Source organism: Nocardiopsis sp. iso_25 (assembly GCF_056173305.1).
In genome coordinates, this window is record NZ_CM149667.1 from 6,581,739 (window position 1) to 6,751,733 (window position 169,995).

Here is a 169,995-nt window from a genome sequence, read left to right on the forward strand (position 1 = left end):
CGAGCCGCCTGGCCCGGTCGTCCAGCTCGCGGTAGGTGAGGGAATCGCCGCCGAACACGAGGGCGGTCGCCTCCGGGACCCGCGCGGCCTGCTCGGAGACCAGTTCGTGCACATGGAGCGAGGGGTGGGACGCGGCGGTGTCGTTCCACTCCACCGTCAGGGTCCGCCGCTCCTCGTCGGAGATCAGCGGGGCCTCACCGACGGCGAGGCGAGGCCGCGCCAGGACCTCCTCCAGGAGGCGGAGGTACTGGCGCCCCAGGTTCCTGACCGTCTCCTCGTCGAACAGGTCCGGCCGGTACTTCCACCTGACCGAATACGTGCTGAGGTCGTCGGCGGGCTCGACGACCTCCAACACGAGTTCGTACTCGCCCTCCTGGTGGATGCCCTCGACGTACTCGAACGCCCCGGTTCCCCCGGTCACGTCCTCGTACCAGTCCTGGTACATGAAGGCGTTGCCGAACACCGGCGATCCGCCGTCGGTCGTGGAGAGCCCCAGTTCACGCACCAGCGCCGTGAACGGGTAGGCGCGGGCCACGCCGCTGGTCAGGTTCGCCTGCACCTCCCGGCACAGTTCGAGGAAGGGAGCCTCCCGCCGCACACGGCTGCGGACCGGAACCATGTCGACGAAGTGGCCGACCGTCCCGTCGAACCGCCGGTCGGGCCGTGTGTTCACGGCCGTTCCGACGATGACGTCGTCCTGCCGCGTGTGCCGGTGGAGCAGAGCCTTGAACGCCGCGAGGAACACCGCCGAGGCGTAAACGCCGTGGTCGTGGGTGAACCGGTCGATCCGCCCGCCCAGTTCCTCCGTGAGCCGCCACGTCTCGGTGGCGCCGCGCGCGTCGTGGTCGGCGAGGGACCGGGGCCGGTCCGTGGGAAGGGCCAGGGCCGGGAGCGGGGAGGACAGCCGGTTCCGCCAGTACTCCAGCCTGGCGGCTCCCTCCTCCCCCCGCATACCGGACTCCTCGGCGGTGACGAACTCCGCGTACGTCGCCTCGGGAGCGGCCGCGTCGGGGGCCCCGCCTCCGGTGAAGGCGCGGTAGTGCGCCAGGAGGTCCTTGAGGAGCACCATCGCGGACACGCCGTCGAGGACGAGGTGGTGTGCGTTCACCAGCACCCAGGCCGTGCAGTCCGACAGGTGGAACACGCTGATCCGGCACAACGGCCCGTGTTCCAGGTCGAAGGGCTCCTTGGCGTGCTCGCGGACGAGCCCGAACACCTCGTCGCGCGTCATCGGGGGCAGGTGCCGCTCCTCCAGCACCGGTTCCGACCCCGGCGAGTGCCGGAGCACGAGCGCGCCCCGCTTCACGCGGACGACTCCGGCGAGGACGCCGTGCCTGGCCCGCACCGCCGTGAACGCCTTGGACAGCGCGCGGACGTCCAGGTCGGTCACCCGGAAGCACAGGGGCACGTTGTAGGCGCTACTGCCCGGGGCCTCGCGTTGCAGTGCCCACAACCCCTGCTGTGCCGAGGACAGGGGATGGGAGGTCGGTTCCACGCCTCGGCGTTCCCCAGCGGCGTCCGCCCGCTCCCCGCGGTCGGCGACCACGGCACCGCGTCCCGCCAGGTGGCCCGTGAGGCGGTCGACGGTGTCGTACTCGAACAGCGACGCGGCGTCGAAGTCGGGGTCGAGACCGCTCTGGATCTCTCTGGCCACCCGGACCAGGGACCGGGAGGACAGCCCCAGCACGGGAAGGCTCTCGGTGGTGTCCAGGTCCCGCGGGTCGGCGGTCAACTCGGCGGCGAGAACGTCCCGGAGCCAGTCCCGCAGACGCGTCTCCGGGCCCAGCTCCCCACGGTGGGAGGAAGCCTGGACCCCGCGCGTGCGCGGCTCGGGGGCCGGGGCGACGGCGGAGGCCTCCCCCGAGCGGTACCAGTACTCCGTCCGCGCGAAGGGGTAGGTCGGAAGACTGGTCCGCCGGGGCCGCGAGGTGCGCCAGAGCTCTTGCCAGTCGGCGTTGCCCCCGTCCAGCCACCGCAGGGCGGACTCACGCATCTCCCCGGCGGGCTCCGTCCGCGCGTCGACCTCGCCCGAGGCGGCGAACCTCCGCAGTGCCGAGGCGAGCTGACCCGTGGAGGACACGGTGAGGAGGACCCGGTGCGGCAGGGCGTCCCGCCCCACCTGCAGGGTGTAGGCCACGTCCCGGAGCGGAGCCTCGTGCGGCGTGCCCGCGACGCGGTCGAGGTGGTCCGCCAAGAGCAGCGCCGACTCCCTCAGTTGTTCCGGCGTCCTCGCCGACAGCGGTACCAGGTGCTGAACCCCGTGCCGCTCTTCCTCGGGGTCCGGCGTCCCCGGGTACTCCTCGACGACCAGGTGCGCGTTCGAGCCTCCCGCTCCGAAGCAGGAGACCCCGGCACGCCTGGGAACCGGTCGGCCCCGGTCGTCCGTCGGCTCCCACGGCACGAGCTCCCGCCGCACCGAGAACGGCGTTCTCCGGAACACGATGCCGCTGTTGAGCTCCTCGGCGTTGATGGACGGGGCGATCAGGCCGTGGCGGAACTGCATGAGGACCTTCGTGAGCCCCACGACGCCAGAGGCGCTCTCGCAGTGGCCCAGGTTGGACTTGACCGAGCCGACGTCGCAGTTGCCTCCGGTGCGCGGTCCCTCCTCCCCGAAGGCCTGGGCGAGCGCCGAGATCTCGATCGAGTCGCCGAGCTGGGTCGCCGTGCCGTGCGTCTCCACGTAGCTGATCGTGCCGACCGGAGTACCGGCCTTCTCCAGCGCGCGTGCGACGACGTCCCGCTGCGCCCGCAGACTGGGCGTGCCGTACCTGCCGCTCCTGCCGCCGGCGTTGATCGCGCTCCCCTTGATCACGCCGTAGACGTGGTCGCCGGAGGCCAGCGCGTCCTCCAGGGGGCGCAGGACGACGACGCCGACGGCCTCCGCCGCGAGGAAACCGTCCGCGTGTTCGGAGAAGGGACGGCACCTCCCGCTCCGCGACAGGAGTCCGTGCTCCTCCAGGACGCTGAAGTGGTCCTGGTCGAGCAGCAGGTTGACGCCGCCCGCGACCGCGCAGTCGTTGTCGCCGCTGTAGAGGCTCTCCAGGGCCATGTGCACGGCGGTCAGGGAGGACGAGCACGCGGTGTCGACCGCGACGCTGCTCCCCTGGAAGTCGAAGAGGTGGGAGGTGCGGTTGGCGATCGAGGAGTGGGCGGTGCGCCCGTTGTACGTCGCGTTCATGACGCCGACGAACACCCCGACGCGCCCCCGCTCGTTGAGGCCGGAGGTCGTGTGGCCGCTGTCCTGGACGGCGCTGTGCACCGTTTCGACGAACAGGCGCTCCTGCGGGTCCATGGCCGCCGCCTCGCCCTCCGTGAGGCCGAAGTACTCGGCGTCAAAGCACGCGGCGCCACGGACGAACCCTCCCGTCGGGCGCGCGTCCGCGTCCCACGGACACCACCAGCGGTCCTCCGGGTAGGGCGCGGTGGAGTCCGTGCCCTGGCGGAGGTTGTCCCACAGCTCCCGGGGGTTCTCCGCACCCGGGTAGCGCCCGGCCACGCCCACGATGGCGATGTCACGGACACGCTCCCCCCGGGGGGCCGCCGTGACCGGCCCGCCGGAGGGGGCGGCCTCCGGTTCCGGCCGGGGCCGTACCTCCAGCCTCCGTTCCGGGTCGGGTGACGGCGTCCGCTCCGCGACGGAGCGGTCCTGGGCCAGTCCCCCGCCGAGGACCTCCGCGAGCCGCTCCCGGCGCGTCGCCACGAAGTGGTCGACGATCTCCCCCACCGTCGGGTGGTCGAAGAACAGGGAGTTGTCGAGGTCGTCGAAGTCCCGGCCCAGCTCGTTGTTCATCTGGACGACGAGGATCGAGTCCAGGCCCTGGTCGAACAGGTTGGTGTCCGGCGCGAGCCCCTCGGGAGCCAGCCGCAGCGTGGCGGCGGCCAGATCCGTGAAATAGGCGGTGGCGCGGGCGTGGAGGGAGGGCCGGTCCGCCCGGGGCCCGCCGAGCCCGAACAGGCGCTCCAGTTCGGGGCGCCGCGTCCGCACGAAGTGGTCGACGAGCTCCCCGATGGAGCGGAGCTCGAAGAAGAGCGTGCTGCCGACCTCGTCGAAGTCGGCGGCGAGGGCGCTGTTCATCCCGGAGACCAGGATGGAGTCGAGTCCGCGGTCGTGCAGATCCTCGTCCAGGGCGATCAGGTCCGCGTCCAGCCGCAGGGTGCGGCCCACGAGGTCCCTGAAGTACGCCTCGATCCGTTCCCTCAGCTCCGTGTCGGTCCCCGTTCCACGGTCCCGCTCTCCTTCCGGCGCGGTTCCGTGTCCTCCTCGTCCTACGGGAGCCCCGGAGCGCTCGTTCCGGACGCGTTCCCCGATCGGGGCAACGGTGTCCAGCGGGGTGCGGACGGCACCGTCGCTCTCGGCGATGACGAGCTGCTGGCCCAGGTCGAGCGTCTCGGCGCCGGGCCGGCGGACACGGCCGAAGCCCTCGTCGGACAGGACCTCCATCCATCCGTCCGACCCGAGGACGGGGCTGCCCTCGACCCGCAGGGCGTCGTCCTCGTGGGCCCACCAGCCGTCGAGGAGTCCGACCGTCAGGTGGGCCAGGACCGTGTTCCCGCTCATCTCGTTCACGAACAGCAGGCCGTTGGCGCGCATCGCCGCCTTGACGTTGCGCAGGGTCCGGGACACGTCGCTGGTGGCGTGGAGCACGTTGGTGGCCACGACGACGTCGAAGGAGCCGGGTGCCACCCCCTGCGGACCGGGCGGGCGCTCGACGTCGAACAGGCGTGTGGTCAGGTACGGGTACCGCCCGCCCAGCCGCTCCTCGGCCTGGAACAGAAACGCCTTGGACACGTCGGTGTAGCAGTACTCCTCGACGGAGGACCCCAGGGCGTCGAGCGCCGCCAGGACCTTGGTGGTGGTCGCCCCGGTCCCGGCCCCGACCTCGAGGACGCGGACGCGTCTCGTCGGATCGTCCCGCAGCCACGCGCGGACGGCGGAACCCACCAGGGCGGCCATCTGGTCGTTGAAGTGCTCCGCGATGGGGTCGTCCCGGTAGACCCCCTCGACCAGGGACGTCGAGGAGTCCGGGAACAGGACCTCAGTCGCCTGCCGGCCCCCGGTCAGGATGTCGGGCAGGGCGAGCAGGCACGACTCGACCAGGTCGACCCGCGCCGCCTGGCTCGTGCTCGTCCTCCACCGCTCGCGTTCGGCGTGCCACCGCCGCCACAGTTCCTCGTGCGGGGCGCCCCGTTCCAGGAGCACCCGTCGGCCGTCGACCACCTCGACGAGCCCGGACCGGGCGAGCAGGCGGTCGCTCTCCTCCAGCCACCGGTGGAGTCGGGCGGGCACACGCCGCTCCAGGTCGTCCGGGCCGAGGTCACGCAACGTCGCGAACAGGATCTGGACGGCCAGGTCGCACATGCGCTCGTCCGGAAGGTGCCGTCGGAGGCGCTCCAGGTCGCCGGGGGAGGCACCGTACCCGCGCTCGGCCTCCTCGATGACGGAGGGAAGGCGTACCGGTTCCCGGTGGAGCCGCTCGCCCAGGGTGAGGCCGAGCAGCGCCCGGTCGCCGAAGGTCCGCATGAGCACGGCCTGATCGTGGTCGTCGGAGAGGAAGGCGGCCAGGTGGCGGAACGCCTCCTCGGGATCGAGGGAGTCGACACCGGCCTCGGCCAGACGCTCCCGGTAGAACTCGTCGCTGACCACACCGGCCGCACCCCAGTAGCCCCAGTTGATCGTCTTGACCACGGGCGGGGTCCGCTCCGGACCGGCGGACGCGTCCCGCCACCGCTGACGCAGCTCCCTCGCCAGGGCGTCCTTGAAAGTGCAGCCCGCCGCGTAGTTGGCCTGTCCCGCCTCCCTGGCGAAGCTCTCCACCGACGAGAAGAACAGGACCAGGTCCAGGTCGTCGCCGCCGAACACCTCGGCGAGATTGACGCCGACGTCGGTCTTGGAGGTGAGCGCCGCGCGGAACTCGTCCTCCTCCATGTTCCCCAGGACGCGGTCGGCGAGGACGATGGCGGAGTGCACCACACCGTGGATCCGGGGGTGGTGTTCCCTGATCCGCCGGTGGGCGGCGCGCAGGCTCCCGAGGTCGCTCGCGTCCGCGGAGAGGTAGAGCGGCGGTCGTGCGCCGCGGCTCTCGGCCAGCTCGTTGAGCCCGGCCAGTCTCCGCTCGACCTCTCCCGCGAGGGGGCGACGGCCGATCCACACGATCGACGCCTGGTACCGCTCGACCATGTACCGGCTCCACAGCTCCCCGATACCGCCGGCGCCGCCGACGACCACGTAGACGCCGCGGTGGCGGTAGGGGGCGGTGCCCGGACGCGCGTGCGGCACGCGCAGGAGTTCCTGGGAGAACCACCGACCGTTCCGCAGGGCCAGCGTGGCGCCCGGCCTCGGGGGCGTGGGCGGCGCCCCCGTGCCGAACGACCCGGGCTCCGCGTCACGGGGCAGGTCGACGGCGCGTACCGTCCACCGGGTGTGCTCCTTGGCCAGGCTGCCCATCAGCCCGTGCACACTCGCGTGGGTGGCCGCCACGCGCTCCCCCTCGCGCACCCGTTGGGTACCGAAGGTCACGGCCGTCCACTCCAGAGCCCTGGTCCCGTACCCGAGGCCGAGCAGCGCCTTGACGATCCGGAAGACCTCGATGACGCCCCGTTCCTGACCGGACGACGCGCCCGTGAGCCCCTCGGACGGTGGAGCCTCCTCCGGGGCCGCCCAGACCACGTGTGCGAGCGGGTCGGTGTTCGAGGGCGCGCCGATCAGCTCGGCGATCTCCTCCACCGTGGCCCCCGGCCGCAGCCGGACCTCGCGGTACCCGGGGCCTGGTTCCCCAATCCCGCCGCGCAGGCGTTCGGCGGCGCCGAAGACGAGGACCCGGCCCCCGGCCGCGCGCGCGTCGGCGTCCAAGGCGAGCACCCCCGCGTCCCGCCGGTCGGTGCTCCTCGGCTCCCACACCGGTACCAGCGTGTGCAGTCGGGAGTCGCGGTCGGCCCCCTCGTCCGTCGGTCGCGTCCCGGCCTTCCGGTAGGCGAGTCCGCGCATCGCGACACGGACCCGTCCCCGACCGTCGACGAGGTCGACGTCCAGCACCGTGCGGTCTCCCCCTCGTCCGGCCGCCGGACGCACCCAGGAGTACATGACCTCCTCAAGGGGCCCGTACGCCGTGAGCTCGTCCAGGGCGAACGGCACCGCCGTGGCGGCCTCCCCGTCGGCGGACGCGATGGAGGAGTCCAGCGACGGGTCCAGGCCGAGTGACGCGTGGATCGCGGCGTCTAGGACGCTCGGGTGCAGCGTGTGCTCCTCCAAGGAGCCGCGGAGGTCCTCGGGCAGCCGCAACTCGGCGAGCACCTCCCGACGCCCCTCGGCCACCCCGCGAAGGAGCGTGTGGACCAGGCGGAAGCCCGGACCGTAGCGCACCCCCATGCGGGTGATGCGTCCATAGCACTCCTCGCCGGTCAACGGACGTGCCCCGAGTACCGAGCGCAACCGCTCCAGGTCGACGTCCGGTGCGGCGGAGACGGGCCCGGTCTCGACCCGCCCCTGGGCGTGGACCCGGTCGCCCTCCTCCTCCCGGGAGGCCAGTGTGAAGGTGAGGGGGCCCGACGGGGCGTCCGTGTCCGCCCCGGCCACCGGGGACAGGGTCAGCTCCACCTCCCGGCCGCCGGGACCGACCTCCAGCGGACGCAGCCAGGTGACGTTCCTCAGTGTCACGCGCCCGTCCGCCCCGGAAACGGTCCGGCTGACACGGGTGTGGACCATGTCCAGACAGGCCGTGGCGGGGAGGATCGCGCGACCGTCGACGACGTGATCGCGCAGCAGGTACTCGTCGCCCGTGAAACGCGTGCGGTGTCTCCGGTCCCCGCTCCCCGCCACGTGCGCCCGAACCGGTGGGCGAGCGTCGGCGCCCGCCGCGGGCTCCCCCGGAAGACCGGGCTCGGGCCAGGAATGGCGTACGTCGCTGAAGGGGTAGGACGGCAGGCTGATCCGGCGGCACTCCTGGGTCCTCGGAAGCGTGCGCCAAGCGACCCCGCCACCCCGGACCCAGGCCCGTGCGAGCTCCTCGGATCCGTCGGCCTCCGCCGGACGGGCGAACGGCGCGTCCCCCTCGTCCCGGTCGGTCGCGGGTACCCGTCCGGTGTGCCGCCGCGCGGACGCGTCCCCCCGGACGAACAGCGCGAGTTCGGCCTCCAGTTCGTCGAGGTCGCGCACGACGAACGCCACCCGGTGCTCCCTCGGCACCCTCCCCACCTGGAGCGTGTACGCCAGGTCACGGAGCCGGAGGGGTGTGGGCCCGCTCCGGGCGTCCCGGTCGCCCAGGTGGTCGAGCAGATCACACGCATAACGTGTGAGGTTGTCCCGTCCCCGTGCCGACAGCGGCACCACGTGTTCGCAGCCGTCGTCCTCGACGTCCCGCACCGCGTCCCCCTCGTACTCCTCGAAGACGACATGGGCGTTGCTCCCGCCCAGACCGATGGAGCTCTGTGCCGCCCGTCTCGGTGTCCGCCCCGCGGACCAGTCGGTCAGGCGGTCGACCACGTGGAAGGGCGACCCGTCCAGACGCAGATGGGGGTTGGGGGCGGTGTGGTTGATGGTCGGAGGCAGTTGACGGTGGTGGAGGCTGAGCACCACCTTGAGGCCGCCCGCCAGGCCCGCGGCCGTGTCGAGGTGCCCCAGGTTCGACTTGACCGATCCGATCCCGCAGTAGCCGACCTCCTTCGTGAAGGTCCGGTAGGCGTCGGTCAGGGCCGCCAGTTCGACGGGGTCCCCCAGCTTCGTACCGGTGCCGTGCGCCTCCACGTAGCCGATGGAGGCGGGGTCGACGCCCGTCCGTTCCAGGGCCTCGCGAATCACCCGGCTCTGCCCCTCGACGCTCGGGGTGTAGAACCCGGTGGCCTGACCGCCGTCGTTGTTCGTGGCCGCGCCACGCACCAGCGCGTAGACGTGGTCCCCGTCGGCCACGGCGTCGCGCGCGCGGCGGAGCAGGAACGCGACCACGCCCTCTCCGGCCACCATCCCGTCGGCGTCGGCGTCGAACGCCTTGAGGCGGCCGTCACCAGAGAAGTTGAGCCCCGGCTGGTACACGTACCCGAGGCCGTCGTGCCGCGACACCGAGGCGGCGGCGACCAGCGCCTGGTCGGTCTCGCCGGACTGGATCGCCCGAACCGCCAGGGACAGCGCGCTCAGCGACGACGAGCAGTTGGAGTGCACGGACATGCTCGGTCCGCCGAACCCGAGCTGGTGGGAGATCATCGAGGCGATCGTGCCGCCCTGGCACATCACCCACGACAGGTACTGCTCCGGGTTTTCGATCACACCGCGGGACGGCCCGCCGTCGTCCGAGGGCGCCCCGTAGAAGTGGTTCCCGCTGCTGACGTAGACGCCGGTGCCGGGCAGGTCGCGGTGGTCGTACCCGGCGTCCTCCACCGCCTTCCAGGCGTGCACGAGCAACTGTCGGAACTGCGGGTCCATCAGGGCCACGTGCCGGGGCGACAGGCGGAAGAACTCACCGTCGAAGGAGTCCTTGCGGTCCAGACAGGACCGGAGCGGGACGAAGGACGGGTTCTCCAGCAACCGCTCGGGAACCCCGGCGCCGCGCAGCTCATCCTCCGTCCACAGCCCCGTGGCCCGCTTGCCCCGGGTGAGGTTCCGCCAGAACTCCCGGTGGTCCTCGGCGTCCGGGAACCGGCAGGAGACACCCACGACCGCGATCGCGTCCTCGGGCACGGTCGGCCGCCGCGGCTCCCGCGGCGCCGCGGCCCCGCCCCCCGTGGCGGGCCCGGTACCGCCGGAGGGAGCGGCCCCCTCCGCCGCCGCACGCGAACGAGCGTCGTGTGCGTACCGGGCGACGGCGCGGGCGGTGGTGTACCTGAACAGGTCGGGAGCCGCGAACGGCACGTCCAGACGCTGGCTGATCCGCTCGGCGAGCATGACCGCGGACAGCGAACTCCCCCCGAGGTCGAAGAACGACGCGGTGGGGCCGGCACCGCTGACACCCAGCACGTCACGCCAGCACCCGAGGACCTCCGCCTCCACGTCCGCGAGGGACCCGGCCCCGGTCACCACAGCGGTGTCCGCCACGACGATCTCCCGCCGTGTCAGCGCGCCGCGGTCCACCTTGCCGCTCCCGGTCAGCGGGATCGTGTCGATCGGAACGAAGTGGGCCGGAACCATGTACTCGGGCAGCTTGTCCCGCAGGAAGTCCCGGAACCCGCGCGTCCCCTTCCCGGCCCCTCCCGGGCGCTCCGGCGTGTAGTAGGCGACGAGCTGCCTGGCGGTGTCCTCCCCCCGGGCGACGACGACGCACGCGGCGACGTCCTCGTGCCGCCCCAGGTGGTACTCGATGTCGCCCAGTTCGACGCGGTGGCCCCGGATCTTCACCTGGAAGTCCATCCGGCCCAGGTAGTCGATCTCCCCGTCCTCGTTCCAGCGGGCCAGGTCCCCGGTCCGGTACATCCTCCCCTCCGGCGCGAAGGGGTCCCGCACGAATCGCTCGGCCGTCAGTTCGGGCCGGTTCAGGTAGCCCGCCGCGACCCCGGGGCCGGCGATGCAGAGTTCGCCCGTCTCGCCCGGGGGCACGGGACGCAGCCGCTCGTCGAGGATGTGGACGAGGGCGCCGGCGACCGGGGTGCCGATCGTGATCGGCGCGTCCCTCCGGACCAGCGTGCCGGTGGCGTAGACGGTCGCCTCGGTCGGCCCGTACAGGTTCCACACCTCGGTGCCGGAGTCGAGGAAGTGCTCCTTGAGCGTCCTGGAGAGCGCCTCCCCTCCGGTGAAGGCGCGCAGGCCCTCGGCGTTGCGCCAGCCCGAGTGGAACAGCATGCTCCACAGTGCCGGAGTGGCCTGCATGACGGTCGGGCGAACGGCGGCGATCCGGTCCTTGAGCAGCTCGACGTCCCTGATCGTGGCGCTGTCGCACACATGGCAGTGCGCCCCCGTGACCAGGGGGAGGAACAGCTCGACCTGCGCCATGTCGAAACTGGTGGTGGTGACGGCGAAGAGGGTGTCGTCCGCGCTCATCCCCGGGCGTTCGGCCATCGAGCGGAGCAGGTTGCCCAGCCCCCGGTGAGGGACCATCACGCCCTTGGGACGGCCGGTGCTCCCCGAGGTGTAGATGACGTAGGCGAGGTCGTCGCCGGTCACCCCCACCTCCGGCGCCCCGCCCCCGACCGGATCCGTCCATCCTGCGTCGAGTACCACGACCTCGGCTCGGGGCGCATCGGACGCGTCGTCGGGAAGGCGGTCGAGCAACTCCCGGGCGGACGCCTCCGACGACCGCTGGGTGAGGACCAGGCGCGCACAGCTGTCCTCCAGGATGTCGGCCAGGCGCTCGGCGGGCAGTTCGGGGTCGAGCGGCAGGAAGGCCGCGCCCGCCCTGAGCACGCCCAGGAAGGTGACGACCACGTCGGAGGAACGCTCCATGAGGACGGCGACGAGGTCGCCCGGACCGACGCCCCTCCCGCTCAGGCGGGCCGCGAGCCCCCGGCTCCGCAGGTCGAGTTCGCGGTAGGTCAGGGATCCGCGCGCGTCGGACACGGCTACCGCATCGGAACGGCGCCGGGCCGTCTCCCGGATCATCTCGTGGACGCGGGGAGCCTCCCCACCACCGCCGAAGCGCTGGCGCAGCTCGCCGACGGTGGTCTCCGGCCTGGTGGTCACATGGTCGAGGAGTCGCAGGAACCGCTCGCCCAGCCGGGCGACGAAGTCCCGGGAGAAGAGTTCCGGGTGGTACTTCCAGTGCAGTCGAAAGCCCGCCCCCCGCCTCCACACCTCTAGGGAGAGTTCGTACTCCCCCTCCTGGTGGGGTTCGTCGAGGTACTGGTACGGGCGGTCGGGGTCGTCGATCCCGTCGAGCACGTCCTGGTAGGCGAACGCCGTCTGGAAGAGGGGGGAACGGTGTTCCCGTCGCTCGGTCCCCAGCTCCCGGACCAGCGCCGGGAGCGGGTAGCCGTGGAGCATTCCGTCGAGGACCTCGCGCTGGGTACGGTCCGCGAGGACCTGGAACGGCGCGTCCTCGGCGAGGTCGATCAGGACCGGCATCATGGTGATCATGAGCCCCACTGCCCGGTGGGACTCCGCGCCGTCCCGCTCGTCCACCGGCATGCCCACGACGATCCCCGGCTCCCGGGAATAGGTCGCCAGCGTCGCGGCGAAGGCGCCCAGCAACGTCGCCGAGACGTAGCCGTGGCGGGCATCCGCGAGACCGGCGACCCTCGCGGCCAGTTCCTCGGGCAGATCGCTGGAGTGGGTCGCTCCGGCGAACGGGTTCCGGACCCGTGAGTGCGGCCGCTCCGTGGGAAGGGCCAGGAGCGGCAGCGGCCCGTCGAGCCTGTCGCGCCAGTGGGCGAGAGCGGAGGAGCGCGTCTCCGCGAGCCTGCGCCGTTCCCGCAGCACGAAGTCGTGGAACGCCACCTCCGCGTGGTCCGGTCCGGGGACGTCCCTTCCCTCCAGCAGGGCCTGGTAGGCACCGAACAGCGAGTCCGCCAGGATCCGGGCCGAGCTGCCGTCGAAGACGATGTGGTGGACGACCACCAGGACGACGGCCTCATCCCCCGGACGTTCGAGGACCCGCACCCGGAGCAGGGGACCTCCCTCGATCTCGAAGGGCCGCTCCTTCTCCCGTCGGAGCGCGTCCGGCATCTCCTCGTCCTCGGCCAGGTACCGGTGGGAGAAGTCGAGCGGGCGCTCCGGGTCGACGGACTGGTACGGAACGCCCTCGGCGCTGTGGATCACGGTACTGAGCACCGGATGCTCCCGCACCACCGCCCGGCAGGCCTCGCGCAGGACGGCCGTGTCCAGGTCGCCGACACGGAAGCACATCGGAACGTTGTAGGCGGAGGTCCCCGGGTAGGACCTCTGGAGCGCCCAGAGGCCACGCTGCCCCTCCGAGAGCTCCCGGGGCCGTTCCCCCCGCCTCGTCCGTTCCAGCAGGTCCCTGACCGTGTCGCCGCTGATCCTGCCGGCCTTGTAGTCGGCGATGAGGGCGCTGAACTCGTCCTGCAACTTCCTACCCTCTCTCAGCCAGAAGAGCGATGACCTCGTCCAGGTCTGTGCCGTCGTCGCGCAGCCGTTCCAGCGCGTCCAGCACCGGGTCGTCGGGGGCGCTCCCCCCGCCGTCCGGCGGCGGTTCCGGGTCGCCGTCGCGCCGTTCCCCCCTCCGCCGGGCGACCAGGCGGGCCAGCGCCCCCGGGCACCGGGCCACGAGGTGGGCCGCCAGGCCGGAGACGGTGTCGTGTTCGAAGAGCACGCTGGGCAGGAAACCCGGATCGACCGTCCGCATGAGTTCCCGGGCCAGGCCGACGGCCGCGACCGACGTCATGCCCAGGTCGAGCAGGGGCGTGTGAGGGGCTATCTCGGCGACGGGCCGTCCCAGCCGCGCGGCCACGAGGTCGCGTAGGAACTCCGTGGCCCGTTCGTCGAGGTCGTCGCTGAGCGGAACGGCGTCGGACGGTGCGGGTTCCCCCTCGGGCAGGACGTCCCACACGAGCCCGGCAGGGGGCGCGGTGGTCTGCCCGGACGGGTGCGGTACCGGCCGCTCAGTCCGCGCCTCCGCGGTGTCGGGCGCGCCGGCTCCGGTGTCCGAACGGATCCAGTGCCGGTCTCCGGCGAAGGGGTAGGTCGGCAGATGGAGGCGGCGCGGAGGGGAGTCGTGGAGCACGGCCCAGTCGAGCTCATATCCCTGGAGCCAGAGTTCGGCCACCTTGCTCCACGTGCCCTGGCCCGACCATCGCCGCACCAGGTCCCGCCGGAGGTCGTCCTCATCCAACAGGGCGGGGCGTGTGCGCGGGTCCCCGACCCGGCCCCTCCAGAGGTTCGAGCCCCCTTGCCCCTCGGCCAGCGCGCCGAGGGCCTCGCGCACGTCCCCGACGCTGTGGGCCAGGAGGACGGCCCGCTCCTCCAGGGCGACACGGCCCGTCTGGAGGGTGAAGGCCAACGAACGCAGGTCCACGTGCTCGTGTGACTCCAGGAAGCGCAGGAGCCGGCGGGCGTAGGCGCGCAGCCGGCCCTCGTCCTTGGCCGAGAGCGGGACCAGGACCCCGCGGGGAACCGTGTCGCTGACCGGCCCCTCCTCCCCGGCGGCCTCCTCCAGGATGACGTGTGCGTTGGCCCCGGTGGCGCCGAAAGCGCTCACTCCGGCGCGGCGGGGGCCGTCCGCGGTCCACTCCTGGAGCCGTGTCTGGAGGCGGAACGGCGAGTCCTCGAAGTCGACGTACGGGTTGGGGCGGCCCGTCTCGGGCTGCGGGGTCAGCGTGGCGTGGTGCAGTTGGAGGACGGTCTTGGTCAGGGCGCTGATCCCAGCCGCCGACTCGGCGTGCCCGATCGCGGCCTTGACCGAGCCCAGCGCGCAGAACCGCCGCGCCTCGGTCCGTCCGCCGAACGCCCTGCTCAGTGCCTGGAACTCGATCAGGTCGCCCAGTTCCGTCCCGGTCGCGTGCGTCTCGACGTAGGAGATGGTCTCGGGATCGACACCCGCCCTGTCCAGGCACTCGGTGACGAGCGCCTCCTGGGCGGCCACCGACGGGGCCCGGAACCCGGAGGTCCGCCCGGAGTGGCTGACCGCGCTGCCCCTGATGACGGCGTAGACGCCGTCCCCGTCCGCGAGTGCCCTGTCCAGAGGCTTCAGCAGCACCGCGCCCACGCCCTCCGCGGAGACGAACCCGTCCCCGCCCGCTCCGAACGGTCGCCCTGGTTCCCCGCTGGCGTGAAGGTCCTGCAGTCCGTAGGTCTGGTACTTGCTGGGGTGCAGGGAGAGGTTGACCCCGCCGACGATGGCCACTCGGCACTCTCCGCGCCGGATGTCCTCCGCCGCCAGGTGCACCACGCTCAGCGACGACGCGCACACCGTGTCGATCACCATGGACGGACCGTGGAAGTCGCAGAGGTACGACACGCGGTGGGCGATCGGTGCGTGGTTGAGGGCGAGGGGGATCGTGTGCCCCGCGGCCTCCTGCTGCACCAGGGCGTAGTCCTTGTGCATGACCCCGGCGTAGACGCCGACCAGGCGGCGACGGCTCACGCCCTCCGCCTCGACGAGGTTGTCCGGGGTGTACCCCGCGTCCTCCATCGTCTCCCAGCACGTCTCCAGGAACAAGCGCTCCTGCGGATCGAGGAGGGCCGCCTCCTCGTCCGATATCCCGAAGAAGCCGGCGTCGAAGCGGGCGACGTCGTCCAGGAAGCCGCCCCAGCGGGACATCTCCCGGCCGGAGGGCGAGCGCACACCGGCGAGGCGGTCGCGCGACCACCGCTCCTCGGGAACCTCGGTGACGCAATCCCGGCCCGCCTTCAGGTTCTCCCAGAACTCGGCGACGTCGGCGGCCTTCGGGTACCTGCCCGCGATCCCGATGATCGCGATGTCCCGCCGTTCCGGTTCGACCGCGGCCGCGTGGGGCACCGGGCGGCTCCGGGCGGCGGTGGTCGCCGTGACGGGACGGGGGCTGGACGGGGCCGGGGCGTCGGGGGCGAGGTCGCGCAGGTGTTCCGCGAGGGAGGCGACCGTCGGGTACTCGAAGAGCAGGGTCGGGGCGAGCCTGGCCCCGAGGGCGCTCTCCAGTTCCCTCGTCAGACGCAGAAGCTGGACCGAGGCCAGTCCCAGCTCGTAGTAACCGGCGGTCGTGCTGATCGAACTCTCCGGCTCCCCCAGGTGAGAGGCGATGAGCGAGACCAGGAGCGTCTCGATCGCCCCCGGCGCCGCGCCGCCGTCCGGTCCCAGTGGTTCGCGGACGACCGCCCGGTCCCGCGCCCCGGTGCACGGATCGAGGAGTTCGGGATCCCGCACGGCCTTACACGTGAAGTCGGTCAGCTCGCCGACCTTACGTCCGCCGGCGTCGAAGAACTCCATCGTGAAGCTGAGCAGGTCCTCGCCCAGGGAGACGGTGTCCCGCCGGACGCGCGTGTAGCACGTGGTCCGCAGGGGCGCGCTCGCGTGGAACGACCCGTGGAACAGGGGGAGGAAGAGGCGGTCGGCGCCACCCGCGGCACTCTCCACAGCCTCGATGACCGCAACGGCGCTGGCGTCGATCAACGTCGGGTGGAACAGGTGGCCCGCGTCGCCGGCCGGCGCCCGGTCGTCCACCGCGGCGTGGACCCAGATGTCACGCGCACCCGTGTAGGAGGCGCCGAGGGCGCGCATCGGCCCGTCGTGCACCAGCTCCCTGTCCCGGAACCCGCCGTAGACGTCTTGGAGGTCCATCACCCTGCCCCCCTCCGCGCGGATCGCGTCCGGGCGCACACGCTCGTCGTCGGCCTCGGCTGAGCGCTCGCGCATCTCCGCCGTGACGTACGGCGGTGCCGCGTCCCCGTCTCCGTCCCCGTCCCCGGAACCGGCCTCCCGTACCTCGACGCGCCAGCCGCCGGCACCGTCGGAGTGCGCGGTGATCCCCAGTCCCGCGTCGGCTCCCTCGGCCACGACCAGCGGACGGTGGATCATGAGGTTCTGGAGGGCGAGCCCGGTGAAGTCCGCCCCGGCCTCGGCGAACCACTGGTACAGCAGGTCGATCCAGGCGACGCCGGGCATGAGCAGTCGGCCGTGGACCCGGTGGTTGGCCAGGACGGGGTGGGTCGCGTCCAGCCTCGCGGTCCAGGTTCCGGACGGGTCGTGCGCGAGGCCCCCGGCCGCCGCGTCGGGGACCGACCGGGACGCGCGCGCCGCCGGCGCGTCCCCGTCTCGCACGTCGGACCGTTCGAGGACCGGTGGCTCCAGTGGTCGGCGCAGCACGTGGGCGGGTTTCTGTTCGTGGTACCGGAGGACGACGTGGCCGTTGGTGCCGCCGTCGGCGAAGCTGCTGACCGCCGCGTGGGAGATCGGCGTGCTCACCAGTTCACGGGGGAGGGCCAACCCGGCCGTGTCCATGTCGAAGTGCGCGGAGGGCTCCTGTCCGGACAGGAACGGCACCAGGCTCTGGTTGCGCAGCGTGAGCACGGCACTGATGAACCCCGCGATGCCCTCGGCGCACAGCGGGTGGCCGATGTTGGGTTTGACCGATCCCAGGTGGAGCGGGACCGAGCGGGACCCCGCGTAGACGGCCTTGACGGCCTTGAGTTCGAGCAGGTCCGTCATCTCGGATCCGGAACCGTTGACGTGGAGGTAACCGACCTGGTCCGGTGCGCAGCCCGCCTGTTCCAGGGCCTGACGCATGACCCTTTCCTGGGCCCGCGGGCTGGGCGTGGCCGGTCCGGCGGTTCGCCCGTCGTTGTTGATGGCGATTCCCTCCACGACCGCGTGGATCGTGTCCCCGTCGGCCTCCGCGCGCGCGAGCGGTTTGAGCAGGACCGTGCCGACGCCCTCGCCCAGCACGACGCCGGAGGCGCGCCGGTCGAAGACGTGGAACACCCCGTCCTCTTGGAGCAGTCCGCGCCGGCGGAACAGTTCGTGGGACGAGGGGTCGGCAAGCAGGCTGACGCCCGCCACCAGCGCCTGGTCGACCGATCCGCTGGACAGCGCGTCCGCGGCGACCCTCATCGCCGTCAGCGCGGAGGAGCAGGCGGTGTCCACGACCATGGACGGGCCCTCCCAGTTGAACGCCTGGGAGACGTTGGCCGCCAGGTAGTTCTGCCCGACGGCCATGATGGGGTTGCGCGCCCGGTCCACCATGCCGAGGTCCGTGTTCGACCGGCTCCTGGCGCCGACGTACACACCCGTCCTGGAGCCGTCGAGCTCGTCCGGACGGTACCCGGCGTGGTGGATCGCCTTGAGGCTCTCCTCCAGCAGGACCAGGGCCTGAGGGTCCATCGCCCGCACGTCCTCCGGTGGCAGCGCGAAGCGGGCGGCGTCGAACAGATGGGCGTCGTCGATGAGCCCGGCGTGGAGCCCGGCCGGTTCCGCCCAACGGCTCTCCGGGACCCGGCGGATACCGGAGCGCCCCTGAGACAGCAGGTCCCAGTACGCGTCGAGGTCGGGGGCGCCCGGCATACGGCACGCCAGACCGATCACCGCGAGGGACGCGCCCCGCCCGGACGGCGCGGCGGTACCGGGCTGGACGGCGGCGGTACCCGGTTGGACGCCCGCGGTTGGACGGACGTCTTCGGCCAGCGACGGGCCGGGGGGCCGGCCGCCCTCCCCCTGCGGCTCCGACGAAGCACTCCGGCCGCCGAAGGCCACGGCCACCTCCGCTCCGTGGGTGTCGAGCAGCCACGCCGACAGTTCCCGCACGCTCGAGTACTCGAGCAGGGCCGAGGGTTCCAGCTCGGCCCCCAGACGTTTGCGGAGCTTCTGGAGGACCTGGGCGAGCAGGATGGAGTCCGCGCCGTACTCGGCGTAGGACGTCTCCTCGTCGAGGTGTCCCGGCCGAAGCCGCAGTTCCTCCTCGAACACCTCGGTCAGGTAGGCGGCCAGCGCCCGGGCGGTGTCCGCCGGTCCTTCGCCGCTCCCGTCCTGACCGCTCCCCCGGTGCTCCGTGGCCGCCTGGCTCCGCGGTCCGGCCTCGGGGGCGCCCGCCCGGGGGGAGGTGAGGGCCTGCGCGTCGAAGCGGTCGGGATCCACCACCACGGGCATGACCACGGGCCCGCGGTCCGTTCCGAGGATCTCGTCGAGCAGGGCGAGCCCTTCCTCGTCGGTGATACTCAACAGCCCCGTGTCCGTGTACGCCTGGGCCGTCACCTCCCCGAACCCGGTCTCGCGCCAGCTCGGCCACTGAATGCTCGTGACGGGTGGGGATCCCGCGTTCGCCCGGGCGAGGTGGTCCATGAAGGCGTTGCCCATCGCGTAGTCGCTCTGCCCCGCGCCCAATGAGGGAACCGCCGAGGAGACCGACGAGAAGAGGAGGACGAAACGGAGAGCACGGTGGTCGAGGCTCCGCAGGAGGTTGCGGGTCCCCTCCACCTTCGGCGACACGACCCTGGCGATGTCCTCGGGTGCCTTGCGGACGAACGCCGGGTTCTCGGTGTCCACGAGCCCCGCCGCGTGGACGACGCCGGCGATCGTGCCCATCTCCTCCCGGACCGACCGGACCATGGCGTCGACCTCGTCGGCCCGGTCCAGGGCCGTCGCCAGAACGCGGACCTCCACACCCGCCGCCTCCAGGTCGAGGACGGCCCGGATCTTGTCGCGGACCGATGACGGGTACCGGTCGGCCGTGTCCCACAGACGGCGCGGCGGCAACGCCTCCCGGCCGGTCAGGACCAGCCGCCTGACCCCGTACCGTTCGACGAGGTGCCGGGCGCACAGCAGGCCCAGGCCCCGGGTGCCACCGGTGACCAGCAGCACGTCGTCCTCGGCGAAGGCCTGGGCACCGACGGGGGTCCCCGGGGCGAGGTCCTCCAACACGGGGACGTACCGGCGGCCTCCCCGGAGGCACACCGCGCTCTCGGCGCCGGTGTCGGCGATTTCCTCCAGGACGGCGGCCGCGACCTCGTCGGACCGGCTCGCTCCGGGATCCAGGTCGAGGTGGCGCGAGGTCAGGGCGGCGTACTCGCTGCCCAGGGTCCGGTAGAGCCCGGCCCGAGCCGCCCCGGCCAGGTCGACACGGGTGTTCTCCAGGTCCTCGAGTCCGCGGGTCACGAAGAGCAGGCGGCGTTCCCGCGTGGGCCGGGACGCCAGCGCCCGTTGCAGGAGAAGCACCGGTTCCGAGGCCGACCCGTGTTCGCTCAGGCCGGTGAGGTCGATCCAGGTCGAGCAGTCCTCGATCCGTGATCCGAACCGCTCCCAGGCGCCCGGGGAGACCTCGAGCGCCGCCGCCCCGCCGAGGAGCGCGACGACCGCGTCCGCCAGCGGCCCGGTCGCGGGATCGTGGAGGACGACGGCGTCCGCGGGTACCGCCGACCTTCCCTTGACCGGGGTCTCACGCCACGACCTGTCCAGGAACCGTGTCGCACGACGCGCGGTCCCGGTCCGCGCGGTCTCCTCCGAGGTCGCCGCGGCCGCGTCCCGGGGGACCCAGTGCCGCTCGCGGGCGAAGGGGTAGGTCGGCGCGCTGGTCCTCCTGGGTGTGCGGTCACCGTGGAGCCGGTACCAGTCGGGCACCGCGCCCTTCACCCAGAACTCCAGGACGTCGGCCAGCTCGCCCCGCTCCAGCAGACCGCCGACGATCCGGTCGAGGTCCTCGTCGGGGATGAGCGCCAGGGCCTCCCTGCCGTCCCGGACGTCTCCGCTGAGCACCCCTTCGGCGGAGGTGCCCCCCGCCAGGTACCGCTCCAACCCGCGCGCCAGGGAGTCCAGCGAGTCGGCGAGGACCCCGAGCCGTACGTCCATGGCCTCGCGTCCGACCTGGAGTGTGAACGCCAGGTCCTCCAGAGACGTGCCGTCCGCACGGCCCCGCTCTTCCCGCACGAACCGCAGCAGGTCGTCGGCGTAGGCACGCAGGCGCTCACCGTCCTTGGCGGACAGGGGGACGAGGGCCGGCCGTCCCGGTTCCGCCTTCGGCCGCCTGTCGACGTGTTCCTCGACCACCAGGTGCGCGTTGGAACCGCCGGCCCCGAAGGAGGAGACCCCGGCGACGCGCGGCCAGGACCGTCCCTCGAAGAAGGGACGCTCCCACTCGCACAACTCCTGGTTGACCTCGAACGGCGTGTTCGCGAAGTCGATGTCGGGGTTCAGGGTGCGGGAGTGGAGTGAGGGAGCGATCTGGCCATGTTTCAACTGCAGGAGCACCTTGCTCAGGCCCGCGATGCCCGCGGCGCTCTCACAGTGGCCGATGTTGGACTTGGCCGAGCCGATCCGGCAGTACCCCGTGGCCTCGTGGTCGCCGAACGCCTGGCTCAGGCCGCCGATCTCGATGGGGTCGCCCAGCTTGGTTCCCGTGCCGTGCGCCTCCACGTAGCTGACCGCCCTGGGGGACACCCCCGCCTCGTCCAGCGCGGCGCGGACGGCCGCGCCCTGCGCCCTCGGGTTGGGCACCGTGTAGCCGTTGGTCCTCCCTCCGTGCGTGACCGCGCTGCCCTTGATGACCCCATAGACGTGGTCGCCGTCGCGCTCGGCGTCGGCGAGCGGCTTCAGAAGCACGACACCGACCCCCTCGCCCGGGACGTAGCCGTCCCCGCCCTCGCCGAAGCTCTCGCAGTGGCCCTGGCTCGAGATGAACTGACTGTTGCTCAGGCTCAGGTACTTGTTCGGGTGAACGGTCACGTTCACCCCTCCCGCGAAGGCCATCCCCGCCCGGCCCTGGCTGAGGTCCCGGCAGGCCAGCTCCACCGCCGTCAGGGAACTGGAGCACATGGTGTCCACGGTCATGCTGGGGCCGTGGAGGTTCATGACGAACGAAACGCGGTTGGCGACACTGGCGTAACTGGCGCCGATCGCGTTCGGGTTGCCCTGGACGCCGCTCCCGTTCCGGAACAGCAACTGGTACTGCCCCCACATCACACCCGCGTACACGCCGACCCGGCCTCCGAGGGGTCCTCCACCGGCGCGCCCGAGGGCCTCCCTCGTGTACCCCGCGTCCTCCATCGCCGCCCAGGCGTGTTCCAGGAACAGGCGCTCCTGGGGGTCCAGGTAGTCGGCCTCGCGGGGGGAGATGTTGAAGAACAGGGGATCGAAGCGGTCCACCTCCGGGATGAAACCGCCCCACCTGCTGTAGTGGCGGTCCGGCATCGCGCGGTCCTCGGTGTAGTGGTCGCGCCAGTCCCAGCGCTCGGCCGGGACCTCGACCACACAGTCGCGCCCGTCCCTCAGGTTGCGCCAGTACTCTCCGAGGTCCCGGGCCTGCGGATAGCGTCCGGAGAGCCCGATCACCGCGATGTCCAGCGCCGACGTCCCGCGGTGTGCGGGGACGGACGGCCGGGCGCCGTCCCCGGCCGGCTCCGCCGCGGCCTGTCCCGCCTTGGTCGGGGCATCGAGCGCCCGCCGGATGTCCTCGCTCCGCGATTCCTCCCGGGGGAGGAGCGCGGCCAGCCTCGACCGGTGCCTGTCCACGAGGTACCCGCCGAGTCCGGTCAGGGTGTGGTATTCGAAGAGGAGCGTCTTGGGCAGGGGACCGAACGTGGCCTCCAGCCCCGAGGTCACCTCGGTGGCCAGGATCGAGTCCATGCCGTAGGTGCCGAGGGGCTCGTCGGCGTCGATCCCCGCGGCCCGTTGCCCCGTCCGCGCGGCGATCTCCTCCCTAAGGAGCCGCACCGCCTCCCTGAGCAGGGCCCGGTCGTCACCAGCGGCCGGGGCCGTCCGGACCGGTGCGCCCCCGGCCTCGTCGGCCCCGGAGAGGAACGGCACCATCCGGTCCCCCTCTCCCGCCATGACCAGTACGTGTACCTCGTCGCTCCCCATGGCGCGGTAGAACGCCCGGATTCCGTCCGGTGTCTCCAGCGGAACCAGCCCGGCACGGGAGCGCAGTGCGTCACGCGTGGCGTCGTCGGCCCCCATTCCGCCGTCCCGCCACAGGGGCCAGCCGACGGAGAGGGTGCGGCCCGTACGCCGCCCCACGCGCACCAGGGCGTCGCGTTCGCGCGCGAACCCGTCCATGAACGCGTTGGCCACGGCGTAGTCCGCCTGTCCCACGTTTCCGGTCACACCCATGACCGAGGAGAACAGGACGAAGAAGTCCAGTTCCTCGTCCCTGGTCGCCCGGTCGAGGCTGAGACAGCCGTCGACCTTCGGGCTGAGCACGCTCTCGAACTCCGCCACGGACTTCCTCGCGACGAAGTCGTCGTGGATCACCCCCGCCGCGTGGACGACGCCGTGGAGCGCGCCGAAACGCCGTTTGACGTCCGCGACGAGCGCCTCGGTACCGCCCGCGTCGGAGATGTCGAGCCTGTGGTACTCGACGCGCGCCCCCCGGGCCTCCAACGCGTCCAGCCGTTCCCGCCTCACCGCGTCCAACGGGGAGCGGCCGGTCAGGACGAGCACGGCCTCCGGTGCGTACCGCGCGATCTCCTCGGCGAAGAGGGTCCCCAGGCCGCCGGCGCCCCCGGTGATCAGGTAGACGCCCTTCGACCGCCAGGGGACCTCCGCCGCCTCCTGGGAGGCGGGCAGCGGCCGCCAGTCGAGGACGCACCGCTCACCGCCCTCATGGCTGATCTGGTGGTCCTCCGGGGCGCGCGCGTCCTCCTCCAGCCGCTCGACGAGGTACGACGCCGTCGCGTCCCCGGGAACGGTGATGACCTGCCCGACGACGTCGGGGTTCTCCTGGTGGGCGGACCTCGTGAGCCCGGCGAGGGCCCGAAGCGCCCAGGCGTCCTCACCGGAGACGATCAGGACTTGGACCAGCGCGGGGGCTGAGGGCTTGGCGAGGAGGGTCTCCCTGACCGTTCCGAGCAGGTTGAGCGCGTGGTTTTTGAGGGTGTCCGCCACGGACGCACCGGACTCGGTCACCTCCGTGAACTCGATGTGCGGTGCCAGTGCGCGCAGCTCGGCCAGACACCCGCCGAAGCCGCATACGAGAACCGACCGGGCCGGGTACGCCGGATCCGCCGACCGCTCCGGCACGGGGCGGGGGGCCCATACCGGCCGGAGGAGGGAGACCTGGGCATCGGTCCCCCGCCCGGTGGCCCCTCCGGACTCGCCGCCCCTCATCGTGTAGCCGCGCAGGCTCACGAACACCTCACCATGTTCGTCGCAGAGGTCGACGTCCCAGCGTTCCGCCGTGTACGACTCGTCCCGCGGCGCCTCACGGATCCACGCGTAGGCGTGCGACGGGGAGCTCCCGTACACCTCGACGCCCTCGGTGGCGAACGGAAGCGCGGCGGCCCTTCCGGACCGGCCGTGCCGTGCCTCGTGGGCGCGCGGAGCGATCACCGCCTGGAGGGCCCCGTCGACGATGCTCGGGTGGAGGACGCCCCCTTCCGGACCGGTGTCCGCGCCGTCCGGCAGGGCGATGGCGGCCAGGAGCTCCCCGTCACCCAGCCAGACCGTTCGCAGTGAGCGGTGCGAATCGCCGTAGTCGAACCCGGCGTCCCCCAACGCCGCGTAACACTCCTCGTGACTGAGCGTCCCAGCGCTCATCCTCGACCTCAGGGAGTCGACGTCGAGGGCCGGAGGCGGGAGCGCGGGGCCGGGGGCGCCCACCCCGCGGGAGTGGACGACGTCCCGACCGTTCCCGTCGTCCGCGCGGAACTCGTAGGAGACCGTGCCGTCCGCTCCGCCGACCACGGACACGTGCACCTCGCGCGGGCCGCCGTCGACGACGAGGGGGCGTGTCCACACCACACCGTCGAGGCGCACCGGGGCGTCGTCACCGTGGTGCAGTGTCCGGGCGACCGCCGCTCTGGCCATCTCCAAGTGCACGGCCGCCGGGAGGACCGGCGCGTTCCGGACCCGGTGGTCCGCGAGGAAGGGTTCGGCCCCGGTCAGGACGGCGCGGTACCCCGCGACGTCCGACTCCGGCGCGCGCTCGCCGAGCGGCGAGCGCGAAGACGTGGGCCGCGGACGCGGTTCCGTTACGGGATCCTCGATCCAGTAGTGCGTCTCCGCGAACGCGTGGGTGGGCAGGGGTACGCGCCTCGGCGGGGTGCCGTCCGCGTACAGCAGCTCCCAGTCGACCTCGGCCCCTCGGGTCCACGCCTCCAGCAGTCCCGCGTGGTCCCGGCTCGCCAGCCGCGCCCCGGTCATCTCGGTGGCGGAGGCCGTGCCGCCGGCGGTCCTTCCCCGTCTCGGCACGGCGGTTCCCCGGAAGACCCCGGGTGTGCCTTCCTCCCCTCGGACGAAGGCCGCGAGGAGATCCTCCAGCGAGCTCCCGTCCACGGGCAGGAAGGCGACCCTCTCGCGCATCTCCTCGCGTCCGACCTGCAGTGTGTAGGCCAGGTCGAGCAGGTCGGCGCCGTCCGGTTCCGCGCGCCGCAGATATGCCAGCAGGCGTTCGGCCTGGCGGACGAGCTGCGCCCCGGTCCCGGCCGAGAGCACCGGCAGCACCGCTTGGCCGTCTCCGCTCGCGGCCTCCCGGGTGTCCGCGTGCTCCTCGACGATCACGTGGGCGTTGCTGCCTCCGGAGCCGAAACTACTCACTCCGGCCAGGAGGGTGGAACGCCGTCCGCGTTCCCATCGGCTCCAACCGTCGACGACGTACAGCGGGGAGTCGTCGAGGGCGATCCTGGGGTTGGGCCTCGTGTAGTGGACGTTGGCGGGCAGCACCCCGTGCCGGGTGCACAGGACGGCCTTGAGCAGCCCCGTGGCGCCCGCGGCCGCCTCCAGGTGGCCGAGATTGGTCTTGACCGACCCGAGTGCGCACGGCGACCGGGACCCGGCGAACACCCGGGCGAGTCCCTGGACCTCGATCGGGTCGCCCAGAGCGGTGCCCGTGCCGTGTGCCTCCACGTAGCCGACGTCGGAGGGCTCGGCCCGGGCGTCGGCTAGGGCGGAGGCGACCAGTTCCGCCTGCATGTCCGCGTTGGGCACGGTGAGACCGCCCGACTGGCCCCCGTGGTTGGTCGCGCTCCCCCGGATGACCGCGTGCACGTGGTCGCGATCCTCAAGCGCCTTGGCCAGGGGTTTCAACAGGAGGACGACGCCGCCCTCCGACCGCACGTAGCCGTCGGCCGCTGCGTCGAAGGTCTTACAGAGCCCGTCCGGGGAGAGCATCCCCGCCTGGTGGTAGGCGAGGGTGTTGGCCGGGTGGCACAGGGCGTTCACGCCCCCGACGACCGCGGCCTCGCACTCGCCCTCCCGCAGGGCCCGCACCGCCGCGTGCACAGCCACCAGGGAACTCGAACACGCCGTGTCCGTCTGGACGCTGGGGCCGCGCAGGTCGTAGAAGTACGACACCCGGTTGGCGATGATGGCCATGGAGGTCGCCAGTCCGCTGTGTGCGCGTACCGGTATCCCCGCCGAGTCCATGAACCTCTGGTAGTCGGACCCGCTGGCACCGATGTACACGCCGGTCGAGGTGCCCCGGAGCGAGCTCGCCCGGTATCCCGCGTCCTCCAGGCAGGCCCAGGTGAGCTCCAGCATCCATCGCTGCTGCGGGTCCATGAGCCGCGCCTCGTTGGGCGTGATCCGGAAGAGCTCGGCCTCGAATCGGCCCGCGTCCGTGACGAAGCCGCCGCGGTCGATCCCCGGGTACTGGGCCGGGTCGACTCCCTCAGGCCAGCGCCAACGAGACTCTGGCAGGTTGCCAACGGCTGACCCGCCTGCCTCCAGCAGTCGCCAGAGGTCCGTGTAGTGCTCGATGCCGTCGGGTAGGCGACAGGCCATACCGACGATCGCGATGTCGCGGGGCCCGTCTCCCCCGTGCTCCGCGGCCGGTGACCGTCCTGCCGCGTCGTCCGGGTCCTGGTCTTCGTCACGGTCCAGCGCGGAGATGATCCGGGCCGGGGTGTCGTGGTCGAAGAGGAAGAGCGGATCGAGGCTCAACCCGTAGCGCTCCTCGATGGCGACCTGGAGTTCCAGGAGATCGGCGGAGTCGAGCCCGAGCTCGAACAGCGGGGTGTCGAGGAACCCCTCTCCCGCCTCCTCGGTGTCCGACAACTCCGCGACGGCCTCCATCACCTCGGCCGTCAGTCGTTCTGTGCCGGGGATCTCCGATGCTCCGTCGGCGCCACCGCGTGCGTACTCTCGGACGCGCTCCTCCCTGTGCTCCAGGTCGTACTCGACCAGGACGCCGTTCCCGCCGTTGGTCCGGTCACCGGGCCGGTAGCCGGACACCAGTCCCCGTACCTCGGCGCCGTGCGACTGGTGCATCCGCAGCACCGTGTCGAGGAGGCGCCCCTGCGGGGTGCGCTCCCGGATGTAGTCCTCCAGGTCGATACCGGGGTGACGTTCGATGTCCTTGCACCGGGTCACGCCCACGACCGACCGGACGGCGCCCTGTTCCCGACACAGGGTCAGCAGGTGTTCCAGCAACGTGTCGCCGTATCCCCTGCCCTGTCTTTCCGGGTCGATGTTGAGGGAGAGGACGTGGGCGACCTCCGCGTCGGGGCGGTGAAGGGAGTCCGCGGTGGCGAAATCGACGGTGAAGAGTTCCTCCGCCGCGACGATGCGCTGGGAGTAGATGACCCCCCAGACACGCCCCTCCTCCTCGATGACGAAGTGGGAATCGGGGTTTTCGGACAACCGTCGGCGCAGGATTTCCTCTGAGAGGCGCAACTGTTCGGGCCAGCAGAGCCGTTCCAACTCCGTCAACCTGACGATATCGCCCTGTGCGGCCTGACGAACAAAGCCAAATCGAGCACCAAGCACACCAGATTTACCCATATTCCAGGATTTGCCAATCCACATCGCCACAGGACTCCCCAGCAGCCGGAGGGACCATGGCAGCAAAGAACGTAGAAGTTGAACTTTCTACATAATCTGGACCACCCCGACAGGGATAGAAGTAACATATAGGACATGCCCCCCACCTGCCAAGGGAACGCTCCCGGCCCGCCACCCCAACCCAGCACCCACACCGGATCCCACAACCCCCGCCGACACGACGAGGACGACAAAACTCCTGCACAAGGCACTCACGCGAGGATCGGGGCCCGTCTTTTCACGTGCGCCCGGCGCCACCAGAAACCCCGTGGCCAAATCTGGCCACATCTTCCCAACAAGAAAAATGATGCGATATGAATTCGCCAAGTCACCCTCCGTAAGAAAAGACAGATGGAGCTCTCCGCCCGCACCTATCGGCACCTCCACGCGCATGGACGCCCCCCACAGGACCTCGCCATGACACGGGAGCGCGCCTGGTGACCTGCTCCTGAGCACTGTCGAAGCAAGCCCACCGCCCGCACCGAGAGCCAGAAGCAGGCAGATCCGAACGCGCCCGGAGGACACGGAAACATTTCATATGACATGCATCACCAATAATATCGAGCGGGGGCGCCAAGCCAGAACCAAAGGTGATCACCACACGAATCCGCCCCAGGGGAAGAGAAACTCGACATATTCCGGAAGTGGCCGAACTCGGCCGCCATCCTGGCGAAGTCCAGAGAAAATATTCCATGCCATCCGGAAACCGAACAATCTCCGGACACGCCGGACGGAACCATCCTGGAGTCATTTCAAACGACAAGGGGGGAGACGAACACCATGCCGCATGCAAGCACGAACTCAGGGGCGCGGGTCAACACGTTCTCCGTCGTGACCAGCCATTCGGACAACGGATCCTGGGGAACCTTCTCCCCTCTTTCGGAGCGGAGGAGCCCGCGTTCGGGGAGCAGCGCCGGTTCATCTGGCATCCGGCCAACGGAGAAGGACGGAGAAACACCCCGGGAGAACGTGGGGAATCCTCCGCAAGGCGGTCGTGTGCGTTCACTGCGGGGCAGGGACGAAACCCTGGAACGCATCGAATCCTTCCTGTGCGGACTGCGGCGTTCCGAAGGAGGGACCCTCACGTTGGAGGGACCAGAGGGCGTCGGGCGGACGTCCCTGATCGACTGGACCTGCCGGACGGCCGAGACGATGGGGATCGGGGTCGCCCGCGCCTCGGCCGACGAGTTGCTCCGGCTCGTCCCCCTCATGCCGTTGTACGCGGCCCTGGGAGAGTCCCCGCCTCCCATGGAGGCCGTCACCGACGGTTCCCAGCGGCTCATGTCCTCGATCGGACACTTCCGTTCCAGGGTGGAGCAGCGGCTCCTGGAACGCCCCCTGGTCATCGCGGTCGACGACGTTCACTGTTCCGATCCCGGCTCGCTCCTCGCGCTGCGCACGCTGCCGGTCCAGCTCAGGCACCGACCCGTCGCCTGGGTCCTCGGCCGGCGCGGCGGCCGAGGAGGAGGTGCCGTGGACAGGTTGTTCGACAGCCTGCACGAGAACACGGCGACGACCGCGATCACGCTGTCCCCCCTGGACTACGGAGCGCTCCTGGAGCTTCTGAGTGACGTCCTGGAAGCATCCCCGAGCCCGGAGGTGTCCTCCCTCGTGGGTTTCACGATGGGCAGTCCCCGCCTCTTGGTGGAACTCGTACGGGGCCTTCTGGAGGAGGGGCGGATCAGGGTGCGCGGTGGCCGGGCCGAACTGGACACCACCCCCGCCGCGAGCGTTCCGTTCCATGATCCGCGGGCCACCGTCCCGTCCTTCCCCCTTCCCCGGCGGTTCCGATCGGAGCTGGAACGGCACCTGTCGTCCCTGTCCCCCGGAGCCCACCAACTACTACAGGTGGGAGCCGTCCTCGGGAGCTCGTTCAGCCCCCAGGTATGCGCCGAGATGATCGGCGAGTCCGTCGCTGGGATCCTGCCGTACCTCCGCGAGGCCGTGGACGCCCGTGTCATCGTCTGCGGCGACGACGAGGCACTCGAATTCCGACACGAGCTCCACCGTCGGGCCGTACTCGACGCGATTCCCATGGCGGTACGCGGGGCACTCCACAGAGAGGCCGCCGAGATCATGCTCCGGCATCCGTACAGCGCTTTCCGCGGGGTCCAACACATGGCCCTGGGCGCTCGCCCCGGCGACGGTGACGCCGTCACCGTCCTCGGACAGGCCGCCCGGGACCACGTCCGGAGCGCCCCCGAGACCTCGGCCGAACTCGCCCTGCGTGCTCTGGAGCTGGTCGATCCCGGTTCCGAGCAGGCGGTCGACCTCACCGACACCGCACTCCAGGCCCTCCTCCGGCACGGCCCACTGGACAGGGCCATCGACATCGGAAACCGGGCCTTGGAGAGAACCGCCAGTGGTCCACGACGGTCGCGCATCCGGTACGCACTCGCCCAGGCGATGCTGCTCGCCGAGCGTTGCGAGGAGGCACGCGACCACGTGGACTCACTGCTGACCGACCCCGCGCCACCCGAGGACGTCCGGCTGGACGCCCGCCTCCTCCGTGTGCAGTTCTCCCTCGCCGCGACGGGAGCGGACCGCCTCGCACCCGCCGAAGCTCTGCGCGAGGCCGAGCACGCGCGTACGGGCTCGGCCGCGTGGTCGACCGCCATGTCAATGGCCAGATGGAATGTCGGGGACGTCGAAGAGGCGCTCACCGTCCTCTCCGAGACGGCAGAGGACGGTGAGGAACTCCTCCCCGACAGCACTCCCCTCCGACCGTTGCTCCACGCCGAACTCCTTCTCGCGGCACGGCAGACGGACCGGGCCGTCGACCTGCTGCGCTCCGTCGCGGAGGCGACGGACTCACACGGATGGCGTGTGCCGCTGACGTGTGCCCAGGCCCTGTGGGCCGAGGCCGATCTCGTCGCCGGTCGGCTCGACCTCGCCGCCGAACGAGCCGCTGAGGTCGTCGGAGCGGCACGGGAGATCGGTCTGCCCGCGTGCGCACGCCGGGGCCACGGTGTGCTCGCGGCGGTGGCCACGCACCGCGGCGACGTCGGGGAGTCCCTCGCCCATGTGACCCGTCTACGGCCTGGGAACACGGGGGAGCGATTCCGGGGATTGATGGGTCGGCGCGGCGGGCCCGAGTTCCTGTGGCGCTCCATACGGGCCCTCGACGCCGACGGCGAACCGGAACGCGCCCGTGAGCTGGTACGGACCGTGGTGGAGGAGGACGGCGCCCAGCGCCTCATGCTGCTCGGAGGCCCCACTGTCGGACCGTGGAGCGTCCGTCTGGCTCTGCACGGTGGCGACAGGACGACCGCACGGGAGATCACGACGGAGGCCGGGAAACTGGCGGACCGCAACCCGAACGTCCGGATTCTCCGCGTCGCCCATGACCACACACGTGGCGTGCTCGAACAGGACGTCGGCCTCATCCTCCGCGCGACCGAAGCCGACGACCGCTGGAGTGCCGCCTTGGCCCAGGAGGACTTGGCCGAGGTGGTGGGGGATCGGTCGGCCGCGGTCACGTGTCTGGAGACGGCCATGACGGCCTACACCTCGTTCGGAGCCGGGCAGGACGCGGCCCGCGTACGCCGGCGCCTGCGCGAACTCGGCGTACGGCGTCGGCACTGGTCGAGCTCGGTCCGGCCGAGCCATGGATGGGAGAGCCTCACGGACACCGAGCGGGCCGTGGCCCGGCAGGTCGCGGAAGGGCTGACCAACCGCCAGGTGGCCGGACGGATGTTCCTCTCCCCGCACACGATCGGATTCCATCTCAGACGGATCTACCGCAAGCTCAACATCCACTCACGTGTCGATCTGGCACGCCATGTCCACGTCAACAGCACCGCGCACGAAGACTCAGTCCGGTGAGCAAGGAGACCCGCATGTCCGTTCCCCGCCCCTCAAACCTCGCCGTCCGCGGCACGATGGACGCGTCCGACGTCAAGGACGGTCAGCGCGTCATGATGAGCCACTTTCCCACGGGGGTCTCCGTCGTCACCTCCCTCGACGCCGCGGGCCATCCGCATGGGATGACGTGCACCTCGCTGACCAGCGTCTCCCTGGCTCCGCCCACACTGCTGGTCTGCCTGAACACGGACAGCGGGACCATGCGGGCCGTGCTTGAGCACGGCCACTTCGGCGTGAACCTGCTGCACCACCGCGCCAAGGAGACCGCCCTCCTGTTCTCCGGATCCGTCCACGACCGCTTCTCGCGGGTCAGGTGGGAGGACTCCCCGGGAGCGCACGTCCCCTGGCTGGTCGATGACGCGTTCTCCACGGCCGAGTGCGCGGTACGGAACGTCTGGACCACCGGTGACCACGGGATCGTCGTGGGGGAGGTGGGGGATATCCGCTTCACCGAGGACACCCCCCTCATGTACGGGATGAGGCGGTTCCTCGCGTTGCCGTCCCCGTCCACCGACGCGGGGCCGTCCGGGGACGGACCGGTCAGCGCCCGTGCTGGTGCTTGAGGAACTCGTGGCAGCTAGGCAGCTCGTCCAGCAGTCGACGTCGCTCCTCCGCGATCTTCTCGTAGACCGCGCCGACACTCTCCACTGCCTGGGGGAGGTGGCTGAGCCGGGGCAGGGGAGAGTCGGGAACCTTGTCGAGACCGGCGAGCACACAGTAGTAGTTGCTGTTGTTCCAGAAGTTCCGGAACTCCTCCTCGAAGTCCCCGTAGTAAACGCCCGCGTCATCACTGGACGGCTGGTTGATCGCGAGCCCCGCCGAGTACATCTCCACCTTACGCCGGATGTCCTCGCTGAGGTTGAGCTCCTTGTTGGCCCGCCAGAAGGGGGTGTCCTCGCGCGGTGAGTAGTAGTAGTGCGCCTGGATGAAGTCCCTTGTGTCGTCGAACATGGTCGCGATCTCCCGGTTGAAGGAGTCGAGAAGGGCGCCGTCGAACCGCTTGTCCGGGAAATGCTTCACCAGTTGGTAGAGGGCCGCGTAGGCGAAGTAGATGCCCGTTGACTCCAGGGGCTCGACGAAACACGACGCGGCGCCGATGCTGACGCAGTTCTTCACCCAGGCACGGCGGTTCCTGCCAACGCGGAACCGGATCTTGTTCAGCTTCGTTTCCTGAGGGTCCAGCCCCCACAGGGAGCAGAACTCATCCACCGCCTCGTCCTCCGAACAGAAGCGGCTGGAGTAGACGTATCCGGTGCCGAACCGTCCCGGCATGGGAATCTTCCACGTCCACCCCGAACGCATGGCGATGGAGGAGGTGTAGGGTTCCACACCCCCGGCCTCGTCGTCATGCGGTACCTGCGTCGCCACAGCACTGTCGCACAGGAGGTGGTCGCTCATGTCGAGGAAGGGCTCCTCGAGCGCCTTGTTGATGAGCAGGCCGCGGAAACCCGAGCAGTCGATGAACAGGTCTCCCTCGATACGGTCTCCCGAATCCGTGACCAAGGCCTGGATGAACCCGTCGGCGTCCTGGTCCGCCTGCACCATGCGGCCCTGGACATGGCGGACGCCGAGTCGGTCCGTCGCCACACGTGTCAGGTAACGCGCGACGAGCTGGGCGTCGAAGTGCCAGGCGTAGTTCGTCACCCGGGTTCCGTCCATGAGGCGCGGAGACTTCTTGGCGTCCATGAGGGCCGGCTCCTTGTAACAGGAGTAGTCGAACGGCTCCTTGGTCTCCCCGTTCAGACGGCTCCGGGCCCAGTAGTGGGACAGGGGGATTCCCTCGTGATGCGGGAGCAGTCCGAAGATGTGATAGAAATGGTCGACTCCGGAACCCATTTGGCGCGGACCGGATTCCCCTGACCCACCGGTTCTCCAGTTGATGAAACGGATCGCCGTCTTATAGCTCGCGTTGCATTCACGCATCCAGTCGTCTTCGTCGATTCCCAGAAAATCAAAAAAAGCAGTTTGCAGGTTGGGAATCGTCGCTTCGCCGACTCCGAGAGTCGGAATCTGCGGAGCTTCGAGCACGGTGACTCGGGCTGTACCGTTCATCGCCTTGGCAAGGTAGCAGGCGGACATCCACCCGGCCGTACCTCCGCCGAGGACAACGATATCCTTGATCGAATCAGTCATATTCTTCATCCCCTCGGAAGCCACCTGGAAGGCAAACAACATAAACACGTTGGCTCCACGTTGTGAGGATATCTGGAGTCGCTGAAAGTTCCCATCGTCCGCCACATCCGCCAACCACCAACTACTCAACTGTGTGGGTTGGGGACCCGCTTCCACACCAGGACCACACGGAACGAGCACACATCCAGCGTGACCACGCAGTGCACACTGCCCTCCCGTGCGGGGTATTCGGTGATGTCGGTGACGCACAGCTGACTCAAGCCCTCGCGAACGAACCACCGCCGAACCGCCAAGTCAATCCCGTGTATTCATCGGCCGCCGGATGAACCGACGAGAAAACCAGAGAAGGACACCACCGACCTACGAGGATTCGCGTGTCTGGACCCATCCGAAGCAGCGAACAGGAACACCCGCTTGGCGCAGGGCACCACACGGTGGAACCAAGTCCTGTCATTTCGTAGCGACGGCAGGAACATCATCGGTCACGCCGGGGCCTACTCCCGCGAGCCTGCGCGGACGGAACCGGACTCACCACCGCCCTGCCCTCCAGCCCCGCCAACGGCTGGACCCTGGCCCGGATCCGGCGGGTGGTCAACGAAACCTTCGGTGCGTCCTACGCCGACCTATCGGGGGCGTGGCTGCTGTTGCACCGAATGGGCTGGGCCAACCGGCCGCCCACCCGCCGCGCCCTGGAACGCGACGAGAACGCCACCGCCGAGTGGGGCGAGCGCACCTGGGCCCCAGCCGGGTAGACACCGCTGTTACATGTGGTCAAAGGGTCCCGGACCAAGCTGTCGGTAACCGCGCTGTGCTGCTACCGGCCCGGACAGCCGCCGGTGCGCGGCGTCCACCAACGCGGTGTAGTCGGCCTCGTCGAAGGAGGCCTTCTCCTCGATACGCCGGTGGTAGGGGCTCAGTCGGTACAGTAACCGGCGCCGGTACCCGTGTTTGTAACAGCACAGGGCGGCCGCGCTGACCCAGCCCGCGCCAGCGACGGTGATCACCGAGGTGCGTCCCCGCCTGCCCCGGGTGCGTGTGGTGGGCGGCCTGCCGTTTTGGCCGGCCTCGTCTTTCGAAGCAGATACAGGCGTACAGGTCGCCCGCGGTGCTTTTACCCGCGGCCACACCTGCTGGCGCCACCGCTCAACGGCCTCCTCGTCGCGTTCCGTGGCGCGTCGCACCGGGACCTGCACGCTCCACCCGAGCCGGTGTAGCAGCAAGGACACGCCCGCGAGTGAGCAGGTCACGCCCAAGCGCTGGGCGCCACCGCCCGCACCCGTGCCAGCGTCTAGCGCTGGTCGGCGAGTCCGTGCACGGCCGGGCCGAGGACGATCAGCTGTTGCAGTAGGTCCAGCTCCTCATCGGTGAGGCGGCACCGGGAGGCCAGGACCTGGGAGACCAGGGCCTGTCGGCCACCGATCTTGTAGTCGTGGTGCCACCGCCGGGCCGACATGCGGGTGACACGGTAGGTGCGCGCGACCTGGACATCGGTGGCTCCGGCATCGAGGTCATCAGCGGCGGCCATCCGCACCGCCTCGCGTCGCTGGCGTTCTGCGGCGGCCAGCCCGCCGCCGGCGGAGTACCTCATACCTCCGGCATAGCCCGGCTGCGGGGCCTGTCAAGAACGATAACCCCATAGACCAAGAATCAGCGGTCATCGTCGGTGCTCCTGGTGCCGGTGACCGGCAGACCCCAGGAAGCCCGACGCGCTTGCGAGGCCGTTCGCAGGTTGGTGCCGACTTCGTCCGGCGGGTCCTGGTGGGTTGCCGTCTCCTCTGCGGGCACCGCACGCGCCTCGTCCGGACACGGCTGTGTCTGTCGCCGCGCATCGGCGTTCGGTCGCAGGGCGAGGGTGAGGTCCAGAGCGGCCAGCAGTCGGAGCAGGGGTTTCCAGTTCGGCGCCGCGGTGGTCGGCCTCGACGCGGACCAACCAGGAACGGGCGACATTGGCCTGGGCTGCCAGAGCCGCCTGACTGAGACCCTTGGAGAGCCGGGTGTCGCCCCTACGGATCAGAAGGTTGGGGGTTCGAGTCCTCCCGAGTGTGCCACCTTGAGACAGTGGCAAAACGGCCCTGAGCAGCGTTAAACGCAGCTCGGGGCCGTTTTGTGCGCAGCCTGGACGCACGTACGGACTCCAGCGTGGGAGCGAAATTGGTTCCGCACAGGCCCCGCGCTGACCTGCACTCACCCAAAACGGCTCAGAGAAGCGCTGTCTCTGAAGAGCGGAGTCCCCAACCGTTCAGCGCTCGCACCCCGCAGGCGTACCGAGGCCGGTACCCCCGCCTTGAGGCACCCCCTACAGCTCACGCTTCGGTCGGGCCACCAAGGCGATCCAGGATGCGCCGGGTGTGGGCCTTCAGTGCGGGGACAGTCCGTTCGGCCACCTCACCAACACCCGGGGCAGAACCGGTCAACCCTTCCAGGACCTCCTCGAACGCCTTCGGGAACGTCTCGGCCAACATCACCACACGCTCCATGAGGAGTTCCGGATCCAGGCCGAGCATCGCGGCCGCCTTTCCCAGCTGGTGGCGCCTGATCCGTGACGCGATGCGCTCACCGCCGATGGACAGGGCCACCGACCTGTCCACCTTCCGGGCGTCGTAGGCCAGGCCCGTCGCCAGGTCGTACAGCGGAGCCACACGCGTCAGCCCGGGAGCGCGCAGAACAGAGATGTTCTTCGCGTGCCCGTCGGGAGCACCGGCCACCAGATTGATGATCACAAAATCCGCGAGGGCGAGCCGGTCGTCGAACAAGCCGGTCGACTCTCGGGTGAGGACCCGCATCATGTCCGTCAGCCCCGGACCGTTGCGGGACTCGTACTTGTGCGCGGGCATGCGTCCACACGCCTGCGCGAAGTCCTCCTGGTGCGTGCGCAAGACGCGACCGGCCTCCAGGGACCGGTCGAAGCGGTCGATCACGATGGCCCACTGGTCGTCGAACCGGGCGAAGGTGCTCTTGGCGACGACCACGCCCACGGCCGACGCCGCCTCCATGGTGACGTGCTCAACCAGGGCCTGGTGGTGCAGCTGCTTGATCCCCGGCTTGACGATGTGGGTGGTGGCGGCGCTGCCGTGGGCCGTGTGCCAGCGCCCGTCGATCCTCGCGAGTGCGAACTTCTCCTGCTGCCCACCCAACGACCAGTGTTCACCGGGCATCGTCCAGGACGGCTCATCGCCGGCGAGTGCGCGGATCCGCTCGGCGATCTCGGTGTCGCTGATCGGTTGGCGTTCACCGCCACGTGCCCGAAGCTCCTCCAGGTCCTCCTCGCGACAGAACTGGACGGCTCCCGGACAGTCCCAACCCATCGCCGCGAGGATGCCGAACGCGTCGTCCACGGCGACTCCGAGCTGGTCGGACCATGCGGCACGGGCGTTCTCGTTCTCGGGAAGCAGGCCGAACAGGTAGGGCTTGACTCTTTTCGCCAGGTGGGGGCCTCGTTGGATGGGAAGTCTCGCCGACAGCGCCACCTCACCGTTTCGCACGTACTCGGCCGTGTAAAAGAACCTGGGATCGTCGCCGGAGGCCGCGCGTTCCAGGTGTCCCACCACTTGGCCTGACAGCAGGACGGCCAGGCGCTCAGTCATCGCCGTTGTCCCTGGTGCCGGTGGTCGGAAGACCCCAGGAAGCTCGACGCGCCTGTGAGGTCGCGCGCAGCCCGGCGCTGACCTCGTCCGGCGGGTCCTGGTGGGTTCCCGGCTTCTGCGCAGGTGCAGCAGGGGCCTGATCGGGGCTCGGTTGTGCCTGTGGCGCGTCGCGGTTGGAGCGCAGGGTAAGGGTGAGATCCAGGGCGGCGAGGAGTCGGAGCAGCGGCTCCAGTTCGGCGCCGCGGTGTCCGGCCTCGACGCGGGCCAGCCAGGAGCGGGCGACATTGGCCTGGGCGGCCAGAGCCGCCTGACTGAGGCCCTGGGAGAGCCGGGTGTCGCGGATCAGGCCACCGAGCTTCGACCACCCTGTCAGGGTGAACTCTTCCGGCATCGCATGTTCTCCGTCCTCGTTCGAGGACATTGTAAGCACGTCCTCGAACGAGGACAAGCGCGATTTGTCCTCGAACAGGGATAGCGGAACGGGCAGGCGGTGGACACCTTCGGGCGGACCGATGGAGATGTGGGGAAGGCCCAGACGAAACACCGGCTTTCCCTACCGGCGAGATTCTGTGGGTTTCGTGCGACATGGCCTACGCAGCGGTGCAAGACCATCCCGCGGCCGCCGTCTGACGTCGGTCATGGGGCTCGAACCCGCTCCCACGGCATGAGGGGGGCGAGGTGCGCAGAGCTCTCATGAGCCGACCGGAAGACGGGTTCTCGGAACTTGTCAAGTCAAATGAGACGGTGACCTGGTCAAACGTTCTGTGACGTGTGGTCCCGGCGGTGGGCTGAATCGTTGATCCACACGGTCTCGGGAACCTGGGGCGGTCGCGGTGGACGCGAGAACCGCTCCGGACGGGCGGCATAGGCCTGGGCCAGGGTGGCGGCCCGCTGGTCGCGGACCTGAGCGGCCGTACCGAAGTGCACCGAGGCCGGGGTGTGGTAACCGATCCCTGAATGGCGGTGCTCGTGGTTGTAGTAGGCCATGAACCCGTCCAACCACTGGCGGGCGTGTGCCAGGGAAGCGAACCGGTCCGGGTAGTCCGACGTGTACTTGAGGGTTTTGAACTGCGCTTCTGAGTATGGGTTGTCGTTGGACTGCTTGGGGCGAGAGTGCGAGCGCTCGATGCCCAGGTCCAACAACAGTTGGGAGACCTCCTTGGAGGTCATCGCCGCACCCCGGTCAGCGTGCAGCACTGCCGGGGCGATGCTGCTGGCCTTGGCCAGATCCGCGATCAGCTCCGCGGCCCGCTTGCCGGACTCGGCTCGCTCCACGGTGTGCGCGGCCACGTAGCGCGAGTAGATGTCGATGATGACGTAGGCGTGGAAGTACGCGCCCCGCCCAGGTCCTTTGAGGCGGGTGATGTCCCAGGTGAAGACCTGCCCGGGCCCGTCCGCCCGCAACTCGGGGACCGTCTTGGGCGGGTGGGTGGCCGTGCGGCGGCGCTCGCCCGTCTGGCCGTGTTCGCGCAGGATCCGGTACATGGTGGAGACCGAGCAGTGGTAGCGGCCCTCGTCGAGTTCGCGGGCCCAAATCTGGGCGGGTGGTAACTCGGCGTAGGCGGGGCTGTTCATCAGCTCCAGGACCGCGGCGCGCTCGGCACTGGTCAGGGTTGAGGGCGGTGGTGTGCGCGGGGCTGGTTTCTTGGGCTCGGGCGGGTTGAGGCGGCGGTGGTGGGTGGCGCGGGAGCGCCCCAGGAGCTGGCAGGCCCTGACGATGCCGGTGTGGGGGCGCAGGTCTTGGACCGCCTGGTGCAGGACGGGTTCGAGGTGCTCGTTCAGTCCGCGCTCTTGGAGAGTGCCTGCAAGAGCGCGGAGGCTTTTCCCATGACCTCCAGGGCGTGGTCGCGTTCGGCCACGTCCTTCTCCAGTTTGGCGACCCGGGTGCGCAGCCGTTCGGCCTCGGCTTGGGCGGGGTGCTTCTTGGCCCGTGTGGGTGAGGTGCGCCTGTCGGTGAGGTTTTCCAGGGCGCCGGCGTCGCGGGCGTTGCGCCACTCGATGATGTGGGAGTGGTAGAGGCGTTCACGGCGCAGCAGGGCGGCGCGTTCGGCTCCGGTGGCGCACGCGTCGTGCTCGGCGATGATGCGCAGCTTGTACTGGGCGGAGAAGGTCCGGCGTTGGGGTTTGGCTGCGGGGTTGGTGTTCTGGCTGGTCATACGGGTGATGCTCCCCTGTTGGTCTCTGCCTGCCTAAACGGACATGAAGTGATGTTTCATCCCAATCTGGCAGAGAGGGGTCTCCCACGCGATGGCCATGATCTCAGGCATCTTCGCCGCCCGGTCCCCGGAGATGATCCGCGACAGGGTGGGCTGCGAGATACCCGTGGCATCAGCGAGGGCGCGCTGACTCAGGCCCGTTGCCTCCCGGGCACGTTCGATCCGCGCGCCGATATCCGTCACCGCCATCGTCACCACCCCACCAGCCTGAATCACTTAGCTTTCACTTGATTCAAGTACAGACGTACATCCTGCGCGACACCACGGTTCGAGCGCCTGAAAAGTCTTCTCCAGGCAACGACGCGAACACCAAAGCCCTGTTGGCTCGACACTCCATCGACGTCACGCATTATGAGTACTCAATGAGCACTCACATGGAGGTATCGTGCCGAAGTCCTTGGACGTCAGGGCAGCCCGAGAGGAGCTGAGCCTGAGTCAGGCCGAAGCGGCCCGCCGGGCAGGAGTCTCCCTGGCGACCTGGCGGCGAGGGGAAGCAGACCTGTCCGCGGTGGGCACGGCCACCCGAAAGAAGATCCGCGAAGTGATCACCGCGGCCACGCAACCGGTCCACTCCTGGGTACCGCTCTTCAACGACAGGTTCCATGGCGACCCGTTGACCCCGGCGGAAGCGCACATGCTGGCCACGGAACTCACGATGAACGGTGAGCCCTTCCACCTCGACGTGGACAGCGTCTGGGACTCCCCCATCCTGGAGGAACTGCCCGACGCCGTCCTGATGCAGGTCGCAGAACGTCCCCAGTGGCTCCGGCGCTTCCTGGCGACGTCCCAGATCCTGGGAGGACATCTTGCCAAGGGACGGTTGCCTCAGGTCGAGAACCTCGCTGAAGCAGCCGCCCTGCGCATCGCACTCACCTCCCCATCACTGGAAGAGCCGTCCGACACCTCCGGCCTCGGATACCAGGAGTACGACCGTGACCTGTCAGGGCACAGGAACTGGCCCAGGGTCAGGCGCGCACTGACCCCTCCCCAGCTCATCCAGGCCCTGCGCATGCTGGATACGCCCGGCTACGCGGCGCATCTGCTGGCCCCCCTGCAGATCAACGGCCGGCTCGTCACCTCTCCCCTGCATCCCGACCGCTGGTGGGAACCCTGGTCGGGCGAGACACAGGAATGGCTGCACCAGGCCACCCCAAGCGCACCTTCGTCTTCAGGCCAGAGCGCTTTCGCCGACGACAACCTCGACCAGGCCCGCGCGATGGCCTCGGGAATCTTCGAGCTACTGGCCGAACGCGAAGAAGACCTGGACCTGCTCCTCAACGGGTTCCTCCAGCAGGAGCGGGTGGCCCTGATCGAGGAGGGCTTCTGCTCCACCATCGTCTTGGAGGACATGGCGGGCCGCGACGTCCTGATCAGGGTCTCCTGCCGTAACCGACGCAGGTTGGAGAACCCGCTGCCCGGCCTCCCCGACGACGACCCCATCGGTTCGGCGACCTTCGCCTGGGGGCTCCTGGAGCTGCTGAGCGAGGAGATGACAGAGCTGGACGAGGTGTTCGAGGCAGACCTGATCCGGACAGGCCTCGCGGTGACCGCGGGCTCGGTCCTGGTCCTGCCCGACGCCACCGGTTTCGATCTGCTGCTGACCGTGGGGACACAGGAGCGCACGCCGGAGAGGTCGGCGGCGGTCGACGTGGCCCGTGCGTCTTGGTTGGAGTACAAGCGGGAGCTCGAGGAGGAGTACGCCGCCTGGGAGGCAGAAGACGACCAGGGCTGAGAGCGGCCCTGTCAGGTGTCAGGTCTGGCAGGGCATACAGCGGCCGACGTCCTCATCCTCACTGCGGATCCTGTGCGATCACTTTGTCCGCCACGTGGCGGAGCACGGATCAGGGCTGCTTCTCGAACAAGCACCCAGACCGCGGGCCCACGTGCGTCTCACTGCGGCCACCCGAACCGTGTGACGGGACGGGCCTGACTCGCCGCGGACTGGCAGCATCGCTCTGGCCTCTTCCCGCAAGGAGAACCGGGCCGCGGAACAGGTTCGCCACCTCTGAGCTCCGCGTACCACCGCTGTACCAAGGTGGACTATTCCGGTTCAGGGGTGTCCCACCGTGTACCAGGGTCGAACCATGGCCCGAGGCTCCGTGCCACCCCGTGCCCGCTCTGCTCCCAGGGCAGGACGAAGCTCCCATGGCAGGGGCCCCGAGAGTCGGCAGGCGCAGCTATCGGGTCTCAGGTTTACCGACGACGATTGCCGAAGATCACTCCGCGATCACAGCGAACATCCGGGCGGCCGTTCCGGGAACACCCGGATGTGTCCGGTGCTTGGGGGACGGAACTGGTTCTATTCCAGCTTTTCGAGTTGCGACCTCAGCCTCTCAGCCCGCGCCTCAGCGTTGCTGAGGGTCTTCTGGTGCCGTGCGACCTTCTTCTCCTCTGCCTGAAGCTCGGACTCCAACCGCTGGCGTTCGGCTTGGCGCTCGCTCCGCGCTTCATGTGGTTGGGCTTGGTGCGCGCGGCCGAGATTCGTGCTTTCGACGACTCCACGTTCCACACCGCATTCCGGACACTTAACGACGGAGGAGGTCCAGTAACGGTTGGTGTGGTGCTGTTTCCTCTCGGCGAGATGGTCGCACGTCAGCAGGAGCCGCCAAACATCGAGTTCCTTCTCGTTCGGTCGGCCGAACGAGGAGAACAAGCGACGGAGCTCAGTCAGCTGGGCCGGACCGAAGGGGGGAGGCGGACAGCAGAACCCACAGTGCTGCGCACGGGATCCCCCCACAGACCACTTTCCCCCTGGCAATCCCTGTGCTTCTCACGAAAGCGGGCGTCCTGCTCGTCGTATTCGACCCGCTCCTCGGCAGTCATATACACAAGGGCAGGCCAGCTTCCGAGCCTATCGATGATGGGCTCGCCGCATCCTCGGCAGGCGGCACCAGACCGCGCTTCCTCCCAGCTCAGATACATACCTTCGCGAACCCAGAGTTCGCGCCTCTCCTTGCTTCTCTGAGCTTGCTTTTCAGCTTCCAGGGCACTCTTCCTCGCTCTTTTCAGTGCACGCTCACGGCGCTGCTCTTCAGTCAACTTCGGCATGAGGAAATTTCCCTAAGATTGATTGGGCGTGCTACCAGGACATATAGGGAAAAGGAGACCGAGAATTCTGCCAGGTCCCGTGAGCACTGCTGAGCCCGGCAATCACGGCGGCGACATGGGCAGACAAGCGATGAGGGAAACCGTCGCCGCTTCGCCTTCGTCACGCCTTCGCATGAGAAACCTTACTGCTGATCCTGTAAAGGCGAGGGGGTTTTGAAAATCCGACCATAGGGCCGAACCCCGACCATGAGGATCTCCTTCCCGCTTGAAGCAGACCGGACCGTGGCCCCTGGGTCGTCTCGATCGGGTGGACGTGACACGCGTTGCCCGTGGCCCCCGGAGAGTCGCAGGGCAAGCTTCTCGTCCAGGGGACCAAAACTTTGTGGCTACGCACGGCAACGCGGTAGTCATCGTCGGCAACTGGGGGCGACGCCCACAGAGCTTGTTGGTTTCCTACTTGTTTGACACAATCGTGGCCATGTCCGAGACGACGTACAGCATCGGTGAGGGGCCTGCGACCCGGGTCAGTCTGTCGCTACCCGAGGGGACTGCAGAGGCGATCCGGACCCGGGTCGGTAAACGGGAGTTCTCCGCGTTCATCGCCGCGGCCGTCGAACGGGAACTGCGGGGACAGGTGCTGGACGAGTACCTGGCCGACTACGAGAGCCGCAAGGGAGCGGTATCCGAGCAGGCGAGGCTGCAGGCGCGGCAGGTCTTCGACGAGGTGTTCGCCGAGGAGGACCAGTGGCCCGCCGCAGGCTGAGCCACGAGGGAACACTGGTCCTGGACAGCGAAGGGCTCTCCAAACTGCTCGCCGATGACGAGACCGTGGTGGCCCTGGTCGCCGAGGCGCGCTCACGCGGCATGGAGGTGGTGATCTGCGCGCTCACCATCATCGAAGCCGTGCACACCTGCACGAACAGGGCCCGACTGAACTGGGTGCTGTCTGGTCTGCGGACCGTCCCTGTGGGCGACGAGGAGGCGAAGGCCGCTTCGGCGCTGTTGATGGGGGCCGGGCTGCACGGCCACAAGTACGCCATCGACGCGGCCGTGGCCGAGACCGCGCTCCGGCAGCACCGTCCCGTGGTCATGCTGACCTCCGACATCGACGACATGACCAAGCTCTGCGGTGACCGGGTCCGCCTCGTCTCCGTGTGAGCCGCCAGAGGGCTGCTTTCGGGCCGACGAGCCCGGTACCGAACACTTCCGGGCATTCCACCAGCGGAGCCAGCGGCGACGGATACCCCGTCCGGGAAGTGTGCTTGTCCGGTTCGGGGCTTCGAAGGTCCTGGTCGACCGGCGGTCGTCGCTTCCCGATGCTGCTTCGGCGACCGGGCTCTATGCCGTGTCAGAGAGAGTCGGTGCGCATGAGGCCGTCCGCACGAAATCCCTGCTCCTGTCCTACCCGCAAGGTTCTGTGGGTTTCGTGCGAGGTGGGCGTCGCGGCGGGGAAGGAGCCCTTTGAGGTGGCCCGCGCACATCGTCTGACGCCGGTCAGCGGAGGCGAGAGGCAGGACCGCGGTGGACTGCGCAGACTCTCCCCCATGGAACAGGAAGCACGCCGAAGTTCCACCCGGACCACCGATCGCGGCGGCGTGGCACATACGTGGAAAAGTGCGGCGCCGAGACGGCAGTGCACCGGCCCTGAACTGCGAATATTCATCCGATCATCCGCTGACTACGGATCAGGAGGTTGGGGGTTCGAGTCCTCCCGAGTGCGCCACCTTGAGACAGTGGAGAAACCGCCGGACCCGCACACCACACGGGCCCGGCGGTTTCTTTTGTGCTGCCCGGCATCCGGCTGACAGCGGCCGAGTCCGGTCACATGGCGCTTTCCGTGCCCCCAAGGTGTCCACCGATGCAGGCTACGAGGGCCAGAAACCCTTCGCTCCACGACGCCTGTCACGTTCCCCGTGGCCGTCGACGCACCCGGCGTGGACCCGCGTCGGCGGTCGGAGTCCCTTGACGCGACGAGGAGCGGGGAATAGCTTTCGGCCTATGAAGTTCGCAGTGAGTACGAGTATTCGCAATGCGCACAGGAGGGTTTCGTGATCGCCCCTCTGGACGAGGCTGTCCGGCAGCTCATCCATGACGGCGACACCGTCGCCCTGGAGGGGTTCACCCATCTCATCCCCGTGGCCGCCGGGCACGAGATCATCCGCCAGGGCCTGCGCGACCTCACCCTGGTGCGCATGACGCCCGACATCGTCTACGACCAGCTCATCGGCGCCGGGTGCGCCGGGAAACTCGTCTTCTCCTGGGGCGGCAACCCCGGCGTCGGCTCGCTGCACCGCTTCCGCGACGCCGTCACCTCCTCCTGGCCCGTGCCCCTGGAGATCGAGGAGCACAGCCACGCCGGGATGGCCAACCGCTACACGGCGGGCGCCTCCGGGCTGCCCTTCGCCATCCTGCGCGGCTACTCCGGCACCGACCTGGTCGAGCACAACCCCCACATCAGGACCGTCACCTGCCCCTTCACCGGACAGGAACTGGCCGCCGTCCCGGCCCTGAACCCCGACGTGGCCGTGATCCACGCGCAGCGGGCGGACACCCGGGGCAACGTCCAACTGTGGGGCATCACCGGCATCCAGAAGGAGGCCGCGCTGGCCTCCGAACGGGTACTGGCCACGGTGGAGGAGGTCGTGGACACCCTCGACCCCGTACCCGGCCAGGTGATCCTGCCCGCGCGCGTGGTCGACCGGGTCAGCGTCGTCCCCGGCGGCGCCGCGCCCTCCTACTCGCACGGCTACTACGAGCGCGACAACGAGGCCTACCGGGCCTGGGACGCGATCGGCCGCGACCGCGAGGCCTTCACCGCCTGGCTCGCGGACCTCACTGCCGGCGCCGAGTCCCCCTCCGCCCCCGCGTCGCCCGCGGCCTCCGGCACCGCACCTGTGGGGAGAGGCGCGTGACCACCGTGACCTGGACCTCCGACGAGATCATGACCGTGACCGCGGCGCGCTCGCTGCGCGAGGGGATGTCCTGCTTCGTCGGCATCGGCCTGCCCAGCACCGCCGCGAACGTGGCCCGCCGCACGCACGCCCCCGACCTGTGGATGGTCTACGAGTCCGGCACCCTGGGCGCCGTCCCCGACCGCCTGCCGCTGTCCATCGGCGACGGCGTCCTCGCCGACACCGCCGACACCGTGGTCTCGGTCCCCGAGGTCTTCAACTACTGGCTCCAGGCCGGACGGATCGACGTCGGCTTCCTCGGCGCCGCCCAGATCGACCGGTACGCCAACATCAACACCACCGTCATCGGCGACTACACGGACCCGAGGGTGCGCCTGCCCGGGGCGGGCGGCGCCCCCGAGATCGCCGCCTCCTGCCGGGAGGTCGTCGTCATCATGCGGCACAGCTCGCGCGCCTTCGTCGAGAAGGTCGACTTCGTCACCTCGGTCGGCCACGGCTCGGGCCCCGGCGACCGCGAACGCCTGGGCCTGCGCGGCGCCGGTCCGGTGCGGGTGATCACCGACCTGGGCGTGCTCGAACCAGACCCCGTCACCCGCGAACTCGTCCTGACCGGTATCCACCCCGGCGTGGCGCTGGACGCGGTCCGCGAGGCCACCGGCTGGGACCTCACCGTCGCCCGGGAGCTCGCTCAGACCTCACCGCCCACCAGCACGGAACTCTCCGTCCTGCGCGATCTCATCGGCCCGGAGCCGCTCGGCGGCCAGCACGGGCCGCGTCACCCGGTGTGACGTGGCATGACGGAGAAGAGAAGCGATACGCCGATATCGCCGGGACGCAAGCGCGGCCCGGCCCGCCAGGGCCGGGCCGCACCGGGCCGGATCAGGCCGGGGTGATCTCGGAAACGGTGGACGCGCCCAGGTCCGGGTTGACGCAGACGCGGTCGTTCCCGTCCGTGGGCACGTAGGCGGAGCCCTCGTCGTTCTGGAGGAACAGGTGGGCCCCGGCCACCTCAGTGGGGTTGCACTCCTCGGGGTCGTAGACCTCCGGGTTGGGGCGGGACACGGTCACCGCGGCCGCGTCGCCCGGGTACAGCGCGAAGACGCTGCCGTCCTGCCCCTCGGTCTCCGCTTCGGCCCCGATGAGGTTGCCGTCGGGCTGGCCCCAGTACATGTTCGCGAGGGAGGGGTACATGGTGCACGCCACGTCGTCCTCGGGGCTGAGCGGTTCCTGCTTGACCAGCTCGAACTCGATGTGGACGGTACCGGCCGCGCCCTCGCGCGCCGTCTCGGCCACCTCGAAGTCCGCCGCAGTGCAGTCGCGGACGCTCATGGCGCCCGCACCGGAGTCGGCGGTTCCGGCGACCGCGGGCGCGGACGCGAGCAGGAGTGCGGGCAGCGACACCGCGCCCAGGGCTACGGCTCTGACCGGACCAATGCGAAACGCGCTCGTCATGGCGAACATCCCCTCATCCCGTGTTGGTGTTCCTTCTGTCGGCGTCGGTCCATGACCGACTGGTCATGGTGTGACGCCGATCCCCCCCTGTGTCGTTCTCTCCCGAAACCGTTTTAAACAACGTTTACCGATGCGATGCCGAGCGAATCGTCCGGCTCCCCGGAGAGACCTGGCCACACGGCGCGGCACCCGGGGATTCTGGTCCCCGGGTGCCGCGTCGGGTTCGGGCAGCCGCCCCCGGTCAGGCCTCGCCGGCCTCCCCGACGGTCGCGGAGGCGTTCCTCCTGCGGCGCGTCACGTAGACGGCGGCTCCGCCTCCGGCAGCGATCGCGGCACCGGCGGCGATCAGACCCGCGACCGGGCTCCCGGTCTGCGCCAGAGGACCGCCGGAGCCGTTCGCTGCTCCCGCCTCGGAGGGGTCGCGGCCATCGGCTTCGTCCACGTCACCGGCGGCGCCGTCGTCACCGTCCTCGCCGTTTCCGCCCTCGGTGCCCTCGTCCCCGCCGCCGCTTCCGTCCTCACCGTCACCGGGCGCCCCGCCGCCGCTTCCGTCCTCACCGTCACCGGGCGCCTCGGAGCCGGGGTCCTCGCCGCCGGGCTCCTCGTCGGGGTCCTCGGATCCGGGGTCCTCTCCGCCGTCACCGGGCCCCTCGCCGCCGCCGGGCTCCTCCGGAGCAGCGGGCTCGGTGTCCGAGGCCACGATGGTCTCGCCGACCCCGTAGGAGACGCTGAACCCCTCGTCGGGGAAGGTCACGACCATGTCCAGGGTCTGGACTCCACCCCACAGCTCGACCCTTCCCAGGTCGGAGTCCCTGAGCGTGTCGCTCCAGGGAGCCTCGTCGACGGAGAGGGAGATCTCGGCGCCGAGTTCGTTCACCTCGACGGACTCGGTGCCCGGCTCGTGGGAGAACTCCCTGTCACCGGCCCAGTTCTGGACGGCCTCGATCTGGGTGCCAGTGAAGGACGCCCGGAGGAGCGGTTCGTCGGAACCCCCCTCAGGGTTCGCGAGACCGGGCTGGGAGACCCCGCCCTCGGCCGCAGCCCGCATGGCCTCGACATCGGCCGCCGTCAGCTCGATCCGGAGCTCGTCGAAACTCACGAGGGAGCGGACCTGGTCCCTGTCCACGTCCGACAGGACGGAGGTGCGGGAGAGGGCGAAGACCTCGCCGCCGAAGGCGTCCAGGTACCGGTTGGTGCCGTGGAAGTCGGCCACCCTCGGGTGGAACGCGGTGATGTCGGCCTCGCCCGCGACGTTCGCGTGCGCGTAGCCGATCTCTCCGTTCTCGGCGTGGGCGGGAACCGCCGCCGCGATGCCGAGCGCGCCGAATGCCGCGAATGCGACGCCTCCCTGCAGCGCGCGACGTGCGGGGACGAGGGAAAAGAATGTCAAGGGAATCCTCGTTCGGATCAATCCGGCCCGCTTTTCTCGGACCGGCCATGGGGGATCGCGGACGCGCTGTGCCCTCGACCGGTGGGGAGGGGAGAACGCCGTCCGGGGCCGCGGGGCGGGCCCGGCGGAGGCGGGTGCGGAACTCCGCCGTCGAGAAACAATCCTAATGCCGAATTCTCCTCGGAGAGACGAACCGCGACAACGAAATCATAACCGGACAGCCATTCCGCCCCAGACGGCATCCGTTTCTTTCGGAAATCATTAAAGGAAAACTGTCAACCTTACGGCGTTTGGAACGTCGTACCAGGTGTCCGGACGCACACGGGGACTCCCGGCGCGGACGACCGGTCGCCAGCGTCGTCCCGGGCGAACCGCGAGGAGGGCCGCCCGGCTATCCTCCGGGAAGCCGCCTGCCGTGGCGGCGCCCGGGAAGCCGGGGCCGTACGCCGCTCGTCCCACCCACGGAGCGCACCATGCCAGCACCGCACACGCGGACCACCAACTGGGCGGGCAACGTGACCTTCGCCAGCCCGCGGGTCCACCGGCCCCGGACCCTGGACGAACTGCGCCGCGTCGTCCGCGACAGCGCACGGATCCGCGCCCTGGGCAGCGGCCACTCCTTCAACCTCGTCGCCGACTCCGACGCCGACCTGGTGCGCCTGGACGGGCTGCCCGCGGAGGCGGAGATCGACGCCGGGGGCCGGACCGTCACCGTCACCGCCGGTATCCGCTACGCCGAACTGGTCACCGCGCTGCACGGGCGGGGGTTCGCGCTGGCGAACCTGGCCTCGCTGCCGCACATCTCCGTCGCGGGCTCGTGCGCGACCGGCACCCACGGGTCCGGGGACGGCCAGCGCTGCCTGTCCGCCGCCGTGCGCGCGGTACAGCTCCTGGGCCCCGACGGCGACCTGACCTGGCTGAGCCGCGACGCGGACCCGGAGGTCTTCCCCGGCGCGGTGGTCGCGCTGGGCGCGCTCGGCGTCGTCACCCGGCTCTCCCTGGAGATCGAACCGGCGTTCACGGTGGCCCAGCGGGTCCGCGTCGGGGTGGCCCTGGACGAGGTGGCCGACCGCGTCGACGACGTGTTCGGCGCGGCCTACAGCGTCAGCCTGTTCACCGACTGGCTCGGGGAGGGTTCCGTGTGGCTCAAGCACCGCACCGACCGCCCCGAGGGCGCCTGGCGGGGCGGTCGGCCCGCTTCCGGCCCGGTGCACCCCGTCCCGGGGATGCCTCCGGAACCCAGCACCGAGCAGATGGGGGTCGTCGGCCCCTGGCACGAGCGGCTCCCGCACTTTCGCCCCGAACTGGAGCCGAGCGCGGGCAAAGAGCTGCAGTCCGAGTTCTACGTGCCGCGCGAGGCCGCGGGCGCCGCGTTCGCGGCCCTGCGAGGGATCGGGCACCTGCTGGCCCCGGCGCTGTACGTCGCGGAGGTGCGCACGGTCCGCGCGGACGACCTGTGGCTGAGCCCCGCCCACGGCCGGGACTGCGTCACCTTCCACTTCACGTGGCTGCCGGACCCGCGGGCCGTGGCGCCGGTCCTGGCGGCCGTGGAGGAGCGCCTCCTACCGCTGGGCGCCCGCCCGCACTGGGGCAAGCTGACCGCGATGGACCCAGCCGACATCACCGCCCGGTACGGGCGCGCGGCGGACTTCGCACGCCTCACGCGGGCGCTCGACCCGGACGGCAAGTTCCGCAACGCGTTCACCGACGCGCTCTTCCCCCGCGGGTGAGACGGGTCCGGGGACGCCGGGCCGCCTCGCCGGGCCCCCGCGAGGCGGCCCGGCGGCGGAGCGCGGTCAGGCCGGGTCGACCCGGTACAGGGTGGTCGAGCCGGACACCTCGTTGGCCACGGCCAGCACGGGCACGCCCCGGATCGGCGAGTCCGAGGCGCTGATGAAGGCCAGGCCCTCCGCGCCCAGGTCGCCCGCCTCGCCGGTGCCGGGCTCGGCGGTGAAGTCGCGGTTGTTGAGGTACTGCACGAAGGACGCCTCCCGGGGGTCGGTGACGTCGTAGACCATCACGCCGCTCACCCGCTCCAGTCCCACGAACGCGTAGGTGCGGCCCGCCACCTCGCCGAGCACGACGCCCTCGGGCTCGGGGCCCTTGTCGTCGCTGCGGTTGTCGAAGGCGTTCTCCGCGTGATCGGAGTTGAAGGACTCCGGCTCGGCCTCGGCGGTGATCCGCTCGAAGTCCGAACCCGAGTCGAAGAGCAGTTCGCCCCCGGCGGTGAAGATCGAGAACGAGCGTCCGCCGAACGCGTACACGTCCTCGTAGCAGCTGCCGTCCTCGCGCAGGCCCTCGGCGGCGGTGACCGTCAGCCTGCCCATGTTGGCCTCGTCGAGCAGTTCCCCTGTGCTGTCGACGCCCAGGTCGTTGTCGGCCAGGAACTCCCGGAGGCGCGGGGAGTCCTCGCACAGCGGGGTCTCCCCGGCCAGGTCGGCCAGGCGCGTCTCCTCGGAGTAGCCGTCCCAGTCGCGGGTGTCGCCCTCGTTCGCGGTGACCAGCAGGGTCTGGCCGCGCCAGCGGTAGGTGTCGAACCCGTCGGGCTGGTACATGCCGTACACCGGCCAGTTGGCGATGCGGATGCCGTCGTCCCGGTTCGACACGTCCAGCTCGTTGCCGGGCTCCATGTGGTCCTTGAGGCCCAGGGGCACGATGTCGGTGAACTCGGCGGTGCGCAGGTCCAGCAGCGCGACGGCGTTGGCCTCCTGGAGCACCACCTGGGCGCTGTGGGCGGTGTCCGCGGAGATGTACTCCGGTTCCAGGTTGCGCGCCACCCGGCCCGGGGTGCCCGGTTCGCCGGTGGACAGGTCCGGCCCGAACACCCGCACCCCCGAGGGCAGCTCCCGCTCGCCGTCCCAGGCGCGGAAGTCGGCGGTGCGGACGTCGTCCTGGGTGACGGCGGCGGGCCTGCGGTTCACGCGGATGACGCTCACCGAGCCCTCGGGGTCGGCCGAGTAGTCGTCGGCGGGCTCCCCCTCGTTGGCCACCAGCAGCAGCCTGCCCTCGGGCGTGAAGGCGGCCATGTCCGGCAGGGCGCCGACCCGGACCGCGTTGAGCGCGGTGCCGTCGGTGTCGTAGAAGACCACCCAGCCGTCGTCGGTGCGGTCGGGGGCCTCCACCGCCACGGCCACGGTGTCGCCGTGGACCGCCACGGAGTTGGCGACCGCGCCCTCCGGCACCACCGAGCCGTCGGCCGCCTCGACCCCGGGCGTGCGCAGGTCGGACAGCTTGGCGGGGGCCGCGGGGTCGGAGACGTCGAGGACCTCCACCGTGGCGGCCAGGGCGTTGACCACGTACAGGCGCTGGGTGCGCGGGTCGTGGGCGACGATCTCCGCCGCCGCCTCGTCGAAGGAGCCGGTGCGGTAGCTGCCGAGGACGGACAGTTCGACGCCGTCGCGCCCGCCCTCGCGGGGCTCCTGCCGCTCCGCGTGTGCGGGGGCCGCCGTACCGGTGAGGGCGACGGCGAGGGACACCGCGGCCGCCGTGGTCTTGCGCATACGTGCTTCCTGGGGGCTCCGGGGGAATGGACGCGGTCACGCCCGCGCCGAAGCCAACCAGGGGCGGACGAGATCGGGCTGAACGCCCGGTGGCGCGGGGGTGAAGGCGGGTGGCGACCGGTCCGAGGCGGCGGGGCCCGATGGGAGGGGGCCTCGGCTTCGGGCACGGGCGGCCCGTGGTCGGACGGAGAACCGGGCGCTCGCGTACCAGCGCCGTGACGGCGGCCGTCCTCCGGCGACCCTACCGGTCGCGGGAATGTGCTTTACGCCGTCCTACCTGTGGAAATTCCGCGCGCATGGTGCCAAATCGGTGCATTGACACACCGGCGCACCGGAGAAATCCGCGGGAAAACCGCCGCGGACACGTCTCCGAACGGCACGGTAAAAGGGGGGCGGCGCGCCGCGGGGTCACCGGGAAAAGCCAGGGGGAAAGCCCCGGGGGGAACTCAGTGACCGGCCGACCGGAGCCTGTGCCAGGCGGTCGTCCAGCGCTGGCGCTCAGCGGCGTCCTCACCGGCGCATGCGGTCACGAAGGCCATCAGGAACACGTACCGGGGCAGCTGCGTCCCCTCCAGCACGTCGCGGAAGGTGGTCGCCCGCACCGCTCCCCCGCACAGGTACTCCAGCTCCAGGTAGGACCAGTCGCCCGCCCAGACCAGGTAGCGGCGCATGACCAGCAGGAACTCCGCGGGCGTCTTGGCGTCCAGGGGGTTGGGGCGGCCCTCGTAGCCGTCCAGGGCACGGACGGTCGGGTGGCGCTCGACGGCGGAGCTGGGGGTGGTGAGGACCCGGTCGAGCCAGCTGGTGCGACCGAGGGACCGGTTCGGTCCGGTGGGTTCGAGGACGCCCGTGGTGGTCACACCTTCTCCTTTTCACCGGTCGAAATCGACGCCATGGGAGGGTTCTCTCGTACGCGCCGCGCCTGTTCGGCGCGCACGCGAGCGGAGGGATGGAGAGAACGACGAAGGCCGGATACCAGCTGTTGTGGGGAGAACTCCGGCGCTTCGGTTACGGAGAAACCTACCGGATGAACACGGAACGCGAAAGCGCCTGGCGGCACGGTTTCGGAGAGGCGTTGGTCTCCCCCGTGTGTGACGTCGCCGCCGTCGATCCCACTGTTGTGTGCTTTTACCGCAAAGGACAACAAAGGTCATCTGGAGCACCGGGCAAAACGTCCCCCATGGCGGTAGTGCCCGAAACGCGACCACCTGGGACGTCAGGGGGCGGGCTCCCGGGCCCACCAGATTAGTTTGTCCGAATATGAGTTTTGAGCGTGACCATAACTAGGGTCACGGTGTCCACTCCAGCACGGTGGCGTCGTCGCTCCCCTTGCCGCGCGGATGACGGAGCCGTTCGGGGTCGGCGGCCTCCAGTTCGCGCACCCGGCCCAGCAGGGCGCGCGGTCCCCGGTCCGAAACCAGGGAGAACGCCTGGTCCCAATCCAGGTCCCCGAAGAGGTCCACCACCCGGCTCGCCCCGTCGGTCATGGCGGTGAAGCGCCCGAGGGGCAGGGTTCCGGTCAGCGCCTCCCCGGCCGCCCGCGGGTGGGCTCCCGCCGTCCAGAAACCCCCGGGAACGTTGCGGTACGCGCGGATGGCGTCCCAGCGGCTCCCCCGGCGGGCCAGGTCGGCCCTGAGGTCGTCCAGGCGGGTGTCGGTGAGCACGTGCACCCCGTCCACGCCCTCCACCAGCAGCACGGAGTCGGACAGCACCAGGTACTCCAACGCGTCGGGGCCGACCCGGACCACCACGACCGTGGCGGAGGGGCTCTCCTGGTTGCCCAGGTCGCAGGTGTGCGCGTGCAGGGCGGAGGCCGTCGCGATCGCCTCGGCGAGGGCCTCGCGCAGCGGGAGCCCCGCGTCGGCCCCGGCCAGCAGCAGCGCGCCGAGCCGCCGGGTGTACCAGGCCACCCCGTGGGAGCAGCCCGTCTCCAGGTCCCGGGGCGCGCTCGCCCCGTCCAAAAGGACCGCGCTGGTCGCGGTCGCCGCGGCGAAGTCCTCGTTGGGCCTGCCGGGTGCACCCGGCTCCGTGGCGACGCGGAAGGGCATTTCCGGGATCTCCCGTTCACGGACGGCACGTCTGTCGTGGGCACCGCGGCCCCGCCCCGGAGGCACGATGGCCACGCACTACCTACCCCGGAAAATTACACCCATGGAAAGCACGGCTTTCGGGTAGATGAACGATTCAGTACTTTTCCGGAGACGGCCGACATCGCACGGCCCGACTCCGGCAAGGACACGAGCAGGAGAAGCACCCCCCGCGACGAAAGCGGGGACCCGCACCCGCAAGGACCAGAACAGGAACCAGAAGATGACAACGGGATGGATCACCCCATGTGGAATACTCCCTACTATTTTCGGAGAGCCAGGCGAATACTCAGGAGAATGGTTCCGGTCCCGGTCAGGAAGGTGCTCTTCCTTCCCGTCTCATGGAGGCACCGCAGGAGGGACCCGGAACTCACCGTGTCGACCTACCGGCGCGAACCCGTGCTCGCACGGCGCTGGTCCGGCCCCTTCGACACCGAGGACTTCGTCGCCCGGCGGACGAACCGCTTCGCCGACCTCCTGCGTGAACAGGGGATCGACTACTTCCTCTCCCGGTCCAACGGCGTGTACCACCGCTCGGTCGCCGTGTCCGAGGAGGACAGGGCCGAGGTCCTCGCGGTCCTCGCCTCCCGCTGCAGCCTCCGCGGCACGTACGTGAGGACTCCGGCCGGGTACCGGCCCCTGTCCCCCTTCCGGCTGCGCCGGCTCCGCCGCGCTCCGGTGATCCGGCTCGGGGAGCACGTCGTCGGCGGCCGGGGCCCCGCGGTCGTCGGCCCCGCCCACGGCTTCACCGTGGAGTTCTGGCAGGAGGGCGAGCGGTTCCTGGCCTCCCCCGACCACGAGGAGAGGCTGGACCGGCTCCGGGTCGTGGCGCCCGAACACGTCCTGCGGAAGTCGCTCATCGCCCCGCAGCCCAACCCGGTGAGCGAGGTGATCCCCGGCAGGGGCCGGGAGTCCGCCGAGGTCAGGGTCGGCGACCGGACCCATCCCACCCTGGACGCCTTCACCTGGGAACTGGCCACCGACCTCACCTTCCCGATCGACGCCGTCTACACCTGGGTCGACGGGGCCGACGAGGCCTGGCGCGCCAGGCGCGACGCCCACCTCGGGACGAACGCCCCGGCCAACCCGGACTCCGCCTCCGACTCCCGCTACACCAGCCGGCACGAACTCCTCTACTCCCTGCGTTCGCTGGAGATGTTCGCCCCCTTCGTGCGCAACGTCTACATCGTCACCGACGGCCAGACGCCGCCGTGGCTGGACACGAGCCATCCACGGGTACGGGTGGTGGACCACACGGAGGTCTTCGCCGACCCGTCGGTCCTGCCGGTGTTCAACTCGCACGCCATCGAGTCGCAGCTGCACCGCGTCGAGGGCCTGGCCGAGCACTACCTGTACCTCAACGACGACGTGTTCTTCGGCCGGCCCGTGCCCCCCTCCCTCTTCTTCCACCCCAACGGGCTCGTGAAGCTGAACCCCTCCCCCTACCGCTTCGGCCTGGGCGAGGTCAGCGAGGAGGACCAGCCCGTGGACGCCGCCGCCAAGCGCAACGGCGCGCTGCTGGAGAGGCACTTCGGCAAGGTGCCCGTGTCCAAGTTCAAGCACACGCCCATCCCGCAGCGCCGGTCGGTGGTCCGGGAACTGGAGGAGAGGTTCCCCGAGATCTTCGCGCGGACGGCGGCGTCGCGGTTCCGGCACCCGGACGACCACTCCGTGCCCTCGTCCCTGCACCACTACTACGCGCTGTTCACGGGCAGGGCGGTGATGGGCGGGCTGCGCTACACCTACCTCAACCTGGCCGACCCGGACGCGGTGCGGCACCGGACCAAGGCGCTGCTGGCCCAGCGCGACTTCGACACCTTCTGCGTGAACGACACCGCGGAACCGGACGAGGCGGCCGAGAGGCACGTCGAGGAGTTCCTCGGCGACTACTTCCCCTTCAGAAGCAGTTTCGAGAGGTGAGGGGCGGGGCGGTCCGGCCGCGGCCGGACCGCCCCCGGGTCAGCGCACCAGCACGGTGGTGTGCACGTCGATGTTGCCGCTCTCCCAGAGCCAGTCCATCGCGGCCAGGCTCACCCGGGCGCATCCGTGGGAGGCGGGCTGGGCCGGGACGACCGGGTACCCGTGCACGGCGATGCCGCCGTTGAAGTACTTCGGTCTGTAGAGCGCGCCGTAGGGACCGGGGTCCCAGGCGTCGACCTCGCGGAAGACGGTGTAGGTGCCGGTCGGGGTGGTGGCGATCCGCTCGGTGCCGTCCGAGGACTCGTAGGGCTGACCGGATCCGGTGGAGGTGTTGAGGACTCGCTCCACCTCGCCGCCGGAGACCACCAGCAGCAGTTGCCGGTCCAGGTCGATCTCCAGCAGGTCGCCGGAGGTGCTCTGGGCCTCGGGGAGCACGCCCTCGGCGAGGGCCGCGCGGGTGGCCGGGCCCACCACGCCGTCGCGGGCGATCCCGGCGGCCTTCTGGAGCGCCACGACGGCCTGCTCGGTGTGGAAGCCGAACTGGCCGTCCACGCCGTCGATCCAGTAGCCCAGTTCGGCGAGGCGCTCCTGGACGGCGCTCACCCCGGCACCGGAGCTGCCCTGGCGCAGTTCCGGTCCGGTGCTGACCGAGGCCGGTGCGGCGTGCGCGGCCGGGGCCGCCACGACGGCCCCCAGGAGCAGGGCGAACGCCGCGGCCACGGCCAGGAGGAGGGTCTGTTTCGGGTGCTGTGTCGGGAGGAATCGGGGGGTTGCCATACGTCCTCCTTACCCATCCGGCGCGCGGTTCTCCCCGCCGCGCGGGACTTGTGGACAACTTCCGTCCTCGTGTGCGTGCGGGCGTGCGCGGACGCGTCGGCGGTTTCCCGGGCCGCGCGTCCGCCGCGACGGCGGGCGGCGCCCGACCGGGTTCAGCGCCCTCCGGGGTCCGGGCTGTGCGAACGCGCGTGCAGGGACGAGGCGACGTGGGCCAGGGCCCGGCACCGGGCGAACTCCACGGCGGTGAAGGGGATGACCTCCCGGCGGACGGTCAGGACACCGCCGTCGGGCGCCGGAAGGGTCATGACCGTGCCGGACAGGTCCTCGCGGGCCGTTCCGGCGGGCGGTTCGGCGGTGTGCTCCACGGCCCGCGCCGAGGCCAGGGACAGCAGCGAGCGCTCCAGCGTGGTCGCCCCGGTGACCAGGGCGCTGACCAGGGCGAGCGTGCGGCTGGTGGTGTCGCTGAGCTCGTGGACGTCGGCGCGGCGCACGGCGGCGTCGCGTCCGCCCGCCTCCCGTACGGCGGTGTACATGTCGCCCTCTCCCACGTGCGCGGGAGCGCTGACGAAGAACTCGTCCACGGCGTCCGCACCCGACGGGTGCACCTGCATGAGCCGGATGTCGATCCCGAGGGCGGCGAACCGCGCGGTGAGCGCGGCCAGGCCGCCGGGCACGTCCGCGACCGTCGCGCGGACGCTCCACAGCAGGTCGTCGGACGGGGCTCCCGCCGGTTCCCCGCCCGCCGGGGAACCGGCGGGAGCCCCGGGCCCGTCCCCGGCGGCCAGTCCGGCCGGGCGGTGGTTCCGGAAGGGTGCGCGGCCATCGGCCGATCCGGTGTTCCCTGGCGTCCCGGCGCCCCCGGGCGCGTTCACCGTCCCTGTGTCCCGGGGCGGCCGGGGAGCGGACGCGGCCTTGTGGCGGCGCCACCGGTGGACCGCGGAGACAGCGAGCAGCAGCAGTCCCACGGTGATCAGGACGCGGACGCCCGCGTCGCTGTGCCCGAGGGAGAGCACCACCAGGTGCGCCGCACCGGCGGCGAGGAGCAGGGTGCCCAGGTCGAGTGCCTCGCGGCCGAAGAAGCCGTGGCGGTGGTCGTCGGTTCCGTGCTGTCCTTCGGAAACGTCCATGGACCGAAGATCCCAGGGCGACGTTGCGCCCGTTCGCCCGTGCGTGAAGGACCGGTAACAACGGAGGGTGACTCCGGCCACTTCCGCGTGCGGTGCGCGTCCCAGCAGCGGACGCGCCCGGAGGCGGGCGCCTCCCGGCCGCACCGGGAAACGGCTGCCGCACCGGCGTTCCCGCGGCCGTGACGCTCTCAGGAAGCCCGCCCGAGCAGCAAGGACGTCGGATGTCCCGGCTCCCCGCACACGGAATGTGCCGTGCCGCACAGCGCTTCTACCGTGAGGTGGAACGGCACCGGTGTGTCCTCCCCATGACGACATCCTCCCGTTGGACGCCTTCCGTCCACAGACGCATGGAGCACACGGAACACATGAACCGCGACGTGACCAGGACCGGACCGCAGAACAGGGCCCGCCATCCGCACCCGCGAACGACGAGCGCCTCCGAGGCGCCGGTGCGCACACTGCGCGCCCGGTCCCCGCTGCCGCTCCTGGTCACCGAGGCCGTCGCCTCCCTGGTGGCCCTCCTGGCGACCGCCGAGATCACCACCGCCCTGGCGGGCAGCCCGCTGCACCACCACGCGTGGATCTGGTTCGACACCCACGGCCACGAGGAGCTCTGGGCGACTCCCGAGACGATGCTCGCGTCCGCGCTGCTCATGTCCATGGGGCTGACCGTGGTCGTGCTCGCGCTCGTTCCCGCGCGCGGTGACTGGCTGGCGCTGTGCGACGACGGCGTCCGCCCCGCCGACGGCGTGCCCGGCCTCCGCCTCGGAGCGGAGGAGTAGGCACACCGGTCACGGCCTCACCTGCCCCGGGCCGGGTCCTCCAGGTCGACGACATCGATGTCCAGGCGGGCGACCGGCAGGCCGAGCCGCTGTTCGGCCAGGGAGCGCATGGCGCGCCGGGCGGCGTCGGCGGCGTCCGGAATGGGGAAGCCGACGGCGACACGCGCCGTGGCCCGGACGGAGAGGCCCTCGCGGGTCTGCTCGACGCGGCAGCGGCCGACCACGACCCCCGGGACGGACTCGACGGAGGTCCGGAGCATGGCCGCCACGGCCGACTCCCGGACCTCGGTACCGCCGGGGCCGGAGCCGCTCAGGACGATCGTCCCCTCGGAGCGGCGCTCGGTGCGCACCACGCGCATGACGTCCGTGAGCAGCCCGGGAGGAGCGGTGACCTCCTCCTCGTCGTCCCGGCGCACCGCTTCGACGAGCGGGCGCAGCTCACCGGTCTCCGCCAGGCAGTGCCGGCAGGAGGACTCGTGCTCGGTGAGCCGACCGGACAGCAGGTCCCTCAGGAGTGCGTCCACCGAGGTTCCGCAGGGCAGTCGGTCGTGGTCGTCGGACGGGTCTACCGCCATGGCTCAAGCGCCTCCACGAGATGGGTACGCGCGCGGTGAATACGTCCACGCACAGCGGTCGGGGTCGTGTCGACGATCTCCGCTATCTCTTCATAGCCCAATCCTTCCATTTCGCGCAGAACCCAGCAGATCCGTTGCGGGGGCGGCAACCCCGACAGCGCTTCGAACAGCGCCTCGCGCAGATCGCCCGCGAGCGTCTCCCCCGCCGGTCCGGGTTCCCGTGCCTCCAACCGTTCGTCGTCCTCCACCGGTTCCACCGGCCTGCGGTCCCGCAGCATGTTCAGGGCGCGCCGTCCCACGATGCGGTTGAGCCAGGCGGGGAAGCTCTGCGGGTCGGCGAGCTCGGGAAGCCTGCGCCACGCGGTGATCAGGGCCTCCTGGGCCGCGTCCCGGGCGTCGGCGGGATCGCGCAGCACACGCAGGGCGATCCGGTAGACGACGTCCTGGTGCCGACGGACGAGGTCCTCGAACGCCCTGTCGTCCCCGTCCTGGGCGCGCTCCACGAGCACGCTCTCCGGAAGTGCGGTTTCCCTGTGCATTGTCGCTGCGGCCACCCCTCCCCGTACACGAGCACAGAGAAACTACCCCAGGTTTCCGCCGAACACGGCAGTCCCGCACCCGCGCCTCCCCCACACTGGGGGTGACACAGGTCACACGAAAACGGCCGTGAGCCTACGGCCCTTCCCCGTGTCCTCCCCTGTGACGGCGCCACGAGGGGTGGCGCCGAGCGAGCGAGGAGAGCACCGCCATGGGAGAGATCAGGTTCAGCCTCAGGAGGACGGCCGCCAGGCGCGCCGCCGAGGCAGCCGTCCTGGCGGGGACTCCGCCCCTGGCCCGCACCCCCGACGCCGCGCCGGAGCACGCCCGGACCGACAGCCGGGACGTGGTCGTCGACGCGGCGGCCCGTTTCACGGCCTCCTCGCGCGACCGAGCGCGATAGAGGCCACAACACCGCCGGAAGAGGAGTCGGCGGCGCCGCCCGGGGGAGACCGACAGTCCAGCTCAGAGCGGCCCCGACGGCCCCGCACGAAGGACCGGTGGACGGGCCCGCCCAAGGCGGGCCGCCCGTTTCCACCCCTGACCGAACACCCGAGAACACAAGGAGAACCGACCATGGCCGCGAAGAGCGCCCAGAGCAGTGAACTCGCCCCCGCCGAGCTGCGCGAGGCGGGCAGCACGGGCAACGTCCCCGTGCGCGCCCAGCACTCCCACGAGCTGAACACCGACACCGGTCGCACCTCGATCGCCGACCACGTGGTCGCCAAGATCGCCGGGATGGCCGCCCGGGAGGTCCGCGGCGTCCACCACATGGGCGGCGGGGCCGGACGCGCCTTCGACGCCGTCCGCGAGCGCATCCCCGGCTCCACCTCCACCAGCACCGCGGCGCGCGGCGTGGCCGTGGAGGTCGGCGAGCGCCAGGCCGCGGTGGACATCAACCTCGTCGTCGAGTACGGCGTCGCGATCCCGGACCTGGCAGCCGTCGTGCGGCGCAACGTCATCTCCGGCGTGGAGCGGATGACCGGCCTGGAGGTCACGGAGGTCAACGTGACCGTGGACGACATCCACCTGCCGGACGAGGAGGAGAACCGTTCCACCGCCGAGCCGAGGGTCAGGTGACGGCGGAGCGGACAGCGGCACACCGGCAGACACGACGTGAGGGAGTGAGGACCCATGTGGTCGATCGTCGGACTCGCCTTCGGGGCGGTCCTCGGCCTCGCGGCCGCCTTCGGGGGCTTCGGAGCCTTCCTCCTGGTCCTGGTCCTGGGAGCCGCGGGCTTCCTGGCGGGCAGGGCCTACGAGGGCGAGGTCGACCTCGCGGAGCTGTTCACGCGCCGTGAGCGCGGTGGTCGCCTGTGAGCGCCGCCGAGGCCTTCCCGGGGAGCCGCGGACCGGCCCCCGGGGAGGACGCCGCGGGGACCGGGTCGGCGGCGGAGGCCGCCGGAACACCCGGGGAGCGTGCGCGGTCCGGCGCCGAGCCGGACCGGCACGCGCCCCGGGTGCCGCCCGAGGAGCGCGGCACCACGGTCGTGTCCGACCGGGCGGTCCGCCGCCTGGCGTGCGCGGCCGCCGCCGAGCACCGGTCCACCCGTCCCCTGGGCGACCGGCTGGGCGGGCTGGTGGGCGAGGGCCGCAGGGCCCGCGCCGAGGTGCGCCGGGGCGGCTCCCGCGTGGGGCTGCGCCTGGAGATCGCCGTCGCCTACCCCTCCCCGCTCGCCCGCACCGCCGAGGAGGTCCGCGCGCACGTGGCCGCCACGGTGGAGGGCCTCACCGGGCTGACCGTCCACAGCACCGACATCGAGATCGTCGAACTCGTACCCGCGCCGCGGGTGCGCTGAGCCATCGGAGGAAGCGGAGATGACTTCCCTCCAGGAGGAGGCGCGGACCCACCGGGTGTCCGCGGACCCGGGCGGCCCCCCGCCCGGGGGTCGGCGCGGGGACCGCGGGGCCCGGCGGACCGCGGTGAGGGTCTTCCGGCCCCGGCGGTCGCTGCCCGCCGTCGTGGTCGCCGCCTCGGTGGCGGCGGTCTCCGGGCTGGTGCTCGCCGTGATCACCGCGAGCATGGTCGGCGCGCCCGCGCCGTTCCCCGCGGTGGACGGCATGGCCGCCCGCGCCGCCACGGTCCCGTGGGAGGCGCCCGAGACCATGCTGGCCTCGGGGGTCGCCGCCGCCCTGGGCCTGACGCTGCTGACCGCGGCGTCGCTGCCCGGGTACGGCGGCCACCTGGTCCTGCGCACCGACGACCGGGACATGGCCGTGGGCCTGTCCCGGCGGGCGCTGCGCGACATCCTCGCCGTCTCGGCGCGCGGGGTGGACGGCGTCCGCGGAGCGCGGGTGCGGGTGGGCCGCCGCACGGTGCGGGTGCGGGCGCGCACGCACGTACGCGGCGCCCACTGGCTGAGGCGGGACGTGGACGCGGCCGTGTGCCGGAGGCTGGAGGAACTCGTTCCGGTCCGCGCGCCGAGGGTCCGTGTCCGGGTGCGGGAGGAGGCGTGAGCATGGACGGACAGCGATCCGCACCGGAGCCGGACCCGTCCGGCACGGGAGACGCGGGTACAGGCAGCCCGGGCGCGGGCAGCCCGGACACGGGTGGCACCGCCGGGAGCGGTGCCGGCGGGACCGCCCCGGGCACGGCCGACGGGGGCACGGCGGCCTCCGACACGACCGGCGCCGGCACGACACACGCCGACGCACCCTGGGACCACGCTCCGACCCGGTCCACGATCCGGGGCTTCCCCCACCGCCGCAGCAGGAGGACCGCGCGGGGCAACCGGCTCGGGCTGTTCCTCACCGGCCTGGTGCTCCTGGTCGGCGGCGCGGCCGGGCTCGCCGTAGGCGGCGGCCTGTTCGGCGACGGCCCCGCCGCCGCCCCGCTGACCGGCCTCGAACCGGTGGCACGGGTCCTGGCCTGGCCCTGGACACCCCACGCCGCCGCGGCGGTCGCGCTGGTGCTCACCGTGCTGGCCGTGCGCTGGCTCCTGGTCCAGGGCCGCGCGTACCGCCCGCGCAGGCTGCTCGTGGGCGCGGACACGGCGGCGGGGCGGACCGAGGTGTCGCCGTCCGCAGCAGGGGACGCCCTGGTCGCCCAGCTCAGCGCGCACCCGCGCGTGGTGCGCGGCAGGGCGAGGTTCACCGAGTCCGCGCGGGAGCCGCGCCTGTGGCTCGACCTGGTGCTGACCGAGGACGCCGATCCCGTGAAGGTGTGGCACGCCTGCCGGGACGAGGGGGTCGACTCCCTGCGCGAGTCCCTGGAGCTGGAGCGGCTGCCCACCGTCGTGCGCATGTCGGCCTCGGGGCGCAGCGGGGGCAGAGACCTCGCCTGACACGTGCGCCCCACGGGGAAACGGAAGCCGGGACCCCGCCCGGCCCCCGTACGCCCCACCGGGCACACGTGAACGAGAACACCGCCCGTCCCGCGCACCCCGCTGAGGGGGCAGCGGGCGCGGACGACCCACCTGCCCCGCACCCCCGCCGGGGGGAGGGGGAGCGAGAACCCCGGCCGGTCCGTGCGTCCCCGTAGAGGGGAGGGGGCGTGACCGGGCGGGCGACGGGGGCGGCGCGGTCCGCCGGTACAAGGGGAGACACCGGCGTGACCCCGCCCCCGTCATCACACCCGCGTTCCGTACGCCCCGCTTCCGCCGCGACCGGAACCTGTGGCGGCCCCGCGTGTGCTATCTTCGCCACTCGCGGCGACCCGGACCTGAGCCCCGTGCGTCAGGGACGTGCCGGACCCCCGTGTCTCCCCGGCCCCCGGTGTCGAGACCGGTAGTTCACCACCTGCACGTCTCGACACACCAGGAGTCCACGCCCGTGCGCGTCTACTTCGCGGTGTACGCCCGAGGGCTGCACCGCTACTCCACCTACCGCGCGGCCACGGTCGCCGGGATCTTCACCAACTCCGTCTTCGGCACGATCAACGCCACCGTCATGCTCGCCCTGTTCGCGGCGCGCCCCGAGATCAACGGCTACGACGCCGGGGACGCCGTCACCCAGGTGTTCGTCAGCCAGGGCCTGATCGGCATGGTCGCCATCATGGGGCCGCCCCTGGAGCTGGGCGAACGGGTGCGCTCGGGCGCCGTGGGCACCGACCTGCTGCGGCCGGTCTCCCTCCAGGGCTGGTGGCTGGCCGAGGACCTGGGCAGGGCCACGTTCAACCTGGTCTTCCGCGGGGTGCCGACGTTCGCGGTCGGGATGGTGCTCTTCGACCTGGTGCTGCCCGGCGACCCGCTCCGCTGGGCCGCCGTCCTGCTGTCCGCCGTGCTGGCCACTCTGGTCTCGTTCGGGCTGCGCTACCTGTACGAGCTGGCCGGGTTCTGGATCCTGGACTCCAGCGGGGTCTGGGCGGTGGCCGGGCTGCTCGGCCCGGTGGCCGCCGGGATGCTGCTGCCGCTCACCCTGTTCCCCCCGGCGCTGGCCGACACCCTGCGGCTGCTGCCGTGGGCGTCGATGGTCCAGATCCCCGCCGAGATCATGCTCGGCAAGGACACCCTGCCGGGCGGCACCGTGCTCGGCGGGCTGGCCCTCCAGGCGTGGTGGGCCGCCGCCCTGTTCGGCCTGGGCGCGCGGGTCACCTCCCGCGCGACCCGCAGGGTGGTGGTCCAGGGTGGCTGACCTGCTCTTCCGCGCCCGCGAGTCCGTGGTCTGGCCGCTGCGCGCCTACGTGCTGCTGGCCTGGACCTGGTGCCGGGCCCTGGCCCAGTACCCGACCTCGCTGGTGCTGATGACCCTGGCGACCTCGATCGGGGTGTTCGCCGAGATCGGCGCCGTCCTGGTGGTGTTCGGCCACGCCGGGCGGCTGGCGGGGTTCGACCTCGCCGAGGGGCTGCTCATCGCCGGGCTGGCCGCGACCGCCTTCGCCTGGGCCGACATGATCCTGGGCAACGTCGAGCGGCTGGGGGAGCACATCCGCACCGGGTCGCTCGACGTGATGCTGGTGCGCCCGGTGCCGCCGCTGGTGCAGATGGCGACCGACCGGTTCGCGCCGCGCCGCCTGGGCCGGATCGTCCCGGGTTCGGTCGTGACCGTCTTCGCCCTGGCCGCGTGCGACATCGACTGGACCCCCGGCAAGGTGCTGATGCTGCCGCTGCTGTCGGTCTCGGGGACCGCGATCTGCTGCGCGGTCTGGGTCATCGGGGCGTGCCTCCAGTTCCTCGTCGCCGACGCCCGGGAGGCGGCCAACTCGGTCACCTACGGCGGGCAGGCCCTCACCGAGTACCCGCTGGCCATCTACGGCCGCGACCTCGTGCGGGCGGTGACCTTCGTGCTGCCGCTCGCCTTCGTCACCTGGCAGCCCGTCCTGTACCTGCTCGACCGCCCCGACCCGACGGGGCTGCCGGACACCCTGCGCCACGCCACGCCCCTCGTCGCCGCCGTCCTGTGCCTGGTCGCCGCCGCCTGCTGGCGCTTCGGGCTGCGCCACTACCGATCCTCCGGGAGCTGAGCATGACCTCCGTCCGCGAGTCCGACACGTCCGAAGCGTCCGACGCAGAACCGATCATCGAGGCCGTCGGCCTGGGCCGCGACTTCGTCCTGTCCGAGGGGAAGTTCCTGCGGCGCAGGCGGCGCACCGTCAGCGCCGTGCGCGACGTGAACCTCACCGTGCGGCCCGGTGAGATCGTCGGTTACCTGGGCCCCAACGGCGCCGGGAAGAGCAGCACCATGAAGATGCTCACCGGCATCCTCACCCCCTCCTCCGGGCGCCTGCGGGTGACCGGTCTGGAGCCCTCCCGCCAGCGGACGAGACTGGCGAGCCGGATCGGCGTGGTGTTCGGCCAGCGCACCACCCTGTGGTGGGACCTGCCGCTGCGGGACAGCCTGGAGCTGACCCGGCACATGTACCGCGTTCCGGCCGCCGACCACGCCCGCCGCCTGGCCGAGATGACCGAACTCCTCGAACTCGGGCCGTTCCTGGCCACCCCCGTGCGCCAGCTCAGCCTGGGCCAGCGCATGCGCGGCGACCTCACCGCGGCCCTGCTGCACGGCCCCCGGCTGCTGGTGCTGGACGAGCCGACCATCGGCCTGGACGTGGTCAGCAAGTCGAGCATCCGCGAGTTCCTGCTGCGGCTCAACGCCGAGGAGGGCACGACCATCCTGCTGACCACGCACGACCTGGGCGACGTGGAGCGCCTGTGCGAGCGGGTGGTGGTCATCGACCGGGGAAGCCTGGCCTACGACGGCGGTCTGGACGGGCTGCGCGCGAGCGTGCCCACACCGCGCGTGCTGGTCGTGGACCTGGCCGAGCCCGCCCCGGACATCGAGGTGGAGGGCGGCCGGTGCGTGCGCGTGGACGGCCCGCGCCAGTGGCTGGAGCTGTCGGAGAACCCGGCGGCGGTGATCGCCCGCGTCGCCCAGCGGCACGAGGTGGTCGACCTGACCCTGCGCGAGCCCGACATCGAGGGCGTGGTGGCCGCGCTGTACCGGGGGACGGCCGTCGGCGGGGTCTGAGGGGTCGGCCGGAGGTGCCGCCGGTGCACCTCCGCGCACCGCTTCTCCGCCAAGGCCCCCGGGCGGTCGGAAAGAGCGCCGGTGCAGGGGACGAAAGCAGGGGCGGGTGCGCCCGTTCCCCCGTGCGGCCGGAAAGCGCTCACCGGCCGCGGTTTTCCGGCCCCCGCGGCGAACCGGGCCGGGGACGGCGGGATCATCGCTGTCATGGAATCAGGCGTGGTGTTGGGAATCGCGTTCGCGTTGCTCTCGTGTGCGGCCTACACGGCCGCCGCGGTGGCCCAGCGCAGGTTGGCGGTACGGGTGGCCGGGCCGCTCACCGGCGGTGGGCAGCTCGCGGCCCTGCTGCGGCACCCGCTGTGGTGGCTCTCGCTGCTGTTCAACGGGGGCCGGGCCGGTTTCCAGGTGGCGGCGGTGAGCAACGCGCCGCTGACCGTGGTGCAGCCGCTGGGCGTGCTGGTGCTGGTGTTCGGCATCCCGTGGTCGGCCCGGCTGGGCGGGCGCCGGGTCACCCGCGAGGAGTGGCGGGGGGCAGCGTTCACCTCGGTGGCGTTGGGCGTGCTGCTGGCGGTGACGGTGACCGGCGGTCAGGGCGGTGTCCTCGACGACACCGGATCGGTGGTGGTCGGCGGCGGGACGACCGCGGTCCTGCTGGCGGCCGCGTGGGCGGCGGGGCGGGTCCGCTCGGCGGCCTGGCGCAGCTACCTGCTGGCGGGCGCGGCGGGCGTGGCCTTCGGGGTCTCCTCCGCGACGGTCAAGACGGCGGTGGCGGTCGTCGGGGAGACCGGCGCGATCGGGCTGGTGCACGCGTCCTCGCTGGCCACGCCCGTGATCGCGGTGCTCGGACTGTTCCTGGCACAGGCCGCCTACCAGGGCATGGAACTGGGCGCCCCGCTGGGGATCACCACCTTCACCAACCCCGTCTCCGCCACCGTGGTGGGCGTGGCCTTCATGGGCGAGACCTACGCGGGCGGGTGGATCGGCGGCGCGGTCGCGGTGGTGTGCGCCCTGCTGGCGGCGTACGGGATCCGGCTGCTCACCGTTCCGCAGGGCCCGGCCTCCGAGCGGGAGCCGCGGCGGCGGTCGGAGTCCGGAAGCGTGGCCGGGGGGCGCTGAGCGGTCGGCGGCCCCGGCGGGCCGCACTCAGCCCCCCGCGGCCGGGAACCCGACCGTCACCACCAGCCCCCCGTCCGGGCGCGCGCGGGCCTCGGCCCGCGCGCCGTGGGCGGAGGCGATCGAGCGGACGATGGCCAGGCCCAGGCCGCTGCCGGGCCGCGCGGTGCGCACCCGGGCGGCGTCGCCCCGGTGGAAGGGCTCGAACAGGCTCTCGGGGTCGGTGACGTTCCCGCCGGTGTTGGCCACCCTCAGCACGGTGCGTCCGGCCGCCGTGCGCACCCGCGCCTCGACCCATCCGCCCGGGACGTTGTAGTGGACCGCGTTGTCCACCAGGTTGCGCACGAGGTGCTCCAGGAGGACCGGGTCCCCCTCCACCTCGGCGGTCGCGAGGTCGGTCCGCAGGTCCACCCCGGCCTCCCGGGCGTCGCGCGCGAGCAGCGCCGAGGCGTTCTCCGCCGCCCCGGCCAGGTCCACCGGCTCGGTGCGGGCGAGGCCGCGGTCGGAGCGCGCGAGCAGGAGCAGCCCCGCGAGGAGGCGTTCGCTGCGGTCCACCGAGTCCAGCACGCGGGTGAACGCGGGCTTGAGGTCCTCGGGGACCCGTCCCTGTGACAGCGGTACCTCCACGGCGGCCTTCTGGACCGCCAGCGGGGTGCGCAGCTCGTGCGAGGCGTTGGCGACGAACCGCCGCTGCGCCTCGAAGGCCCGTTCCAGGCGGGAGAGCATCCCGTCGAAGGTGTCGCCCAGCTCCCGGAACTCGTCGTCGGGGCCGGTCAGCGCCAGCCTGCTGTGCAGGTCGCGCTCGGACAGGTGGCGGGCCGTCTCGGTGACCGCGTGCAGCCTGCGCATCGGCCTGCCCGCGATCAGCCATCCGGCCAGGGCCGCCAGGGCGGCGACGGCCACCAGCACGGCGACCGACGTGGTCAGCAGGTCGGAGAGCACGCCGTCCTGGTAGTCGCCCAGCGGGGTCGTCGGCCCGGACGCGCCCTCCACCTCCTGGAACGGCTCCGCGGAATCCACGGGCGCGGCGGGCCCGACGGCGATGGAGGGCTCCCCTCCGTCCTCCGAGGCGACGATGGTCGCGGCCAGGTCGACGCCCCGGGTCTCCAGGCTGGCGGAGACCATCGCGTAGTTGGCCCCGAGCAGCACCGCCCCGCCCGCGGCGAAGACCGCGGTGTAGACCAGGGTCAGCCTGGTGCGCAGGGTGAGTCCGGCCCTGGCCCCGTCGCCCTTCCCCCTTCTCGCGAACCGCATGTCAGACCCGGTACCCGTGGCCGGGGACGGTCCGGATCACCGGCGGGGCCCCGAGTTTGCGGCGCAGTCCGTGCACCACCACCTTGAGCACGCCGCTGAACGGGTCCAGGTGGGCGTCCCACACCTTCTCGACGAGGTGGGTCGTGCTCACCGGGGCGCCGTCCGCGCGCAGCAGCTCCTCCAGCACACCCAGTTCCTTGGGCGACAGGGAGAGCTCGCGGCCCTCGCGGAAGGCGGTGCGGCGGTTGGTGTCGACCACCAGCCCGGCCCGGGACAGCCGGGGGCGCGCGCCCGGCCGGGACCGGCGTCCCAGCGCGCGGACCCGCGCCAGCAGTTCCGCGTAGGCGAAGGGCTTGGCCAGGTAGTCGTCGGCGCCCAGGTCCAACCCCTCGACCCGGTCCTCCAGTCCTCCGGCCGCGGTGAGCATCAGCACGCGGGCCTCGACCCCGGGGTCCTCGACCAGCCGCAGGCACACCTGGTCGCCGTGCAGGACCGGCAGGTCCCGGTCCAGGACGACCACGTCGTAGTCGTGCACACAGGCCATCTCCAGGCCCGTGTCGCCGTCGTGGCACACGTCCACGGCCATGCCCTCCCCGCGCAGCCCCTCGGCGACGCTCTCGGCCAGCGCCGGTTCGTCCTCCACCACCAGGACCCTCATGCGTCCCCCTCGCTCACGGCCCGCACACCGTCGGCGGCGCCCGGACCAGCACTACCGCCCCGGCGGTTAGGCGGAGGTTAAACCGGCGGGACTCCGCGGCCCTAACCGGTGGCTAACCCGGACTCCGCTGACATGTGCCGTGACGACACGGAGGAGCGGTGCCGGACGGCATCCCCACGGAACAGGAGTGATCGACATGCGCGTGACTGCGGGCCCCCTCGTCGGGGCGGTACTGGCAGGGCTGCTGCTGACCGGATGCGGGGCCCCCGGCGGCGGGGAGTCCGGCGGTGGCGGCGCCGGAGGGGGCGAGGAGGCGTCCATGGAGGAGGCCAGGCTGGAGTTCGCCGAGTGCATGCGCGACAACGGCCATGAGATGCCCGACCCCGAGCCCGACTCCGGGGGCGGCGTCTCCATCGCCCTGCCCGAAGCCGACCGGGAGGGGTTCGAGGAGGCGATGGAGGCGTGCGAGGAGCATCTCCCGGTGGACGAGGACGCCCCCGACCGGGAGGAGGTGTTCGAGCAGGACCTGAAGATGGCCGAGTGCCTGCGGGAGAACGGGATCGACGTCCCCGACCCCAGGCCCGGTGAGAGCCTGACGCTGCCCGTGGACCCGGAGGACGACGAGCACACCGAGGCGTTGACCACCTGTTCCGAGGAGGTCTTCGGCGAGGGCGGCGGCTTCGGCGGCACCACCGGAGCCGGGGGAGGGAACTCGTGAGCGCGGACACCGCGCTCCTCCCCGAGAAGGAGGAGGGGGAGGAGGAGCGGCCGCGCCGCCGCCGCTGGCTCGGTCCGCTGTGGCTGGGCGCGGCGCTGCTCACCCTCGTGGTCCTGTGCGGCGTGGCGTGGGCGGCCGTGCGGGGGCTGCCGGAGGGCTCCCAGGACGGGGAGGCTCCCGGCCCCGGACCGACGGCGCGGGTCGAACGCACCACGCTGCTGCGTGAGGAGACCCTCGACGGCGCCCTGGGGTACGCGGGCGGGGGCACGTTCTTCGCCCGCTCCGACGGCGTGGTCACCCGGCTGCCCGCGGTGGGCTCCGAGCTGACCGCGGGCGACCTCGCCTGGGAGGTCGACGGCAGGCCCACGGTCCTGCTGCACGGGGACAGGCCCGCCTACCGGCCGCTGGCGGCGGGGAGCAGCGGCGAGGACGTGCGCCAGTTCGAGCAGGCGCTGGCCGATCTGGGCTACTCGGGCTTCACCGTGGACGACGAGTACACGTGGCTGACCGCCGGGGCCGTCCGGCGCTGGCAGGACGACACCGAGGGCATGGAGGTCACCGGCGAGGTGCACCCCTCCCAGATCTGGTACACGTCCGGTGCCGTGCGGGTGACCGGGCACGAGGTGGACGTCAGCGCGGGTGTCGCGCCCGCGACACCGCTGCTGACCACCAGTTCCACCCGCCAGGTCGTGCGCGTGGACCTGCCCGTCGACGACCGCGACCTGCTCACCGAGGACGCCGAGGTCACCGTCCAGCTTCCCGGCGGGGAGAGCGTCGCCGGGGCGGTGGAGAGCGTCGGCACCGTCGCCAGCGTCGAGGAGGGGGAGGAGGGCGGGGGCGGAGGCGACCCCACCGTGGAGGTGGTCATCGGCTTGGAGGAGGACGCCGCGGACTTCCTCGATCAGGCGCCGGTCACCGTGGTCGCCCTCGGGGAGTCGCGGGAGGACGTGCTGGCCGCGCCGGTGGGCGCGCTGATCGCGCTGCCGGGGGACCGCTACGGGCTGTCCGTGGTGGACGGCGACGGCACCGTGCGCGACGTGCCGGTGGAAACGGGCTGGTTCTCGGACGGCCGGGTGGAGGTCACGGGCGAGGGGATCGGCGAGGGCACCGAGGTGGTGGTCCCGGAATGAACGCCGCGGAGTTCACCGGGGTGAGCCGCCACTACCCCGGCGGTGTACGGGCCCTGGACGGGGTGGACATGGTCGTGGGCCGCGGGGAGATGCTGGCGATCGTGGGCCCCTCGGGCTCGGGCAAGTCCACCCTGCTCAACCTGCTCGGCACCCTGGACGCGCCGACCTCGGGCACGGTCCGCGTGTTCGGGCACGACGTGGGGTCCCTGCGCGACGACGGGCTGTCCGCGCTGCGGGCGCGCTCGATCGGGTTCGTCTTCCAGCAGTTCCACCTGGCGCCCAACGTGCGGGCCGTGGACAACGTGGCCGACGGCCTGCTGTACTCCGGCGCGTCCGGGCGCGAGCGCAGGCGGCGTGCGCTGGGAGCGCTGGAGCGCGTGGGGCTGGCCGACCGCGCCGACCACCGGCCGCACGAACTGTCCGGCGGGCAGAAGCAGCGCGTGGCGATCGCCCGCGCCGTGGCCTCCTCCCCCCGGATGCTGCTGGCCGACGAGCCGACCGGGGCGCTGGACTCGGCCTCGGGCGCGGTCGTGATGGAACTGCTCGGCGAACTGCACCGGGACGGGGTGACCGTCGTCGTGATCACGCACGACAGGGAGCTGGCCTCGGGCCTGCCGAGGCGGGTGGAGGTGCACGACGGCCGGATCGTCGCCGACTCCGGGCCTCCGGCCCCGGCGGACGCGGGCGTCGGCGGCGCGGCGGGAACGGACGGCTCCGCGCGGACCCGCGACGCGGTGCGGACGGGCTCCGCCGGATCCCGGGCCGGGGAGGTCCGGTGAGGGGCCTGGACGGGAAGGGTGCGGCGGAGGCGCCGCGCGGAGGGGACGCGGAGAGGGAGCCGGACGGGGAGGGCTCGGAAAGGGGCCCGTGGACGCGGCGGCGCGGGCGGAGCCCGGTGAAGGATTCGCCTGCGTGGCGGCGCGGACGCGGCGCGGTGAAGGGTTCGTGGACGCGGCGGCGCGGGCGCGGCTCAGGCCCCAGACCGGCCAGGCTGTCCGTCGCCGACCGGCTGCGGACCGGGGCGAGCGGCCTGCGGGCCCGTCCGACCCGGGTGGTGCTGTCCGCCCTGGGCATCGCCATCGGGATCGCGGCCATGGTCGCGGTGGTGGGCGTCTCGGAGTCGGGCAGGGCCGAGTTGGACGCCCGGATCGGACGCCTGGGCACCAACATGCTGACCGTCGCCCCGGGCAGCGACCTGTTCGGCGGCACCACCACTCTCCCGCCCGAGGCCAAGGGCCGGATCGACCGCATGCCGGAGGTGGAGCGCTCCGCCCAGGTGGAGATGGTGAAGGGTGCGGGCGTCTACCGGAGCGACCTCATCCCCGAGGGCGAGTCCGGGGGGATCGCCGCGTACGGCGTGGAACCGGGGCTCCTGGACACCCTGCGCGCCCGTGTGGACCGGGGCGTGTGGCTGAACCCGGCCACCGCCGACCACCCGTCGGTGGTGCTGGGGCGGGACGCGGCCGCGAGGCTGGGCGTCACCCGGGTCACCCCGGACACCCTCGTGCTCGTCGGGGGCGAGTACTTCGCCGTCGTCGGCATCCTGGACGCGGTGGAACTGGCCCCCGAACTGGACAACGCGGTGCTGGTCGGCCAGGAGGCGGCCGAGGACCTGCTCGGCGCACGGGGCGAGGCCTCCACGATCTACGTGCGCCTGGACCCCGAGCGGGTCGCGGACGCGCGATCGCTGGTCGGGCGCAACGCCAATCCGGAGAGCCCCAACGAGGTGAAGGTGTCGCGCCCCTCGGACGCCCTGGAGGCGCAGCGGGCCGCCGACCAGACCCTCAACGGACTGCTGCTGGGACTGGGCGGGATCTCCCTGCTGGTGGGCGGGGTGGGGGTGGCCAACACCATGGTCATCTCGGTCCTGGAACGCCGCGGGGAGATCGGGCTGCGCCGGGCCCTGGGTGCCACGCGCCGCGACATCCGGACGCAGTTCCTGGTGGAGGCGGTCGTGCTCTCGGCCCTGGGCGGCGCGGCCGGGAGCGTGCTCGGCGTCCTGGCGACGCTGGTCTACGCGACCCTGCGGGGCTGGCCGTTCGCCGTGCCCTGGTGGGCGGGGGCGGGGGCCCTGGCGGCGACGGTCGTCATCGGCGCGGTGGCGGGCCTGGTGCCCGCGTTGCGCGCGGCGGCCCAGCAACCGACCGAGGCGCTCGGTTCCGCCTGATCCCGTGGTGCCGCCGTGGTGCCGCGCCCGACCGGAAGCAGCGGTCGGGCGCGGCCATTGCGTTGGCGGTGCGGGGCTGTCCACAGGCCGAGTTCCGTTGGCCTGAAGGTGACGAAACCCGTTGTGTCGCCGCTCGCGATTTCGTTGCGTTGTTTCGTCACCCGAAAACGCGTTCGGTTACGGCCTGTCGGGAAGCTGCCCGGGGGCACCGAACGGCCGACCGGAGCGGTGCCCGCCGGGGTGCCCCGCCCCGGTGGCCGCGGTGGTCGTGCGGAGGCCGGTGGGCCCCAGGACCGAACGGCGCTGGGCGCTGGCCGACGACGGCCGGGCGGGCCCGGAGGTCGACCCCGCGCCCGGCATACGCGGCGCGACCGACCGGGGCGCCCGCAGACGCGCGACCGCGCGTGCGGCAAAGCCTCCGGCACCCTCAGAAAGCGCCGACGTGCACGGCGCGATCGGTCCACGCCCCGACGGAAAGCGCGACCGCGCGTGCGCGCGCTGTTATGGGAACGCTCCCAAAAAGGGGGATGGGCACCCTCGGGAATCTGGGGGATACTGACCGCCATGGCCGGTACGGTCCCGCTCCGACTGCCTCGCGCCACGGTGTTCGCCGCGGTGTGCACGGGCGTGTCCTCCACCGGCCACGTCCTGGCCTCCGGACACGCGGTGTCGCCGTTCGGCCTCGCGGCGGGGTTCGTGCTCGTCCTCGCCGTCGCCCACGGGCTCTTCCGCTCCGAGCAGCGCCTCGGCCCCCTCGTCGCGACGACGCTGTGGGGACAGGCCGCCCTGCACCTGCTGTTCGCGGTCGCCTCACCGGGCGGCTCCGCGTCGCACGGCGCCGACCACGCGGCCGGTTCCGGGGCGCTGGCCGGAGCCGGGGTCGGGGCGGACATGCTCCTCGCCCACGCCGCCGCCGGGGTGGTGTGCGCGTGGTGGCTGCGCCAGGGGGAACGGGCGGTCTTCGCCCTCGTCGACCTCGTGCGCTCCCTGTTCCGCCGCCTGCTGGTCCTCGCCGCGGCCCCCGCCCTCCCCGCGCGCCGCGGCCCCGCGCGGTTCCGCGGGCGCACGCCGCTCCGGCACGGCGTCGTCCTCCTGTTCCTGCGGCACGTCCGGATCCTGCGCGGACCGCCCGCGGCCTTCCTGTTCTGAGCCACCCGCCGGCGCCGCCAGCGCCCGGCCTCCACCGACACGTCGGTGCCCCAGGCGTGCCCGCACCCCCGGGCCGCCCCCGAACCAGACCCAGGAAGGTCGCCCCCATGACGTCCCATGCCCCCGACCGGCTCGACTCCCCCGAGCCGCCTCCCCCTCCGAACAGCCGCTCCTCCGTCTGGGCGGCCCTGCGCCAACTCCTCCTACGCCTGCACTTCTACGCCGGAGTCCTCGTCGCGCCGTTCATCGCCGTGGCCGCCCTCACCGGACTGCTGTACGCGTACGCGCCGCAGCTGGAACAGGTGCTCTACGCCGACCAGCTCCGCGTCGCCCCCGGCGACAGCGCGCTGCCCCTCCAGGAACAGGTGGACACCGCGGTCGCCGCCCATCCCGAGGGAACGCTGAGCGCCGTGCGCCCGGGCACGGCCCCCGACGAGAGCACCCGCGTCCTGCTGGACGTGGAGGGTCTCCCCGAGAGCTACCGGCTCGCCGTCTTCGTCGACCCCTACAGCGGCGAACTCCTCGGTGAGACGACCAGCTACGGCAGCAGCGGCGCGCTGCCCGTGCGGTCGTGGCTGTCCGAACTCCACCGCCACCTGCACCTGGGAGAGTTCGGCCGCCTGTACGGCGAACTCGCCGCGAGCTGGCTGTGGGTGGTCGCGCTGGGCGGCGTCGTGCTGTGGACCGCGCGCCGGCGCAGGGCCCGCCGTCTGCGCCGCACCCTGCTGCCCGAGCCCTCCGCCAAGGGGCGGAACCGGACCATGTCCTGGCACGGGTCGCTCGGCATCTGGGCCGTGGTCGGCCTGCTGATGGTGTCCGCCACCGGGCTGACCTGGTCCCGGTTCGCCGGGGCCAACGTCACCGACATGCGGGTGGCCCTCGGCTGGACCACGCCGTCGCTGTCGGCGCCCGCCCCGTCGGAGCACGCGGACCACGAGGAGCAGTCGGACCACGCGGGGCACGGGGACCACGGCGGACACGGTGACCACGCGGACCACGGCTCGGCCGGGCAGGACGTGGACCTGGACACGGTCCTGGAGTCGGTGCACGCCGCGGGGATCGACGGTCCGATGGAGATCTCGGTGCCCGTGGAGGAGGGCGCTCCCTTCACCGTCCAGGGGACCGGGCGGAGCTGGCCCGTGCACCAGGACGCGGCGGCCGTGGACGCGACGAGCGGCGAGGTGGTCGAGGAACTGCGGTTCGAGGACCACCCCTTCGTGGCCAAGCTGTCCACGTGGGGGATCGCCTTCCACATGGGCCTGCTGTTCGGCCTGCCGAACCAGCTCCTGCTGACGGGGATCGCCCTGTCCGCGCTGTTCCTCGTGTTCTGGGGCTACCGGATGTGGTGGCTGCGCCGCCCGACCCGGGACACCGCGTTCTCCGTGGGACGGCCGCTCGCCCCGCGCGGGACCTGGCGCGGGCTGCCGTGGTGGTGCCTGGCCCTGGTCGCCGCGGCGGCGGTGGGCGTCGGCCTGTTCCTGCCGGTGTTCGGGGTCTCCCTGCTGGCCTTCCTCGTGGTGGACGCGGCCCTGGGCCTGCGGCGTGGGCGCACGCGCCCGGAGTCAGTACCCAAGCCGTGACCGCTGCCGGGGCCGGACGCGCCCGCCGCGTCCGGCCCCGGCGGGCCCGCCGCTCCGCGCCGGACCGCCGACGGGCGCGGATGAAGAATTCCTCATGTTCGTTTCATCTCGTATTCCCCCGCGCCCGGAAGGCTCGGGGAGTATGAGATCACCACTGTTGTTGCTGTTAGCGGGCACCGTCGCGGCCTTCCTGGTCGCGGGGGCGGTCCTGGTGTGGGCGATGCCCGAGCGCACCCCGGACACCGCCGCCCCGGGTGAGGTGGTGGTCGGGGAGTCCCCCGGCGCCAGCCCCGCCCCTCCCTCCGACGAGGACGTCGTCCCTCCCCCGCCGCCGATCACCGACCACGACGGCGACGGGACCCCCGACGCGGAGGACCCCGACCACTCCGGGGCGTCGGACGAGCCCTCGTCGTCCCCCTCCGCGACCCCGAGTCAGGCCCCCGCTCCCACCTGCGGTGACGACAGCGGCGATGATGATGACGACGACTGCGACGATGACGGCGACTACGAGGGCGGCGACGATGACGACTGAGGGTCGTTACGACGGGGACGCCCCGACCGAGGACCTCAGCGGCGTGGTCGGCGGGAACACCTGGGGTGCGTCGGCGCACACCGACATGAACTCCACCATGGTCATGAGGGGCCCCCAGCCGGAGGTGCCGCAGAAGCGGCGCGTCCCCGCCAGACTCCTCATCATGGCCTGGGTCGTCCTGCTGATGGCCGCCGTCCTCGTCCTGGTCAACATCCTCACCTGGAGCGCGCTCACCGCGCGCAACGACGAGCGCGTGGACAGGGCCCTGTCCCAGGAGATCGGCGAGTTCCAGGAGTTCGCCGCCGTGGGCGTGGACCCGAACACGGGTGAGCCCTTCACCGACGTCTCCACCCTCATCCGGCTCCACCTGGCCCGCCAGTACCCCGACCGGGCCGAGATCCTGTTCGGCTGGGTGGAGGAGTCGGCCTCCGGCGGAGGCGCGGGCGGCGCCCCGGACGCCGGGGCCCAGCCCGGACGCATCCGCCAGGGCCAGGAGCCGCCCTTCGACGTGTCCGCGGATCCCGCGATGGTCGCGGAGGTGCTGGAGGCGTCCAGCGCCCGCGGAACCCTGGACACCCCCGCCGGTCCGATGCGGTGGGAGAAGATCCGCGCCCTGCCCCCGGGCGGCGGCACCGACGCCTCGGGCGCGGGATGGTTCGTCATCGGCTACTTCACCGAGGCCGACGAGGACACGGTCACCTCCACCACGCAGACGATCGCGCTGGTCAGCCTGGCCGGGCTGATCGCGGCGAGCACCGCGGCCTGGTGGGTGGCGGGCCGCTTCCTCGCGCCCGTGCGCCTGGTCCGGCAGACGGCCGCGCACATCACCGAGGAGGACCTGACCCGGCGCATCGACGTGTCCGGGCGGGACGACATCGCCGCGCTCGCCGAGCAGTTCAACAGCATGCTGGACCGGTTGGAGGGCGCCTTCACCGCCCAGCGGCAGTTCGTGGACGACGCCGGGCACGAGCTGCGCACGCCCATCACCATCGTGCGCGGCCACCTGGAGCTGATGGGCGACGACCCCGAGGAGCGGCGCGAGGTCGTGCGCCTGGTCACCGACGAGCTGGACCGGATGAGCCGGATCGTGGAGGACCTGCTGCTGCTCGCCAAGGCCCAGCAGCCCGACTTCCTGCGCGAGGAGGAGGTGTCCCTGGCCGAGCTGACCAGCGACATCGACGCCAAGGTGCGCAGGCTCGGCGACCGCGACTGGCGCCTGGAGTCGCTGGCCGAGGGGGTCGCCCGCCTCGACCCGCAGCGCGTCACGCAGGCCGTGGTGCAGTTGGCCGCCAACGCGGTGCGGCACACCGAGCCGGGGTCGACGCTGCGCGTGGGCTCGGGGTTCAGCGGCGACGACGTGCTGTTCTGGGTCTCCGACCAGGGGCCCGGCATCCCGGCCGAGGAGCACGGCCGGATCTTCGAGCGCTTCTCGCGGGGCAGCGGGGCGGCCAGGGGGGACCGGGGCGCCGGTCTGGGCCTGGCCATCGTCCGCGCCATCGCCGAGGCCCATCACGGGCGGGTGGACCTGCGTTCCGCGCCGGGCGCCGGTTCGACGTTCACCCTCGTCATCCCCATCGGAAAGAGGTACGTGTGAGTCGCATCCTCATCGTCGAGGACGAGGAGCGGATCGCCTCGTTCGTCCGCAAGGGCCTGGACGCCAGCGGGTTCACCACCACCGTGGTGGGCACGGGGGCGGAGGCCGTGGACTACGCGGTGACCGGCGGGTTCGACCTGATGCTGCTGGACCTGGGCCTGCCGGACACCGACGGGTTCGACGTGCTGCGGCGCGTGCGCTCGCTGGGCGTGGACATACCCGTGGTCATCCTGACCGCGCGCGACGGCGTGCGGGACACGGTGACGGGCCTGGAGATCGGGGCCGACGACTACGTCACCAAACCGTTCCGGTTCGAGGAGCTGCTGGCCCGGGTGCGGCTGCGGATGCGCAACGAGCGCCCCACCGAGCTGACGGTGCTGCGCGCGGGCGGCCTGGCCCTGGACCTGCGCACGCGGCGGGTGGCGGTGGAGGGGACGTCCGTGGACCTGACCGCGCGCGAGTTCTCCCTGCTGGAGCTGCTGATGCGCCACCCGGGCCAGGTGCTCACCAGGCAGCAGATGCTGTCTCACGTGTGGGGCTACGACTACGACCCCGGGTCGAACGTGGTGGACGTGTTCGTGCGGGCGCTGCGCCGCAAGGTGGGCGCGGAGCGGATCGTGACCGTGCGCGGGATGGGTTACCGGTTGACCGGGTGAAACGGGTGGCCCGCAGCGGCCCGGTGTGACCCCGGATGGCCGGTGTGACACCGGATGACCGGCGTGTTCCGGGGAGGCAGGGCCCCGGTGTGCGGCGGGCGATGTCCCGGTGACGAGGGGGCGGAGGTGTCGGTGACGCCTCCGCCCCCTCGCCTGTGTCGCGGATGACCGGCGCATGACAAACATGAGGGTTCCCTCATCCACTCCTCATGGGTTCCTCACCGCCCGTCCAGAGGATGAACACATGTTCTGGTTCGCACTGGCGGTCAACACGACCGCGATCATCGTCCTGTCGTACGCCATCTACTTCCGCCGCCACGGGCGGCGCGACCTGCTGCTGGCCTACGTGGCGCTCAACACCGGCATCTTCGCCGTGGTGTCCATGCTGACCAACCAGGAGGTCGGCCTGGCGGTCGGCTTCGGTCTGTTCGGCGTGCTGTCGATCCTGCGCCTGCGGTCGGACCTCATCAGCCAGGGGGAGATCGGCTACTACTTCACGGCGATCGCCCTGGGGCTGGTCAACGCGGTGGCGGCCCCGATGCCCTGGGTGCTGCTGGGCCTCAACGCCCTGCTGCTCACCGGCATGTACGCGGCCGACCACCCGCGCCTGCTCTCGCGGCACGAGCGCCGCATCCTGACCCTGGACGTGGTGCACGAGGACCCCGTGGCGCTGCGCCAGGACCTGGAGGCGCGGCTGCGCGGCCGGGTCACGAAGATCGAGGTCACCGAGGTCGACTACGTGCGCGACCTGATGATCGTGGACGTGCGGTTCCGAGCGCCCCGGATCGCGTCGGCCCCCGGCTCCGGACGCGGGTTCGGACAGGGCTTCACCTCCGTGGCGGGACGGACGGGACGCCGATGAGCACAGCCGTCCTCGCCCCCGCGCAAGCCCTCGTCACCGTGGAGACACCCATGACCCTGGACGCCCTGAGACCCGTGGAAACGCCCGCTCCGCCGGACGTTCCCTCCCCGGTCCTCGCGGGGCTGCGCCCGATGTCGCTCGCCGAGATCAACGAGCGCGCCGCCCTGGTGACCCGGACCTGCCGCAAGTACCTGGTGCCCGTCGAGCTGCTGGAACCGCTGTTCGCGTCCGCCGGGGAGCGGTTCGGGGTGCTGACCATCGACGGGCAGCGGGACTTCCGGTACTCGTCCACCTACTTCGACACCCCCGACCTGCGGACCTTCCACGACCACCGGCAGGGGCGGCGGGTGCGCTTCAAGGCCCGGACGCGCACGTACGTGGACACGGGAACGCGCATGTTCGAGATCAAGCTCAAGGGCGCGCGCGGGATCACCGACAAGACGCGGATCGCCTACACGGGGCCGCCGGACCGGATGACCCCCGAGGCCCGGCGGTTCCTGGACGACACCCTGGTCTCGTACGGCATCGAGGCACCGGACGTGCTGAGGGCCAGCGCGGTGACCGACTACCGGCGCACGACGGTGGTGGCCTTCTCGGGTGAGGAACGGGTGACGGTGGACACCGGCCTGGTCGGCTACCGGGCGGGCTGGTCGGTGCGGATGCGCCCGGAGGCGGTGCTGCTGGAGATCAAGACGCGCGGCGGACTCACCGCGACCGAGCGCAGGCTGCACGAGCACGGGGTCCGGGAGGCGCGGTTCACCAAGTACGGGGCGACGGTGGCCGCGCTGGAGCCCCGGCTACGGGGCAACCGGTGGCACCGGGCGATGGGCGCGTGCCTGGACCACCCGGTGCCGTGCACCCTGGAGCGGGCGCGGGTGGGGGCAGCGCTTGTTCGCTGACCGGCCGCCGACGGGCGCGGGAACCCACCGCGCCCGGCCCTGGCCGGTTCGGCCGAGGCCGCCCGAACATCTCGTGCGCGAATACTTTCAATTCCGGCATGAGGGATTTTTTGGATAGGGCCAGCAGTTAACGCTGGCCCCTTTTTTATGTCCTCTGAACTGGCACGACAGGAGACAAGGGAACTTTTCCCGGCCGTTTCGCGGAAAAAGTGCTCCGCCCGAACAGGCGTGCCCTAATCTGGCTGCGACCACACAACTGAACCCACACGATGACCCCGCAACGGTTAACTGCCGTTCGGGGCCGCGGCCAGCAACTTCAACACCTTTAGACAAGGAACCTGCCAGCATGCGCCAGTTTAGCGCTGCCGTTCTCAGCCGTGCCCTCGGCCCGCTGATCGCCTTCTTCTCCGCGCCGTGCGGACGCCACTCCACGGTGGCCGGTCGCCGCCGACGCCGCTCCACCCGCGTGCGGCGCTACGTCCCCGCCCCTCCCCCGGCACCGCTTCCACCTCCCCGTCTCGCTCCGCCCAGCACGTCTTTTCCGGCCGGGGACATCGCCCTGGCCAGGCCCTACTTCGCCGCCCACGAGCGCTCACGCGCCGCTGTGTCCGGCACCCGCGCGCCCCGCGTCCCGGCACCCCGTGTTCCCGAACTCCGGACCTCCGCCGCGCCCCGGGGCCCCGGACTCGCCTCCGAGACGGAGGAGGTCCGGCGCGCGTTCGCCCTCGCCGTGGAACGCGCCGCCGCCCTGCGCCAGCAGTGGAAGGACGATCCCGGCGACGACCTGCTCGGTGAGCCCGCGCCCCGTTCCGGGGTGGTCAGGGCCGCCGGACCCCGGGAGCAGTACGTGCTCTCCGGTCTGCCGCACACCCGGCTCGACCGACAGCGCCAGGCCGCACCCGCGTGACTTCACCACCGACAAGGAGAGGTATGCCCAGCCGAGCCCATGAGATCCCACTACGGATCATCCAGAACCAACCAGCCCTGGCCTCAGTGCTGCTCAAGGAGTCCTTGGGATTCGATGTCCCCCACCACACCGAGGCACTGCCCACCACTTCGGTTCTCACCAACTGCGACCCGAAGGAACTCAACAGCGACGGAGCCACACTGCTCCGCGACGGGACCCGCAACGTGCTGGCGGTCGTCGTGGAACGCCAGCACGACCGGGACAAGGAGAAGCGGGCGAGTTGGCCCGCCTACCTGGTCAACCTGCACGTCCGCCTGGAGTGCCCCGCCGTGCTCGTGGTCCTGTGCCCCGACGACGCGATGGCGCGCTGGTGCGCCAAGCCCATCAGCATCGGCCATCCCGGCTTCATGCTGAGGCCGTTGGTGATCGGTCCGGGCAACACTCCCGTCGTCACCGATGTGGAGCAGGCACGCGCGATGCCCGAACTCGCGGTGCTGTCGGCCTACGCCCACGGGGACACCGACCCGCGCACCCTGAAAACGGTGGTGGAGGCACTTGACTCCACCGCTCCGAAGAACCGCACGTTTTACTATGACTACGTACTGGCCGGTCTTCAGGAGGCCGCCCGGAAGGAGTTGGAGGGCTTGATGGCCTTGGACACCTACAAGTGGCAGAGCGACTTCGCCCGCAAGTACGTCCATATGGGCCGCGAGGAAGGCCGGGAGGAAGGCCGCGAAGAGGGCCGGGAGGAAGGCCGGGAGGAGGGCCGTGCGGCCGAGGCCGCGAACAGCGTCCTGCTCTTCCTCGACGCACGCGGCCTGACCGTCTCCGACGAGGTCCGCCAGCGCGTCGAATCCTGCACCGACCTGGAGACCCTGCGGACGTGGATCCGTCGCGCCGGCGAGGTCGAGCGCGCGGAGGACATCTTCGGCTGACACGCCCGCGACCAGCTCAAAGGTTTCACGTGAAACCTCGCTGAGCTGCGGGAACGAGGTAGCCACCGTCCCGTATCCGATCGGGACGGTGGCCTGTCGCGATGCCTCTCCCGCTACCGGAGGGGCGCCGCGATCTCCAGAGATTACCGGGTCCGTCCCCGCCGTCGACGGGACCTTCGCCCCTCAGGAGGAGGCGCTCAGGTCCACCCGGCGCAGGAGTTGGGCGTTGAGCGCCACGATGATCGTGGACAGGCTCATCAGCACCGCTCCCACGGCCGGGGCGAGCACGATCCCGACCGGCGCCAGCGCCCCGGCGGCCAGCGGGACGGCGACGACGTTGTATCCGGCGGCCCACACGAGGTTCTGCACCATCTTGCGGTAACCGGCCGCCGACAGCTCGCGGACCGCCACCACGCCGCGCGGGTCGTCCGAGGCCAGCACGACCCCGGCGGACTCGATCGCCACGTCGGTGCCCGCGCCGATCGCGATGCCGACGTCCGCCCTGGCCAGGGCGGGCGCGTCGTTCACACCGTCACCGACCATCGCCACCCGGTTCCCCCTCGACTGGAGGTCGCGGACCACGGCGTCCTTCTGGTCGGGCAGGACCTGGGCGAAGACCTCGTCGAGGCCGAGCCGCTCGGCCACGGCGTCGGCCACGTTGCGGGCGTCGCCGGTCACCATCGCGACGCGCACACCCCGCTCCTGGAGCCGCCGGACGGCCGCGGCCGACTCGGGGCGGACCTCGTCGGCCAGCGCCAGGGCACCGGCCACCTCGCCGTCCACGAGCACGTGCAGCACCGTCGCGCCGCGCTCACGCCAGGGCCCGGTGCGTCCGGCCAGGTCGTCCGGCTCGGTGAGACCGAGCGACTCCAGCAGGGACGGGCCGCCCACGTGCACGTCGGAGCCCTCGACCGAGGCGCGGACACCGCGTCCGGTCAGCGACCGGAAGCCGGTGGCGGCGGGTACCGCACCCGCCTCCCACGCCGCCCGGACGATCGCCCTGGCGAGCGGGTGCTCGGAGTCGGCCTCGACCGCACCGGCCAGGGCCACCATCCGCTCGGAGGTGTGCCCGGAGGCGGCGGCGGTGTCGGTGACGGCGGGGGCGCCCCTGGTCAGGGTGCCGGTCTTGTCGAAGAGCACGGTGTCCACGAGGCGGGTCCGCTCCAGGGCCATGCGGTCCTTGACCAGGATGCCGTTGCGGGCGGAGACGGCCGTGGAGATCGCGATGACCAGCGGGATCGCCAGCCCCAGGGCGTGCGGGCAGGCGATGACCAGGACGGTCACGGTGCGTTCGACGGCCTCGGTGGCCTCGCCGAGCAGGGTCCACACGGCGGCCGTGAGCACGGCGGCGACCAGGGCGAACCAGAACAGGAGGGCGGCGGCCCGGTCGGCGAGCGCCTGCGAGCGCGAACGGGACTCCTGCGCCTCGCTGACGAGCCGCTGGATACCGGCCAGGGCGGTGTCCTCGCCGACGGCGTCGACGCGGACCCGGACGGAGGAGTCGGTGGCGACGGTCCCGGCGACGACGCGGTCGCCCTCGGAGCGGGTGACCGTGCGGGACTCGCCGGTGATCATCGACTCGTCCATGGCGGCGCCGCCCCCGACCACGGTGCCGTCGGCGGGGACGCGCCCGCCGGAGCGGACCAGGACGGTGTCGCCGGTGCGCAGGTCGGCGAGGCCCACCTCCTCGATCCCCCCGTCGGCGCCGACCCTCTCGGCGCGGTCGGGCAGGAGCGCGGCCAGGGCCTCCAGGGCGCCGGACGCCTGGCCGAGGGCGCGCATCTCCAGCCAGTGGCCGAGGAGCATGACCACGACCAGCAGGACCAGCTCCCACCAGAAGTCGAGTTCCATGCCCACCACGCCGAACGTGGCGAGCACGCTGGAGCCGAAGGCGACGGTGATCGCCATGGCGACCAGGGTCATCATGCCGGGCCTGCGCTCGCGGAGCTCGCCGACGACGCCGGAGAGGAAGGGCCAGCCGCCGTAGAGGTAGACGACGGTGCCGAGTACCGGCGGCACCCAGGTCAGCGCGGAGGGAACCTGGTAGCCGAGCCAGCCGGAGATCATGTGGCTGGTGAGAACCACGGGAACACTGAGTAGCAGGCTCCACCAGAAGCGGGTCCGGAACATCGCGGCGTGGTCCCCGTGGCCGCCGTGCCCCCCGTGACCGGCGTGCTCACCGTGTCCCGGGGCGTCTCCGTGGCCGTGCGGTCCGTGTTCACCTGCGGTCATGTCGTTCTCCCCCTCACTCTCGCAATATACCCCTCAGGGGTATCTACGGGACAGACGTCCACCCCGTCGGCGTGTCACTACAAGCAATATACCCCTCAGGGGTATTCCCACAAGGGATGACGGCTCATTCCCCGTTCCGGAACCGGGGTCTTCCGCCACGGTCCCGCCCCGCCTCCGCCGGAGGGATCGGAGTCGTCCGCGCCCGACGCCGGGTCCGGGTGTCCCGCACAGCGCTACCCCGCACGACGCCCCCGCACGGGTTCCCTCCGGGAGCGCCGGGGTAGACCGATGCCGAGTGGACCTGGAGGAACACCATGGCCGGACGCGAGATCGACGAACGCGGGCTCCTGAGCGGCCCGCACACCACCGAACGCCCCCGTGCCACGAGCACGGCGGTCTACACGGCCCACTTCGACGCGCCGCCCGACCGGGTGTTCGCGTTCTGCACGAGCCGGTCGGGACTGGAGGACTCCATGCCCGGCGGGGTACGCGTCCTGCGCTGGCCCGAGGCGGGCTTCGCCGTGGGCGAGACGATGGTGATGCGCTGGCGCCTGGCCGGACTCCTCCCCGTGCGCTGGGTCGGCGTCATCGACTCCTTCGAGGAGGGCGACCACTTCACCGACCTCCAGCTGCGCGGCATGTTCCGGTACTTCCGGCACACGCACACGACGGCACCCGAGGGGGCCGGGACCGCCTACACGGACCGGGTGGAATTCGCCAGCCTCTTCGGTCCCGTTGTGGACAGAACCGTACTAAGGTTTGTGATGGACCGGATGTTCCTGCAACGTCTGGCCCGCATGCGGGAACTGGTGGAGGCCGGGGCCTGACCGCGGGGAGCCCTCACGGCTCCCCCACGTCGGTTCCACGGACCCGCCAGCGCCCCCACCAGCACGTACGCGGTGCGTCGACACGTCGGCGCACCCGGCCCCGTCCCGGACGGGCGTCGGGACCGCGGACGAGCGCGGCGCCCGCCGGACCGGGTCCGACGGGCGCGGTGCCACGGCTGGGAGAGCGGCTCAGTCCCTCGCGGGAAGTGCGCCGTCCCCCTCGCCGTACCAGGGCCACCACTGCGTGGTGCGCCCGGACGGGATCATCCGGTCCAGCCGGATGGTCACCCTCAGTGCGAAACCGCCCGCGACCATCCCCGCCATCAGATCCGTGAACCAGTGGAAGTGCAGGTAGATCGAGACGATGGACTGGAGCAGGGCGATGGCGACGATGCAGTACGCCAGGCGCCGGATGATGTGCGGCCGGGCCGCCCCGAACCGGATGATCAGGAAGAGCACCAGGCCGTAGATGAGGATCGCGTTCGCCCCGTGGCCGGACGGGAAGGCCACGTTGCCCGGGCCCATGAAGAAGTCGGGGTTGAACTCCTTGGCGTGCCCGCGGTTGATGGCCAGCTTCATCACCGACACCAGGGACATCATCCCCACCACGCCGACCGCGCCCAGCACGATCGGACGCCAGCTGCGATGCCAGTAGGCCAGTTGGAGCGCGGTGACGCCCAGGACCGGCAGCGCGACCGCACGGGAGGCGACGGTGTCCGGCCACAGGATCATGGGCTCGCGGAGCGTGTCCCAGTAGGGCCGGGGCAGCTCGTTCAGGAAGTTGTCGACCGGGTGCAGCGGCCCCGCGGCCAGCATCGTCATGACGAGCAGCGCCACGGCGAGCATGATGGCGATGCGGTCCGACGCGATTCCCCACGCGATCTCGCTCACACTGGGCCATCGGACCGGGCGCACGACGGGCCGCCCAGGGTCGTACACGGTGGTACGCACCATGGGGATCGGCCCGCTGTAGGGTCCCGGGAGCGGTGTCGCCCGCTCTTGCCTGTCGTGTGGCTCGGTCAACTGCCTCGCCCGTGGATGTCGTCGTGTCCTCGAAGAGTGCGTCATGTGCTCAGTGCTGTCTCACACGTCGTGGGCTTGCCTGTGGCACTTGTGAAGCGTGGGGGACGGGCTAGCCGTGGTTACTGGAACTGATCTGACGTCCTCAGCGCCGACTCGGAGTGGACATGACGGAGAGTTCACTACTCTCCGCCCACTCCGTTCGACGGCCGGTCCTTCGGGCTGGTTCACTACGTCGTGACCGGCCTCTGGGCAGGATCGGCGTCCGAGGAACAAGGGGTGTCGACCGTGGCGTCTACGGTGCGCCGTGTGCTCGGCCCGGACCAGTCGGCGCGGACCGCTTGAGCGCGGATGAAGGCGGCGCAGGTCAGCGCGCCTCATCGAACTCCTCGTCGTTACGTGCGTCACGCTCCGTACAGCTTTGTGTGAATATTGCCGACAGATGAGCCTACCCGGCCGGCTCCCCCCGTCGGTGGTGTGGTGGCCCACGTGCGTTCGCCGCCACCTCGGACTTTGCCCCACGCCCCGACACTGGACGTTGGCGGTTCACCGCCATGCGACCTGTTCGTGAGCCTTCTGTTAGCGGTTCGAGGCCTGCTGTCCGGTTGACCCGCGGGTGTGTGGCACTCTTCAGAGAGCTTGTACGACGCTGAGCGAGCCGGTCCGCGCACGGGCCGTGTGCTGGACGTGGAACGGAAGGGCCCTGGATGGTCGACCTGCCCCAGTTGCCGGATGATCCCTCGAAGCTGGCCCGTGAGCCGCTCAGGGAGCAGATCCGGCAGGTACTGGTCGAGGGTTTGCTGTCCGGTCGCTGGCAGCCAGGCGAGCGGATCGTGGAACGCCGCGTCGCCACGGAGCTGCGGGTGAGCCAGGCCCCGGTGCGCGAGGCGCTGCGCGAGCTGGAGACCCTGCGCCTGATCGAGACCGTCCCCAACAAGGGCGCCCGGGTGCGGGCCTTCGGCGTCCAGGACATGGCGGAGATCTACCCCGTGCGCGCCGGACTGGAGCTGGTCGCGGCGCAGTTGGCCGCGCCCCGGCTGGCCGACGACCCCTCCCCCCTGGAGCGGGAGGTGGAGGCGCTCCAGCGGGCGACCGCCCGGGGCGACGTGTCCGAGCAGATCCGGCACAGCGTGGAGTTCCACCGCGAGGTCGTGCGCGCCGCCCGCAACAGCGTGCTGCTGCACACCTGGGAGTCGCTGGGCGTGGAGGTGTGGACCGCGCTGTCGGTGCGCTGGCTGAACATGGAGCTGCACGCCAAGGCCGCCGACCACGCCCAGATCACGCGCGCCTTCGTCGAGGGCGACCCCGCGGTGGGACAGATGCTCAGCGACCACGTGCTCAACTACGTGGAGGCCGCGCTGAAGTCCCACGAGAGCGCCCGCTGACCCATGGCCCCGGGGCCGCCCGACGCCGCTGTTCCACCAGAGCGCGGTGACCTGCCCCGTCGCATCGAAACCGGACCTTCTGGCATAGAGTTGTATTGATCGATCATCGATCAGACCGTAGAGTGTGCGCGACACACATCACACACGAGCGAACCCCTCCCGGGCAAGCGGAGTCGTTCATCCGGCCGGTGGACGAACCCGCGCGACCGGCAACCGCCGCGCCGGACCACGGACGCATACGCGGGTGCAGACCGGGAAGCAATGCGGCAGGGGTTCTGCGGACAACTGCACACGAGACCCCACCAGCGCTTCGTGTCCGGGAGAGGACGAGCCACCCTCCCCCGGGACGCGCCCCGCAACAGCCACAGAGCGCCGCCACCGCATGAGCCGGGTGGCTGCGCACGCCACGGTCGCACCCGACAGCGCGGCCACGGCGGGCCTGGCACCCCGGTCCACAGACCCGGGGCCCCAGGCCTTCTCGTACGTAGAAAGGCACACCATGGCTGACACGGCCAAGCCGAAGGGCCGCACCGCCAGGTCCTCAGGGACCCGGCGGCGCACCACCCGCAAGGACACCTCCCCCGGTCTCGCCGACGAGAAGCCCGACACCCTCCTCGACTACTACCGCCAGATGGTCTTCATCCGGCGGTTCGAGGAGCGCACGGCCCAGGCCTACACCCAGGCCAGGATCGGCGGCTACTGTCACCTCAACCTCGGCGAGGAGGCCACGGTCGTCGGCCTGATGACCGCCCTCCAGGAGCGCGACTACCTGTTCACGAACTACCGTGACCACGGGTACGCGATCGGCAAGGGCATGGACCCCAAGCGGGTCATGGCCGAGCTCTACGGGCGCGCCGACGGCGTGTCCAAGGGCTGGGGCGGCTCGATGCACATGTACGACACCGAGACCCGCATGCTCGGCGGCTACGGCATCGTCGGCGGACAGCTGCCGCTGGCCGCCGGCGCCGCGCTGGCCGTCTCCTACCGGGGCGGCGACGAGGTCGTCATGTGCCAGATGGGCGACGGCACCACCAACATCGGCGCCTGGCACGAGACGCTCAACATCGCCAAGCTGTGGAACCTGCCGATCGTCTTCGTGGTGATCAACAACTTCACCGGCATGGGCACCACGGTCGAGATGTCCTCCGCCGAGCCCGACCTGTACAAGCGCGGCGCCGCCTTCCGCATCGAGGGCGAGCGCGTGGACGGCCGCGACGTGCTCGCGGTCCGCGACACCGCGTCCAGGCTCATCGAGCGCGCCCGCGAGGAGCAGACCCCGTTCCTGCTGGAGGCGTGGAGCTACCGGATGAAGGGCCACTCCGTGGTCGACCCGGCCAAGTACCGCACCGACGAGCAGAAGGACGAGGCGCGGTCGGAGGAGAACGACCCGATCGCCCTGTTCGAGGCCAGGCTCACCGAGGAGGGCGTCCTCACCGACGAGCTGCGCGAGGAGATCGCCGCCTCCGTCAAGGCCGAGGTCGCCGAGGCCGCGGACTTCGCCGAGAACAGCCCGCACCCGGAGGTCTCCACCCTCTTCGACTACACCTACGCCACCCCGGTGCCCAACGAGTCCACCCGCATGCCCGCCGACCCGGTGTTCGCGGAGTAGGGAAGGAACCCACATGTCTGTGATCACTTACCGCCAGGCTCTGCGGGACACCCTTCGCGCCGAGATGGTCCGCGACGAGAACGTCCTCGTCATGGGCGAGGAGATCGGCGTCTTCGAGGGCTCCTACAAGATCACCGAGGGCCTGCTCAAGGAGTTCGGCCCGCGCAGGGTCAAGGACACCCCGATCGCCGAGGAGGGCTTCGTCGGCGCGGCCGTCGGCGCGGCCATGCTGGGCCTGCGCCCGGTCGTCGAGCTGATGACGATCAACTTCTCGCTGATCGCCATCGACCAGATCATCAACCACGCCGCCAAGATCTACGGCATGTTCGGCGGACAGACGAGCGTGCCCATGGTCATCCGCACGCCCGGCGGCGGCGGCCAGCAGCTCGGCGCCACGCACTCGCAGAACATCGAGCTGTTCTACTCGTTCATCCCCGGCCTGAAGGTGCTCGCTCCCAGCACCCCGGCCGAGGCCTCGCAGATGCTGCGCGCGGCGATCCGCGACGACGACCCGGTCCTGTTCCTGGAGAACCTGGGCCTGTACAACTCCAAGGGCGAGGTCCCCGACGACTACGCCGAGCCGGAGAACGACAACGTCGCCACGATCGGCCGCGCCAAGGTCACCCGCGAGGGCAGCGACATCACCCTCATCGGCTACTCCCGGATGGCCATGGTCGCGAACCAGGTCGCCGAGAAGCTGGCCGAGGAGGACATCGACGTCGAGGTCGTCGACCTGCGCAGCCTGCGGCCGCTGGACCGCCAGACCTTCGTGGACTCGGTCAAGAAGACCGGCTCCGCGGTGATCTGCGAGGACGACTGGCTGACCTACGGGATCGGCGCGGAGATCGCCGCCTCGATCCAGGAGGGCGCCTTCGACTACCTCGACGCCCCGGTCCGCCGGGTGGCGATGGCGGAGGTCCCCATGCCCTACGCCAAGCCGCTGGAGACGGCGGCCCTGCCGTCGGTCGAGTCGATCAGCACCGCCATCAAGGAGACCCTGAGCGCCGTCGGCAAACGGGTCGGGTAGAGGGAGTTTCAAGCATGAGCGAGATCCAGATGCCGCGCCTCTCCGACACCATGGAGGAAGGCGTCATCAGCACGTGGGTCAAGAACGTGGGCGACAAGGTCGCCTCCGGTGACGTCCTGGTCGAGATCGAGACCGACAAGGCCGTCATGGAGTACGAGGCCTACGAGGACGGCTACCTGGTCAAGCAGTCCGTCTCCGAGGGTGAGACGGTGCCGATCGGCGCGGTCATCGGCGTGATCGCCGACTCCCCGGACGCGGTGCCCGAGGACTCCGGCGACGGCGGCTCGGAGCCCGAGCCCGCCAAGGAGGAGCAGGGCGAGAAGGCGGAGGAGATCCAGGAGGCCGCCGAGGGCACGGAGAAGGAGGCGGAGGAGTCCGAGGAATCCGCCCCGGCCTCCGGCGACGAGGCCGCGCGCCCGCGCACCTCCCCGCTGGCCCGGCGTCTGGCCAAGGAGTACGGCCTGGACATCAACAGGATCCAGGGGTCGGGCCCCAAGGGCCGGATCGTGCGCGCCGACATCGAGGCCGCCCGGGAAAGCGGTGCCGCCGAGCAGGCCGCACCCGCCGCGCAGTCCAAGGAGGAGGCCAGGCCCGCCGCGGAGAAGGCGGCGACCGCTCCCGCCTTCGACGACGGCCGCGCCTCCGAGGAGCTCAAGGTCAGCAACGTGCGCAAGGTGATCGCGCGCCGCCTGACCGAGAGCAAGCAGACGGTGCCGCACTTCTACCTGCGCCGCACGATCGACGCCGAGGCGCTCAAGGCCTTCCGCGCGCAGATCAACGAGCAGCTGTCCAGCACGGGCGTGAAGGTCAGCTTCAACGACCTGATCGTCAAGGCCAGCGCGACGGCGCTGAAGCTGCACCCGGCGGTGAACACCTCGTGGGTGGACGACAAGCTGCTCCAGCACCACCGGGTCAACGTGGGTGTGGCCGTGGCCGTGGACGCCGGGCTCGTGGTGCCGGTGCTGCACGACACGGACAAGGCGACGCTGTCGGAGATCTCCACGCGCACGCGCGAGCTGGCGGGCAAGGCCCGTGACGGCAAGCTCAAGCCGCAGGAGATGAGCGGCGGCACGTTCAGCGTGTCCAACCTGGGCATGTTCGGCGTGGACAGCTTCTCTGCGGTGATCAACCCGCCGGAGGCGGCCATCCTCGCGGTCGGCGCGATGCGCCAGGAGCCGGTGGTCGTGGACGGCGAGGTCGCCGTGCGCAACCGGATCTCCCTGGAGCTGTCGGTGGACCACCGCGCGGTGGACGGCGCCGTGGGCGCCGCCTTCCTCAAGGACCTCGCGGAGATCCTTGAGGAGCCGATGCGGATCATCCTGTAGCGTCCGGCGCTCGGTACACGCGACGCCCCGGCCGGGAACGGCCGGGGCGTCCGTCGTTCCCGGGGCCGCGCGTCCGGGCGGGTGCGGCGGATTCCGTCCACAGCCTGTGGACAAGTGGACGCGAGGACAAGCGGACACGAGGACATGCCGACGAGTCGACACGGCGACGAACCGACAAGGTGACAGAGTGTCAGGGCTACAGCCGCACCGCTCCGTTACTGACGGCTCCGGCGTGGCGGACGCCGCTGTCCACAGCCTGTGGACAGTCGGGCGAGCATGCGACAGGAGAACACGTCACCAGGGCGATATGGCGACGGCCTGGCCGAGGAGGGTTCCGCCCGCGACGGCCGCGCCGTAGGACAGCACCCGCCAGCCTGACCACCGGAACCGTCCAGGCAGGGGCCACCGGTGGCGGCGGTGGCGTCCGCCCTCGGTGGGTACGGGTTCCCCCTTCAGGACGCCTGTCCGGGGCAAGGACCGGTTCCGTTGGTCGCGGCGCTCTTCGACCACCCTCATCCACTGGGGCAGAACGCCGTGTTCGAGCCGGTAGGCGACCCGTGGGTTGCCGCGCATCTCTTCGAGGAGCCGCTGTTCCCTCGTGAGCGGGGTGGGCCCGGAGGTGCGCGAGGGGCGGGAGAAGCGACGGCCCCGGGGTGCGCCGAGCACCTCCCGCATGCGCGGGTTCACGGTGACGGCGGTCATCGGAGGGCCTCACCCGCACAGGGGACGGCGAACTCGGCCCACACGGCCGTTCCCAGGTCGGCGCAGAAGGGGAACGGGACGACCGGGTAGGTACCCCAGGTCTGCGCGAGGTTGTCGATGAGGAGGAGTCCGCGTCCGCGTTCGGCGGTCATCCACTCCGTCTCGGTGCGCTGTTCGGGTATGCGCGGCGCGGTCTCCCGGGCGCCGTCATCCACCAGGACCAGACGCAGGACACCGGGATTGGTGAGGAACAGAGAGCGGAGCACACGTCCTCCGGGTTCTCCGGAACGGGTGTGCTCGACGGCGTTCGCGGCGGCCTCGCTGGCACACAGGACCACCGTCTCGACCAGGTCGCCGTCGAACCCGGCCAGGTCGGTGCGCACGTCGGCTCGGACGGCGGACATCCGGGAGAGGGTTCCGGGGTAGATCCGGGCCTTCCACCGGGGATCGGCGGGTATCACCTGCGGCACAATGGACATGTCGACAGCTCGCTTTCTCGATGTTGTATTGATGTCGGCCTGCTCTGGGGGTGTGAGTGCACCCGCCAGGGCTTTTCTCTTTCTTCCGGCTTCAGCGGGCGGCGTGCTGGGCGGCGACACCGCCGAGCGGTGTGGACGTGTCACTGCCGATCCGGCCTGCCGTAATGGCCTTGCGGTCGGGAGCCGTGTCGAACGCGGCCGCGATGTCGGTGAGCAGGTCCAGGGATTCGGCCGTCGGAAGCGCAGCGCCGCGCAGGTCCTCGAACAGGTCGATGAACGCCTGGACGTCGCCGGGTTCGGTGATGAGCTGGCCGTCGCCGCAGGGAGCCATGACGTGGGCGACGGTGTAGGAGGGGCCCAGCGTCAGCAGGCGGAAGGGGCCCATGGGACAGGGGTGTTCGCGTGCTTCCCTGGGGATGATCTGGAAGCGCAGACCGCTGTCGCGAACGGAGCCGCGGAGACGCCGCAGACCCACGCGATCCTCACGCAGCTCCTACGCCAGTACGAATCACCAGAGGAATGAAGATGCGATCCAAGCAACCATACGAGTGCGCCCCGTCGGAGAAGTGGTTCAAGAGCAGTTACAGCGGATCTCATGGCGAATGCGTCGAAGTAGCCGACCTGGACAGCGGCACGGCGATGCGCGACACCAAGCACAGGGAACTCGGTGCGCTCGTGTTCGACCGCACCGAGTGGCACGCCTTCATCCGAGGCACCAAGAACACCCACCGCTGACCGCAGAACCAGCAGTCCCCGTCCGCCGACACCGGGCAGACGGGGACTTCGTCGTCCACAGGCGCGCTGACCGGTTTCGGCCGCCTACGTCTATGGGTGAGCTGACTGTCTTTGGCCCGACTAGGCCCATGACAAAGCCCCGGGCGCATGAGACAGAGGCGACACCGGGGCGTTCTCCACCAGGATAACCTCCTCGCATGCCCCATGTCGACGATGACGTTGATCTCATCTGGAGCTGGCTCTCCGAGCCACGGATGGCTCCGTACCTCAACAAGACCAATGGCAACAAGCATGATGCCCTCGCGGTGTACGAGTGGAGCACCCGCATGGCCGCGGCGGCGTTCGAGGACGTCGGTCACCTGGAGGTCCTGCTGCGCAACACCCTGGACCGCTGCCTGCGCGACCACTACCGGGAGGACACCAGCGGCATCCCCTGGTTCCTCATGCCCCTACCCGGCGGTCAACACGTCAACGAGGCCGTGGAGGTCGTACGCCAACGCCTGCGTGGAAACACCACGCGTTTTCCCGCCCTACGCGAGACACGTGACCAGATCGTCGCGGGCCTCACCTTCGGCTTCTGGTCCGGCCTTCTAGGTACCAAGTACGAGCAGTTGTGGCGCGACTGCTTGCACAAGGCCTTCCCCCACTCCTCCGGGCAGCGCAAGCAGGTCTCCGTCGCCCTGGACGGGGTGCACAAGTTCAGGAACCGCTTGGCCCACCACGACTCCATGCTGAATATCGACGTCCCGTTCGAAGTGCAGCGAATCTTCGAGACCACTGAGTACATAGATCCCCGGGTAGCTGCTTGGCTCAGAAACCGCAGCCAGGCGATGCAGGTATACCGGCAACGCCCGGTCAACATCGAGGACACCGTGGTCGTAGCCGCCAGCGACGCCTGGCCGCTCTATCAGGACTGCCATGCCTATGTCTGTCAGGCAGGCCGCTTCTTCCGGGATGTGGAGAGGGTCGCCTTCTATTCCGACAAGGAGATCAAGGCCGTGGTGCCCGCGATCCTTCACCGACGTGACCAGGTCGAGTGGACCCCTAAAGCCATCGCACGACTCTCGGCCTCCTCCGACCGCGATGACCGAAAAATCGCCACAGTCATCCAGGCGTCCCGGGGCAGAGGGTGGAACGAAGGTCGTTACCAGGTCTTCCTCCTGACCCGAGACGGGGACGTCCGTCATCGCAAGCTCCGGACTGCTCTGCCCCACGAGCGGACCGGACGCGGAACCGCTTTCACACAGGGCCAGCGCTACACGTCACTGCACTCACTTCAGACAGCGGAGACGACGACGGACCTGTGAGCGCGTATGCCAGCGCATGTTGTCCACAACCTGTGGACAACGGGCCGCCGCACCCCGGCTGGTGTACGGTCGGCCGCATGCCCCACGTGCTGCACATGACCGAACTCGAACGCTGGACCTCCGGCAGCGGCGACATCGAGGCCAACTCCCTGCACACGCAGGGGTTCGTGCACGCCTCCCCGGACGAGCCCACGCTGCTGGCGGTGGCCAACGCGCTGTACGCGCGGGCCGCCGGACAGCTGGTCGCCCTCGTCGTGGACACCGACGCGGTCGGCTGCGAGGTGCGCTGGGAGGCCGCCGAACCGGCCCCGCCGCCAGGAGTGGGGGACGACGTCCTCTTCCCGCACGTGTACGGGCCGATCCCCCGCGGGGCCGTGACGGGCGTGCGCTACCTGCGCCGCGACCCCTCGGGCCGCTACACAGGTGCCGAGGAGCGCACCGCCACGGCCGAGGCGCTGGACCTGCTGCCGCACCCCGAGGGCGGCTGGTACCGGCAGACCTGGCACAGCGGCGTCACCGTGCACCCGGAGGGCTACCCGGGACCGCGATCCACCGCCACCGGCATCCACTTCCTGCTCGGCCCCGGGGAGGAGTCGCGCTGGCACCGGGTGCGCTCCGACGAGGTGTGGGTGTTCAACCGGGGCGGGCCCCTGGTACTGGAGTACGGCGGCACAGGAGGGGCGCCCGAGCCCGACGGACAGGTGACCCTGGGCTCGGGGATCGAGCGGGGAGAACGCCTCCAGGCGGTGGTCCCGGCCGACACCTGGCAGGCCGCACGCCCGCTGGGCGGCGAGGAGGCACTGGTCAGCTGCTTCGTCTCCCCCGGTTTCGACTTCGCCGACTTCGAGGCGCTCTGACCTCACCCGACCCTCTCGCGGACGCGGTCGGCGAGGTCCCCGTCCCGCGCGATGCGGGCCAGCCCGGCCGCCAGGTGCGCGACCTCGTCACCCTCCACGAGCCTGGCGAGCTTGCCGCCGTCCTCCGGCAGGCCGACCTTCTTGGCCCCGCCCAGCACGTACTTGTCGGTGTAGGGCCGCAGCCAGGGCCACACCGCCTGCACCTCCCGGCAGAACATCACGGCGCCCGTCGGCCCGATGCCGGAGAACTCCCGGACCATCGACTCCACCCGGCTCGCCCGGTGCTCGGAGCGCTCCCCGAGTCTGCGCAGGTCGCCCTGGTACTCCTCGCGCACCCGGTCGACGCACTCGCCCAGCCGGGTGGCGGTGCTCTCGTCGTAGCGCACGTAGTGCCCGCGCCCCAGCGCGTCCACGCGGTCCTGCCAGCTGAGTGAGGCCATACCGTCGGGGGTCGTGCCGCCCGCCTCGTTGAGCTCACGGGCGGCGGCGATCGCGATCCGCGCCGAGATGCGCGCGGACAGCAGGTTGACCAGCACCAGCAACTGCCACAGCGCTGAGGGTCTGTCCGCCATCCGGATCCCGGCCTCGGCGGCGAGGGTCGTCCCCGCCTCGTCCACCACGGCGCGGGCGACGTCGGCGTTCCTGGCCATCTCCCGGTCCCCTTCCAGGTGTGGTCGGATGCGTCCTGGTACAGGGCTGATACCCGGCCGGAGGTCGCTGACGCGCCCGTCCACAGGCTGTGTACAACCCTTCCCTTCCGGCGCCGGACGCGGAAGAGCCCCGGATCCGGGTCCCGTCCCGGTTCCGGGGCTCTCCTCCCCGCCGCGGCGCCAGGCGCCGGGTTCAGGCGTGGCTCAGTCCGTTTCGGTGGGGCGGCACGTCGCTGTGCTGGCCGACGCTGGTCGGGATCGTGTGGCGCGCCCTCCCCTTGTCGATGCCGAGGAAGCGGTTGAGGTGGCCCTTGCGGCCCACCACGAACCAGGCGATCGCCCCGAACAGCGGGAACCAGAGGATGAAGATGACCCACAGCAGCTTGCCGCCCGCGGAGGTGTCGCGGTCGACCAGCGCCGAGATGACCGCGGCGAGCAGCAGGACCAGCAGTGCCAGGCCCACGAGCGCCAGGACCACTCCGAAGATCCCGCTCATCCAGGTGACGGCCGTGTCCGCGCGGTCCGCGAGGTTCGTGATCATGGTCTCCCCCAACAAGGCACACTCCCTATTGTTACGCAGAGTAACCTTTCGGGCGGGGGTTCCCGTGGTGCTTCCGGTTTTCGGGCGTTTCCACTACGCAAGGACCGGATTCCGTTTCCGTGGTGACTTTCCGAACGCACGTCACTACTTTCAGGTAAGTCCACCTGTCAGGCCCTCTCGCTGCTTTACTGGGAACCATGGGCGAGCTTCGGCGATCTGGCAGGTTCACTCCCCTTCTCTCCCCCGGGTCCCCCACCGGAGACGGTGGCGGTCCCGGCACCGTCGACCACGGCGTCCCCGTCCCCCTGGCCAAGCGCAGAGACCAACGGGTGACGGGAGGCCGCACGGCCGAGGCCCGGTGACCGTGGGCAGGCAACCCAGGTACCTCTGGCTGGCGGAACAGCTGCGCGGGCCGATACTGAGCGGCGAACTCCCGCCCGGCACGCGTCTGCCCTCCCGGACCCGGCTGGCGCGCTCCTACCGGGTCAGCGAGCAGATCTCCCGCACCGCGCTCCGGCTCCTGGTCACCGAGGGCCTGGTCGAGTCCAGGCCCGGCTCCGGGTACTACGTGCGCACCGTCCCCGAACTCTTCCGGATCTGCCGGACCGACTCCTCCTCGGGCTCCGGCCTGGGACGGCTCAGCCGGGAGTCGATCGGCACCGAGCAGGAGCAGTGCGCGCCGCCGCTGAGCCTGCGGCTGCGGCTGCGCGAGGGGGAACCGGTGTACCGCACCACCTCGCGCGGGCTGTCCTCGGAACTGCCGATCACGCTGCACCGGTCCTGGGAGCCCGCGTCCCTGACCGCGGGAACCCTGCGCACCCCCTTCGACAGCTCGCCCGGCAGCGGACTGCTCGAACGGCTCAGCGCGGCGGGCCACCCGGTCGACCGCGTGGTGGAGGAGGTGGGCGTCCGCGCGCTGCGCGACTCCGAGGCCTCCCTGCTCGGGTCGGCGCCGGGGATACCCGTGCTGGTGGTGGAGCGCACCCACTTCAGCGGCAACCGGCCGGTGGAGACCTCCGACCTGATCGGCTCCTCCGAGCAGTGTCGACTCCTCTACAAGCTGACACTGGCCCGGCCCCGCCGCGTCGGCGACCCGCGGCGGTACTGACCCGGGGCCGCGCGGGGCCGTCGCTCCGGGACGGGAACCAGGACACCTGGTCACCCGGCACCGGCCCCGGACACGCGTGAGGGCGGCGGCCCCCTCCTCTCAGGAGGGGGCCGCCGCCCTCACCGTTCACCGGTCGTCGCTCCGGTTCGGACACCACCGGACGCCTGCTCCGCCCAACCGTTCCCCGTCACGCGGAGTGACCGGCTGGAGTCGCCCGGTGGTGTGCGCGGTCAGGCCCGGGTGAACTCCCCGGCCACGACCTCGGCGATCTGCGCCGTGTTGAGCGCGGCGCCCTTGCGCAGGTTGTCGCCGCACAGGAACAGGTCCAGCGACTTCGGGTCGTCCAGCGACTGGCGGATGCGGCCGACCCAGGTCGGGTCGGTGCCCACGACGTCGGCCGGGGTCGGGAACTCGCCGTTGGCCGGGTCGTCCTGGACCCGCACGCCCTCCGCGGAGCCGAGCAGCTCGCGGGCGGCGTCGGCGGGCACCTCCTCGGCGAAGGACGCGTGCACGACCAGCGAGTGGGTGGTGATCACGGGGACGCGGACGCAGGTGGCCGAGACGCGCAGGTCGGGCAGGCCCAGGATCTTGCGGGACTCGTTGCGGACCTTGAGCTCCTCCGAGGACCATCCGCCGTCCTTGAGCGAACCCGCCCACGGAACGACGTTGTAGGCCAGCGGAGCCGGGAACGGGCCCAGCTCGCCGACGGCGGCGCGCACGTCGCCCGCCGTGTCGCCCAGGCTGCGGTCGGCACCGGCCTTGGCCATCTGGTCGCGCAGGGTGTCGATGCCCTCCTGGCCGGCGCCGGAGGCGGCCTGGTAGGAGGAGACCACCAGGTCGGTGACGCCGTAGGCGCGGTGCAGGGCACCGATGGCCACGATCATCGACAGGGTGGTGCAGTTGGGGTTGCTGATGATGCCGCGCGGACGGTTGCGGACCTGGTCCGCGTTGACCTCGGGCACCACGAGCGGGACGTCGGGGTCCATGCGGAACGCGCCGGAGTTGTCGACGGCGACCGCGCCGCGGGCGGCGGCGACCGGCGCCCACTCCTTGGACACCTCGTCGGGGACGTCGAACATGGCGACGTCCACGCCGTCGAAGACCTCGGGGGCCAGGGCCTGGACCACGACGTCCTCGCCGCGCACGCGCAGGACCTTGCCCGCGCTGCGCGGGGAGGCGACGAGGCGGATCTCGCCCCAGACGTTCTCGCGCTGGGTCAGGATGTCCAGCATCACGGTGCCGACGGCGCCGGTGGCGCCGACGACGGCGAGGGTGGGAAGACGGTTGCTCATCGGCCGGTACCTCCGTAGACGACAGCCTCGACCTGGTCGGCGTCGAGCTGGAACTCGCTGTGGGCGGCGCGGACCGCCGCGTCGATCTGGTCCTCCTCGACGATGACCGAGATGCGGATCTCCGAGGTGGAGATCATCTCCACGTTGGTGCTCGAACCGGCGATCGCGTCGAAGAAGCGGGCGGTGACGCCCGGGTAGGAGCGCATGCCCGCGCCGATCAGCGACACCTTGCCGATCTTGTCGTCGTAGCGCAGGGACTCGAACCCGACCTTGTCCTGCACCTTCTTGAGCGCGGCGACGGCCTCCTTGCCGAAGTCCTTGGGGACCGTGAAGGAGATGTCGGTGCGCGAGGTGGAGACCGCCGACACGTTCTGGACGATCATGTCGATGTTGATCTCGGCGTCGGCCAGGGCCCGGAAGATCGTCGCGGCCTCACCGATCTTGTCGGGCACGCCGACGACGGTGATCTTGGCTTCGCTCCGGTCGTGAGAGACACCGGAGATGATCGGCTGTTCCATGCCTTCGCTTTCCTCGACTTCCGGGACGACCCAGGTCCCTGGCTTCTGGCTGAAAGATGAACGGACGTGAAGGGGGATGTTGTACTGACGCGCGTACTCGACACAGCGCAGGTGCAGGATCTTGGTCCCGGACGCCGCCATCTCCAGCATCTCCTCGTAGGAGATCTGGGGGATGCGCTGGGCGCTCGGCACGATGCGCGGGTCGGCGGTGAACACACCGTCGACGTCGCTGTAGATCTCGCAGGCGTCGGCCTCCAGGGCGGCGGCCAGCGCTACGGCGGTGGTGTCGGAGCCGCCCCGGCCCAGGGACGTGATGTCCTTGGTGTCCTGGGAGACGCCCTGGAACCCGGCGACGATGCAGATCGCGCCCTCGCCCACGGCCTCCTGGATCCGGCCCGGGGTCACGTCGATGATCTTGGCGTTGCCGTGCAGCGACGTGGTGATCACACCGGCCTGGGAACCGGTGAAGGACCTGGCTTCGAACCCCAGGTTCTCGATGGCCATCGCCACGAGTGCCATGGACATGCGCTCGCCCGCGGTGACCAGCATGTCCAGTTCGCGGGCCGGCGGCATCGGGCTGACCTGCTCGGCCAGGTCCAGGAGTTCGTCGGTGGTGTCGCCCATGGCCGAGACCACGACGACGACGTCATATCCCGCCTTTTTCTGAGCGACGATCCGCTGGGCTACTCGCTTGATGGCTTCCGCGTCTGCCACGGAAGACCCACCGTACTTCTGCACGATTAGGGCCACGATCGATGCTCCTGAGGAGTTGGGATCAAGACAATGAAATGGAGTGTAGTCACAGACGTCCTCGTCCACCCCATCTGACCTGCGAAGGGAGGGCGTGGCGTCTTGACACACCGGCGATGGGGCTTACCCGGTCAGGCGGAGGTTACTCGTGTTTCGCGCGGATGAACGGCGAATGTGAGCTAGAACTCCAGAGCGCGACGCGCTAGAACTCCAGGCTGCGGCGGCCCTCGAAGGCACGGCCGAGGGTGACCTCGTCGGCGTACTCCAGGTCGCCGCCCACGGGCAGGCCGCTGGCCAGACGGGTCACCTTCAACCCCATGGGTTTGACCAGCCGCGCCAGATAGGTCGCGGTGGCCTCCCCTTCCAGGTTGGGGTCCGTGGCCAGGATCAGCTCCGTCACCTGGCCGTCGGCCAGGCGGGTCATGAGTTCCTTGATGCGCAGGTCGTCGGGGCCCACACCCTCGATGGGGCTGATGGCGCCGCCCAGGACGTGGTAGCGGCCCCGGAACTCGCGTGTGCGCTCGATGGCGACGACGTCCTTGGACTCCTCGACCACGCAGATGATGGCGGGGTCGCGGCGGACGTCACGGCAGATGCGGCACTGGTCCTCTTCGGCGACGTTGCCGCAGACCGAGCAGAAGCGCACCTTCTCCTTGACCTCGACGAGGGCGCTGACGAGGCGTTTGACGTCGGCGTGCTCGGCGGACAGGAGGTGGAAGGCGATGCGCTGCGCGCTTTTCGGACCGACGCCGGGCAGCCGCCCGAGCTCGTCGATCAGATTCTGCACCGCGCCTTCGTACATCGCCTACCCATCAGTGACGGACCGGGTCTGCCGGGGCGGTCCGCGGCCCCGTTCCCCCACCGTATCCGGCGCGGAGGACTCACGCGTACGCCGGGATCCGTCCGGCCGCTCCCGGTGCCGTTCCCGCCACCGGGACCGTCCCCGGGATCTGTCTGCGAAGCGGCCCCGGGATCTGTCCGTGAAGCTGTACCGGGTCCAGTCTGTGAAGCGGTGCCGGGACCGGTCCGAGGACCGGTCCCGGGAAGTCCGTGCGGCTGTCGCGGACCGGGCTAGAAGCCGGGGAGGCCGGGCATGCCGCCGGGCATCCCGCCGCCGCCCAGGCCATCGGCGAGCGGGCCCATCTTCTCCTGCTGGAGCCGCTCCACCTGCGCCTCGGCGTCGCGGATGGCCGCCAGGACCAGGTCCGCGACGGTCTGGGCGCTCTCGGCGGGGTCGGCCGGGTCGATCGCCTCGGGGGCGACGGTCACGTCCTCGACCTGTCCGCGCCCGCTCAGCTTGACTTTCACCAGGCCGCCGCCGGAGGTGCCCTCGACCTCGGCGTCCTCCAGCGCCTGCTGGGCCTCCACGAGCTGCTGCTGCATCTGCTGGGCCTGCTGGAGCAGGGCCTGCATGTCCATTCCGCCAGGGTTCACGGCCGTCTCCTCGCCGCACTCTTCGTGCTGGGTCTCGCTGTCATGTCGCTCTTGCTGTGAGCGTAACCGGTCATCAGCGGACATGCGGGCGGGCCGGTGGGCCGCGGGAGGGAAGGGGAGGAGACGTGCGGGCCGCCCCTCGGAGGACGCCGTGCACCGCCGGTAGGACGACTCTCCCGAAAGGGCACCTACCAGGAGTGAGAACCAAGAGTGGCGCTAACATCACTCTCGGTTGAAAAGGTGTTCTGCGGGGCACAAGAGTCCCGGTAGTGCCCTCGGGCGCCACCGGAAGTACTGAGAGCCACGGGGGAGTGAGGACGTGTTGACCGCCAGAGAGCGCCACTCGGCGCTGGTCGAGGCGATGGTCGCGGACGGCACGCTGACCGACGCCGCCCTCACCGACACGTTCCGGTCGGTGCCCAGACACCGGTTCGTCCCCGAGACCGGCGCGGTGACCGCGCACGGGACCGCCCTCAACGCCAACAGCAACCCCGAGCGGTGGCTCGCGGCCGTGTACGCCGACAACGCCATCGTGACCCAGGTCGACGGCCCCGACCCGTCCGCGTACCGGGAGGCGCCCGACCCCCGGGCCCCGGGGTTCCGGGCACCCGGCAAACAGGAGCCGGAGCCCCGGGAGCAGCGCACCCACGACGCCAGGGAGTCCGAGTCCGGGCAACGGGGGCCGACCGGTCCCGGCCCCCGGGAGCGGGCGGAGGCGGCGACCTCGTCCGTCTCGGCGCCCCGGGTCCTGGCCCGCATGCTGGAGCTGTCCGAACTCGCCAACGGGCAGAGGGTCCTGGAGGTGGGCACCGGAACCGGTTGGAACACCGCCCTGCTGGCGCACCGGCTCGGCGACAGCGCCGTCACGTCCGTGGAGACCGACCCGCGTCTGGCCGGGGTCGCCCGCGAGGCCCTGCGCGCGGAGGGCTACTCCCCCGCCGTCCACCTGGCCGACGGCTACGGGGGGTACCCGCCCGGCGCGCCCTACGACCGGATCACCTCGACCTGCGGCGTGCGCCGCGTGCCGCCCGCCTGGGTGGAGCAGCTGCGCCCCGACGGCCTGGTGGTGTGCCCGTGGGGGCTGCTGGAGGGGGCCGGGGTGATCGCACGCGTGGAGTGCCCCGGGGACGGCTCGGCCCGGGCGAGCTTCCACGGCGGTGTGGGGTTCGTGCCGCTGAGGACCCCCGACGCCCAGCCCCGACCGGTACGGGACTCGGGGCAGCAGCCCGACGAGTACCGGCTCACGCAGACCGACCCCGTGGCGCCGCTGATGACCTTCCCGTCGGCGTTCGCGCTGTCGGTGATGGTGCCGGGCTGGCGGGTGCGGCGGCGGTGGATCGGCACCGGGTCGGGCGTGTGGGTGTTCGACCGGAGCGGCGCGTCGTGGGTGCGCGTGTACCCCTACGGCACCTCGTGGATGATCGAACAGGGCGGCCCGAGGAGCATCTGGGACGAGTTCGAGGAGGCCCTGGAGCTGTGGACCCGGCTGGGCGCGCCCGACCCGGACCGGTTCGGGCTCTCGGTGGACGCCGACGGCACGCACCGGGTGTGGCTGGACTCACCGGACGGACGGGGCTGGACGGTGTGACCGCGCCGGGTGCGCGGACGCCGACGGCCCCCTCGGGAGGGGCCGTCGCCGCGCGCTCACGCCTGTCCCTGGGCGCCTTCGGTCTCCTCGGGCTCCGCGTTCGCGTCCTTGCCCTGCTTCTCGCGGAGCTTGCGCAGCAGCTCCTGCTTGCGCTCCACGGCGTCGTCGCTGGGGCCGCCCCGGCCGCCGCCCTTGCCCCCGCGAAGCGCGGAGCGCGAGACGGTGTTGCGCTGTCCGCCCATGCCCAGAAGGTTGTCGCTGTTCCTGCCCACGCGGACCTCCTTTCCCTCCAGACGAGGCGAGACGCCTCGGCGAGTCGATCCGACCCCCGCAGGATATCGGCACCAAGACGATACGTCTCGTCATTTTTCAGCGGTTAACGTGGCAGGTATGGCAGAGAACACCGCACAGGAAGAGACCAGGGTCCGCCGCGGTCCCGACCCCCGCCGCCGCAGCGAACGCGCGCGGCGCGCCATCGTCGACGCCGCCGCCGAACTGATGGGCGAGGTCGGTTACGCCAGGCTCACGATGGAGGCGATCGCCGCCAGGGCCAGGGTCGGCAAGCAGACCATCTACCGCTGGTGGCCGTCCAAGGCGGCCGTCGTCCTGGACGTGTTCACCGCGCTGACCGGCGGGGTCGCCGGTGAACCCCTGCCCGACACCGGCGACCTGGCCGAGGACATGCGGACGGTACTCCGCGCCACGGCGGACGAGTTCCGCATCCCGGAGATGGACCGGACCACGCGCGCGTTCACCACCGAACTCCAGCACGACCCGGTCTTCGCCGAGATCGTCCAGGAACGCCTGATGGGCCCGAACGCGCGGGTTTTCGAGGACCGGCTGCGCTCCGCCGTGGCGGCGGGCGAGGTGGACCCGGAGATCGACCTGCGGCTGGCCACGGAGCTGTTCCTCGGGCCGTTCCACCAACGCTGGCTGCTGCGCACCGGGCCGCTCACGCACGAGTACGTGGACGAGCTCGTGGACGTGGTGCTGCGCGCGCTGCGCCCCCGCGAATAGCCGCGGGGGCGCCCTTCAGCGGCGAACGCGGAGGCCCGGAGGGCATCGCTAGGGTCTGTTTTTGAACCGGTCTCAGCTTGTGGGGGGTTGGTTCGGGCGCCCACGGGGTTCTGGAGGTGGCGGAGGTGGGACTGCGAGGAACGAGCCGTCCCACCGTAGGCACCGAAGGTTCCCGTTCTCCAGGCGCCCGAACACGGACCGAAGCGGAGCGGAGGTCCAAAAAACACTGCCTAGAGGGACGGGTCCGGGGCCTCGTGCTCGATCTCGTCGATGACCCGGCCGCCGAGCTCTGACTCGATCAGCCCGGCGCCCGACGCCCCCGAGGCGCTGGAAGGCCCGGAGGCCCTCGCGCCGCCGGGGGCCTCCGCGCCGCCGACGGCGCCCGCGGAGGCGGCTCCGGCGGGCGGCGCCGCGGTCTCGGGCCGCGGCGGGGCGGGGCGGGGGGCCTGCTCGACCGCGGGCGAGGAGTCGCCGTACTCGGGCGGCGGCGCGGCGGCCGCGTCCTCGTAGGGGTCGGGCGGCGGTTCCTGGAGTCCGGTGACGATGCGGTCCGGCGGCGGACCGGTCGGAGCGGGTTCCGGAGCCTGTCCGGGGTTCGGGCCGGAGGCCGCCTGCGGCGCGGGTTCGGGCGCCCCGGGCCGCGCGGGCTCGGGAGCGGGCGCGTCCCATCCGGCGGGCTCGGCCTGAGCCTGGCGCGCGGGCTCGGGCCTGCGCGCGGGGGCGGCGGAGGCCGTGGCGGCGCTGCCCGCGGCGACGACGCGCACCTCCATACCCAGGACCTGCTGGATCGCGGCGGCCACCACCTGGTCGCTGCCGCTGTTGCTGAAGCCCTTGGCCTCGTTGGGCCGGGAGAAGCCGAGCAGGACGGCGTTGCCCTCCACACCCACAGGACGGACGTCGCTGCCGCTCAGCACCATCCAGGTGAACCGGCGGCGGCCCTTGACCGCCTCCAGGATCTGCGACCAGGCGCCCTGCACGCGCCCGAGGTCCAGGGAGCCGCCGGATGCCGCGGGCGCCTGGCTCCGGGCGGGGGCGGCCTGCCGGGCCGGGGCGTCCCAGCCCGCGGGCTCGGAGCGCTGCTGTGCCGGGGCCGGGGCGGCGGGGGCCTCCGGAGGAGCCGGAGCGACCGACGGGGCGGGAGCCGCGGCGGCGCGCACGGGTTCGGAGGGCACCACCGGGGAGGCCGGTGTGACCGGTGCGGGCGCGGGGGCGGGCTGGACCGGGGCGGCGGAGGGGGCGACGGCACCGGAGGCGATCCGGCGCTCCATCTGCTCCAGGCGGGCCAGCAGGGCCACGCCCTGGTCGCCGTCGGCGGCCGGGAGCAGCACCCGCGAGCACATGAGCTCCAGCAGCAGACGGGGCGCGGTGGCGCCGCGCATCTCGGTCAGGCCCTGGTTGAGGATGTCGGCCGCGCGGCTCAGCTCGGCCGGGCCCAGGCGCGCGGCCTGGTCCTTCATCCGCTCGGTCGCCTCCGGGTCGACGTTGACCAGGCCCTTGTCCAGGGCGTCGGGCACGGCGGCCAGGACGACCAGGTCGCGGAAGCGCTCCAGCAGGTCCGTGGTGAACCGGCGCGGGTCGAGCCCGCCCTCCACCACGCGGTCGATCAGGCCGAACACGGCGGCGCCGTCGCGGGCGCCGAGCGCGTCGACCATCTCGCCGAGCAGACTGGAGTCGGTGTAGCCCAGCAGGGAGACGGCGCCCTCACGGGTGATGCCGCCCTCGTCCGAACCGGCGATGAGCTGGTCCAGCACCGAGAGCGTGTCGCGCGCCGAGCCCGCGCCCGCGCGCACGACCAGCGGCAGCGCGGCCGGGTCGTAGGAGACGCCCTCCTCCTTGAGGAGGTCCTCCATGAGCTCCTTGAGGGTGCTCGGCGGGATCAGGCGGAACGGGTAGTGGTGGGTCCGCGAGCGGATCGTGCCGATGACCTTCTCGGGCTCGGTGGTCGCGAACACGAACTTCAGGTGCGGCGGGGGCTCCTCGACCAGCTTGAGGAGGGCGTTGAAGCCCTCCCGGGTCACCATGTGCGCCTCGTCGATGATGTAGATCTTGTAGCGCGAGTTGACCGGGGAGAAGAAGGCGCGTTCGCGCAGGTCGCGGGCGTCGTCCACACCGCCGTGGGAGGCGGCGTCGATCTCGATGACGTCGATGCTGCCGCCGCCGTCGGGGGCCAGCGCCACGCAGGAGTCGCAGGTGCCGCAGGGGTCGGGCGTGGGGCCCTCGGCGCAGTTGAGGGAGCGGGCCAGGATGCGGGCGCTGGTGGTCTTGCCGCAGCCGCGCGGGCCGCTGAACAGGTAGGCGTGGTTGATCCGTCCACTGCGCAGCGCCTGGCGCAGCGGGTCCGTCACGTGTTCCTGGCCACGCACCTCGCCGAACGTCGCGGGCCGGTACTTGCGGTACAGCGCGATGCTCACGGTGTGATTCCTCCCCTGGTCCCTGCCACGTGTCCATTCAACCCGCGGGCGGTGACAGCTCGCGCCGGTTGACGGGGACCGGGAGGGGTTCGACCGGGCCGGAGAAAGACAAAGGACCCCCCGCGCACCCGCCAGAGCCCATTTATCCTTGCTGCCTTCCGGCCCTGGGGAGGTTCATAGGGTGACGCCGCACGAGGGGTCTGCCCCGAGTGTATCCGAACCCCGGACCGCTCGGGCAACCCGTGCGCGCCCCGGCCGCTTCCCCGGAGCGCGTCGCCCTCCGGAACACCGGCATCGGGCGGAACGTACATCCCACATCAGGCGTCTCATCTCGGGCACGGGGCCCACGGGGCCCGGACCGGCACACACGTAACCTCTCAGAGATCATGGACGGCATGGGCATGCTCGACCGGCTCGATTCCACCGACAGCTCCCCGGAGCGCCGCGACCTCATCGTCGCCACGCTGGAGAACGCCTTCTCGGACCTGATGGCCGCCGACCCGGCGGCGTTCCGCGTCAAGTTCCGCAAGATGGCGGCCAACCCGTTCGCCTTCTACCGGGGCAGCGCCGCGCTCTTCTACGACGACGTCTCGGGCATGGACGACCCCTGGGCCGACGAACGCACCTCGCGGGTGTGGATCCAGGGCGACCTGCACGCGGAGAACTTCGGCACCTACATGGACTCCACCGGGCGGCTGGTGTTCGACGTCAACGACTTCGACGAGGCCTACCTCGGCCACTTCACCTGGGACGTGCTCAGGTTCGCGGCCAGCATCGGGGTGATGGGCTGGCAGAAGGCCCTGTCCGACGAGGACATCAGTGCGCTCCTGCCGCACTACGTCGACGCCTACATCGCCCAGGTGCGCGAGTTCGCGACGACGGGCAACGACTCGGAGTTCTCGCTCAAGCTGGGCAACACCGACGGCACCGTGCACGACGTGCTCCAGAGGACCCGGCTCAACAGCCGCGCCGGGATGCTGTCGTCCATGACGTCCCGCGACGGGTACACCCGCCGCTTCACCGAGGGCCCCAGGGCGCGCCGCCTGGACGACGCCGAGCGGGAACGGGTCCTGGCCGCCTACGAGGCCTACCTGGACACCATCCCCGAGGACCGGCGGTACGCGTCGATCAACTACGCGGTCAAGGACGCGGTGGGCAGCGGCGGCTTCGGGATCGGCTCGGCGGGGCTGCCCGCCTACACGCTGCTCATCGAGGGCCAGTCGGAGGCGTGGGACAACGACATCGTGCTGTCCATGAAGCAGGGCAACGTGGCCGCGCCCTCGCGGGTGGTGACCGACCAGCGCATCATGGACTACTTCCAGCACCACGGCCACCGCACCGCGGTGTCCCAGCGGGCGCTCCAGGCGCACACGGACCCGCTGCTGGGCCACACCGAGATGGGCTCCGTGGGCTTCGTGGTGAGCGAGGTCTCCCCCTACACCAACGACCTGGACTGGGACGACCTCACCGAGCCCGCGGAGATCGTGCCGGTGCTGGACTACCTGGGGCGCGCCACCGCCAAGGCGCACTGCGTGTCCGACTCGCACGCGGACGCCACGCTCGTGCGCGGCCAGACCGAGGAGGCGGTCATGGAGGTGCTCGACGGCCGCGAGGCGGAGTTCACGCGGTGGTGCGTGGACTTCGCGCACCGGTACGCGGCCCAGACCCGGGCCGACTACTCGCTGTTCGTGGACGCCTTCCGCAACAACGCCATCAGCGCGGTGAGGTCCAGCCGGGCCCTGTGACCCGGGGCCGGGCGGGGCCGCGGGAACCTGTTCGAAGCACCCTGTCACGGCATGTAGAGTTGTTCGCGGAGGATTCGCCTAGTGGCCTAGGGCGCACGCTTGGAAAGCGTGTTGGTGGCAACGCCTCAGGGGTTCGAATCCCCTATCCTCCGCGAGCGGCCCGTGGTGGTCGACGACCTTCGGTCGTCCTCCCCACGGGCCGAAGTCTTTCCCAGGGGGACGACCCCCTGAAACCCCCGAAAGCCAGCAGCCGAAACGCAAGGCCCCGACCGGACACCGGTCGGGGCCTTCGTCGTTCCTAGTCTCAGTTGGCCGTTCCGGAGCCTGAGCCGCCCTCCTCCGACTGGGGAGCCTCCCAGATGAGTCCGCCGACCCGGTCGGCCACGTCGGTGCGGACCTCGTCCACCACGTGCTGGTAGCGCTTCATGGCCATGACATGGACTCCTCCTCGCGCTTTTCAGCAACGAAGACGTCCACTGACCGGGGGGAACGTCCCGCCCGCTGCAGCCAGTGCCGCCACGGTCTGCCGCCGGAGAATCCTCTGATCTGCGCAGGCCAATCCCTGGAATCAACAGCGCGGCGACCCGTCTCACATTTCAGGGCGCTGTGTCGTCATGGAGGCATGAACACGAAACTCCGTTACGCAAGTCTCGGCCCCCTGGCCGCGGTCGGCCTGTACACAGGGCTCTGGGCCTACTTCGCCCCGACAAGCTGGTATGCGAACTTCCCCGGCCTCGGGCTCAGCTGGCTGCCCCAGCTGGGCCCCTACAACGAGCACCTCTCCAAGGACGTCGGGGCCATGTTCCTGGCGTTGGCCGTGCTGACGCTCGTCACGCTGAGCTCTGTGCGAAACACCCGACTGGTCCAGACGACGGGAGCGGTGTGGCTGGTCTTCAACGTGCTGCACCTCATCTACCACGTACAGCACCTCGACATGTACGACATGCGTGACCAGGTGCTCAACGCCGTCTCCCTGTCCGCACTGGTGCTCCTGTCGGCCCTGCTCCTGGTGCCTGACCTCCTCGGACGGCGGAACGACACCCGATGACGTTCGGCGACAACGGCGACGACGGCTACATGAGCGTGAAGGAGGGGTCCGGTATGCGGGTGGCAGTGGCGGGCGGGACCGGGCTGGTCGGCCGGTATGTGGTCGGGGAACTGGCCGCGGCCGGGCATGAGCCGGTGGTGCTGGCCCGGTCGCAGGGTGTGGACCTTGTGACAGGCGTCGGCCTCGACGCGGCCATGGCGGGCGTGGAGGCGGTCATCGACGTGAGCAATGTGACGACGATGAGCGACAAGAAGGCCATCGCGTTCTTCGGCATCGTCGGCCGCAACCTCCTGGACGCCGGTGAGCGAGCCGGGGTGGGCCACCACGTCCTGCTGTCGATCGTCGGCATCGACCAGATCGGCTTCGGCTACTACCAGGGGAAACTGCGCCAGGAGGACGTGGCGAAGAGCGGGCGGACGCCGTGGACGGTGCTGCGCGCCACCCAGTTCCACGAGTTCGCGGAACAGACCCTCGACCGGGTGCCAGGGCCACTGGCGGTGGCGCCCCGGATGCGGACCCAGCCGGTCGCGGCCCGTGAGGTGGCCCAGCAGCTCGTGCGGCTCACGATGGCCCCGGCCCAGGGCATGGCCCCCGAGCTCGCCGGACCGCAGGTCGAGCAGATGGTCGACATGGTGCGCCGACTGCTGCGGGACCGGAACCAGCGGCGTCTGCTGCTGCCGATGAGGATGCCCGGCGCCGTGGGCACGGCCATGGCGGGCGGGGGTCTGCTGCCTGCCGGACAAGGGCCGCGGGGCAGCCAGACCTTCGGGGCATGGCTCGCCCAGCACACCGTCCAGGAGGGATGACGCCGTGTCCACACCCTCCGGGTCGGCCCAGGACCCTCCCCTCGGCGCCCTCATGGCCGAGCGCCGCCGGCTGCTCAACCTCGGTTACCGGATGCTCGGCTCCGTGCAGGACGCCGAGGATGTGGTCCAGGAGACGTACGCCCGCTGGTACGCCCTGTCCGAGGAGGGGCGGCAGGGGATCGACGCACCGCTGGCTTGGCTGACCCGGGTCGCCTCACGGATCTGCCTCGACCACCTCGCGTCGGCGCGGGTCCGCCGGGAGCGCTACACGGTCAATGGCTGCCGGAGCCCGTCCGGCACAACACCCTGTGGACCAGCACGGGCCGCGAAGGCGGCGCAGATCCCGCCGACCGCATCACCCTCGACGAGTCGGTGAGCATGGGAATGCTCGTGGTCCTGGAATCGATCACTCCGGCGGAACGCGTCGCCTTCGTCCTCCACGACGTCTTCGGCGTGCCATTCGCCGAGATCGCCGAGACGGTGGGCCGCACCCCCGCGGCCTGCCGACAGCTCGCCGCGTCCGCCCGGCGGCGTATCGCCGGCCAACGGCCTGGCAGCAGTACGGCAGAGAAACACCGGCAGGTCGTCACCGCGTTCCGGGTCGCCTGCGAGACCGGCGACCTCGACACCCTCATCGACCTCCTCGACCCCGAAGTCGCGTCGCTCAGCGACGGCGGCGGCAAGGTGCGCGCGGCCCTGCGCCCGGTCGTCGGCCGGGACAAGGTGGCCCGCCTCTTCCTCGGTCTCATGCGCAAGGAACCCGGGGTGCAACTCGTCGAGGAGAACGTCAACGGAGCCCCCGGTGTGAGGGTCCGCATCGCCGGCACCACCGTCGCCGTCCTCGCCCTGAACGTGCGCGACGGCCTGGTGTCCAACCTGTGGCTGGTGGTCAACCCGGACAAGCTTCACGCCTGGACCGACGACGACAGGGACTGACGACCAGAGCCCCACCGACCGCCGACGCCGACCCGAGCCCCTGGCAGGTACAGGCGGCGTCAGGCTCTCGCGATCCCAGGACGCGGCGACATCAGCTTCGGGCCGAGTAGCCGGCAAACAGCCCCGTGACCTCGGCGTCCGTCCGATCGGGTGGCACCCCGCCCCTACCCTCGGGGGCGGGACGGTCGAGTCGGGGTGGCGGTGCGTGCGCACCCGACAACACGGGGTCCGCGCACGCCGCTCCCTCTCGGCCGCCAACCCGGAAGATCTCCGTCCCTACGACAAGAAGGCGATCATCCCGTGTCATCCCACTTCACCCTCTCCCAGGGGGACCTGGCCGACCAGGCCCTCAACGCACCGGACTGGCTGCGTGAGAACGCCGGGGCTCTCACCGGCACACTCCTGAGCATTCTCCTCATCGTCGTCGCCGCCGTCCTGGTACGGGCTCTGGGCAAACGTGCGATCGACCGCGCTCTGCGGCGCGCCACCCAGCCGCCCGAGGAGGGCGACGACGACAGGCCCCGCCGCAACGGCCGCGGCGCGGCCGTCCTCCAGCGCGGCCACGCCCGCGCCGCGGAAAGGCGCGAGCAGCGGGCCAGGACCCTGGGCACCGTGCTGAACAGCATCGTCACCGTGGTCGTCACCGTCATGGCGGTGGCCATGATCCTGGACCAGATCGGCATCGCGCTCGGCCCGCTGCTCGCCAGCGCGGGCGTGGTCGGTCTGGCGATCGGCTTCGGTGCGCAGTCCCTGGTAGCCGACTACATGTCGGGGCTGATGATCATGATGGAGGACCAGTACGGGGTCGGCGACACCGTCGACCTCGGCGAGGCGATCGGCACGGTCGAGCACGTCGGCCTGCGCATCACCAAGGTCCGCGACCTCCACGGCGGGCTGTGGTACATCCGCAACGGCGAGATCCTGCGCGTGAAGAACGACAGCCAGGGCTGGGCACGCGCCGTCCTCGACGTCGGTGTCGCCTACGACGCCGACCTCGACACCGTCTACGAGGTCCTGGAGCGCACCGGGGCGGAACTGCGCGAGGACCCGGAGCACGGCAAGTGGCTCCTGGAGGACCCGGCGGTGTGGGGCGTGCAGTCCCTGGACGCCGACTGCGTCACGGTCCGCATGGTCGTCAAGACCGTACCGCTCCAGCAGTGGGGCATCACACGCCAGCTGCGCCGACGCGTCAAGGACGCGCTCGACGAAGCGGGTGTCGACATCCCCTTCCCGCAGCGCACGGTCTGGATGCGCCACGATGGCGGCCCGGACGCGGGCTCGGAGGGCAACGGGCACGTCAGCGGCGTCGGCCGTCAGCGCAGCTGACCCCGGATCCGCTCCCCGGCACGCCCCCTCCCGGACCGCCTCGTCCCCCGTCCCGTCCGCCGGGACGGGGGACGCGTCATGTCCGGGCCCGCCTCCCCGGTACACGAGGTGCGCCCACGACCCTTTTTGCAACTTGTTGCATAATGGGTGCGGGCCGACCGGACACCGGCCCGTGAGGCACCGCGCGAGGAGACGACATGGGCGACTACCCCCACCTGCTGGAACCGCTGGACCTGGGCTTCACCACCCTCGCCAACCGCGTGGTCATGGGCTCCATGCACCTGGGCCTGGAGGAGGCGCCGGGCGGCTTCGAGCGGATGGCCGCCTTCTACGCCGAGCGCGCCCGGGGCGGCGTCGGCCTCATCGTCACCGGCGGCATCGCCCCCAACCCCGAGGGCGCCACCTACGAGGGCGCCGCGAAGATGACCACCGAGGCGGAGGCCGGGGAGCACCGCGTGGTCACCGAGGCCGTGCACCGCGAGGGCGGGCGCATCGCCATGCAGATCCTGCACACCGGCCGCTACGCCTTCAACGAGGACGCGGTGGCGCCGAGCGCGATCCAGGCCCCCATCAGCGCCTTCACGCCCCGGGCACTCACCGGCGACGAGGTCGAGCGCACCATCGAGGACTTCGCCCGCGCCGCCGAACTGGCCAGGCACGCCGGGTACGACGGTGTGGAGATCATGGGCTCCGAGGGGTACCTGATCAACCAGTTCATCGCCCGGGCCACCAACAGGCGCGAGGACGACTGGGGCGGCTCCTTCGAGAACCGCATGCGCTTCCCCGTGGAGATCGTGCGGCGCGTGCGCGAACGCGTCGGCGCCGACTTCATCGTGGTCTACCGGCTGTCCATGCTCGACCTGGTCCCCGGCGGCTCCACGTTCGACGAGGTGGTCCGGCTGGCGGAGGCCGTGGAGGAGGCCGGGGCGACCATCATCAACACCGGCATCGGCTGGCACGAGGCGCGCATCCCCACCATCGCCACGTCCGTTCCGCGCGGCGCCTACAGCTGGGTGACCCGCAGGCTCCGGGGCCGGGTGTCCGTGCCGCTCGTCGCGGTCAACCGCATCAACACCCCCGAGGTCGCCGAGGAGATCCTGGCCGGGGGCGACGCCGACATGGTCTCCCTGGCCCGCCCCTTCCTGGCCGACCCCGACTTCGTCGCCAAGGCCGCGGCGGGCACCCCCGAGCAGATCAACACCTGCATCGGCTGCAACCAGGCCTGCCTGGACCACACGTTCAGCCTGAAGGTCAGCTCCTGCCTGGTGAACCCGCGCGCCTGCCACGAGACCGAACTCGTGCTCTCCCCCACCCGCCTGCGCAGGAGGGTGGCCGTCGTGGGCGCCGGACCCGCCGGGCTCGCCTGCTCCGTGTCCGCCGCCGAGCGCGGGCACGAGGTCACGCTGTTCGACGCGGCCGGGGAGATCGGCGGCCAGCTGAACCTGGCCCGCCGCGTGCCGGGCAAGCGGGAGTTCGACGAGACCCTGCGCTACTACCGCGTCCAGCTCGACCGGCACGGGGTGGACGTGCGGCTGGGCACCCGGGTGGGGGCCGCCGACCTGGAGGGCTACGACGAGGTCGTGCTCGCCACCGGCGTCACCCCGCGTGTGCCGGGGATCCCGGGCGTGGACCACCCCAAGGTGGTGGGCTACGCGGACGTCCTGCGCGGGAACGCCGAGGTCGGCGAGCGCGTGGCGGTCATCGGCGCGGGCGGCATCGGCTTCGACGTGGCCGCCTTCCTCACCGACGGCGGGGGCGACGTCGACACCGGGGAGTTCCTGCGCAGGTGGGGCGTGGACACCGACCCCGCCTCCCGGGGCGGCCTCGGCGAGCCCCTGCGTCCGGCGTCGCCGCGCACGGTGCACCTGGTCCAGCGCAGGACCGGCAAGGTCGGCGCGGGCCTGGGAAAGACGACCGGGTGGATCCACCGGCTGGAGCTGCGCCACCGCGGCGTGGAGACGGTCGCGGGGGCCGAGTACGACCGGATCGACGACGAGGGCCTGCACCTGACCGTCGACGGGGAGAAGCGCGTGCTCGACGTGGACACCGTCGTGGTGTGCGCGGGCCAGGAGCCGCTCCGGGACCTCGCCGACGAGCTGACCGCCTCGGGCCGCGCGGTCCACCTGATCGGCGGCGCCGACGAGGCGTCCGAGCTCGACGCCAAGCGGGCGATCGACCAGGGCACCCGACTGGCCGCCGCGCTGTGACGCCCGCCCCGGCCTCCCCGGCGCAGGAGCAACGGGAGGCCGGGGAAAGCCGGGTTCAAGGATCCGCGCGGCCCGGTGTCCCGTGAGTGGCACGCGCGCACCCCGGGTAGCCGCACCACCATGAGAATCGGTGAACGCATCCGCCGGATCGAACGCGACGAGCAGCTCGACCCCGCGGTCTCCAGCATGAAGAGCCTGGCCGAACGGATCCCGTCCGGCACCGTCCGCGACATGCTGCACGGGGTCCAGCTCGGGCACCCCGTCCATCCGATCCTGGTGCAGCTGCCCCTCGGTACGTGGATGGCGGCGGTCCTGCTGGACTCGCTGCCCGGGGACCACCGCCGCAGCGCGCACGCGCTGGTCAACGCCGGTCTGGTCACGACCCTGCCCGCCGTGGTGAGCGGCCTGGCGGACTGGTCGCAGCAGCACGAGCGCCAGCAGCGCGTGGGCGTGGTGCACGCGGCGACCAACGGCGTCGGCACCCTGCTGTTCGGCGCCTCCTCGCTGGCCCGGGCACGCGGCCGCCAGGGCTGGGGGAGGTTCCTGGCGCTGGTCGGCGTGGGCGTGGTCGGCCTGAGCGGGTCCCTGGGCGGGCACATGGCCTACTACCGGTCGGCGGGCGCCAACAGCGCCGACCACCTGGTCGACCTGCTGCCCGGGGGCTGGCACGACCTCGGCCCGCTGGACGGCTTCGACGACGGCGGTCTCGGCGGGGGCGACGTGGCGGGTGTCCCGGTCCTGGTGGCGCGGACGGGCGGCTCCGTGAGCGCGATGCTGGGCACGTGCCCGCACATGGGCGCTCCCCTGGCCGAGGGCGAGCGGGTGGACGGGTGCGTGCGCTGCCCCTGGCACGGCAGCGAGTTCCGCCTGGACGACGGGACGGTGGTCCACGGTCCCGCGACCGCTCCGCCGCAGGTCCTGGATGCGTCGGTCGTGGAGGGCAGGGTCATGGTCCGCCTCCCCGAGTCCGCTCCGTGATGGGGCGCGGATCTTTTTTCTGAGCCTGCTACAGGGGGGTCTTCGGGCGTCCACGGGGTTCTGGAGGTGACGGAGGCGGGACTGCAAGCAGGACTGCGCCGTAGGCGTCGGTTGAGGGTGGTGGTGGGCGACGGGTGGGCACGAGCCGTCTCACCGGAGGCACCGAAGGTTCCCGTTCTTCGGACGCCCGAACACAAGAAGGACTGCGCGCAGCGTCCGTTGAGGGTGGTGGCGGGCGACGGGTGGGACGAAGCGAAGCGGAGGCCCCAAAGAACACTGCCTAGAATGCGCCCATGTCCCTGCCCCACGCCATCCTGACCGCCCTGTTGGAGAAGCCCTCGTCCGGCCTGGAGCTGGCCCGGCGCTTCGACCGCTCGATCGGGTACTTCTGGTCGGCCACCCACCAGCAGATCTACCGGGAGCTGGGCAAGCTGGAGCGGGCGGCGCTGATCCGGGCGCTGGCGACGGACGGGCCGACCCGCGGAGGGCGCAAGGAGTACGAGGTGCTGCCCGCGGGACGGGAGGAGCTGGAGCGCTGGGTGGACCTGCGCGAGGACCCCAGGGCCTCCCGCGACCCGCTGCCGCTGCGGCTGCGCGCCGCCGGGGTGGTGGGCGTGCGCGGCCTGGTCGCGGAACTGCGCCGCCACCGCGATCTGCACCTGCTGCGGCTGGAGGAGTACCGCGGGTTCGAGCGGCGCGACTACCCGGACGGGCCCGCCACCGAACGGGAGCGGGTCCAGCGCCTGGTGCTGCTCGGCGGCATCGACGTGGAGGCCGGGTGGGTGGCGTGGCTGACCCGAGCCGTCGAGGAGCTGGAGGGCGCCGGGGAGGGCGTCCCGGACGCCTGACCGCGTCCCCGGGGGCGCCCCGGACGCCCGGCGGCGGCGGTCTGGGGGCGCCCGACACCGGGCGGACGGTTTTCCGGCGGGTTCCGGACGCTTGACCGGACCGGCCCCCGCGGACGGTCCCGTGGGGCGCTCAGTCCCAGTCCGCCCCGGACTCCGACAGGTTCGCGGGCAGTCGCAGCCCGGGGCGCAGCGGAACCAGCTGGCCCTGGAGGACCATGGCCGCCGCGCCGATGGCGGGCGCGGTCGCGGCCGACGTGGACATGCGCACCTCGACCGGGTGGGCGGCGCGGGCGAAGAAGGCCCGGTCCAGCTCCTCCTGGATGACGGGCAGGTAGACCGACCCCGCCGCGGCCAGGCTCGAACCGGTCAGCACCAGCAGGTCCAGGTCCATCAGGTTGGCCAGCGTGCGGACCGCCACGGCCAGGCGGCGGGCGGAGCGGTCCAGCAGGGCGCGGGCGGTGGGCTGGCCCATGCGGGCCGCGCGGACCACGGCGGTGAACTCCGCGCCCACCGACGGCCGGACCCGGACGCCGTCCCGGGTGAGGCCGGCGGTGCGGGCGAGCTCCCCGTCGGCCCGGGCGGCCGCCACGACGGCGGCCGGGCCGGCCACCGCCTCGGCGCACCCGCGCCCGCCGCACCAGCACAGCGGCCCGTCCACGTCCAGGCACACGTGCCCGATCTCCCCGGCGTTGCCGCTGGCCCCGTGGTAGGGGATGCCGTTGACCAGGACCCCGGCGCCGACGCCGGTGCCCATGTACACGGCGGCGAAGATGGACGAACCGCCGACCACGCCGGACCAGTACTCGCCGAGGGCGGCGGCGGTCGCGTCGTTGCCCGGCACCACGGGCAGGCCGACCGCGTCCTCCAGCTCCTCGGCCGCGGGGTAGTCGGCCCAGTGCCGCAGTGAGGGGTGCCGGTGGAGCGCGCCGGTCGGGGCGACCAGCCCGACGCCGAGCACCCGTTCGCGGTCCACACCGGCGCCCTCCACCAGGGCCTCCACCTGCCGGGACATGCGGGAGGTGGTCTCGGCGGGGTCCTCGTCCCGGTTCACCCCGGCGCGGGTCATCCGGGAGACCACGGCGCCGGTGAGGTCGATGAGGGCGTAGGTGATGCCGATGGGGTCGATGTGGACGCCCACGGCGTAGCGCGACTCGCGGTTGAGCCGGAGCAGGACGCGCGGCTTGCCGCCGGTGGACTCGGCGCGCCCGGTCTCCAGGACCAGGCCGTCGTCGATGAGCCTGCGGACGACGGTGGAGATGGTGGCGCCGGTGAACCCGGTGGCCTCCACCAGCCCCACGCGGCTGATCGTGCCCGCGGCACGGATGACGTCGAGGACCGCCGCCCTGCTCGTCGTGTGCGGGATCACCCGCGACGGCCCGCCCAATGCCACCTCCACCACCTCGACGGCCGGTCCCCGGCCGCGGTCCGCGCTGTGCTCTCCCCCGCTCCGGGACGCCGCGTCCGCGCGCGGACCGCCCGGGTCGCTTCTCCGGGGCCGGTCGCGTCGCGCCCGCGCGCGGGGACCCGCCCCTTCGCGTCCGGCGGGCGAGTGTGGGCCAAGTGTCGCGCCCGCGCGCGGGGACGGCAACCCGGCCCCTCCTCCGCGCCGCGCCCGCACGGGGACGGCCCCCTCCCGGGCCGCTCCCCCGCCCGCCGCGCCTCCGTGACGCGCCCGCGCCGGGGACGGCAGCGTTCCGGGGCTGCCCGCGGGCCGCCGCACGCCGTCTCGCGCCCGCGCGGGGACGCCGGGCCGGACGCGGGCAATCCGGCACGGCCCCGGCTCCGAAGAACCCGGGGAGACCGAACCGAGCGGCGCCGTGCCGCGCGGTCCCCCTCAGAAGGGAGTCCACCGAGCATGCGTGCTTCTCCCACGCACCGCCCCCGGTCGGCCGAGCGGCCCCTAGGGCCGCTGGGCCCATGGATCACCCGGTGGGCGCCGCCCCGCCCGGTGGCCGCGGTGGCCATCGTGCTGCACGGCGGCCAGGTCACCGGGCTGATGAGCACAGAACAGCGACAGCTCGCCGTCCGGCGGATGGACCCGTTCGCCTCCGCGCTGGCCCGCGCGCACGGCGACCGCGGACTGGCCGTGTGGCGGGTGCGCAACCGCGTGCGCGGGTGGAACGGCGACGGACGGTCATCCCTGGAGGACGCCGGACGCGCGGTCGACGAGGTCAGGCGCCACCTGGGCGGCGTGCCGGTGGTCCTCGTCGGCCACTCGCTGGGCGGGCGCGTGGCCCTGCGCTCGGGCGGGCTGCCCGGAGTGCGCGGCGTCGCGGCGCTGGCCCCGTGGATTCCCGAGGGGGAACCGGTGGAGCAGTTGCTCGGCCGACGCGTGCTCCTCGCCCACGGCTCCCGCGACCTGACCACCAGTCCCCGGGCGTCGGCCGACCACACCGCGCGGATCGCCCGCGTGGCGGAGTCCGCGGAGTTCGTCCGGGTGCCCCTGGACGTGCACGCGATGCTGCGCTGGCGCACCTGGAACCGCCTGGTCACCGACTTCGCGGGCACGGTGCTGGACGCCTGCGCCCGGGAGCCGCGGGGATAGCCCCGCCGCACCCGGGCCGCACCCGTCACACCCGTGCCGCCGCGCACGACGGAACGCCGCGCCCCTCCGGACGCACCGCACCCGGCCCTCCCGTGCACCGGCCCGCGACCGGGTTCAGAGCCGGGTGGCACGCACCAGGACCAGCCGTTCCGGGAAGAGCACCGGCGCCTGGAGTCCCGCGTTCTCCAGCACCGCGCCCCTGACGCGGACGCCCTCGGGGGTCCACCAGGGCAGCGGCACCCCCCACCGGTGGGCGTTGCCGTCGGGCACGTCCCCGGGCGCCTGCGGGCGGACCCGGTAGACCGCCTCGGGGTTCAGACCCGGCAGCCGGACGGGCCCGGTCGGGTACAGCTCCGAGGTCCCCGTGGCGACGATCGCGTAGAGCGCCTCGGACCGGTCCTCGGCGACCACGCCGTGCACCCGGACCGCCGGGTCCGGGTGGTCGCCGTGCACGGCGGTTCCCGTGTGCAGCAGACCGCGCAGCTCCTTGTACAGCTCCACCCACTCCCGCAGGCGGGCCAGCTCGGCGCCGTCGGCCCGGGTGAGGTCCCACTCGATCCCGAAGTGCCCGAACAGGGCGGTCCCGGCCCGGAAGTCGACGGTGTGGCGGCGGTCGGTGGTGTGCGCGGTGCCCGCCCCCACGTGGGTGCCCATCAGCTCCAGCGGGACGAGCGCGTTGGTCCACCGCTGGATGTCCTGCCGCTCCAGGGCGTCGATGCAGTCGGAGACCCACACGCGGTCGGTGCGCTCCAGCACTCCCAGGTCCACCCGCCCGCCGCCGGACGAGCAGGACTCGATCTCCACGCCCGGGTGGCGGCGGCGCAGTTCGTCCATCAGCCGGTAGACCGCCAGGGTCTGGCCGTGGACCCCGGCCCGCCCGGTCGGCCGGTGCCCGGCGTCCACCAGGTCCCGGTTGTGGTCCCACTTGAGGTAGGAGACCGGGTAGGCGGACAGCAGGTCGTCCAGGCGCTCCAAGACGTACGCGAACGCCTCCGGGCGGGCCAGGTCGAGCACCTGCTGGGAGCGCGCCGGCCGGGGCAGCCGGTCGCCCGCGGCCATGATCCAGTCGGGGTGCGCGCGGGCCAGGTCGGAGTCCTCGTTGACCATCTCCGGCTCCACCCACAGCCCGAACTGCATGCCGAGCCCGGTGACGTGGTCGGTGAGCGGGCCCAGCCCGTCCGGCCACACCTCGTCGGAGACGTACCAGTCGCCGAGGCCGCGCCGGTCGTCGCGGCGCGAGCCGAACCAGCCGTCGTCGAGCACGAACCGCTCGGCGCCCACGCGGGCGGCGGCGTCGGCCAGCTCGCGCAGCCGGTCGAGGTCGTGGTCGAAGTACACGGCCTCCCAGGTGTTGACGACCACCGGGCGCGGTGTGGAGGGGTGGTGCGGGCGCGAGCGCAGGTGCCGGTGGAAGCGGGCGGAGACCTCGTCCAGGCCGTGCCCGTGCGAGCCGTACTGCCACGGGGTGGTGTAGGACTCCCCCTCGGCCAGCACGACCTCCCCGGAGAGCAGCAGCTCGCCCGAGCCCAGCAGGGACACCGCGTGGTAGGTGCGCTCGGCGAAGGTGCGGTGGTTGCCCGACCAGGCCGTGTGCACGGCCCACACCTCGCCGGAGCGGTTGCCGGAGCCGTGCGTTCCCGCGGCCAGCAGGTGGGCCGCGTCGTACCCCGTGCGCCCGGTGCGGTTCTCGCGCACCCGCAGGCCCTGGGTGAAGGCGGTCCGCTGCGGGCTGCGCTCGCGCATGTGGCGCCCGCCGAAGTCGAGCAGCTCGACCGCCTCGGCCGGGACGGGGAGGACGAGGTTGACGGCGTCCACGGCGAAGGGGGACGCGGCCCCGTTGGTGACGGTGGCGCGCTGGCGGACCAGGCCCGAGGGGGCCAGTTCGACCACGAGGTCCAGGACGAGCCCGGCCCGGGCGTCCTCGGCGCGGACGGTCAGGCGCCCGCCCTCCGGGGAGCCGTGCTCCACCGCGGACTCGCGCACGCGGAAGGCGGTGGAGAAGTCGGCGCCGCCCCGGTTGCCGACCAGGCCCGGCGTGCCGAGCCAGCCGGCGGACTGCTCGGGGAGCACGGCCACCTCCACCGGCCCGTCCACGGAGAACCCGATGGGCTGCGGGCTCAGCGCCAGGCGCAGGTCGTCCAGCTCCCCGCGGGAGAGGTCGCCCAGGTCGGAGCCCCAGTGCAGGACCCGGGGCAGGGTCTCGCCGGTCAGGTCCAGCAGGAGGCTCACCCCGGCGGCGCGCAGGTGGGGGAGGTCGGAGCCGCCGGAGAGGGGGCGGTGCGATGCCACGGTCGCCACGTCCTTCGTGGTCGGGAACAGGGTTGACTTACTTTGTTCGGAAAAGTAAGAATCCCCGAGGTGGCTGGTTCGCGCAAGAGGGACCGCCACCCGACGACGACCGCGACGCCCCGCGGAGCGTGCTCCGCGGACACGCCGGGCGTCCCCGCCCCCGAAGCCCCGAGAGGCACAGATGATCCGTCACACCCTGCACGACGGCTGGCTGCTGTCCGCGACGAGCGGGCCCGTCCCGGAGAACGTCGCGGGCCGCACCGTCCCCGCCCGGGTCCCCGGAAGCACCCACCTGGACCTGCTGGCCGCCGGTCTGATCCCCGAGCCCTACCTGGACAGCAACGAGACCGAACTGGCCTGGATGCACCGCGCGGGCTGGCGCTACTCCCTCACCTTCGAGGCCGACGCCGTCGAGGACGGCGAGCGCGTCGACCTGGCCTTCGACGGCCTGGACACGGTGGCCACCGTGGAGCTCAACGGCACCGTGCTCGGCACCACCGCCAACATGCACCGCGGATACCGCTTCGACGTGCGCGACGCGCTGCGCGCCGGGACCAACGAACTCGTGGTCGACTTCCGGTCCGCGCTGGAGTACGCCGAGGAGGTCCGCGGGGAACTCGGCGAGCGGCCGCACACCAACACGCACCCGTACAACATGGTCCGCAAGATGGCCTGCTCCTTCGGCTGGGACTGGGGACCCGACCTCCAGACCGCCGGGATCTGGAAGCCCGTGCGCCTGGAGCGGTGGCGCACCGCCCGCCTGTCCCAGGTGCGCCCGCTGGTCACCGTGGGCGGGGACGGCACCGGCCGGGTGGAGGTGCACGCCGACGTCGAGTGGTCCGGGAGCGCTCCCGGTTCCGGCCTGGTCCTGGCGGCCGAGGTCGCCGGTGTGCGGGCCGCCGCCGACGTGGCTCCCGGCGCGGAGAGCGGCGTGGTCGTGGTCGAGGTGCCCGACGCCCGCCTGTGGTGGCCGGTCGGCCACGGCGACCAGCCCCTGTACGACCTGTCCGTCACCCTGACCGCGGACGGGGAGGTCGGGCCGCTGGGCTCCGAGGACCGCCGCGTGGGCTTTCGCACCATCACCGTGGACACCGCTCCCGACGAGCACGGCACCCCCTTCACCGTCGTGGTCAACGGCAAGCCGATCTTCGTCAAGGGCGCCAACTGGATCCCCGACGACCACTTCCTCACCCGGATCACGCGCGAGCGCCTGGCACGGCGCGTGGACCAGACCGTCGGCGCGCACATGAACATGCTGCGCGTGTGGGGCGGCGGGATCTACGAGAGCGAGGACTTCTACGACGTCTGCGACGAGCGCGGCGTCCTCGTGTGGCAGGACTTCCTCCTGGCCTGCGCCGCCTACCCCGAGGAGGAGCCGCTGTGGAGTGAGTTCGAGGCCGAGGCCCGGGAGAACGTCGCGCGCCTGACCTCGCACGCCTCGCTGGCGCTGTGGAACGGCGGCAACGAGAACCTCTGGGGCTTCATGGACTGGGGCTGGCAGGAGCGGCTCGGGGACCGGACCTGGGGCTACGGCTACTACACCGACCTCTTCCCCCGCGTCGTGGCCGAGCTCGACCCCACCCGGTTCTACGCCGACGGCAGCCCCTACACCCCGGGGTACGCCCCGAAGGAGGTCCACCCCAACGACGAGGCGCACGGCACCCGCCACGAGTGGACCGTGTGGAACCAGACCGACTACCGGGCCTACCAGGACCACGTGCCCCGGTTCTGCTCCGAGTTCGGCTTCCAGGGACCGCCCACCTGGGCCACCCTCACCGACTGGGTGCACGACGAGCCGCTCACGCCCACCTCGCCCGCCTTCCTGCTGCACCAGAAGGCCGATGACGGCAACGGCAAGCTCGCCCGGGGCCTGTCCGCCCACCTGCCCACGCCGAGGAGCTTCGAGGACTGGCACTGGGCCACCCAGCTCAACCAGGCCCGCGCGGTGGCGTTCGGCATCGAGCACTTCCGATCCTGGTGGCCGCGCACCGCGGGCTCCCTGGTCTGGCAGATCAACGACTGCTGGCCGGTCACCTCCTGGGCGGCCGTGGACGGCGAGGAGCGCCCCAAGCCGCTCTGGTACGGGCTGCGCCGCGCCTACGCGCCGCGCCTGCTCACCGTCCAGCCCCGGGACGGACGGCTGGTGCTGGTGGCCGTCAACGACACCGACGAGGCCTGGTCGGAGCCGGTCAGCGCGGAGCGCCAGACCTTCGGGGGCGAGGTGCTGCACACCGCTAGGATCGAGCTGGCCGTGCCGCCCCGTTCCGCGGCGGAGTTCGACCTGGCCCGGGAGCTGCTCGCGGCCGGGGACGCGAAGGAGGAGGTGCTCGTGGCCACGACCCGCGACGCCCGCCTCGTGCGGCCCTTCCGCGAGGACGTCCACCTGTCCTACGACCCCGACGCGCTGACCGCCACCGCCACTCCCGTGGAGGGCGGCTACCGGGTGGAGGTGCGCGCCTCGTCCTTCGCCAGGGACGTCTCCGTGCTGGCCGACCGGGTGGCCCCCGACGCCGAGGCGGACGACATGCTCGTGGACCTGCTGGCCGGGGAGACGCACAGCTTCCTGGTGCGCACCGGGGCGGAGGTCGACCCGGCGGCGCTGACCGCCGCCCCCGTCCTGCGCTCGGCCAACTCCCTGCGCGCGCGGCGGGCGTGATGGACGGGTCCGGGACCGGAGGCGCGGTCGGGCTGGTCCTGGCCAGGCCGCGCCGCCTGCTGAGCGCCGAGCCCTTCTTCATGGAGTTCATCGCCGGGATCGAGGAGCGGATGGCCGAGCGCGACATGTCGGTCCTGCTGCACCTGGTGACCGGCCGGGAGGCCGAGCTGGCCGCCTACCGCCGGTGGGCGGAGCGGCGGCTGGTGGACGCGGTCGTGGTGGTCAACCCGACCGAGGGGGACGAGCGCCCCGCCGTGCTGCGCGAGCTGGGCCTGCCCGCCGTGGTCGCGGGCAGTCCGGTCCCGGACCCCGCCACGCCCACCGTCCTGACCGACCACGTGTCCCCGGTCCGGACGGCGCTGGAACGCCTGCTGGAACTGGGCCACCAGCGCGTCGCCCGGGTGACCGGGCCGGTGGAGCTGCTGCACACACGCGCCCGCACGGAGGCCCTCGCGGAGGGCTGCCGGGCCGCGGGGATCCCCGACCCGGTGGTTCTTGAGGGCGACTACTCCTCCGAGGCGGGCGCCCGGCTCACCGGCGAACTGCTCAAGCGGAAGGACCCGCCGACGGCGGTCCTGTACGACAACGACGTGATGGCGGTGGCCGGGCTGGACGCCGCCCGCGGCATGGGCGTGCGGGTACCCGAGCAGCTGAGCCTGGTGGCCTGGGACGACTCGACCATGTGCCGCCTGGCCGAGCCCGCGCTCACCACCATGAGCGTGGACGTGTACCGGTACGGGGTCGCGGTCGCGGAGTCGGCCCTGGAGTGCGCCGACGGGGCGGCCGTGGCGGAGCGGTGGTCTCCGGCTGCGCGCTTCGTGCCCCGGGGCAGCACCGGCCCGGCCCCCGCCGGGGGGTAGCAGCACCGGCTTGCCGCCACGGCGGCTTGTCGACTTGTCGGTCCGCCGGCTTGTCGGTCTGTCGACGGGACGACCTGTCGACAGGCCGACAGGTCGCTCCGGGGCCGCGCTCCGGCCGCCTGACCCCGTTCCGGCCGCCGGAACCCGATCCGGGAAACGCGAAGGGCCGGTTGCTCCGTGCCGCGCACACCGTGCGTCGGCTCGGACCAACCGGCCCTCGCTACCTCTACCGGCCGGACGCTCACCCTCGTGAGCATCGGCCTCGTGCGGTGGAGGAGGGATTTGAACCCTCGAAGGGTTGCCCCTTACCCGCTTTCGAGGCGGGCGCCATCGGCCACTAGGCGACTCCACCGCGAGACACTCTACCGGATACGGCGCCGTGCGAAAAACCGGCTCAGGAGATCGGAGCACCTGTCCGACAGCTCCCGCGGCACCAGGTCCGGCGGGACGACCTCCGGGCGGTGGTTGAGACGGGGATCGCGGACCGCGTCCCACACCGATCCGGCCGCGCCCGCCTTGGCGTCCCGCGCGCCGTAGACCAGCCGGTCCACGCGGGAGAGCACCGTCGCTCCCGCGCACATCGTGCAGGGTTCGAGGGTGACCACCAGGGTGCAGCCGCCCAGCCGCCACTCACCGCGCGCGCGTGCGGCGGCCCGCAGCGCCAGCACCTCGGCGTGGGCGGTGGGGTCGCCGGTGGCCTCGCGCTCGTTGCGCCCGGTGCCCAGGACGGCGCCGTCGGCGTCCAGCACGACCGCGCCCACCGGCACGTCACCCGTCTCCAGGGCGGCCTCGCCCTCGGCGATCGCCGCGAGCAGGGCGGCGTCGAGGACGTCCCGTCCGATCACAGCCTCATACCGTCGAGGATCTCGGCGAAGCCCGCGCGCTCGGCCACCACGGCCAGGACGTCGCTGGGCAGGACCCCGCCGCCGACGGACAGGGAGCGCAGCTCCTCCTCGGTCAGGCCCAGGTCGGAGAGCAGGTTCCCGTCGCCGTCGGGCCGCGGGTCGGGCCGGGCTCCGGCGCTCTCGGAGGGCGGCGGCGCGCCCAGCCCCCCGGCCTCGGAGAGCACCGAGGCCAGCGGGTGGTCGTGCACCACCCGCGCGTCGGAGAGGTACACGCGCGGCTCACCGCCGTCGTCGTCGGCGCGCACGATGGCGAACCACTCGTCGTCGGCCTCCACGAGCAGGATCGAGACCCCGCTGCCCCGGTCGGTCGCGAAGTCGAGCATCAGTTCGGTGACGTCGTCGATGACGTCCACGTCCCCGAGTTCGACCTCGGTTCCCCGCCACGTCCTCCCGTTGGGAGCGAAGACCGCTGCGAAGGTCGACACCGCGTGCTCTCCTGTCCGCCCGGATGCTCTTCTCGGCAGGTCCTTACCCCATACCATCCAGTACACGCTGGAAGGACTGGGCGAATCCCAGCCGTTCGGACACGCTGGCCAGCACCTCGTCGGGGTACAGGTCCAGGTCGCCCGCCAGGGCGCCCAGCTCCATCTCGTCCAGCCCGAGGTCGGCCACGATGGACAGGTCGCCCGCGGGCAGCACCTGGTCCAGGTCGTCGTCGTCCGGCTGGTCGATGTCCAGGTAGTCCAGAACGTCCCGGGCCACCTGCCAGTCCACGGACGCGGTCACGTCGGACAGGAAGAGGGAGACGTCCTCACCGTAGACCCGCACGATGACGAAGAAGTCGTCGCCGACCGAGACCAGGCCGAGTGAGCCGCTGATGCTCGGCTGCTGGCGCAGGGCGTGGATCAGCCCCTTGAGGTCGTGCGTCAGGGTCACGGGGAGCAGGTCGACGTCCCAGTACTCCTCTTCCCTGTACGCGATGGCCGCGAAGTCGCCCGAGTCGTCGTCACCATGATCGAGCACTGTCATCGTCACCCCAACCCGGCCGGTGTATCGGTGCGGACGAAGGAATCCCGGATCGCCCGTGCGAGTGACATGGTAACGATCACTCCGGTGCCACCGTCCCCCTCGGTCCGCGTCATTCCGGACCACGCTCTCATGAGAACCGGTTCCCCGCTCGCCCCTCCGCCGTCCCCGCGCCCCCCGGACGTCCCCGGCCGCGCGGCCGCGCCGGTCCGGAGCGGGGACCACGCGGCCCGCGGCGCCTCCGGTCCGGTGGACGCGCGCGGTTAGACTCGGGCAGGCCTCCTCCCCAGCCACCGTCTTGTTGTCCCAGCTCAACCGGAGAACGCTTTGGAAACCCTGGTCGTCGACCACCCCCTGGTCGCGCACAAACTGACCACCCTGCGCGACGTGGGTACCGACTCCCCGACCTTCCGGCGCCTGACCGACGAGTTGGTGACCCTGCTCGCCTACGAGGCGACCCGGGACGTCCGAGTGACGGACGTCACTATCCGGACCCCGCTCGTGGAGACCACCGGAACGCAGCTGACGCGCCCCACTCCGCTCGTGGTGCCGATCCTGCGCGCGGGCCTGGGCATGCTCGACGGGATGACCCGCCTGCTGCCCACCGCCGAGGTCGGCTTCCTGGGGATGGCCCGCGACGAGGACACCCTCCAGCCCGCCACCTACGCCGACCGGCTGCCGCAGGACCTGTCCGGCCGCCAGTGCTACGTGCTGGACCCCATGCTGGCCACCGGCGGCACCCTGGCCGCCGCGCTCAAGCTCTTGGTGGAGCGGGGCGCCGACCACATCACCGCGATCTGCCTGCTCGCCGCCCCCGAGGGCCTGACCGCGGTGGAGCAGCGGCTCGCCGAGGACCTGGACCCCGACCACGGCGCGACCCTGCGCGTGGTCACGGCGGCGGTGGACGAGCGGCTCAACGAGCAGGGCTTCATCCTGCCGGGGCTGGGCGACGCGGGCGACCGCCTCTACGGCTGCTCCTGAGACACACCCGCCCCGTCCGCACCCAGCGCCCGCCGGATCACGGTTGGGCGCTTTTTCGGCTCTTTTTGCGACCGGAGGAATGAACGACCGAAAATCGGGCATGCCTGCTGCCGACTCCCCCGTCCGCCCTGGTGGACACGGCGAGCCGGCGCAAGCGCCGACACGGCTTTGCATTAGCCGAATTCATTTCGAGACGGTAATGTAACAGAGAGGAGCGATGATGGTTCCCGCACGCCCGTAAGCGGAGACCAGCCGGACCGAAACACCCCCTCACCCCAGATCTCCCTCTCAGCCCGCTGACACCGCACGCCCGAGCCTCCTCCGGCGCGGCGCTTCGTCCACCCTCCAGCGGCTACCGAAAGATCCCGAAAGAACACACAGCGCGACCCCCGTAGCCCCCAAGGAGTGAGATGAACGAGAACCCCTCCACCTCGACCGCCCGCGACTCTCGCTTCGAACCGGTGCGGAGCCGGCTGGCCGAGGAGTTCTCCGACGTGCACCACACCTCCACCGTCACCCGGTGCGTGGACGCGGCGCGGCACGGCGCCGAGGACGTGACCGGCAGGGCGACCCCCGACCTCGTGGAGCGGATCGCTCGACAGCACCTCCAAGTGCTCGCGCTGGCCTTCGCCGAGCGGTCCTAGCGGTTCCGAGCGGGACCTACCGAGGTTTTCGGCCTGTCCGATCTCCGCTGGCCTGCGCAGGGGGAGATGAATTACCCCCTTATATCCAGCAGTGTCCTTAATGTCATAGTCCTCGATGGACCTGAACCACATTCCGGACCACCAATCACTGGGTTACCAACACCACCGGAACCGGACACAGCCCGCATGCGAGGAAGGTCCGACATACCGCCACGCCGAGGGTGCGCCCCAGGCTTTACGGGCATGATGGTCGGTGCGACAATCACTGCTGGGTTAGTGGGTCAGGTGGATTCCAAGAGGAGTCAGTCGTGGCGAAGTTGAAAAAATGGGGCGGCTACGCGCTCATCGCTTTCGTGGCGTTCTATCTGTTCACACAGCCGGAAAGCGCTGCCGGGGTGATCGAGAGCGCTCTGGGCGGTCTGATGGGGGGCGCGGAGTCGATGTCCCGTTTCGTCAACGCGCTCCTGTAACCGGAACGGTCGGGTGGCATGCGGCTCGTAGCGTCGAGTAACAGCGCTCCTGCGTCGGTCAACCGCTACCTCCTGCCGCACGAGCAGGACGTGGTGACCATCCGTCGGCACCCCGCGGTGCTGATCGGTCCGGTCGGAGCGGTCCTCGGCGCGCTGATCCTCGCCGGGATCCTCAGCAACACCTCCATCGCCGCCAGCGCCGCGACGCTGGCGATCATCTGGTGGGTGTGGCTGCTGGTGTTGGTGTGGTTCGTGTGGCGGGTAGCGGAGTGGTCGGTGGACTACTTCGTCATCACCTCCGCACGGCTCCTGCTGACCACCGGCCTGATCGTCCGGCAGGTGAACATGATGCCGCTGGGCAAGGTCACCGACATGAGGTTCGAGCGGACCCTGCTGGGCCGCTTCCTCGGTTACGGGACCTTCGTGATGGAGTCGGCCGGTCAGGACCAGGCCCTGAGCCGGATCGACTTCATCCCCTACCCGGAGCAGCTCTACCTGGAGGTCGTGGGGCTCATCTTCAAGGAGTGACCCCGCACCTCAAGGCCCACGCGGAGCACCCGCCGTCCCGGCGGGTGCTCTCGCTGTGTTCGGGCCCCCGCCGGGCTGGCGGGAGGCGGTCCCCGGCGGGCCGTGGCCGTCGTACACGGCCGGACCCCTCCGGTGCTGCCGCGCGGCGCCGGGCACGCGCGGCCGGACCGAGCGCCTCCTTCGTGCCTCGTTCACCTCCTGTTAACCTTCCCTTCGGGTGACATACTCCTTTCTCCGACGCAGGTCAGAGAACCGTCACACAGGGCATTCGGCACATCACGCATAGAACCCCACGACCTGGGCATGTCTCCAAGCAGCCTCCACACGGAGGCCGAACCCCCGATGGACCACGCCCACGGCATCCGGCGAATTGACTCGAAGGTGAACGTAGGGTTAACTTGGGACATCTGAAACGGAAACGAGGAGGGTCCCATGGCGCGCAGGACGGACCGTGCACCCCACCCCACTCGGTTCTCGACGACCCGTCGGCGCACCCGCCTCTCGGCTGGGACCAACCGCCTCTCCGGTCTCGCGACCGAGCCGGTCAACGTCCCGCAGCCCCGTGAGGACGCCGACGCGACGACGTCGGGACACCCGATCATGCACTGGGTGCTGGTCACCGACGACAACGGTCGGAACCGCCCCGAGGTCCGCTGGCTCTAGCCGGCGGTTCGAACGAAGGCCTCCCCGCCCGGATCCTCCGGGCGGGGAGGCCTTCGCCGTTGCCCGGGGCCGGCCGCGCCCCGCACGGACGGGCCCGGCGAGTGAGGGGCCGCGCCGATTCCGGCGCGCGGGTACGCGGTGAACCGAAGCGAGCGCGGGGGGCCGTCCCGCGGGGCGGCCCCCTCGTCGTCCGCGGAGTCCGCGCGGGGCCGCCCGGCGACCTCCTCCTGTCTCCACATCCCTTTGTCGACAAATCGGCTTGACCATAAAGAGCAAAGTGGTTAGCCGTTACAGGCCTCCTGTCGCCCCGAAACCCGTGATGTCGGTCTCACGAATCTCCGCTTGACGGCCAACAAAACGAGACGTATCGTCTTGCACATGAGGCTGATCTTCCTGTAGTCCCGCGTCCGACGCCCGAGCCACCGCCGCCAGCGCCCAGCGCCGCACGGCGACCTCCCCGCGCTCCCCGGCGTCGCTGTACCGCGGTCGACCACGGAAGGCCTCACCGTTCCCTTTCCTCGGACCCGCGCCATCGCCGCGCCCTGTCCGAAACCCGGAACGCCAGCGCCCCACCGTCGATCCGCGGCTCATCTCCCAGCCACACCGCAGATCAGGAGGCGCGCATGCTCACCGCCCGAGTACGAGCACGGTCCCAGCTCACCCTCAACGACATCACCCACCGCTACGGCGACCACACCGTGCTCGACCGTGTCACCCTCACCATCAGCCCCGGTGAGCGCGTCGGGGTCATCGGCGACAACGGCTCCGGCAAGAGCACGCTGCTGCGCCTGCTCGCCGGGGAGGAGGAGCCCACCAACGGAGACCTCACGGTCCGCGCCCCGGGAGGAGTCGGACTCCTACGACAAACGTTGGAAGGGGTCGGGGCGGGGGGGCAGACCCCGGAGGCGGTGGGGGTCTCCACCGGCACCGTCGGCGACGCGATCGACTCCGCCCTGGCCGTCCTGCGCGACATGGAGGCGCGCCTGCGCGCGGCGGAGAGCACGCTCGGCTCCGCCACCCCGGAGGAGCTGGACGCCTACGGCGACCTGCTCGCCCGGTTCGAGGCGCGCGGCGGCTACGACGCCGACGCGCGCGTCGACGCCGGACTGCACGGGCTGGGCCTTCCCGGCCTGGACCGCGACCGCCCGCTGAGGACCCTCTCCGGAGGGGAGCGCTCGCGCCTGGCCCTGGCCGCGATGCTGGCGGCCTCACCCGAACTGCTCCTACTGGACGAGCCCACCAACGACCTGGACGACCGCGCGGTCGCCTGGTTGGAGGACCGGCTCCGCCGCCACCGGGGCACGGTCGTGGCCGTCACCCACGACCGGGCGTTCCTGGCCAACGTGACCGACACCGTCCTGGAGGTCGACCACGACCTGCGCCGGATCCGCCGGTACGGCAACGGCTACGACGGGTTCCTGGCCGCGAAGGCCTCGGCCAGGGCCCGGTGGATCCGCGAGTACGAGGAGTGGAGGGCGGACCTGGCCCGGCAGCGCAGGCTGGCCGAGAACAGCATCGCGGCGCTGCGGGCCATCCCGCGCAAGATGGAGAAGGCCGCGTTCGGCCACGGGGCGTTCAAGATGCGCGGGGCCGCGCACGGTTCCATGGGCCGCGTCCGCAACGCCAAGGAGAGGATGGAGAGGCTGACCGCCGACCCGGTGGCGCCGCCGCCGGTACCGCTGCGGATGACCGCCGGGTTCACCGGGTCCCGCGCCGGGGAGAGCACTCCGGCCGCCTCTCTGGAGGGGGTCCGGGTGGACCACCGCCTGGAGGTGCCCTGCCTGGACCTCGCTCCGGGCGAACGCGTGCTGGTCACCGGGCCGAACGGGGCGGGCAAGACCACCCTGCTCCGGGTCCTGTCCGGGGACGCGCTCCCCGACGAGGGACGGGTTTCGGTCCCCGGCCGGGTGGGTTACCTGCGTCAGGAGGACGGCTCCTTCGCCGCCGGACAGACCGTGCTCGGCGCCTACGCCGCGGGGCGGCCCGGTTTCGCCGAGGACCACCGGGACGAGCTGGCCTCGCTCGGACTCTTCCGGCCCGGGGAGCTGGACCAGCCGGTGGCGTCCCTGTCGGTGGGCCAGCGCAGGAGGATCGAGGTCGCCCGGCTGACGTCGGGGGCCTACGACCTGCTGCTCCTGGACGAGCCGACCAACCACCTCTCCCCCGGTCTCGTGGAGGACCTGGAGGAGGCGCTGACGCGCTACGAGGGCACACTGGTGGTCGTGTCACACGACCGCAGGACCCGGCAGCGCTTCACCGGCCGCCACCTGGAACTACGGGAGGGGATCGTGGTCAGCGACTCCGCGTGAAGCGGGCGTAGCGCTTTGTCGACAAATCGGCTTGACCATAAACCGCTATTACGACTAGCCGATATTCGGGGCCTGTGGCACGGCGGGCCCCGACGCGGCGGCTAGCCGGGCGCCATGTCGACGAACCGGCTGTAGTGGCCCTGGAAGGCCACGGTCACGTCCGCTGTGGGGCCGTTGCGGTGCTTGGCCACGATGATGTCCGCCTCGCCCGCGCGCGGCGACTCCTTGTCGTGCACGTCCTCGCGGTAGAGCAGGATGACCATGTCCGCGTCCTGCTCGATGCTGCCCGATTCGCGAAGGTCGGACACCTGCGGGCGTTTGTCGGTGCGCTGCTCGGGACCTCGGTTGAGCTGGGAGAGCGCCACCACCGGGACCTCCAGCTCCTTGGCCAGGAGCTTGAGGGACCGGGACATCTCCGAGACCTCCTGCTGGCGGCTCTCCACCCGGCCGGGCGAGCTCATCAGCTGGAGGTAGTCGACGATGACCAGCTTGAGGTCGTGCTGCTGCTTGAGCCGTCGGCACTTGGCCCGGATCTCCATCATCGACATGTTCGGGGAGTCGTCGATGAACAGGGGCGCGTTGGCCACCTCGCCCATGCGCCTGGCCAGGCGGGTCCAGTCCTCGTCGGTCATCAGCCCGGAGCGCATGGTGTGCAGGGGCACCCGCGCCTCCGCCGACAGCAGGCGCATGACGATCTCGTTGCGCCCCATCTCCAGGCTGAAGAAGACCGCGGTCATGTCGTGCTTGATGGACGCCGCACGCGCGAAGTCCAGGGCCAGCGTCGAGTTGTGGGTGGGGACCATCGACCGGGTGGCCAGGAACAGGTGGTCCGGGTGGTCCACCTGGACGCAGCGCACCGGAACGCTCTCCACCGGTCGCACCTCGGTGACGAACCGGGAGCCGATCCGCGCGTAACCGCGGTCGGCGCCGCGCTCCCGGTGCGCACACCTCTTGCGTTCGAGCCGGAAGACCTCGCTCCTGGAGCCGAAGGTGACCGTGTAGCAGGTGGACGATTCCTCCGACCGGCCGCCGACCCGCCTGGCCACCATCCCGGTGCGGTATCCCAGGCTGTGCGCCAGCTCCCGGAAGCCGTTCGCCAGGCGCTGGCTGGTGACCGCGAACTGCACGGAACCGGTGGCGTTCACCGTGCCGTCCGTGTCCAGCAGACCGGCGAGGAGGGCGCGCCGCTGGTCGGCCGAGGCGCGCAGGTACTCCTGGGGGATGTGCTTGTTCCCCAGAACTCCGAGGGTGCGCAACCTCGCCTGGACACTGCCGTGGCTGGCGACGCACTCACGGGCCGCGGGCGCGGTGTCCTCCTCCGGCAGGAAGACACCGTAGGTCATGCCGGAGGAGCCGACCGGCTTGGTCACGAGTCCCTCGGCCTCGATGTTGAGCAGGACCTCGGGGTCAGTGCTGGTGACCCGGGCGGCGACGGAGGCTCCGTCACCGAGCCAGGCGCCGAGGAAGTAGGGCGGCAGGGGGAGGTCGCGTTCGGGCAGCTCGATCGCCGCAGCGTTGACCACCGAATGGTTCAGCCTGCGGTCGGCGGTCTCCGTACGCAGGGTCCGGGCGATCTCCCTGGTGGTCCGCACCTCGGGCAGCACACGGGGAACCGCGCCCCGGAGCCCGGCCTCCCGGGCAGCGCGCCGCGAGGCCCGCGTGTGGGTCAGCCACTGGTGGTCGCCGTCGGCGACGACGGTGGTGCCGTCGTCGAACACGACCTCGAAGCAGGGGCGCCCGGTCATGACCTCTGTGGCGGCGACCACCCGGGTGGGTGTCCCGTCGGCGGCGATCAGCTCGGTGCCGACCTCCACCTCCCCCATGGTGGTCCATCCGCCGGGTGTCGGAAGGGGCGTGTCCAGGGCCAAAGCCTTGCCCACGGCGGGGCGGGCGGCGATGATGACCATCTGGCCGGGGTGGAGGCCGTTGGTGAGGGCGTCGAAGTCGGCGAAGCCGGTGGGCACGCCGGTCATGGTGCCGTCGTTGGCGCCGATCGCCTCGATCTCGTCCAGGGCGCCCGGCATGATGTCGGCGAGCGCGACGTAGTCCTCGCCGGTTCGCTTCTCGGCGACCTTGTAGATCTCGGCCTGGGCGTGGTCGACCAGGTCGTCCACCTCGCCGTCCCCGGCGTAGCCGATCTGGGCGATGCGGGTGCCCACCTCGACCAGGCGGCGCAGGACCGCGCGGTCGGAGACGATCTTGGCGTAGTAGCCCGCGTTGGCGGCGGTCGGGATGGCCTCGGTGAGGGTGTGCAGGTAGAGGGCGCCGCCGACCCGGGTCGCCTCGCCGCGCTTGGTCAGCTCGGCGTTGACCGAGATGGCGTCCACGGGCTCGCCTCGGGAGAAGAGGTCGACGACGCTCTCGTAGATGATCTGGTGCGCGGGCCGGTAGAAGTCCGCGGAGCGGATGATCTCCACGACCTGCGTGATGGCGTCCTTGGACAGCAGCATGCCGCCGAGCACGCTCTGCTCGGCCTGGATGTCGTGGGGCGGGGTGCGCTCGTATCCGCCTTCTTCAGGTGGCTGCTCAGCGACACTCACGAACGCTCCCCGGGACGGTACTTCCGTCGGCCCGGGAACGGGCCGACCCTTCCAGGATGCCCCATGACGGATGCCGGAGGCGCCTTGGCCGGAGGTTGTGGACACGTCCCTTACCACCATGTCCGGTGCCCCGCAGGGCATCCCGGACCGGGGTTGTGCACATCACCTGTGGATAACTTTGCCACGACCACTGCATATAGCCCTTGACCTGCCAAAACGCAGGATGCAGTCAGGGGGTGCAAGATGCCTCACAGGGCGTGTTTCCACAGGTTATCCACAGGCTTCGGCCGGGGTGTGGACAACTCCACACCCGCGTAGAACGCGTGTCCGATACTGTGTGCTGGTCATGCCACGACTGCTTTCGGCCGCCCCTTTCCGGCACCGCCACGACCGCGAGATCCTCGCCCTGGCGGTCCCGACGTTCTTCGCGCTCATCAGCGAGCCCCTGTTCCTGCTCACCGACTCCGCGATCGTCGGCACGCTGGGCACCGAGGCGCTCGGCGGCCTGGGCGTGGCCGGGCAGGTGCTGCTCACGCTCGTGGCCGTCTGCGTCTTCCTCGCCTACGGCACCACCGCGGCGGTCTCGCGCAGGTTCGGTGCGGGCGACATCCCCGGGGGCGTGCGGGACGGCGTGGACGGGCTGTGGCTCGCTGTCCTTCTCGGCCTCACGGCCGTCACGATCGGCTGGCCGCTCGGCCCGGTGATGGTGGAGGCGCTGGGCGCCTCGCCCGACGTGGCGCCCCACGCCCTGACCTACCTGCGCATCAGCCTGCTCAGCACGCCGTTCCTGCTCATCGTCATGGCGGGCACCGGTGTGCTGCGGGGCCTCCAGGACGCCCGGACCCCGCTGGTGGTGGCGGTCTGCTCCTACGTGGCCAACGCGGTGCTGTGCTCGGTGTTCGTGCTGGTCCTGGACTGGGGCATCGCGGGTTCGGCCTGGTCGACGGTCCTCGCCCAGGGCGGGGGCGCGCTCTGGTACGTGATGACGATCGCGCGCGCCGCCCGGCGCGAGGGCGTGTCGCTCACGCCCACGACGGCGGGCCTGCGCGCCTCGGCCTCGGCGGGGTTCGCCCTGTTCCTGCGCAGCGTGTCGATGCGCGTGGTGGCCCTGGTGACCACGGCGGTGGCGGCACGGCTGGGCGACGCGTCGATCGCCGCGCACCAGGTGAGCCACAACATCTGGGCGCTGCTGGTGTTCGCCATGGACGCGATCGCCATCGCCGGGCAGTCCATCGTGGGCCGCTACCTGGGCGCGGGGGACGTCCAGGGCACCCGGGACGCCACGCGGCGCATGGTGGAGTGGGGCGTGGGGCTGGGCCTGGTCTTCGCGGCGCTGGTGTTCCTGGCGCTGCCGTGGGCGTGGATCCCGTTCACCTCCGACCCCGAGGTGCGCGTCCTGATCACGTCCTCGCTGGTGGTGGTCGCGCTGCTGCAGCCGCTGAGCGGGGTGACCATGGTGCTGGACGGCGTGCTGATGGGCGCCGGGGACCAGCGCTACCTGGCGTGGGCGTCCCTGTGGACGATGCTGGTCTTCCTGCCGTTCGCCCTGGTCCTGCCGCGGCTGGCGGACGGCCCCCTGTGGGCGCTGGTGAGCCTGTGGGTCGCCTTCGGGGTGTGGATCCTCGCCCGCGCGGTCACCCTCGGGTTCCGGGCCCGGAGTACGGCCTGGCTGGTCACCGGCGCGTACCGGCCCTGATCAGGGGGCCCGCCACGGCGCGGCCGTGACGGGCCCGGTGCCCGTGTCCCTCCGGCGGACCGGAGAGGTCACGTGAACGTGTCGCGCTCACCGACGGCGGGTCCGTGACTGTAGGGCCTCACCTGTTCGTCCCGCGGCACGTCGGGGTAGGTCGGCAGCTGGTCGGGCTCCGGTGCCGCGACCGCCGCCGCGCCCGGATGGGCGAGCTGTTCCCGCATCCTGCTCCGGACGGTGGAGCGGAGTCGGGGAAGCGCCGCGTAGAGCTTGTCGCCGGGGCAGCCCGTCGCGTTGAAGTCGCGGTGGCCGACGATGGCCTCGTCGGGGTCCAGCCGGTAGGCCAGGCACAGCCAGGCGCAGGTGTCCGCCAACGAGTCCAGCAGGGCCGCGGGCGGGCTCGCCGAGGTGTAGGTGCCCTCGTTCTCGATCCCGATCGCGTGCTCGTTGTGGTTGGCGGTGTGCGCGCCGAGGACGTGGTGTCCCGCGCTGACGGCCCGCAGGCTCTGGTCGCGCCCCTCCATGATGTGGCCGCCGCGGCTGATGGTGAACTGCTGCCCCATGTCGCTCCACCCGTTGGTGTCCATGTGGTACCGCTGGATGGAGCGCGACAGCGACGCGGCGTGCGAGGTCGAGGTGTCGGACGCGTTCGCCGTGGCGGTGTGGTGCACGACGATGTGCGTGGCCCCGCGGCGCACGACCTCGATCTTGTTCTTCGGAGCGCGCGCCCCCCAGTCGGCGCGCGTGTACACCTTGGGTCGCGTGGCCGCGGAGGCCCGGTCCGCGGCGGGGATCCCGGCGATCCCGCCGAGGAGCACTCCCCCGGCGGCGAGGGCGGTTCCCCGCAGAACGGTCCTGCGGTCCACCCGTGTGTGTCGGCCCGGCTCGTCTCTTCTTTCCACGGTCATGGCTCTGCGTCCTCTCCGTGCTGGGTGGTGCAACGTACGACACCAACACAGAGAACACGATAGATTACAAAGAGTAATCAAAGGGTTGTCTGTCGACCAGGCGTGTCAGGAGAACCGAACAAGAACGCGGACCACCTCCGGGGAGGCCGGGCCCTCGGAGGGCCGTCGGGGGCGCGGCGGAAACCCCGGGAGGCATGGGAAAAGCGGGGCCCCGCCTCCCGGAGGGAGACGGGGCCCGGAGTGCACGGCGCCGGTCAGGAACCGACGACGTCCAGCTTGATCGTCGCGGAGACCTCGGGGTGCAGGCGGACCTGGACCTTGTGGCTTCCGACGGCCTTGATCGGGTTCTTGATCTCGATCCGGCGCTTGTCCAGCTCGGGACCACCGGTCGCCTTGACGGCGTCGGCGATGTCCGCGGGCGTGACCGAGCCGAACAGGCGGCCGCCCTCGCCGGCGCGCTGCTTGAGGCGCACGGTGAGCGCGTTGACGCGGCCAGCGACCTGCTGGGCCTCGTCGAGCGTGCGGATGTCACGCGCGGAGCGCGCGCGCTGGATCAGGTCGATCTGCTTCTGACCGCCGCGCGTCCACCGGATGGCGAACCCGCGGGGCAGCAGGTAGTTGCGACCGTAGCCGTTCTTCACCTCGACGACATCGCCGGGGGCTCCGAGACCGTTGACCTCGTGGGTCAAAATCAGCTTCACGACAAAAACCTCCCTCGGATATCGCCGTTAGCGGGCGGTGCTGGTGTAGGGCAGCAGGGCCACCTCGCGCGCGTTCTTGATCGCGGTCGCGACGTCGCGCTGGTGCTGGGTGCAGTTACCCGTGACGCGGCGGGCGCGGATCTTGCCGCGCTCGGAGATGAACTTGCGGAGAAGCGTGGTGTCCTTGTAGTCGATGTAGGACTGCTTCTCCTGGCAGAAGAGGCAAACCTTCTTCTTGGGCTTGCGCGCTGCCGGCTTAGCCATCGTGGTGCTCCTTCGCAAGAGCCCCGGGGTCCTCCCGGGGATGGTCTGATGTGGAAAGGGTCTGGCGCCTCGGGGCGCCGGACGGGGTACTCGCCGCGGTTAGAACGGGGGCTCGTCGGAGAAGCCCCCGCCTCCGCCGCCGAAGCCGCCGCCACCGCCGCCGTTGGTCGCCCACGGGTCGTCGGCCGGGGGGCCGCTGCGGCCTCCGCCGCCCTGCGACCCGCCGAAGCCGCCGCCCTGGTTCCCGTAGCCGCCGCCCTGCTGGGGCTGGCCGCCACCGAAACCACCGCCGCCGCCACCGCCGAAGCCGCCTCCGCCGCCCTGGCGCTGCGACTTGGTCACCTTGGCGGTGGCGCTGCGCAGGGCCGGGCCGACCTCGTCGACGTCGATCTCGAAGACGGTCCGCTTCTCACCCTCGCGGGTCTCGTACGAGCGCTGCTTCAGCCGGCCCTGCACGATGACGCGCATGCCGCGCTGAAGGCTCTCGGCCACGTTCTCCGCGTACTGCCGCCAGACGGTGCAGGTGAGGAACATGGACTCGCCGTCCTTCCACTCCCCCGACGCGCGGTCGAAGGTGCGGGGCGTCGAGGCCACACGGAAGTTGGCGACCGCGGCTCCACTGGGAGTGAAGCGCAGTTCAGGGTCGTCGACCAGGTTGCCGACGAGCGTGATCTGGGTTTCGCCTGCCATGGATGGGCTCCGGTTCGAGGTAGTCGGATCAGGCGGTTTCGCCTGTTCCCCCGATCATCCGCGCGACCACTGACATAACCGTCGGGGCCGGGGTGGAAGTCGGGGCGGGGGACGGCGGCGGGAGGCCGCCTAGTGGACCTCGGGGCGGAGCACCTTGGTGCGGAGCACGGCCTCGGCGATACCGAGCTGGCGGTCCAGCTCCTTGACCGTGGCGGGCTCGGCGGTGAGGTCGATCACCGCGTAGATGCCCTCGGCGTTCTTGTCGATGTCGTAGGCGAGACGGCGCTTGCCCCAGATGTCGACCTTCTCCACCGAGCCGCCGTCGTTGCGGACGACACCCAGGAAGTTCTCCAGCGACGGGGCGACGGTGCGCTCGTCGAGGTTGGGGTCGAGGATGATCATGAGTTCGTAACGACGCATAGGCGTACGTTCCTCCTCTGGACTGTCGCGGCCATGGAATCTCCATAGCAGGAGGGCAGGAGTCCGGGACGGGTTCCGCGCCGCGGGGGCGGGCGTCGCGCGGACTCTGAGCCATACGGGATCAAAGATTACCAGCAGCCGCGCACCCTCCGGTGCGGCCTGTGGACGGAGCCCGGGTACACGCGGAGGGGGCCGGTGCGCTCCGCGCGCACCGGCCCCCTCACTCGTCCAGAACCGGGTCAGTCGTTCCGGCCGAGGATCACCAACCTGCCGGGGTCTCCGCTGGTGTTGGTCGTCCTCCCGAAGATTCCGCCGCCCTGCTCCCCGCCGTCCTGCTCGGGGTCGGAGGCCTCACCGCTGGGATCGGTGTCCTCACACTCGGGCTGGCCCCAGCCACCGCACTCCTCCTGGTCCCCCGTGCCGGGGCTCTCCGGGCAGTCCCGGCCCCATCCGGGCTCGCAGGGCTCCTCGGTCTGCTGGTCCTGGCACTCCGGGGAGTCGGGCATGGCCGGGTCGCACTCCCCCGTGCTCGCGCTCGGGGACTCCTCGGGAGAGGGCTCCTCGGTCGGCTCCTCGGTGGGCTCCGCGCTCGGGGACGGCGTGGGCACGAAGCTCTGTTCGGTACCGACGTAGGCGGGCGGCGGGAACTGCGCCGGTTCGACGCCCTCCATGGCGGTCGTCATGAACTCGCGCCACACGTTGGCCGAGGTGGTGCCACCGAAGATCTCGCCCGCGGTCTGGCCGTCGAACTCCAGGGGCTGGCTGGCGTCCGCGCGGCTCAGGCCCACCGCGGCGACGAGCTGCGGCGTGTAGCCCACGAACCACGCGGAGACCGCGTCGCTGGAGGTACCGGTCTTGCCCGCGACGGGGCGCCCGTCGGGCAGCGCCGCCTGGTCGCCACCGCCGCCGGGCTCGACCACCTGGGTCATGGCGTAGGTGACGTCGGCCGCGACGTCCGCGGTGACCACCTGCTCACCGTTCTCCAGCAGGTCGGCGTCGTTGGGCGGGATGACCGTGCCGTCGGAGGTGCGCAGCTCGGTGATCATGTGCGCCGGTCGGTGCACGCCCCCGGCGGCGAAGGTGGAGTAGCCCTCGGCCTGGTCCAGCGCGCTCACCTGGTGGGTGCCCAGCGCGATGAGCGGCCCCTGGGCGGAGGTCGTGGTCTGCTCCTCGGCCACACCGGCCTGGACCGCGAGGTCGTCCACCGCGGTCGGGGTCATCTGCACCGCCAGCTCCACGAACGGGGTGTTGATCGACTGGGCGGTGGACTGGATCAGGTTGACCGGACCCCAGCTCCTGTCACCCGCGTTGATGACCTCGCTCTGCAGCCCCGGGAACTCCTGGGGGGAGTCGCCGTCGAACGTGCTGTTGAGGCTGATGCCGTTCTTGAGCGCGGTGGCGAGCACGTAGGGCTTGTAGGACGAACCCGCCTGTGTCCGGTGGGTCAGGGAGTTGTTGACGTCCTCGGCCACGTTGTCGCCCCCGTGGAAGGCGACGATCTGCCCCGTGGCGGGGTCGACCGCGGTCAGGCCCATCATCGTGTCCTCGGGGGTGCTCGGCAGGACGTCGAAGGAACTGCGCGCGGCGTCCATGAGCGCGGGGTCCAGCGAGGTCTGCACGACGAAGCCCTGGGTGGCGATGTCCTGGGCGGTGATCCCCTGCTCGGAGTAGCGCTCCTCGATCTCGGAGAGGACCGCGTTGTAGACGTAGTCGAACTTGGGGTCGTACTCCTGCTCCTCCTCGCCCTCCTGGGTGCCGTACGGAGCGAGCTCGGGGATCTCCAGGGCCTCGGCCTCGGCCCGGGGCAGGCCGATGTCGGGGTCGTCCTCGTGCATCAGGGCCAGCTGCTCCTGCACGTAGGGCCAGCGCTCCTCGTTGAGGTAGGTCCTGGTCCAGTCGCCCATCTCGCCCTGGAAGTTGCTGGGCATCTGGATGATGATGCCCAGGAAGGCCCCCTCCGCGTCGGTCAGCTCGCTCAGGTCCTTGTCGAAGTAGGCCTGGGACGCCATCTGGATGCCCATGGCACCGCGACCGAAGTAGATGGTGTTGAGGTAGGTCGTGAGGATGTCGTCCTTCTCCATCTGCTGGTTGAGCTTGATGGAGATGAAGATCTCGCGGATCTTGCGGATGTACTGGTTCTCGATCTCCAGGTCGCTGTAGTAGTTCCGCGCCATCTGCTGGGTGATGGTGGAACCGCCGCCGGCCTCGCCGCCGGAGAGGACGGCGCGACCGATGCCGGAGATGCTGATGCCGGGGTCGGTGTAGAAGGTGCGCTGCTCGGCGGCGAGCACGCCGTTGATGACCGAGGGCGGGATGTCCTCGCGCTGGACCTCGACCCGCCTGACCTCGCCCGAGGTGAGCGCGACCTCGGGCTCGGCGTCGCCCTCCGGAGCCCACATGATCTGGGTGGCGGACAGGTTGGCGTCCGACTTGGCCTCCAGCTCGTTCACGTTGGGGGCCATGGCGTACAGGATCGCGAAGGCGGCCACGCCGCCGATGATCATCAGGCCGAAGACGGCGAGGGCGGGTTTCCACGCCTTGGACAGGAAGCGCTTGAACCAGGGGCGGTCGTCCGGCTCCTCGTCGCGGGAGCGGCGCCGACCGCCTCCCCGGCCTCCTCTGCCGCCGCCTGCGGCGGCGCGGGAGCCGCGGCCCGGGGCGCGCCGCCCCTCGGAGCGGGCGGCGTTCTCGCGGTCACGGCCGCGGTCGCGGGGGTCGCGGGGGTCTCGGTCTCGGGGGTCGCGCGGCCCGGAACCGGCCGCCCTGCGGCGGCCGCGGGGGTCCTCGTCCGGGCGGCGCTGTCCCTCGGGACGGCGCGGGCGGTCTCCCTCGGAGCGGTGGCCGGAGCGCTCGCCGTCCTGGGGCCGCCGGGGGCGCTCGCCCTCGGGACGGCGGCGGGGGCGGTCACCGTCCGCGGGGGCGCGGCGCTGTCCCTCCGGGCGTCGGGGGCGGTCGCCCTCGGATCGACGGCGGCCCTCGGAACGGGCCTCCTGCTCCGGGGGGCGTCGGCGGCGCGGGCGCTCGGGCCCGGTGTCGTCCCCCCAGAAGCCGTCACCGGCGTCCGGACGGCGGCGGCCTCCGGAGGGTTCGTCCCGGGGCGGGCCGTCGGCCCGGCGCCGTCCGCCGCCGCCGCGCGAGCCGTCGGCCGGGCCGTCGGCCCGGCGACGGCCGCCATCGGCGTTCCGTCGTCGTTCGGTACTCACGTGGTCCTCGATTGCCTCTCACGGCCGGTCGGCCTGACGATTCCTTGGTGGAAACGGGGGGACGGTCCCCCTGGGGGATCGGTGATCCGCGACCTGCTTCTCGCGACGACTGCGTGGACCGGACCGGCGTGGCCGTGTCCAACGCTGTGCCTGTCGTTCAAGGCTTGATAAAGGACGCCCGAAGGCGGGCGGGGGTTTTCACACAGGTCGCGAAGACGTAAGCCGCTTCTTCCTCCTGGTCGTTGGCCTGCGGGAGCGACAGCCCTCGGTGCTCGGTGCCTACGGAAACGCCGCCGCGGCAGGGGCTGGGTCCGGGGGCTCTACCGGCTACGCACGCAAATCACAGGTCACGTTAGAGCGATCGAACGGTATAGCACAACCCACGCGCGAGGTTATCGCGCGTCTTGGCACACCTGGCCATGTTTCGCCTGGAATCGCCCGTCATGCCAGTTCAGAGCGGGCAAACCGAACCCCGACGAGTCGGCCGGGCGTCGACCCGCCCGAGAAGTGTTCGGTGTCGGCGCTGGTAGGGATGGGTGTGTGAGATTTTCCCCGCAGGACTCCGGGGGTTCACGGACGGCGGCCGACGCGCGGACGCACCCACGCGGACTCGTGTCACAGGTCTGGCATGCGGGCCCGCGGGTGGGCGGAGATAGAGTCAGAACTGAACAAAACAGCCAGACATGCATGTTCCCCCTGCGGTTCCCGGTCGCGGGACGTGAACCGTGCCCGCTCCGTCCGCCGAGGCGGCGCGGAGGGCACGGGGACCGCGCGCGCCGGACAACCGACCACCGAGGGCGGTGCGGGGCGGCGGGTGGGAACAGAAACGCCGTGTGCGCTGCTGACCACATACGGGAAACGAGCGCGTGGCGACGGGACCCGGAACCGCCGTCGGCGCGGTCCCGTCGTCGTGCGCCGTGGAATCCATGTTCGCGAACAAGAAGGAGCAAGGACCAATGGGTTCGGTACGTGTAGCCGTCGTGGGCGTCGGCAACTGTGCGGCGTCGCTCGTCCAGGGCGTGCACTACTACAAGGACGCCAACCCCGAGTCCCGGGTACCAGGCCTGATGCACGTGCAGTTCGGCCCGTACCACGTGCGCGACATCGAGTTCGTCGCAGCCTTCGACGTGGACGCCAAGAAGGTCGGCCACGACCTCGCCGACGCCATCACGGCCAGCGAGAACAACACCGTCAAGATCTGCGACGTGCCGCCGACCGGCGTCACCGTCATGCGCGGACCGACCTACGACGGGCTCGGCAAGTACTACCGCGAGGTCATCCAGGAGTCCCCCGAGGACGCGGTGGACGTGGTCGCGGCGCTCAAGGCCAGCAAGGCCGACGTGCTCGTGTCCTACCTCCCGGTGGGCTCGGAGGAGGCGGGCAAGTTCTACGCCCAGTGCGCGATCGACGCGGGCGTGGCCTTCGTCAACGCCCTGCCGGTGTTCATCGCCTCCGACCCCGAGTGGGCCGAGAAGTTCACCAGAGCGGGTGTGCCGATCATCGGCGACGACATCAAGTCGCAGATCGGCGCGACCATCACCCACCGCGTGCTGTCCAAGCTGTTCGAGGACCGCGGCGTGATCGTGGACCGCACGTACCAGCTCAACTTCGGCGGCAACATGGACTTCAAGAACATGTTGGAGCGCGACCGCCTGGAGTCCAAGAAGATCTCCAAGACGCAGTCCGTCACCTCCCAGATCCCGCACGAGCTGAAGGCCGGCTCGGTGCACATCGGCCCGTCGGACCACGTGCCGTGGCTGGACGACCGCAAGTGGGCCTACATCCGCCTGGAGGGGCGCGCGTTCGGCGACGTGCCGCTGAACCTGGAGTACAAGCTGGAGGTCTGGGACTCCCCCAACTCCGCGGGCATCATCATCGACGCGGTACGCGCCGCCAAGATCGCCAAGGACCGCGGCATGGGCGGACCGATCCTGGCCCCGTCCTCCTACTTCATGAAGTCCCCGCCGGAGCAGTACAGCGACGCCGAGGCGCACGACAAGGTCGAGCAGTTCATCGCCTCGGGCCAGCACGACGGCGCCGACGAGTAGAGCTTTCCTGAGGGCGGTCCCGGCGCACGGCCGGGGCCCGCTCCTCCCCGGGGCCGTCCCGGCCCCGGGCACGGCCTACGCTTGGTGCCGTGTCCTTCTTCGGTGATCTGCGCGTGGTCCTGCGGGGGCCCCGGTTCCGCCGCCTGTTCGGCACCCGGCTGGTGGCGCAGTTCTCCGACGGGGTGTACCAGGCCGGGCTGGCGGGCTTCGTCTTCTTCACCCCCGAGCAGCACACCAGCGCGGGCGCCGTCGCCGCGGCCTTCGCGGTGCTGCTCCTGCCGTTCTCGGTGGTGGCGCCGTTCGCCGGGGTCCTGATCGACAGGTGGCCCCGGCGCCAGATCCTGCTGCTGTCCTCCCTGGCCAAGGCGGCGCTCGCGGTGGCGAGCGCGTTCCTGGTGGCGGAGGGCGAGAGCCCGGCCTTCCTCCTCACCGCGCTCCTGGTGCTGAGCGTCAACCGCTTCTTCCTGTCCGGGCTGTCCGCCGGGCTGCCCTACGTGGTGGCCCGGGACAAGCTGATGATGGCCAACGCGGTCACGCCGACCAGCGGTACCGCGGCGAGCTTCCTGGGCGCGGGGGCGGGGGCCGCGATCGGTCTGCTCGGCGGCGAGGACGCCCTGGGCACCGGGCTCGTCCTGTTCGTGGCCGCGCTCGGCTTCGCCGGGGCGGCGCTGGTCTCCCTCACCCTGGGCCACGACGAGCTGGGGCCGCACCTGGAGCGGGAGCCGGACGAGGTCGCGGCGGCCGTGCGCAACGTGGTGCGGGGCATGGTCTCGGGGGTGCGCCACCTCTGGGCGCGTCCGGAGGCCCGCGACGCGCTGCTCACGATCGGCGGCCACCGGGTGCTGTTCGGGATCTCCACGCTGCTGACGCTGCTGCTGTACAACAACACCTTCACCGGCGGCGGTGTGGCCGGGCTGGCCGGTTTCTCGGTGGCGATGGGCCTTTCGGGGGCGGGGTTCCTGGTGGGCGCGGTGGCCACGCCGTGGGCGACCGCCCGGACGGCCCCGGGGACGTGGATCGCGCTGCAGCTGGCGGCGGCGTCGGCGGTCCTGGTGGTGTTCGGACTGCCCTTCTCTCCCGTGCTCTTCCCCGTGGCCGCGTTCGCGCTGGGCTTCGTCTCGCAGGGGGTCAAGGTCACCGTCGACACGTCGGTTCAGCGACATGTCGACGACGCGTTCCGGGGGCGGGTGTTCTCGGTGTACGACGTGCTGTTCAACGCCACGTTCGTCCTGGGAGCGGCGCTGGCCGCCGCGCTGGTCCCGCCATCCGGGGTGAACCCCGCGGTGGTCGTCGCGATGGCCGCGGCCTACCTCGTGATGGGCGCCGCCTGGGTGGTGCGCGGGCGCCGCGTCAGCACTGCGGAGGCGGAGCGCGAGGCCGCGTAGCGCCTTGTCGACCTGGTGACAGGTCGCCTTGTCGCCAAGCGGCCTACCTCAGACCGAGGTGTCACCCGTGGCCATGCCCAACGCCTCACAGGCGTCGAGAAGGCGCCGGTCCCCGCAGGCCACGACCAGCTCTCCACTCTTGAGCCGTTCAACGGAAGCACAGTGGACCGCATCATAACCACGCAGCCCGAACTCCCGTGCCAGTCCTGCCGCGCGCTCCACCAACACCTGGTCCACGTCGAGGACGTTCACCTCCTCCCACAGTCCCTCGAGGAGTTCCATGGCCTGGGTGTACGCGGTGCTGGTGATCCGGCTCATGCGCTCGGCCTGGGCCAGCGCCGCGGCCGCCTCGGCGTAGAGGGGGCGGGAAGAGACCACCGAGTCAGCCGCCTCCCAGAGCCGAAGGCACTGCTCGGAGCCAGACTCCTCAATCAGGAGGGGAACGAAGGCCGAGGTGTCGAAGTAACAGATCACCTGCGCTGCTCCTCCACCAGGTCGCTGACGGTGCCGTCGGTTTTGACGGGTGTGGGAACGCTGCGCTTGGCCCGGCGGGCGGGCTTGACCTGTCCGTCCAGGATGAGCTGGTCCAAAGTGCCGGGCCTCTCTGCGGGAACGATCCTGGCGATGACCCTGCCGTGGTCAGTGACGGTGATGGTGTGCCCTTCGCGTACCTCAGCAAGGTGGCGGCTGAGGCCGTCGCGCAGCTCCTTGATGCCAAGTCTCATAACCCGCTCCTTTGTGGCTACTTATACAGCCAATAATATAGCCACTTCTTGGAGTCCGACAAGGCTCTGGCCACGCTTGGCGCTTTGTCGACCTGACAACACGTCGACACGTCACCATTCGGTCACCTGCTGTAGTCTCCACGGGGAGACTTGTCGACAGCGGGGATGGTTCTCCATGCACACCGGTGACGCACTGGGCGGCGCCTCCAGCGCCCTCGGGCCGCGGGGGGTGGTCAAGCGCGTCGGGGCGGTCTCCCGTCAGCTGCCCGTCCACGGCGACCGCCTGCTCGACGTGGGCTGCGGCGACGGCACCTACACGGTCGAACTGGCCGGGGGCTACGTGCGCGTGGACGCGATCGACCTCGAACCCGCTCGGCTCGACGCCTTCGCCGGGCGCATCGCGGGCACCGGGCTGGAGGACCGGATCGGCATCCACAAGATGTCCGCCGACGCGCTGGCCTTCGACGCCAACACCTTCGACCGCGTGACCGCGTTCGATGTGGTCGAGCACGTCGAGGACCTGGAGGGCGCCCTGCGCGAGGTCCGCCGGGTCCTCAAGCCGGGCGGCGCGTTCTCGCTGACCACGCCCAACCGCTGGTTCCCCTTCGAGACCCACGGCGTGCTCTGGGGCGGCCGGCGCCGCTCGGCGCTGACCGCGCCCTTCCTGCCCTGGGTCGGGCCCCTGCACGCGCGCATGTCGGACGCGCGAACGTTCACCACCCAGCAGATGGGCCGACTCCTGCGGGGGGCCGGGATGCGCGTGGGCGCCATCGACTACCTGATGCCGCCGTTCGACCGCCGCACCACGGCGTTGCAGACCCTGTCCGACACCCTGGAGGGCACCCCGCTGCGCGTGTTCGGCATGGCCATGGCGGTCACGGCGGTCAAGCCGGGCCGCTGACCCTCACAGGTGATCGGCCGCCCAGGCGCGCAGCTCCTCGGTCGCGGCGTCCTTGCCCATCGGGCCGTTCTCCAGGCGCAGTTCCAGCAGGAAGCGGTACGCGCGGCCGACCACGGGACCCGGCTTGACCCCCAGGATCTCCTGGATCTCGTTGCCGTCCAGGTCCGGGCGGATGCGGTCCAGCTCCTCCTGCTCGGCGAGCAGCCCGATCCGACGCTCGATGTCGTCGTAGGAGCGCGCCAGCGCTGTCGCCTTGCGCCGGTTGCGGGTGGTGCAGTCGGCGCGGGTGAGGATGTGCAGCCGCTCCAGCTGCGTCCCTGCGTCGCGGGCGTACCGGCGGACCGCGGAGTCGGTCCACTCGCCCCTGCCGTAGCCGTGGAACCTCAGGTGGAGTTCGACCAGGGTGCTGACGTCGGACACCACGTCCTTGGGGAAGCGCAGCGCGGTGAGCCTCTTGCGGCTCATCGAGGCGCCCACCACCTCGTGGTGGTGGAAGGTCACCCGCCCCCCGGACTCGAAGGCGCGCGTCTTGGGCTTGCCGACGTCGTGCAGCAGCGCGGCCAGGCGCAGCACCAGGTCGGGCTCGTGGCCCCGCTTCTCCTCCAGCTCGATCGCCTGGTCCAGAACGGTGAGCGAGTGCTCGTAGACGTCCTTGTGCCGGTGGTGCTCGTCGATCTCCAGGCGCAGCTTGGGGATCTCCGGAAGCACGTACCGGGCGATGCCCAGGTCCACCATGAGTTCGACGCCGCGGTGCGGGTCGGGGCTGAGCATGAGCTTGGTCAGCTCGTCGCGGACGCGCTCGGCGGAGACGATGGAGAGCCGGTCGGCCATGTCCCGGGCGGCCTCGGCCACCTCGGGGGCCAGGGTGAAGCCGAGCTGGGCGGCGAAGCGGACCGCGCGCATGATGCGCAGCGGGTCGTCGCTGAAGGAGTCCTCGGGCCTGCCGGGGGTGCGCAGCACCTTGTCGCGCAGGTCGGACAGGCCGCCGAACGGGTCGACGAACTCCAGGCCGGGCAGGCGCACCGCCATGGCGTTGACGGTGAAGTCGCGGCGCAGCAGGTCGTCGTGGATGTCGGTGCCGTAGGCCACCTCGGGCTTGCGGGACTTGGGAGAGTAGGACTCGCTGCGGTAGGTGGTGACCTCCAGCTGGAGGCCCTTCTTGCGCAGGCCCACGGTGCCGAAGTCGATGCCGACGGTCCACACGGAGTCGGCCCAGCCGTCCACGAGCTCCAGGATGCGCTGGGGCACCGCGTCCGTGGTCAGGTCCACGTCGTTGGCTGGCCTGCCGAGGAGGGCGTCGCGCACCGGCCCGCCGACGAGGGCGAGCTGCTGGCCGTGCGCGGCGAAGCGCTCGCCGAGTTCCTCCGAGACGGTCGGGAAGGAGTCCGCCAACGCCGTGACCGCGGCGCGCTGCGCACCGGTCAGCGCACCCGCGCCCGGTGCGTCCCCGGCGTCCGGCTGCTGGGCGGCGTCGCTCTCCCGCGAAAACTCTGTGTTCGGCACACCACGAGACTAGGCGGCGCCCGAAGCAAACCGCGAATCGTCCCCGCCCCCGGTACCGGGCCGTACACGGTTCGGAGGCCGCCGCGGCGGACCGCCGCCGTTCGGCGGGGCACCCGGTCTCCCCCGCACGCCGCGCGGCGGCAGCGACCCGACTGCACGCACGGGGAAGGCGGTATCTTCGAGGGAAGTGGTAGGACGCCCCGGTTGCCCCGCGTCCACCCGACCCGCGTACGCCGTGTGCGCCGTGCGGGTACTTCCGACCGTCCCCCCGCACCGCGTCACCGGCGGGACGGCCACCTGGACCCGAGTCAGGAAACCGGTCAAGCGTTGCGTCGATTTGCCTCCGCGACGGTGGTCATGGCCTTCACCACCGCGCTGCTTCCGATACCGGCCACGTCCGCGAACGCGGAGCAGACGGCCGATCCGCTCGTCGTCGAGCGCGTCACACCGGACGCGGCCGACGAGGACAGCACCCTGCGGGTCACCGGCGAGGTGACCAACACCACCTCCGAGGACCTGAGCGACGTCAGCGTGCGGCTCAGCTACTCGCGGAACCCCTTCAGCGACCGCGGCGAGCTGGACGAGTTCGCCTCGGGAGAGGGCTGGCAGCCCGACACGCCGGGGCCCGACGAGGAGGTCACCGCCGAACTGGCCCCCGAGGCCAGCGCCGAGTACTCCCTGAGCGTGCCGGTCGAGGACCTCGGCCTGGACTCCTACGGCGTGTACCCGCTGGTCGTCGAGGCCGTGGACGGGGACGGCCGGGTCGTCGGCTCCCAGTACACCTTCCTCCCCTACACGGGCGGGGACGACGCACCCTCCGTCGACATCGCCTGGGTGTGGCCGCTGATGGCGCCGCCCCGGCGCGCGGACGAGGACACCTTCCTCAACGACGACCTGCACTCGTCGGTCGCCGCCGACGGCCGCCTGGGCCGCCTGCTGGCCGCGGGGGCGCAGGCACCGGTGTCCTTCGAGGCCGGGGAGGAGGACCTGGTCGAGCTGCTGGGCCTGAACGAGGAGTCGGAGGAGTCCGCGGAGCCCTCGGAGGGCACGGCCACCGCGGAGGAGACCGCGGAGGCCCTCCCCACGGAGGAGGCCACCGAGGAGGGCGCGGAGAACGCCGAGGACGAGGACGAGCCCGCCGAGGAGGCCACCGAGCGCGACGAGGGGGTCCCCGTCACCTGGGCCGTGGACCCCGGCACGCTCGACGACGTCCTGCGCATGGCCTCCTCGGGGCACTCGGTCGTGGAGGACCCCCTCGCGGTGCCCGCCGAGTCCGAGCCCGTGCGGCACCAGGTCGAGACCAGCGAGGCGGCACAGGTGTGGCTGCGCGAGGCCCGCCGCGTGCTGGCCGCCGACCACGTCGTCGCCACCCCCTACGCCCGGGCCGACCTGGCCGCCCTGCTGCGGCACGACATGGGCTCCGACGCCGAGGCGGCCCTGCGGGTCGGCCAGGAGGCCGTCCTGAGGGCGCTGGAGACGGAGGCCGACGGGACCTTCGCCCTGCCCCCGAACGGCCTGATGGACCGGGACGTCCACGAGTTGCTCGCCTCGCACGGGGCGACCCGCTTCCTGCTGGACGAGAAGGCCCTGTCCGCCGCGTCCTGGCTGTCCACGACCCCCACCGCGCAGGCCCCGCTGCCCGCGCCGGAGGAGGAGACGTCCGAGGAGCCCTTCGCGCTGGTCGCCGACCAGGGCATCACCGACGTGCTGTCCATGCCCACCGGGGAGCCGGGCCAGTCCGAGCTGGCGCTCCAGCGCTTCGCCGCCGAGACCGCGATGATCGCGGGCGAGAACGCCGGGGGCGGCCGGGTGGTCGTCGCCTCGCCGGAGCCCCACTGGAACCCCAGCGCCGAGTTCGCCCAGGGCGTGCTGGCCGCCTCCGAGGACCTGCCGTGGTTGTCCCCCCGGAGCCTGGACGAGGTCGAACTGCCCGAGGCCGGTGAGCGCGAGCGGACCCGCAGGTCCCTGACCTACCCCGACAGCGCCTACGGGGAGGAGCTGAGCTCCACCTACCTGGGACTGGTCGAGGACGTGAGCCAGGACGTGCGCCTGTTCAACAGCGTCCTGGTCGGCGACAGCGACCCGCTCCGCCCGGCGCTGCTGCGCCTGGAGTCGGTGTACTGGCGGGAGGAGGAGGCCCTGGCGGGCGCCACCCGCGCCATGGTCGACCAGGACGTCCAGGACCGCATGAACGACGTGCGGGTCATCCCCGGCGAGCCGGTCACCCTGGCCAGCCGGACCGGCACCACCGGCGTCCTGGTCGCCAACGACCTGGAGGAGGAGACCGTCTCCGTGAACCTGTCGGTCTTCTCCGAGAACTCCGACCGCCTGAGCGTCGGCGAGTACAACCACTCCTTCGAGCTGGAGCCGGGTACCAGGATCACGGTCTACATCCCGCTGTCGGCCCGGGTCAACGGCCGCACCGTCATCGACGTGGGCCTGCAGAACTCCGAGGGCGAGCCGATCAGCAGCCAGGACGTGGAGATCCCGGTGCACGCCACCGGTCTGAGCACCCAGGCGCTGGCCATCAGCGGTATCGGCGTGCTGATCCTCGCCGCGGCCCTGGCCCCGCGCGCGCTGCGCAAGTGGGCCCGCGGCAAGGCTGCGGCGGCCGCGTCCGAAACCGACGGGACCGCCGAGGCGCCCGAGGCCGCGGATTCCTCCGGGACCGCGGCCGGGGCGGACCCCGACGGCGCGAACGCCGGGGACTCCGCGGGCGTCACACACTCCGGGAGCCCGTCCGGGAACGAGTCCTCCGGGACGGACCGGGACACCGCCCCGGACACGTCCGAGGGCCCCTCCTCCACGGAGGACGCCTCCCCCGACCGGGACACCGCCCCGGACGGGGAGGCGGACGGAGCCGAGGACACCGAGCGGCCGGAGGACCCCTCCGGCCAAGAGAAAGCCGACTCCCCAGCCGCGGCGGGCGGCACGGAGCGGGACCGCGACGGCAAGGGCACGTGACCCAGCGGTTCCGGAGAGGGTGACATGGATCCCTACCGACAGGACGCCATGTCGACACACCCGCACGTCTCCATGTCGGCGCACGCGGTCCGCACCCGCGTGGCCGACCCGCGGACGCCGGACCACGGCGCCGCGGCCGGACATTCCCCAGTCGGACGAAAGGAAGCCTGATCCACGGTGGTCACCGACTCTTCGAACGGCGGCGGGAAGCACCGCCGACGCCCCCAGCCGCAAGCACCGGTCCCGAGCGCGGTCCGTCCCGAGACCGGCCCCGCGCCCACCTTCGAGGAGGGTGACGTGCCGGGTCCGGTCACCGACACCGCCCCCGGGCAGGGGTCCGGAGGGGACTCCGGCGGCGGCTCCGGCCAGGGCGGGGACTCCGGGTCGGGCGGCGGCGGCATGATGCGCTCCAGCGCCATCATGGCCGTGGGCACCCTGGCCTCCCGGATCACCGGCTTCGCCCGCACCATCGTGCTCGGCGCCGCCATCGGCACCCACCTGCTCGGTGACGCCTACCACACGGCGCACACGATCCCCTTCATCCTCAACGACCTGCTCATCGGCGGGCTGATGGCCAGCGTCATCATCCCGTTCCTGGTCAAGCGGCGTAAACGCGACGCGGACGGCGGCAAGGCCACCGAGGACCGGCTGTTCACCACCACGCTGCTGGCGCTGCTGCTGCTCACCGCGGTCGCGATCGCGGCCGCCGAGTTCCTCATCTGGCTCTACGGCTCCCGGTTCACGCCGATCCAGTTCGACGCCTCGGTCTACCTCGCGAGATACCTGCTGGCGCAGATCTTCTTCGTGGGCATGAGCGGTCTGCTGAGCGCCATGCTCAACACCCGCAACCGGTTCGGCGCGGCCGTGTGGGCCCCGGTGCTGAACAACCTCGTCATCATGAGCGTGGCGGCCGTGTTCCTGTGGGTGGCCGGCCCGGGCCGCACCCCCGAGACCGTCACCGACGGCCAGCTGACCCTGCTGGGCGCGGGCACCGCGGGCGGTATGGCCCTCCAGGCGGTCGTGCTGTTCGTGGCCCTGTCCCGCACCGGCTACCGCTGGCGGCCCCGCCTGGACCTGCGCGGCTCCGGGCTCGGCGACGCCGTGCGCACCGCCGGGTGGATGATGCTCTACACCCTGCTCACCCAGGCCGGGCTGTGGATCACCACCAACATCGCCAACGCCGCGAACGTGGCGAGCATCAGGGAGGGCCTGGACGTCGGCGCGGGCATCAGCGCCTACAACCTGGCGTACCAGCTCTTCCAGCTGCCGTACGCGATCATCGCGGTCTCCCTCATCACCGTGCTGCTGCCCCGCATGAGCGCCCACGCCGACGACCACGACTGGGACGCCGTCCGCGCGGACTTCTCCCGCACCCTGCGCGTCTCCGCGTTCGTGCTGGTGCCGACCGCCTTCGCGGTGGCGATGTTCGCCGAGCCGCTGTCCGTCCTGGCCTTCGCGCGCGGCTCCATCTCGGTGGACGACGCGGAGAGCATCGGCCAGATCCTCGCGGTCATGTCGCTGGGCCTGGTTCCCTTCACCGTGTTCCAGCTCATGCTGCGCGTGTTCTTCGCCATGGGCGACACCCGCACCCCCGCGATGCTCGGCCTCGCGAACCTGGCCGTGCACAGCGCCCTGGCGCTGACGTCCTACCTGGTGCTTCCGCCGAACCTGGTGGTCGTGGGCGTGGCCGCGGGCTTCATGGTCTCGTTCCTGTCCGGACTGACCATCGCCGGAATCGTGCTGAGCCGGCGCATCGGGGGGCTTGACGGCAAGCACGTCATTGGCACATTGTTGCGCCTGCACCTGGCCGTCGTCCCGAGCATCGCGGCCGGCCTCGGTGTGCTCTGGGCCTTCGACACCTACGTCGGCCCCGGCCTGGCCACCTACATCGGCGCCCCGGCCGCCGGATGCGTCCTGGGCGCGCTGCTCTTCCTGGGATGCGCCCGGCTGCTGCGCGTCCCGGAGCTGACCGGTGCCGTGGAACTGATCCGCGCCCGGCTGCGTCGTTGATGCCGTGACCCCCTCCCCCGGCTCTGACCCGCCGAGGCCCCCGAAGCCGCCCGAACGAGAGTGAAGGACAGCACGACGGTGTCCAGCGAGCTGCCGCAGCGGACGTCCCCCGGGGACGCCGAGCCGCCCGACGGGAACAGAACCCGTCGGCGGCCCGTCATGGTGATGCCGGAGGACGTGCTCGACACCTACGAGCGCGAGGAGCCGGGCACCGAGCCCGAAACCGGACTGCACACGCTCCGGGACCCGAGCGACATCGGTGACGTGGGTACCGCCGACCGCCTGGAGGACGGCGACGAGATCGGCGGTACCTCCCACACGGCACCGGGTAACCTCGCCCGGTCGAGCGCGATCATGGCGCTGGGCACCATCGTCTCCCGTGTCACGGGGTTCGTCCGCACCATCATCCTGGCGGCGGCGATCGGCACCCAGCTGCTGGGCGACGCCTACCAGACGGCGGGCATGGTCCCGTACATGGTCTACGACCTGCTCATCGGCGGGCTGCTGGCCAGCGTGTTCGTGCCGTTCCTGGTCAAGCGGCGAAAGCTGGACGCCGACGGGGGCGACGGCGTCGAGCAGCGCCTGGTCACCCTGATGCTGCTGGTGCTGTTCGCCCTCACGCTGGTGTCGGTGCTGGTCGCGGAGTGGTTCATCCGCATCTACGCGGGCGGGTTCTCCGGCGCCCAGTACGAGGTCTCAGTCGTCCTGGCCCGGTACCTGGTCACGCAGATCTTCTTCATCGGCGCCAGCGGGCTGGCCAGCGCGATGCTCAACGCGCGCAACAGGTTCGGCGCGCCCATGTGGGCGCCGGTGCTGAACAACGTGGTCATCATCGGCGTCTGCGTGTGGTTCCTGAACCTGGCCGGTCCGGGGCGCACCCCCGAGACGGTCACCGACGGCCAGCTGATGCTGCTGGGGCTGGGCACGGCCCTGGGGCAGGTGGTCCAGGCCGCCGTCCTGGTGTGGGCGCTGGCCGCGGCGGGCTTCCGCTGGCGTCCGCGCCTGGACCTGCGGGGTTCGGGCCTGGGCGAGGCGGCCGGAGCCGCCTCGTGGATGATGCTCTACATCGTCGTCGCGCAGGTGGGGGCACTGGTCTCCACCAACGTGGCCACCCGCGCGGGCGCCCTGGCCGCCGACGCGGGCTTCGACTCCGGCGCGGGCATCGCGGCGTACAAGTTCGCGTCGATGCTCTTCCAGCTCCCGTACGCGGTCATCGCGGTCTCGGTGATCACCGCGCTGCTGCCCAGGATGAGCGAGCACGTGGCCGCGGGCCGCAAGGACCAGGTGCGCAGCGACTTCTCGCGCGGCTTCCGGCTGTCCTCGGTGCTGATCGCGCCGCTCTCGGTCGCGATGATCGTCTTCGCGATCCCGTTCTGCGTGCTGATCTACGCGCAGGGCAGCACGAGCGCCGAGGACGCGGCCGCCATCGGGCGCATCCTCATGGTCTTCTGCGTGATGCTGATCCCGTTCACGCTCTTCCAGCTCCAGATGCGCGTGTTCTACGCTCTGGGCGACACCCGGACCCCGGCCCTGGTGTCGATCCCCTCCGAGATCGCCCACGCGACCACGGCGATCGGCCTGCTGTTCCTCGTGGAACCGCAGCACGTCGTGGTGTGGCTTCCCGTACCGTACGGCCTGTACTACATCGTGGGCTCCGTCATCATGTGGTACATGCTGCACCGGCGGCTCAACGGCCTGGACGGGCGCCGGACCGCGGCCACGCTGCTCCGGCTGCACCTGGCCGCCGTCCCGTCCGCGGTCTTCGGAGTGGCGATGATCCACCTCTTCCGGGACCTGCCGGGCGAGGTCTGGCCGGGCCTGGCGGCGATGGCGGCGGGAGGCGCCGTCGGAGCCGTGCTGTTCGTGGTGACCGCAAAGCTTCTCAAAGTGACAGAAGTCACATCCTTCCTCGATTTGCTCAGAACCCGGTTGCGACGCCGCTGATCACCAGGAATAGCTGAGATCGGGCGGGCCCGCTCCGTTAAGCACCGGAAGGTGGCCGAGTATCCGTTGTCCTCCGAAGATGCTGTTCACGCGTCCTAGCATGGACAGGCATCGCTTTACCGCTACCGCATTGTTCAACCGAACTGCCCGAAGGGAGGCTGGGGACAGCAGGCAGGGCCGACGGACCCCTCGCGCGCACCCCGTAACGCTCCGGTCCGCACACGGCCAGGGAGCGCGGACGCACGCGAAACCACGGCACTGGCACCCGTCACTCCCATCATGAGCACCTTCCTCATCGAACCCGGTGCGAAGCTGGCCAACCGCTACCGCCTGGACCAAGTGGTGAGCGAGACCGGCGGCGCCACACGCTGGAAGGCCACCGACGAGACGCTCGCGCGTCCCGTGGCCGTGTGGACCTTCGCCGAGGGCTTCCCGCGCACGTCCGAGGTCGTGCGCGCCGCCCGGGCCACGAGCCGCATCCCCGACGCCCGCGTCACGCAGGTCTTCGACGCCGACGACTCCTCCCCCGTCCCCTACGTGGTCGAGGAGTGGGTCATCGGCTCCTCCCTGGCCGACCTCCTCGCGCAGGGCCCCATGGAGCCCGAGCGCGCCGCCGGACTGGTCGCCGAGGCCGCCGAGGCGATCGCCGCCGCGCACGCCGGAGGCCTGCACCACCTGTGCCTGACGCCGAGCAAGCTCATGTGGAGCAGCGGCGGCGCGGTCAAGGTGACCGGCATCGGCGTGGACGCCGCCCTGCTGGGCGCAGGCAACCCCGACCCCGCGGCCACCGACGCCCAGGGGCTGGGCAACCTGCTCTACGCGGCGCTCACCGGGCACTGGCCCGGCGGCCCGCAGAGCGGCCTGCCCGCCGCACCCGAGGGCCCCGCGGGCCCCTACCCTCCCCACCACATCCGCCAGGGCGTCACCGAGCCCCTGGGCACCATCACCACGCGCGCCGCCCTGCCGCAGCTCGCGGGGCAGCTGGTGCCCGGACCGCCCATCTCCTCGCCGGCCGACTTCTGCGCGGCCATGGCCGAGGTGCCCCGGCTCATCCCCCTGCCCGTCACCCAGGCCGAGTCGGCCCCGCCCGTGCCCGGGACCTCCCGGCGCACCGGCGAGTTCGACAGCACCGGCCCGCGCCGAAGCCCACGGGGTACCCGCGGCGGGGCCGCGGGCGCACGGGACGAGCAGGAGGCCCGCCACGGTTCCGTCGGACGGACGGGCTCCGCCTCGCGGGGCGGCGCCTCCGCCCGGGGCGGCTCCGAGGTGCGTGAACGTCAGGGTCCCTCCCGGATGGAGCAGCGGACCGCGCGCACGCAGCCCTCGCTCCGCAGGATCCTGATCGGCGTGGCGGCCCTGGTGCTGTTCGCCGGTGTGGTCGTCGGCGCCTGGACGGTCGGGACGATGTTCAGCGCGGGCGGAGGCGAGGAGGCCCCGCCCGAGGGCGGCGACCAGGCCTCGGACGGCGGCGGGGAGGTGGAGCTGAGCCCGCTGGAGATCCAGGGGTCACGCGGCCTCAACCCGCACGGCAACACCGACGAGCACTCGGACAAGGCGGGCCGCGCACACGACGGGGACACCGCCACGGAGTGGAACACCCAGGGCTACAGGGACCCGCTCAGCGCCATCAAGCCCGGCGTCGGACTCCAGCTCGACCTCGGCGCCGTCCACGAGGTCCACAAGGTGGACCTCAACCTCGGCGGCAGCGGCTACGAGTTCCAGATCCTGGCCGGCGAGAGCGACTCGGACAGCGAGACCGGTTACGCGGTCGTCGGGTCGGGCACGGGCGGCTCCCAGCTCGTCACCCTCGACGAACCGGTCGAGGCCCGCTACGTCGTGGTCTGGTTCACCGAGCTGGCCGGATCCGGCGAGTGGAGGGGCACGGTCTACGAGGCCGAGGTACGGGGCGTCGAGTAGCGGGGTACGTGATCGGGTACTGATGGACGCGCTCCAGGAGCTTCCTGACCGGGAGCTGTTGACGAGGCACGCTCAGGGCGACGACCAGGCCTTCGCGGTCCTGGTCCGTCGGCACCGCGAGCGCCTTTGGGCTGTCGCCGTGCGCATGATGGGCGACCGCGAGGAGGCCTCCGACGCACTCCAGGACGCGTTCCTGTCCGCGTTCCGCGCCGCCGACCGCTTCCGCGGCGAGGCGCAGGTGAGCACGTGGCTGCACCGGATCGTGGTGAACGCCTGCCACGACCGGCTGCGCCGCCGCAAGGTGCGCCCGGCCACCCCGACCGAGGACGAGACCCTGGACGTGATGTCCAACGAGAGGCTCGGCCGCTCGGGAGGGGGGCCGGACCATGCCTCGCAGACCGAGACGCGCCTGGACGTCAACGCCGCGCTGGACCTGCTCCCGCTGGACCAGCGCATGGCGCTGACCCTCGTGGACATGCTCGGCTACCGGGTGGAGGAGGCCGCGCAGATCCTCGACGTGGCGTCGGGGACCGTCAAGAGCAGGTGTGCGCGAGGTCGCGCCAGACTTCTCCCGTCGCTGGCCCATCTGAGGAACCCTCGACAGGCCGGAGACGTCACAACTGGGAGAGGAGGTGCCAACCCATCGTGACGTCCCATCCAGACGTGGAGGCACTCGCCTTCTTCGCCGAGGAGCTCCTGGAGCCCGACGAGGAACGCACCGTCGCAGCCCACATAGACACCTGCGCGACCTGCGCGACGACCCTGGGAGAACTCGCCGGGGTGTCCGAGGCGCTGGCCGCCGCACCGGTTCCCGCCCTGCCCCGGGACGTGGCCGACCTCCTCGACCAGCGCGTCGCGGAGGCGGTGCGCGAGCGCGCGGCGGTGCTGCCCGTCGACGCGGTCGCCGCGGAGGGCGCCGCACCGCCGCCGACCGGGGGCGGCCCGGCGTCCGACGGCGCCACGGTGACCCCCCTCCCGCGCCGGCCCCGGACCGGTCGGAGCCTGAGCAGGGCCCGGCTGATGATGCTGGCCGCCGCCGCGGCGGTCGTCGTGGGGGGCGGCGGCGCGGCCCTGTTCAACGGCGTGCTCACCCCGGGCGGCCGGGACGGCGAGACCGGCGTCGCGGCCCCGCTGGCGGAGAACGGCCAGGAGAACGCCCCGGACACGGCGCAGTCCTACACACCGCAGGTGGTGCGGAGCGAGACCGTCTACACCGAGGCGGCCCTGACCGAGCAGGCCGCCCGGACACTCGACCTGTCCCCCGTGGGCGGGCCCGGCGCCGGGGGCGGAGGCGAACCCGGCGGGGGCGCGGAGACCGGCCCCCTGGCCGTCGAGGCGGCTCCCCCCGGCCTCCAGGAGTGCGTGGTGCTTCTCAGCGAGGAGTTCGGCGGGCACTTCACCCTGGTCGACGACGCCCACTACGGCGGCGGGGACTCCCCCGCGTGGGTGCTGTTCTCCCCCCGGGGCGAGCGGTTCGAGGTGTACGTGGTCGATCCGGCCTGCGCCCGGGGCGGCGACCCCGGCCAGAACGTCCTCGCCCAGGAGACCGTCCAGGCCCCCTGACCGCTCCGGGCCCGTGTCCTCGTGACCCCTTGTCCTTTTGGCGCCGTGTCCTTTTGGCGCTGTGTCGACATGTCGCCGGAGCGGGAACGGGGCCCGGTCCGCCGCACGCGGGCGTCCGGTCACCGGCCGGGGCGGACCAGGCCCGTCTCATAGGCGACCACCACCAGGCCGACCCGGTCGCGGACCGCGAGCTTGGCCAGGAGGCGTCCCACGTGGGTGCGCGCGGTCGCCGGGCTCAGGTGGAGCGCGGCGCCGATCTCCTGGTTCGACATGCCGCGTCCGACCAGGGCGAGCACGTCGCGCTCCCGGTCGGTGAGCACGTCCAGCCGGGAGGCGCTCCCCGGCGCGACCGCGCTGTCGGCGAGGCGCTCGATCACCCTGCGGGTGACCCCCGGCGAGAGCAGCGCGTCCCCCGCCGCCACGGTGCGGACCGCGTCCCGCAGCTGCCGCGGACCGGCGTCCTTGAGCAGGAAGCCGGAGGCGCCCAGCCGCAGCGCGGTGAACACGTTGTCGTCCTCCCCGAACGTGGTGAGCACGACCACCCGGGCCCCGCGGGCCGTCGACGTGTCGACATGCGGATCTGTGGACCTGCCGTCCCCGGACGCGGGGCCGCCGCCGCGGCGCTCCAGCTCGCGGAGCACCGCCAGGCCGTCCATCGCGGGCATCTGGAGGTCGAGCAGGACCACGTCGGGGCGGTGGCGGTCGATGTCCGCGAGCGCCTCGCGGCCGTTCTCGGACTCGGCCACGACCCCGATCCCCTCGTCGCGCTCCAGCAGCGCGCGGACCCCCGCGCGGACGAGGGGCTGGTCGTCCACGAGCAGGACCCGGATCACCGCTCGTCCCCGAGCGGCAGCAGCGCACGCACCCCGAACCCCCCGCGGGGCCGGGGCGCGGCCTCCACCGTTCCGCCGACCAGGCGCACCCGTTCGCGCATCCCCGCCAGCCCGCTGCCCCCGGGGGACGCGGCCGGTACGGCCGTCCCCTCGTCGGTCACCGTCACGTCGAGCATCCCGTCCCTCCTGGAGAAGGCCACCCGCGCCCGTGGGGCGCGCGCGTGGCGCAGCGTGTTCGTCAGCGCCTCCTGGACGACCCGGTAGGCGGTCGCGTCCACCATCCCGGACAGCTCGCCGGGAGCGGGCGCCCCGGCCACCTCCACGTCCACCCCGGCCGCGCGCACCGTGGCCACGAGTTCGTCCAGGTGCGCGAGGGAGGAGACCCGGTCGCCGCCGGGGTCGGCCTCGCGCAGCGCGCGCACGGTGGCGCGCAGCTCGCTCAGGCCCGCCCGCGAGGCCCGCGCCACGTGGTCCAGCTCGGCGCGCGCGACGGGCACGTCCGCCGGGTCGTCGCCCAGGGCCTCCGCGGCCACCGCCGCGTGCAGGGACACCACGGAGAGGTGGTGCCCCACCGCGTCGTGCAGGTCGCGGGCGATACGGGTGCGTTCGAGCGCCAGTCGCTCGGCCGCCTCGGACTCGCGCGCCTGCCTGTCGAGGGCCTCGATCCGCACGCGCTGCCGCTCGGCCCGGCGCCGCTGCCACTGCACGTGGCCCAGGGCCGTGGCCGCGCCCATGACGGCCACCGTGGCGGGCAGCTCGTACCCCAGGAGGTAGGCGGGGTCCTGCCCCTCCCGCAGCCGGGTGAACGTGGAGACCAGGACCAGTGCGGCTGCCGTGCCCGCCGACCACGGGGTGCGGCCCGCCTCCGCGGCCGAGTACAGCGCGGCGGCCACCGGGACGGCCAGGCCGATGACGGGGAGCTGGAGCACGTAGTTGGCGACGACCAGGACCGAGGTGGCCGCCAGGACCGCGATCGGCCAGCGGCGCCGGACGAGCATGAGCGAACCGAGGACCGCGGCCAGCCCGTACCCGAGCGGCAGGTTCCCCGCGTCGCCGACGTCGGAGGCGACCGCGATCGCCACCACGGCGAAGACGGCGGACCCGAAGAGCGCGTCGACCACGACGCCCCGGCGGTCAGTGGGCATGCGGCGATTCTACGGACCCGGCCCCGTGGCGGCGCGGGACCGGCCGCCCCTGCCGCGTCCGGCGCCGACCGTCCTCGCCGCCGTCCTCCGGGTGGCCGCCGTCCCGGCCCTGAACGCCCTGTGGGGGCTCGCGGCGGGCGCGATCACCCTTGGGGTGCGGTTCGCCCCGCACGGCCGCCAGCGGCGCCCCTGGGGGCTTCCGGGCCGCCCTCGGGTCCGCGCGGTCTCCCGGGATCGTCCCTCGCCTCTCCGCAGGTCCCTCGCCCGGGGCCCCGGCCGCCGCGCGGAAGCCGTCCGGCCGCTGACGGACTCTCCCGGGGAGGGCCCGGGAAGACGTACGGGGCCGCCTCGGGCACATACCCCACCCCCGTAACCTGGGGCGATGTCCCGAAGGGAATGCCCTGCGCCTACCATCGGTTGTGCTAACCAACTTCCCCTGAGGTCACACGGCGTGGCCAGGGCAGCGACTGTGTGAAGGGCCAACGAGCGTGAGTGACGTCCGCAATGTCATCATCATCGGTTCCGGACCGGCGGGGTACACGGCCGCCGTGTACGCCGCCCGTGCCGAGCTGCGACCCCTGGTGTTCGAGGGTTCCATCACCGCCGGCGGCGCGCTGATGAACACCACCGAGGTCGAGAACTTCCCCGGTTTCCCCGACGGCGTCATGGGCCCCGACCTCATGGACCACATGCGCAAGCAGGCGGAGCGGTTCGGCGCCGAGCTGGTGCCGGAGGACGTCACCGAGGTCGACCTGAGCAAGCCGGTCAAGGAGGTCGTCGCGGGCGGTGAGACCTTCCTCGCCCACACGGTCATCCTCGCCACCGGCTCCGGCTACCGCGAGCTGGGCGTCCCGGGCGAGAAGGAGCTGTCCGGGCGCGGCACCTCCTGGTGCGCCACCTGCGACGGCTTCTTCTTCCGCGACCAGGACATCGCGGTGGTCGGCGGCGGCGACACCGCCATGGAGGAGGCCCTGTTCCTCACCCGGTTCGCGAGGTCGGTGACCGTCATCCACCGCCGCGACCAGCTGCGCGCCAGCCGCATCATGGCCGAGCGCGCGCACGCCAACGAGAAGATCACCTTCCTCTGGAACTCGGCGGTCACCGAGGTCCTGGGCGAGGAGCGCGTCTCCGGCCTCAAGGTGCTCGACACCCAGACCGGCGAGACCAGCACCCTGGACGTCACCGGCCTGTTCGTCGCGATCGGCCACGACCCGCGCGTGGAGCTGTTCGACAAGCAGATCGAGCTCGACGAGGAGGGCTACGTCAAGGTGGACTTCCCGTCCACGCGGACCAACCTGGAGGGCGTCTTCGCCGCGGGCGACGTCGTCGACCACCAGTACCGGCAGGCGATCACCGCCGCGGGAACCGGCTGCTCCGCCGCCCTGGACGCCGAGCGCTACCTCGCCGCGCGCGGCAACTAGGAACGGTCCTCGCCCGGGGCCCGTCCCCGGGCCCCCGCCACCGACTCCCCCCTCGCCCCCTGCCCCGGATACGCCGAACAAGGAGAACCATGTCCGCTGTCAAGCAGGTCACCGACGCCACCTTCAAGGAGGAGGTCCTCTCCAGCGACAAGCCCGTCCTGGTGGACTTCTGGGCCGACTGGTGCGGCCCGTGCAAGCAGATGGCCCCGGTCCTGGACAAGCTGGCCGAGGAGTACGGCGACAAGATCGAGGTCGTCAAGATCAACACCGACCAGAACCCGGAGACGCCGCGCTCCTACAACGTGCTGTCCCTGCCGACGATGAACCTCTACAAGGACGGCGAGGTCGTCAAGCAGATCATCGGCGCCAAGCCCAAGCGCCTCCTGGAGAAGGAGCTCGCGGAGTTCCTGTGACCCGGAGCCCGCCGCGCCCGCGACTCCTCCGCGAGCCCGCACGGCGAAGGCCCCCGAGATCCCTGCGATCTCGGGGGCCTTCGCCGTACCGGGGCCTCCGGCGGCGGTGTTTCACGTGAAACACCGCCGTTGGTTCGGGCGCCCACGGGGTTCTGGAGGTGGCGGAGGCGGGTTCCCGTGGGGGAACTGCGCCGTAGGCGTCGGTTGAGGGTGGTGGTGGGCGACGGGTGGGCACGAGCGAACCCGCCTCCGCCACCGCTGTACCTGCTTCAACCCGATTCCCGTTCTCCGGGCGCCCGAACACAAGAAGGACTGCGCGCAGCGTCCGTTGAGGGTGGTGGCGGGCGACGGGCGGGCCGAAGCGGAGCGGAGGTCCAAAAAAATACTGCCTAGCCCATCTGGCTGATGATGCGCTCCAGGTCCTCGTGCGTCGCGAACTCCACGACGATCCTGCCCTTGCGCTTGCCCATGTTGACCTTCACCGTGGTGTCCAGCCGGTCGGAGAGGCGGGAGGCCCACTCCTCGACCTGGGGAGGGTTGTCGGTCCGCGTGGGGGCGCGGCGGACCTTCTCCTCCTCGGGCTCCTCCCGCAGGGCCACCATCTCCTCCAGGGAGCGGACCGAGATGCCCTCCTCCACCACCCGGGCGGCGAGGCGGTCCTGGAGGTCGGGGTCCTCGACCTTCAGCAGCGTCCGCGCGTGCCCGGCGCTGAGCACACCCGCGGCCACGCGCGTCTGCACCTTGGGCGGGAGGGTGAGCAGCCGCAGGGTGTTGGTGATGTGCGAACGGGACCGGCCGATCCGCTGGGCCAGTTCCCCGTGGGTGGCGCCGAAGTCGTCCAGCAGCTGCTTGTAGGCGGCCGCCTCCTCCAGGGGGGTGAGCTCCTGCCGGTGCAGATTCTCCAGGAGCGCGTCGCGCAGCAGCTCGTCGTCGTCGGTGCTGCGGACGATGGCGGGGACGCGGGTGAGACCCGCCTCCTTGCTGGCCCGCATCCGGCGCTCGCCCATGATGAGCTCGTACCGGGGGCCGCCCTCACCCTCCAGCTTGCGCACGACGATGGGCTGGAGCAGGCCGACCTCGCTGATCGAGTCCCGCAGCTCCTCCAGGGCCTGGTCGTCGAAGTACTTCCGCGGCTGCCGGGGGTTGGGGATGATCGAGCTGAGCTCGACCTCCTCCAGGTACGTCCCGTCGGGCAGGGCTTCCGCCCGCGGCTCGACGGGCTGGGTCTCCTCCTCGGAGACGGTGACTGGGGCGGGGGCGGGGGCCGCGGGCCCCTGTGGGATGAGCGCCCCCAGTCCCTTGCCCAGTCCGCGCCGCTGCTGGCTCACCGGCACCTCCACACTCCTCTTCCGCTTGTCAGACCTTGGCCCTGTGGGCGATCTCCCGGGCGGCTTCCAGGTAGGCCACCGCACCGGTGGAAGCCGGGTCGTACGTCATCACCGACTGGCCGTAACTGGGCGCCTCGGACACCCGGACGCTCCGGGGGATCAGTGTCTCCAGGACGGTGTCCCCGAAGTGCGAGCGCACCTCGTCGGCCACCTGCTGGGAGAGCCTGGTCCGGCCGTCGTACATCGTCAGCAGGATGGTGCTGACCGCCAGCCCCGGGTTCAGGTGGGACTGGACGAGCTCCACGTTGCGCAGCAGCTGTCCCAGGCCCTCCAGGGCGTAGTACTCGCACTGGATCGGGATCATGACCTCGTCGCACGCCACCATCGCGTTGACCGTCAGCAGGCCGAGCGAGGGCGGGCAGTCGATGAGGATGTAGTCCAGGTCCGAGGTGTCGTAGGCGGCGAAGGCCCGCTTGAGCCGGGCCTCGCGCGCGACGAGCGAGACCAGTTCGATCTCGGCGCCCGCCAGGTCGATGGTCGCCGGGGCGCACCAGAGGTTGGGGATGTCCGGGACCGGCTGGGCGAGCTTGCGGATCTCCTCGTCCTCCACCAGGCAGTGGTAGATGGACCGGGTCTGGTTGTCGCGCTCCATGCTGAGGGCGGTGGACGCGTTGCCCTGGGGGTCGAGGTCGACCACGAGGACGCGCTGTCCGTGCATCGCGAGGGCGGCCGCGATGTTGACCGTCGTGGTGGTCTTGCCGACGCCGCCCTTCTGGTTGGCCACACTGATCACCCGGCAGTCCTTGGGCCGGGGCCAGATGTCGTCGGGCCCGCGAACCGCCCTGGCCTCATGGGCCGCACGGGCGAGCGGAGTGTCGGGAACCCCGGACGGTGTTTCACGTGAAACATCGAGCAGGTCTCCGTAGGAGGATGTTTCACGTGAAACACCGGGGTTGTCGGATGGGTTCACGAAGGAGTTCACCTCTTCCGTCCGCGCTTCTTCTTGCCGCCGCGCGCCTTCGGCGCCGGCGGACCACCGGTCACCGTGACGCGAACGACCGTGGTAGCGGGATCGACTTTACCCCGCCCCACCCTGATCACATCGCTAACGCTGGGCCGCAGTTTCGAAACGTCTTTCTCCGCGGCGGCCAGTTCGGCCTCCGCCTGCTCCCCCTTGAGCGCCAGCAGGCTGCCGCCCTCGCGCAGAAGGGGCAGGGACCACCCGGCGAGTCGGCTGAGGGGAGCGACCGCGCGGGCGGTGACGAAGTCGGTGTAGACCTCGCCGTGCGCCCCCTCGGCACGGCCGCGCCGCACCTCCACGTTGGGCAACTCCAGAATCTCCACGGCCTCGTTGAGGAAGACCGTCCGGCGCAGCAGCGGCTCCAGCAGCACCATGCGGATGTCGGGGCGCAGCAGACCGAGCACCAGCCCGGGCAGTCCGGCGCCCGAGCCGATGTCCACCACCTCCGCGCCCTCGGGAAGCAGCTCCTCCACGACGGCGCAGTTGATGAGGTGCCGCTCCCACAGGCGGGGGACCTCGCGCGGACCGATCAGCCCCCGGCGCACCCCGTCGTCGGCGAGCAGTTCGGCGTAGCGCCGCGCCGTCGGCAGGGAGGTGCCGAAGACCGCCTCCGCCTCCGCCGGGGGAGCGGGGAGCGCGGCACCGGGCTCCTCAGTGCCCGAGGTCATCGGTCACCACCTGTGAACTCGTCCATCATCACTTCCATGTCGGTTCGCCACGGCGTCCGCACACACGGCGGAGCCGGTGGGCGAGGGGGGACGCGCAGCGGCGCGGAGAAAAGGGGTCCACCCTGAATCCTACGCGCGGGAGGACACCGCGGTTTCACGTGAAACATCCACGGCCCCCGCTTCTGCCTTCCCCCCGCGCGGCCCGGCCACACATAGCGGGAAGTCGACAGAGCCACATGCCGACACGGCGGGGGCACGCCCGGCGGGGGCCGGGCACAAACGGAGGGGGTGGCGATGTTTCACGTGAAACATCGCCACCCCCTCCGGGGCGTCCGCGCCTAGGAGGCGGGCTGCACCACCACGTAGCGGTTGGGCTCCTCGCCCTCCGACTCGCTGTGCAGACCGGCGGCGGCGACCGCGTCGTGCACGACCTTGCGCTCGAACGGGGTCATCGGCTCCAGAGGCTGGGTCTGGCCGGTCTCCTTGGCCTTGTTGGCGGCGTCGGTCCCGACCTGGAAGAGCACCTTGCGGCGGTCCTCGCGGTACCCGCCGATGTCCAGCATCAGGCGGCTGCGCTCACCGGTGGCCCGGTGCACCGCCAGCCGGGTGAGCTCCTGGAGGGCCTCCAGGACCTCGCCCTTCTCCCCGATCAACTCGTCGAGGGTGGCGCCGACGACGGAGACCATCGCGCGGTCGCCCTCGACGTCCATGTCGATGTCACCGTCGAAGTCCGCGATGTCGAGGAGTCCCTCGATGTAGTCCGCGGCGATGTCGCCCTCGTTCTCCAGGGCCTCGACATCGATTCCGGCCTCAGGCGCCTCAGCCACCGCTACGCCACCGCTCTCTTCCTCGCTACTTGCCACAGCGATCCCGTCTCCTCATCCCTCACGCCCTGGCCGCCGTACGCCTCAGGGGCAGTGTCGCCTGCGCACTCGAACGCCTTCTCGGCCGGGAGCCGCAGAACCTAGCGCGGGCCTCCACCGGACCGCTTGGAACGCGACTGCTTCTTCGGCTGCTTGCGATCGATCTTAGGCTGTTCCTTCGGCTCAGGAGCGGATTCCGCCGCCTTCTTTCGGCTGAGCATGCCCTTGGCGGAACCGTTGGCGGAGGCGGCGCTCCCGGCCTTGGCCTGCTCCTGGCCGGGCATCGGCTGCCTGCTGTAGAGGAAGTGCTGCTGCCCCATGGTCCAGACGTTGGAGGTCACCCAGTAGACCAGCACACCCACGGGCATCATGAGACCGAAGAGCCCGAACAGGGGCGCCATGTACATCATGATCTTCTGGGTCTGCATCATGGGGTTGTCTGGCATCTGCGAGACGCTGCGCTTCATGCTCTGGCGCATGGTGAGGAACGTCGTCGTACCCATGATCACGCAGGCGATCGCGATGATGACCTTGGCCATGATCGGGTCGGACGCGCCGAGCGCGAGGAGCTCCTCGGGGGAGCTGTTGAACTGGGCCGCGACGGGCGCCTCGAAGATGAGCGCCGCACGCGCGCTCTCCACCAGCTCCGGGGTGAAGTTGTACTGGGCGTTGCCCTCGGCGACGCTGCGCAGAACGCTGAAGAGCGCGAAGAAGACCGGCATCTGCAGGAGGAGCGGCAGACAACCCATGATCGGGTTGGTGCCGCTCTCCTGGTAGAGCTTCATGGACTCCCGCTGCAAGCGCTCCTTGTCGTGCTTGTAGCGCTCGCGGAGCTTCATGATCTTGGGCTGGATGTCCTGCATCTTGCGCTGCGTGTTCATCTGCTTGACGAACAGCGGCACCAGCAGGAGCCGCATGAGCACGGTGAGCAGGACGATCGACAGGCCCCAGGCCCAGCCGCTGTCCGTGTCGAGGCCGATGTAGGTCAGACCCGAGTGGATCTGGACCAAGATCCAGCCGACGATGTTGTAAAGCCAGTCCAGCACCGGCCAACTCCTATGTGATTCGCTTCAGCTACTGGTCCCCGGGAGGGGTTCCGGTGTGGCCGGCTCCGCCCGCAGACTCCTCGGACTCCCCGTTCCGGCGCCCCCTGGGCGGCGGAACCGGATCAAGCCCCCCCGGGTTGAAGGGGTGGCAACGGGCGATACGCCGGGTTCCCAGCCACAACCCGTACAGGGCTCCGTGCACGCGCAGCGCCTCGACGGCGTACGCGCTGCACGAGGGGTAGAAACGGCAGACCGGGGGGAAGAGCGGGCTGATGAAGCGCTGGTAACCCCGGATGGGCAGGATCAACACGCGCGCGAACACCGTCGGTCTGTGCTCGGTCATCGGCCCCACCGCTCTCCGCCCTCGTCCGGGCGTCGGTTCCCTGCTGTCTCGCGCACCACGGGATCGGCCGCCGGGGGCCGAGGTCGGCCACGGCCGGACCGGCGGCGCGACGACGTCCCGCGGGGGCGCATCGCCGCGGCGATCGCGCTGTCGAGTTGGGCGGCCAGGTCCTCGTGCCGCGCGGTGGCGGCGGCGGGTCGGGCGCGCACTACAAGCAGGCTACCGTTTGGCAGAACAGCCAACCGAGACCGCATCAGGTGACGCAGTCTGCGCTGTACGCGCTTGCGCACCACCGCTCCCCCGACAGCCTTGCTGACCACGAATCCGACCCGCGGGGGGTCGGCGTCCGCGACGCCGGAGGGCGGGGGGAGGTAGACGGTGCCCAGGCAGTCCCTGGACGCACGCCGTCCCGAGCGCATGACGGAGCCGAACTCGGCGCTGTGGCGCATCCGGTTCCTCGGCGAGAGCATCGGCTTCCTTCGTGCTTCGGTACTTCTCCCACGACAAAGGGACCGGCCGGCGAGAAGGCCGGACGGTCCCGAAGGGCTTGGTGCTGGGCGTGGCCTAGTGGCTCACGGTCAGCGCCGCGCGCCCCTTACGACGGCGCGAGGCGATGATGGCGCGACCGGCGCGCGTACGCATGCGCAGCCGGAAGCCGTGGACCTTCGCGCGACGCCGGTTGTTCGGCTGGTACGTACGCTTGCTCACTACTGGCTCCAGGGGCGTGTCAGGATAAGTACTACGACAGACCCCCAGGATATGCGGGGCCTACGGGTGCATGAGCCGTGGCCGCGCCTCCGTGCGGACACGGGCGCAGGCAGATCATCGGCATAAGCATAAAGAAGATACGACCTGGTCCGGCCGGGGTCAAATCGGGCCTGTGGGCGGCGGTTCCGCGCGTCAGACCGGGCCCCCCTCCCCCGCGTCCCCCCGGACTCCGGTCACCGGCCCCGCCCTCCTTCGCGGGCGGTCGGCGCGGAGCCCGCGCCCGCTTGCCTCCCCCGTCCTGTGGACGACTCCTTGTCCACAGGCGTGTGAGACTTCCACACCCCCCGGCGTCTGTGGATAACCTCAGTCTGTGGATAACGTGCCCCTCGCGTCAGCCGACGCTCCCCCGACGCCGGGAGCAGTCTTCTTGCACACCTTCTGATCTGCACATTGTGGATAACTCTGCGCTGTGCGCGGAGATCTGCCATCCTGTGGACAAGCCTGTGGAAAACCTGTGGACAACGTCCTGGGGCTGTGGATACCGGGCTTGTGTCCACAGAGGCGCAGCTCAGGGGGCAGTGAAGTTATCCACAGGCACATAACCACCCAAACAAGCCGATTTCGCACCCTGGCCCGACCCGGCACCGCCGTGGGAGGAGGACAATGGGAAGTCGCTCCCCGTGGCCCCAGGCCCCCGCGAGCGCCCCGTCCGACCGACGCGCCACGGGCTTCGCCCTGGCCACCACGTCCCCTTCCGCCCCCCACTCCGCACCGCACAGACCCGTACCGAAGGGACAAGCACCCATGGCAGGTCGTC

General features: G+C 71.5%; 135 protein-coding genes, 2 tRNA genes, 1 other RNA gene and 2 pseudogenes (1 of these 140 cut by a window edge). 76 read left to right on the plus strand and 64 right to left on the minus strand.

The features are described 5' to 3' along the window. Positions 1-12,943: pseudogene (locus AC0VX6_RS28130) on the minus strand (amino acid adenylation domain-containing protein) (its annotated part extends 1,340 nt beyond the left edge of the window); the annotation flags it as partial. Between the two features lie 4 nt (positions 12,944-12,947). Further along, the gene (locus AC0VX6_RS28135) at positions 12,948-27,014 is read right to left on the minus strand and encodes an SDR family NAD(P)-dependent oxidoreductase (protein WP_475466937.1); all 14,067 of its coding nucleotides are present in this window, start codon (positions 27,012-27,014) and stop codon (positions 12,948-12,950) included. Positions 27,015-27,809: 795 nt separating this feature from the next. On the opposite strand from AC0VX6_RS28135, the gene AC0VX6_RS28140 reads away from it, so the two are divergent. Both AC0VX6_RS28140 and AC0VX6_RS28145 read left to right on the plus strand, forming a co-directional pair. Then, positions 27,810-30,854, plus strand: a complete 3,045-nt coding sequence (locus tag AC0VX6_RS28140) for a helix-turn-helix transcriptional regulator (RefSeq protein ID WP_475466939.1) — start codon at positions 27,810-27,812, stop codon at positions 30,852-30,854. Then, positions 30,851-31,456, plus strand: coding sequence for a flavin reductase family protein (locus AC0VX6_RS28145; RefSeq protein ID WP_475483708.1), 606 nt, complete (start codon positions 30,851-30,853; stop codon positions 31,454-31,456). The genes AC0VX6_RS28140 and AC0VX6_RS28145 overlap by 4 nt, the downstream gene beginning before the upstream one ends. Here the strand turns inward: AC0VX6_RS28145 and AC0VX6_RS28150 are convergent. Next, positions 31,434-33,068: a tryptophan halogenase family protein gene (locus AC0VX6_RS28150; RefSeq protein ID WP_475469457.1), complete on the minus strand. Its 1,635-nt coding sequence runs from the start codon at positions 33,066-33,068 to the stop codon at positions 31,434-31,436. The genes AC0VX6_RS28145 and AC0VX6_RS28150 overlap by 23 nt on opposite strands. Before the next feature lie 527 nt (positions 33,069-33,595). Between AC0VX6_RS28150 and AC0VX6_RS28155 the strand changes: the two genes are divergently transcribed. Then, entirely contained in the window at positions 33,596-33,778 is a 183-nt protein-coding gene (locus tag AC0VX6_RS28155; protein WP_475469459.1) for a helix-turn-helix domain-containing protein, read from the plus strand. 9 nt (positions 33,779-33,787) lie between these two features. Here the strand turns inward: AC0VX6_RS28155 and AC0VX6_RS28160 are convergent, their stop codons facing one another. The 8 genes and pseudogenes from AC0VX6_RS28160 to AC0VX6_RS28195 all read right to left on the minus strand — a co-directional run bounded on the left by AC0VX6_RS28160 (position 33,788) and on the right by AC0VX6_RS28195 (position 39,015). Next, positions 33,788-34,030 (minus strand): hypothetical protein, encoded by a 243-nt coding sequence (locus tag AC0VX6_RS28160; RefSeq protein ID WP_475469475.1) that lies wholly within the window; start codon positions 34,028-34,030, stop codon positions 33,788-33,790. A 135-nt stretch (positions 34,031-34,165) separates the two neighbouring features. Then, positions 34,166-34,279: pseudogene (locus tag AC0VX6_RS28165) on the minus strand (helix-turn-helix domain-containing protein); the annotation flags it as partial. 35 nt (positions 34,280-34,314) lie between these two features. After that, a complete protein-coding gene (locus AC0VX6_RS28170) occupies positions 34,315-34,614 on the minus strand; it encodes a helix-turn-helix domain-containing protein (protein WP_475466943.1) in 300 nt (99 codons plus the stop codon). A gap of 715 nt (positions 34,615-35,329) precedes the next feature. Next, the gene (locus AC0VX6_RS28175; protein WP_475466944.1) at positions 35,330-36,610 is read right to left on the minus strand and encodes a HipA domain-containing protein; all 1,281 of its coding nucleotides are present in this window, start codon (positions 36,608-36,610) and stop codon (positions 35,330-35,332) included. Then, complete coding sequence (locus AC0VX6_RS28180; RefSeq protein ID WP_475466946.1) at positions 36,603-37,058, minus strand: helix-turn-helix domain-containing protein; 456 nt, start codon at positions 37,056-37,058, stop codon at positions 36,603-36,605. The genes AC0VX6_RS28175 and AC0VX6_RS28180 overlap by 8 nt, the downstream gene beginning before the upstream one ends. 305 nt (positions 37,059-37,363) lie before the next feature. Next, positions 37,364-38,392, minus strand: a complete 1,029-nt coding sequence (locus AC0VX6_RS28185; RefSeq protein WP_475469461.1) for an IS3 family transposase — start codon at positions 38,390-38,392, stop codon at positions 37,364-37,366. After that, positions 38,389-38,766 (minus strand): hypothetical protein, encoded by a 378-nt coding sequence (locus AC0VX6_RS28190; protein WP_274973830.1) that lies wholly within the window; start codon positions 38,764-38,766, stop codon positions 38,389-38,391. The genes AC0VX6_RS28185 and AC0VX6_RS28190 overlap by 4 nt, the downstream gene beginning before the upstream one ends. 33 nt (positions 38,767-38,799) lie before the next feature. After that, a complete protein-coding gene (locus tag AC0VX6_RS28195) occupies positions 38,800-39,015 on the minus strand; it encodes a helix-turn-helix domain-containing protein (RefSeq protein WP_475469463.1) in 216 nt (71 codons plus the stop codon). Between the two features lie 196 nt (positions 39,016-39,211). On the opposite strand from AC0VX6_RS28195, the gene AC0VX6_RS28200 reads away from it, so the two are divergent. After that, positions 39,212-40,558, plus strand: coding sequence for a helix-turn-helix domain-containing protein (locus AC0VX6_RS28200; RefSeq protein WP_475466948.1), 1,347 nt, complete (start codon positions 39,212-39,214; stop codon positions 40,556-40,558). Between the two features lie 567 nt (positions 40,559-41,125). Here AC0VX6_RS28200 and AC0VX6_RS28205 read toward each other — a convergent pair. After that, complete coding sequence (locus AC0VX6_RS28205; protein WP_475466949.1) at positions 41,126-41,479, minus strand: hypothetical protein; 354 nt, start codon at positions 41,477-41,479, stop codon at positions 41,126-41,128. A gap of 873 nt (positions 41,480-42,352) precedes the next feature. On the opposite strand from AC0VX6_RS28205, the gene AC0VX6_RS28210 reads away from it, so the two are divergent. The 4 genes from AC0VX6_RS28210 to AC0VX6_RS28225 all read left to right on the plus strand — a co-directional run bounded on the left by AC0VX6_RS28210 (position 42,353) and on the right by AC0VX6_RS28225 (position 45,574). Continuing rightward, positions 42,353-42,637, plus strand: coding sequence for a hypothetical protein (locus tag AC0VX6_RS28210; protein WP_475466951.1), 285 nt, complete (start codon positions 42,353-42,355; stop codon positions 42,635-42,637). Then, positions 42,619-43,032 (plus strand): PIN domain-containing protein, encoded by a 414-nt coding sequence (locus tag AC0VX6_RS28215; protein WP_475466952.1) that lies wholly within the window; start codon positions 42,619-42,621, stop codon positions 43,030-43,032. The genes AC0VX6_RS28210 and AC0VX6_RS28215 overlap by 19 nt, the downstream gene beginning before the upstream one ends. An 890-nt stretch (positions 43,033-43,922) precedes the next feature. Then, on the plus strand, positions 43,923-44,786 hold the full coding sequence (locus tag AC0VX6_RS28220) for a CoA transferase subunit A (protein ID WP_475466953.1): 864 nt from the start codon (positions 43,923-43,925) through the stop codon (positions 44,784-44,786). Continuing rightward, positions 44,783-45,574 carry a CoA-transferase subunit beta gene (locus tag AC0VX6_RS28225; protein ID WP_274975503.1) on the plus strand — a complete coding sequence of 264 codons (792 nt, stop codon included), beginning with the start codon at positions 44,783-44,785 and terminating at the stop codon, positions 45,572-45,574. Before AC0VX6_RS28220 ends, AC0VX6_RS28225 begins: the two co-directional genes overlap by 4 nt. Before the next feature lie 91 nt (positions 45,575-45,665). Here AC0VX6_RS28225 and AC0VX6_RS28230 read toward each other — a convergent pair whose 3' ends face one another. Both AC0VX6_RS28230 and AC0VX6_RS28235 read right to left on the minus strand, forming a co-directional pair. Next, the gene (locus tag AC0VX6_RS28230) at positions 45,666-46,238 is read right to left on the minus strand and encodes a hypothetical protein (protein WP_274975504.1); all 573 of its coding nucleotides are present in this window, start codon (positions 46,236-46,238) and stop codon (positions 45,666-45,668) included. Between the two features lie 241 nt (positions 46,239-46,479). Continuing rightward, the gene (locus tag AC0VX6_RS28235; protein ID WP_475466955.1) at positions 46,480-47,628 is read right to left on the minus strand and encodes an LPXTG cell wall anchor domain-containing protein; all 1,149 of its coding nucleotides are present in this window, start codon (positions 47,626-47,628) and stop codon (positions 46,480-46,482) included. A 473-nt stretch (positions 47,629-48,101) separates the two neighbouring features. Between AC0VX6_RS28235 and AC0VX6_RS28240 the strand changes: the two genes are divergently transcribed. After that, positions 48,102-49,358, plus strand: a complete 1,257-nt coding sequence (locus AC0VX6_RS28240) for an FAD-binding protein (protein WP_475466956.1) — start codon at positions 48,102-48,104, stop codon at positions 49,356-49,358. A 66-nt stretch (positions 49,359-49,424) separates the two neighbouring features. Here the strand turns inward: AC0VX6_RS28240 and AC0VX6_RS28245 are convergent, their stop codons facing one another. The 3 genes from AC0VX6_RS28245 to AC0VX6_RS28255 form a co-directional block, all read right to left on the minus strand. Beyond that, complete coding sequence (locus AC0VX6_RS28245) at positions 49,425-51,128, minus strand: choice-of-anchor I family protein (protein WP_274975507.1); 1,704 nt, start codon at positions 51,126-51,128, stop codon at positions 49,425-49,427. Between the two features lie 446 nt (positions 51,129-51,574). Further along, positions 51,575-51,988 (minus strand): hypothetical protein, encoded by a 414-nt coding sequence (locus AC0VX6_RS28250; RefSeq protein ID WP_274975508.1) that lies wholly within the window; start codon positions 51,986-51,988, stop codon positions 51,575-51,577. 429 nt (positions 51,989-52,417) lie between these two features. After that, positions 52,418-53,176, minus strand: a complete 759-nt coding sequence (locus AC0VX6_RS28255) for a protein phosphatase 2C domain-containing protein (protein WP_274975509.1) — start codon at positions 53,174-53,176, stop codon at positions 52,418-52,420. A gap of 414 nt (positions 53,177-53,590) precedes the next feature. Between AC0VX6_RS28255 and AC0VX6_RS28260 the strand changes: the two genes are divergently transcribed. Further along, positions 53,591-55,135 carry a stealth family protein gene (locus AC0VX6_RS28260; RefSeq protein ID WP_475466959.1) on the plus strand — a complete coding sequence of 515 codons (1,545 nt, stop codon included), beginning with the start codon at positions 53,591-53,593 and terminating at the stop codon, positions 55,133-55,135. A gap of 39 nt (positions 55,136-55,174) precedes the next feature. On the opposite strand, the gene AC0VX6_RS28265 is transcribed toward AC0VX6_RS28260, so the two are convergent. Both AC0VX6_RS28265 and AC0VX6_RS28270 read right to left on the minus strand, forming a co-directional pair. After that, positions 55,175-55,912, minus strand: coding sequence for a L,D-transpeptidase family protein (locus AC0VX6_RS28265; RefSeq protein ID WP_274975511.1), 738 nt, complete (start codon positions 55,910-55,912; stop codon positions 55,175-55,177). Between the two features lie 152 nt (positions 55,913-56,064). Beyond that, a complete protein-coding gene (locus AC0VX6_RS28270) occupies positions 56,065-57,039 on the minus strand; it encodes an ACT domain-containing protein (RefSeq protein WP_274975512.1) in 975 nt (324 codons plus the stop codon). Positions 57,040-57,404: 365 nt separating this feature from the next. Between AC0VX6_RS28270 and AC0VX6_RS28275 the strand changes: the two genes are divergently transcribed. Beyond that, positions 57,405-57,821, plus strand: coding sequence for a hypothetical protein (locus tag AC0VX6_RS28275; RefSeq protein ID WP_274975513.1), 417 nt, complete (start codon positions 57,405-57,407; stop codon positions 57,819-57,821). A 17-nt stretch (positions 57,822-57,838) separates the two neighbouring features. On the opposite strand, the gene AC0VX6_RS28280 is transcribed toward AC0VX6_RS28275, so the two are convergent. Together AC0VX6_RS28280 and AC0VX6_RS28285 are read right to left on the minus strand one after the other, a co-directional pair. Beyond that, entirely contained in the window at positions 57,839-58,396 is a 558-nt protein-coding gene (locus tag AC0VX6_RS28280) for a hypothetical protein (protein ID WP_274975514.1), read from the minus strand. Continuing rightward, positions 58,387-58,935, minus strand: coding sequence for an RNA polymerase sigma factor (locus tag AC0VX6_RS28285; RefSeq protein ID WP_212644222.1), 549 nt, complete (start codon positions 58,933-58,935; stop codon positions 58,387-58,389). The genes AC0VX6_RS28280 and AC0VX6_RS28285 overlap by 10 nt, the downstream gene beginning before the upstream one ends. Positions 58,936-59,144: 209 nt before the next feature. On the opposite strand from AC0VX6_RS28285, the gene AC0VX6_RS28290 reads away from it, so the two are divergent. The 10 genes from AC0VX6_RS28290 (at position 59,145) to AC0VX6_RS28335 (ending at position 66,451) form a co-directional block, all read left to right on the plus strand. Next, the gene (locus tag AC0VX6_RS28290) at positions 59,145-59,336 is read left to right on the plus strand and encodes a hypothetical protein (RefSeq protein ID WP_274975515.1); all 192 of its coding nucleotides are present in this window, start codon (positions 59,145-59,147) and stop codon (positions 59,334-59,336) included. 173 nt (positions 59,337-59,509) lie between these two features. Beyond that, the gene (locus AC0VX6_RS28295; protein WP_475466961.1) at positions 59,510-60,013 is read left to right on the plus strand and encodes an Asp23/Gls24 family envelope stress response protein; all 504 of its coding nucleotides are present in this window, start codon (positions 59,510-59,512) and stop codon (positions 60,011-60,013) included. A 54-nt stretch (positions 60,014-60,067) separates the two neighbouring features. Next, entirely contained in the window at positions 60,068-60,253 is a 186-nt protein-coding gene (locus AC0VX6_RS28300) for a hypothetical protein (RefSeq protein ID WP_019609456.1), read from the plus strand. Further along, positions 60,250-60,732 (plus strand): Asp23/Gls24 family envelope stress response protein, encoded by a 483-nt coding sequence (locus AC0VX6_RS28305; protein ID WP_274975517.1) that lies wholly within the window; start codon positions 60,250-60,252, stop codon positions 60,730-60,732. The genes AC0VX6_RS28300 and AC0VX6_RS28305 overlap by 4 nt, the downstream gene beginning before the upstream one ends. A 19-nt stretch (positions 60,733-60,751) precedes the next feature. Then, entirely contained in the window at positions 60,752-61,390 is a 639-nt protein-coding gene (locus AC0VX6_RS28310) for a DUF6286 domain-containing protein (RefSeq protein ID WP_475466962.1), read from the plus strand. Between the two features lie 2 nt (positions 61,391-61,392). After that, positions 61,393-62,217: a hypothetical protein gene (locus AC0VX6_RS28315; RefSeq protein WP_274975519.1), complete on the plus strand. Its 825-nt coding sequence runs from the start codon at positions 61,393-61,395 to the stop codon at positions 62,215-62,217. A 487-nt stretch (positions 62,218-62,704) separates the two neighbouring features. Beyond that, positions 62,705-63,505, plus strand: coding sequence for an ABC transporter permease (locus AC0VX6_RS28320; RefSeq protein ID WP_475466964.1), 801 nt, complete (start codon positions 62,705-62,707; stop codon positions 63,503-63,505). Beyond that, positions 63,498-64,334 (plus strand): ABC transporter permease, encoded by an 837-nt coding sequence (locus AC0VX6_RS28325; RefSeq protein ID WP_475466965.1) that lies wholly within the window; start codon positions 63,498-63,500, stop codon positions 64,332-64,334. The genes AC0VX6_RS28320 and AC0VX6_RS28325 overlap by 8 nt, the downstream gene beginning before the upstream one ends. A gap of 2 nt (positions 64,335-64,336) precedes the next feature. Next, entirely contained in the window at positions 64,337-65,338 is a 1,002-nt protein-coding gene (locus tag AC0VX6_RS28330) for an ABC transporter ATP-binding protein (RefSeq protein ID WP_274975522.1), read from the plus strand. A gap of 204 nt (positions 65,339-65,542) precedes the next feature. After that, positions 65,543-66,451, plus strand: a complete 909-nt coding sequence (locus AC0VX6_RS28335; RefSeq protein ID WP_475466966.1) for a DMT family transporter — start codon at positions 65,543-65,545, stop codon at positions 66,449-66,451. Positions 66,452-66,478: 27 nt separating this feature from the next. Here AC0VX6_RS28335 and AC0VX6_RS28340 read toward each other — a convergent pair whose 3' ends face one another. Together AC0VX6_RS28340 and AC0VX6_RS28345 are read right to left on the minus strand one after the other, a co-directional pair. Beyond that, positions 66,479-67,702 carry a sensor histidine kinase gene (locus AC0VX6_RS28340; RefSeq protein WP_274975524.1) on the minus strand — a complete coding sequence of 408 codons (1,224 nt, stop codon included), beginning with the start codon at positions 67,700-67,702 and terminating at the stop codon, positions 66,479-66,481. Between the two features lies 1 nt (position 67,703). Next, a complete protein-coding gene (locus AC0VX6_RS28345; protein ID WP_274975525.1) occupies positions 67,704-68,360 on the minus strand; it encodes a response regulator transcription factor in 657 nt (218 codons plus the stop codon). 196 nt (positions 68,361-68,556) lie between these two features. On the opposite strand from AC0VX6_RS28345, the gene AC0VX6_RS28350 reads away from it, so the two are divergent. The 13 genes from AC0VX6_RS28350 (at position 68,557) to AC0VX6_RS28410 (ending at position 81,489) form a co-directional block, all read left to right on the plus strand. Then, entirely contained in the window at positions 68,557-69,078 is a 522-nt protein-coding gene (locus AC0VX6_RS28350) for a hypothetical protein (protein WP_274975526.1), read from the plus strand. After that, the gene (locus AC0VX6_RS28355; protein WP_475466967.1) at positions 69,075-70,208 is read left to right on the plus strand and encodes a peptidoglycan-binding protein; all 1,134 of its coding nucleotides are present in this window, start codon (positions 69,075-69,077) and stop codon (positions 70,206-70,208) included. Before AC0VX6_RS28350 ends, AC0VX6_RS28355 begins: the two co-directional genes overlap by 4 nt. Further along, positions 70,205-70,987, plus strand: coding sequence for an ABC transporter ATP-binding protein (locus tag AC0VX6_RS28360; protein WP_274975528.1), 783 nt, complete (start codon positions 70,205-70,207; stop codon positions 70,985-70,987). Before AC0VX6_RS28355 ends, AC0VX6_RS28360 begins: the two co-directional genes overlap by 4 nt. Before the next feature lie 155 nt (positions 70,988-71,142). Then, a complete protein-coding gene (locus tag AC0VX6_RS28365) occupies positions 71,143-72,375 on the plus strand; it encodes an ABC transporter permease (protein WP_475469464.1) in 1,233 nt (410 codons plus the stop codon). Between the two features lie 564 nt (positions 72,376-72,939). Further along, complete coding sequence (locus tag AC0VX6_RS28370; RefSeq protein ID WP_475466969.1) at positions 72,940-73,524, plus strand: hypothetical protein; 585 nt, start codon at positions 72,940-72,942, stop codon at positions 73,522-73,524. A 107-nt stretch (positions 73,525-73,631) separates the two neighbouring features. After that, positions 73,632-75,104: a PepSY-associated TM helix domain-containing protein gene (locus AC0VX6_RS28375; RefSeq protein ID WP_475466970.1), complete on the plus strand. Its 1,473-nt coding sequence runs from the start codon at positions 73,632-73,634 to the stop codon at positions 75,102-75,104. A 142-nt stretch (positions 75,105-75,246) separates the two neighbouring features. Beyond that, a complete protein-coding gene (locus tag AC0VX6_RS28380) occupies positions 75,247-75,636 on the plus strand; it encodes a hypothetical protein (protein WP_475466972.1) in 390 nt (129 codons plus the stop codon). Next, positions 75,626-77,230: a sensor histidine kinase gene (locus AC0VX6_RS28385; protein ID WP_475466973.1), complete on the plus strand. Its 1,605-nt coding sequence runs from the start codon at positions 75,626-75,628 to the stop codon at positions 77,228-77,230. The genes AC0VX6_RS28380 and AC0VX6_RS28385 overlap by 11 nt, the downstream gene beginning before the upstream one ends. Then, positions 77,227-77,886 (plus strand): response regulator transcription factor, encoded by a 660-nt coding sequence (locus AC0VX6_RS28390; protein WP_013155784.1) that lies wholly within the window; start codon positions 77,227-77,229, stop codon positions 77,884-77,886. Before AC0VX6_RS28385 ends, AC0VX6_RS28390 begins: the two co-directional genes overlap by 4 nt. 244 nt (positions 77,887-78,130) lie before the next feature. Continuing rightward, positions 78,131-78,748, plus strand: a complete 618-nt coding sequence (locus AC0VX6_RS28395) for a DUF4956 domain-containing protein (protein ID WP_475466974.1) — start codon at positions 78,131-78,133, stop codon at positions 78,746-78,748. Then, a complete protein-coding gene (locus tag AC0VX6_RS28400) occupies positions 78,745-79,647 on the plus strand; it encodes a polyphosphate polymerase domain-containing protein (protein WP_475466976.1) in 903 nt (300 codons plus the stop codon). The genes AC0VX6_RS28395 and AC0VX6_RS28400 overlap by 4 nt, the downstream gene beginning before the upstream one ends. Before the next feature lie 346 nt (positions 79,648-79,993). Beyond that, a complete protein-coding gene (locus tag AC0VX6_RS28405) occupies positions 79,994-80,554 on the plus strand; it encodes a hypothetical protein (RefSeq protein ID WP_475466977.1) in 561 nt (186 codons plus the stop codon). Positions 80,555-80,577: 23 nt separating this feature from the next. Continuing rightward, on the plus strand, positions 80,578-81,489 hold the full coding sequence (locus AC0VX6_RS28410; protein WP_475466979.1) for a hypothetical protein: 912 nt from the start codon (positions 80,578-80,580) through the stop codon (positions 81,487-81,489). A 183-nt stretch (positions 81,490-81,672) separates the two neighbouring features. On the opposite strand, the gene AC0VX6_RS28415 is transcribed toward AC0VX6_RS28410, so the two are convergent. Beyond that, the gene (locus AC0VX6_RS28415) at positions 81,673-83,721 is read right to left on the minus strand and encodes a heavy metal translocating P-type ATPase (protein WP_475466981.1); all 2,049 of its coding nucleotides are present in this window, start codon (positions 83,719-83,721) and stop codon (positions 81,673-81,675) included. A 314-nt stretch (positions 83,722-84,035) separates the two neighbouring features. Here AC0VX6_RS28415 and AC0VX6_RS28420 point away from each other — a divergent pair, with 314 nt between their 5' ends. Next, positions 84,036-84,548 (plus strand): SRPBCC family protein, encoded by a 513-nt coding sequence (locus AC0VX6_RS28420; RefSeq protein ID WP_475466982.1) that lies wholly within the window; start codon positions 84,036-84,038, stop codon positions 84,546-84,548. Positions 84,549-84,737: 189 nt separating this feature from the next. Here AC0VX6_RS28420 and AC0VX6_RS28425 read toward each other — a convergent pair whose 3' ends face one another. Next, complete coding sequence (locus AC0VX6_RS28425) at positions 84,738-85,502, minus strand: phosphatase PAP2 family protein (RefSeq protein ID WP_274975539.1); 765 nt, start codon at positions 85,500-85,502, stop codon at positions 84,738-84,740. A 773-nt stretch (positions 85,503-86,275) separates the two neighbouring features. Here AC0VX6_RS28425 and AC0VX6_RS28430 point away from each other — a divergent pair. The 4 genes from AC0VX6_RS28430 (at position 86,276) to AC0VX6_RS28445 (ending at position 90,914) form a co-directional block, all read left to right on the plus strand. Beyond that, complete coding sequence (locus tag AC0VX6_RS28430; protein ID WP_475466985.1) at positions 86,276-86,953, plus strand: GntR family transcriptional regulator; 678 nt, start codon at positions 86,276-86,278, stop codon at positions 86,951-86,953. 499 nt (positions 86,954-87,452) lie between these two features. After that, positions 87,453-88,562 carry a pyruvate dehydrogenase (acetyl-transferring) E1 component subunit alpha gene (gene pdhA, locus AC0VX6_RS28435; RefSeq protein ID WP_248772812.1) on the plus strand — a complete coding sequence of 370 codons (1,110 nt, stop codon included), beginning with the start codon at positions 87,453-87,455 and terminating at the stop codon, positions 88,560-88,562. 13 nt (positions 88,563-88,575) lie between these two features. Then, positions 88,576-89,589 carry an alpha-ketoacid dehydrogenase subunit beta gene (locus AC0VX6_RS28440; protein ID WP_248772813.1) on the plus strand — a complete coding sequence of 338 codons (1,014 nt, stop codon included), beginning with the start codon at positions 88,576-88,578 and terminating at the stop codon, positions 89,587-89,589. A 14-nt stretch (positions 89,590-89,603) separates the two neighbouring features. Then, positions 89,604-90,914, plus strand: coding sequence for a dihydrolipoamide acetyltransferase family protein (locus tag AC0VX6_RS28445; protein ID WP_274975540.1), 1,311 nt, complete (start codon positions 89,604-89,606; stop codon positions 90,912-90,914). 294 nt (positions 90,915-91,208) lie between these two features. Here the strand turns inward: AC0VX6_RS28445 and AC0VX6_RS28450 are convergent, their stop codons facing one another. The 3 genes from AC0VX6_RS28450 to AC0VX6_RS28460 form a co-directional block, all read right to left on the minus strand. Beyond that, entirely contained in the window at positions 91,209-91,616 is a 408-nt protein-coding gene (locus tag AC0VX6_RS28450; protein ID WP_475466987.1) for a hypothetical protein, read from the minus strand. Beyond that, entirely contained in the window at positions 91,613-92,020 is a 408-nt protein-coding gene (locus tag AC0VX6_RS28455) for an ATP-binding protein (protein ID WP_475466989.1), read from the minus strand. The genes AC0VX6_RS28450 and AC0VX6_RS28455 overlap by 4 nt, the downstream gene beginning before the upstream one ends. Before the next feature lie 166 nt (positions 92,021-92,186). After that, positions 92,187-92,570, minus strand: a complete 384-nt coding sequence (locus tag AC0VX6_RS28460) for a Scr1 family TA system antitoxin-like transcriptional regulator (protein WP_475466991.1) — start codon at positions 92,568-92,570, stop codon at positions 92,187-92,189. A gap of 50 nt (positions 92,571-92,620) precedes the next feature. On the opposite strand from AC0VX6_RS28460, the gene AC0VX6_RS28465 reads away from it, so the two are divergent. From AC0VX6_RS28465 to AC0VX6_RS28475, 3 genes are all read left to right on the plus strand, one after another. Continuing rightward, complete coding sequence (locus AC0VX6_RS28465; RefSeq protein WP_475466992.1) at positions 92,621-92,830, plus strand: DUF397 domain-containing protein; 210 nt, start codon at positions 92,621-92,623, stop codon at positions 92,828-92,830. Between the two features lie 197 nt (positions 92,831-93,027). Continuing rightward, the gene (locus AC0VX6_RS28470; protein ID WP_475466993.1) at positions 93,028-94,137 is read left to right on the plus strand and encodes a hypothetical protein; all 1,110 of its coding nucleotides are present in this window, start codon (positions 93,028-93,030) and stop codon (positions 94,135-94,137) included. 77 nt (positions 94,138-94,214) lie between these two features. Then, complete coding sequence (locus AC0VX6_RS28475) at positions 94,215-94,994, plus strand: cupin domain-containing protein (RefSeq protein WP_475466994.1); 780 nt, start codon at positions 94,215-94,217, stop codon at positions 94,992-94,994. 2 nt (positions 94,995-94,996) lie between these two features. On the opposite strand, the gene AC0VX6_RS28480 is transcribed toward AC0VX6_RS28475, so the two are convergent. Continuing rightward, positions 94,997-95,644 carry an endonuclease gene (locus AC0VX6_RS28480; RefSeq protein ID WP_274975543.1) on the minus strand — a complete coding sequence of 216 codons (648 nt, stop codon included), beginning with the start codon at positions 95,642-95,644 and terminating at the stop codon, positions 94,997-94,999. A gap of 193 nt (positions 95,645-95,837) precedes the next feature. Then, complete coding sequence (locus tag AC0VX6_RS28485; protein ID WP_274975544.1) at positions 95,838-96,185, minus strand: PLD nuclease N-terminal domain-containing protein; 348 nt, start codon at positions 96,183-96,185, stop codon at positions 95,838-95,840. A 364-nt stretch (positions 96,186-96,549) separates the two neighbouring features. Between AC0VX6_RS28485 and AC0VX6_RS28490 the strand changes: the two genes are divergently transcribed. Beyond that, entirely contained in the window at positions 96,550-97,293 is a 744-nt protein-coding gene (locus tag AC0VX6_RS28490; protein WP_013155802.1) for a GntR family transcriptional regulator, read from the plus strand. A gap of 230 nt (positions 97,294-97,523) precedes the next feature. On the opposite strand, the gene AC0VX6_RS28495 is transcribed toward AC0VX6_RS28490, so the two are convergent. From AC0VX6_RS28495 to AC0VX6_RS28510, 4 genes are all read right to left on the minus strand, one after another. After that, positions 97,524-98,585 carry an aspartate-semialdehyde dehydrogenase gene (locus tag AC0VX6_RS28495; protein WP_019609489.1) on the minus strand — a complete coding sequence of 354 codons (1,062 nt, stop codon included), beginning with the start codon at positions 98,583-98,585 and terminating at the stop codon, positions 97,524-97,526. Further along, positions 98,582-99,853, minus strand: coding sequence for an aspartate kinase (locus AC0VX6_RS28500; protein WP_212642102.1), 1,272 nt, complete (start codon positions 99,851-99,853; stop codon positions 98,582-98,584). The genes AC0VX6_RS28495 and AC0VX6_RS28500 overlap by 4 nt, the downstream gene beginning before the upstream one ends. Positions 99,854-100,055: 202 nt before the next feature. Beyond that, complete coding sequence (gene recR / locus AC0VX6_RS28505; RefSeq protein ID WP_013155805.1) at positions 100,056-100,655, minus strand: recombination mediator RecR; 600 nt, start codon at positions 100,653-100,655, stop codon at positions 100,056-100,058. 269 nt (positions 100,656-100,924) lie between these two features. Further along, positions 100,925-101,272 (minus strand): YbaB/EbfC family nucleoid-associated protein, encoded by a 348-nt coding sequence (locus tag AC0VX6_RS28510; RefSeq protein ID WP_475469465.1) that lies wholly within the window; start codon positions 101,270-101,272, stop codon positions 100,925-100,927. Positions 101,273-101,609: 337 nt separating this feature from the next. On the opposite strand from AC0VX6_RS28510, the gene AC0VX6_RS28515 reads away from it, so the two are divergent. Then, positions 101,610-102,875 carry a methyltransferase domain-containing protein gene (locus AC0VX6_RS28515; protein ID WP_475469466.1) on the plus strand — a complete coding sequence of 422 codons (1,266 nt, stop codon included), beginning with the start codon at positions 101,610-101,612 and terminating at the stop codon, positions 102,873-102,875. A gap of 56 nt (positions 102,876-102,931) precedes the next feature. Here the strand turns inward: AC0VX6_RS28515 and AC0VX6_RS28520 are convergent, their stop codons facing one another. After that, positions 102,932-103,147, minus strand: coding sequence for a DUF6243 family protein (locus AC0VX6_RS28520; RefSeq protein WP_274975545.1), 216 nt, complete (start codon positions 103,145-103,147; stop codon positions 102,932-102,934). A gap of 118 nt (positions 103,148-103,265) precedes the next feature. On the opposite strand from AC0VX6_RS28520, the gene AC0VX6_RS28525 reads away from it, so the two are divergent. Beyond that, the gene (locus AC0VX6_RS28525; protein WP_274975546.1) at positions 103,266-103,892 is read left to right on the plus strand and encodes a TetR/AcrR family transcriptional regulator; all 627 of its coding nucleotides are present in this window, start codon (positions 103,266-103,268) and stop codon (positions 103,890-103,892) included. A 230-nt stretch (positions 103,893-104,122) separates the two neighbouring features. Here the strand turns inward: AC0VX6_RS28525 and AC0VX6_RS28530 are convergent, their stop codons facing one another. Both AC0VX6_RS28530 and ffs read right to left on the minus strand, forming a co-directional pair. After that, on the minus strand, positions 104,123-106,303 hold the full coding sequence (locus AC0VX6_RS28530) for a DNA polymerase III subunit gamma and tau (protein WP_475466998.1): 2,181 nt from the start codon (positions 106,301-106,303) through the stop codon (positions 104,123-104,125). A 108-nt stretch (positions 106,304-106,411) separates the two neighbouring features. After that, positions 106,412-106,507, minus strand: an RNA gene (ffs, locus tag AC0VX6_RS28535) — signal recognition particle sRNA small type. A gap of 182 nt (positions 106,508-106,689) precedes the next feature. On the opposite strand from ffs, the gene AC0VX6_RS28540 reads away from it, so the two are divergent. Together AC0VX6_RS28540 and AC0VX6_RS28545 are read left to right on the plus strand one after the other, a co-directional pair. Beyond that, positions 106,690-108,048, plus strand: coding sequence for a DUF2252 domain-containing protein (locus AC0VX6_RS28540; protein WP_274975548.1), 1,359 nt, complete (start codon positions 106,690-106,692; stop codon positions 108,046-108,048). 67 nt (positions 108,049-108,115) lie between these two features. Further along, positions 108,116-108,200 (plus strand) — tRNA-Ser (locus tag AC0VX6_RS28545). 152 nt (positions 108,201-108,352) lie between these two features. Here AC0VX6_RS28545 and AC0VX6_RS28550 read toward each other — a convergent pair. After that, a complete protein-coding gene (locus AC0VX6_RS28550) occupies positions 108,353-108,481 on the minus strand; it encodes a hypothetical protein (RefSeq protein WP_274975549.1) in 129 nt (42 codons plus the stop codon). A gap of 189 nt (positions 108,482-108,670) precedes the next feature. Between AC0VX6_RS28550 and AC0VX6_RS28555 the strand changes: the two genes are divergently transcribed. From AC0VX6_RS28555 to AC0VX6_RS28590, 8 genes are all read left to right on the plus strand, one after another. Further along, the gene (locus AC0VX6_RS28555; protein WP_475466999.1) at positions 108,671-109,096 is read left to right on the plus strand and encodes a hypothetical protein; all 426 of its coding nucleotides are present in this window, start codon (positions 108,671-108,673) and stop codon (positions 109,094-109,096) included. After that, positions 109,093-109,902: an SDR family oxidoreductase gene (locus AC0VX6_RS28560; protein WP_475467000.1), complete on the plus strand. Its 810-nt coding sequence runs from the start codon at positions 109,093-109,095 to the stop codon at positions 109,900-109,902. The genes AC0VX6_RS28555 and AC0VX6_RS28560 overlap by 4 nt, the downstream gene beginning before the upstream one ends. 4 nt (positions 109,903-109,906) lie before the next feature. Beyond that, positions 109,907-110,278: a sigma factor gene (locus tag AC0VX6_RS28565; RefSeq protein ID WP_274975552.1), complete on the plus strand. Its 372-nt coding sequence runs from the start codon at positions 109,907-109,909 to the stop codon at positions 110,276-110,278. 2 nt (positions 110,279-110,280) lie between these two features. Continuing rightward, positions 110,281-110,838: a sigma factor-like helix-turn-helix DNA-binding protein gene (locus tag AC0VX6_RS28570; RefSeq protein WP_475469467.1), complete on the plus strand. Its 558-nt coding sequence runs from the start codon at positions 110,281-110,283 to the stop codon at positions 110,836-110,838. 300 nt (positions 110,839-111,138) lie between these two features. After that, entirely contained in the window at positions 111,139-112,164 is a 1,026-nt protein-coding gene (locus tag AC0VX6_RS28575; protein ID WP_274975553.1) for a mechanosensitive ion channel family protein, read from the plus strand. A 197-nt stretch (positions 112,165-112,361) separates the two neighbouring features. Further along, positions 112,362-114,371, plus strand: coding sequence for an oxidoreductase (locus AC0VX6_RS28580; RefSeq protein ID WP_475467003.1), 2,010 nt, complete (start codon positions 112,362-112,364; stop codon positions 114,369-114,371). Positions 114,372-114,491: 120 nt separating this feature from the next. Continuing rightward, complete coding sequence (locus AC0VX6_RS28585) at positions 114,492-115,349, plus strand: Rieske (2Fe-2S) protein (RefSeq protein ID WP_013155813.1); 858 nt, start codon at positions 114,492-114,494, stop codon at positions 115,347-115,349. Positions 115,350-115,642: 293 nt separating this feature from the next. Further along, on the plus strand, positions 115,643-116,197 hold the full coding sequence (locus tag AC0VX6_RS28590; protein WP_274975555.1) for a PadR family transcriptional regulator: 555 nt from the start codon (positions 115,643-115,645) through the stop codon (positions 116,195-116,197). Positions 116,198-116,327: 130 nt separating this feature from the next. Here AC0VX6_RS28590 and AC0VX6_RS28595 read toward each other — a convergent pair whose 3' ends face one another. Beyond that, complete coding sequence (locus AC0VX6_RS28595) at positions 116,328-117,587, minus strand: ROK family transcriptional regulator (protein WP_274975556.1); 1,260 nt, start codon at positions 117,585-117,587, stop codon at positions 116,328-116,330. Positions 117,588-118,052: 465 nt separating this feature from the next. Here AC0VX6_RS28595 and AC0VX6_RS28600 point away from each other — a divergent pair, with 465 nt between their 5' ends. Further along, on the plus strand, positions 118,053-118,742 hold the full coding sequence (locus tag AC0VX6_RS28600) for an alpha/beta hydrolase (protein WP_274975557.1): 690 nt from the start codon (positions 118,053-118,055) through the stop codon (positions 118,740-118,742). 114 nt (positions 118,743-118,856) lie between these two features. Here the strand turns inward: AC0VX6_RS28600 and AC0VX6_RS28605 are convergent, their stop codons facing one another. Next, positions 118,857-121,040 (minus strand): alpha-galactosidase, encoded by a 2,184-nt coding sequence (locus AC0VX6_RS28605; protein ID WP_475467005.1) that lies wholly within the window; start codon positions 121,038-121,040, stop codon positions 118,857-118,859. A 172-nt stretch (positions 121,041-121,212) separates the two neighbouring features. On the opposite strand from AC0VX6_RS28605, the gene AC0VX6_RS28610 reads away from it, so the two are divergent. Both AC0VX6_RS28610 and AC0VX6_RS28615 read left to right on the plus strand, forming a co-directional pair. After that, the gene (locus AC0VX6_RS28610; protein WP_475467007.1) at positions 121,213-123,687 is read left to right on the plus strand and encodes a glycoside hydrolase family 2 protein; all 2,475 of its coding nucleotides are present in this window, start codon (positions 121,213-121,215) and stop codon (positions 123,685-123,687) included. After that, on the plus strand, positions 123,687-124,547 hold the full coding sequence (locus AC0VX6_RS28615; RefSeq protein ID WP_475467009.1) for a LacI family DNA-binding transcriptional regulator: 861 nt from the start codon (positions 123,687-123,689) through the stop codon (positions 124,545-124,547). The genes AC0VX6_RS28610 and AC0VX6_RS28615 overlap by 1 nt, the downstream gene beginning before the upstream one ends. A 267-nt stretch (positions 124,548-124,814) precedes the next feature. On the opposite strand, the gene AC0VX6_RS28620 is transcribed toward AC0VX6_RS28615, so the two are convergent. The 4 genes from AC0VX6_RS28620 to AC0VX6_RS28635 all read right to left on the minus strand — a co-directional run bounded on the left by AC0VX6_RS28620 (position 124,815) and on the right by AC0VX6_RS28635 (position 126,421). Next, positions 124,815-124,899 (minus strand) — tRNA-Ser (locus tag AC0VX6_RS28620). A gap of 10 nt (positions 124,900-124,909) precedes the next feature. Beyond that, positions 124,910-125,392 carry a nucleoside deaminase gene (locus AC0VX6_RS28625; protein WP_274975561.1) on the minus strand — a complete coding sequence of 161 codons (483 nt, stop codon included), beginning with the start codon at positions 125,390-125,392 and terminating at the stop codon, positions 124,910-124,912. Continuing rightward, the gene (locus AC0VX6_RS28630) at positions 125,389-125,877 is read right to left on the minus strand and encodes a tRNA adenosine deaminase-associated protein (RefSeq protein ID WP_274975562.1); all 489 of its coding nucleotides are present in this window, start codon (positions 125,875-125,877) and stop codon (positions 125,389-125,391) included. The genes AC0VX6_RS28625 and AC0VX6_RS28630 overlap by 4 nt, the downstream gene beginning before the upstream one ends. Before the next feature lie 43 nt (positions 125,878-125,920). After that, the gene (locus AC0VX6_RS28635) at positions 125,921-126,421 is read right to left on the minus strand and encodes a tRNA adenosine deaminase-associated protein (RefSeq protein ID WP_043705448.1); all 501 of its coding nucleotides are present in this window, start codon (positions 126,419-126,421) and stop codon (positions 125,921-125,923) included. A gap of 324 nt (positions 126,422-126,745) precedes the next feature. On the opposite strand from AC0VX6_RS28635, the gene upp reads away from it, so the two are divergent. From upp to abc-f, 6 genes are all read left to right on the plus strand, one after another. Beyond that, complete coding sequence (gene upp / locus AC0VX6_RS28640; protein ID WP_047868372.1) at positions 126,746-127,399, plus strand: uracil phosphoribosyltransferase; 654 nt, start codon at positions 126,746-126,748, stop codon at positions 127,397-127,399. A 410-nt stretch (positions 127,400-127,809) separates the two neighbouring features. Beyond that, entirely contained in the window at positions 127,810-128,043 is a 234-nt protein-coding gene (locus AC0VX6_RS28645) for a hypothetical protein (protein ID WP_274975563.1), read from the plus strand. Between the two features lie 308 nt (positions 128,044-128,351). Beyond that, a complete protein-coding gene (locus AC0VX6_RS28650) occupies positions 128,352-128,513 on the plus strand; it encodes a hypothetical protein (protein WP_013155824.1) in 162 nt (53 codons plus the stop codon). A gap of 18 nt (positions 128,514-128,531) precedes the next feature. Continuing rightward, positions 128,532-129,041 (plus strand): PH domain-containing protein, encoded by a 510-nt coding sequence (locus AC0VX6_RS28655; RefSeq protein ID WP_130395880.1) that lies wholly within the window; start codon positions 128,532-128,534, stop codon positions 129,039-129,041. A gap of 432 nt (positions 129,042-129,473) precedes the next feature. Continuing rightward, on the plus strand, positions 129,474-129,704 hold the full coding sequence (locus tag AC0VX6_RS28660; RefSeq protein WP_475467014.1) for a hypothetical protein: 231 nt from the start codon (positions 129,474-129,476) through the stop codon (positions 129,702-129,704). 623 nt (positions 129,705-130,327) lie between these two features. Beyond that, a complete protein-coding gene (abc-f, locus tag AC0VX6_RS28665; RefSeq protein WP_475467016.1) occupies positions 130,328-132,013 on the plus strand; it encodes a ribosomal protection-like ABC-F family protein in 1,686 nt (561 codons plus the stop codon). Positions 132,014-132,114: 101 nt separating this feature from the next. Here the strand turns inward: abc-f and dnaB are convergent, their stop codons facing one another. Then, entirely contained in the window at positions 132,115-134,553 is a 2,439-nt protein-coding gene (dnaB, locus tag AC0VX6_RS28670) for a replicative DNA helicase (protein ID WP_274975566.1), read from the minus strand. Between the two features lie 346 nt (positions 134,554-134,899). On the opposite strand from dnaB, the gene AC0VX6_RS28675 reads away from it, so the two are divergent. Then, on the plus strand, positions 134,900-136,249 hold the full coding sequence (locus AC0VX6_RS28675; RefSeq protein ID WP_274975567.1) for an MATE family efflux transporter: 1,350 nt from the start codon (positions 134,900-134,902) through the stop codon (positions 136,247-136,249). A gap of 68 nt (positions 136,250-136,317) precedes the next feature. Here the strand turns inward: AC0VX6_RS28675 and AC0VX6_RS28680 are convergent, their stop codons facing one another. The 6 genes from AC0VX6_RS28680 to AC0VX6_RS28705 form a co-directional block, all read right to left on the minus strand. Then, on the minus strand, positions 136,318-137,151 hold the full coding sequence (locus AC0VX6_RS28680; RefSeq protein WP_274975568.1) for a peptidoglycan recognition protein family protein: 834 nt from the start codon (positions 137,149-137,151) through the stop codon (positions 136,318-136,320). Positions 137,152-137,405: 254 nt separating this feature from the next. Next, positions 137,406-137,852: a 50S ribosomal protein L9 gene (gene rplI, locus AC0VX6_RS28685; RefSeq protein WP_013155831.1), complete on the minus strand. Its 447-nt coding sequence runs from the start codon at positions 137,850-137,852 to the stop codon at positions 137,406-137,408. Positions 137,853-137,879: 27 nt separating this feature from the next. Beyond that, a complete protein-coding gene (rpsR, locus tag AC0VX6_RS28690) occupies positions 137,880-138,116 on the minus strand; it encodes a 30S ribosomal protein S18 (protein ID WP_013155832.1) in 237 nt (78 codons plus the stop codon). Between the two features lie 99 nt (positions 138,117-138,215). Next, entirely contained in the window at positions 138,216-138,806 is a 591-nt protein-coding gene (locus AC0VX6_RS28695) for a single-stranded DNA-binding protein (protein ID WP_212642079.1), read from the minus strand. Positions 138,807-138,935: 129 nt separating this feature from the next. Further along, on the minus strand, positions 138,936-139,226 hold the full coding sequence (gene rpsF, locus AC0VX6_RS28700; RefSeq protein ID WP_013155834.1) for a 30S ribosomal protein S6: 291 nt from the start codon (positions 139,224-139,226) through the stop codon (positions 138,936-138,938). A 239-nt stretch (positions 139,227-139,465) separates the two neighbouring features. Then, the gene (locus tag AC0VX6_RS28705; RefSeq protein ID WP_475467020.1) at positions 139,466-142,429 is read right to left on the minus strand and encodes a transglycosylase domain-containing protein; all 2,964 of its coding nucleotides are present in this window, start codon (positions 142,427-142,429) and stop codon (positions 139,466-139,468) included. A 956-nt stretch (positions 142,430-143,385) separates the two neighbouring features. Here AC0VX6_RS28705 and AC0VX6_RS28710 point away from each other — a divergent pair. Continuing rightward, complete coding sequence (locus AC0VX6_RS28710; protein WP_274975570.1) at positions 143,386-144,477, plus strand: inositol-3-phosphate synthase; 1,092 nt, start codon at positions 143,386-143,388, stop codon at positions 144,475-144,477. 89 nt (positions 144,478-144,566) lie between these two features. Further along, the gene (locus tag AC0VX6_RS28715) at positions 144,567-145,862 is read left to right on the plus strand and encodes an MFS transporter (protein ID WP_274975571.1); all 1,296 of its coding nucleotides are present in this window, start codon (positions 144,567-144,569) and stop codon (positions 145,860-145,862) included. Between the two features lie 48 nt (positions 145,863-145,910). Here the strand turns inward: AC0VX6_RS28715 and AC0VX6_RS28720 are convergent, their stop codons facing one another. Together AC0VX6_RS28720 and AC0VX6_RS28725 are read right to left on the minus strand one after the other, a co-directional pair. After that, entirely contained in the window at positions 145,911-146,336 is a 426-nt protein-coding gene (locus AC0VX6_RS28720; protein WP_475467021.1) for a type II toxin-antitoxin system VapC family toxin, read from the minus strand. Further along, positions 146,333-146,587 carry a type II toxin-antitoxin system Phd/YefM family antitoxin gene (locus tag AC0VX6_RS28725; RefSeq protein ID WP_274975573.1) on the minus strand — a complete coding sequence of 85 codons (255 nt, stop codon included), beginning with the start codon at positions 146,585-146,587 and terminating at the stop codon, positions 146,333-146,335. The genes AC0VX6_RS28720 and AC0VX6_RS28725 overlap by 4 nt, the downstream gene beginning before the upstream one ends. Before the next feature lie 175 nt (positions 146,588-146,762). Between AC0VX6_RS28725 and AC0VX6_RS28730 the strand changes: the two genes are divergently transcribed. After that, positions 146,763-147,488 carry a class I SAM-dependent methyltransferase gene (locus AC0VX6_RS28730; RefSeq protein ID WP_274975574.1) on the plus strand — a complete coding sequence of 242 codons (726 nt, stop codon included), beginning with the start codon at positions 146,763-146,765 and terminating at the stop codon, positions 147,486-147,488. Positions 147,489-147,491: 3 nt separating this feature from the next. On the opposite strand, the gene AC0VX6_RS28735 is transcribed toward AC0VX6_RS28730, so the two are convergent. After that, positions 147,492-148,991 (minus strand): CCA tRNA nucleotidyltransferase, encoded by a 1,500-nt coding sequence (locus AC0VX6_RS28735; RefSeq protein ID WP_274975575.1) that lies wholly within the window; start codon positions 148,989-148,991, stop codon positions 147,492-147,494. 357 nt (positions 148,992-149,348) lie between these two features. Here AC0VX6_RS28735 and AC0VX6_RS28740 point away from each other — a divergent pair, with 357 nt between their 5' ends. From AC0VX6_RS28740 to AC0VX6_RS28765, 6 genes are all read left to right on the plus strand, one after another. After that, the gene (locus AC0VX6_RS28740; protein ID WP_475469469.1) at positions 149,349-151,955 is read left to right on the plus strand and encodes a DUF6049 family protein; all 2,607 of its coding nucleotides are present in this window, start codon (positions 149,349-149,351) and stop codon (positions 151,953-151,955) included. A gap of 177 nt (positions 151,956-152,132) precedes the next feature. Next, positions 152,133-153,965, plus strand: a complete 1,833-nt coding sequence (gene murJ / locus AC0VX6_RS28745; RefSeq protein ID WP_274975577.1) for a murein biosynthesis integral membrane protein MurJ — start codon at positions 152,133-152,135, stop codon at positions 153,963-153,965. Between the two features lie 159 nt (positions 153,966-154,124). Then, on the plus strand, positions 154,125-155,909 hold the full coding sequence (gene murJ, locus AC0VX6_RS28750; RefSeq protein WP_274978287.1) for a murein biosynthesis integral membrane protein MurJ: 1,785 nt from the start codon (positions 154,125-154,127) through the stop codon (positions 155,907-155,909). A 279-nt stretch (positions 155,910-156,188) separates the two neighbouring features. Beyond that, entirely contained in the window at positions 156,189-157,826 is a 1,638-nt protein-coding gene (locus AC0VX6_RS28755) for a protein kinase family protein (protein WP_475467025.1), read from the plus strand. Between the two features lie 22 nt (positions 157,827-157,848). After that, a complete protein-coding gene (gene sigM / locus AC0VX6_RS28760) occupies positions 157,849-158,475 on the plus strand; it encodes an RNA polymerase sigma factor SigM (protein WP_212642068.1) in 627 nt (208 codons plus the stop codon). Then, positions 158,472-159,389 (plus strand): anti-sigma factor, encoded by a 918-nt coding sequence (locus AC0VX6_RS28765; protein ID WP_475467027.1) that lies wholly within the window; start codon positions 158,472-158,474, stop codon positions 159,387-159,389. The genes sigM and AC0VX6_RS28765 overlap by 4 nt, the downstream gene beginning before the upstream one ends. Positions 159,390-159,508: 119 nt before the next feature. Here AC0VX6_RS28765 and AC0VX6_RS28770 read toward each other — a convergent pair whose 3' ends face one another. Beyond that, the gene (locus AC0VX6_RS28770) at positions 159,509-160,222 is read right to left on the minus strand and encodes a response regulator (RefSeq protein ID WP_475467029.1); all 714 of its coding nucleotides are present in this window, start codon (positions 160,220-160,222) and stop codon (positions 159,509-159,511) included. After that, positions 160,219-161,367 carry a sensor histidine kinase gene (locus AC0VX6_RS28775; protein WP_274975581.1) on the minus strand — a complete coding sequence of 383 codons (1,149 nt, stop codon included), beginning with the start codon at positions 161,365-161,367 and terminating at the stop codon, positions 160,219-160,221. Before AC0VX6_RS28775 ends, AC0VX6_RS28770 begins: the two co-directional genes overlap by 4 nt. Before the next feature lie 488 nt (positions 161,368-161,855). Here AC0VX6_RS28775 and trxB point away from each other — a divergent pair, with 488 nt between their 5' ends. Next, positions 161,856-162,788 (plus strand): thioredoxin-disulfide reductase, encoded by a 933-nt coding sequence (trxB, locus tag AC0VX6_RS28780; protein WP_212642065.1) that lies wholly within the window; start codon positions 161,856-161,858, stop codon positions 162,786-162,788. A gap of 89 nt (positions 162,789-162,877) precedes the next feature. Next, positions 162,878-163,201: a thioredoxin gene (gene trxA / locus AC0VX6_RS28785; protein ID WP_274975582.1), complete on the plus strand. Its 324-nt coding sequence runs from the start codon at positions 162,878-162,880 to the stop codon at positions 163,199-163,201. A 389-nt stretch (positions 163,202-163,590) separates the two neighbouring features. On the opposite strand, the gene AC0VX6_RS28790 is transcribed toward trxA, so the two are convergent. The 8 genes from AC0VX6_RS28790 to rpmH all read right to left on the minus strand — a co-directional run bounded on the left by AC0VX6_RS28790 (position 163,591) and on the right by rpmH (position 169,178). Continuing rightward, positions 163,591-164,529 carry a ParB/RepB/Spo0J family partition protein gene (locus AC0VX6_RS28790; RefSeq protein WP_475467032.1) on the minus strand — a complete coding sequence of 313 codons (939 nt, stop codon included), beginning with the start codon at positions 164,527-164,529 and terminating at the stop codon, positions 163,591-163,593. Between the two features lie 28 nt (positions 164,530-164,557). After that, positions 164,558-165,322 carry a ParA family protein gene (locus AC0VX6_RS28795; protein WP_274975583.1) on the minus strand — a complete coding sequence of 255 codons (765 nt, stop codon included), beginning with the start codon at positions 165,320-165,322 and terminating at the stop codon, positions 164,558-164,560. 185 nt (positions 165,323-165,507) lie between these two features. Continuing rightward, positions 165,508-166,218, minus strand: coding sequence for a 16S rRNA (guanine(527)-N(7))-methyltransferase RsmG (gene rsmG / locus AC0VX6_RS28800; protein WP_475467034.1), 711 nt, complete (start codon positions 166,216-166,218; stop codon positions 165,508-165,510). A gap of 338 nt (positions 166,219-166,556) precedes the next feature. Beyond that, positions 166,557-167,045 (minus strand): Jag family protein, encoded by a 489-nt coding sequence (locus AC0VX6_RS28805; protein ID WP_212642060.1) that lies wholly within the window; start codon positions 167,043-167,045, stop codon positions 166,557-166,559. A 137-nt stretch (positions 167,046-167,182) separates the two neighbouring features. Then, the gene (gene yidC, locus AC0VX6_RS28810) at positions 167,183-168,127 is read right to left on the minus strand and encodes a membrane protein insertase YidC (protein ID WP_274975585.1); all 945 of its coding nucleotides are present in this window, start codon (positions 168,125-168,127) and stop codon (positions 167,183-167,185) included. Positions 168,128-168,155: 28 nt separating this feature from the next. Next, entirely contained in the window at positions 168,156-168,470 is a 315-nt protein-coding gene (gene yidD / locus AC0VX6_RS28815) for a membrane protein insertion efficiency factor YidD (protein WP_026114436.1), read from the minus strand. Next, positions 168,467-168,940, minus strand: coding sequence for a ribonuclease P protein component (gene rnpA / locus AC0VX6_RS28820; protein WP_274975586.1), 474 nt, complete (start codon positions 168,938-168,940; stop codon positions 168,467-168,469). The genes yidD and rnpA overlap by 4 nt, the downstream gene beginning before the upstream one ends. A gap of 94 nt (positions 168,941-169,034) precedes the next feature. Beyond that, positions 169,035-169,178, minus strand: a complete 144-nt coding sequence (rpmH, locus tag AC0VX6_RS28825; protein ID WP_013155858.1) for a 50S ribosomal protein L34 — start codon at positions 169,176-169,178, stop codon at positions 169,035-169,037. Positions 169,179-169,995: the final 817 nt, after the last annotated feature.

Excerpts from the sequence above, each read along its gene's own strand:
- AC0VX6_RS28135 (WP_475466937.1), bottom strand. The coding sequence starts at position 27,014 with ATGTGGATTGGCAAATCCTGGAATATGGGTAAATCTGGTGTGCTTGGT.
- AC0VX6_RS28140 (WP_475466939.1), top strand. The coding sequence starts at position 27,810 with ATGCCGCATGCAAGCACGAACTCAGGGGCGCGGGTCAACACGTTCTCC.
- AC0VX6_RS28150 (WP_475469457.1), bottom strand. The coding sequence starts at position 33,068 with ATGTTGTTTGCCTTCCAGGTGGCTTCCGAGGGGATGAAGAATATGACT.
- AC0VX6_RS28170 (WP_475466943.1), bottom strand. The coding sequence starts at position 34,614 with ATGAGGTACTCCGCCGGCGGCGGGCTGGCCGCCGCAGAACGCCAGCGA.
- AC0VX6_RS28175 (WP_475466944.1), bottom strand. The coding sequence starts at position 36,610 with ATGACTGAGCGCCTGGCCGTCCTGCTGTCAGGCCAAGTGGTGGGACAC.
- AC0VX6_RS28190 (WP_274973830.1), bottom strand. The coding sequence starts at position 38,766 with ATGACCAGCCAGAACACCAACCCCGCAGCCAAACCCCAACGCCGGACC.
- AC0VX6_RS28195 (WP_475469463.1), bottom strand. The coding sequence starts at position 39,015 with ATGGCGGTGACGGATATCGGCGCGCGGATCGAACGTGCCCGGGAGGCA.
- AC0VX6_RS28210 (WP_475466951.1), top strand. The coding sequence starts at position 42,353 with ATGTCCGAGACGACGTACAGCATCGGTGAGGGGCCTGCGACCCGGGTC.
- AC0VX6_RS28230 (WP_274975504.1), bottom strand. The coding sequence starts at position 46,238 with ATGACGAGCGCGTTTCGCATTGGTCCGGTCAGAGCCGTAGCCCTGGGC.
- AC0VX6_RS28240 (WP_475466956.1), top strand. The coding sequence starts at position 48,102 with ATGCCAGCACCGCACACGCGGACCACCAACTGGGCGGGCAACGTGACC.
- AC0VX6_RS28245 (WP_274975507.1), bottom strand. The coding sequence starts at position 51,128 with ATGCGCAAGACCACGGCGGCCGCGGTGTCCCTCGCCGTCGCCCTCACC.
- AC0VX6_RS28255 (WP_274975509.1), bottom strand. The coding sequence starts at position 53,176 with ATGCCCTTCCGCGTCGCCACGGAGCCGGGTGCACCCGGCAGGCCCAAC.
- AC0VX6_RS28265 (WP_274975511.1), bottom strand. The coding sequence starts at position 55,912 with ATGGCAACCCCCCGATTCCTCCCGACACAGCACCCGAAACAGACCCTC.
- AC0VX6_RS28270 (WP_274975512.1), bottom strand. The coding sequence starts at position 57,039 with ATGGACGTTTCCGAAGGACAGCACGGAACCGACGACCACCGCCACGGC.
- AC0VX6_RS28275 (WP_274975513.1), top strand. The coding sequence starts at position 57,405 with ATGAACCGCGACGTGACCAGGACCGGACCGCAGAACAGGGCCCGCCAT.
- AC0VX6_RS28280 (WP_274975514.1), bottom strand. The coding sequence starts at position 58,396 with ATGGCGGTAGACCCGTCCGACGACCACGACCGACTGCCCTGCGGAACC.
- AC0VX6_RS28285 (WP_212644222.1), bottom strand. The coding sequence starts at position 58,935 with ATGCACAGGGAAACCGCACTTCCGGAGAGCGTGCTCGTGGAGCGCGCC.
- AC0VX6_RS28290 (WP_274975515.1), top strand. The coding sequence starts at position 59,145 with ATGGGAGAGATCAGGTTCAGCCTCAGGAGGACGGCCGCCAGGCGCGCC.
- AC0VX6_RS28295 (WP_475466961.1), top strand. The coding sequence starts at position 59,510 with ATGGCCGCGAAGAGCGCCCAGAGCAGTGAACTCGCCCCCGCCGAGCTG.
- AC0VX6_RS28300 (WP_019609456.1), top strand. The coding sequence starts at position 60,068 with ATGTGGTCGATCGTCGGACTCGCCTTCGGGGCGGTCCTCGGCCTCGCG.
- AC0VX6_RS28310 (WP_475466962.1), top strand. The coding sequence starts at position 60,752 with ATGACTTCCCTCCAGGAGGAGGCGCGGACCCACCGGGTGTCCGCGGAC.
- AC0VX6_RS28315 (WP_274975519.1), top strand. The coding sequence starts at position 61,393 with ATGGACGGACAGCGATCCGCACCGGAGCCGGACCCGTCCGGCACGGGA.
- AC0VX6_RS28330 (WP_274975522.1), top strand. The coding sequence starts at position 64,337 with ATGACCTCCGTCCGCGAGTCCGACACGTCCGAAGCGTCCGACGCAGAA.
- AC0VX6_RS28335 (WP_475466966.1), top strand. The coding sequence starts at position 65,543 with ATGGAATCAGGCGTGGTGTTGGGAATCGCGTTCGCGTTGCTCTCGTGT.
- AC0VX6_RS28340 (WP_274975524.1), bottom strand. The coding sequence starts at position 67,702 with ATGCGGTTCGCGAGAAGGGGGAAGGGCGACGGGGCCAGGGCCGGACTC.
- AC0VX6_RS28345 (WP_274975525.1), bottom strand. The coding sequence starts at position 68,360 with ATGAGGGTCCTGGTGGTGGAGGACGAACCGGCGCTGGCCGAGAGCGTC.
- AC0VX6_RS28350 (WP_274975526.1), top strand. The coding sequence starts at position 68,557 with ATGCGCGTGACTGCGGGCCCCCTCGTCGGGGCGGTACTGGCAGGGCTG.
- AC0VX6_RS28360 (WP_274975528.1), top strand. The coding sequence starts at position 70,205 with ATGAACGCCGCGGAGTTCACCGGGGTGAGCCGCCACTACCCCGGCGGT.
- AC0VX6_RS28370 (WP_475466969.1), top strand. The coding sequence starts at position 72,940 with ATGGCCGGTACGGTCCCGCTCCGACTGCCTCGCGCCACGGTGTTCGCC.
- AC0VX6_RS28375 (WP_475466970.1), top strand. The coding sequence starts at position 73,632 with ATGACGTCCCATGCCCCCGACCGGCTCGACTCCCCCGAGCCGCCTCCC.
- AC0VX6_RS28380 (WP_475466972.1), top strand. The coding sequence starts at position 75,247 with ATGAGATCACCACTGTTGTTGCTGTTAGCGGGCACCGTCGCGGCCTTC.
- AC0VX6_RS28385 (WP_475466973.1), top strand. The coding sequence starts at position 75,626 with ATGACGACTGAGGGTCGTTACGACGGGGACGCCCCGACCGAGGACCTC.
- AC0VX6_RS28395 (WP_475466974.1), top strand. The coding sequence starts at position 78,131 with ATGTTCTGGTTCGCACTGGCGGTCAACACGACCGCGATCATCGTCCTG.
- AC0VX6_RS28400 (WP_475466976.1), top strand. The coding sequence starts at position 78,745 with ATGAGCACAGCCGTCCTCGCCCCCGCGCAAGCCCTCGTCACCGTGGAG.
- AC0VX6_RS28405 (WP_475466977.1), top strand. The coding sequence starts at position 79,994 with ATGCGCCAGTTTAGCGCTGCCGTTCTCAGCCGTGCCCTCGGCCCGCTG.
- AC0VX6_RS28410 (WP_475466979.1), top strand. The coding sequence starts at position 80,578 with ATGCCCAGCCGAGCCCATGAGATCCCACTACGGATCATCCAGAACCAA.
- AC0VX6_RS28415 (WP_475466981.1), bottom strand. The coding sequence starts at position 83,721 with ATGACCGCAGGTGAACACGGACCGCACGGCCACGGAGACGCCCCGGGA.
- AC0VX6_RS28420 (WP_475466982.1), top strand. The coding sequence starts at position 84,036 with ATGGCCGGACGCGAGATCGACGAACGCGGGCTCCTGAGCGGCCCGCAC.
- AC0VX6_RS28425 (WP_274975539.1), bottom strand. The coding sequence starts at position 85,502 with ATGGTGCGTACCACCGTGTACGACCCTGGGCGGCCCGTCGTGCGCCCG.
- AC0VX6_RS28430 (WP_475466985.1), top strand. The coding sequence starts at position 86,276 with ATGGTCGACCTGCCCCAGTTGCCGGATGATCCCTCGAAGCTGGCCCGT.
- pdhA (WP_248772812.1), top strand. The coding sequence starts at position 87,453 with ATGGCTGACACGGCCAAGCCGAAGGGCCGCACCGCCAGGTCCTCAGGG.
- AC0VX6_RS28440 (WP_248772813.1), top strand. The coding sequence starts at position 88,576 with ATGTCTGTGATCACTTACCGCCAGGCTCTGCGGGACACCCTTCGCGCC.
- AC0VX6_RS28445 (WP_274975540.1), top strand. The coding sequence starts at position 89,604 with ATGAGCGAGATCCAGATGCCGCGCCTCTCCGACACCATGGAGGAAGGC.
- AC0VX6_RS28450 (WP_475466987.1), bottom strand. The coding sequence starts at position 91,616 with ATGACCGCCGTCACCGTGAACCCGCGCATGCGGGAGGTGCTCGGCGCA.
- AC0VX6_RS28455 (WP_475466989.1), bottom strand. The coding sequence starts at position 92,020 with ATGTCCGCCGTCCGAGCCGACGTGCGCACCGACCTGGCCGGGTTCGAC.
- AC0VX6_RS28465 (WP_475466992.1), top strand. The coding sequence starts at position 92,621 with ATGCGATCCAAGCAACCATACGAGTGCGCCCCGTCGGAGAAGTGGTTC.
- AC0VX6_RS28470 (WP_475466993.1), top strand. The coding sequence starts at position 93,028 with ATGCCCCATGTCGACGATGACGTTGATCTCATCTGGAGCTGGCTCTCC.
- AC0VX6_RS28475 (WP_475466994.1), top strand. The coding sequence starts at position 94,215 with ATGCCCCACGTGCTGCACATGACCGAACTCGAACGCTGGACCTCCGGC.
- AC0VX6_RS28480 (WP_274975543.1), bottom strand. The coding sequence starts at position 95,644 with ATGGCCAGGAACGCCGACGTCGCCCGCGCCGTGGTGGACGAGGCGGGG.
- AC0VX6_RS28485 (WP_274975544.1), bottom strand. The coding sequence starts at position 96,185 with ATGATCACGAACCTCGCGGACCGCGCGGACACGGCCGTCACCTGGATG.
- AC0VX6_RS28495 (WP_019609489.1), bottom strand. The coding sequence starts at position 98,585 with ATGAGCAACCGTCTTCCCACCCTCGCCGTCGTCGGCGCCACCGGCGCC.
- recR (WP_013155805.1), bottom strand. The coding sequence starts at position 100,655 with ATGTACGAAGGCGCGGTGCAGAATCTGATCGACGAGCTCGGGCGGCTG.
- AC0VX6_RS28510 (WP_475469465.1), bottom strand. The coding sequence starts at position 101,272 with ATGGACATGCAGGCCCTGCTCCAGCAGGCCCAGCAGATGCAGCAGCAG.
- AC0VX6_RS28525 (WP_274975546.1), top strand. The coding sequence starts at position 103,266 with ATGGCAGAGAACACCGCACAGGAAGAGACCAGGGTCCGCCGCGGTCCC.
- AC0VX6_RS28540 (WP_274975548.1), top strand. The coding sequence starts at position 106,690 with ATGGACGGCATGGGCATGCTCGACCGGCTCGATTCCACCGACAGCTCC.
- AC0VX6_RS28550 (WP_274975549.1), bottom strand. The coding sequence starts at position 108,481 with ATGGCCATGAAGCGCTACCAGCACGTGGTGGACGAGGTCCGCACCGAC.
- AC0VX6_RS28555 (WP_475466999.1), top strand. The coding sequence starts at position 108,671 with ATGAACACGAAACTCCGTTACGCAAGTCTCGGCCCCCTGGCCGCGGTC.
- AC0VX6_RS28560 (WP_475467000.1), top strand. The coding sequence starts at position 109,093 with ATGACGTTCGGCGACAACGGCGACGACGGCTACATGAGCGTGAAGGAG.
- AC0VX6_RS28570 (WP_475469467.1), top strand. The coding sequence starts at position 110,281 with ATGGGAATGCTCGTGGTCCTGGAATCGATCACTCCGGCGGAACGCGTC.
- AC0VX6_RS28580 (WP_475467003.1), top strand. The coding sequence starts at position 112,362 with ATGGGCGACTACCCCCACCTGCTGGAACCGCTGGACCTGGGCTTCACC.
- AC0VX6_RS28585 (WP_013155813.1), top strand. The coding sequence starts at position 114,492 with ATGAGAATCGGTGAACGCATCCGCCGGATCGAACGCGACGAGCAGCTC.
- AC0VX6_RS28590 (WP_274975555.1), top strand. The coding sequence starts at position 115,643 with ATGTCCCTGCCCCACGCCATCCTGACCGCCCTGTTGGAGAAGCCCTCG.
- AC0VX6_RS28600 (WP_274975557.1), top strand. The coding sequence starts at position 118,053 with ATGCGTGCTTCTCCCACGCACCGCCCCCGGTCGGCCGAGCGGCCCCTA.
- AC0VX6_RS28610 (WP_475467007.1), top strand. The coding sequence starts at position 121,213 with ATGATCCGTCACACCCTGCACGACGGCTGGCTGCTGTCCGCGACGAGC.
- AC0VX6_RS28615 (WP_475467009.1), top strand. The coding sequence starts at position 123,687 with ATGGACGGGTCCGGGACCGGAGGCGCGGTCGGGCTGGTCCTGGCCAGG.
- AC0VX6_RS28635 (WP_043705448.1), bottom strand. The coding sequence starts at position 126,421 with ATGACAGTGCTCGATCATGGTGACGACGACTCGGGCGACTTCGCGGCC.
- AC0VX6_RS28645 (WP_274975563.1), top strand. The coding sequence starts at position 127,810 with ATGAACGAGAACCCCTCCACCTCGACCGCCCGCGACTCTCGCTTCGAA.
- AC0VX6_RS28655 (WP_130395880.1), top strand. The coding sequence starts at position 128,532 with ATGCGGCTCGTAGCGTCGAGTAACAGCGCTCCTGCGTCGGTCAACCGC.
- AC0VX6_RS28660 (WP_475467014.1), top strand. The coding sequence starts at position 129,474 with ATGGCGCGCAGGACGGACCGTGCACCCCACCCCACTCGGTTCTCGACG.
- abc-f (WP_475467016.1), top strand. The coding sequence starts at position 130,328 with ATGCTCACCGCCCGAGTACGAGCACGGTCCCAGCTCACCCTCAACGAC.
- AC0VX6_RS28675 (WP_274975567.1), top strand. The coding sequence starts at position 134,900 with ATGCCACGACTGCTTTCGGCCGCCCCTTTCCGGCACCGCCACGACCGC.
- AC0VX6_RS28680 (WP_274975568.1), bottom strand. The coding sequence starts at position 137,151 with ATGACCGTGGAAAGAAGAGACGAGCCGGGCCGACACACACGGGTGGAC.
- rpsR (WP_013155832.1), bottom strand. The coding sequence starts at position 138,116 with ATGGCTAAGCCGGCAGCGCGCAAGCCCAAGAAGAAGGTTTGCCTCTTC.
- AC0VX6_RS28695 (WP_212642079.1), bottom strand. The coding sequence starts at position 138,806 with ATGGCAGGCGAAACCCAGATCACGCTCGTCGGCAACCTGGTCGACGAC.
- rpsF (WP_013155834.1), bottom strand. The coding sequence starts at position 139,226 with ATGCGTCGTTACGAACTCATGATCATCCTCGACCCCAACCTCGACGAG.
- AC0VX6_RS28710 (WP_274975570.1), top strand. The coding sequence starts at position 143,386 with ATGGGTTCGGTACGTGTAGCCGTCGTGGGCGTCGGCAACTGTGCGGCG.
- AC0VX6_RS28725 (WP_274975573.1), bottom strand. The coding sequence starts at position 146,587 with ATGAGACTTGGCATCAAGGAGCTGCGCGACGGCCTCAGCCGCCACCTT.
- AC0VX6_RS28730 (WP_274975574.1), top strand. The coding sequence starts at position 146,763 with ATGCACACCGGTGACGCACTGGGCGGCGCCTCCAGCGCCCTCGGGCCG.
- AC0VX6_RS28740 (WP_475469469.1), top strand. The coding sequence starts at position 149,349 with ATGGCCTTCACCACCGCGCTGCTTCCGATACCGGCCACGTCCGCGAAC.
- murJ (WP_274978287.1), top strand. The coding sequence starts at position 154,125 with ATGGTGATGCCGGAGGACGTGCTCGACACCTACGAGCGCGAGGAGCCG.
- AC0VX6_RS28755 (WP_475467025.1), top strand. The coding sequence starts at position 156,189 with ATGAGCACCTTCCTCATCGAACCCGGTGCGAAGCTGGCCAACCGCTAC.
- sigM (WP_212642068.1), top strand. The coding sequence starts at position 157,849 with ATGGACGCGCTCCAGGAGCTTCCTGACCGGGAGCTGTTGACGAGGCAC.
- AC0VX6_RS28775 (WP_274975581.1), bottom strand. The coding sequence starts at position 161,367 with ATGCCCACTGACCGCCGGGGCGTCGTGGTCGACGCGCTCTTCGGGTCC.
- trxA (WP_274975582.1), top strand. The coding sequence starts at position 162,878 with ATGTCCGCTGTCAAGCAGGTCACCGACGCCACCTTCAAGGAGGAGGTC.
- rsmG (WP_475467034.1), bottom strand. The coding sequence starts at position 166,218 with ATGACCTCGGGCACTGAGGAGCCCGGTGCCGCGCTCCCCGCTCCCCCG.
- yidD (WP_026114436.1), bottom strand. The coding sequence starts at position 168,470 with ATGACCGAGCACAGACCGACGGTGTTCGCGCGCGTGTTGATCCTGCCC.
- rnpA (WP_274975586.1), bottom strand. The coding sequence starts at position 168,940 with ATGCTCTCGCCGAGGAACCGGATGCGCCACAGCGCCGAGTTCGGCTCC.